Below are 219,061 nucleotides of genomic sequence, written 5' to 3'. Positions count from 1 at the left end.
CCCCCCCCCCCCCCCCCCCCCCCCCCCCCCCCCCCCCCCCCCCCCACTAGGGGACCAGGGATTCGATCCGCTCACGCAGCCGATCAGGCTGACGCACGATGTCGAGGAAGCCGTCGTCAGCGCCTCGAATCAGGCCGAGCAGCAGGTGCTCACAGCGGATTTCCGAATCCTTGTGCGCGATGGCCTCACGCAACGCCAGCTCCAATACCTTCTTCGCGTTGGGCGCGAAAGCGATGTGCCCCGACTTTCGACGCAGCCACCCCTTCTTCTCATCGGCAGGTCGGTCGAGGGCACCTTCACCGAACGTGGCCTCGAGGCTCGCGCGGACCGCATCGAGGTCGATGCCAATCGATTCCAGCGCCTTCGAATCACCATCACCCAGCGCAATCCCGTCGGACAGCTTCGATCTCACCGACTCGGAGGTGTACCCCTCACCGTCCAACACGCCGCGGAGCCCAGGTTTCGCGGATGCGATGACACCCAGAAAAACATGAACAGGTTCGATTCGCGTTGCCTTCAGGTGTCGCGCTTCCCTCTGGGCTGCGATGACGGCCTCACGCGCATCACTGGTGAACTTCTCGAACATTTTTCGCTCTCCTAGTTTCCGTTGTGCTTCTTGTGCACGGCTTGCTTGCTCACTTCGAGCGAGTCGGCGATCGCTTGCCATGACCACCCCTGCCGTCGCGCGTTGCGCACCTGAATCGCCTCCAGCCGCTCGAGTAACCGGCGGAGCGCGAGGACGGCCCGAAGGCCCTCCTTCGGATCCGGGCTACCTGCTGCGGCCGCGAGTGTCGTTGCTTCCGTCATGAAACGTCAACGTACGTTGACAAACCAGTTTCGTCAACCTTGATTGACGCGCCGGTGCGAACCGGTGACGCCGCATACCCTGGAAGTCGTGAACACCGCGAACCTCTCCCGGACCGAGACCCGACGTCGATCACGGCACATCTCCAACGTCGCCTATCGCGTCGAGTTGGACCTGCGGAGCGCAGCCGATGCCCAGCGAGACAGCTTCGGCACACGAACAACCATCACGTTCGACGCCAGCACCGAAGCGACGTGGCTCGACTTCATCGGCCCGGAGGTTCTGTCGGTAACTATCGACGGCACGCCTGTCCCCGTCGACCACGACGGCTCCCGGATTCAACTCGTCGGACTGGGCCGCCACAACACCGTCGTCGTCGATGCCCTCGGCAGGTACAGCAGGTCCGGGGAGGGTCTGCACCGCTTCGTCGACCCGGTCGACGACGAGGTGTACCTCTACACCCAGTACGAGCCCGCCGATGCGAGACGGGTGTTCGCGAACTTCGAACAACCGGACATCAAGGCTCCGTTCACTTTTCAGGTCACGGCACCCGAGCGCTGGGAAGTCTTGTCGAACCGAAGCGGCAACCGTTCCGGCCAGACGGTCACCTTCGAGCCGACGCTCCCGATCTCGACGTACATCACCGCAGTCGCCGCAGGCCCGTACCACCGGGCGGAATCAACCTGGTCCAGGGGCACATTGACCGTCCCGTTGGCGGCACTGTGCCGATCCTCGCTCGCGGAGTACTTCGACCCCGAGGACATCTTCGAGATCACCAAGCAGGGGCTCGATTTCTACCACGACAAATTCGGCTTTCCCTACCCCTTCGGCAAGTACGACCAGATCTTCGTACCCGAGTACAACCTGGGAGCGATGGAGAACCCGGGACTCGTCACGTTCACCGAGTCCTACGTATTCCGTTCGGCTGCAACGGAAGCACAGTACGAGCAGCGCGCCAATACGATTCTTCACGAAATGGCCCACATGTGGTTCGGTGACCTCGTCACGATGGAGTGGTGGGATGATCTATGGCTGAAGGAATCGTTCGCCGACTTCATGGGCGCCTTCGTGTCTGCGCATGCGACGCGATTCACCGACGCATGGGTGAGCTTCGCGAATCGCCGCAAAGCGTGGGCCTACCTGCAGGATCAACTCCCGACGACACATCCGATCGTCGCCGACATCCCTGATCTCGAAGCCGCGAAATTGAACTTCGACGGCATCACCTACGCCAAGGGCGCGAGCGTGCTCAAACAGCTCGCGGCGTATGTCGGAGAGGACGCGTTCTTCGAAGCCTCGCGCAGGTACTTCGCCGAATTCGCCTACGGTAATACGACGCTCGCAGATCTACTCATCCATGCATCGGCGGCATCCGGTCGCAATCTCGACGACTGGGCCGCAGCGTGGCTGCAGACGACCGGGGTGTCGACGCTGTCATGCACCGGCTCGGCAATCGAACAGACCGACCCACGACCACACCGGCTCGCGGTCGGCCTGTACGACGAGGATTCAGAAGGCAACTTGGTTCGCGTCCACCGTCGCGAGATCGACATCAGCGCGGCGAGCACGCCGATCGAATTGCCCAGCACCGCACTGACTCTCCTCAACGACGACGACCTGACCTACGCGAAAATACGGTTCGACGCCTCCTCGCTCGCAACGATCGAATCGTCACTCGATCGCGTCGCGGATCCTCTCGCGCGCGGCTTGATCTGGTCGGCTCTGTGGAACTCCACCCGCGACGCCGACCTGGACCCCACTACCTACGTCGAGATCGCATCGAAGTTCGCGGGTTCCGAGACGAAGGTGGGTGTTGCCAGCGCTGTCGTTGCCAACGTTCAGTATGCGATCGACCACTATCTCGACGATCCCGACACCGCTCCGCAGACATGGATTTCCACCTGCTGGAGCCAACTCGAGACGTCCGACCCCGGCAGCGATGGACAGATCGTGTGGCTACGAGCAGTCGCGGCCGCATCCCAGGCGTCGGACGCCCGCGCCGGGCAGATCGAACGACTTGTCGACGGCACCCTGCCCATTGAAGGCCTCGAACTGGATCCAGAGCAACGGTGGATGCTGATTCGTTCGCTGAGCGCCCTCGGCCACACTTCCAGGGCATCTCTGGATGCCGAATTGCACAACGACAAAACGGCTTCCGGACTGAATTCGCACCGAGCCGCGGTCGCAGCACAGCCGACCGCGGAAGCAAAGGCCCGAGCGTGGTCCGATCTGATTGAGTCGACCGAACTGTCCAACGACGCGGTCGACGCCACCGTAACCGGACTGCGAGCAGGTGGACGGCGAGACCTGCTCGCCCAGTACGACGACCTCTATTTCGACGCCATCGCAGAACTGTGGTCCACGCGCAGCATCGAGATCGCACGACGGCTCGTCGTCGGCCTCTTTCCTCAGCAGGAGTCGACGGATGCAGCCGATGCCTGGCTGTCCGCGCACGAATGGGCGCCGGCCGCGTTGCGCAGGTTGGTCATCGAGCAACGCGATCATCTCGCCCGCGCACTGAGGGTTCGCCGGGCTTTCGGGCAACCAGGGTAAGAATCCTGCCGTGTGGACTGACATAGCCCATCCCCACGCATTCGCGGAGACTCGCCCTTTCGCAGCCTGCATGTAGACGGGTCCCGCAATACGCACCGCACTTCAATCCCGGGGCGTCGACGCCGGAATGCTGTCGGTGGGGCCAGATAGTCTCGAACGTATGTTCGATACAAGGAATGCGGCAGGTACCACCACCAGCCACAACACCGCGGCAGCAGCGGATTGGGCTGCTGCGGCGGCTGTCAGTGATGCGTGTGTGGCGGGATTGTCGGTGTACGCCGCACGCTGCCGGTCGAGGGAGAACCGCGCCCGCGCGCAGGTCGTGGAAACAGCATGCGAGATCGCCGAAATCCGGTTCGCCGACGCCGAGGACTGCGACGGGGATCCCTTGACGGTGATGCGATCGGTGGTCTGCGAAGTAGCAGTCGCGTTGGGAGTCTCCCAGCGGGTCGCGCGCCCACTCGTCGATGTCGGATTGACGCTCAACAGGTTGCCGCTCACGGCGCTGCGGATGGTCTGCGGGGTCCTCGACTGGGCACGGGTGACAGCGATCGCATCGGTACTCGGTAAAGCCTCCGATGCCACCATCGAGGCCCTCGAATTCGAGGCGCTTGCGCTCGCGGAGTCAGTCGGTCCGCGGAGCCTGCGGCTGATGCTGTGGCAGCTGTGGATGGAGCTCGACCCGCAGGAAGCATCGACGGTGCGGTCGGCGTCGGTGAAAGGACAACGCGGCATGTCCCTCACACAGGAAGGGGACGGGTCCTCGCAGTTGAAGGTCACCATGACCGATGTCGAGGGCGCCGAAGCCGAAGCGTTGATCGAAGAACTGGTCGGATCGGTCTGCGCTCAGGATCCACGGTCGGCGCGGGAACTACGCGTCGATGCACTACTGGCATTGCTCCACGGCGAGCACGCTCTGCAATGCCGCTGTGACCGGGGTCAAGGGTGCCCGCAGTTCGGGGTCGCTGATCTCGCGGACGGTCGGCGGGGACATCTGATACAGATCTTGATCGAAGTGGAAACACTGCTGGGGCTGAGTCGAACTCCCGCAGTTCTCGCTGATGGGACACCGCTGGATCCGGAGTTGGCGCGGATGCTTGCCGAGGACAGCACATGGCAGGGCCTGCTGGTGGAGCTGACGCAATCCGAGGCCTTCCAGACCGCACGACGAGCACACACAGCACGAGACACCGAGACAAGCAGTAAGACCGACGGCGACGACGAAGCCGGATCCGCTGGCACGAGCGACGATCTGGCGGACAGCCCAGACGACACAGACAGCAGTAGCGATCGCGGCCCGGACGATGGCGGCTCGGATGACACCGACGAACCAGACGACGACAGTGGCGGCCCGGACGACGGCGGTCCCGACGGTGGTCCCGACGATGAGGGTTCTGACGGTGGTCCCGACGATGGGGGTTCTGACGACAGCGCTCCGGACGGGCGTGGCGGTCCGAACACCGATCCTGCCCGAAAGACGCACTCCGACAACGAAACCAATACACGACCGGCACCCGAGAATCCCGACCCTGCACCCGAACCGGATGCGTCGCGTGGGTCGTCCACCCGCGGCGCCCGGTTATGGCGACTACTCTTCCGCGGCCGAATACGACCCGCAGGCACCGTCCCACCACACCGACCCCACAACAACAAAACCCACACCAACAGCAGACATCACACCGGAACCGGCTCCGCCCCCGGTGAGGAATACGCACGCGCACAACTGATCACCGCACTCCTCGCCGCGATCAGAGACAACCCCGCCCTCGCCACCGGCCTGCACCCCGACGGACACGGCGGACACGGCGGACCACCACCAGGAGCACTGACCTACCGACCCAGCAGCGAACTCGCCGCCCGCATCCGCATGACCTACAGCACCTGCACCCACCCCGGCTGCGACATCCCCTCCACCCGCTGCCAACTCGACCACATCGTCCCCTACAACCACACCGACCCCCACCACGGCGGCTGGAGCATCGAAGAAAACCTCCACCCCGTCTGCACCGGACACCACCAACTCAAAACCGCCAAAACCTTCACCGTCGCCATGCTCGCCGGCGGTGCGATCCTGTGGACCAGCCACGCCGGCCTACGCTCGATCACCCTCCCCCACCTGGGCTGCCCCACACCCCCATGCACCCGAAAACGAGCCCGAAAAAACCCAACCCCCGACCCCGACATCACCACCGCCACCTGGTGGGAAACCAACATGCCCCCCAACACCACCCCACCGACCCTCGCCGACCTCAACACCGCCGCAACCGACACCGCCCGCACCCGAATCCGCATCATCCGCAGACAATTCCGACAACACAAACACATCCAAAAACTCCGCGAACAACTCCGCGAACGAAACGAACCCCCACCCTTCTGACCGACCGCCAGAAAAAGACCGCCAGACCCGCACCCCGAGAAGAGGTAACTACGCTGTAGCCCATGGCTTCGAACACGATCAACAGCACCGCATTGGCAACCTCGGCCCTCGCGGCGGGTGGGCTGCTGGGCGGATTCGCCGTCGCGCAAAGGAGCAAGAATCGCCAACTGGGTGGCGCGGTGCTGGCCGCTGTCGGCGTCGCATGCACGGCGTCGTGGAAGGCGTCCTCCGGCCCGAAGGTCGCAGGCGCATTGCTCGGCACCTACCTCGTCGGGTTCGGCGTCTCGCACCCGTTGGCAAAGAAGATCGGAGCCTGGCCTGCGGTCAGTGTCGCAGCCGGCGCAACAGCAGCGGCGTCACTCGTGCTCACCCGCCACTGACCCACCCCTCCCCGCGCCCGGACCAGTACGCGCGTCGCGTCCGGACCGAATCCGAACCCCAGAGCCAGACCCCTTTCAGACCGGGAACTCCCCGGTCCGAGTGAACTCCCGTAGCTTCTCTGCGGGGCCGACCAGATCCATACCCTGACCAGCCACCCACTCGTCGTTGAAGTACGTCCCCGCGTAGCGCTCGCCTCCGTCGCACAACACCGTCACAACGCTGCCACTCTGCCCCGCGGCTATCATCTCGGCGATCAGACCGAACGCGCCCCAGATGTTCGTACCGGTCGACCCGCCGACACGTCGACCGAGAACATCGGATGCATGCCGGGCCGCAGCAACCGATGCGGCATCAGGAACAGCAATCATGCGATCGATCACCTGTCCGACGAACGACGGCTCGACGATGGGTCTGCCGATTCCTTCGATGCGAGACGGCTTTCCAGTGGAGAAGTCAGCGCGGCCGGTCTCGTAGCCACCGATGAATGCGGAGTTCTCCGGATCGACAACTGCCAATCGCGTTGCGTGACGGCGATATCGGATGTAGCGACCGATCGTTGCGCTGGTACCCCCGGTGCCTGCGCCGACGACAACCCAGGTGGGAATCGGAGACTCTTCTTTCGTGAGCTGATGGAAAATCGACTCCGCGATGTTGTTGTTGCCGCGCCAGTCCGTGGCCCGCTCCGCGTGGGTGAACTGGTCCATGTAGTGGCAGTCGGGTTCGGCCGCGAGTCGATGAGCCTCGGTGTACATCGCGGCAGGATCGTCGACGAAATGGCAGCTGCCGCCATGGGATTCAATGAGCGCAATCTTGGTCGGGCTGGTGCTTCGAGGCATGACGGCGACGAAGCGGAGGCCGAGCAGTCCTGCGAAGTAGGCCTCACTGACCGCGGTCGAACCGGAGGAAGCCTCGATGACGGTGGTGTTCTCGGTGACCCAGCCATTGCAGATTGCGTAGAGGAACAGCGATCTGGCTAGCCGATGCTTGAGACTGCCGGTGATGTGGGTCGATTCGTCCTTGAGGTAGAGCTGGACGTTCCATGCCGACGGCAACGGATACCGCAGGAGATGCGTGTCGGCCGACCGCTGAGCATCGGCGTCGATGAGCCGGACCGCGTTGTCGACCCACACTCGAGAGGCTGAATGATCGACGATCGAGGTCATTACCGGCCGTCTTCGCCGCGCAGCTTCGCCTGCAGGTCCGCTCGGGCCTGACGACGCCCCTCGTCGACGCCTGCGATCGACTCGTTGACGCGGATCCGCAGCGACTTGAACAGCACGAGCGACAGCGGCAACGAGATGAGTACCGCGAACACCGCTGCAACCAGAACCGGAATCTCGACTCCGACCAGCAGACCTACTCCGACGATGACGGCAGCGATAACGACCACGAGCAACAGTCGGGCGCCGCTGTACAGGGCAACGTCCCGGAACAGCTGCCCCTTGGTTGCGGTGGGCACGGGCGGCGTGTTGCGTTCGTTCACGAACCCCAGGTTACCGCGCCGGAAGGGCTCGCCGTCGCGGCCTCGACAACTCGGGACGTCGAGCGAAATTCGCCCGTTTCGGGCGGCCTGACTTATCCGATTTGTCCATTACCTCCCCTTTACCAACCTTAGATCAGTCGAGTACCTAGGGGTTCGAGTGCCACCATGGTGGTCGAACACGAATTTGCTCCATCCACGGTCCGGCGTAGTGGCACCAGATTTCTCGACCTGACCAGGTCGAGGATGTACAGGGAAAGGGCCGCCGCCCGCCGGACACAGCATGCAGGAGGACACGACCAAGATGAGCGCACCAACACTGCACAAGGCTCAGGATTCACTGCTCACACCCGGGCAGGTAGCGGCGCTCTTTCATGTCGATCCGAAGACGGTGACCCGATGGGCGCACGCCGGCCGTCTCGGCTCGCTTCGCACACCAGGTGGCCATCGCCGGTTCCGTGAAGCCGAGGTCATGCAGCTTCTCTCGTCGTTGACGACCGAGGCCGCACACCGCTAGCAAGAAACTCTCGACCTGCAGGAAAACCACCGAACCACGTGCCGAATTCTCAGGAACTTGCAAACCGCATTGGGGTGCACACCGCACCCTGACGCGGCTACCCTGGGAAGAGGAGGTGCGTCGTGATCTATCTTTTGGCGTTGATCGGTTTGGTGGTAGTGATCGTGCTGTTCTGGAAGGCTTTCGGTCCGACTGTGCAGGCACCGGCCGGACCAATCAAGGGCCCGGACGACGATCCAGAATTTCTGTGGCGGATGAATCGAGACGCCCGTCGCTCGGGTACCGAGGGACACGAAACCGGCAAGCAGGATTCAGCCGAGTAAAGGTGTCGAGAAAGAGAGAACAGCCCGTCTCACGAGGCGGGCTGTTCTCGTCCGACAATGCATCGGCGATCGGGCTTCAGCTGTCCGGGCCCGCGCGCATGACGTCCTCGGGTCGGTTGCTGGGGAATCCCGACGCGACGGCCGCCGCGAGTTCCAAGAGCGCAACACGGGTCCGCCGTTTCAGTTTGTTCAGATCGACCTCCGCACCCTCTTCGAGGTGCGGATCGAACGGGATCAACACGACCTGACGGCATCGCTGCTCGAAATGCTCGACCACCTTGGCGAGATCAACTTTCCCCGCTCGCGGCCTCACGGCATTGACGACGGCCACCGACGATCGAACCAAGTCGCTGTGTCCGTGCGCATCGAGCCAGTCCAACGTCGCCGACGCGCTGCGGGCACCGTCGACCGCACTGGAGCTGACGACGACCAACGCATCGGAGCCTTCGAGGATGCTGCTCATCGCCGAGTGCATCAACCCGGTTCCACAATCCGTCAGCACGATGCTGTAGAACTTCTCCAGCAACTCGACAGCCTTGTCGTAGTCCTGGCCGCTGAACGCCTCGGAGACCGCAGGATCTGTGTCCGACGCCAACACCTCGAGCCTGAAGGCATTTTGCGACGTATATGCGCGGACGTCGCTGTAGCGCTTCAGACCGTCGATGTCGCGCAGCATGTTTCGCACAGTCGCCGGCGTCTCCAGCGGCACCTTCTGGCTCAGCGTGCCGCGATCCGGATTTGCATCGACTGCTATCACGCGGTCCCCTCGGATCCGCGCGAACGTCGAGCCGAGCGTTGCCGTCGTCGTCGTCTTTCCGACACCGCCCTTGAGGCTGAGCACCGACACGCGGTAGCAGCCGACTAGATGCCGATCCACTTGCCGAGTCAGTCGCACCAACTGTTCGTCGCGCGTACTGTTCCCCAGATTTACCCGACGGCCGGTCATCGTGTGAATCCACCGACGCCATCCGAACGCCGGGGGCGGCGCTACATGCTTGACGAGCAGAGCGTTGGTGAGATCGAGAGCGGACGCGGACGCAACAGGCGGCAACGTGCCCTGCAGCCCGGGTTCAGGTTCCTGGGGCCGCGAGGTGGGCACGGCTGCTTCGGGAGGCATCGGAACGGGGGTCGAGCGAAACGCTGCTGGGGGTGGCTCCGGTGTGGGGGCAACAGGAGACCCCGCCGTGACAGGCCCCACTGGGCTCGCAGGGTCATCTCCAGCGCTTCTCGTGACGACAGCCGGCTTCCGGTCCTTTTCGGCGTCCTCCCCAGGCTCGGCCGGAGTCACCGACTGCCACGAACTCATCTGCCATTCGGCCACGACCGATTCCCCCATCTCCCGGCCTCCCCAGCCGGTCGACGCGGACGTTACCAGCGCTAGTTGAGTCCCGCGTAGGAGTGCAAGCCGGAAACGACCATGTTGATGATGAACAGGTTGAACAGCATCGCCGTGAAGCCGCCGATGTTGATCCAGGCCGCACGGGTGTTACGCCACCCCGACGTGGCACGCGCATGCAGGTAGGCCGCGTAGATGATCCACGTGATGAACGACATCGTCTCCTTGGGATCCCATCCCCAGAAGCGACCCCACGCGGCCTCGGCCCAGATTGCACCGAGGATAACCCCTGCACCGAACAACGGAAACGCGATGATCGTCGTCTTGTACGCGAGACGGTCCAGCGCTTGGGCGTCGGGAAGCTTGGATGCGAACCGTCCCCAGAAGCCTCGGCTCTCCTCGCCTACAGGCTGCTTGATCCGCAGCAGGAACAGCAGGCTGGCGACGCCGGAAACCAGCAGGATGCCACTGCCGACGCTGACGATGGTGACGTGGATCGGTAGCCAGTACGAGCGGAGCGCAGGCACGACGGGCGCGGCATCGGCGTAGAGCTTGGTTGCCGCGAGGAACATCAGCACGATGATCGGCGCCAGAACGAACACCAGCATCGGGCGCATCGAGCGCTTGCGAAGCAGCACAATCGAAGTCAGCGTTGCGGCCGCCGTTGCCATGGTCACGAACTCGTACATGTTGCCGAGCGGGAACCGGTGCGTCGCGAAACCGCGGAGTACGACCGATGCCACGTGCAGCACGAGAGCGAGGATCAGCAGCGCGAAACCCATCCCCGACAACCGCTCCGACAGCGGTCGCTTGGGGGTCTCCACCACACGTCCCGGGACGTTCTTGTCCGAGACGGGCGCACCGCTCCCGACAAGCTCCTTGGCCTGTACCGCCGTCGCCTTCGCCGATGCGTACTGCGCAATGAGCAGTACGAATGCGAGTACGTAGATGGTGAACGCGGATTCGAACGACCAGTCGCTGTACTGCGAGAGAGTCTCGTTGATCGGCATCGGTCAGTTCTCCTGATCTTTCGTGTCCACTGTCTTCACATCGCCGATCAGTCGTTCGCAGAGTCTGTCGAATTCTTCGCCCCAGCCCGCCTGATCGGTCCGAGCGAGACCACCGAGTTCTACTACAGTACGTCGTGTGTCCGAATCGGTGCGCAGTCGGACCCACACTCGGCGACGCTTGATCACCAGGGACACCAGCAGTCCACCCATCATCGTCAGCGCGAACACCAGCACCCACGTCTGAGCCGGGTCGTGCGAGACCTGCAGGTTGACGAACTCCTCGGCACCGTCGAATCGGACGTTGGTGCCGTCGGACAGCGTCGAACTCTCCCCCGGCATCAGGTTGACACGGTCCTGTTTGACGAGTCTGCCCTGGTTGATCATCTCCTGGTTCAAGGAGAACAACGACTGTGGGTATCCGGTGTCGAGGCCGGTGTCACCGCGATAGATATCGATCGCGACGGCTGGATCGGTCATCGCCGGGTAGCTCGACGACAGCAGGTTGCCGTGGAAGGACGCCGTCGGCGCGAACAGCCCTTCGATCGCGATCTGGTTCTGTCTACGTTCCGTCGCCTCCGGGTAGAGACCACCGGGTGGGTCGATCCGCAGCACGCCGCTGGACAGAAAGGTGGTGGCGTCGGTCGGCTGCCACTGGACGGTCTCGGTGCGGGTCTCACCGTTCGGGAACGTGACCGTGAAGGTCGGCGCGTAGCCATGCCCCTGCAGGTAGACCCTGTCCCCTGCCACTCGTAGTGGGTGGTTGACCTGAAGGACGTCCTCTCGCCAGACGTTGTTCGCCAGATCGTCCTCGGCCTGATATTCGATGTTCGAGGTGAACATCTCGGCCTGGCCGTTCTCGAGGTAGTCGGCCTTGAAGTCCTTGACTCGAATACACAGCGGTTCCAAGCCGGTGCCGTCGACCAGCTGACCGGCACGGAAGCTGTCGTAGATCGCCGGAGTCGTACTGCAGATACCGGGTCCGTCGTTCGCGATGACGATGACGTTGCCCTCGTAGCCGAGGAGTTTGCCCAGCGCGATCGCGGCGAGCAGCCCGACGAGCGAAAGATGGAAGACGAGGTTGCCGAACTCGCGGAAGTATCCCTTCTCGGCCGAGAGCGTCACTTCCTCACCCGAACCGCGAACTGCCACCCTCCAGCCGCGCAGCTGTGACTTCACCTTGGCCGCGGTCTCCTCGGCGGTGTCGTCGACGGTGTACTCACGGTGGTGCGGGAGCCTCGCGAGGTTGCGAGGCGTCGGAACAGGCTTGGTGCGCAGCGCTTTCCCGTGCTCGATACACCTCGGCACGATGCAGCCGATGAGTGAGACGAACAGGAGAGCGTAGATCGCGGTGAACCAGAAACTGGAGAAGACGTCGAACAGCTCGAGCTTGTCCATCAGCGGTCCGAGGGTCGGCCGGGCCGCGATGTATTCGTCGACCTTGCCGGAGTTGAGACTTCGCTGCGGTACCAACGCCCCGGGAATCGCAGCGAACGCCAGGAGGAACAGCAGCACCAGCGCGGTTCGCATACTCGTGAGCGACCGCCACGTATTCCGCACCAGGGCGACGCCGCGCCCGAGGCCGGACTGTCGCGGTGGGACAGCGGAAGGTCGGGTATCGAGATCCGTCATATCGCCACTCATATCGGGAGCACCACATCGGATACGAAGGCATCGCGGATCCAGCTCACGAACACGTCCCAGGCACCCGTGACGAGTGCAATTCCTACTGCTATCAACATGATTCCGCCGAACACCTGTATCTGTCGTGCATGGGTGCGGAGCCAGCCGACTCCGCGTAGGGCACTCACCGAACCGAACGCGAGGATCACGAACGGAAGCCCGAGGCCGAGGCAGTACGCGATGATCAGCGCGACACCGCGCGCTGCCGTCGCGCCCTCGGTGCCCGCCGCGAGCGAGATGACGCTGGCGAGTGTCGGGCCGAGGCACGGGGTCCATCCGAGCGCGAACACGCCGCCGAGCAGCGGCGCACCGAGCAGACTGCTCACCCGTCGAGGCTCGAACCGAACGTCGCGCTGCAGCGCCGGAACGAGTCCGATGAACACCAATCCCATTGCGATGGTGATGACTCCGCCGATGCGCATCAGCAGTTCACGGTTGACCGACAGGGCCGAAATCGCACCGAACACGGTCGCGGTGGCCAGCACGAACACGACGGTGAAGCCCAGAACGAACAGTCCGGCTGCACCCGCGACCCGCAGCCTGGCGGATGCCCTGACCTTCGTCGTCGCCGCTTCGGACGCCGTCACTGCTGGAGCGTCGGCGCCGACGACGCCGGCCAGGTACGACAGATAGCCGGGCACGAGCGGGACGACGCACGGCGACGCGAACGAGACGAGCCCGGCGAGGATGCAGACGCCGAACGCAAGAATCAGCGGACCCGTCGCAGCCGTCGTCTGGAACGTCTCGCCTATACCTGCCGCATACAACTGGTGGCTCACTGCTGATCGGGCTCCTCGCCCGCTATCCGTTCGACGACGGGTTGCAGGTCCTCGGTGAGGAGTTCACGCAGGAACACCGCTGCGACGCGGTGTTGCTTGTCGAGAACGATGGTCGTCGGGACGACCGACGTGGGGATGCCGCCGAGCGCGGTGAGCGTGCGCATGGGCGGGTCGTAGATCGACGGGTACGTCACCTTGTTGTCGATCACGAAGTCCTGCGCCTTGTCCTGGGCAGCGTCGCGCACGTTGATGCCGAGGAACTGGACGCCGAGATCCTGAGTGTTGACGAAGACCTCCTCCAGATCGTCGGCTTCGCCGCGACACGGTCCGCACCACTGGCCCCAGACGTTCAGCACGACCACCTGGCCCTGGTAGTCGGACAGCGACGTGGTCTTGCCCTCTTCCATCAAGTCCGGTCCGGACAGCTCGCCGAGGGTGCCGCGCTCGGACGGCGGGTCGTAGAAGATCTCGGTCTGGCCACCCGGTGAGACGAAATCGAACGTTCCGCCGGTTGCCACTGCATCGGTACCCGTCGCGCATCCGGAGACGAGCGTCAGCGCCGACAGAGCAGCTGCTGCGGACAGAAGAAACGTGCGCATCGGTATATCAGGCCCCGGAGACTCGGGGGTCGCTGGCGCCGGCGGGTTCGGAGTAGACGATGTCGACGAGGGTGTCGCCCTCGTAGACCAGCGAGGTCAACGATGCCAGGCCGCACTGGCGATGCCGCGGATCATGCCAGAGGCGCTCGCCTTGAAGGAACCGACGCAGCGTCCACACGGGTAGCTGATGGCTGACGCAGACGGCCTCGTGCCCGACCGCTGCGACGCGCGCAGCATTCACTGCAGCCAGCATGCGGTGCGCGATCTGCAGGTAGGGCTCGCCCCACGACGGGGTGAACGGGTCGCGCAACTTCCACCAGTGACGCGGACGCCGGAGCGCGCCATCGCCGACGGCTACCCGCAGACCCTCGAACTCGTTGCCCGCCTCGATGAGGTTCTCGTCCTCGGCGATCTGCAGGCCGTGCGCTTTCGCGATCGGACCTGCCGTTTCCTGGGCACGCTGAAGTGGAGACGAGACGACGTGCGTGATGTCGTGTCCAGCAAGAGCATTCGCGACGGCGGTGGCCTGCGCTTGCCCGGTCACCGAGAGGCGGAAGCCCGGCAGGCGTCCGTACAGAATGCCCTTCGGGTTGTGCACCTCACCGTGCCGCAGCACATGGACGATCGTCCGCGTCGCCTGATGCGGGTGGAGATCACTGGAGTCGGGGATGCTCACTTGGTTCCTGCTTCTGCTCGGGCCGCTGCACGAGCGGCGTCGGGAAGTGCGTCGGCGATGATCTCGAAAGCACGGTCGTCGAGAGCCGCGGACACGAACCACGCCTCGAACGCGCTGGGCGGCGGATACACGCCACGCGAGAGCAGGCCGTGGAAGAACGCCGGGTATCTCCACGTCTCGGCCGCCTTTGCGCCCGCGTAGTCGATGACGGGTCCGTCGGAGAAGAACACGCTCACCATAGTGCCTGCGAACTGCACGTGATGACGAACTCCAGCCTCGGTCAACGCGTCACCGAGCAGTCCGCCGAGACGCTCGGAGTTCTTCTGCAGCTTCTCGTAGACGGACGCGTCCGCAAGCTGCAGACTGGCGAGCCCCGCTGCGACGGCGACGGGGTTACCCGACAACGTTCCCGCCTGGTAGACGGGTCCGGCCGGTGCCAGGTAGGCCATGATGTCGGCGCGTCCGCCGAACGCGGCTGCGGGCAACCCGCCGGACATGACCTTGCCGAACGTGTAGAGGTCGCCGGCAACGCCGTCGATGCCGTACCACCCTGCGGCGCTGACACGGAAGCCTGTCATCACCTCGTCCATGATGAGCAGCGCACCGTTGTCGGTGGCCAGGCGTCGAAGTCCCTCGTTGAAGCCCGGGACGGGCGGGATCGCGCCCATGTTCCCGGCGGCGGCCTCGGTGATGATGCAGGCGATCTCGCCCGGGTGCGCCGCGAATGCCGCGGTGACCGCGTCGAGGTCGTTGTAGGGAACGACGATGGTGTCCGACGCCTGTGCGCCCGTGACACCCGGCGACGTGGGCAGTCCGAGGGTGGCGAGTCCGGATCCCGCGTCGGCGAGCAGTGCGTCGACGTGGCCGTGATAGCAGCCGGAGAACTTGACGATCTTGGTACGACCGGTGAAACCGCGCGCGAGGCGTACGGCGCTCATCGTTGCCTCTGTGCCCGAATTCACAAGGCGAACCTGCTCGACCGGGCCTACTCGACCGACGATTTCCTCGGCGAGCGCGATCTCACGCTCGGTCGGAGCGCCGAACGACAGGCCTGTTGCCGCCGCCTTCTGCACCGCGTCCACGACGACCGGATGCGCGTGTCCGTGGATCATCGGACCCCACGAGGAGATCAGGTCGACGTAGCTGTGGCCGTCGGCGTCGATCATCGTGTAGCCGCTGGCCTCGGTGATGAAGCGCGGCGTACCTCCGACCGAGTGGAAGGCACGCACCGGCGAGTTCACCCCGCCTGGAATGACCGCGCTCGCGCGCTCGAAAAGCTGGGCCGAAATCGGGGCGTCGTCGCCGGTGGATACAGTCACGAACCCCAGTGTCCCAGGTTTGCCGATCTCGCCAACTACAGGGCGTAATAATCAGCTCTTCTTGCGCTTTTTGTCCTTCTTCGCCTTGTCGTCCTCGTCCTCCGGCATGACGATCATCGCGACCAGAACCAGCGCCCAGACGCCGAGCGGCCACATCGGCCAGTATCCGGTCAGTTCACCGTCGGAAATGGACTGAAAGCCCCAGATTCCGGTCATGATGATGGCGCCACCGAACCACCAACGCCACTCGTCGAAGTACTCACGCCACTCCGCGGCGTCCTTGGACTTCGCGAGGACCTTCGATTCGGAATCTTCGGGGGCTACGAATACGGGTGACGCAGGCAGGTCGTCGGTTACCCGGGCCAACTCACCCCTAGTTGCCGACAGCCACACTGCGTCGAGCCGCTCCTCGTACTCGGCTAGCGTCAGTCTGCCGTCGGCCATCGCTGTTCCGAGCAGCTGCGCAGTCGCCTCGCGCTCGGCGGTTCCGACGCGCAGCTTCTCCATATCGGAACTCATCTCGCACTCCTGACGTACCGATCGGTATCCGAATTGTCAGGTTATCCCCTATCGCCGACATCTTCAGCTCTTTACATTCGTACCAACCTGCGAACAGAAAAAACCGCCGACAACCGGCCCTGGTCAAAGGGCCCGATGCCGACGGGAGTCTCGCAATCGCGCTACGGGAGGCGACGCTCGGTAACCTCCCCCGGCTTCACCGGGTTGGTGTGCGCCTGATCGGCCTGAGCGTGACGCGCGTCGTGGGCAGTGGGCGCGTCGTGTGCAGTGCGTGTGTCGGGCGCAGTGCGGGCGTCGTGTGCAGTGCGCGTGTCGGGCGCAGTGCGGGCGTCGTTCGGCGTCGCGAACTTCTCCGCGGATGCCTCGCCTGCTCCGCCTGGTTGCGCGTTGCGCTTGACGTCGGGATCGATCTTGTTGGCGCGCGCGTACTCGGCGTCGAGCTCATCGCGGGAGGAGGCGGCATCGCCCATGCGCGTTTCGGCCTGCAAGTTCAGCCTGCGGGCCTCGGCGGCTTTGGCTTCGGCATCGGCTTGCGCGCGTCGAGCTTTGGCGGCGCTCTCGTCGGCGAGGGCTTGACGCTCTTCGACTTCGTTCGTTCGCTCTGCGGCCTTCTCGCGAATTCTGTCGGCCTCTACTCGTTTGGCCGCTTGCTGCTTCCGCGAAACCGCGAGCGCAATGGCCACGACGAGCAAAACGACGACGACGGCTATGACGATCCATACTGCTGTATCCATTACACACCCCAATTATCGGACGAGATAATCGGTTACCCGTCCGAGGGCCGAGCAAACCCCATTGCGCCTGCCAGGGTCGTAGCGTCGAACCACTTCGGAGCCGCTGCCCGGAACCCCTGCCGGCTCATCGTCCCGACCGAGGCCGGGATGCATCCGAGTACCGGTCGGCCCGTGACTGCGGGGAGTTCGACGAGGTTGGTCCGCTCGGCCAGGCCGGGCACTGCCGGCCACGCCCCGACGATCAGCCCGGCACAGAACACCCCGGCACGATCGAGGGCACCGACCGTCAGCGCCGTGTGGTTCAGCGTCCCCAGTTCGGCGCTGCACACCACGACGACCGGGGCACCGAGCTCTGCCGCGACGTCGAGGAGGGTGAATCCGTTCGCGCCGAGGCGCACGAGCAGCCCGCCTGCTCCTTCCACGAGAACGACGTCGGTATCGAACGATCGGATATCGGTGAGTACGGATCCCAATTCGAGGAGCGGCGCCGACGCCAGGCGCGCCGCGACGTCCGGGGCCAGTGGGTCCCGGTAGCGGGCCGACTCCACCGTGCGTTCCACGCCCGACAAGCGTCGAACCTCGGCAAGATCTCCGGGTTCGCCAGGCTCGACTCCGGTCTGCGCCGGCTTGACGACGGCGACGGATGCACCTAGATACATCGCGGTCACCGCGAGCGCTGCTGTCGCGATCGTCTTCCCGACGTCGGTCGACGTTCCGGTCACGATAAGAACCGTCATACCCGAGCACCCTCCAGGACCGAACCGAGAACGGTACGGATCGCGTCCAGCTCGTTCTCGGTCAGGTTCGCCCGCGCCGTCAGCCGCAGCCGCGACGTGCCTTCCGGAACCGACGGCGGCCGAAAGCACCCGACGTGCACGCCTCGTGAATATGCTTCGCGCGCTGCATCGTAGGCACGCTCGGGGTCTCCCAGAATCACCGAGACTACGGCAGATTCGGGTGCGTCCGCGTCTACGATCTCGGCCAACTGCGCGGCGCGCGCACGCACCGCGGCGGCGCGTTCGGGTTCACGAACGAGCACCGCAAGTGCGGCACGGGCAGCGCCGACCGCAGCCGGAGCGAGGCCGGTGTCGAAGATGAAGGGTCGTGCGACGTCGATCAGATGAGCACGCACTGCGGCTGGGCCGAGGACAACTCCCCCTTGCGATGCCAGCGACTTCGACAGTGTCGCGGTGACGATCACGTCGGGCAGTCCCTGCAGGCCCAGTTCGTGAACGAGCCCGCGGCCCCCGTCGCCCCGGACACCGATCCCGTGCGCTTCGTCGACGAGGAGAACAGCCGAGTGGCGGCGACACAGCGCATGCAGTTCGCGGAGCGGCGCGAGATCTCCGTCGGCACTGAACACCGAATCGGTGACGACGAGCGCGCGGTCTTCGGTTCGCGTGCGCAACGCCAGCTCCACCGCGGCCAAATTTCGCCGGTCGTACACCTCGATTCGTGCCCGGGACAGTCGACACGCGTCGACGAGAGATGCATGCGACGCGGAATCGGACAGGATCAGCGTTCCCCGACCCGACAGTGCGGCCACCACACCGAGATTCGCGGTGTAGCCCGAGGAGAACACCAGAGCCGACTCGGCGCCGACGAAGGTGGCCAACTCGGATTCCAGCTGCTCGTGCAGGGCAGTGGTACCGCTCACCAGCCGTGAACCCGTTGCGCCTGCGCCCCAGTCGTGGACCGCGGCGCACGCGGCGTCCACGACCTCGGGGTGCCGACACAGCCCGAGGTAGTCGTTGGAGGCGAGATCGATGACCGAAGGTTGTGCACGCGTGCGTGGGCGCAGATCACGGTGCACACCGCGCTCGAGTCGCAGATTCGCCGCGTCGGTCAACCAGTCGAGTGTCGCCACCCGAGCGACCTTACTTGAACAGTGTTCAAGTTCGCGCGACAGCCCCCATCCCCGCACAGATCCGCGCGATCTCGTCCGCACTGCAGATGTACGGCGGCATCGCATAGACGAGACGGCCGAACGGTCGCAGCCACACACCTTCCGCCACGGCTGCGTCCGTCGCTCGTTGCATGTCCACGGGCTCGGTCATCTCCACGACGCCGATGCCGCCGAGGACACGCACGTCGGCGACGCCGTCGAGTTTCTCGACTCCGGCCAAGCCGTCGCGCAAGCCCTGTTCGATGCCCGCCACCTCGGCTCGCCAATCGCGCTCGAGAAGAAGTTCGACGGCTGCGACGGCGACCGCGCACGCCAGCGGATTGCCCATGAACGTCGGCCCGTGCATCAGACCGCCCGCCTCGCCCGCACTGATCGTCTCGGCGACGTGCGAGGTACACAGCGCGGCGGCAAGCGTCATGTAACCGCCGGTCAACGCCTTGCCGACGCACATGACATCGGGTGCAACACCCGCGTGGTCCGCCGCGAACAGCTCGCCGGTGCGTCCGAAACCAGTGGCGATCTCGTCGAACACCAGAAGAACGTCGTGCTCGTCGGCCATTCGGCGCAGCTCGGTCAGGTACCTCGAATCGTGAAACCGCATTCCACCCGCGCCCTGCACGATCGGTTCGACCACGATGGCTGCGACCTCGTCCTGATGCCGGGCGAGAATTTCCTCGAAGAGGTGCACGTAGTCGGGCTCGTAGTCACGCGGTGGCGCGGGCGCGAAGATCTGCCGATTCAGCACATCCGACCACAGCGAGTGCATTCCGCCGTCGGGATCGCAGATGCTCATCGGCGCGAACGTGTCGCCGTGGTATCCGCCGCGCCACGTCAACAGCCTGCGCTTGCCGGGCCGTCCGCGAGCACGCCAGTACTGGATACACATCTTCACGGCAACTTCTACCGACACCGAACCGGAGTCCGCGAAGAACACCTTGTCCAGACCTTCAGGGGTGATCCGAACCAACAATTCGGCGAGCCGGGCCGCCGGTTCGTGGGTCAATCCGCCGAACATGACGTGGCTCATCTTGCCCAGCTGATCGTGCGCGGCGGCATCGAGCACCGGATGCCGGTAGCCGTGCACTGCTGCCCACCACGAGCTCATCCCGTCGATGAGTTCACGGCCGTCGGCGAGTGTCAGGCGGACACCGTCGGCGCCGGCAACCACGAGCGGCCGAGTCGTCGACGGGAACCCGCCGTAGGGATGCCACACGTGCCGGGCGTCGATTGAGGAGATCTCTGTCGTGTCGATGCGGACACAATAACCGCCCTCATCCTTGTAACACGCATGTTACGTCTGCATTACACTAGCCTGCATGGAGGCACAACATGAACCAGCGCGGTACTCCTGGCCGGATGGCTTCCGGGAGCACCTGATCGCAGAATTCGACGGGTACAGCCCGCTCGTCACCCGCGCCCTGGAAGACAACGGCGCGTCGATATTCCGTGATGGGCCGTACGGCCGAAGCAAGTTCTGGGCCCGCGTGCGGCACATCGGCCGAGAGTATCTCTGGCCTTCGTGACCCGTCTCTCCTCGCCGAAAACCGGAAAAGGTTACCGTCGAGTATGACTACGACTTCGGAACACATTCGGAACACGTTGGACGGTCGCTGGCGCGATGTGAAGAACGAGGCGCGCGCTCAACTTGTTCGTGACGAATTCCGTCCGCACTACACCCCGAACACCGTCATCGCGCGCACCAAAGCGCTCGAGCAGCTCAAGCTGCTCGCGCAGCACGGAGCTGCGGACGACGGCTTCAAGAAGGAACACGGCGGCACCGGCGACGTCGGCGCCGCAGTCACGATGATCGAAATGCTCGCCATGTCGGACCTGTCGCTGATGGTCAAAGCCGGCGTCCAGTGGGGCTTGTTCGGCGGCGCGATCGAAAACCTCGGTACCGAGCGTCATCACGAACAGTACGTGCGACGCCTCATCGACCTGGATCTGCTCGGCTGCTTCGCGATGACGGAGACGGGCCACGGCAGCGACGTGCAGTCCCTCGAGACCACCGCGACGTACGACGCCGAGTCCGGTGAGTTCGTCATCCATTCACCGACGCCGTCCTCGCGCAAGGACTACATCGGCGGAGCAGCCGAAACAGCCACCGTGGCTGCGGTATTCGCACAGCTCATCACCGCAGGCCCGGGCCAGGAGCCGGAAGGCCACGGCGTCCACTGCTTCTTCGTCCCGCTGCGCGACGAGAACGGTGACGATCTCCCCGGCGTCACCACCTCGGACTGCCAGTACAAGGGCGGATTGCCCGGCGTCGACAACGGTCGGATCATGTTCGACCACGTCCGGGTCCCACGCGAGAACCTACTGAACAAGTACGCCGATGTCGCGGCCGACGGCACCTACTCCTCCCCCATCGAAAATTCGAGCCGTCGGTTCTTCACGATGCTCGGCACACTCATCCGTGGGCGCGTGACCGTCGGCGGCAGCGCAGCGGCGGCAGCGAGAGTCGCGCTCGACATCGCGACTCGATATGCGTTGCAGCGCAGGCAGTTCTCGGCACCCAAGTCCGAGGAGGAGGTGCTGATCATGGACTACCTGGTGCATCAGCGTCGCCTGTTCCCGCTCATCGCCAAGTCGTATGCGCTGCAGTTCGCGCAGAACGAGCTCGTCGCCAAGCTCCACGAACTGCAGACGGCCGACAACCCGGACGCCGAGGAGCAGCGCGAACTCGAGTCCCGCGCGGCAGGCCTCAAGGCCGCGAACACCTGGCACGCCACCCGGGCGATCCAGGAGGCACGCGAAGCATGCGGCGGCGCAGGCTATCTCGCCGAGAACAGGCTCATCTCGCTCAAGGCCGACACCGACGTGTTCACCACTTTCGAGGGTGACAACCACGTGCTGACGCAGCTCGTCGCCAAGGAACTCCTCACCGCGTACGCCGACGACGTCAAGAGCATGAGCCCTGTCGAGTGGGTGCGGTTCGCCGCCGAGTTCGCCGGTGACCGCGTCGTCAAACGGACTGCGGCCCAGACGATCATGCAGACCATCCTCGACAGCCGGCAGGACAACGAGGAGGAAGGCTCGCTGTTCAACCGCGGCACCCAGGTCAAGATGTTCGAGGACCGCGAGGACTACCTGCTCTCGACTGTCGCGCGCAGACTGCAGAGCAAGTCAAAGGAGATGAGTGCGTTCGACGCGTTCAACTCGGTCCAGGATCACGTTCTTCATGCCGCAAGCGCACACATCGACCGCATCGTTCTCGAGGCGTTCGTCGCCGGAATCTCGGCGTGCGAAGACGAGACGGCCAAGGACCTGCTCGAGCAAGTCTGCGACGTCTACGCGCTGTCGGTCATCGAGGAGGACAAGGCGTGGTTCATCGAACACCGCTACCTGTCCACCGAGCGGTCCAAGGCAGTGACCCGCGGAATCAACGAGCGCTGCAAGACTCTTCGCCCACACGCGCTCGAACTGGTCGAGGGCTTCGGCGTCCCCGAGCAGCTACTCGGCGCGGCGATGCTCGGCCACCCGCAGACCGGTAGCGACGAGGAAGAAGCAGCTCACCCCAGCAAGGCCTGACACCGAGCACTCACGCGGTCGGAGTCACCCTGAGTACCCGATCGTCCGATCCGTTGTCGGTGGTCAACAGGAACGACCCGTCGTCCAACGAGGTCAGCGAACGCAGCCGGCCGTACGCGTTCTCCAGCGCGACGGCCTGCTGCGTGACCTCGGTACCGTCCTCGTTCAACTTCAAGAAAACGAGCTTCTCGCCCTGCTGACTGGACACGACGGCGGCACCGGACCATTCACCCCAGGCAGGCCCGTCGACGAAGGTCAGCCCAGGCGTCGCGATGGTGGGCGTTCCTGAACTCCAGACGGCTGCCCGCGCTCCCGGCACCCGATCCGGATCGGTCATCGGCACCGATTCGTCGTACGTCCCCGGCCGCCGGTCCGGCTTGTAGCCGTAATTGCCGCCGCCCACCAGCAGATTGAGTTCGTCGTCCCGTGTGGTGCCCTGCTCGACCGCGTACAAACGCGAGGTTCCCGGCGCGAACGCCAACGCCTGCACGTTCCGGTGTCCGAGCGTGAACACCCGCCCTGGCGCATCCGCGGCCGCCGATCCGTCGGCGTCGACGTGCAATACCTTGCCGCCGAGCGAGTTCGGATCCTGCGGAACCGAAGGACTCGCAGTGTCCCCGGTACCGATGAACAGTGAATCGTCGGGCGCGGCCAGGATGCGGCATCCACCGTGCCGTCCGCCGTCGGCTACGGGAATGTCGTCGACGATCGTCCGCACCCGCGTGAGCGTCGTCCAGTCCTCGTCGACGGTCCACCGGAACACAGCGATGCGATTGTCGGCTCCTGCTACGCCCTGGCACGTGTAGAGCGCGCGTGACGACGAGAAGTCCTGTGCCAGTTCGATGCCCATGAGCCCGGTCTCACCTTGGGCGTAGAGGTCGTCGAGATCGGCGTCGAGCTCACCCACCGTCCCATCCGCGCGCTGGACCACGAAACGTCCGCTGCGCTCGCCGGTGAGGATCGTCCCATCGGGTGCGGACACCACATCCCACGGCTTGGTGAGCCCGTCCATTTCGACCGTGACGTCGAGGGCAGGAAGCGAGCCGCCGGACGATACCGGACTCGGCGGTGCGGGGCTGGGCTCGGCCCCTTCCGACTCAGGTCCAGTCGAGCAGGAAACCGTGAGGCACATGATCGACACCAGGACAGTGGTACCGGTCAGCAAACGCCGTACCCCCGTCATGACGCGAGTCGGTAGCCTGCCTCGTCGATGGCACAGGCCACCGCGGCGTCGTCGATGTTCGTGTCGCTGGTGACGATCACTCGGCCCGATTCCACGTCGACCTCGACGCCGACGACACCGCCGATTTCCGATAGCTCCTCCGATACCGAAGCAGCGCAATGCTGGCAGGTCATTCCCTCGACGACAAAACTGCGTTTCATGCTCTGAACCTTCTTTCGGTGGTCGGTCGAGACGTCAGGATCGGACGAGTCGCGCTATGGCGTCGGACGCCTCTTTCACCTTGGCATCCGCCTCGGGCCCGCCCTTCTTGGCGGCCTCGACGACGCAGCCCGCGAGGTGGGCGTCGAGCAGTTTGAGCGAAACGGACTGCAGCGCTTTCGTTGCTGCGGATACCTGGGTGAGGACGTCGATGCAGTAGCGGTCCTCGGCGACCATGCGCGAAATTCCCGCAACTTGGCCTTCGACGCGCCGCAATCTCTTCAACAGATCGTCCTGCTCGGGCGAATAGCTACTCATACTCGAAATGATACCCCTACCGGGTATGGGAACGCCGCCGAACGGACCGTCGAACCGCATCGACCGACAACAAGAGGGCAACGAGTACACAGAACGTGGCCGCAGTGATCCACGATCCAGAGTATCTGGTGGACACGAACTCCGGATGCCCGCCGGCGACTGCCGCGAAGGTGCTGTCAGTGACTCCGAGGTTCCAGCACACGACGGCGACTGCCAGCAGAGCAATCGCGCCGATCACCTCCCCGATCCCCCTCACGCCCTGCTCACCAGAACCTCTTCCAGGGCCTCTCGCAGGCCGTCGTCGTCTTTCGCCCACGCTTGGACCAGCCCTCCGCCGACCAGACGTAGACCGATCCCGTGACGCCGTCGCGGGACACCACTCAGCTCGCCGAGCACCCGGGCCGTCTCCCACTTCTTCGGCTCGTAGTCTCCGTTCGAGTAGTCGGCAGGGGGCAGCACCACGTCGATGTCGTCGAGGTCGACAGTCTCCGTCCCCTGCCGGAGGTACGAGGACGTGAGCTCGACGCTGACATGGCGTCGCGCGGCCGAAATCTGAACGTAGGCGAATCCGACGAGCAGCAGAGCGAACAACGCCAGCGCGAACCAGTGCACCACCGGTCCGGTCATCAACTCCACCACCAGTGCGATCGAGCAGAACGCCGGACCCCACAGAAGCGCCCGCCAGCGCGCGCCCGGTTCGGTGAACAACACCGGGCTATCGGACACGGGAGTGCCATCTCCGAGCCGAGGGTCGGTGGACGAGCGCACAGGCCATGCAAGCGAGTCTCACCACCCGAGGTCGACGGCTCGTCGGGTTGTCGGAATTCACGACACCATACTGCCCTGACGCGGCCTGATGCCCAGCTTCCGGGTCGATCAGCCGGTCACCATGGCAGGCAGAAGAATCACGAGTGCCGCGAGTACGCCCAACGCCACAACGAGTCCGATCAACAGCAGCTCACGTGCCACTCCGTGTTCGCACGGAACGGTCTTGCTGGGCCGGTCGTGCCGACTCGGCAGGGTCGCCGGTGTCGGGGGTATGGATTTCGCTCGAACCTGCATGCGACTCCTTGGAAGTCCCGTTTGTGACTTCCATCACGCTACCTGCCGGTACGGGCAGAATTCAAACGACGCAGGTCACGCCGCGCTGAATCCCAGCGTCATGATCAACACCGCGATGGACACTGCGACAAGGAGACCGAACAAGGCCCAAAGTGGTCGGCCACGCTCGGCATCCTCGGCGGATGGCATGGCGGCAGGGTGCGTATCGGCAGGTCGAATTCTGGGCTGCGTCATGGGTCTGCGATCCGTCCACTCGAAGGTCCCCCATCAACGGTGATACTAATCACATGTTACTGGAGTGACGTGAGTGACACGCCGAGGGACATCAGGCCTTACGTGAAGCCAGAAAGTAGGCATTGGATTCCTTGCGGTGAAGCAGGTAGATCGCCCCTGCGGCCAGCACACCTTGCAAGATCGAGACCACACTCATGACGATCTGCAGGGCACCACCGTCGACGCCGAAGCCGAACAACTGTGGGAGCGCCAGCACCACGGTGACGGTTCCGATCGCCGTCAACACCGCGCGGGCCCACAACCGCCCCATCCGCATCTTCTGTACCCAGTAGGTGAACAGAGCAGCGAAACCGATCCCGAACAACGCCATCACTACGAGGGCGACAGTCAGATAGGTCTCGGCGGAGTCGAGCGTCAGGGGCAGCGAGGGATCCTGCGCCTTGACGTCGTCGACGAGTTGTTGCGCGAAAACCGACCGCTCACCGTTCACCATGATCAAGGTCATCAACAGGCTGAGCAATCCGAGCCCGGTCACTCCCCACCACAGGTGCCGAGCTGTCTCGACGTCGACCGGAGCCGGTCGTTCGACCCGCTGCAGCGGCGGCGGGCCGTGCTCGGCTTCCCAACGTTCCCAGTCCGGGTGTGGCGGTTGCTGTTCGTTCTCGGGATGCCAGTTGTTGCTCACAGCCACCCTGCCGCTTCTGTTGCCCAATAGGTGAGTACGACGTCGGCACCCGCGCGCCTGATACTCGTCAACGATTCGAGCACCGCCGCATCACGATCGATCCACCCGTTCTGCGCGGCGGCCGTGATCATCGCATACTCGCCCGAAATCTGGTATGCCGCAACGGGAACCGGAGATATATTCGCAACGTCCCGAAGGATGTCGAGATACGACATCGCGGGCTTGACCATCACCATGTCTGCACCTTCGGCGAGGTCGAGTTCCACCTCGTGCGCAGCTTCGCGGCGATTCGCCGCATCCTGCTGGTAGGTGCGCCGGTCCCCCTGCAGCGACGAACCGACCGCTTCCCGGAACGGTCCGTAGAAGGCGGACGCGTACTTCGCCGAGTACGCCAGCTGACCGACCTCGGTGTGTCCGGCTGCATCGAGCCCGCCGCGTATCGCCGCCACCTGGCCGTCCATCATTCCGCTCGGCCCGAGCAGGTGGGCACCGGCATCTGCCTGTGCCACAGCCATATCGACGTAGCGCGTCAGGGTTGCATCGTTGTCGACCACACCTTCGGGCGTCAACACACCGCAGTGGCCGTGATCGGTGAACTCGTCGAGGCACGTATCGGCCATGATGACCGTCGCATCACCGAGGTCCGCCTTCAATGCTCGCAGCCCTCGGTTGAGGATTCCGTCGGGATCGCTTGCGCCCGTGCCGGTTGCGTCCTTGTCCTCCGGCCGCGGCACACCGAACAACATCAGACCACCGACGCCTGCAGCGACCGCCTCTTCGGCGGCCTTGCTCAGCGAATCCAGCGTGTGCTGGAAAACGCCTGGCATCGACGAGATCTCGCGCTGCTCGGTAATGCCGTCCGCGACGAACATCGGCAACACCAGATGCCGTGCCTGCAACGATGTTTCGGCAACGAGACGCCGAAGCGCCGGGGTGCGCCTGAGCCTGCGTGGACGATCTACCGGAAACAAGGGTGCCTCACTTCGTTAGCGCCGACGAGACTTCTTACGCGGAGGCGGCAGGGCGCCTTCGGCGCGCAGACGAGCGGCATGCTCGGCCAGCGCCTCGATCAGAGGACCGACCTGCGCGGTCTCGGGCTGGACGTCGACCCGCAGTCCGAACTCGACGGCAGTCTCGGCCGTCTTGGGTCCGATGCAGGCAACCAGCGTGCGCGCGTGCGGCTTACCAGCGATACCGACGAGATTGCGAACGGTCGAACTCGACGTGAAGCACACCGCGTCGAATCCGCCGGTCTTGATCATCTCGCGTGTCTCGGCGGGGGGCGGTGCGGCCCGCACGGTGCGGTAGGCGGTGACGTCGTCGATTTCCCAACCACGCTCACGCAGACCCTCGGCGAGCGTCTCGGTCGCGATGTCCGCACGCGGCAACAGAACCCGATTGACCGGATCGAAGACCTCGTCGTACGGTGGGAAGTCTTCCAGCAGACCGAGCGAGGACTGATCCCCCGACGGCAGCAGTTCGGGGTTGATTCCGAACGACCGGACCTTCTCCGCGGTAGCTTCACCGACGCACGCGATCTTCACGCCGGAGAACGCACGGGCATCGAGTCCGAACTCCTCGAACTTCTCCCACACCGCGCGAACGGCGTTGGTGGAGGTGAAGACGACCCACTGGTAGCGACCGTCGACCAGCCCCTTGACCGAGCGTTCCATCTGAGCCGGGCTGCGGGGAGGCTCGACGGCAATAGTCGGGACCTCGATGGGGATGGCGCCGTGCGTGACGAGCCGATCGCTCATCTCACCTGCCTGATCCTTGGTACGCGGCACGAGGACGGTCCAGCCGTACAGTGCGCGAGATTCCCACCAGGACATCTTGTTTCGTCCCGAGACGACCTTGCCGACGGTGACGACGAGAGAGCCGACGAGCTCGCTGCCTGCGTCGTTGAGCGTCGCCAGGGTCGCTTCGACGGTGCGCTGCTGACGAGTGGTACCGCGGACGGTGATCGCGGCGGGCGTCTGCGGGGCGAGTCCGTGTTCGACGAGTGCGCTTGCGGTCTCGGCGAGGTGTCCCGACGTCGCATGCAGGACCAGTGGGCCGGGAGCTGCGGCGAGCGCAGCCCAGTCGACCTCTCCTCGGACGTCGGCCTCGGTGTGACCCGACCCCAACGCCATGCCGGCGTAGCTCGGCACTGCCGATCCGGACGGCAGTCCGGGCAGAACCTCGAACTGCACGTGGGTGCGGGCGACGGCACTGACCTCGGCGATGACGGAATCGGTGGTCAGCGGATCTCCCGACACGAGCCGGACCACGTCGTGTCCGTTCTTCGCTTCGGCCAGCAGAGTCTTCGCGACCTCTGCGGGTTCACCGAGGGCCGGTCGGACGTCGACGCCGTTGGCGCCGGTCTCCGGGTCACGGGGCAAGTCGTTTCCGACGAGGGCGACGACGCCCTTGTCGACGTCCGGGTCCGTGAAGGCGAGCTCGGCGGCGCCGAGTACCTCACGTGCTCGGACAGTGAGCAGAGCCGGGTCACCCGGCCCGGATCCCACGAACAGGATCCGCCCGTTGGCGTTCTTGCGGACTGGGCTCATCGGTTGTTCTCCAGTGCTTTCTTGTGTGGGTAATGCAGTTCTATCGGGGTGGCCGGGCCCCGTTTGGGGATCAACCGCGCAGTTGCGATGGATCCGCCTCTGACCGGTGGCCGCGGGGCCCTGCGTTTGGCGCGTCCGCGTGTCGGTGCGGTGATCGACCTAGACATGGGTGGCTCCCGGGGTGTGCGCTGACTGTGTCGATACAGCGGATGGTGTGGCTGCAGGTTCGGTGACGGCCACCAGCTCGCGAGCACCGAGATCGAGCAACTCGCGGGCGAGGTCGCGGCCGAGTTCCTCCGCATTGTCGATCGACCCGACGATGGAGGCCCGGATGCTGTCGCTGCCGTCGATGGCGGCGACGCACCCGCGCAACGAGATCTCGTCGAAGATCCGGCCGTCCTCGTCGATGGACTCGACCACTTCCGCGATCGCGCCGACGGGAGCGGTACACCCTGCTTCCAACTCCGCGAGCAGTCCGCGCTCGGCCGCGACGGCCGCCCGCGAGTTCGCGTCGTCGAGGCTGCGCACGATATCGATGAGATCGGTATCGGCGCTGCGGCATTCGACTGCCAGCGCGCCCTGAGCAGGCGCCGGCAACATCTGAACCGGATCGAGGGACTCGGTGACGACGTCGAGACGCCCGATACGGGCCAGGCCGGCGCGCGCGACGACCACTGCGTCCAGTTCCCCGGATGCGACCTTGCCGATTCGGGTGTCGAGGTTGCCGCGCAACGGCCTCACGTCGAGCCCCTGACCGAGTGCTCGAAGCTGGGCTGAGCGACGCGGCGCCGACGTACCGACTCTCGCGCCCGCAGGCAGCTCACCGAGAACGAGTCCGTCGCGAGCGACGAGCGCATCACGCGGGTCCTCACGCTCGGGAATCGCGGCGATGACGAACCTCTCGTCGGGGGCCGTCGGCAAGTCCTTGTAGGAGTGCACGGCGATGTCGACCTTGCCGTCGGTCAGAGCCTCGCGTAGCGCGGCGGTGAACACGCCGACTCCAATTGTCTGCACCGGTGCCGCTGACAGATCGCCCGCCGTCTTGACTATGACGAGCTCGGCGTCGAGCCCTGCCGCGATGAGTCCCTGACGGACGGTCTCGGCCTGCGTCGTAGCGAGCAGTGATCCTCGTGTTCCGATCCGAACGACCGCCGTTCCATCCGGGTCATTCCGCAGGCTCCACTCCTGCCCATCCGGGTCGTTCCGCAGGCTCCACTCCTGCCCATCCGAGTCGTTCACTCCGCTTGTCCCTTCCGAACCTCGGTCCGGCTGGCTGTGAAGTCGTCCACGAGTTCCATTCCGTTGATCTCTATCGGGCTCGCGACTGCCTCGACGGCACCGGGGCTGAGCTCGAACAGCTCACGCAACGCGGCCGCGTAGGAGTCGCCACCCGGGGTGGTGGCCAGTTGCTTGACACGCACGGTCGGCGAATGAAGGAGCTTGTCGACGACGCGTCGCACGGTGCGGGCCACCTCGTCGCGCTGTGGCGAGTCGAGACCGGGCAGCCTGGATTCGAGCCGCATCAGTTCGCCTTCGACGACCTCGGCTGCGCGTTGGCGCAGTGCAGTCACCGTCGGGGTCACCTCGGCAAGGCGTTGCCCGGCGAGGTAGCCGGACAACTCGGAGGAGACGATTTCACGAGCCGCGGACGCGTCCGAGGATGCTGCGCCTGCTGCGGGGTCGCGCTGAAGCGACTCCATGTCGAACACCTCGACGCCGGGCAGACCGGCAACGGCCGGGTCGACGTCGCGCGGCAATCCGAGGTCACAGATTGCGAGCGGGCGTCCGGACTCACGCTGAGCAAGCGCAACGTGGGCATCGGCGAGCGAGACGACAGCCCCGACCGCACCGGTACAGGTGACGAGAATGTCGGCGTCCGACAGCGCGGACGCGAAGTCCTCGAAGTTCATCGCGGTTGCCTCGACGCCCGCCGACACAGCGGTGTCGGCAAGGTGGTCCGCTCGCTCCCGCGTGCGGTTGACGATGATGAGACGTTCGATGCCCGCGCGACCGAGATGCGCGACGGACAGTCCTCCCATCGCTCCTGCGCCCAGAACTACTGCGGTCCGTCCCGTCAGGCTGCCACCGAAGAGCAGTGCGGCCCGATCGAGAGCGACCGACACCACCGACGCGCCGGCCGAATCGATTCCGGTCTCGGAATGCACCCGCTTTCCCACGCGGAGGGCCTGCTGGGCAAGTTCGTGCAGAACCCGTCCTGACGCCTGCTGGCTGTCCGACGATGCGTACGCGGCGCGAATCTGTCCGAGGATCTGCTGCTCACCGATGACCATCGAATCGAGTCCGCTGGCGACGGCGAAGAGATGCTCGACCGCCGCCTCGCTGTAGCGCACGTACGCGTGCTTGGTCAGTTCCGGTACTTGGAGGCCGGAGTGCTCCGACAGTATTTCGCCGACTGCTGCCAGAGCGCCGTGGAACGCGTCGACCACCGCGTATACCTCGACCCGGTTGCAGGTCGAGACGACCATCACCTCGGAGATGTTGCCGCTGGCCATGAGCTTGTCGGTCAGCTTGGGTCGCTCGGTGTCGGTGATGGCGACACGCTCTAGGACTGCGACGGGAGCGCTACGGTGCGAAATCCCGACGAGAAGGACACTCACGGTGCAATCACCGATCCGTTTCTTGTCGAACTGTTTACTGAGGGGCTGATGGCGGTCGTGCTCGGTAGCGAACCGGGAACGACCCGCGGTCCGCGACTACGACCCAGTCGAGGATTGGGAGACAACGCCGGCGCGTGACGAGCAGCCTCGTTACGCGAGCTGTTGAAGGAGAGAACCTGCATCTCGACGGCCAGGTCGACGCGCCTGACCTCCACTCGATCCGGTACGTCCAGCGTCACCGGAGAGAAACTGAGGATGCATTCGACACCGCCCGCGACGAACGACGACGCCACCGACTGCGCGGACTCGTCGGGAGTGGCGATGACACCGATGGTCGCTTCGAGATCGCGGCATGCCTGCTCGAGAGAGTCGACGTGTCGCACCTGGAGGCCGTCGACATCGAGGCCGACGCGCTCCGGATTGCGATCGAACAGGCCCACCATCGAGAATCCCCGGCGACCGAATCCGCCGTACCTGGCCAGCGCTTCCCCGAGATTTCCGACGCCTACCAGCACAACCTTGTGCCCCCGATCGAGGCCGAGCGCACTTTCGATCTTGGCTCGCAGGCGCATGACGTCGTACCCGACTCCGCGAACACCATTGGGCCCGAGGAAGGACAGATCCTTGCGGAGCTTGGCCGATCCGACCCCTGCGGCATTGGCCAGCTCTTCACTGGACACGATGAGAACTCCGTCGTCTGCCAGGATTCCGAGGACCCGCAAGTAGGTCGCCAATCGCGTCACCGTAGCCTGTGGGATAACACGTTCGGGACTTGCAGATCCACCGATGCCAGGTGACCGTTCGACACCAACCGGCACGGCCGGGCGCTCTTCGGTCACAATCATGGCTCCTCGTCCGAACGGCTGCGATGCCGGTCTTCACGGTGATCCTGGACAAGCTCGATCGAAAAATTCATGCAGGCGCCACAGGTTCCACTCCTGCGCTGGGACCACGGTAACCGCTTGTGAACGAATGAACAAAGTCGCTCGATCCGTGCTAGAGGGGCCCTCACCTGCAAAGCGAGAGCACACGCACGTTCTTAGGGTGCCCTCCAGGCAGTCAGGTCCGCCCGCAACCGCGGCTCGTCGACCTCCCAGTAACTGTGCTCGCGACCGTCCAGCAGGACCACAGGCACGCGATCGCCGAACTCGGCGCGCAGGTCAGGGGCTGTGTCGGCGACTTCGTCGACGTCGATAGACGTCGGGGTGATCGCGAAGTCGCTGCACACCTCCTGTAACCGCGCGAGCGCGACGACGCAGGTGTGGCAGCCCGCGCGGGTGAGAAGAACCACGGTCGGGTCCGGAGAAACCATGCTGCCACCCTTCCATGCCCGACCGAGAGACGAACGTCACATCTCTACGACGAAGTCCGCACTGGTCGGGACCGTGCGGCCGGTTCGAAGTTTCGTTGTACGGACTAGGGTTCATGACACTGCTCGAGCATGGAGGTGCGCGTGATGAGCGACGGGGGCTTTCAGACGCCTGACGACGACGTGACGGCCGACGAACCGGTCGTCGTCGATCTACCGGTGTCCGACGTACCCGACGAGGACATGGTCGAGACGAGCAGACCCGGTGAGGACAAGCGCGACAAGCGTCGCAAACGACGGCTCCGCAACCCGCTCGGCCCCTCCGATGCCGAGGTCCGGGCAAGCGTCGCCGGTGAGGCCAGCGCGGACGCAGCCATCGCACTGCAGGCAGAGGTCGGCGCATCGGTTCCGCTGGATTTGACCGCCGCAGCGTTCTTCGACGTCGACAACACGATGGTCCAAGGCGCTTCGATCATCCACTTCGCCCGCGGCCTCGCCGCGCGCAAGTACTTCACCAGCGGTGACCTCGCTCAGTTCGCGTGGCAGCAAGTCAAGTTCAGAGTCAGCGGCAAAGAGAACAGCGAGGACGTCGCAAGCGGTCGGGAGAAGGCGCTCTCCTTCATCACGGGCAGACCGACCTCCGAACTGCGGATGCTCGGCGAAGAGATCTACGACGAACTCATCGCCGATAAAATCTGGCCCGGCACGGCCGCGCTCGCACAGATGCATCTCGATGCAGGCCAGCAGGTCTGGCTCGTCACCGCGACGCCACTTGAGCTGGCACAGATCATTGCCGAGCGGCTCGGGCTGACCGGTGCGCTGGGTACCGTCGCCGAGAGCAAGGACGGCGTATTCACCGGCAGGCTCGTCGGCGACATTCTGCACGGCCTCGGAAAAGCGCACGCAGTACGGACGCTAGCCGTGCGCGAGGGGTTGAACCTCAAACGCTGCACGGCGTATTCGGACAGTCACAACGACGTCCCGATGCTCTCACTCGTCGGCACAGCCGTCGCCGTCAATCCGGATGCGGACCTGCGCGAACTCGCCAAGAACCGCGGCTGGGAGATCAGAGACTTTCGGACGGGCCGCAAAGCGGCGAAGATCGGGGTACCGACAGCGCTCGCGTTGGGCGCCGTCGGCGGTGGGCTCGCGGCTGTGATCGGTCGCCGTCGAGGCTGACCGTGTCGGGTCTACAGCGCGCAGGGTCTACAGCGCGCAGGGTCTACAGCGCGCAGGGTCTACAGCGTCAGCTGCATCAGTGTGAGGTCGAGCCAACGGTCGAATTTGATGCCGACCTCGGGCATCTGACCGACCGTGACGAAACCGAACTTCTCGTGCAGTGAAATCGACGTCGTGTTTCGTGATTCGATGACTCCGACGAGTGCGTGGATGCCTGCCGACCGCGCCCGCTCGATCAGTTCCGTGAGCAGAGCACTCGCGAGTCCGCGGCGCTGGAAATTGCCCGCCACGTACACCGAGTGTTCGACGGTGAGGCGGTAGCCACTCTTCGGTCGCCACTGCGCATACGACGCGTACCCCGCAACCTCGCCGTCGACGACGGCCGTCAGCACCGGATAGCCGGCACGCAACCTCCCGGCCAACCACTCCATCCGCTCGTCGAGGCCGACCTCGGTCTCGTCCCAGATGGCCGTCGTGTTCCTGATGGCGTCGTTGTGAATGTCGAGGATCGCGGGGAGGTCCTCGGTGGTGGTGTCTCGAATCAGCACCCGGACCAGGGTACTGATCAGCCCAGGAAGACGTTGCGGCGCTTGGCCAACAGTCGGTACAAGGTGTGCTGAATGGTCTCACGTACGTGGTCGGTCAATTCGAAGAGCACCATCGGATCTTCCGAGGCCTGAGCGTCGTAGGAGTCGGTGGCGATGGGCTTGCCGAACTCGATGTACCACTTCGACGGCAGCGGAATGAGACCGAGCGGGCCCAGATGCGGAAAGAACGGGGTCACCGGGAAGTACGGCATGCCCATCAATCTCGCCAACGGGGTGATGTCGCCGATCTTGGGGTAGATCTCCTCCGAACCGACGATCGAGCACGGAATGATGGGCGCACCGGTTTTCAGCGCCGCGGACACGAACCCACCACGGCCGAAGCGCTGCAGTTTGTATCGCTCACTGAAGGGTTTGCCGATGCCCTTGAAGCCTTCGGGAAACACAGCGGCCACCTGGCCCATCCGAAGCAGACGTTCCGCGTCGGGATTGCAGGCGAGCGTGTGGCCGGCTTTTCGTGCGATGTTTCCGACGCCCGGCATCTCGAATGCCATGTCGGCGGCCAACATTCGCAGCGGGCGGTGCGCAGGATGATGATCGCGGACGGCCACCGACGCCATGAGCGCATCGACCGGAATCACGCCGGCGTGATTGGCGACGACGAGAGCTCCACCGTCGTTCGGAATGTTCTCGATGCCTTTGATCTCGACTCGGAACCACTTGTCGAAGAGCGGACGCAGGAGCGGCAGCCATACGGCGTCGGCGAAGTGCGGGTCGTAACCGAACTCGTCGACGACATAGTCGCCGGCCATTCGCCGACGAACGAATTCGGCTGTGTCCGAGATGGTCTCGACGAGTTTGGCCTTCGCCGCGTCGATCTGAGAGCCGTCCGATGGGCCCACCGGTTCCAGAGGGTGCGCGGACACGGGTGGAACCAGCGGTATCGGCGGCGTGGTGTCGGCGTACGACGACGGGTGCCGACTGCGACTGTCCTCGGCACGGCTGCGGCTGCGGCCGGCATGGTCGCGTCCGGCGCCGCTACCGTGCAGCGGGATCACCTTCGCCACCTCGTTCACCTCTCCCTGCCTGTAGTCGCGGCCAGTGCGGCTTTGGACAACGCTGCACCGGCGTCCGCGGCCCACAACGCACGTTTCTCCACCGAGTCCACCCACTCGGTCCGGACCACCGGCCGAAGTGCGGCGCCACGGACGTAGTCGTCGAATGCCTGAACCGTAGTCCAACGCGGCTCGAATCCGAGGTCGGATCGCATTCGGGTCGTGTCCAGCCCGCAGCCGAAGTGGAAGTAGTCCAGTTGCTCGGTCGTGAATTCGCGCATCATTCCGCCCATCAGCGCTCGACCGACACTCTTGAACAGGGCAAACGGCACCGGCACCTCGATACGACCGGCTCGACGAATGGCTTGCGACAACATGATCGTGCCGTCGGCACCGACGTTGAACGTTCCGGCTGGACCACCCATCGTCGCGCGCTCGAGCGCAGCAAGAGCATCTTCTTCGTGTAGGAGCTGCATCCGGGCGTCGCGGCCGATGATGCTGGGAATCAGCGGCGAGGTCATGTAGCGGGAAATCGATCCGTTGAGCCGCGGCCCGATCAGCGGCGCCAACCGCAGAATCGAAACGGCTATGTCGGGGCGTCGACGTCCGAGTCCGCGGATGTACCCCTCGATGTCGATGGTGTCGCGTGCGAATGCTCCCGACGGAGGCTTGCGCGCACTCATCTCCTCGGTGAACTTGACCGGATCCTTGGCACTGCATCCGTACACCGAAGACGAGGATCGAAGAACGACCTTTTGCACCGACGGGGACTTCTGGCACACCGCGAACAACTGCATCGCGCCGATGACGTTGAGATCTTTCATCGTCGCGCGCCCGCCGGATCTGGGGGGCTTGGTGATGGTCGCCGCATGCACGACGGTGTCGACGCCCGCATTTCGGATGACTTTCCCGATCAATGGATTGCGGATGTCGGCCCGGACGAACTCCGCGCGTCCCATTCGACGAAGAAGGTCCTTGCTCGGTGATTTGGTATCGACGGCGATGACGCGATCTACAGCGGGATTCTGTGCCAGTCGGGTGACGAGATACCCACCGAGGAAGCGGCTCGCCCCGGTGACCAGCACCACTTTGGGCGCCGCAACGCCTCGCTCGTTCGAAGTCACTCACACCCCCGATTGGTTGCCGCAACCTGCAGCCTACTGGAATCCCTGGAAGATGCGAGCGAACCGATTTCGACACCCTGTGCAGGATAAATGCTTGTCTGGACGTGACCGCGCCGAGCACCGACCGATGAAAAGAGCCCGCCACCATTGCTGGTGACGGGCTCCTTCTCGAAAGCTCTATTTACCGAGTTTCCTGCGCTGCACTCGAGTGCGACGAAGCAGCTTGCGGTGCTTCTTCTTCGACATGCGCTTGCGACGCTTCTTGATCACTGAACCCATGGCGGGTGTCCTCACGTTCTTCTCTAGCGTTTTCGCGCACGCGAAGTTGCGTACGCCTACCTGGCAGCCTCGAACTCCCCCACAGGACTTTCACGTGGAGTAAGCCGTCGATCCCCAAGCTGGCGCTCGGGCCTCGTTGGTCGAAGCTCGATGCAACTAATCAGCCCCTGGCACGAGTGCCGATATTACTCGGCCACGACGAGACTCCACCTTACCGGTGTGGCCAACGATCCACGAAACCGGCCCGATAGAGCGAAGTCGACACCGAAGCGCGCGACTCAGCCTGCGTCGAAGTACGAGGTCTCGAGGTAATCGTGCACAGCCTTGGCGTGCACACGGAACGATCGACCCACTCGTACAGCAGGCAGCTCTCCGCCGTGCACCAGTCGGTACACAGTCATCTTGGACACCCTCATCAGCGTTGCCACTTCGGCCACTGTGAGGAATTGCGTTCCAGCCAAAGCTGGTTGGCCATCCAGGGACGCACCCTTGGACGGCTTGTTTACAGGCGCCATCTATTCACATACCTCCGGCACGTCTCGCGCGGCAGGCTTCCCCTCCTGCCGAACAGACACGCACGTGCTACCACTGAGCTTAACGTGACCAATGGGGTTACTGCGACGGGTGTAGGGCATCAGTTTTCTATTCCGCTGTGACGCCCATCTCAGCTGCACGGGACTTCGCGGCACCCACAGCATCGAAAAACGCTGCTCGGAGGCCGTTTTCTTCCAGTTTTCGCACTGCCGCGGCCGTTGTTCCGCCGGGAGAAGTAACTGCATAACGAAGCTCCGTCGGCGTCTCATCCGAGCGATCCAGCATCGCCCCGGACCCGACCATCGTCTGAACGACGATCGCGGAGGCAACTTCGCGGGTCAATCCGAGGCCGACGCCGGCGTCGATCATCGCTTCGGCGACGAGAAAGAAGTAGGCGGGACCGGACCCGGATACCGCCGTCACGGCATCGAGTTGGTTCTCTTTCACGGTAACGACCTTGCCGACCGTCGACAGAATCGTCTGCACCAGTTCGAGATGTTCGGCCTTGGCGTACTTCCCGGGCGCTAGAACGCTGACGCCCTCGCCCACAAGCATCGGCGTGTTCGGCATGACGCGCACGACCGGGAACCCAGCGGGCAACTTCGACTCGAACTTCGCGGTGGGTACACCTGCGGCGAGCGAGACGATGAGCTGTTCACGTTCTCCGTCGAGATCGATCTTGGCGACCTCGGTGAGTGCCCCGTCCACATCTCCTGGCTTGACGGCCAACACGATGACGTCGGCATTCTCGGATGCCTCGGCGATGGTCGTCGTCAGCACCCCGAAGGTCGAGGCCAGCTCGGCAGCACGGGGCTCGAACTTCTCGGCCACCACCAGGTCACGAACTGCATAGCCCGCTTCGAGCAGTCCGGCGATCAACGCCTCACCGATGCGCCCGCCTCCGATTACAGCAATTCTCGTCATGCGGCAAGCCTAGATCGGTGGCTCGGAGAACCTCAGCGCGGCACCATCGCCAGCTGCCTGCTCTGCACCACGACGGCGCCGGTCGAGTCGAGCACGAGATGGTCCTCCTCGAACCACGTGCCGCCGATGACGGTGCTGCTGGCCGCGACCCGGAGCCAGCCGGGTGAAGGCCGGCGGCGCAGGTAGGTGGTCAGCTGCACAGTCGGCGCCCACCCGAACATGCCCCGATTCATCGTCACAGGCGCACAGATGTCGCCCGTCATGAGCGCGAACAATGCGCAGGTGTCCGCGTCTGCCTCGTCACCTTCGTGCGGTCGAACCCACATCCGAACCTCGGGCTCCCCCTGCTTGCCGGTCAGAAAGTGTGCCGACGTCGGATCGATTCGCATGTCGCAGCCCTGCGCGACGTGCACGATCGACGCCATCGGGTGGTCACCGCCGATCGACTCGGTGTCTGCGGGCGGTTCTACGGCCATCGACGACAGGGATGACTGCACTTCGTGGCGAGGGGCGTCGACGTCCGGTCGACCGAGCGTCACCATCGCGCGCGCCGCCACCCGGTCACCCTGAGTCATCTCGACGTCGACATGCGAGACCTGCTTGCCGCGCTTGCGGACGATCGCGGTCAGTGCGACCTCGCCGGGATCGGGTGCACTGAGGTAGCTGACGCTCACCGCCAGCGGTTGGACATCGTCGCCCCGCAGCTGCGACTTCGCTGCAGCGGCGCACGCGGCAAGCATCGTCCCGCCGTGGACCTTAGGCCCGATGGTCCACGTCGAGTCGATCACCGCGGCGTAGGAGCCGTCGGTCTCCGTCCGTTCGATAGTCGTCAGTGTCGTGGCCGACTTGAAGGGGCTACTCATGTGTCTTGCCTTTCGGAAACGATCTTCTGTTCAGGGTTTGTGGATGCGATGTCCTGGTGAGCAAGCCGCCTGAGGGCGGTCATTATCGGTTCGTAGATCGCGGTGCCGAGCACGGCGTATTCGACGGCTGCGTCCGTGGACTCCGGCATCAACGCGAGGTCGTATTCGGCGATCCGTCGGATGGCACGCCCATAGACCTCCAGCCGTTCGTCGGTCATCGGTATGCCTACGTCCTCGGCCGCCTGCAGTGCGCGTTCGAGCTGCGCGACGGCCGCGAACCTGGGGTCGTACACCTGCCCCAACCTCCCGATCGCGGCTCGAGCTCGCGGATATTCGGACGCATCGTCTCTGTCCAGATAGGGCGGAAGCTCGGAAATGGCGCGTCCCAACGTCTCGACGAGTGAGTGGTTGGGATGTTCGATCAGCTGCAGAACGGTGCGGATCCTGCCGATGGGTAGACCCACCCCGGTGAGCGCCTTGATCAGCACGAGCCGTTCGACGTGCTCCTCGCTGTACTTCGATTGCGTGGCGCTCGTTGCCTCGCCCGGCATGAGCAGACCTTCACGCAAGTAGTACTTGATGGTCGCGAGCGGGAGTCCCGACGCATCGACCAGCTCGGACACGCGCACTCCACACCTCCTTGACAAACTGGATACTTTCACTATCCAATATAGATAGTGAAAGTATCCAGCAACTTTACAGGGAGCCCGAAATGAGCGCACTGCTGACCATCGTTCTCGGCGTCACACTGCTCACCGTCGTCGGAATCGCATACGGCGGAACGTTCCTGCTCAGGGTGACCAGCGGCGCGCAGGGTGCCAACGCCCTGCAAAAGACCTTCTTCCGCGCCGGGCACGCGCACGCGGGCGTCCTGGTGACGCTGGGATTGGTCGTCGCCCTGGTGACGAACGCGGCGGGCGTCTCGGACATATGGTCCGCGGTGGGCTCTATCGCCGTACTGTCCGCAGCGATCTTCATCCCCGCAGGGTTCTTTCTGTCGGTTCTCGGAGCCGATCCGCAGAAGCCCGGTCGGGCGATCGCAGCGGTGTGGGTGGGCGCCGCAACACTGACGGCCGGACTTGTCGTCAGCGGAGTCGGCGTCGTCGTCGCCGGAGTCGGAGCGCTGTGACGCCCCGCGTGTTCACTGCAGGTAGCGACGCGCGAAGGACAGAGCCTGACCGAGCATCGATGACCGCTCCGCCAGTGTTCGCGCATTCTGAGTGTTGATCTCGATCACGGCCTGACCGGTGAAACCGCGACGCCGCAACTCGGTGCAGACTTCGGCGCAGGGCTGATCGCCGTGACCCGGAATCAAGTGCTCGTCGACCGACGCGCCTCGTCCGTCGGCGAGGTGCAGATGCGCGAGACCGTCGCCCATTCGGTTCATCATTTCGATGGCATCGGTGCCTGCTGTGGCCGTGTGCGATAGATCCAGCGTGTAGTGGGCGTGCCCCGAGTCGGTCGGATCGTAGGACGGTGCGAACGCGGACAGCGCTGCACCCGGACCGCCGCGCTTGCGGAGTCGAGCCGCAGAGCCTTCCTTGCGGCCGAAGAATCGGTCGGCCCGCATCGGGAACATGTTCTCGACTGCCACGACGACGTCGGAGCCCATCTCGAGATCTGCAACCTGCTCGCCGAAGCCGTCGGCGTACTTCTTCTGCCACCGAAACGGCGGGTGCACGACGACTGTCGACGCGCCGAGCTTCTCGGCGGCCTGCACCGAACGCTCCAGCTTCGCTGCCGGATCGGCCCCCCACACACGTTGCGAGATGAGCAGGCACGGCGCATGAATAGCCTGCACCGGGACGCCGTATCTCCGCGCGAGCGCTCCGACCGCTTCCACGTCCTGGCTGACCGACTCGGCCCACACCATCAACTCGACACCGTCGTAGCCCAAATCCGCGGCATATCGAAACGCCGCCTCGGTGTTCTGTGGGTACACCGAGGCAGTGGACAGCCCAACAGCGACACGACCGCCCATCACAGACCCGATCAGCCAGTACTCAGTTGGAACGCAAGCGGACCGAGAGTGACGAACACTCCTACGGCAATCGCGATCACCATGCTGATCATGTCATCGGTTCGACGCAGGATCCGCACAACCGCAACCAAACCGACGATCACGAGCACCGCAAGAATCAGAGCCACCCAGGGCAGCATGTCCCACAGGCGCTCGAAGCCCTTGAACAGCAGCGCACCGACGATGACGGCGACGACGCCTTGGCCGACGAGAGCGAGCCATTGCTTGGCCGCATCCTTCTTGCCGGAGACACGATCCGGGGCGGCAGGCGTCGCCGACTGCTCCACCGCCGCACCATCCGCGGACTCGTCGGTAGAAGTTACGTCCTCGCTCTTGTCCAAGGTTGCCGTCGACGTCTCGGCGGCCGAAGTCTCAGCGTCCGAGGTTTCTGCGGCAGACGTATCTGGGTCCGAGGTTTCTGTGTCCGAGGTTTGTGCGTCCGAGGTTTGTGCGTCCGAGTTCTCGGCTTCGAGGGCAGCGATCTTCTTGGTCAGGTCCGGCGTCCGGGCCGTCACGTCCGCGTCAGGCTTCGGTGTGATGTCGGTGACCGGTTCGGCGCCGGTATCGGCCGCTTGGATTCGGCTCCGAGCCACGAAACCCGACGCGCGTTGCGGGCGTTCGGTGGATCGCGCACTGTCGGCGTCGTCAGCGGTTGCCCGACGACCGGTCACCGGCGTGGGCCGCTGACTCGGAGTGGGACGTTGGCTCGGCGTCGGACGCTGGGAGGCTGTCGCACCGTAGGGACGACGCTCACTCTCGTCGTGAGCCTGGTTGAGCAGATCACCGGCAGCCGTCGTCGAGCCGGACAGCAACTCCGGTTCCTGCGTGGTCTTGTCCCGCAGCAAAGGTTGCCGTGGCGGGAGTTGCTGAGGCGGGGTTTGCTGAGGCGCCTTCGGCGGGGTTTGCTGAGGCTCCTTCGGCGGGGTTTGCGGCGACGCGGCTTCGGTGGCGATCACCGGAGCCTGCGGTGACGCAGGCTCGGATCGAACCACTGGGATCTCACCGGTCAGTTCGGCTACCGAGATGCCGCCCTTCACGCCGCGACGGCGACGTCCGCCCGAGCTGACGCCTGTCGACTTCTGACCGTTGCGCGCCAGGAGCTCGGCGACGGAGATCTGCCCGGTGTCTTCCGGGTCAGCGTTGTTGTCACTCATGTCGACCGCACCACCAGATCGCCGTCCGTTTCGGTGTCCAGCTTCCGCAAAATCAACCCTTCCCTCAGCGCCCACGGGCAAATTTCGATCGTGTCGATCGACAGTGCTCGCATACTCGCTTCCGCTACCAATGCCCCGGCCACCAATTGCGGTGACCGGTCGGCACTGACTCCTTCCAATTCTGCACGGTCCGACGCCGTCATCCGGGAAATGAAGGCTATAAGTTGCCTGAGACCGTCCGCAGTGAGCGTCCGAGTCACCCTCGGACCGGCTGCGGATGGTGCCGCGCCGGTCAACCGCGCCAGCGATCGAAACGTCTTCGATGTACCGACCGTCCGATCCGGTTCGCCGGCCGCGAGGAGCTCTTTGGCCGGTGTCGCGAGCTCGGCGTCGAGCCAGTCTCGCAGAACCGCGACGCGACGCTTACCTGGCGGGTCGACGTCGAGCCAATCCCTGGTCAGGCGGCCTGCGCCGAGCGAGAGCGAAAACGCTCTGTCGGGGTCCTCGTCGGTCCCCGACGTCAATTCGAGGGAGCCGCCACCGATGTCGAGGTTCACGATTCGACCAGCACTCCAGCCGTACCAGCGACGCACCGCGAGGAACGTCAGCCGCGCTTCGTCGACCCCGGACAGCGTCTGCAGAGCCACCCCGGTTTCCTGCTGGACTCGCGCGAGAACTGCGTCACTGTTGTGTGCATCACGTACCGCCGACGTCGCGAACGCCATGAGCTCTTCGCAACCCGACTTCTTGGCGATCGCCGCGAAGTCTCCGACCTCGCCCACCAAACGATCAGCACCTTCACGCGTGATGTTTCCGTCGGCGTCGGTGTTCTCCGACAGCCGCAGAGTCGCCTTCGACGAACTCATCGGCGTCGGGTGTCCACCGCGATGCGCATCCACCACCAGAAGATGCACGGTGTTGCTTCCGACGTCGAGCACCCCTAATCGCACATCCCCACGGTACTGGGTCTACCGTCGTCACTTGTGACAGCAGGTAGCAAGCAGCCGGTTTTTGCTGCAGAAGTCGACCTGGACTTTCCCCGAGAATGGGTGGAATTTCCAGATCCGGACAACTCCGAACACATCATCGCGGCAGATCTCACGTGGCTGTTGTCGAATTGGACGTGCGTGTTCGGCACTCCCGCCTGCCAGGGAACCGTCGCAGGACGGCCCGACGACGGCTGCTGCTCACACGGCGCGTTCCTATCCGACGAGGACGACAAGAACAAGCTCGACGCGTCGGTGAAGTTGCTCACTGCCGAGGACTGGCAGCTGATGGACAAGGGCCTCGGCAAGAAGGGCTACGTCGAGTACGACGATCTCGACGACGAACAGTCGCTGCGTACTCGCCGGTACAAGGGCGCATGCATCTTCCAGAACCGCCCCGGGTTCGCCGGCGGAATCGGGTGCGCACTGCATTCGATGGCGTTGCGCACAGGCATCGAACCGCTCGAGGTGAAGCCGGACGTGTGCTGGCAGCTGCCTATCCGCCGCACCCAGGATTGGATCACGCGCCCGGACGGTACCGAGGTGCTCAAGACCACCATCGGTGAGTACGACCGTCGAGGTTGGGGCGAGGGCGGTCACGATCTGGCCTGGTACTGCTCAGGCTCCCCCGACGCACACGTCGGCAGCAAGCAGGTATTCGAGTCCTACCGGCCCGAGTTGATCGAGTTGCTCGGCAAGCCCGCATACGAGGAGCTGGCATCGCTGTGCACACGTCGCCGCGGCCTCGGACTCATCGCGGTCCACCCTGCAACGCGTGAGGCGCAGCGCACCAAGTAGCGCTGCAGGACCTGCTGGCGGCTCCGCCGCCAGCACCCCCGAAGGCGGCTCCGACCCCCTGATCCTTTTCGGATGAAATCACTTCGATCGGCTCCTCCCGGCGCATGTCCGTACGACACTGCGAGCACCGATACACGGCGACGAAGGGCATTCCATGATCAAGAAACTGGTTGCGACAACGGCAATCGCGCTCGGCTTGGCGGCCGGCCTCGCACCGACCGCGTCGGCCGATCCATGGAGCTGGTACGACGCGACGGGTGAGTTCGTGGATGTGTTCGCACCCGGCGGTATCAGCACCGGAAGTGCCTACACGCCGGGCGCGAAGTCGATCGTCGTCAGCCCGTACGGAACGTCCCGGTTGATCGAATGCCGCGGGGACGGGCATTACGTCCAGAAGGAGTGCCGTCAGGAAGGTCGCTGGCTCGTCCGGGCCGCCCAGTACCCACTACGGGACGCCTGGTTCCTGACCTGACCCTCGCACTCATCCTTCGAGCTTGTATCCCAATCCGCGGACGGTGACGAGGTGCTCGGGCTTGGCCGGGTCGGTCTCGATCTTCGACCGAAGCCGCTTCACGTGCACGTCCAGGGTTTTGGTGTCGCCCACATAGTCGGCGCCCCACACTCGGTCGATCAACTGACCACGCGTGAGCACCCGTCCCGAATTCCGCAGTAGGTACTCGAGGAGATCGAATTCCTTCAGCGGCAATGTGATCTGCTCGGAGTTCACCATCACCACATGGCGTTCGACGTCCATGCGGACCGGGCCGGCCTCCAACACGCCCGTGTCCGCGGCGCCGTCGAGCTCCGCGTCGCTGCCGCGGCGAAGTACTGCACGGATGCGAGCGATCAGCTCCCGCGCCGAATACGGCTTGGTCACATAGTCGTCCGCACCGAGTTCGAGTCCGACGACCTTGTCGATCTCACTGTCCCGCGCAGTGACCATGATGACGGGAACACCGGAACGCGCACGCAACTGCTTGCACACGTCCGTGCCGCTCATGCCGGGAAGCATGAGATCCAGAAGCACGATATCTGCTCCGGCTCTGTCGAATTCGGCGAGCGCCGCCGGTCCGTCGCCGACGACGGTGGCTTCGAATCCTTCTTTGCGCAGGAGAAAGGCCAGCGGATCGGCCAACGATTCTTCGTCTTCGACGATCAGTACGTTGGTCACTGTAGGTTCCCGGTCACTGTAGTTCTCCTTCTGTCGACCCGAGGTCGTCTTCTTCGAAATAGGCGGGGATCTGCAGGGTGAAGGTCGATCCGGTGCCGAGCTTGCTCCACAGCGAGATACTCCCGTTGTGGTTGGCTGCGACGTGTTTGGCGATGGCCAGGCCGAGACCTGTCCCTCCCGTTGCCCGCGAACGAGCTTTGTCGACGCGGAAGAATCGTTCGAAGACCCGCTCTTGGTCTTCCTTGGCTATTCCGATGCCACGGTCGGTGACCGCGAACGCGACGTAGCCGTTGCGCAGTGCACGAGTAACGGACACCGGCGAGCCATCGGACGAGTACGCAATGGCGTTCTGGATGAGATTTGCGAGCGCGGTGACCAACAGCGCTTGATCACCGAGCACCTCCAGGCCGCTCGGGTGATCGGTCGTGACCGTGATGCCCGCGTTCTCTGCGGCGATCTTGGATCGATCGAGGGCCTCGTTGACGACGGTGTCTACGTCGACTACCTCGAGATCGGGCAGCTTCTCTGCGCCTTGCAACCGTGAGAGGGCGATCAGTTCGGTCACCATGTTGCCGAGCCGCTTGGATTCGGCAACTACTTTTCCGCCGAAGTGGCGCACGGAGTCAGGATCGTCGGCGGATTCGAGCAACGCTTCGGCGAGCAAACTCATCGCGCCGACGGGCGTCTTCAGTTCGTGGCTGACATTGGCGACGAAGTCCCGACGCGTTGCTTCCATCCGGACCTGCTCGGAATCATCGTCGGCGAACAGGACGACGAACCGTTGGTCTTCCTTGCTGAGCATCCGCGCCACGCATCGCACGGCCATGCGGTCGCGGCTGGTGCTGGTTCGTACATCTTTGGAACTGATGTCGACTTCCACTGGATTGCCGTCTGCGAGCACCTTCTGAGCAGCTTCCCACGCACGATCGTCGATCAGGCGATTACGCACCAGACCGAGCTCCTCGGCCCGCGGATTGGACAGCACCACGTCGTGAAACCGGTCGACGACCGCGATTCCGCTCTCCGACGCAAGGATGATCAGATCCAGTACCTGGGACATCGTCAGGCCCGAGCTCGCCCGTGTCCGCTCCGAGTGCCGGGTTGCGAGATAGGGGATCAGGACCCCGCCGACGAGATATCCCACGAAGGCCGTCGCAATAGCCAGCAGCACAGCCGATGTAACACTCACACCCGAATCGTACGTTCGATGGACAGCTCACATACGCAGGGTGCAGGCATTTCCCTGGTAGTCATAGCCTTCGTCGGCAGTGTTCTTCGACCGTTCACCTGGAGTTGTCCGCAGGACCCACCGAAGTGGGCCCTGCGAAGCCACAGATGGACCTACTTGGCACCCTGATTGGCGACCGCAGCTGCTCCGGCGGCCGCAGCTTCCGGGTCGAGGTACGTTCCGCCCGGGTTCGTCGGGACGAGTTTTCCGTCTCCATCGCCGAAGTTGTACTGCAGCGGGATACCCGTCGGGATGTTCAGGCCGGCGATGTCGGCGTCGGAGATCTCGTCGAGGTACTTCACCAGAGCACGAAGCGAGTTGCCATGGGCAGCGACGAGCACGTTCTTGCCCGCTTTCAGCTCGGCGACAATCGTCTCTTCGAAGTACGGGATGAGCCGGTCGACGACGTCCTTCAGGCACTCGGTCATCGGCACGCTCGGCAGATCTGCGTATCGCGGATCGCCGTCCTGGCTGTATTCGCTGGCTGCTTCGATCGCGGGCGGCGGGGTGTCGTAGCTCCGACGCCACAGCATGAACTGCTCGTCGCCGAACTTTTCCTTGGTCTCGGCCTTGTTGAGCCCCTGCAAGGCGCCGTAGTGGCGCTCGTTCAGGCGCCAGTCACGGACGACGGGGATCCAGTGGCGGTCGGCTGCATCGAGCGCGATGTTCGCGGTGCTGATCGCACGGCGCAGCAGCGACGTGTACAGCACATCGGGCAGAACACCTGCCTCGGCAAGTAGCTCGCCCGCGCGCTTGCCCTCGGCCTCGCCCTTCTCCGTCAGACGGACGTCAACCCATCCGGTGAACTGATTGGACGCGTTCCACTCACTCTCGCCGTGGCGAAGCAAAATCAAGGTTCCGATGCTCATGGGGTCAGTTTCTCATGTTCGGCTTCGAGGGGTCGGTGCACGACGAGTACCGCGACGACGACAACCATGACCACTGCGGTCAGCGTGATGGGTATGGGGATCAGCGGGTCGAGAAGAACCAGCAGCGCACCGACCGGAACGATGGTGTTGACGAGTCGATCGGCGTTGTCCTTGATGGCGATGAACCAGATTCCGAGTACGAACACGGCGATCGGAACTGTCACCGTGAACGACGCGGCTACGTCGCCCAGCTCGCTGTGATTGGTCAGCACGTCGATCTCGACCTCGATGCCTGCCGAGAACGCACCTGCGGCAGCGAAGATGAAGTAGTGCACGTACCCGTACTTCAGCGAGTTCGTGAGGGTGCCGATCGCCTTGTGGTGCGGTGGCCAGAAATAGATCCACCAGAGCGCCGCCGTCACGACGAGGGTCAGCACCGAGATCGAAATCAACGGTGCGAGAGCGGTATCTTCTTGCAGGGCTTCGATGATCGCGTTGGCCGACGCGAGCAGACTCTCACCCAACAGGATGAGGGTGAACAACCCGTAGCGCTCGGTGATGTGGTGGGGATTCCACGGCGTCGTGCCGCCGGTCTTCTCGGCGACGACAGGAATCATGATCTCCGCAGCGGCGAACACCACGAACAAGATTCCCTGTGCCGGACCGCCCGGAATCAGGAGCCACAGCACCCACAGCACCTGCAGCGCAGCGATCCCGCCCGCATACGTCAGCGCGGTCCTGCGGTGTTCCGACGACGTCGATGCACGCACCCATTGCGCCACCATCGCGACGCGCATGACCACGTAGCCGAGTACCAGGGTGGCGAATTCTTTGTCTGCGAACGCCGGCTCGATCCCTGCCGCCAGGACGAGCACGCCTGCCATCTGCACGACCGTCAGCACCCGGTACAGCCAGTCGTCGTTGTCGAACGACGTCGCGAACCAGGTGAAGTTCATCCACGCCCACCAGATGGCGAAGAACACCATCAGGTAGCTCACGATGCCTTCGGCGATGTGGTTCTCGGTCAACGAGTGATGCAACTGCACTGCGGCGATGCTGACTGCGATGACGAAGACCAGGTCGAAGAACAGCTCGAGCGGACTCGCGGAACGATGAGGTTGCTTCGGATCGCGTGGGCTCATCGGGGTGAGACGGAACGACGACGTCGGTAGGTTCACGGGTAGGACGATAAGCGATTCCACGGGATCAATCGAGGCAAGCTAGCACCGTTTTTGCCAAGCTAGGCACAGTTGTCACGTCCGAGCGCGTGTGCCAGGTCGGCAAAATTGGTGCTAGCTTCCCGACGCCCTCGATTCAGCTGCTGAACTTCAACCCGTGCGATCGCCCGATCGCCGAGGTGGAGATCCGCTGCCGGAACACCCAGTACGTCCAGCCTTGGTAGAGCACGACCACCGGCGTCATGAAAGCTGCGACCCACGTCATGACACCGAGCGTGTAGGGGCTCGACGACGCGTTCGCCACGGTCAGGCTGTACACCGGATCCAGTGTGGACGGCATGACGTTCGGAAACAGCGAGGCGAACAGCAGCGTCACCGTACTGACGATCGCCACGGATGTGAGCGCGAAAGCCCAGCCTTCACGTTCCATCCGGGTCGTCGCCACTACCCCGAGCAGAGCCCCGGCCGCGAGCACCACCAATATCCACGTCCACCCCGTTCCGTATGCGATCTGTGTCCACAACACGAAGGCACCCGCGACCGGAACTGCCGGAATCGCGAGCCGCGCGGCGATCGCCACTGCATCCTCGCGAATCTCGTCGGCGGACTTCAAGGCAAGAAATACGGCACCGTGCAACGCGAACACAAGAGCCGTTGTCACACCGCCCAACAGTGCGTACGGGTTCAGGAGATCGAAGAAGCTGGAGACCACCTGTTTCTGCGCATCGATCTCGACGCCGCGCACTATGTTCGCGAATGCAACTCCCCATAGCACTGCGGGGACCCAGGAACCGAAGACGATCCCCCAGTCGCACCGCCGACGCCAGGCGTCATCGTCGATCTTCGCGCGCCATTCGATGGCGACGATGCGGACGATCAACGCCACCAGAATGATCAGCAGCGGAATGTAGAAGCCGGAGAACAGCGTCGCGTACCAGTCCGGGAACGCCGCGAACAATGCTCCGCCCGCGGTGATCAGCCAGACCTCGTTGCCGTCCCATACCGGCCCGATCGTGTTGAGCGCGACCCTGCGACGAACGTCGGGCGGTATCCCCGTTCGCCGACCCACGATGGGCATCAGCATCCCGACACCGAAGTCGAACCCTTCCAATAGGAAATACCCGACGAACAGCACTGCGACGATGACGAACCACAGTTCGGGAAGTCCCATGGTCGTCTCCTAGTACTCGAACGAAAGCTGTTTGGGCTCAGCAGGATCCGGTGGATTCTTGTCGTGATCCTGCGGCCCCTCCTTCGCGTACCGAATCATGAGTTTCAACCACACGACACCCAGCGCGCCGTACAGCAGCGTGAACGTGATGATCGAAACCCACACTGTCGCCGCGGAATGATTCGAGACGCCCTGATCGACGGTCAGCCTGATCATGTCGACACCGGTGGGATTGGGGTGGACCATCCACGGCTGCCGACCCATCTCGGTGAAGACCCATCCGGCACTGTTGGCAAGGAACGGCATCGGAATGGCGATCAGCGCGAGCCAGGAGTACCACCGCTGATCGGGGACGCGCCCACGACGCGTCACCCATAGCCCTGCCAGTGCGAGAGCCGCCGATCCCGCAGCGAGCCCGATCATGGCCCGAAACGCCCAGTACGTCACGAACAGATTGGGCGTGTAGTTTCCCGGACCGAACTCCTGCTCGTACTGCTCCTGGAGCTGGTTGACACCCTGGAGCGTGACACCGGAGAACTTGCCCTCGGCAAGGAACGGAAGGACGAACGGCAGCTCTATCACCGAGGTGACACTGTCGCAGTTGTTGTGTGTACCGATGGTCAGCACCGAGAAGTTCGGATCGGTCTCGGTATTGCACAACGATTCCGCCGACGCCATCTTCATCGGCTGCTGCACGAACATCAATTTGCCCTGCGAATCGCCCGTCCATGCCACCGCGACGCCCGCGACGATCATGACCAGCAATGCCAATCGCGTTGCCGGACGAAACATTCGCCGAGCGTCGTCGGTCAGTTGTGCAGCCTCACCCGCCTCGGCATCCCGAGCGCGGCGGACATTTCGCACCATCCACCACCCGGAAATCCCCGCGACGAAGGTCCCGGCCGTCAGGAATGCCCCAGCGATGACGTGCGGATAGGCGACCAACGCAGTGTTGTTCGACAGCAGATCTCCGATGCTCGTCAGCTGCGCCCGACCGGTTTCGGAGTTGTACTCGGCACCGACTGGATGCTGCATGAACGAGTTCGCGACGACGATGAAGTAGCCGGACGCATTGACCCCGATCGCGACCAACCAGATGGTGGCCAGGTGCACGCCCCGAGGCAGCCGATCCCACCCGAATATCCACAGACCCAGGAAAGTGGATTCGAGGAAGAACGCGACGAGCCCCTCCATCGCCAATGGTGCACCGAACACATCGCCCACGAAGCGCGAGTACTCGCTCCAGTTCATGCCGAACTGGAATTCCTGCACGATCCCGGTCGCCACTCCGAGCGCGAAGTTGATCAGGAACAACTTGCCGAAGAATTTGGTGAGGCGATACCAATGATCCTTCTTGGTGATCATCCACATCGTCTGCATGACGGCGATCATCGGCGCAAGACCGATCGTCAAGGGCACCAGAACGAAGTGGTAGACAGTCGTGATTCCGAACTGCCACCTCGACAGATCCAAAGCGTCCATGGCCACCCCAGCTCACCGCAATGCTGGTGACTATAGACCCGTCGAGCTGGTCGTGCGTGCGGAATTCACGCCACCGACCGGGGAGGTCAGCGCACCCCCGCCCACACTTGCCGCGTCGAGGGCCGCGGATCGTCGACCACACCGGACTGCTCGCCGAACATCATTACCGACCTGTCGCTCCCGTACTGCACCCAGCCGGGCGAACCGTCACGAACGAAGTCGACCCACGCTCGGTGCATCTCGTCGGCAACCTTCTGCGGAGGATTCGCCCCGGTGATGCGAGCTGTCTCGGGCTTGTCCAGAACATCGAACACGAACGGGATCTCGAGGGCATGGCATGCACCGAGTCGACCGTCGAACAACGACGAACGCCAGGTGAATTCGTACACGAACGCTCGCCCCTCCCTCGACTCGACGACCCTCAGCGCTGGAATACGGAAGAACCAGTCGGTCATGAGGGCGATGAACAGCTCACCCGGTGTGGCGTCCGGAAACTGGGCGCGATAGGCGTCGACAGCCGCATCGACGTCGACGCCGTAGGCAGCGAGTACCAACCGAACCCGTGCGGAGTCGATGTACTCGGTCACTCCTGCGGGAACGAGGAAGAACGCGAACTCCTCACTCGTCGTGCCGATGAGTATGTCCACGCTCGATCCTGCGCCTTCGACGATTCGTCGATACGGCAGGTCGGGGACGACGTCGCCGTCGATGTACGGCTCGAACGGCATCATGTTGAACGCCAGTTCACCCCATGCCCCGGTCGGAGCTTCCGCCGTGATCCGGTCGCCGAGCTCCCGCTGGGCATCGACGAGCCGATCCACCGAGACCGAGCCGAGCCCATCGACCGTCGGGGCGACCCCGACTGCCTCGGCCAGCGCCGCAGCGACCTTCGTGGCGGTGTCCTCACTGATCACGTGATGTCCCGCTCCGCTCTGCAGGATGGCGCGATGGAACAGCCCGTCCGCGCGCGGCATCGACAGCAGCGTCCCGACGCTCATCGCGCCGGCCGACTCCCCCGCGATGGTCACCCGAGCTGGATCTCCGCCGAACGCCGCGATGTTCTCGCGGACCCATTCCAGCGCGGCGACCTGGTCGAGCAGGCCACGGTTGGCCGGGGCACCCTCGACGCGTGCGAATCCGTCCGCGCCCAGCCGGTAGTTGATCGCGACTGCGACGATGCCGTCGCGTGCGAAGGCAGAACCGTCGTATATCGGGACAGCGTTGGAGCCGTTGACGAATGCGCCGCCGTGGATCCAGACGAAGACCGGCAGACCCGTCTCGGCAACATCCGGCGTCCACACGTTCAGGTTCAGGCAGTCCTGGCCCGGTACGACGGGTTCGGTCAGGATCTCGCTGGTCGGGGGTCGGTACCCGATCTTGGGAGCGGTGGCCCCCAGAGACACCGCATCACGCACTCCGGACCACGACGGCGGTGACGAGGGGGCTGCGAACCGCAGTGATCCGAAGGGCGCTTCGGCGTAAGGAATTCCGAGAAACGTAGTAGCTGCTCCGGTGCGCTGTCCGCGCAACCGACCCTGGGCAATGTCGACAGTGACGTCCATGGGTCCTTACTACCGAAAAACTGGGCGCGATGTGCCGGATACGCTCAGTGGTCGCGAGTCTGTGCCGCCGCGAACTTCTGATCCACCTTGGCGACCTTGTAGTAGACCAACGCTGAAATCCATACGACGAAGAACGTGCCAACGACGATTTGGCCGGCGAGGTTGAGGTTGATCGACGCCAGAAATTCCCACGGCTGCCCGCTGAGTCCGAATTCGTCGCCGAGCAACGAAAGCAACTGGACCGACCCAATGACCACTGCGACGAAGATCGACAGCGACGTCATCGTGATGTTGTAGTAGATCTTGCGCACCGGTGTGACGAATGCCCACCCGTATGCCTTCGACATGAAGATTCCGTCGATGGTGTCCATCGTCGTCATTCCCGCGGTGAAGAGGATCGGCAGCGCGATGATCGCCATCGGCGGTAATCCGCCTGCCATGGCGGTGGTTCCGGCGACCGCGAGTAGCCCGACCTGGGTGGCGGTGTCGAATCCGAGCCCGAACAGCAGACCGAGTGGGTACATCTGCCACGAATCCTTGATGTAACGGTCGTAGCGGCCACGGAAGATGCGGTTCATGAGACCACGCTTGGCGAGAAGATCGTCCAGGTGTTCCTCGGAATATTCACCGCGCTTGGCGCGACGCCATACCCGCACGATCCCCGCGAGCACCGCGAAGTTCAGCGCTGCAATCAAATACAGAAACGTACCCGACACGAGAGTGCCGATAATGCCGCCGACGCCCGCGAACGCGTCCTGGAACGCCGTCGCCTTGGACGCGACCAGTGCGATCGCTGCGACGAAGACGAACACCACCGTCGAGTGTCCGAGAGAGAAGAACAACCCGACTGCCAACGGCCGCTTGCCCTTCTGCAGCAGGAATCGCGTGGTGTCGTCGATTGCCGCGATGTGGTCCGCGTCGAATGCATGCCGCATTCCGAGCGTGTACGCGAGTACACCCGCGCCCGCGTACACGAGAGTGCCGTCGGCGCCGGTCAATTCGTGGATGCGGGGAATGGAATTGTAGTGGACGAACAGGCCCCACCCCAGCACGTGCAGGCCCACGATGAACACGAACATCCCGACGAGTCGCGGAATTTCGTCTCGCGTGAACCGGCTACGCCGATCCGTGGCCTCCGGTGGTTTCTCCAGCGTTGTCATCGTCCCACCTGTTCCGTCGCCAAAGCGTCGGCAGTGCTGGTGAGCCCCGTCAGATCTCGCACGACGCGAACTCGTTGACAATACTGCGCGTATTCCGGCAGGTCACAGGACCCGAGTCCCCACGAGTACCGCGGTTCCGGGGTGAGCCAGATGGTCTCCTTCGCGCGCCTGGTGATCTCCGCGAATGCTTCGACGCGCGGATCCAGGCCGTTCGAGCGACCATCTGCCAACACGAGAACCGTGGTTCGACGGCTCACCGCATTTCCGTGGTCCTCCAGGAACTGGCTGAACGCGTTGCCGTGGTCGGAATTGGCATCGACGTCGAGAACGTCGCCGCCGAACACCAACCCCAACGCGTGCTCGACGCTGTGGTCGGCGAAGAGGTCGGTGATCTCCACCAGATCCGACACGAACGCGAACGTTCGAACCTGGCTGACGAGATCCTGCAATCCGTGGACCAGATGCAGGGTGAACCGCGCGGTGGCGCGGACCGACAGGCTCACGTCTGTCAGCAGCAGTAGACGTGGTTTGTCCTCGCTTCGCTGCACCGTCACCGGCCGGAAGGGGACGCCGTCGTAGCGCATGTTCCGGCGCATCGTCCGTCCCGAATCCACTCGGCCCCGTGCACCCGCCTTACGGCGGTGCGTCAGTGCCCCGTGCAGGCTGTGCGTCAGCCGACGCAACGACTCCTCCAATTCGGCGCGCTCGAGCTCCCCGACGTGATCGACCTTCGCGACGCGGTCCTCGCGTCCTTCGACGACAGTGTTCTCCAGTGCGAGAAGCGTTTCCAAATGATGCTTCAAGGCCTCAGGCAAATTGGCGAGGACGCCGGCGAGTCGTCGACGCAATGCCGTCGCCTCGTCGAGGACGTCACCCTGAACCTCGTCGGGAAGGTCGTCGAGCCAGCCGAAGAGTGCATCCTGCTCGGCGACGGACAGGTCCGCGTCGACTTTGGTTCCGGTGGTCGTGGAGATCGCACCCGGAATACCGCCACCCTTTAGGTGATCGGTCTCGATCTGGACGCGTTCACCCTCACCGAGATTGCTGGTCGAGTCCTTGCTGAACACGATCTCGTCGGTCATCGAGGCGAGATCGATCTTGTTCGCTTCCTGGTGCAAGTTGTACTGCGTGGCGAGATCGTCCGGATCGAAGAACTCACGAATATCCGAGGGCGCCCCGTGCTCGTGCCCCTGCTCGGGTAGATTCCCCGGTTCCTCACTGAGCGTGAAGGATTCGAGGACTCCTTCGTCGGAGAGGTCGTCGTGACCGTGTCCGTGCCCGCGCTGGCCATCGTCGTTCTGCACCTTCACGAGCGCGAAGAACAGCTCGAAGACTTCCTCGAACACCGGGTCACCGTCGCGATCCTTGACCAGTGAGACACGGAGCGCCTCTCGCAGGAGCCGCCGATTCTCCAGCATCCCCGGTTGTGCCGCGGCCTGCATGGCATCGAGCATCTCGGGTACCGAAATCCTCATGCCGCGCAACCGAAGCAACCGCACGAATCGATGCAGGCTCTGCTCCACGACTCGCTCAGCCCTTTCGGTTCTTCTTGCCACCGAAGCCGCCGGCGAACGAACGACTTCCCTGTGTCTTCGGCACATCCTTCGCGGGCGTCGGGGGGACAGCGCTGGTTCCGCCGTAATAGTTGCCGTGGCGGCCGGGTTCGTTCTTCGCCGCGCGGATCGCACGTCCGTCCGGACCCGAATTGTCCTCTTCGACAACAACAGCAACCGGGTCGTGGGTGTGGTCCCCCTCGTGACCGTGCCCATGGCCGTGGCCGTGCCCATGGCCGTGGTCCTCGTCGATCACGGCGTTCGGATCGATCAGCCGCGGGATCGCACTGGTTGCCTTGCGCACATCCTTGTCGTACTTGACGACGACGGACACCGTGTCGCTCAGCAACTTGGCCGTCAACTCGCTTGCGCCGAGGACAGCGAGAGTCTTCGCCCAGTCCACGGTTTCGGAGATGCTCGGCGACTTGCGCAGCTCGAGCTCCCGCAATCCGCGCACCACCTGAACGAGCTGGCCGGCCAGAGCCTCCGACAGGCCGGTATCCTTCGAGTTGACGATGTCGAGTTCACGCTCGGCCGTCGGGTAGTCCAGGAAGCTGTGCAGGCAACGGCGTTTCAGCGCAGCGGACAGGTCACGCGTGTTGTTCGACGTCAGAATCACATAGGGCGGGATCTTCGCGGTGAACGTCCCGAGCTCGGGGACGGACACCTGGTTCTCGCCGAGAAGTTCGAGCAACACCGCTTCGAGCGCCTCGTCGGCGCGATCGACCTCGTCGATCAACAGCACGACGGGTTCCTCGGACCGGATGGCCTCGAGTAGCGGACGCGGAGCCAGGAACCGTTCGGAGAAGAAGACACTTTCCTGAGCCGAGATCCGGTCGACCGCCTCGCCGAGAGTTTCCGCATCGGCGACCAGTTGCCCGATCTTCTCCTTCAGCACCTGGGTGTACAGAAGCTGCTTGCCGTAGTCCCACTCGTACAGGGCCTTCGTCTCGTCCTGGCCCTCGTAGCACTGCAGTCGCAACAGTCTTCGTCCGGTCACCTCCGCGAGAGTCTTTGCCAGTTCGGTCTTTCCGACACCGGCAGGACCTTCGAGCAGGACCGGTTTGTCCAGCCTGGACTGCAGGAACACCGTGGTGGCGAGACGGTCGTCGGCGATGTATCCAGCCTCGCCGAAGCGGACGACGACGTCGTCGACGGATTCGAAATCATGCTGTGCCGAAGCATTGATGGGCGTCGGGACTGACACGTGGGTGTTCCTTCCAGAGCAGTGGTACTAGGTTGTGCCGTTCGCGCTCCCGCCCACCGGCGGCATCGAAAGAAGCCAGGGGCGGGAGCGAAAGGGTCAGCCGATCAGGTCGTCGAGGTCTCCGTGAACGGAGTGTTCGACGACGGGCCGGACCGTCTCGAACGTGCATTCCTTCAGGTTGCCCGGGGTGCAGGCGTCACCGAGAACGTGGTGCGTGATGCGATCGATGTCCGCATCGTCGCCGACGATCTTCGGCGAGTTCTCGTAGAACTTGGTCGGTCCCTTGCCGAGCCGGTTCTTGCTGTAGCTGTTCTGGTCGACGTCGGCGAACTTCTCCGGGATGCCCACGTCACGCAGAAGCTGGATGGCGGCTTCGAGCGCAGCGTGCGAGGCACGCTGATCCGACATTCCATGAGTGTCGATGCCCATGGCGACGGCGATATCGGCGAACTTGCGGTAGTCGGCCGTCATGTTGAACGCCCACACCCGAGGCAACGCGATGGCGTTGTTCAGTCCGTGGTGGGTGTCGTAGAACGCGCTGACTGCGTGGCTGATCGAGTGGATGATTCCGAGGCCACCGGAGTTGAAAGCCTGGGCGGCGATGTACTGCGCGTACATCATGCCTTCGCGACCGGGCAGATCCTCGCCGTTCCACGTTGCGGCACGCAGGTTCTGGACGGTCATCTTGATCGCGTGCAGTGCGTTGCCCTTCGACGGTTCGAAGTTCAGACGCGACACGTACGGTTCGCTCGCATGCGCGAGTACGTCGAATCCACACTGTGCGGTGTAGTCGGTCGGGCACGTGTAGTACAGGACCGGGTCGTCGATCGCGAGGGAGGTCACCGACGCGTCGTCGAAGGCAACGTACTTGTGCGGGTTGTCCGGATCGGTCGTGGTGTCGGTGATCACGTAGGCCCACGAGGTCTCCGAGCCGGTTCCTGCCGTCGTCGACACGGCGATGTGCGGCGGGTTCTTCGGGTTCTCGCTCTTGTTGAAGCCCTCGAACTCGTTGACGCTGCGGCCGTCGTGCGCCACGGAGATGCGGGCACCCTTGCAGGCGTCGTGCGCAGAACCTCCGCCGATGGACACGAAACTGTCACACTTGTTTTCGGTGTACATCGCGACCGAATCCATGACGTTGTAGTCCTTGGGATTGGACTCGACCTTGTCGTAGAGCACGACTTCGAGGCCGTGGTACTTCATCGACTCCACGATCTTGTGCACCGTGTCCGTGCCACGCAGCCCCGTGGTCATCACGAGGGTTTTCTTGAATCCGAGTTTGAGTGCCTCGGGACCGATCATCTCGTGTGCGCCCGGGCCCATCATGGCACGAGGGAACGGGTGGAACTCCTTGATTGGGAACGGTTTGAGCAGTTCGTCGACCTGCATGGCAGTGCATCCTCTCCGCGAAACGGATGTAAGTAAGTCATTCGCGCAACGCGGTGGAACACCCACGATGCTGAAAACGACGCTAGATCCGCGCAGGATGCAATGCGGCCCTTTCGGGCGAGACTGTTCCGTTCGGTCCCAAGTGGGTACCGAAGAGACAGGAGAGCCCCCTACCCGATCGGGTAGGGGGCTCGAAGAGTCTGTGTCGGCGACTGTAGCTACTTGGCCGATTCTGCGGCCCGCAGGTCCTTGCGCAGGATCTTGCCCGCAGCCGACTTCGGGACGGTCTCGATGAACTCGACCTTGCGCACCTTCTTGTGCGGGGACACGCGCTCGGACACGAACGCCATGATTCCGCCCTCGTCGATCGTCGCGTTCGGCTGCAGCACGACGAACGCCTTCGGTACCTCTTCGCCCTCGTCGTCGAGAACGCCGATGACAGCTACGTCGGCGACCTCCGGATGCGTCAACAGCAACGCCTCGAGCTCGGCGGGCGGCACCTGGTAGCCCTTGTACTTGATCAGCTCTTTGAGCCGGTCGACGATGAAGACCACGCCCTCGGCGTCGACGACAGCGATGTCACCGGTGTGCAGGTAGCCGTCGTCGTCGAGCGTGTCCGCCGTGGCGGCGGGATTGTTGAGGTACCCGACCATCACGTTGGGACCCTTGACCCACAGCTCGCCCGGCTTGGACCGGCCCTCGGTGGGAAGCTCGATTTCCTCGCCGCTTGCCGGATCGACCAGCTTGTTGACGGTGTTCGCGAGCGGAAGACCGACCGAGCTGAGCGGCATGTCGTCACGATCGAACGGAATCGCGTGGCTGACCGGACTGAGCTCGCTCATCCCGTAACCCTGACGAATACGGGCGCCGAGTCGCGTCGAAACGGCCTTGCCGAGCTCCTCGTCCAGCGGGGCAGCACCGGAGAAGACTGTGTGCACACTCGAGAGGTCGTACTGGTCGATCAGCGGATGCTTCGCGAGCGCGACAGCCACCGGCGGAGCGATGAAGAGGTACGTCAGCTTGTTGTCCTGGATGATCCGAAGGAACTCCACCAGATCGAACTTCGGCATCGTCACCAACCGGGCGCGCAACTTCAACGCGATGTTGAGCAACACCGTCAAACCGTAGATGTGGAAGAACGGCAGCACTGCGAGGACGGCGTCGTCGGAGTCGATCCCGACACGCGGCTCCATCTGCGCGACGTTGGCGACGAGGTTGCGGTGCGTCAGGATCACGCCCTTCGGGACGCCCGTGGTGCCCGAGGAGTACGGCAGCACCGCGACCTGCGTCGCCGGATCGAACGACACATCAGGGGCCGGGGCGCCCTGAGTGAGCAGGTCCTTCAGACTCGGGTGCCCGTCGGCGCCGTCGAGAACGATGATGTGATCGTCGGCGATCCCCGCCTTCTCCGCCGCCGCCTTGGCCTGCGGGTACAGCGGCGAGACGGTGAAGAGGAACTTCGCGCCCGAACCGGTGAGCTGCTTGGCGATGTCCTCCGCCGTGTACAGAGCATTGATGGTGGTGGCCGTTCCGCCTGCACGCAGGATGCCGTGCAGCACCGACGCGAATGCCGGCACGTTGGGCGAGTGCAGGCCGACGACGTCACCGAGCTCGAGTCCGCGCGCAGCGAGGGCACCGGCGATGCTATCGATCTGCCCGATCAAAGCCTGATACGTGGTGACGGCCCCGGAGGTGCCATCGATCAGCGCAGGCTTTTCCAGATCGGCGTCCGCGATCGATCCGAACAGGTAGTCGTAGACACTCAGATTCGGGATCTCGACGTCGGGAAAGGGACTGTTGAAGCTCATGGCTCTCCTTCGAACAAACAACGGCAATTATGACAAAACACTACAGTGAAGGCCGTCACATCAGACATCTACCTACTCTTCAGTCAGATACTTGCCAGCTGTCAGTTCACTTCGAATCTGGCCCAGAGGGTGGCGCCCGGAGTCTTGTCCGTGCATGCGTGCAGGGCCTGGTCGCCCGGCCGCAATAGCTGTGAGAATCCCAGCTTCGATTCCGTTCCTGTCAAGCCGCTCCGGAGATGCGCACAACTCCCGAGGATTACTTGAAACATCCAGAGAGACAAGTAGTTTCGATTAGGTCAACCAAACGACGACACAGGAGATTTCGATGTTCAACGACTTTTACCACAACTTCGCCCAGCCAATGCAACAGTTCGGGCCGCAGATTCCAGATTGGTTCAACTGGTTCCGCTTCGGTCGCTGATTCAACTCGAAGGCCGAGCGCTGTCAGCCCCGTCTCTCCCCAGGAGGCGGGGCTGACGGCTGTCAGGATTTCGAATACGGTTTCCCTGCCGCTGCAGGCCCCCGAACGTGCCCGACGAGTCCCGCGACCGCGAAGATCGTCACGACGTACGGAAGCATCAACATGAACTCGCTCGGTACCGGGGATCCGATGATTCCGAGCACATTCTGGAGGTTCGACGCGAAGCCGAACAGCAACGCGGCCAACGTCGCCCGGATCGGATCCCACCGCCCGAAGATGACCGCCGCAAGTGCGATGTAGCCCGCGCCCGCCGTCATCTCCTTGCCGAACGCCCCGACGGATCCGAGCGTGAAGTAGGCACCGCCGAGTCCAGCGATGGCACCGGCCAGACACACGTTCCAGAACCTCGTCCGTGCCACGTTGATACCGACGGTGTCCGCTGCCTGTGGGTGCTCACCGACCGAGCGAAGCCGTAGGCCCCACTTCGTGTGGAACAACCCGAACCACACCATGGCCACGACGACATACATCAGGTAGACGATCAGAGTCTGGCGAAACAGCACCGGTCCGACCACCGGGATCTGGGACAGGAACGGAATCTCGATGCGCGCGAACCGTGGTGGCGCGTTCAACGTTTCCGTGTTCTTCGTCAGGACGACCGAATACAGGAAACTCGTCAGGCCGACGACCAGGACGTTGAGGACGACGCCGACGATGACTTGATTGACGAAGTACTTGATCGAGAACATCGCGAGCAGTGATGCCGTCAATGCTCCGGCGATCAACGCTGCAAGCAGCGCAACGTAGGTCGACCCCGTCACCGAGGCCACGACCGCGCTGACGAACGCACCGGACAGCAACTGCCCTTCGATGGCGATGTTGATTACTCCGACGCGCTCGGAGATGACGCCGCCCATCGCACCGAAGATGAGCGGCGTACTCAGGGCGACGGCTCCGATCAACAGGCCCGGCACGGGCACCGTCGCACCGACCGCGGCCCACGTCAGAAAGCCCAGAACGAACACCACGGCATAGACGCCGAGCAGCCACAGTGGAGTTGCTGCCCCTCGCGCCACATTCCACGCAGCGAACCCAGTGATCAGCGCCAGCACCACGAACAGCACGACGCCCGTAGCTGCTGCCGGCACCCCGACCGCGGGGAGTTGAAAGAAGTCGTTCTCGCTGGCAAGTGCAAACGTCGTGGTACCCGACTTCGCTCGAAGAACGAACAACACCAATGCCAGGAGGGTCGCGACGGCCAGCACACCGGGCACTTTCCAGTTCTTCGCCGGCGCGAGGATCTCCCGCTTATCGTCGACGACGGTCACAGCGCACCCACTTTCGCCGTGTCCGCGCGGGCCGCGATCTCAGCGCCCGGCGGAGGTAACCGGAACACTGCACGGACGAGCGGCGGTGCAGCGATGAACAGCACGATGACGGACTGCACGACGAGCACGATGTCGATCGGAATACCCTCCGCAGCCTGCATCGCGAATCCGCCTGCCTTGAAGCCGCCGAACAGAATTCCCGCGAAGAACACACCCCACGGCTTCGACCGCCCCAGCAACGCGACGGTGATGGCGTCGAAACCGATGCCGGCGTCGATGTCCGCGCCGAACCCGGTGGTGACGGTTCCGAGCACCTGCGTCACGCCCGCGAGCCCGACGAGCGCCCCGGACAGCACCATCGCATACAGGTACATGCGGTTGACGTTGATTCCGGCGATCTTCGACGCGTGCGGGTTCTCGCCGACGGCTCGGAAGCGGAAGCCGAGCGACGACCGCTCCAGCAGCCACCACACCGCTACCGTCACGATCACCACGAGCACGAACCCGAGATGCAGGGCATATCGATCACCGAACAGCGTGGGGAACACCGCAGTCGATTCCATGGCCGCGGTCTTCGGGTTGTTCTGACCCGGTGCCTGCAGAGCGCCGGGCGTCCTCAGCAGATAGGCGACAAGGTAGAACGCGACGTAGTTCAGCATGATCGTGACGATCACTTCGTGAGCGCCGGTGCGTGCCTTGAGAACTCCGGCGATCCCACCCCACACCGCGCCGCCCAGAACTCCGGCGAGTACGGCGAGGATCAAGTGCAGTCCGGCGGGCAGCTGAAGGGAGAAGCCGACCCAGCCCGCGCATGCGGCCGCGATCAGCATTTGTCCGCGTCCACCGATGTTGAACATTCCGACCCGGAAGGCAAGTGCAACACCGAGACCCGCGACGATCAACGGCGTCGCGAACGTGAGCGTTTCCAACAGCGGTTTGATGCCGTTCTCGAATCCCGGACGCCGGAAGTTGTACACCGCACCCTGGAACAACGAGGAATACGCTCCCGAGACCGCGTCCCAGACCGCGACCAGCATGTCCGACGGTCGGGAGAAGAAGTAGCCCGCAGCTTCCTGAACCTGCTCGTCGGTGACAGCGATCAGCACTGCTCCGACAACCACGGCCATGAACACTGCCAGCACCGAAATGATTGCGCTGCCGGTGAATATCTGTCGCAGAATCACATGTGCGCGCGACGGCTGCGTATCTTGCGCGTCAGGCATGCTCTCCACCCATCATCAATCCCAGTACCTCGCGGGACGTGTCGGCCGGCACGATGCCGACGATCGTTCCGCGATACATGACGGCTATTCGGTCCGCGAGGGCAGCAACCTCGTCGAGCTCACTGGAAACGACGATCACCGGGATTCCCGAGTCTCTGGTCGCGACGATTCGTTTGTGCACGAACTCGATCGAGCCGACATCGATTCCGCGTGTCGGCTGCGAGGCGACGAACAGTCGAAGCTCACGGCTCAATTCGCGCGCAAGGACGACCTTCTGTTGGTTTCCGCCGGACAAGCGTCCGACTGCGGTGTCGATGCCGGGAGTCCGGACGTCGAACTCCTGGATCTTCTCGGCAGCGAACGCGTCCAGATAGTCGCGGCGGATCGCGCCGCGACGGACGAACGGCTCGCCCGTCGACCTGTCCAGCATCAGGTTCTCTGCAATCGAGAATTCGCCGACCAGACCGTGGACCGTGCGGTCCTCGGGCACGAATCCGACTCCGGCGGCCAACACGTCGTGGACCGAGGAGCCGACCAGAGAACGGCCGTCGAGAAGGATCTCTCCGCTGATCCGGTCGCGAGCGCCGAGAAGTGCCTCGACGAACTCACTCTGCCCGTTGCCCTGAACCCCGGCTACCGCCAGGATCTCACCCGCGTGGACTTCGAGGCTGACGTCGTCGACGACCGCGTGGCCGTCCCCGTCGAAGACCGTCAGATTCTTGACCACCAGCGCCGCCTCACCTGGCTGCGCAGGTTCCTTCGTCACCGTCAGCTGAACGTCGCGGCCGACCATCATCGCGGCGAGTTCCGCGTTGGTCGCCGTCGGCTCGGCCTGGCCGACGACCTTGCCGAGCCGGATCACGGTGATACGGTCGGCGACCTCTCGCACCTCACGCAGCTTGTGCGTGATGAACACGATCGTGGTTCCCGACTCGGCGAGTTCGCGCATGATGCGCATGAGCTCGTCGGTTTCCTGCGGGGTGAGCACCGCCGTCGGCTCGTCGAAGACCAGCACTGTGGCATCGCGGCTGAGCGCCTTGATGATTTCGACGCGTTGCTGCACTCCGACGGGCAGCTCGTCGACCTTGGCGTCGGGGTCGAGGTCGAAACCGAAGCGCGCCGATATCTCGCGCACCAGCTTTCGAGCAGCATCGAGGTCAAGGCGCCCACCGCTTTTGGTGGTCTCGTGGCCGAGAATGATGTTCTCGGCCACCGTGAACACCGGGATCAGCATGAAGTGCTGGTGCACCATGCCGATCCCGGCGGCCATAGCTTCACCCGGTCCGGCGAATTCCTGCACGACTCCGTCGAGCAGAATCTTGCCCTCCTCGGCCCGATACAGGCCGCTGAGCACGTTCATCAGTGTCGACTTGCCTGCACCGTTCTCACCGAGAAGGCAATGGATTTCGCCCGTTTCGACGACAAGGTCGATGGAGTCGTTGGCGACAAGAGATCCGAACCGCTTCGTTATGCCCTGCAGTTCCAGCTTCATGGCAGTTCGACGTTCATGTCCTCTTACTGTGCGTCGGGACTACTTCGGAGAGGAGGGCGACTCGACGGTGATCGAACCGTCGATGATGCCCGCCTCGATTGTGTCCAGCTCGCCTTGCAACGCGGGATCGACCTGCGACTCGTAGTCGTGGAACGGCGCGATACCGACACCACCGTTCTCGAGCGTTCCGACATACGGCGTGGTGTCGAACGATCCTTCACCCGACGTCGCAACGATCTCGTCGACACTGGTCTCGAGGCCCTTCGTCACCGACGTGAGCATCAGGTCGCTGACGGACGGATCCGACTCGAAGACATCGGCGTCGGCGCCGATGAGCGCGATGGGTCGTGACGCGTCACGAATGGCCTGCGCGGCGCTCTGGTAGATCGGTCCGCCGACGGGGAAGATCACGTCCGCGTTCTGGTCGATGAGACCCTGAGCGGTGTTCTTCGCGACGGCGTTCGCCTCGAATCCCCCGGTGAACGAACCGTTCTGCGCGGCAACGTCCCAGCCGATGACCCGGACGTTGCCGTTCTTCTGTTCATTGAAGTAGTTGACGCCGTCGGCGAACCCGTCCATGAAGATGGTGACGGTGGGCAGCTGGGAGCCACCGAACGTTCCGACGACACCGGTCTTCGAGTAACTCGCAGCGGCGTAACCGGCGAGGAAGGCGGACTGCGCCGCGTCGTAAGTGAGCGGTTTGACGTTCGGCAGGTCGATGCTCGAGTCGTCGATGATGGCGAAGTCGATGTCGGTGTTCGCTTCGGCAGCGGACTCCGTGGCGTCCGCGAGGTCGAAGCCGACGGTCAGGATCAGCGAGCAACCCTGGTCGATCAGGTTGGAAATGTTGGGGTTGTAGTCCGTCGGGGATGCCGATTCGACGGTGATGGGCTCGACGCCGAGGGTCTCGGACGCCCCGGTCAGGCCCTCGAAGCTGAGCTGGTTGAAGGACTTGTCGTCGAAACCTCCTGCGTCGGACACCATGCAGGGCTTGAAGTCACCCGAAGCACTACCCCCGGAGTCCGATCCGTCGTCTTCGGGCGCGGAGCCACATCCTGCGACGAGTGCGACAGCGCCGAGCGACGCGACGCCGCCGAATGCCAGTCTCCGAGTGCGTGAGCGGATGACGACGGTCAAGACTTCCTCCATTTGGTTCGCTGCCCGGTTCGCTCGTCTCATGAACAAGCGTCGAAGTACCTGGCAAGTTTGTCTGATTCGCAGACGCTACCCGCCACGCGGGGTGCCCGCATGATTTCGCGAGTCACTCGCGCCTCTCGTGAGGTGAGGGTGCTGAGCAGCGTGGAGACAGCCGCAACCGAAACCCCCTGCAGTAGTGGGAGTTGCGAGCCGAAGGGCAGGACCTACACCTGCTGGTTTTCCACCAGGTGCTCGAAGGCTTTGAGGTTGGCGAGGGATTCACCGCGCGACACCCGCCACGCCCATTCGCGCTTGATCGACTCGGCGAAACCGAGTTCGAGCAGCACGTTGAAGTCTCCGTCGGCAGCTTCGAGAACCTGACCCAGAATGCGGTCGATCTCGTCGCCGGTGACCGCGTGCAACGACAACCGGCCGACCAGGTACACGTCGCCCACTTTGTCGATCGTGTAGTGCACCCCGTACAGCCGGCGGTTCCGTCGCAGCAGGTATTTGTAAACGCCCTCGAAGTTCTCGTCGGGCTTACGGCATACGAACGCCTCGATCCGAACCCCGTGATGCCCGACGGTCAGCATCGTCGTTGTCTTGAGCTTGCGCTCACCCGGCAGCTCGACGACGAAGGAATTTTCTCCCTTGCGCTGATACTCGAGTTCGCGCTCCTTCAGAATCGAGTCGATGAGGGTGATCGTGTCGCTCATGCCGTGACTCCTGCCCGTCGTAGCTTCGACAGTCCGCGGGTCCGCCGCGGCGAGAACTCGCTGGGAGCCTCGTGTCGATCGAAATGGAACTGTGCTGCGCGGTAGCTCCCCAGTAGCCCCTCGGCCGTGTGCTCCCAGGAGAAGTCCGCAGCGTGAATCGGGGCTCTCGACGCCATGGCCGCCAACGCATCTCGATCGGTGACCATGTTTGCGAGCGCGGTCGCCCAATCGGCGGTTCGGTGCCCTTGCACCAGCACCCCGGTCTCGCCAGAGCGCACTGCCACACCAAGACCACCGACGTCGGCCGCGATCACCGGCGTCCCGCTCGCCTGCGCCTCGATCGCGACCAGACCGAAGGACTCGTTGTAGCTCGGCACGGCGACGACGTCCGCGGCGCGGTAGATCTGTACCAGCCTCTCCGACGGTTGTGGCGGCAGGAACGTCACGCGAGCCGAGATGCCGAGAACCTCGGCAAGGTCGATCAGGCTGTCCGGACGATCGAGCCCACTGCCGGAAGGCCCACCGACGACGAGTATCCGCAGCGGAAGACTCGGGTCGCGTGCTACCACTTCCGCTGCTGCACGCAGCAGCACATCCGGCGCCTTCAACGGCTGGATCCTGCCTACGAAGGCGACGACGGTCTCTCGCGGATCGATGCCGAATTCGGCGCGGGCGGCACTCTTGTCACCGGGCCGGTATCGAGTCAGATCCGCGCCCGGAGCGACGACGTCGATCGATTCGGGAGTGGCGCCATAGATCTCGATGAGTTGTTTGGCCTCTTCGGAGGTGTTGGCGATGAGACGGTCGGCCTCGGCCACGACTTGTTGTTCACCGATCTGTCGCGCCACGGGCTCCGGGGAGTCGCCTGCCGCCAGCGACGCGTTCTTCACCGCAGCCAACGTGTGTGCGGTGTGCACGAGCGGCACGCCCCATCGGTCGCGAGCCAGCCATCCGACCTGTCCCGACAGCCAGTAGTGCGAATGAACCAGGTCGTAGTATCCGGCGTCGTGACGCGCTTCCTCGCGGAGCACCCCGGCCGCGAACGCGCACAGCTGCGTCGGGAGATCCTGCTTGTCGAGGCCCTCGAACGGTCCCGCGACGATGTTGCGCACCCAGACACCGGGAGCCGCCTCGCTGAGCGGTTCGTCGGAGGAGGACGTCGCGCGGGTGAAGATCTCGACCTCCACGCCCCGCTTCGCCAGTTCCTTGGCGCTCTGCAACACGTACACGTTCATGCCGCCGGCATCGCCTACTCCGGGCTGCGCCAGCGGGGAGGTATGCAACGACAGGACCGCAACCCGGTTCAACTGACGACCACTCACCGCTCCACTTTGCACTCCCCCACCTTAAGCATGCTCGCCGAAGCAACTTTCGGGGCTCGGCTCACACGCCGTCCGCGAAGCTCTCCACGTCGGCGAGAAACCGCTCGGGGTCGGCCACGAACGGACCGTGGTCCACGCCCTCCCAGTAGGATTCCGTCACCGTCGGGATCAACGACGCAGCGTGCCTACCTGCAGAAACGTCGACGACGGTGTCCGCGGTGCCGTGCAGGACCAGCGCGGGGACATCGAGATGTCGGAGTAGGTCGTCGTGTGAGGCGGTACGGTCGAACAGGGCCGCCCGCACTCGCGGTGGCGTCGACAGTGTCAGACCGAACAGAGCCTGCGCCTGCGCGCCCTTGCCGTCGACCGGACCGGTCAGCGCCTGGCCGAAGCTTCCGAGAGCCTTGATCGCCACCCTGGGCTCCTCGGCCATCGCTCCCGGAATTGCGGCACGCATCGCGGTACCGACACGACCACCGGCTTCACCCCTGCCGATGCTGGTGATCGCGCCCACCAACACAACGCCCGCCACCGCGTCCGTTCCATGCTCGGCCAGATAGTCGCAGATGACGAGCCCGCCGTAGGACCAGCCGAGGAGGATCGCCTTCGTTTCGGTCCCCTCCTGCGCGAGTACCGCGTGGAGGTCGCCGGCCCAGTTCGCCGAGTTCGCGTAGCCCGATTCCGGGGCGTCGGAGTATCCGTGGCCACGGAGGTCGACTGCGACAACCCGATACTTCTCGGCCAGTCCGGCGAGCACTCGCTCGCCCCAGCATGCCGAGGACTGGGCCCAGCCGTGCAGCAGAACCAATGTCCGATGCGACGGATCGCCCGACACTCGATACACGATGTTCGTGCCGTCGATACTTACCGCTTGCCGTACCGGTCCTGTGACTGTCATGCCGTTCATGATCCATCCGACCCGCGATTCGTCAGGCAGCGGCCCGTCGCATCGACGCGAGCGGGTCGGCGTACACCGAGCTGAGCGAGACGACCGCCGCCGCGAACTCCTGGACCTTGCGCCCGAATCCGGTGATGCGAATGTCTTTGTGCGGCAAAGTCGTTGCCCGACCGAATTCCTCCGCTACGTGCGCAATCCCCGGTGCGTACTCGGTGAACGCCTGACCGCCGAGTACAACGCGATCGGGATTGAACAGATCACGAAGCAGTCCAACGGTGCGCCCGAGCACCTCTGCTCGCTCGACAAGAATCTGCTGCGCGGGTGACGAACCTTCGTGCGCGGCCCGGTACAGCGCGGCGATACCGGTTCCCGACGCCATGACCCCGCGCTCGACGGCGTCGGACAGCACGGCCCGATCGCTGACGGTTGCTTCGAGGCATCCGCGACGTCCGCACGCGCACAGCGCATTCGAGCCTGTCGGCAGATGCGCGATCGAACCTGGTCCGGTGGACGGCGTGTGCACGCGTCCGTCGATCGTCAGCGCGATGCCTGCGGTTTCACGCGCGTAGAAGTACAGGCTGGTACCGGTCGACGCCTCGGCCCGAGCAGGCGTCAGGAGCAGTTCCGACCCTGCCATCGCTTCGACATGACCCGACACCGACACCGGAAGGCCAAGACCTCCGCCGACGATTGCGCCCACCTGGGCATTCTCCCAGCCGAGACGGGGGTGGTCCGCGGTTCCGGTCGCACCGTCGACACGGCCACCGAGCGCAACGCCGACCCACAGCGGAGTCCGGCGATGCCAACGGGAAGCGAACGAACCAGCGCTGCGAGTGATGATCGACAACGCCTCGGTCGCGGAGCCGCCGGGCGTCGGGATTTCCACGGCGCCGAGGATGCGGCCGCGCAGATCGGCCACGACGATCCCGGTGACGAGGGCGCCGATGTGTATTCCGATCGTCGCGTACGGCTCGTGATTGATCTCGAACGGCACCCGAGGCCGACCGACCGCACCCGAGGCGGTGAGATCCGCTCGTTCACGAAGCAGACCGGCGCCGAGCAGAGAAGATACCTGGCGGTTGACGGTGGCGATACTCAATCCTGTTGCGCGCGCAGCGCTATCACGCGATATCGGCCCGTCGACGGAAGCGACACGTAGCACTGCAGCGGCAGGGCTGTCGGCGATACGAAGATCGGGCGCGACGATCTGGACCCTGCCCCGCAGACTCGAGCGGTTGATGGACGTCGGCCGCGAACCACGAAGGTTCGGGACGGATGAAGAGATTGATGCAATAGCAAGTGACACTGGTGTCGTCCTCAGCAGTAGACCCACTTCTTCAGGTGGGTGTCGCACGATGCGAAGAGAGCGCTGGCGGCAAGTGCCTGTCTACCGCGTCGATTCAGCGACAGGCTTCTTCGACTCAGCTACAGGCGTGAAGGCCGAGACAACACAGTTCACGAGGAAACGGCAGCCGGGAACCCAGAGCGGCGGTCACATAGGTGACACGCAGAGCGGGAGTGCGGCCGGCGAACATGGGGGCAAAATTAACACCTCCGTGCGCATTTACCAATACGGGACTTCGAACTGCACGGATCCACGCGACTAGAATTCCGCTTATGACATTGTCAGAACAAATTCCGTCCGACGCTCGCATCGCCGTCGTCACCGGAGCAAGCTCAGGCATCGGCGAGGCCACCGCCAGGCAGCTCGCGACGCAGGGTTACCACGTCGTGATCGGCGCTCGTCGCGTCGACCGGCTGGAGAAGCTAGCATCCGAAATCGGCGGCACTGCACTGCAACTAGACGTGACCGACGAGGACTCTGTTGCCGCGTTCACTGCCGTCATCCCTCGCGCGTCCGTGTTGATCAACAACGCGGGCGGCGCCAAGGGACTCGCGCCGGTCATCGACGCCGATCTCGACGACTGGCGCTGGATGTGGGAGACCAATGTTCTCGGTACGTTGCGTGTCACCAAGGCGTTGCTGCCCAAGCTGATCGAGTCGGGCGACGCACTTGTGGTGACGATCACGTCCGTGGCGGCGTTCGAGGCGTACGACAACGGGTCGGGGTATACCTCCGCCAAGCATGCGCAGGCAGTCCTGCACCGCACGCTACGCGGCGAACTGCTCGGTCAGCCGGTGCGGCTCACCGAGATCGCGCCGGGTGCCGTGGAGACGGAGTTCTCGCTCGTGCGATTCGACGGCGACGAGTCCAAAGCCGACGCCGTCTATCAGGGCATCACCCCTCTGGTCGCCAAGGACATCGCCGAGGTCGTCGGCTTCGTGGCCTCACGCCCGTCGCACGTCAATCTCGACCAGATCATCATCAAGCCCCGAGACCAGGCTGGTCCGGGCCGCTTCAGCCGCAAGTAAGCGGCCAGTCTCCCGACGGGCGGCTCCGCCGCCAGTGGCACGGTTGAGTGCGTTGGAGTGCACTCAACCGTGCCACTGGGCGCGGAGCGCCCTAGCTTTGTCGACCTAGCTTTGGCGCGCTAACTTTGGCGACCTAACCTGCTGGAACCGGCGCAGGCGTCGTTGCGGTCGCAGCGCCCGCCGGCAAAGCTGACATCGACTCCCACGTCGCCCAATCGATCGCCCAGTCGTACAGGTCGCCGTCCGCCGCCGAGAGGTCGATGCGAGTCCCGGTCACCTCGACCGGATCGCCGTACATCGCGGTGCCGAAGTACTCCTGAGCATCCGCGTCGGACAGGTTGATGCACCCGTTGGTGACGTTCGAGGCACCCTGCACCCCGGTGGTCAACGGGTTGGCGTGAATGAACTCACCGTTGTTCGAGATACGGACGGCCCAGCGCTCGCGCACGTTCTCGTAGAACGGCGGGTTCGACATCAGGAAGTCCTCGTGCTTCTCCGTCACGACGTGAATGCCGCTACGGGTCACGTTGCGATCCTCGTTGCCCTCGCCGTAGCTGACGGGTATGTCCATGATCGTCTCGCCGCCGCGAACCACCTGCATGCGGTGGCTCGTCGCGTCGGCGACGACGATCTGGCTGCGCCCGATGGTGAAATCGAGTGTCACGTCGTCAGCGCCGTAGTTGCCCTCGCCATAGTCGACGCCGTAGAGGTTCGCTTTCACCGACACCGTCGTTCCCGGAGTCCAGTAATTGGTGGGACGCCAGTGCACGCGCGAGCCGTTGTCGTCGGGGAACCACGCCCACGCACCGGGAGTCGGCGGGTTGGTGGTCACCGTCAGCGCCTTCTCGACGGCAGCCTTGTTCTCGATCGCCGAGTCGAACTGCAGAATGATCGGCGCTGCAATGCCGACCTCCTGGCCGTCACCGATATTGGTGCTGACGGAAGTTCTGCTGGCGGGCGTCACCGTCGTGAAGCTGCCGTCGATCGCGACGGTCTTTCCGTCGGTGCCGACGGCATTGCCCGCCCAGGTATAGGTCGAGCCGTAGCCGAGCGGTTCGGTGATGGTGTACGACGCTTTGTCCGGCGCCAGCACACCTTGGACTACCTTGCCGTCCGGGTTGGAGAGCGCGACCTCGGCCAGCGTTCCATCCGTCACCGTCACCGAAATCGGGGCCACCGGGCTGACGTCGACCGCGCCGGCCGCCGGAGTCTGCGCCACCTCCGCAACTGGGGGCACCTCCGTGGTCGACGCTGCACTGCCCGACGAGCCACTGCCGCCGACGGTGCACCCGGCAACGAGTGCTGCCAGCGCCGCGATCGCTACGACCAGCCACACCAGGCTCGTCCGTTTTGTCTGTTCTCCCTGCACATGCACGGTTTCCAACGTACTCGCGGGAAAGTGAACGATCACAATCGATCACCCAGGTGCGCGCAGATTCACACCGAATTGCCGGGTGGACCCGGACATTTCACCCACAAATACCCCGCCGAACGCGCACCTTTCAGCCCACGCGCGCGTTGCAACCTGCGCGTGCGCTGGAACCTGCGCGGCCGGAATCCACCAATCAAGCCTCGAGCTTCGTCGTCCTCAGCTCGTGACCCCTCGACGTCAGGCAGCGCCCGGTGTCGAGGTTCCAGTCCCAGCCGTGCAGGTTGCAGGTGAGCTTGTTCCCCTCGACGATGCCGAACTTCGACAGGTCGGCCTTCAGGTGCGGACAACGCCGCTGGATTTCGTAGCCGTCCTTGACGATGGTGGCGGTGTCGTCGTGTGCCTCGGCGAACCAGCCGTCGGCGTACGCGATGCGCTCGTCGGTCAGGCACTTGAAGAACGTGTAGAGGAACTCGTTGTAGCCGCCGACTCGACGAGCACGGAAACGTGTCGACAGGAAGATCGAGTTGACCCAGTCGGGTTCCTTGTCGCGCACCGCGGTTCGAACGAGCTCCGGCGCAATGGTGAAGCTGTACCGGAAACGTTCCTTCAACAGAGGCTCACGCACGATCCGCTTCGGGAAATCCAGTACGACGGTTTCGGCGCCGAGCATCAGTGCGACGGGGTAACCGATGCCGTCGCAGATCTGATCGGTCGCCGACATGATCGGCTCGAACAGCTCTCTCAGCGGTTCCAACAAAGGTTCGCCCTCCGCCGACGCCCACGCGGCTTTCTCCGCCGCGATCACGCCGGCCTGACGCTGCGCAAAATCTTCGATGTACTGCGCCTTGCCAGTGGTGAAGATCGCTTCCACCTCCTCGACCGGAAGAGGATGCGTCAACGCATCGAGGGTGGACCCCGTGAAATCTGCGGTGGTGCCGGGCATCATCAACAGGCCCTTGTCGTGACCGTTGCGCCGCATCTGATCGAGGAAGACCATCTGGTCCGGGAAGATGTTCGCCGGATCCTCGTAGACGTCGTTGAGGAATCGCAGTTCGTCGTCGAGGAAGCACGGCGGGCCGGCTGACGGAATCACCCAGGTGGCGCCGATCTGCTCGATGTACTGCCGCGCGCGATCCATCTGACGTTGACGCTTCTGCACACCGAAGGCCTTCTTCGCGCGCTCGACCATGTCGTAGACCATGGGGTACCAGATGGCCCCCGAGTACTGCAGCATGTGCACGTCGACGTGGCCGAACTCCTCCGTCAGCACGTCGAGGTCGACGGGACGCGCGTCGTTCATGTTGAACGCGACGGTCTTTCCGTCGGAGACGACGAGGCCGGAGTCACCGATCGGGCCGTCGGCTGGAGCGCGAAGCGCGATGATCATGATGTCGAGATCGCCCTTGGGACCGGAAAGACGGTGCTTGACCGAGTTCGTGGTCTCGTAGAACTTGTGAAAGCCGAGCTTGATCAGCTCGTTCTTCAGATCCGGCACCGGGTAGTCCGGCAGGAGAACAGTCGTGTCCTTGTCGACGTGATCGGCGAGGTTCTTCGGATCGAAGTGGTCCTTGTGCAGGTGCGATACGTACAGGTAGTCGCATTCACCCAACGCGTCCCAGTCGAGCTGCGTGTTGTCCGGGAACGGAAACCACGACGTGAAGTACGCGGGGTTCACCCACGGGTCGCACAGGATGCTGCCTGCATCGGTCTGAATGTGGAATCCTGCATGCCCGACGCTTGTGACCTGCAACGAACTACTCCTTCACTTGCACTGAACTTCGATGGTAGGCCCTGCGTCCGACTCAGCTGAGCGAGCAGCCCACCAGATCGCACTCGGGAACCAACGTGATCCCGAACTCTGCCCGAACTCCGTCGCGGATATGCGACGCCAGAGCCATGACGTCCGCCGTCGTCGCCCCGCCCCTGTTGGTGATCGCAAGCACATGTTTGGTGGACAGCGACACCGTGCCGTTTCCGAATTCGGTGCCGTATCCGTGCGCGAAACCGGCATTCTGAATCAGCCACGCGGCGTGGATCTTGATTCCGGACGGGTCCGGGTACTGCGGCGCTCTCGACGCCGTCTCAGGAACCGTCGTCAACACCGGGTTCAGGAAGAACGATCCGACGCTCCACGTGTCGTGGTCCTCGGCGTCGAGAACCATGCCCTTCTGTCCACGCAGATCGAGCACTGCCTCCCGGACCTCGGCGGCGGGGACCGTGTCTCCGACGGTGACGCCCAACCTCTCCGCCAACCCCGCGTAGCGGACCGGATCGGAGGAACGCGAGCGTCGAAGCGACATCGTCGTGTCGAGAATGACGTACCGCGTCGAATGCTTGAAGATCGACTGACGGTGCAGTCCGAATCCGCACCGATCGGGCGTCCAGACCTCGGTGTTCGAAGTCTCACGGTCGTAGACGGTGAGACTGTCGAGCACATCGGAAGTGACCGTTCCGTACGCGCCGACGTTCTGCACCGGCGTCGCACCCGCAAGGCCCGGGATTCCCGACAGAGCCTCCAACCCGGCCAGTCCCTCGCTCAGTGAGGTCGCGACAACCGCGTCCCAACGCTCACCGGCCGCGACCGAAATCGAGTTGCCGTCGACGCGCAGCCCCGAGGTCTCCACCTTCACGACGAGACCGTCGAACCCGTCATCACCGACGACGAGATTGGATCCGCCGCCGACCAGCAGAACAGGCGTTCCCGACGCATCGGCGTCGCGAACCACGGCGACCAACTCGTCCGAGGTGGTCGCGACGGCGAACTCGCGAGCCGGACCACCGAGTCGCATGGTGGTGAGCTCGGAAATTGCGGTAGGCACGGGAGTCCAGGTTACCGGTCTGGCGTGCCGGTCGGAATCCGACCGGTCCTTCGCTGCCGGTACTCTCCGCCTATGCCTCGCCCCATCGCGCACAGCGCGTCCGTTCCCGCACCCGTCGACAAGGTGCACGCCGCACTCGTGTCCGAGCAGTACTGGAAGGACCGGATCCAGGAGATCGGCGGCCCGAGCGCACACCTAGTGAGCGTCACCGCGATCAACGGAACCATCAGTGTCGTCATGACGCAGTCCATTCCGGAGGAAGAACTCCCCGCCGCGGTCACCGCGTTCAAGAAGGGTGCGCTGGTCATCGAACGCACCGAGTCCTGGGGACCGCTCGGAGGGGGTCGCGCCGAGGGCAAGTTCGGCGCGACGGTCGAGGGCGCACCGGCCACCATTTCCGGAACGACCCTGCTCGAGGGCAACGACACGTCGTCGACGATGTCGCTGTCCGGCAACACCGAGGTCAAGGTGCCGATCTTCGGCGGAAAGATCGAGGCCATGATCAGCGAGCAGGTTCTCTCGCTCATCGACAACGAGCACGACTTCACGGGCAACTGGGTTGGACAGAACCTGCAATAGGTACCCTGCCCAGTATGGCGCGCCGCATGAACTACTCAGCCCGGTTCACCTACTCCACGGAGCAGGTGTACGCCGCGTTGTCGAGCCGCGAGCACTGGGACGCTCGCATCGAGGAGATGAAAAAGTACTCCCACAACGAGCTGAAGAGTTTCGAGGTCGGCGACAACGGGATCGACGTAGTGATGCATCACATCATCCCCAGAACCGAACTGCCGGACATCGCGCAGACGGTGATGAAGAAGGACATGATCATCACTCGCAACGTGCACTTCGACCCGTACACAGAGACCACCGAGGGCAATTACGACGCGTCGATTCCCGCCGGGCCGGGCAGTTTGAAGGGCGTCACTTCGTTGTTCGCCACCGAGACCGGTTCGACGCTGCGGACATCCTCGGAAGCGAAAGTGTTTCTCCCGTTCGTCGGCGGAAAGCTCGAACAGCTGATGCTGGTGAACCTGCGCGATCTCTGGCGCGGCGAGGGTGAAGTAACGGCAGACTGGCTTGCCCAGAACAACTAGGACGCCCACTCCCGAAGGCACCATCACCCGCGGCACCACGGGCATCAACCGCCTGCGTCGAAGCGACCGGTGGCTGACGCACAGCCCGCTCGTACGAGGTGTCCTCGCCGCGGCATCGGATCCACTCGTCGTCGACCTCGGCTACGGCGCCAGGCCCGACACCACACTCGAACTCGCGCACAGATTGCGCACGGTCCGACCCGACCTGCGGGTCACCGGACTCGAAATCGATCCCGCTCGCGTCGTTCCGTCGACCGAGAATGTGACGTTCGCGCGGGGCGGTTTCGAACTCGCCGGGCTGCGACCGAACCTCGTGCGCGCCTTCAATGTTCTTCGTCAGTACCCCGAAAACGCGGTTCCCGACGCCTGGTCTCGGATCGTGGCGGGGCTGGCACCCGGTGGCCTGCTGGTCGACGGCACGTGCGACGAACTCGGGCGTCGCTGTGCATGGATTCTCCTCGATGCGTCGGGACCGATCTCGCTGACGCTCGCATGGGATCCGTTCACGGTGCACACGCCGTCGGACATCGCCGAGCGGCTACCCAAAGCGCTGATCCACCGCAACGTGCCGGGCGAACGCATCCACGAGTTGCTTACCGCCGCCGACAAGGCGTGGTCGACGGCGGCACCGTTGGCCCCTTTCGGGCCGCGGGTGCGGTGGCGCGCCGCGCTGAAACAGCTGGCGGCGAACGGACTTCCGACCGCCGTGCCTCGGCGACGGTTGCGCGACAACATCCTCACCGTCCCATGGGACGCGGTAGCGCCGGGCTAGAAAACTAGGTGCAGGCAGACAGAGCCAGCTCGACGCGCTCGGCCACCCGCTCCGGTCCGTTGACTGCTTCCTCGTACAACACTCCGGGCTCTACCCGCCCGATCGCGACGGCATCACCGACCACTTCGTCGAGGGTGATCTGTGAGATGCCACCGGCAGCAAGATCGAGGACGGTGCGAACCGGCGTCGTGATGCGGAACGTACCGGTCGATTCGAAGTCGTGCGGGGTGAGTTGCAGTCGATGTACTGCCAGCCTCGTATCGGCCACGCGCAGGTTCGTGAACGCCGAGACGTGCACGAACTGGGGATGCAAATGCCCGAACCCGTGGAGCTCGGCCGCGCTCTGGTGAGAAATCACAGCATCACCGCCGAACCAGGCGCACCACATCGCGAACTGTTCGAGATCGCTGTGCGGCCAACCGGCGAGCCGATACAGATTGCGTTCCACCTTGATCCAATCGCCGACGGCGATGTTCGCGACCATGGCCGGAGCCACGAATCCGAGCGCCTCGGCCTGCTCGGTGGTGAAGAATCCGTCCTGACTCGCGGCCAGGCGACGAAGCTCGACGGTGCTCGGTCGTGTCGTACCCATACACGCAAGAGTACGACACGATGTGTTGCACATCACAAGAATCGGCCCAGGTCCTCCCACCGGAAGCTCGGATTCACAGAGGTCTTTCAGAATCATCGGGAAGACTGCGGCGAATGACACGAAGCAAAGCTCCCATGATCGCGGTGCTCGTCGTTCTGGTTCTCGTCGCCGCGCTGCTGGGCGGCGAACTGTACCTGCGCCAGCAGATCAAGTCCTGCCTCGCCGGCCAGCTCGAAAGCGAGATCGGCAGCCAGGTCGACGTCGGACTCGGATGGAAGCCCATCCTGGTGTCACTGGTCGACAAGCAGGTGTCCTCCGTGACACTCGACAGCAACGACGCCCGATTCGGAATTGCCGAAGGCATGACCGTCCACGCCGAAGTCGAGGATGTGAACCTCGAACAGACCGCCGATACCAACGGCAGCATCGGTAGCTCCAGCGCGGACATCGCCTGGTCCACAGACGGCATCGCGAGCACGTTGCAGTCTCAGGGAATCGGCGCACTCGTCTCGGGCGTCACCTCGGACGCGTCGGCGGGCACCCTGTCCTTCGCCGTCGGCGGCCTCGCTCAGCTGACCGTGAAGCCTGCGGTGGTCGGAGATCGCGTCGACGTACAGACCGTCGACGCCTCCATCCTCGGCCTTGGGTTGCCGACCGACCTCGTCGACAGCATCGTCGGAGTGATCTCCGACAGCCTCCAGCAGTACCCGCTCGACATGATCCCGACGTCGCTCACCGTGACCGACGCGGGCATCGAACTGGCACTGCAGGGTGGTCAGTATTCGATCCCGGCCACGGACCAGCCGACCGAGGTGCCCGACGGTTGCGGGCTGCTCGCCTAGCTCGCCTAGTTCGATAGCCCCTCGAGGACAGCGCGGGTTCCCGACAACCCCAACCTCGTTGCGCCCGCGTCGATCATCGCCAGGGCGGCGTCCGTCGTACGGATGCCGCCGCTGGCCTTGACACCCAACCTGCCGCCGACGGTGTCGGCCATGAGCTTGACGGCTTCCACGCTCGCTCCGCCTGCGGGATGAAAGCCGGTGGAGGTCTTCACGAAGTCGGCGCCTGCCTTCTCCGCCACGAGGCAGGTTTCGACGATGGCCTCGTCGGACAGTGCTGCCGACTCGATGATCACCTTGAGTACTGCCGACGGACCGATTGCCTCACGCACGGTGAGGATGTCGGACAACACCGCGTTGTAGTCGCCGGCGACTGCCGCGCCGACGTCGATCACCATGTCGATCTCGTTCGCGCCCTGATCCACCGCGAGGCGTGCTTCAGCACCCTTGATGAGCGAATGATGCTTGCCGGATGGGAATCCCGCGACCGCGGCGACGACGAGGCCGTCGGCTCGCACCGGCAGCATGGATGGCGACACACACACTGCAAGCACACCGAGGGCGAGTCCTTCCGCGATGAGAGCGGTAACGTCCTCGGGCTTGGCTTCCGGCTTGAGCAACGTGTGGTCGACCATTCGGGCCAGGGCGCCGCGGGTAATAGACATGAGACCACCCAACCACAGTCGACGCGCGCCTAAGCTCTCCGGTTATGTCTGCTTCACAGCTCGCTGACACCTTCAACTCCACCAGCAACGAGTTCGACTCCGTCACCCCTGCAGTGTGGGGTCCGGCGGGCCAGACGCTGAGTTTCGCCCTCGCCCTGCGGGCAGGTGAGTCCGTCCTCGACGTGTGCACGGGAACCGGCGCGTCGGCCCTGCCTGCGGCCATGGCTGTGGGTCCGAGCGGGTCCGTCCACGCCATCGATCTCGCCGACGACCTACTCGCGGTGGCTCGCGCCAAGGCTGCCGCGTCGGCGCTGCAGAATGTCGAATTCGTGTGCGCGGACGCCACCCAATGGGAAGCGCCCAGCACGATCGACGGCGGGTACGATGCTCTGTCCTGCTCGTACGGCATCTTCTTCCTCCCGAACATGGACGTCTCGTTCGCCAGGCTCGTCGGGATGGTTCGCTCGGGAGGTCGCGTCGGCGTGACGGTATGGCGCAAGGGTGCGATCGAAACGTTCGGGGCTGCATTCTTCGACGTCGTCGCCCGATACGCACCCGAGGTTGCGCACAGCGGACCGCGGTCGAAGGAGGGATACGCCTCCCATCCGATACGGCGCGTCGAAACTGCCGAGTCGCTGACCGCATGGCTGCAGGCGCGGGGCTGCGAGTCCGTACGCGTCCAGGAGTTGTCGAACCACGTTCCGACGACGGATGTCTTCGCGTGGAACTTCGTCCTCGGCAGCGGTTTCCGCGGCGCCCTGAACGGGTTCGACGAGAAGGTGCGCGACAACATCCGTCGCGAATTCCTCGAGCTGTTGGCGGCCCGTGGGATCGATTCGGTCGACGCGAGCACACTGGTGGCAACCGGCATCCGGGCGTCCTGAGAGAATCGGGCCATGAGTTCTGTTGTCACCGACGACCGTCGCTACGTTCTGTCCCTCGGATGCCCCGACCGTACGGGCATCGTCGCAAAGATCTCGACGTTCCTCGCCGAGGTCGGCGGTTGGATCGTCGAAGCTGCTTACCACGCCGATCCGGACACCGGTTGGTTCTTCACACGCCAGGCCGTGCGGGCGTCGTCGGTGGAGATCAGCATCGACGAATTGCGCTCCCGGTTCGAGGCAGTCGCCCGTGAGATCGGTCCGGAAACCGAATGGGCACTGCATGATTCAGGCGAACGCAAGCGCGTCGTGATTCTCGTCAGCAAAGAGGCCCATTGCCTCCACGACCTCCTCGGCCGCGCTGCCGGCGGAGAACTACCGGCCGAGATCTCGGCGGTGATCGGCAATCACAAGTCGCTCGAGCCCGTCGCGAGGGCGCACGGCATCACGTTCCATCACGTCGAGTTCGCGAAGGATCCAGCCGAGCGAGGTCCGGCGTTCGACGAGGTGCGGACGTTGGTCGACTCGTACGACCCGCATGCTGTCGTGCTCGCCCGATTCATGCAGGTGCTCCCGGAGGAGCTGTGTGCACATTGGGCCGGGCGCGCGCTCAACATTCACCACAGCTTCCTGCCGTCGTTCGTCGGTGCGCGTCCGTACCACCAGGCATTCGCTCGCGGCGTCAAACTCATCGGGGCGACGTGCCACTACGTGACGGCCGAGCTCGATGCAGGCCCGATCGTGGAGCAGGACGTCATCCGAGTGGATCACGCCGACGAGGTCTCCGACATGGTCCGTCAAGGGCGCGACATCGAGAAGCTCGTACTCTCCCGCGGTCTGCGGTGGCATCTCGAGGATCGCGTCCTGGTGCACGGAAGGAAGACGGTCGTCTTCAGCTGATGCGGCTCCGCCGCAGTGGCGTGGTTGAGTGCACTCTGGTGTACTCAACCACGCCTCTCAGAGCGAACGAAGCCTGGCGACCTCGGAGTTGAACTCGTCGATCGCCTCGACCGAACTCATGTGACCGATGCCAGGTATTTCGATGAGCTTGCTGAGGTGATCGTGAGCGTCGAGGGCCTGTGCGAGCTTGCGGGCATGCACGGGAGGGGTCAGCCTGTCGGCGGTGCCCACCAGGACGGAGGTAGGGACGTTCAGGTTCGCCAACGCCTCGTGGATGTCCAGGTCGGTCAGTGCCGCACCCCAGATGCCGCGCGTCTGCGGTTCGCACTCGAGCACAATCTTCTCGCAGAACGCCACCTCGGCGTCCGTCGAACCCGGTGCCATCGACACGTATTTGATCGCGTGCCGAGTCACCGTCGACGGGCGAAGCGGGATCGCCGACTTCAGAACGACACGTCCTACCTGCACCGGCACCCGCGGGAACCGATTCGGCAGCGGGATGACCGTTGTCTCCCGAACGAGGCTGTCCGTTGCCGTCGACGCGAGCAATACTGCGCTCACCAGATGTTCGACCTGCTCCGGGTACCTCCCCGCCCACGCCATGATCGACATTCCACCCATGCTGTGGCCGACGAGCACTGCCTTGTTGTCCTCGGCCACTGTCGCAGCGAGGACATCCGCAAGATCATCGGCCAATACGTCGGGGCCCAGCGGTCGAGTACCGACGTCGCTGCGACCGTGTCCACGCTGGTCGTACACGATCACCGAAAAATTCTCCGCGAACGCGTTGATCTGCGGAATCCAGTAGTCCGCCGAGCACGTCCAGCCATGACTGAAGACGATCGGCTGTGCATCGGGGTCGCCGTAGACACGGACGTGCAGCTCAGCGCCATCATCGGTGACGACGGGGACGACACGCGGCACGAACGTGGGCCTGCGCAGAAGGGCGTCGGGCTGCGTGTCGGTCGTCTTGGTGAACGAAGTACGACGCCGATGCCGCAGAACGAGTGCGCCGATCCCCGCCGCCGCGGCAAGACTCCCGATGCCGAGTAGGGCACCCTCGACTTTTCTGCGTGAAACCACGGACTCTCCTGTTCCTAGCTGGCCTGATCGTTCGCCGATTCAGGTTTGTCACCGTACTGCGCAAGTACTTCTTCCATGGTCAACGTGATCCGCTGGTCCATTGCTTCCCTGAACAACGCGCCGACGACGCGGTACGTCAGCGGGCGGAGGCTGTTGACCAGCTCCGCCACTTCGCCGACCGTCCCCGCATCGGTATCGAATGGATCTTTACCCGCATCGAGGAACTTGTCTGTGACCAACGCAACAAATCTGCGGGCAACATCGTCGAGATCTGATCGAACTGCCTCGGTCTGGTCGAGCGTCGTGCTCAGCGGAATACCCGCGTCGTGCAGCAGTCGCGCGGCTTCGAGCAGCACCGGGTTGTCGATGCGGTACCCGTTCCCCGTTTCGACGATGACGCCCATGTCGGCGCCGCGTCGAAGATCCGCATCCGAGATGTCCGGTCCGAACAGTTCCTGGAAATCTTCACGGCTGAGGTGCTTCGCCTCGGGCTGGTGCTCCGCGGCGCTGTCACTGGTCAGTACATCCTCGACGCGCAATCCGGACTGAGCGGCGTTGAGAAGCTCACTGATGGTGGCGAAGGTGTAGCCCCGTTCCAACATCCGGCTGATCAGCTCCAGCCGCGCCAGGTGTGCCTCGTTGTACCAGCCTGTTCGGCCTTCTCTACGCGGTGGTGGCAGTAGGCCACGGTCCTGGTAGACGCGAACGTTCCTCACGCTCACGCCTGCACGACGCGCGAGATCGTCGACGCGGTACTCGATCATCCCTGAACGATATGCGTCTGCCGCTCTCGCTGTGGAGCGAGGACCTACCAGCGCGGACCTACCAGCGCGGACCGCGCTGGATTCCGTCGACCTTGGGTCGAACGTCGACGAGGTAGACGCATACGGCCACGATCGCGATGATGCCGAGGAAGTTGATCCCGAAGGCGAAGATCACCAGCGCCGACACGACGAGGATGCCCAGCCAGACCGGCTTGGTCAGCTTGTCCACCGCGGGGAACGCGTCGGACCGCTGACGCACGGCGTGGAAGACAGCGTAGGCCGCGCCACCCAGAGCAATGATCTGGAGGACGAACAAGATCAGCGACGTCAAGCTGTTCACAACTGGCACGGCGCCCATACTACGCAAATCGACCCCCACACCGCGCGGTGCAGGGGTCGACCTCGGTCATTGCGTCAGCTGGTGGTCTTCTTGGCGGGCGCCTTCTTGGCCGGTGCAGGAGCCGTCTTCTTCGCTGCGGGGGTCGGCGTCGCCTTCTTGGCAGGCTCAGCCTTCTTGATCGGCGATCCGGCTGTGCCGCGGGTCTTTGACTCGACCTTGCCTGCGGTTCCGCTCACCTTCTGCGACGCATCGGTGGCAGCTTCCTTCGCACTGTCGCCGGCTTCGTCGATCTCGTCGGCAAGCTCTTCGGCAGTGTCACGCACCTTGTCGGAGGCGATGCCTGCGAGAGCTGCCGCACGCTCGCCGACGGCGCGCGTCTGCGAAGCAACGGTGCCGAGCGCCTGCTCGGTCAGGTCGACGACGTCGTTGGCGGCAGAGTTGGCCCGTTCGAGGCCCTCTTCGACTGCCGGCGTACGACGAATCCGCTCGACCGTCTCCTCGCCACGCTCGGCGAGCGAGGTGTACAGGTCGGAGGCAACCTTGAGGTATGCCTCGGCGACCTTGCGAAGCTCGTCCGGGGTGAAACGCTCACGCAGGTCGGCGATCTCGTCGGGCAGCTCGGCCGGCAGGTTCGCCAGGCGCTCGCGCAGGGACTCGACACCCTCGGTGACGTCCTCGGACAAGTCGGCGATGCGGGCGCGTGCTGTATCGACGCGGTCGGTGACCTCGGTGCTGCGGGTCTCGGCGCGGGAGCGCACCTGGGCCACGACGTCGGCAACTGCCTGCACTACCGCGTCGCCGGCACCCACTGCCGCGTAGATGGGTGTCTTGACGTTGTCGAAGTTCTTGGGATCAGTCATGGGAAGACTCCTGTATGGGTGGTTCGGTGTCGGTAGGTAGATCTGGCTCGGGCACTGCTTTTTCGGCCTCGTGTTCGTCGGCCTTCTGCGGTTGCTCGTTCTCTCGACGGAACGAGTCGTAGATCTCGATCAGCACGTGCTTCTGCCGTTCGGTGATCTCCGTGTCGCCGAGCAATGCATCTCGAACTGGACCGTGCGGACGTTCTTCCAAGAACCCGGCCCGTACGTACAACGCTTCCGATGACACCCGCAGACCCTTGGCTATCTGCGTGAGCACCTCGGCGGAGGGATTGCGTAGCCCGCGCTCGATCTGGCTAAGATACGGGTTGCTCACCCCCGCCCTGGACGCGAGTTGCCGCATGGAAACCTGGGCGGCCTCGCGCTGTGAGCGGATATAGCTGCCGATGTCCGATGCGGCAGTTGTCACCACACTGGCGACAAGATCACTCGCCTCTGCGACAACCTCGGTCGCCTCGGATACTTTGGCGACTATCCCCTGGTTGTCGAAGTGTTCATCGTTACTAGGGGTCATGTTCACCACTCGATTCGCTAACCTGAAACTTGTGGTTTCGGTGTACGGGAGCTGAGATTACCCAAGGGTGCTAACTATTGCAAGCACTTTGCTAGCACTCATCCGAACATCAAATTCGACAGCGAGTAGATCGCCAGGCCGGCGACAGATCCGACAACCGTGCCATTGATGCGAATGAACTGAAGATCGCGGCCCACCTGGAGTTCGATCTTGCGGCTCGCCTCGTCGGCATCCCAGCGCGCGACCGTGTCGGTGATGATCGTGGTGATCTCGCCCGCGTAGTTCGACGCGATGTAGCGCGCTCCTCCGAGCAGCCAGCCGTCGAACTTCTCGCGAAGCTCGTCGTCGTCGCGCATCCGCGCGCCCCAACTGGCCACGTTCTCGCTGATCTTGCGTCGAAGCGTGCTCGACGGGTCGTCGACCGACTCGGTGATGAGTCGCTTGGCCACCTTCCAGGTGGCGGCAGCAAGACCGGTTATCTCATCCCTGCCCATGATCTGCGCCTTGAGCGACTCGGCCTTCTCGATGGTCGCCGGGTCGTGCTGAAGATCGTGCGCGTAGTCGACGAGGAACTTGTTGGCGGCGAGGCGGAGTTCGTGCTGGGGGTTCGATCGAACCTTCCAGGTGAACTCGACGAGCTCCTTGTAGATCTTCTCGCCGAGCATCGCATCGACGAATTTGGGAGACCACGTCGGCGAATCCCGCGTCACGACGCGTTCGATCGTCTCCTCGCTGCCCAACGCCCACTGATGCGCCCGCTCGGCAAGCATGTCGATCAGCGGTAGCTGGCGGTTCTCCTTGATGAGCTCGTCGAGGACCCGGCCGATCGGTGGTCCCCACTGCGGGTCGGCAAGCCTGCGAACGATGGTGTTGTCGATGATCTGAGTGATGTCTTCATCCTTGAGCACTCCGACGACGCCGTGCATGATCGTCGCGGATTCGGCGGCAACACGTTCGGCATTCTCGGTCTCGGCAAGCCAGGTCCCGAGCCGGAGGGGCACCTGCGCGGACCGGACTTTGTCGGAAACGACGTCCGGCGCCAAGAAGTTGTTCCCGACGAACGAGCCGAGCGACGTTCCGAGCTGATCCTTCTTCTTCCTGATGATGGCGGTGTGCGGAATCGGAATTCCCAACGGGTGCTTGAACAATGCCGTCACGGCGAACCAGTCGGCGAGCGCTCCGACCATCCCAGCCTCCGACGCTGCGCGAACGTACCCGACCCACTCCCCTGCACCCTTCGATTCCTGCCAGCGACAGATCAGGTAGACCACCGTGGCGAAGGCGAGGAAGCCCGTCGCGACCAGCTTCATCCTGCGAAGGTCGTGGCGCTTGGCCGCATCGTCCAAATTCATCAGTTCCACAATCGCCATTGTGCCTGTGTTCGAAGGTCACACGCTTTCCCGCACGCATACACGCGCATCCAACGATGGACGCCTAAGCTGATCTTCATACGAAGACGATGGGATACGGCGGGAACACGTGGCGAGAAATGCGACATCAGCGGACAAGACCGAGACCAGTTCGGAGGCCAAGACCGAGAAGCCGGACGGCCGTAAGCGCCGGTGGCGCGAGCACAAGATCGCGCGGCGGGAAGAACTGGTCGACGGCACTCTGGCCGCCATCCGGTTACGTGGTCGCGATATCGGAATGGACGAGATCGCGTCGGAGATCGGTATCTCGAAGACGGTTCTCTATCGGTACTTCACGGACAAGAACGACCTGACCAACGCCACGATGACGCGCTACGTCGAGACGACGCTCGCTCCCCGCATCTACTTCGCCATCTCCGAGGAACTCGACGAGTATCACCTCACCCGGGCTGTCATCGCGGCATACGTCGAGACGGTCGCGACCGATCCCGAGGTCTACCTCTACGTCATGGCCAACAACGCCGGAACCAACCGCGACGTCGTGGCCGAGTCGGAGCGGATGATCGCGGAGCTGCTGGCCACGGTGCTGGGCGAACGCCTACGGGTCCGCGAGATGGACTCAGGCGGCTCGGTCCCATGGGCGTTCGCGATCGTCGGCGCGGTTCAACTCGCTACGCACTGGTGGATTTCCAACAAGTCGATGTCTGCCGAGGACCTCATCGACTACCTGTGCATGATGACGTGGGGTGGAGTGCACGGCGTTGCGATGGCCGACGGCTCGCCGGCGAAGTTCAAGTCGCAGCCGCATCCCTTGGTCGACGACGCGAAATCGGAGCCTGGCGCAACCGAGGCGACCTAGCGCTCCTCGTCGTCGATCGGCACCTCGATGTGCTGGTCGACGAAGTCGGCGGGGTCGGCTTCGTCGGGGACCGTGGTAGGCAGATCGGAGTCTTCGCGAAGGCTCTCCACGCGGTCTTCGACGGGAATTTCGGCGCTGGGGTCGGTGAAGTCTGAACTCATGTGCCTGAGACTACTCAGGGCGCTCAGTTTGAAAAGACATCGAGACGGACAACCTTGGTCACATGAGCAATTCACCACTGTCCGGATGCCGAGTGGCGATTCTCGCCACCGACGGCGTCGAAGAAGTCGAACTGGTGCAACCGCGCGACGCCGTGCAGTCTGCCGGTGCCACAACCACTCTCGTCTCCCTCACACACGGAGACATTCAGGCCATGACGAGCGACGTTCACGCCGCGAACACCTTTGCCGTCGACAACGTCGTCGCGGATGTGTCGGTCGACGATTTCGACGCCCTGATCCTGCCCGGTGGCACGACGAATCCCGACACCTTGCGTACGGATCTCGATGCCGTCGATTTCGTGCGGCGGTTCGTCGAGTCCGGCAAACCGGTCGGAGTCATCTGCCATGGGCCGTGGATGCTGGTGGAGGCCGATGTCGTTCGAGGTCGCACGTTGACGTCGTACCCGAGCATCCGCACCGATATCCGCAATGCCGGCGCAACGGTCGTCGACGAGGAAGTCGTCGTCGACGGGAACCTCGTATCCAGTCGCAACCCCCACGACCTTCCTGCATTCTGCGACGCGCTGGTCGAGCAGTTCTCGAAAACCAACAACGTAGGTTAGCGTAGCCTATGCGCAAAACCCGTTTGTCGACTCTGATCCCCGCTGTCGTTGCCGTCGCAGCACTGACGATGTCCGCGTGCAGCAGCTCCGACTCGGACTCGGAAGCCGACGGCCCCACGGTGTCGACGATCTTCGGGGACGTGACCGTCCCCGAGAACCCGCAGCGGGTCGTGGCCCTTGGATGGTCCGACGCAGAGACCGCGCTCGCCCTCGGGGTCCAGCCCGTCGGCGCCAGTGACTGGCTCGGCGTCGGCGGAGACGGCCTTGGTCCATGGGTCGAGGAGTCCTACGACACTGCGCCGACCATCCTCGGCACCTACGACGTCGAGGTCGAATCGGTGGCCGCTCTCGAGCCCGACCTGATCCTGTGGACCCGAAGCACCAACGATCCGGAGCTCTACGACAAACTGTCCGAGGTCGCGCCGACCGTCGGCGCACCCGTCGGCACCGAGATTGCCTATGGCACTACGTGGGACGCGCAGACCCAGTTGGTCGCCGATGCGCTCGGGAAGTCCGAAGAGGGTGCGCAACTCGTCGACGAGACCAACGCGGACTTCGAGGCCGCAGTGGCAGCCAACCCCGAGTTCACCGGCAAGACCGTCGCTGTCGGCACGGTGTACAGCGGCCAGCTCGGTGCGTACGTCGACGGAGACGCGCGTGTCGAGTTCATGAAGAGGCTCGGGTTCGTCAACTCCGAAGCGATCCAGTCGCAGGCCGCGGACGGCAAGTTCTCCGTCGACCTCTCTGCCGAGAACGTCGCGCAACTCGACGCCGACCTGACGGTCATGTTTCCGATCGGAGGCACCGCCGACATCATCACCGACGACCCCTCCATACAAGGTCTTCCGGTTGCCCGCGACGGGCGACTCGTAGTTCTCGACGACAAGAACCTCAGTGACGCCTTCTCCAGCGGGTCGGCGTCGGGAACGCAGTACGCGATCGAGAACGCGGTTCCGTTGTTCGCCGCGCCCCTCCAGGGCTGACGGGCGGGCTTGTCACACTCTCCCTGGTGGGCTTGTCACACTCTCCCTGGCGGGAATCCGCCCTGGGCGATCGGGCCCCAGGATTCGATCGTCATGCGTATCAACGACTTTCCCTGCTTCAGCATCGCCTCTCGGTACTCGTCCCAATCCGAATGCTCGCCCGCGATACTGCGGAAGTACTCGACGAGAGGTTCCACGGCGTCGGGTACATCGAGGATCTCGGCGGTGCCGTCGACCTGGACGTAGGCGTCGTTCCACTCGTCCGAGTGCACGCAGACCGTCACCGCCGAATGTCGTCTGATGTTGACCACTTTGGCGCGTTCCGGGTACGACGCGATGACGATGCGCCCCTCGGAATCGACACCGGATGTCACCGGAGAGACCTGCAGCCCACCGTCACGCTTGTGCGTGATAAGCGTCGAATGGTGACGCGGACGAATGAATTCGAGCAACTCCTCGCGCTCGACGGATTCTGCGGAAGCCAGTTTCGGAGCCATGTGAACCAGCCTAGTGCGACTAAGGTCAGCCCATGGCCAAGCATTCGAAGAAGAGTACGAACCTCTGGTCGACGCCTGCTGCACAGATACTCCGGGCGACCGACGACACTCGCGTCGAAGAAATCGACTTCTCACTGACCCCCGGTTTCGAGGGCACCAAAGTAGACGCGGAGGAGTTGCTTGCCGAACGCGGCGAGGTGCTCTCCGCTCTGCAGGAGAAGCTGTACGCGAACGGACGATCCGGTGATCTGCGCTCGATCTTGTTGGTACTACAGGGAATGGACACCGCGGGTAAGGGCGGGATGGTCCGACATGTCATCGGGTTGGTCGATCCGCAGGGTGTCGATCTCGCGTCGTTCGGAGTGCCTACGAAAGAGGAGCGCGAACACCACTACCTGTGGCGAATCAGAAATCAGCTGCCAGGGGGCGGCAAGATAGGTGTATTCGACCGCTCGCACTACGAGGACGTGCTGGTTGTCGCCGTCCACAATCTGGTCCCGCGCCAGGTGTGGGAGCCCCGTTTCGACGAGATCAACGCGTTCGAGAAGGAATTGGTCGACGAAGGAACGCTCATCGTCAAAGTCGCCCTGTTCGTCTCGCCGGAGGAGCAACGCGCCCGCCTGCAGGAACGGCTGGACCGGCCCGACAAGTACTGGAAGTACAACCCGGGAGACGTCACCGAGCGCGGATTTCTACCTCAGTACCGGCTCGCATACCAACGCGTCATCGACCGCACGAACACCGATTACGCGCCATGGCATGTCATTCAGGCCGACCGTAAGTGGTACAGCCGCCTTGCGGTCATCGAATTGCTGATCGACGCACTCGAAAGACTCGAACTCGACTGGCCTGCAGCCGATTTCGATGTCGAGGTCGAGAAGCAGCGCCTGGCGAACAGCTGAATGCGCCCTGTACGTTCGATCGAAAACGTACAGGGCGCACTTCAGGTGTTCTAGAACGTTGCGGCGTCGATGACGAAGCGGTAGCGGACGTCGCTCTTCAGCACGCGCTCGTATGCCTCGTTGATCTTGTCCGCGGGGATCGTCTCGATCTCGGCGCCGATGTGGTGCTGGGCGCAGAAGTTCAGCATCTCCTGGGTCTGCGCGATGCCACCGACCATCGAGCCGGCGAGGCTACGACGGTTTGCAGCGAGGGTGAACCCGCGGACCTTGATGGGCTCGGACGGCAAGCCGAGAATGACGAGCGAGCCGTTGATCGCCAGCAGCGACATGTGCTTGTCCATGTCGATCTCGGCGGAGACGGTATTGATGATCAGGTCGAATCGGCCGCGCAGCTTCTTGAACGTCTCCTTGTCGGAGGTGGCGTAGTAGTGATCTGCGCCGAGCCGCTTGCCGTCCTCTTCCTTGCTGAGCGTCTGGCTCAGGACCGTGACCTCGGCACCGAGAGCGTGCGCGATCTTGACGCCGACGTGGCCGAGTCCGCCCAAGCCGATGATGGCGACCTTCTTGCCCGGTCCGGCTCCCCAGTGCTTGAGCGGGGAGTAGAGGGTGATTCCTGCACAGAGCAGTGGTGCAGCGACGTCGAGTTCGATGCCCTCGGGGATCGACAGTACGAACCCCTCAGTGACGACGATGTGCGTCGAGTAACCGCCCTGGGTGACGGAACCGTCGGCGAGCTTGGTGTTGTAGGTGGCGGTGACGCCTTTGAAGCAGTACTGCTCCTCGCCCGCGAGGCAGGCTTCGCACTCGCCGCAGGAGTCGACAAAGCAACCGACGCCGACCCGGTCGCCGACCTTGTGCTTGCTGACGCCGGAGCCGACCTCGGCAACGATGCCCGCGATCTCGTGTCCGGGAACGACGGGGTAGTTGGTGCCGCCCCATTCGTTCCGAGCGGTGTGAATGTCGGAATGACAGATGCCCGCGAACTTGACCTCGATCAGAACGTCCTTCGGACCGAGCTCACGTCGATCGATGGTGACCTTCTCGAGCGGGGCGTCGGCGGAAGTCGCTGTGTATGCGGTAGCTGAAGTCATAGCTACATTGCTACCTACGCATCGGTAACAATGCAATGCGGACACTCCTGTCAGCTGGGTATTCCCAGATGACAGGAGTGATTCACGACATCGAGCGGCTCCAGCTCAGCTGTTTCGAGCGATATTGAAGCCTAGCCAGCCCACGTACGCGCCGAGTCCTACGAGCCCGATGGTGCGGGTCTTCGGGTATGCGATAGCTGCACCCACAGCCAGCTCGGTTGCGCCGTTGCGGCTGATCCAGTCCCTGGTGTCTTTCGGGAACGGGAGCTTGGTGATGCCTTCGAACGCTTCGGGAACGACGAAGTGAGCTGCACCCGTCGCAGCCAATCCGAGTCCGAACGCCTTGGGAAGGAACCCACCCGACTTATTCGACTTGCTCACCTTTGTTGTCCCCTGTTCCGCTCGTCGGCGCACCGTCGCGCCGCTGCAACCAAGTTACGCAGAGACGGCGTCAGTTGCCAGCGCCTCCGCCGAATCGTGGCCGAGCGGCTCCGCCGCCAGTAGCATGGTTAAGTGCACCGGAATGCGCTTGCATTTCAGCGGGCGACTCGGCCGTTCTCGTACCGGTAGAAGCCGGCCCCGGTCTTCTTGCCGACCAGGCCTGCCTCGACCATCCGCAGCAACAGCGGCGGCGCCGAGAACAACGGTTCCTTGAATTCTGCGTACATGGAGTCGGCGATGGATTTGACGGTGTCCAGCCCGACGAGGTCGGCCAGCGCCAACGGACCCATCGGGTGGGCGAGACCGAGAACCGTTGCCTTGTCGATGTCTTCCTTGGTGGCGAACCCGGACTCGACCATGCGGATAGCGGAGAGCAGGTACGGCACGAGGAGCGAATTGACGACGAAGCCGGAACGGTCGGCGGAGCGAACTACCTGCTTGCCGAGCACGTCACCGGCAAACCTCTCGGCCCGCTCGGCGACGGTGTCGCTGGTCTTGAGCGTGGTGACGAGCTCCACGAGAGGGAGCACCGGCACCGGATTGAAGAAGTGCAATCCGACGACGCGGTCGGGTGCTTTCGTTGCGGTTCCCAACTTCATGATCGAAATGGACGAGGTGTTCGATGCGAGCACGGCGTTCGGATCCGTCACCACCGAGTCCAACTCGGCGAAGATATCGGCCTTGACCTTCTCGTCTTCCAACACTGCCTCGACCACGAGCTGACGATCGGCGAAGTCACCGAGATCGGAGGTGAAGCGCAGCCGTCGGGCGGCATGTTCACGTTCGCGCTCGGTGATCTTACCGCTGCTCACGCCACGGTCCAGCGACCGCAGGATGCGTGCGCGTCCTGCGGTCGACAGCTCACGTGTCTGTTCGCAGACCAGCACGTCGACGTGTGCGCGGGCGCACACTTCGGCGATACCAGCGCCCATCTGACCGGCACCGACGACGCCTACTCGCTCAACCGTCACGGCACACTCCTTTTCAGTCATGTTGCTGGGCAACAGCTTCAGGTGAGATGGGGGTAACTCTGTCGGGGAACGCCAAAGCCGGCGTCATACGAGTCAGGCGGCCCGCAGCGAAACGCTGGGACCGCCTGACTAGTGCGCTGAAGCTCCGAAAGAGGCGGGCTGGCCTAGTGGAACTGGCCCTCTTCGGTGGAGCCCTTGAGAGCTGCCGTCGAGGTGTTCGGGTCGACGGTGGTGGCGATGGTGTCGAAGTAGCCTGCGCCGACCTCACGCTGGTGCTTGACGGCGGTGAAGCCGCGCTCTTCGGCAGCCTTGAACTCGCGCTCCTGCAGGTCGACGAACGCGGTCATGCCTTCGCGGGCGTAGCCGTGTGCCAGGTCGAACATGCCGTAGTTGAGCGAGTGGAAGCCTGCGAGCGTGATGAACTGGAACTTGAAGCCCATCGCGCCGAGCTCCTTCTGGAACTTCGCGATGGTCGAATCGTCCAGGTGCGCCTTCCAGTTGAACGAAGGGGAGCAGTTGTAGGCCAGGAGCTGGTCGGGGAACTCGCTGCGGACCGACTCGGCGAACTTCTTCGCAACCTCGAGATCCGGCACGCCGGTCTCCATCCAGATGAGGTCTGCGTACGGGGCGTAGGCCTTCGCACGGGCGATGCAGGGCTCGATGCCGTTCTTGACACCGTAGAAACCTTCGGCAGTGCGGGTTCCGTCGAGGAACGGCACGTCGCGCTCGTCCACATCGGACGTGATGAGGGTTGCGGCCTCGGCGTCGGTGCGGGCGATGATGACCGACGGCACGTCGGCGACGTCGGACGCGAGGCGTGCCGAGGTCAGGGTGCGGATGTGCTGCTGGGTCGGGATCAGAACCTTGCCGCCGAGGTGGCCGCACTTCTTCTCCGACGCGAGCTGGTCCTCCCAGTGCACGCCTGCAGCGCCGGCCGCGATCATGGCCTTCTGCAGCTCGTAGGCGTTCAGTGCGCCACCGAAGCCGGCTTCGGCGTCGGCGACGATGGGAGCGAGCCAGTTGCTGACCGAGGTGTCACCCTCGACCTTGGCGATCTCGTCGGCGCGGAGCAGCGCATTGTTGATGCGACGCACGACGGTCGGCACCGAGTTGGCCGGGTAGAGGCTCTGGTCCGGGTAGGTGTGGCCCGAAAGGTTGGCGTCACCGGCGACCTGCCAGCCGGAGAGGTAGATCGCGCGGAGTCCGGCGCGGACCTGCTGTACTGCCTGGTTGCCGGTGAGCGCACCGAGCGAGTTGATGTAGTCCTCGTTGTTCACGAGATCCCAGAGGATCTCCGAGCCGCGACGAGCGAGAGTTGCCTCTTCGACGACGGTGCCCTGCAGCTTCGAAACCTGCTCGGCGGTGAAGTTACGCGTCACGCCGTTCCAGCGCGGGTTGGTGTCCCAGTCCTTCTGGATCTCTTCGGTGGTCTTCGGTGTGCCGGTGGTCGACATCTCAGCTCCAGTTCTATTTCTGATCTGTGCGGCCGGCTCGTGCGAATTTCTTCACACCATTGCCAGGCCCTGCGGGTGTTCTTCCAAACAATGGCACACCCAAAAAGGCCCGTCTACCTGTTCCTAGTGCCAATCTTGGCTACCTTTCGACAACCCCTTGCTAACGTTGCGAAGTTTCTGGCCGTGTGGACCTCGCCGATCGGACAGGCTTAATTACTCGCCAGTAGGAGAAACCGCAGTTCGTGAACGCAATTTACGGAAATCTAACCGGACAAACGTACGGCTTGGCGTACATCGTCTGAATCGAGCCAGAAAGTCGGGCCGTTGCGAACTTCGGTCAGCAATTGTGACCAGAATCACTTTACTCCACGCTCTACGGTCCTCGCGTTCGCTCTACCGTGCGACGCGGGCACGGACTTGCCCGGAGGAAGCGACGAGCGTGCTCGACGAAGTAGCAGTGCGAGCGCTGTCCAACACTCCGAGAACGCCCATTGCTGCGATGATCACGCCCCCGACCAGAGCGAACATGTCCGCGGCTATGAGACCGGCAGGGAAAGCGAGCACGACCGGCGACAGCGCGAGCATCACGCCGAGCGTGACGTGCGCCCAGTGACTCGACCTCGACGCGCTCGACATCGCCCACAGCGCCGTTCCGGCCGACACCATCCCGAGGATGAGGATCGCCCCCGACACTCCGGTGTCGTCGCCGACCGGCAGCCAGATCGTCGACGTCACGAGTACGACGCCGGTGACCAACACCAGCGCGTCGCGCATGACTTCACGGAAATTGTCAGACATGGTGTCTCCCTCTTAGTTACCTGTGCGAACGAGCATGTATTCGGTATACGCCTTTTCCGACGGTTCCGCTCCCCTGGTCGACCGAATTGTGACGAACGATCCGGATCGTGACGTTCCACCGACCAAGCGAAGGTTGTTAAGTAACTTCTTCGCAGGCGTAGCCTGGCGCTCATGTCGAAAACGTTCGTCGGAGTGCGGCTGCGACAGTTGCGCACCGAACGCAAGATGAGCCAGGTCACGCTCGCCGGACAGCTCCAGATCTCGGCCAGCTATCTCAACCAGATCGAGCACGACGTTCGTCCGCTGACTGTGCCAGTACTGCTTCGCATTTCCGAGGTCTTCGGCGTCGACACCTCGTTCTTCTCCTCCGAGGACGACACCCGCCTCGTCGCTGAACTCCGGGAGGTCGCGCTCGATCAGGACATGGGCATCGTCGCCGACGCCCACGAGATCGCCCAGATGGTGTCCTCACATCCGCAGCTGGCACGGGCCATGGTCAACATGCACCGCCGTTACCGAAACACGACGGCTCAGCTGGCGGCGGCCACCGAGGAACGGTTCAGCGACGGCAGTGGCAGCGGTGCGATCAGCAAGCCTCACGAGGAGGTGCGCGACTACTTCTACCAGCGTCAGAACTACCTCCACGAGTTGGATACAGCGGCAGAGGAATTGACCTCGCGCATCAGATTCCATCGTGCGGACATCGCGGGTGAGATCGCCAAGCGTCTGCAATCGGTGCACGAGGTGAAGATCGTCAACCGGATCGACCTCGGCGAGAACGTACTGCACAGGTTCGATCCGGACACTCGCCTTCTCGAGATCTCGCCGCACCTGTCCGGTGGTCAGAAGATGTTCAAGTTCGCCGCCGAACTCGCGTACCTCGAGTGCGCGGACCTGCTCGACAAGATGGTCGACGAGGGAGGGTTCACGAGCGAGGAGTCGAAGAAGCTGGCGGTCCTCGGGTTCGCCAACTACTTCGCCGCAGCTACGGTCCTTCCGTATCACCTGTTCCACGACGTGGCAGAGGACTTCAGATACGACATCGAACGACTGTCGGCGTTCTTCTCGGTCAGCTACGAAACGATCTGCCACCGACTGTCGACCCTTCAGCGACCGAACCTCCGCGGTGTGCCGTTCTCGTTCGTACGCGTCGACCGCGCAGGAAACATGTCCAAGCGGCAGTCCGCGACGGGCTTTCATTTCTCGTCGAGCGGGGGCACGTGCCCGCTGTGGAACGTGTACGAGACATTCGCGTATCCAGGCAAGATCATGACCCAGATCGCCGAGATGCCGGACGGTCGCAGCTACCTGTGGATCGCCCGTACCGTCGAACGACGCGCAGCCCGATACGGCCAGCCGAGCAAGACCTTCGCCATCGGCCTCGGATGCGAGATCCGCCATGCGGGGAGATTGGTGTACGCAGACGGGCTCGATCTACACGGTTCTTCCGTCGCGACCCCCATCGGAGCAGGCTGCCGAGTCTGCGAACGATCGAACTGCCCGCAGCGTGCTTTCCCGCCACTGGGCAAGGAACTCGACATCGACGAACACCGCAGCTCGGTGTCACCGTATCTGGTCCGCTGATTTCATCCCCTTTTTCATCTTTCCGCGGCGGCGCCGACCGTGGACCATCATCTGATGGGACACGAGAAAGCCACCGACAAGAAACGCAACCTGATCGACGCCTTCCTCGAATCCCCGTTGTCGGGGCTCACGCCGTGGATCGCGATGTCGCTCATCGTCGGACCCGGGAGGTTCGAGGAAGCCGCAAGCATCGCTCTCGGCCTGTCGGTGCTGTTCATCGCTCTCGGGCACCGGAACGGCGGCCGGATCAAGAAGATGGAACTGTTCGACGTCGCGTATTTCGCGATCATCTCGGCCATCGGGCTCTTCGCGTCGGCAGGGACGATCGCATGGATGGAACTGTGGTCGGGCGAAATGACCAACATCGCGCTCGTGGTGTTCGCGTTCGGCTCGATTCTGCTGCGTAATCCGTTCACGCTCGAGTACGCGAAGGAGCAGGTGGAGGAGGATGTCTGGAACACTCCACTGTTCCGAAAGGTCAACTACCGCATCACGCTCGCGTGGGCACTCGCGTTCAGTTTCTCCGCACTGGCAGGCCTGTATGGGGTCATCGTGCTGGACACCTCGGACAACTTCTGGACCGGGTGGATCCTGCAGATCGGCGCCATGCTGTTCGCCGTCGCGTTCACCGAGTGGTATCCGGATGTGGCACCGAACAAGGCGGCGATGGCTGCGGGCATCCCGACGGATCCGCCCCTGCCGCTGATCGAATTGTTCAACTGGATCCCGGCATTCATCGGGATCGTCGGTGTCTCGCTTCTCATCACCGACTCGGGGCCACTGTGGGTCGGAATCGCTCTGATCGTCGTCGGCCTCGTGGGCTTCATGGGGGTTCGCAAGCTCAGTGCGCACCCGAGCCCGCAGACGACCACCGCGCAGTGACGCCCTCTACCTCACTCTCGAAGAAGCGCCCCGGCTGCTGCGAAAGCCCGCGCTCGGCGAGCCAAGGTCGGCGGCGCCGCCGGCTTGCCCTCCCACAGTCGATACAGCGTCGACATGCTCAGGATCAGTCGCTCCGGCGAGTCCCACACGGAAAACTGCTCGAACTCCTTGGATCGCATCATGTTTCGAGCTGCGTGAGGTGCATCGACGCCCACATCGAAATGTTCACGGCCGGCCGCGTCCACCCAGGTCCAGTAGTCACGCAGTGCGGAGATCTCGGCCGTTCCGCACACTGGACCGTGTCCCGGCACGTACACCCGAGCGTCGAGCGACAGCAGGTGGTCGAGGGCGTCGATCCAATTGCCGAGCGGTCCGTGCCACAGGATCGGCGTGGACCCGATGAACAACAGGTCACCCGTGAACACGACGCCGGCGTCGGGCACGTGCGCGATGAGGTCGCCGACAGTATGCGCCGGACCGAGGTACCTCAGGTGCACATCCCTGCCGCCGACGGCGATCGTCTCGGTCACGTCGAAGGTGTGGTCCGGCATCCTCGGAGTCTTGCGGGGGAAAGTAGCGCCGCCGCGGACGCGATCCATGTAGCCGCCCATCGCTCCGACGGGTCCTGGCACCCACCCGACGAGCGCGCCGAGCGAAGCGAACGCGTGCACTCCCGACGGCGGCGTCTCTTCCTTCATCGCGTGCAGCGACGCAGAACTCGTCGTGATTCGAGCGTCGGCGGGGACGGTGTCGTTGCCCCACCAGTGATCTCCGTCGGAATGGGTGTTGACGACTTCGGTGATCGGCGCGTCGCGTACCAACGCCGCAGTCTCGGCTGCCGTCCGCTCCGCACGGTCGACGTCCCACACCGTATCGATCACCATCGACGCCGAACCAGCATCGACGAGAAGACCTGTATTGGTCTGACCCCAGCCCCCTGGCTCCCACAGAAACGCCCAGATGCCGTCGCCGATCTGCGTCGGCCTCTTCCCCTCGGTCATGGCACGACGGTACCGGTGTCGTCGACCGACACCAACCACCGAGATTCACACCACTTCGTCCTGTCTTGTTGCAATCGAATCGACATCTTGTCGGGTAGCGCAGATCACTCGGCGGGTGCACGCTGTGCAGAACCGAAACATGTGTCGAAGATGGGATGAACACGATGACTGTGCAGGTCCTACAGAACTACATCGGCGGACAGTTCGTGACGCCCTCGGGCAGTGAACTTCTCGATGTGGTGAACCCCGTCGACGAACAGGTGGTCGCCAGATCCCCGATTTCCGACGCAGCCGACGTCGACGCGGCCATGACTGCGGCCCGCGAGGCTTTCGCTACCTGGGGCAAGACGACGCCCGGTGTGCGGCAGAAGGTTCTGCTGAAGCTGGCGGACGCCATCGACGCCGCGAGCGACGAGTTGGTCGACGCACAGAGCCGCAACACCGGGCAGCCGAAGGCGACCATCGCGGCCGAGGAGATCACCGTCGGCGCCGACCAGATCCGCTTCTTCGCGGGCGCAGCACGCATGCTGGAAGGAAAGTCCGCAGGCGAGTACATGGACGGCTTCACTTCCTATGTCCGACGTGAACCACTCGGTGTCGTCGGCCAAGTGACGCCGTGGAACTACCCGTTCATGATGGCCATCTGGAAGATCGGTCCCGCACTCGCGGCGGGAAACACCATCGTTCTCAAGCCGAGCGACACGACCCCCGAAAGCACGCTCGTGCTGGCCAAGATTTCCAAGGGCATCATTCCCGACGGCGTATTCAACGTCGTTCTCGGCAACGGCGGCACCGGTGCTGCCATCGTCGAACACAAGACTCCAGCGTTGGTATCCATCACCGGCTCGGTGCGCGCAGGTATCGCGGTGGCCGTCGGTGCGGCCAAGGAGCTCAAACGCGCTCACCTCGAACTCGGCGGTAAGGCACCTGCGGTGGTGTTCGACGACGTCGACATCGCGAAAGCAGCAGACGGCATCGGTGACGCGGCATTCTTCAATGCCGGTCAAGACTGCACCGCCGTCACGCGGGTGCTGGTACACGAGTCCGTGCACGATCAGCTCGTCGATGCGTTGGTCGCCAAAGCGAAGTCGGTGAAGGTGGGCCTCCCCGACGATCCCGACACGTTCTACGGACCCCTGAACAACGTGAACCACTTCGGCCAGGTCAAGGCCAAGGTCGAGGGGATCGGCCCGCACGCCACCATCGCCACCGGCGGCAAGCGCATCGGTGACACCGGCTTCTTCTTCGAGCCCACCATCATCACCGGCGTCGAGCAATCCGACGCCATCGTCCAGCAGGAGACCTTCGGACCGGTGCTGACGGTCCAGAAATTCGCCGACGAGGACGAGGCGATCCGCCTCGCGAACGACGTCGACTTCGGACTCGCGTCGAGCGTCTGGACCTCCGATCATGGCCGGAGCCTCCGCCTTTCGGCGGCACTCGACTTCGGTTGCGTGTGGGTCAACTGTCACATCCCACTCGTCGCCGAGATGCCGCACGGCGGATTCAAGTACTCCGGGTACGGCAAGGATCTCTCGGCGTACGGCGTCGAGGACTACACCCGCATCAAGCACGTCATGAGCTCGACGGAGACCATCGCATGACTTTTCACCCCCTGGACCCCCTGTCCGCCGAGGAATTCGGCTCGGTGGCAGCAACACTCGCGCGGGACCACGCCGTCGGCGACGGTTGGCGGTACGCCTCGATCGAGATGATCGAACCGTCGAAAGCCGAGATCGCGGCCTTCGACGCCGATGGCACGGTGCCGGCCCGCCGGGCCGTGACGGTCGTGTTGAACCGAACCGACAACACGACGTTCAAGGCCGTCGTCTCGCTCGACGAACTCGTCGTCGAGTCCTGGACGCACATCCCGGACGTACAGCCGAACTTCACCGTCGACGAGTGGGAGGAGGCCGATGCCGCACTGCGTGCGCATCCCGATGTCATTGCCGCTCTTGCAGATCGAGGAATCACCGACCTGGACATGGTGTTCATGGACACCTGGACCTACGGCGAGGCAGTGACCCCCGAGAAGTACAAGGGTCGACGCCTCGGCTGGTCCGATACCTGGGTCAAGGCCGCGGCGGGTGCCAATCCGTATGCAGGACCGGTCGGCGGCTTCCACTGCGTCATCGATGTCAACACGATGGAACTACTCGAGATCGAGGACACCTATCGCGTCGAGCGCCCGGAGATCATGGGCGAGTATGTACCACGGCACATACCGGAGCGGATCCGGAACTCGAGCACGAGGCCGCCGCTGAAGCCCCTCGAGATCACTCAACCCGAGGGACCGTCGTTCGAACTCGACGGCAACAAGTTGACGTGGCAGAACTGGTCCCTGCGCGTGGGGTTCAACTACCGCGAGGGTATGACGCTGCATGCCGTCACGTACAACGACAACGGGAACGTACGGTCCGTCGCCAATCGAATGTCGTTCGCGGAGATGGTCGTTCCCTATCGCGATCACACCGAGGACCACTATCGTCGTACTGCGTTCGACATCGGCGAATGGGGTCTCGGTTTCATGACCACCTCACTCGAACTCGGTTGCGACTGCCTCGGTGAGATCCGGTACCTCGACGCCGTGCTGCACAACAGCAAGGGCGAGCCGTACACGATCACCAACGCGATCTGCATCCACGAGGAGGACAACGCCGTCCTGTGGAAGCACGTCGATCACGACGCCGGCGCCGAGGTCCGGCGTATGCGTCGGCTCACGGTCAGTTTCCACGCCACCGTGGCGAATTACGAGTACCTCGTCTACTGGCGGTTCTATCAGGACGGCAACATCGAGTGCGAGGTTCGGGCGACCGGCATCATGGTCGTCACCCACTTCGAAGAGGGCGGCGCGCACCCGTCGGGAACGCTTGTCGACAACCGGACCTATGCGCCCTACCACCAGCACTTCCTGGTCGCTCGGCTCGATCTCGACATCGACGGCACCGAGAACACCGTCTATGCCAGTGAGACGAAACAGGTTCCGATGGGTCCGGACAATCCGTACGGGCTCGCTCTGACGCAGCTCAACACCCCGCTGACGACCGAGTCCGAGGGCAAGCAGGACTACGACTGGAACACCCAGAAAGCGTGGAAGGTCGTCAACGACAACGTGACCAACGGTCTCGGCACCCATCCGGCCTACAAGCTCGTGCCCGGTGCCGCGATCCCGTCGATGTTCGACCCCGCGTCGCCGGTGTTCCAACGCGCTCAGGTCATCGGTCACACCGTGTGGGTGACTCCCAATTCACCCGACGAACGCTGGCCCAGTGGCGAATTCGTCAACCAGAGTGGCGTCGACCACGGTCTTCCCGAGTGGACCGAGGCGGACCGGTCCATCGAGAACACCGATGTCGTGCTCTGGTACACCTTCGGCATCCACCACATCACCCGGCCCGAGGACTGGCCGGTGATGCCCGCGGACACGGTCTCGTTCTGGCTCAAACCGTTCGGCTTCTTCGATCGGAACCCATCCCTGGACGTGGCGGCCTCACCGGCCAAGAGTTGCCACACCGACCCCGACAGTTCGTGCCACTAGAGAATTCGCAGCACTGGAGAGGCAGCAACATGCGCCTGATCGTCGGATACCAAGCCACGCCCAGCGGCGAGGACGGCATCGCTCTCGCCGCGGTACTCGCCCGAACGTTCAACGCTACGTTGGACATCTGCATCGTCCTTCCGTGCGAACGGCCGGTGCCGTCGAAAGCGCCGGTCGAGGTCGCCTACGACGACATCCTCGTTCAGCAGGCAACGGAGTGGCTCGCCGAGGCGATGGCGCTCGTCCCCGACGACATCGAGGCCGAGGGACAACTGCTGTTCGACGAATCCTTCGCGCGGGGACTCATCGACATCGCCACCGAGCGAGACGCGGACATGATCGTCGTCGGCGCGGCCAGCGACGGCCTCCTCGGCAGGCACGCGATCGGCAGCGTCACCAGCGAGCTGCTGCACGTGGCACATGTGCCGTTGGCGCTTGCACCGCGTGGAACTCGGCACAGCCAGGTCGAGAGGCTACGAGGGATCACCTGCGCCGTCGGAAATCGCCCCGGCGCCGAGGTGTTGACCGACACCGCATTCGAACTGAGCGCCGAGGCTCACCTCCCCCTCCGCCTCGTCTCACTGGTGTCGATAGACAGTCGTGCGGCGGGCGAGGACACCCACACTCACGCCGCACGCGAACGCGACATGGCCAAGGCCGACGACAACCTCCGAAAGGCGATCGAATCGCTGCCGACAGGCACCGAAGTGGAGTCGATCGTCGCCGAGGGCAACGGGATCGAGAAGGCCGTGTCGTCGCTGGAATGGCACGACGGTGACGTTCTGATGGTCGGGTCGAGCAGACTCGGCCAGCCTCGACGGTTGTTCCTCGGCTCCACCGCAGCGAAGATCCTGCGCGTTCTTCCCGTCCCGATGATCGTGGTACCACGCGGAGTAGGAGATCGATCATGAAGGAGCACTACGATGTTCAGGTCGAATCCAAAGGCCTGTCCGCCGGTCAACTCGGACTGCTCGCCAGCGTCGTACTCGGCATCTCCACCATCGCACCCGCGTATGCGCTGACGGCATCCCTCGGGCCGACGGTATCCGAGGTCGGCGTCAACCTGCCGGCGATCTTCATCGTCGGATTCATCCCGATGTTGTTGGTAGCACTGGGATATCGTGAGCTGAACGCCGCCGAACCGGACAGCGGTACGTCGTTCACCTGGGCGTCCAAAGCTTTCGGCCCGTACATCGGTTGGATGGGCGGTTGGGGCCTGATCGCCGCGACCATCATCGTTCTGTCGAACCTGGCGGGCGTCGCCGTCGACTTCTTCTACCTCTTCCTCGCCCAGGTCACCAGCAACGATTCGCTCGCGGACCTGTCGGGCAACAAGCTTGTCAACATCATCACGTGCTTGGTCTTCATGGCGCTGGCTGCGTGGATCTGCTACCGCGGTATGCAGGAGACCAAAAAAGTGCAGTACACGATGCTGTCGTTCCAGCTTGCGGTCATGGCGTGGTTCATCATCGCCGCGTTCGTGAAGATCGGACAGGGCGAGGGCGCCGACGACATCAGCTTCAGCCTCAGCTGGTTCGACCCGTTCGGTATCGAGAGCTTCTCGGCGTTCACGGCGGGCCTGTCACTGTCGATCTTCATGTATTGGGGCTGGGACGTCTGTCTGACGGTCAACGAGGAGACCGCGGGCAGCGAGAAGATTCCGGGTCGCGCCGCGATCGTGACCGTTTTCTTCATCATCGTCCTGTACTTGCTGACGGCGGTTGCGACGCTTCTGTTCGCAGGAACCGGCGACACCGGCAACGGATTGCAGAATCCGGACACCACGGACAACGTGTTCGCCGCGTTGGCAGGTCCGGTGATGGGCCCATTCGCGGTGCTGCTGTCGCTCGCAGTCCTCAGTAGCTCGGCGTCCTCGCTTCAGGCGACCTTCATCTCGCCCGCCCGCACGTTGCTGGCAATGGGTCACTATCAGGCGATCCCGAAACGCTTCGCCTCGATCACCCCTCGGTTCAGCACTCCGGGTTTCGCGACGATCGTCGCCGGCGTCGCGTCGGCCGGGTTCTACGCCGTCATGCGTGTGGTCAGCGACAACGTGCTCACCGACACCATTGCGGCCCTCGGGTTGATGATCTGTTTCTACTACGGCATCACGGCTTTCGCGTGCGTCTGGTATTTCCGAGAGGAACTGTTCACCTCGGCGCGAAACTTCCTCTTCAAGTTCCTCGCTCCCCTGCTCGGCGGGATCGGCATGGCGGTCGTGTTCGTGCAGACCTCGGTCGATGCGTGGGACCCGGAGTTCGGCAGCGGCTCGTCGTTGTTCGGAATCGGCATGGTGTTCCTCATCGGCGTCGGCATCATCGCCCTCGGCGTGGTTCTGATGTTCGTCATCGCCATCCGGATGCCCGAGTTCTTCAAGGGCCGAATCCTGAAGAAGGACACCCCGGTGCTCATCATCGACGACTGATCACCGAAGCCGCTCGGTACAACATGGCGGCGCCACCGTCAAGACCCCCACGTAGGACTCGACGGTCCTCCCGCGGGGGGAGTGAACAGCACAGCAGCCACACAAGACTTGGTCGGAGAACGTCCGTGACACATCCGTCACGGTTTCCGACCAAGGAGAACGATGCACGACCTGTCTCGACGACGCTTTCTTACCGGTCTCACGGCCGTCCCTCTCGTCGTACTCGCTGGATGTTCCTCGGCCACAACAAGTACCGAGACGACCTCGACATCTCGACCCGGCTCCCTGCGTCCTTTGCCGATCCCACCGCTGGAGACAGGCACGGTCGACGCCGACGGCACTCGTCACTTCGAGCTGGTAGCGGCAGCGGGGTCCAGTGAGATGCTGTCCGGACGACACACTCCGACGTGGGGCTACAACGGCTCGGTACTCGGCCCGACGCTCCGCGCGCGCTGCGGTGAGAGCGTCTCGTTCGCGATAGCCAACGCACTGACCGAATCGACGAGTGTGCACTGGCACGGAATGCATGTACCGGCCCGCTTCGACGGCGGCCCACACCAGACCATCACCGCTGGTACGCAATGGAACCCGACATGGGTCGTCGATCAGCCGGCGGCGACGCTCTGGTATCACCCACACCCACACGGCAGCACCGAAAAACACGTGTACCGCGGCCTGGCCGGGCTGTTCCTGGTGGACGACGACGACTCCGACGCACTCGGCCTCCCCTCCGACTACGGCGTCGACGACATCCCCTTGATCATCCAAGACCGCAGATTCGATGCCGACGGCACGCTCGACGAGTCGAACTCGACCGACATGGGGCTACTCGGCGACACCATCGTCACCAACGGGGCCGTCGGAGCCTTCGTGTCCGCCTCCACCGACAAGATCCGACTGCGCATTCTGAACGGGTCCTCGGGTCGTCTCTACAACCTGGGCTTCGACGATTCCCGTCGGTTCCAGTTGGTTGCCACCGACGGCGGGTTTCTTCCGAACCCCGTGTGGTCGAGCAGAATCGCGTTGAGCCCCGGTGAGCGAATCGAAGTGGTACTGCAGGTCACTCCCGGTTCGGTCTCGACACTGCGATCCTTTCCCATCGAGGGCAACGGTGGTGTCGAGAGCGACAAGGCCGCGTCGTACGGCATGACCGACACCTTCGACATCCTCGAAATACGTGCGGGCGACAGTGTGACGGCAACACCATCGGTTCCGCCCGAATTGGCCACGCTTCCCGCGCTGGACCTGTCGAGTCCGGCCGCGGAACGTGATTTCGAGTTGCGGTGGTTCATGATCAACGACAAGCAGATGGACATGACTCGCATCGACCACACCTCCGTCGTCGACACCCTCGAAATATGGACCGTGACCAACGCCGACAACTGGCCGCACAACTTCCATGTTCACGATACCCAGTTCCGGATCATCGACATCGACGGCTCACCACCGCCGGCCGAGCTGGCAGGATGGAAGGACACGGTGTACACGGCGCCAGGACAGCGGATTCGTCTGGCGCTGCAGTTCTCCGAGTACACCGACCCGTCGATGCCCTACATGTACCACTGCCACCTGCTGATGCACGAGGATCGGGGCATGATGGGCCAGTTCGTGGTCGTGGGTCCCGGAGAGTCGGCTGAAGCTCTGCCGATGTCGCCGAGCCATTCGGGCATGCAACACAATTGATCGAAGGAAGCCGCGTTGTCTCGAATACTTCGGGTCCTGCCACTCGTCGTGGTCCCTCTGCTGCTGATCGCCAGCGCATTCCCCGGCCAGTTCGAGGTGTCCACGACATTCTGGATTCTCGCCATGTCCTCTGCGGCCGCGTTCTGTGTCGGGGCCCGGGCGCCGGTTCCGGTCTCGCTGGTGATCTCGGCGCTTGCCGTACCGATGTTCGCGAGTCAGGCCTGGGGTCTGTCGGAACTCGTTCCGTACCTCGGCGCGTTCGCGCTGGCAGACGTGGTCGCGCGTTCACCCAGGACGCCGTCGATACTTCTGGCGTCCGCGGGTTGGACCGCGTCCGTCGTTCTGGGCGCGTGGCTGGACGACCACTCGAGCTTCTGGACGCTCACCACCATGATCTCGGTTGTCGCGCTGGTGGCGCTGCCCTTGTCCACGGGGTTCTACTTTCGGGCCCAGCGGGCGCTGGCCGAGTCGTATCGACTTCGCGCCGAGGAGGCCGAAGCTCGACGCCTCGATGCAGAGCAGCGCACCCGCGTCGCCGAACGCAGCGCGGTGGCGCGTGAACTACACGATCTCGTGGCCCACCACATGGCGTCGATCGTGTTGCGCATCGGAGTCGCGCGCCATGTCCTCGGCGATGTGGACGAGGCGGTGCAGAACGTCCTCGACGATGTCCACAGCACGGCGTCGGACTCTCTCGCGGACATTCGACGGCTCTTGGTCGCGCTGCGCGACCCCGGACTCGGCGCTGTCACCCTCATCGATTCCGATTCGGTAGTCACCGAGATCGATGCAGCCGTCGAGCGCACACGTAGCGCCGGCTTTTCTGTCGACTCACGAATCGACACCGAGATCGGCGACCTCGACGCCATCGGCCGACTGACCGTCGTGCGCGTGGTTCAGGAGTCACTGACCAACGTCATGAAGCACGCCGTGCCCGAATCGACCGTCGAAGTCGACGTGGCTCGGGCGGACCGAGGGTTCAGGATCATGGTGGTCAACGATGCAGCACCTGCAACGCCGACCGACTACGGACGAACTCAGGACAGGCACGGATTGATCGGCATGAACGAACGGGTTCACGTCGTGAACGGCACATTCGACGCGCAGACGACCAACGGAAAGTGGACGGTGACGGTATGGATACCCGGCCGAACGAATACTCCGGACACGACGGCGCCGGTGAGCGCGGGGTGATCCGGCTCGTCATCGTGGACGATCAGCGTCTCGTACGCTCCGGCCTCGTCATGCTGTGCGGTTCTACGCCCGATCTCGAGGTCGTCGGAGAAGGCACCAACGGCGTCGATGCTGTTCGGTTGGCCGCAGAACTGACGCCTGATCTCATACTGATGGACCTGGGGATGCCAGGAATGGGCGGCATCGAAGCCACGCGGCAGATCGTCGCCGCACATCCGCAGATCAAGGTCTTGGTACTGACCACGTTCGACGACGACGAGCACCTCTATCCGGCACTCGCGGCAGGCGCCGCGGGATTCATGGTGAAGGACACGGCCCCGGCCGACGTGCTCGACGGGATTCGACGCACGGTCGACGGGGACCTGATGTTCTCCCGATCTCTTCTGCACCGCATCGTCTCGCGCGCGGTGACGGTTCCGCAGCCACCGCAGCCGCCTGTCGGGTCCGATGCGCTCACCAGGCGGGAACGTGATGTCGTGGCGTTGGTGGGTGAGGGTCTCAACAACGACGAGATCGCCGACCGGTTGCACATCAGCGTCACGACGGTCAAGACACATGTCTCCAACTCGATGGACAAGTCGGGCTGCGACAACCGAGTACGACTCGCGCTCTTCGCGCAGCGGCTGTAGCCGCTACCGGGGATCGAGCCCCGCCAGGAGCGCCCGTAGCCCGAACTCGAAGGCGTCCTCGGATCGTGCTTCCCGAGTACCTGCGGCACGAGCAATCGTGTCCAAGGCTGCCCGGAACTCCACTCCGACCTCGTCGCTCCTTTCCCAAGGAGCCTCCGGGGCGGCAAGGTCGAGCGCCGAACCCAGGACATAGCTGTCCACCACGGTGATGATGCGCAGAACATCCGCCGGTACGAATCCTGCCTCGGTCAAGATCCGAGCCATCGTGTTGTACATCCCGAACGCGGCGCTGCTGTTCACCGCCTGGGCCGTCAGCAGCGGGATCAGTCTGGGATAGCGGCCGTAGCTGTCTCGGTACCCGCGCGCAATCTGGGCGAGCGCCTCGCGCCACGGTGCCCCTACCTCCGGCATGTCCACCTCGGACATTGCCCGTCCCCGCAGCAGTTCGACGATCTCGTCGCGCCCGGACACATGGTTGTAGAGCGAAGACGGACTGACTTTCAGCTTCTTGGCCAGCTGCGGCATGGTGAATCCGCCGGACTCTTCGACGAGAGTCAGGGCCGCCGTCGTGATGCGATCGACGTCGAGAAGGGGTGCCGACGGTCGTCCCACAGCATTTCTCCCGTATCTGTTGCGTTCGAGGCAGACGTCAACGATACTTAACGAATCACATTCGTTTTAACAGGAGTCCGACATGCTGACCCTCACGAATCTCACAGCACCCGAGCCTTTGACCCGCACGACCCCGACGGACCGCCCGCCCCTGCGCGTCGGGCTCGTGCAACACCGATGGATACCCGACGCCGCCCAGTTGCGCCGCGAACTTCTCGACGCCATCGCCTCGGCCGCAGGACTGGGCGCCCAGGTCGTGTTCCTTCCCGAGATCGCATTGCTGCGCTACCCGGCCGACACTCGTGCGTCGGACAATCCCGGCCGTGACGCCGAGGATCTGCTGACCGGGCCTACGTTCTCGCTGGCCGCCGAGGCAGCACGAGCCAACGGCATCGTCGTCCATGCGTCGCTGTACGAAAAGGCCGAGGAGGCAGACGGCCTCGGGTTCAACACCGCGATCATGGTCTCTCCGACGGGCGAATTGTCGGCACGCACTCGCAAGCTCCACATCCCCATCTCGGCGGGTTACTACGAGGACACCTACTTCCGGCCCGGACCGGCCGGCGACCCGTATCCCGTCTACGCGCCGGACGAGCTCGGCGGCGCGCGAGTGGGCCTACCCACCTGCTGGGACGAGTGGTTCCCCGAAGTCGCGCGGAGCTATTCACTCGGCGGCGCAGAGATCCTGGCATATCCGACGGCCATCGGTTCCGAACCGACGTTCCCGGGGTTCGACACCCAGCCGCTGTGGCAACAGGTCATCGTCGCCAACGGCATCTCGAGCGGATTGTTCATGGTCGTCCCGAACCGCTGCGGCGACGAAGGCGAGATCACGTTCTACGGATCCTCGTTCATCTCCGATCCGTACGGACGCATCCTCGTTCAGGCTCCACGGGACGAACCGGCAGTGCTCGTCGCCGATCTCGACCTCGACCAGCGTCGGGAATGGTTGGAGCTCTTTCCGTTCCTGCTCACTCGCAGACCCGACACGTACGGAAGGTTGACCGAACCAGTCGACACTTCGCGCCCGTACGGCGACGGACACGCTGCGACGGCGGTCGTGAAATGAGCGCGGCTGCACGGCGGTACCTGATGCCCGCCGAGACTGCGCCGCAGGACAGGGTGTGGATGGCGTTCCCGTGCGAGGGCTATTCGCTCGGCGACGACGAGAAGGACAAAGACGAAGCACGCTCGACGTGGGCTGCCGTCGCGCATGCCATCGCGAAGTTCGAGCCGGTCACCGTCGTCGTCGATCCGAACGAGGTGTCCACTGCCCGCACCTACCTATCCGCAGATGTCGACATCGTCGAAGCGCCGTTGAACGACGCCTGGATGCGCGATATCGGGCCGACGTTCGTCCATGCCGAGGACGGATCCGTTGCGGCGGTGGACTGGGTGTTCAACGGTTGGGGCGCACAGGACTGGGCTCAGTGGGACAAGGACTCGCACATCGGCGAGTTCGTATCCGGATTGTCGGGTGTTCCGCGGATCGCGTCGCAACTGGTCAACGAGGGTGGCGGGATCCAGGTCGATGGCACGGGAACCGTATTGGTCACCGAGACAGTGCAGTTGGATCCCGGTCGCAACCCCGGACTCACCAAGGGCGACGTCGAGGCCGAACTCGAGCGCACGATCGGTGCGAAGCACGTCATCTGGCTGCCGCGCGGATTGACACGCGACTCCGAACGATTCGGCACCAGGGGGCACGTCGACATCGTTGCATCGATCCCTACCCCGGGGACCGTCATGGTGCACGTTCAGCGCGATCCCTCGCATCCGGATTTCGAGGTGAGCAGGCTCGTCCTCGACGTGCTGCGCGCCTCGCACGACGGTCATGGCAACGAGTGGACGATCGTCGAGATGCCTGCGCCGGAAACGCTGTCCGATGCCGAGGGATTCGTCGACTACAGCTACATCAACCATCTCGTCGTCAACGGCGGTGTCATCGCGTGTAGCTACGACGATCCGGTCGACGCGGAGGCCGTATCGATTCTGCAGCAGGTCTATCCGGGACGCGAGGTCGTAACGGTCGATGCGCGTCCACTGTTCGCACGAGGCGGGGGAATTCACTGCATCACGCAGCATCAGCCGTCGAGGCGGTAGGGCTCTGTCTTGTCGAGTTCTACGAGCTCCGTCTGTTCTGCGCGCGCTTCGTCCTCGCGGTCCAGCCGCCGCTTCCGCCCCACACCGATTGCGGCGCACATCAGTCCGATCGCGGCGCCACCTGCCATCGACGAAGCCAACAACGCGTCGTTCCCGCGGTCGCGGAACACCAAGTTCACCGCCGCGCCGGCTCCCCCGGCAAGATAGAGACCGAGTAAGAGCGCAATACGTGGGCGAGCCAGTTTCTGGGACGTGTGCATATCCAGCCCGCGCGACCTCGAGTAGGCGAGCACTGCGAACGAGATGCTCAGGTAGACGATGAACAACCCGATGGCGATCCAGCTTCCTGTCCGACCGGCGACCCAGGGCAACACCGCACCCGCCAGGAGCGACGCCCAGATGAAGAGCTGAAACCCGACAGCGGATGCTTCGTTCCAGACATCCCGCTGACGCTCGTCGTCGTAGAACTCGTCGTCCAGATCGCCGACGAACCGCATGGTCTTGGTGAAGGTGCTCATGGTCGTCACTCCTCTTGATCCGACTTACTGGGCGCGAACAGTGCTTCGACGGTGGTACCCAATGTCGTCGCAAGGTTCAGCGCCAGGTAGACGCTCGGCGCATAGTCACCGCCTTCGACGGAGACGATGCTCTGCCTACTGACCCCGCAGGCCTTACCCAGCTCGGCCTGTGTCAGCCGCGCGGCCTTCCGATAGTCACGCACCGCGTTGGTTCTCGGCGCGTTGGTCATGGCAAAAGTCAAGCTGACTTGTCATGAAATGTCAACCCTGCTTGTCATGGCTCGACGCGCTGCTGCGATATACCCCCCGGTTGTGCGCCTACGGCCTGCCTCAGCGCACAACCGGGGAGTAGATCCTCACAGAAGCCCGAATAGCCAGCGCAGCAGCATGTTTACCGCGCGGTAACGTCCGAAACGAACTCGTCATCGTGCAACATACCCGCGCAATACTTGCCCTTTACTGTCTGCAATCGCGAATACAACCCCGTATACAAGCGAAAGGGCGCCAGATGCCTGCTCTTCCTTCTAGTAAGTTCGCCACGCGCGCGCTGGTTGCTCCGGCCGCGCTGGCTATGGTCGGTTTGGCACTCACCGCGTGCGGTAGCAAGGCCAGTGACACAGCATCCGGCGACGGCGGAACAGCTGCCGAGTCCTGCGTCGACACCTCGGGCGACACCATCAAGGTCGGATCGCTCAACTCCCTGTCCGGCACCATGGCCATCAGTGAAGTGACAGTGCGTGATTCGATCGCTCTTGCCATCGAGGAGATCAACGCCGCCGGCGGCGTCAACGGCAAGCAGATCGAGGTCGTCGCCGAGGACGGCGCTTCCGAACCGACCATATTTGCAGAGAAGGCAGAGAAGCTGATCAGCAGCGACTGTGTCGCAGCAGTATTCGGCGGCTGGACCTCGTCCTCGCGCAAGGCCATGCTCCCGGTCTTCGAGGACAACGACGCGCTGCTGTACTACCCCGTCCAGTACGAGGGCCTCGAGGCGTCGGACAACATCTTCTACACCGGTGCCACCACGAACCAGCAGATCATCCCCGCACTGGACTACCTCAAGGAACAGGGCGTGACGTCCTTGTACCTGGTCGGCAGCGACTACGTCTTCCCGCAGACCGCCAACCGCGAGATCAAGGCATACGCGGCGGCCAACGGTATCGAGATCAAGGGCGAGGACTACACCCCGCTCGGCTCGACGGACTTCTCCACGATCGTCAACAAGGTCCGCTCCGCCGACGCCGATGCGGTGTTCAACACCCTCAACGGTGACTCCAACGTCGCGTTCTTCCGCGAGTACACCAACGCCGGACTCAATGCCGCTGACATGCCGGTCATTTCGGTGTCCATCGCCGAGGAAGAGGTCGCAGGCATCGGCGCCCAGAACATCGCGGGCCAGCTGACAGCCTGGAACTACTACCAGACCGTCGACACGCCGGAGAACAACAAGTTCGTGGCCGACTACAAGGCCAAGTACGGCGCCGACAAGCCGACCTCGGATCCGATGGAAGCCGCCTACACCTCGGTCTACCTGTGGAAGAACACCGTCGAGAAGGCGAACTCGTTTGCGGTCAGCGACATTCAGGCTGCTGCCGACGGCGTCAGCTTTGCCGCGCCCGAGGGTGAGGTCGTCATCAACGGCGACAACCACCACATCTCGAAGACCGCGCGCATCGGCGAGATCCGCCCGGACGGCCTGATCTACACCGTCTGGGAGTCCCCGGCGCCGATCGAGCCCGATCCGTTCCTGGAGACCTACGACTGGGCCGCCGACCTCAACTGACCAGCCGCTTCGCTCCAGTGGCGCGGTTGAGTGCACTCCGGTGCACTTAACCGCGCCACTGGCGGCGGAGCCGCATCCTAAGAAGGAGCCTCACATGGATGTCGTAGTCGGGCAGCTGTTCACCGGCCTCAGTATCGGATCGATTCTCTTGCTCGCCGCCCTGGGACTGTCGCTGACATTCGGTCAGATGGGCGTCATCAACATGGCCCATGGTGAATTCATCATGGCCGGTTCGTACACCGCATACGTCGTGCAGCAAGTCGTTTCGACCGGCGGCGCGTCGCTGTTCATCTCACTGATCGTCGGATTTCTCGTCGGCGGCGCCATGGGCGTTCTGCTCGAGGTCACTCTGATCCAGCGCATGTACCACCGCCCGCTGGACACGCTGCTCGTCACGTTCGGCGTCGGGCTCGTGCTGCAACAGCTCGCGCGCGACATCTTCGGGGCTCCCGCAGTCAACGTCGTCTCCCCCGGTTGGTTGTCCGGCGGCGTCGAGATCCTTGGGGCCGTGGTCCCGAAGACCCGCATCTTCATCCTGGTTCTCGCCATAATCTGTGTAGTCGCATTGTCGTTCGCGCTCAAGACGACTCCGATGGGCCGACGCATCCGAGCGGTCGTGCAGAATCGCGATCTCGCCGAAACCTCCGGAATTTCCAGCCGCAAGACCGATATCTCGACGTTCTTCATCGGCTCGGGTCTCGCTGGAGTCGCGGGCGTCGCGCTGACACTCATCGGATCCACGAGCTCCACCGTCGGCCAGAGCTACTTGATCGACGCATTCCTGGTCGTCGTCGTCGGCGGACTCGGCCAGATCAAGGGTGCTGTCATCGCAGCGTTCGCGCTCGGCATCATCAACTCGTTCATCGAATACAGCACCACGGCGTCCATCGCCAAGGTCATCGTGTTCGTGTTGATCGTGATCTTCCTCCAAGCCCGCCCGCAAGGTCTGTTCGCGGTCAAGACAAGGAGTTTGGTATGAGTACCTTCATCGCAAAGCGCGGCGCCTGGTTGGGCTTTGCCCTTGCGGCCATCCTCCTGTTCGCCGTCGCACCTGCAGTTCTCAGCGAGTTCCGGCTCAATCTTCTCGGTAAGTTCATCTGCTACGCCATCGTCGCGGTCGGCATCGGATTGGCCTGGGGTCGAGGCGGAATGCTCACCCTCGGTCAGGGCGTGTTCTTCGGACTCGGCGCCTACATCATGGCGATGCATCTCAAGATCGCCGACGCCGAGATCCGCGGCGACGACGTACCGGACTTCATGGCGATCGCCGGCATCCGCGAACTACCGTCGTATTGGGTTCCGTTCACCTCGCCGTTCGTCACCATCCTCGGCATTCTCTTCGTGCCCGCTCTCGTGGCGTTGGTCCTCGGCCTCGGTGTCTTCAAGCGTCGAGTCAAGGGTGCATACTTCGCCATCCTCAGTCAGGCACTCGCAGCCGCATTCGCGATCCTGCTGATCGGTCAGCAGAGCACCGGAGGGTCCAACGGACTCAACAGGTTCCGTACCTTCTTCGGGTTCAACCTCAACGATCCGGCCAACAAGCAGATGCTGTTCTTCATCGCCGCGGGCGTACTGCTCGTCGTCGTCGCCATCACCCGCCAGTTGATGTACTCACGCTACGGCGAACTGCTCGTCGCAGTCCGTGACCAGGAAGAGCGCGTGCGCTTCCTCGGCTACGACCCTGCGAACGTGAAGATCGTCGCGTACGTGGCCGCTGCGTTCTTCGCCGGTCTCGCCGGTGCACTGTTCGTACCGATCGTCGGCATCGTCTCCCCCAACGACGTCGGCATCGTCCCGTCCATCGCGTTCCTCATCGGAGTCGCGATCGGCGGCCGCACCACCCTGCTCGGACCGGTCCTCGGTGCGCTGGGAGTTGCCTGGGCGCAGACCACACTGTCCGAACAGTTCCCGTCGGGCTGGACCTACGCGCAAGGCCTGCTGTTCATCGTCGTCGTCGGCTTCTTCCCTGCCGGTGTGGCCGGCTTGTTCGCACTGCGCAGACGCAAGAAAGCAGACGAACCTTCTGCCCTGGTCGATGTCGAAGAGAAAGAGCTGGTCAAATGATTCACATCGACAACCACCAGCCGACATTCGGTGGAAACGCCGGCATGTCGAGCCAGTACCTCGAAGTCCGCGGGCTCACGGTCAGTTTCGACGGTTTCAAGGCGAACACCGATGTGAATCTGACCCTCATGCAGGGCGACCTGCGGTTCCTCATCGGCCCCAACGGCGCCGGCAAGACAACGCTGATCGACGCCATCACCGGACTCGTGCCGGCAACGGGGTCGGTCACCAAGTCCGGCGTCGAATTGCTCGGCAAGAAGGTCCACCAGATCGCACGCCTCGGCGTCGGTCGAACGTTTCAGACTGCCAGCATCTTCGAGCAACTGACCGTGCTCCAGAACCTCGACATCGCGGCCGGTTCCGGGCGGTCGATGATGACGATGCTGCGCAAGCGCAAGACTGTCAGCAACGAAATCGAAGAGGCTCTCGAGACCATCGGCCTGACGAAGGAGCGCGACAAGCCCGCAGGAATCCTCGCGCACGGTCAGAAGCAGTGGCTCGAAATCGGAATGTTGTTGGTACAGAACGCGGATGTTCTCCTGCTCGACGAACCGGTCGCGGGTATGAGCCACGAGGAACGCGAAGAAACCGGTGAGCTGCTGCGCCGCATCGGTGGGGAACGCACCGTGGTCGTCGTCGAACACGACATGGACTTCATGCGGGCGTTCGCCACCTCCGTCACCGTCCTCGCAGGCGGAAAGGTCCTTTCCGAGGGAACCGTCGCCGAGGTGCAGGCGGATCCCAAGGTCCAGGAGGTCTACCTCGGCACAGCCGCTGCCGGTGAAGAGCTCGAACAGATTGCTGAAGAGGGCGCAGAGACCCACCAAGGAGACAGCCATGCTTGAACTCGTCGACGTGCGCACCGGTTACGGACGCAGCGAAGTCATCCACGGCGCCTCCCTGACCGTCCCCGCGGACGGCGTCGCCGCCGTCATGGGCCACAACGGTGCAGGCAAGACGACGCTCCTGCGGGCCGCTGTCGGTCTGCTCAAGGTGACCTCGGGCAAGGTCATGTTCGACGGTGAAGATGTCAGCGGGCTTCGGCCGAGTGCGCGGGTCGCACGTGGGCTTGCGTACGTCCCGCAGGGGCAGCAGTCGTTCGGGCAGCTCACGACGGCCGAAAATCTGCAGGTCGTCGCCGACGGTCGCAAACGTGGGAAGGCGTTGATCGACGAGGCACTCGACCTCTTTCCGGCGCTGAAGGAGCTGCTGACCCGGCGCGCCGGATTGCTGTCCGGTGGCCAGCGTCAGCAGCTCGCCATTGCCCGGGCGCTGATCACCGAACCGAAAATGCTGATTCTCGACGAGCCCACCGAGGGAATTCAGCCCTCGGTGGTCGCCGAGATCGAGCGCACGATCCTCGATCTCACCCAGCGCGGCGGGCTCGGAGTGCTCCTGGTGGAGCAGCACATCGGTTTCGCACTCGAGTCGGCTCAGAACTACTACATCCTCGAAGCCGGGCGCATTACCTCGAGCGGTGCCGGCGGCACCGATTCCGAGGCCGACGTACGCGCAGCGATGGCGATCTGATCGCGCTTGCCATGCCGCGCAAGGACCTTCGGGAGAAGGTATACGTTTCGCTGCGCCGAGATCTGATCTCCGGCGCGATCACCGCCACCGAACGTCTCGGCGAGGAACGACTGGCTGACCTGTACGGCGTCTCGCGCACCCCGGTGCGTGAGGCGCTCGCACGGCTTCAGGCCGACGGTCTCGTCATGCGAGGCGAGGACGGCCTGCATCCGTATCGACCACGCGTCGACGACCTCGCCGGGTTGTACGAGCTCAGGCGAACTCTCGAGTCCCGGGGAATCGTCCGTGCCATGGAGGACCCCACCGTTCAGCACAATCGGCGCGCCATCGAGGACGAGGTGAACAGCTGGCGGGAACTGCTCGATTCGGACTACGAATCGACAGATGTCGTGTTGATGGACGAGCGCTTCCACACAACACTGCTTGCCGCGTCGGGAAATGCTGCGCTCACCGACGCACTCCGTGCCGTCAATGCAAAGGTCCGTCCGGTACGCATGCTCGGCCCGATGTCCACGGACAACTTTCGCGATCAGATCGGTGAGCACATCACGATCGGTGAGCTCGTACTCGACGACAAACTAGCCGACGCGCTGTTCGCACTCGAGACGCACATCGATACCTCCCGAGACCGTGTCATCGCGCGAGCCGAGCAGGCCGCGTCGTTGGCAGGTGCGGTGCGCACCTGAGCGGCTCCGCCGCAGCCACCACCGAGCGGCTCCGCCGCAGTGGCATGGTTGAGTATGTTCCAGTGCACTCAACCGTGCCACTGGTCGGGGAGCGATATCAATTCTGCTGCGAGAGAATACGATCGATGTCGTCGAGCACGGCCAAACCGCCCTTCGGCCCGACGCCGGTGATCCAGTACGACTGATCGACCGCATGCGGGTTCGGAAGCGCTGCCGCATTGTCGGTGATCGATGCGGGTATCGCCGCGGGGTCGGACGGGTTCTCGGAGGTCACCACAATCAGATCCGCCCGCGCCTCCCCTACGAGTTCTGTGGACAGATCAACGGAAATCTCGTCGGCCCATTCCGGGCGCGGTGGCGTCGTGAATCCCGCACATTCGAGGGTGCTGCCCGCGAACGACGACGGCCCGTACAGGGTCAGTTCACCATTGCGTGGCCGGATCAGCTGCGCTGTACGGCCCTCGGTCGCATGTTCTTCGGCGACTTCGGCGCACCGCGCGTCGTAGTCGCCGAGCAGATCCTCGGCGTTTCCCTCTTTGCCGAGAGCACGTCCGACGAACCGAACGTTGTCCTGCCACGGGTCCGATTGCGACGCCATGAACACCGTCGGCGCGATGCCCGCCAGCTGGTCGTAGTACTTCCCGTGCCGAGTCTCGGTGCCGAGGATGAGATCCGGCTGCAACGCTGCGATCGACTCGATCCTCGGTTCGGCGACAGAACCGACCATCTCGATGCTCGCGGCCTCGTCGCCGAGATAGGCAGGCACACCGGTTGCTTCACTGAGTACCGCAGTACCGACGGGAACGACCCCGAGCGCAACAGCGGTGTCGAGTTCCACCGGCTCCAGAGTGACTATCCGAAGCGGCGAATCCGGTACCTCGACGGTTCCGCGCACGGTCTCGATCGACCGGGTGTCATCGTCGCCCTCGCCAGCAGTTTCCGAAGTACAGCCGCTGATCCCGGCAGCGGCCGCGAGCGTAACCGCCAGAATCCCGAGAGCCGGTTTGCACATAGCCACCGTCGTAGCCTCCGAGTCAAAGTCGTTGAATGTCGAAGTTGAAGGTTAGCCTATCCAAAATCAAACGACGCACTTGGTTCCGCGCGGCACCCGATCCGACGTCACAACACTGTTCGGACCACCCGCCCCGCTTTGCTGATACTTTGAACTTCAGACCGACCACGCTGGGAGAACCAATTGACAACCGCGCCGGACCGCACCCGTATCGAGTTCCCCGACATCAGTTCTCGCACGTGGGAACACCCGTCGGACCGAGCAGCACTGGTCACCCTTCGCACTCTCAAGGGTTTCGACACGGTATTGCGGACACTGTCGGGGCTGCTACGCGAACGGCAGCATCGTCTGATGTACCTCGCGACGGCAGTGCGTGTCGACGAACGGCAATTCAAGGATCTCGACGATCTCCGCAGCGATTGCGTGCAGATCCTCGGCGCCGACGAGACCCCGGAAATGTTCGTCATGCAGTCGCCGGTGGTCAACGCGTTCACGATCGGTATGGACCGCCCGTTCATCGTCGTCACTACCGGCTTGCTCGACATCATGACCTACGAGGAGCAGCGTTTCGTCGTCGGCCACGAGCTCGGCCATGCACTCTCAGGTCACGCTGTCTACCGCACTGTGCTGATGCATCTGATGCGACTGGCCGGCACCATCGGCTGGATACCGGTGGGCGGTTGGGCGCTGCGCGCGATAATCGCAGGGCTGATGGAATGGCAGCGCAAGTCCGAGTTGTCCGGCGACAGAGCCGGTTTGCTGTGCGGCCAGGATGTGCACACTGCGATTCGCGTGCAACTCAAGTTGGCGGGTGGTGCACGTATCAGCGAGATCGACGTCGACGCCTTCCTCGCGCAGGCAGCCGAGTACGAATCCAGCGGCGATCTACGCGACGGTGTGCTCAAGCTCCTCAACATCGAGTTGATGGCGCACCCGTTCTCGGTCCTGCGGGCTGCGGAGTTGAAGAAGTGGGTCGACAGCGGCGAATACGCGGCGGTACTTCGAGGCGACTACCCGCGCAAGTCCACCGATCACGAGGCCAAGGCGTCCGACGAATTCCGCAACGCCGCCCGGTCGTACAAGGCGAACTTCGACACCTCGGAGGATCCGCTGATCAAGACCATCCGCGATCTCGGCAACGGATTCACCGGAGCGGTGGACGCCGTCGGCAACGGCATCGGCGACGTGGCGTCGGACATCAAGGATCGGTTCGATCACTGGCGCAAGTCCTAGACTCCGATTCCTATCTCCTGGTGCGGGGCAAGCGTAAAAAGGTAGCGTCGACGGCGTGAGCACACCTCGAATTCCGACCGGCTCGTTCAAAGACCTAGGCCCGATCAACTGGGCGCTCTGGCGAATACTGTCGAGGGTCGCAGGCACCCCGAACGCGCACTTGTTCAGCACGCTCGGTCGTACCGGCGGACTGTTCCGTGGGTGGCTCTTCTTCAGCGGACGACTGATGCCGGGCGGCAAGATTTCCCGATTGGAAACCGAGCTCGTGATCAATCGGGTTGCGCACCTTCGCGACTGCGGATACGAGATGGATCACCACAGCCGAATCGGCCGCCGCTTCGGCGTCACGAAAGAGCTTCTTGCCCAGGTGAAGGAAGGGCCGGAGGCCCTGGGACTGAGCGAACGGCACCGAACGATCCTGACTGCGACCGACGAACTCCTCGGAACCAAGAATGTGTCCGACGCCACCTGGTCGGCGCTGGCGGGTGAGTTCGACGAACGTCAGCTCATCGAGTTTCTGTTGCTGGTAGGTCAGTACGACGGATTGGCAACCACGATCGAGACGCTCCGCATCGAACGCGACTTCTGACTCACATTCGACACCCACCGGAGCAACCGATGTCTGGACGATCGCGCGAACACCATCTGCCCACTTCACGATTGGCTCGCGGCACCACTCTCGGCCGTGCCGTGGCAGGTCAGGCAGCTCGCACTGCCGGTACCCGCATGTCGATGGTCGGTCGATCCGAAGAGCTGCGTGCACGCATCGCCGAGAACGCGTCCATTCAGGCTGCCGACCAGTTGGTGAACGTCCTGGGCGGCATGAAGGGCGCCGCCATGAAGCTCGGTCAGATGCTCTCCGTACTCGACCTCGCCTTGGTCCCGGACAAGCACCGTGAACGCTTCCAAGCGAAGCTTGCGGCACTGCGTGATCAAGCTCCGCAAGTGCCGTTCGAATCGATGCGCCAGGTCATCGAAGAGGATCTTGGACGCACCCTCGAGGACGCCTTCGCCACTTTCGATGCAACACCGATCGCGGCCGCGTCGATCGGCCAGGTGTACCGGGCGAAACTGGCCGACGGCCGTGAAGTGGCCGTGAAAGTCCAGTATCCCGGCGTGGACAAGGCCATCAGAGCCGATATGAAGAACCTCGCGCTCTTTCTCAAGTTCTGGCGGTCGACCGTCCCATCGATCACGGCAACGGATCTCATCGAGGAACTCCGTATCAACTTCGAGCGCGAACTCGACTACGCGGAAGAGGCTCGCACGCAACACCTGCTTGCCCGACGGTTTGCCGGGCATCCGTTCATCTCAGTTCCCGACGCCATCGCCGAACTGTCCACTCCACGAGTGCTGGTCACGGAATACGTTCGCGGCCACAATTTTTCACACATCGCAACGCTTCCCACCGAAGAACGCGACCGCGTCGGCGAGATCATCTACCGGTTCTACATCGGTTCGCTGTTCCGGCACGACGAGTTCTGCGGCGATCCGCACCCCGGCAACGTCCTTCTGTGCGAGGACGGACGCGTCGGCTTCGTCGACTTCGGACTCTACAAACGCATGCTGCACGAGCACGTGCAGTTCGAACTCGAGTGCTTTCGCGCGGCGGCGGAAGGGCGCGGCGAGGAGTTGCTCGCGGCGATGATCGACCGTGGAATAGTCGAACCCGATGCGGGAGTGACCGCCGAAGAATGCCTGGACTACACATATGCGGCAGCGAAATGGAATCTTGTCGACGACACCTTCACCGTCACTCCATCTCTCGCATCCGAAGGGATGTTGCTGGCAGTCGACCCGCGCGGCACACAGTTCGTCGGAATGAAGAGCCAGACCCTGCCACCGGAGCACCTGTTCTCTCGTCGCGCAGATTTCATGACCTTCGGAGTCCTCGGGCAGCTGAACGCCACCGCGAACTGGCATCGGATTGCGCGCGAATGGATGTACGGAGAGCCGCCTGTCACGAAACTCGGTCGTATCGAACAAGACTGGCGAGGCAACTCATAACGCCAACTAGTGCTTGATGACGCCAGTTCTCTTACCCGCTTCGATTCCGAGCCGATGCAGCGGCGCCAACAGGTCCTGGTAGCGCGGCCCGACGACGCGGGGAATCAGATCGAAGCCACGGGCATCGGGACCGATGAGGATGCGGGCCTTGTTCCGTTCGACTCCGCCGAGGATTACCTTGGCCGCTCTGGTCGGGGTTGTCAGAGCGATCTGCTCGAAGCGTCGAGCAACCTCGTCATGGTCGCCGAGTGCATCCATACCCCGTGCATTGGCGACGATGTTGGTCTTGATTCCGCCCGGATGCACACAACTCACACCGACGGGATGCCTCGCGATCTTCATCTCCTGCCGCAAGGCCTCGGTGAAGCCGCGGACAGCGAATTTAGCGGAATTGTAGGCGCTTTGGCCCGGAACACCCATCAACCCGAACACACTGGAGATGTTGACGAGGTGTCCCTCACCGGACTCGATCAACGCGGGCAGGAATGCCTTCGTTCCGTGGGCGACACCCCAGAAGTCGACGTTCATGACCCACTCGAAGTCGTCCCACGTCATGTCGAGGACGTCGGCCCCGAGCGCGACACCCGCATTGTTGACAACCAGATTCACCCGCCCGAAATCACTGACGACCGCATCCGCGTGCGCGTAGACGGCCGCCCTGTCGGAGACGTCCAACTCGTACGACAGTGTTCGGACGCCGGAGTCCTTGCACAGCTCGACGGTGTCCTTCAGTGCGTGCCCGTCGATGTCGGATAGGGCCAGTGCGGTGCCCCGACCCGCGAGGTTCAGAGCAAGTGCGCGCCCGATTCCTGAGCCGGCGCCGGTCACGACCGCAACTTTGTCGGCAAAATTTCTCATGCAAGCACGTCTTCCGTCTCGGAGTGTGCCCCGGGGTTCGCTCCGAGGCGGCGTGGGACCACGACTTCGTAGTCGGCGGGGTCGAACTTTCGGGTCCGAAGCCAGTACTGCCAGGTGAAGCCAGGCCACACCGTCCGATTGACGCCCTGCGAGTCCAGGTACCAGCTTGTACACCCACCGGTCGACCACACCCCGACGGCGAGCTTGCGCTGAATGTCAGCTGTGAACTCGTTCTGTACCTTCTGTCGGACCGTCAACGCCTCGGCAACACTGGCGTCGATGAATTCGATCGCGTGCAGCACGTACTTGATCTGCTGTTCGATCATGAATACAACCGAGTTGTGGCCGAGACCGGTGTTGGGGCCGAGAAGAAAGAACGCATTGGGGTAACCCGCGGCCGCTATGCCCAGGTGCGTCTGTATTCCGTGGGCTTTCCACTGCGGAACCAACTTCTTTCCACCGACACCGGCGACATTCACACTCTCGAAACCATCCGTCACGTGGAAGCCGGTGGCGTAGATGATCACATCGACATCTCGTTCGGACCCGTCCGAGCTGACGATCGATCCAGCCCGCACCTCGGCGATGCCGTCCGTGACGACCTCGGCATTCGATCGAGTCAAGGCCGAGTAGTACGAGTTCGACCCGAGAATTCGTTTGCATCCGATCCGGTAGTCAGGAGTCAACTTGCGGCGCAGTTCGGGGTCCTTCACCTCTCGCCTTATGAACCTGCGCGCGGCGTACTCGATCGGCCGGAGCAGGTTCGAGTGTCCGTTCAACCCGAATGCCATTCCTTCGGCCGACCAATAGATCGAGTCGCGAAACAGTCTCCGCAGCAATGGCAGCTTTGAAAATGCGTGACGAACGGCTTCCGGGATCGCAAAGTTGGAACGCGGAAGCACCCATGCAGGCGAACGCTGGTACAACTGCAGCGAGGCAACGGTATCGACGATCTTCGGCACCAACTGCACCGCACTCGCGCCGGTTCCGATCACCGCCACGTTCTTGCCCGCAAGATCGACCTCGTGGTCCCAGCGGGCCGAATGAAATGCTGCCCCCTCGAACGAATCGATACCCGTGAGCACCGGCGTGCTCGGGACGTGCAGCGCGCCGATCCCCGACACCAGGAACTGTGCGATGTACTCGTCGCCACCGGCAACCGTGACATGCCAGCGCGATTCGACTTCGTCCCAGTACCCCCCAGTGCATTCCGTACCGAACCTGATGTGTCGGTCGAGTTGGTGCTTGTCGACGAGACCCTGAAGGTACTCGAGAATCTCAGGCTGGCCGGACCACATCTGCGACCAGTTCGGATTGGGCTCGAAGGAGTACGAGTACAGATGCGACGGAACGTCACACGCGCACCCTGGATAGGTGTTGTCGCGCCATGTACCGCCGATCGAGTCCGCCTTCTCGAGCACGAGGAAGTCCTCACGTCCCCGCTCGAGCAGCTGCATGGCCATCCCCAGTCCGGAGAATCCGGTCCCGATGATCACTGTGTTCGTGCGGTGGACCGTCATGAATTCTCCTCCTGCGGCAACGCGCCGGTGAACTTCCACAGCCGTGCGGTGAGCACGCCGTCGAGCATGCCCGCCGAATCCAGAAACTCGACGACCGCGGCGCTGTTCCGACGCCTGGCGTCGGCTCGCCTCTTTCTCGACCCGAGCAGCCCCCTCGTCGACGAGAGTCCGACCGATCGATAGACCGCAGGCGAAATGGTAATCCGCAGAATCACATTCGCGAGAATCGACAAGAGGAGTCGATTGTAGGCCCTGACGATTCGGTTCGACTTGCCCTGCGCCGAGATCACTTCCGATCGCGCGAACCGGAATCTGCTCGCACAGTCCAGGTCATGGATCTTCACTGCCTGCCGGACATGCGGTTCCACCGCGACGTCTGCGACTGCACCGACCATCGCTCGCGCAAAGGTCTCCTCCACCAGCAGAGTCGCAGCGTGCGACGCTGCCCCCAGTGGCAGGAAGCTGAGAAGTTTGACGGCAGTCGCCGTCCCGACAGGGGGCCGGTAGGGCGGAAGCGACGTGGCGCGGACCAGCCGTCCGAAGGTGATGGTGGTGCGCGAACCGCCTGCGACCTCTTCGAGGGCCGCGCGGGACGCAGGACTGTTCAACCCTTCCTCGGCCGCTCGCCTGAGTTGATTCCCGGTCAGGATCGCCGACAGGTACGCGACGGTGCTCCACAGACTCACCGCCTCATGGAGGGCCAGCGTGCGCCGCTGGTCGGCGGACAGCGCGTTCCAGCGTCGAGTTCCGTACAGCGACACCGATTCCGGTGGCATCGCGAACATATTCTCTTGCCAGGGTGATTCCCAGTCGATGTCGACGTGTGGGTCGTAGTGCACTCTCGCCGTGCCCGTCATACGAGATCGTCCGGCATGGCGCGCGTCATGCGCCACAGGCGCTTGGTCACGAACCCGTCGCACATACCGGCGTCGGCGAAGAATCGGATCATCGGCTCGGACGCGAATTGCATGTTGGTCTTGTACGTGCCGCTCGACATCGCCGTGACGATGCCCTGAATCGGGTTGATCCCCACCGATCGATACACCTTGGGATTGACGAGAACTGGGTACGTGAAGTTCGCGATGACAGCCAGAATGAGACGATGAAGCGCTCGATTGACTCGATTGGTCGACCGCATCCTCCGCACCATTTCCTCGCGTGCGTACGTGATGTGACGGGATTCTTCGATCACGTGGATGCGCATCATCTGACGAAGGTGCGGCTGAATCTCCTCGTCGTTCTGCGCCTCACGTTGCGCTCGGTCGAGGACCTCCTCGATGAGCAGCGTCGCGCCGAACGTAGCGGGCCCGATCGGCAGGAACTGACCGAGTTTGACGAAGAGCAGCGATCCCTTGGGCAGCAGGTACGGCTCGATCCCTGCCTTCTCGATGAGCTTGCCGAACATGATGGAATGCCTCGACTCTTCGCCTATCTCGGCGATCGAGTACATGGAGTGATCGGACATCGAACCTCTTCCGAACACACGCAGGAGGTTCGTGCTGAGGAACCCTTCCGCATAGATGCCGAACGACAGAATGCTCACGATCTCGTGCCTGCCGAGCTCGACCTTCTGCTCCTCGGTCAGCCTTCCCCACAATTTCGTCCCGTAGAGCGAGACCCTGTGTTCCGGCATCCACTTCTTGCCATGGGCAAGCGGAGCATCCCAATCGATATCGACTTCGGCGTCGTAGAACTTGTTCGCCGTCGACTTCAGCAGCCGTCGCGCAGTTCGGTCACGCGGACCTACCGTGCGTGCCCCTACCGTCACCTCGTCCTCGGTCGAAAGATTCGACCGCCCCACTGTGACCCGACTCATTGCCGACCTCTCCTGCTCGACGGGGCCGCCGCACACCCGACCCGAGTTACCAGTACCGCCGTTAGCCAGTACCGCCGGTAATGGGTACTATCCAAGTGTGGTCGAGGTCACCGAACGTGTCAACCCTGACGAGAGTCCGCCCAAGCCGGACGCTCGCAGTGAGCGATGGCGCGAACACCGCCAGGCTGTGCGGCAGAGCTTCGTCGACGCCGCGTTGACGGCTATCGACAGCCACGGTCCAGACGTCAGCATGGGCGACATCGCCAGTACCGCCGGCGCGGCGAAGCCGAAGCTCTACCGCCATTTCGCCGACAAGTCGGATCTGTACGCGGCCATAGTCGAACACGTCCGAGAGATGCTGTGGAACCGAATTCTGCTGGCGACCAACTTGTTCGAGGATTCCGTGAGCACACTCATCGAACGCGGAACTTCCGAGTACGCAGTCATCGTGTCCGAACAACCGAACCTGTTCCGCTTCCTCGTGCACAGTCACTTCGCCGGACGCGCCGGCAACAGGCGCACCAACGAATCGAGTGCGGGCCCCGATCCCGCACTGGACTCGGCGCGAGCTGCGGCCAGGAAACTCGCCGAGGTGTTCGCTGACGCTACCGGCGCGGATCAAGAGAACAGTTCCGCGATCGAACTGGTCTCCTATTCCGCGTTCGGGGCGGTGGCGTCGGCGACGGATTGGTGGCTGGGAGACTCCGATGCGCGAGCACCAGTCATGACGATAGAGACCTTCACCTCGTACGTCGCAGCACTCATGCTGGGAATAGTCGAATCCACCTGTGCCATAGCGGGAGTCACCATCGATGCCGACCAACCCCTGCACACCGCGTTTTCGACCGAAGGAGACGAAGTTCTGTGAGCGACCTGGCCGGTAAGCCCGACTTCCACGGCACTGCGACGCTGGCTTTCGACGAGCCGGTCGAGTTCGACGTACGAGTCGACCTACGTGGGCATTCTCAGCCGATCGATGGCCGCTATCGCTGGTATGGCCGCGTCCACCCGCACGAGAAGCTGCATGAGTTCATGCAGAACTCCGGTGGACGCACTCGGTCCGGAACCCTGCGAACCGAGGTCGGCCTCGCTCCAGTCACCGTCGGTGACATCGACTTCTGGGGGCGCTACCGTCTGCAGGGCACGGGGAACCCCCCGTACTCGATCACGCCGCCCGCGGTGCTCGGAACCCCCGAAACACCCGAGTCGACCGCAGATGCCGCCCTTCGTCGCGCTCTGGCTCTCGTCGAACCCGCGGACGTTCGCGCGGCGGCAGACATCTCCGGCGGCTATGTCGAACTGCTCGGCGGTGCGCCCGCGCCGTCCCCGACGGCCGCGAGCCGCGCCATGAACAATTCGCTGGTCGCGTCGATATACGAGAAGATCTGGCGGCCTGCGGGTATCGCGATGATGGGCATAGGAGGCCTGTCGATGTCTGCCGAGCGGGAGAAGGCTGTCATCGATCTGCGGCTCTCCGGCGAGATGACCGTCCTCGACGTCGCCTCGGGCCCAGGTAACTTCACCAAACACCTGGCCTCGCACCTGTCCGGCACTGGTGTCGCTGTGGGATTCGACATCTCCGAGCAGATGATCGCGCGCGCCGTCCGTGACAACAGAAGCTCGCATGCCGCGTACGCGCGAGGGGACGCGCAAGCCCTCCCGTTCGCCGACGACACATTCGACGCAGTCTGCTGCTACGCGGCGCTGTACTTGATACCCGAGCCGCTGACGGTGGTCGAAGAAATGTTTCGCGTCCTGCGTCCGGGCGGCCGGATCGCGATCATGACCAGCTACGGACGAAAGCTCAACCCGGTGAGGACGGTGTTGCGAATCGGCTCCAACAAACTAGGAGTCCGGATGTTCGAGAAAGACACGTTCACATCGAGGTTCGAGCACGCGTCGATGACCGAGATCGAGCAGGAGATCCGCGGGCTCGCCCAGTTCGTCAGCGCGACGAAAGCCTGACTGATCACGTCAAGGTCGAGCGCACCCTAGGTCTTCGGCCCGTAGTCGCTGACCAGCCACTGTCCACCTTGGTTGGTCACGGTGAGGGACAGCAGGTTCGGTACCTCCCCGGCATCGGGTTGCTGCACATTGTGCGTGGTCTGCTTCGCGAACACGGTGACCTTGTACTCGCCACCGGACTCGGAATCAACCGCAGCAGAGAGCACTTCACCCGAGGCGACTACCTGAGACTCGGTCATGATGGCCGTCAATGCCTCCCGGACACCGCCGTACCTGTCCTGCAGGGATTGCGACGCACCTTCGTCGACCCCACCGAAGAAGGCGTCGAGGTTTCGGTAGTCGTAGGTCAACGATCGTTCGGTGTACTCGGTCGCCGTGTTCACTGCAATCTGCCGATCGCGGTCGCGGGCAGTCGAGTCCGCGAGCTCTCCCGCGGCGGAACGCCACAGGAATCCGAACACCACGGCCAAGACGATTCCGAGTACTGCAATGCCGGTCGGCAGCCAGCGAGCTCGAAAAGAACCGGTGGCCGTTGCGCTATCGGTATCGGTATCGGTATCGTTTGTCGTTTCCGTCTCGACCTCGGTCATACGGACATCTCCCATCAGTTCGGTATCTCCACGGAGAACTTCGCGGGTCCTCCGCGCGGAAAGACGGTGGTCAAGATATCGACAATCGACCCTGCGTCGACACGCAGGGGCTTGATCGGCGCGGTGTACGGCTTCAGCAGTGTCGCTATCAGCGCGAGATCGGGGTTGAGCGGAGTGAGATAGCCATCGATTCGCACGGCCAGTGGACCGAGGGGATCGTCCCACACATCGGACGCCACATAGGAGTACTGGTTGAAGGACTCGAGCAACCCGGTCACGCCCGCGCCGGTCTGTCCCACGAACGGCGCTGCGTCGGTCAGAACCGGGCCGTATCCGTAGCCGTTGCGCCCGACCTGCTGTGCATTGTCGTACAGATTCTCGATCTGGGTCCGTTTGTCCCGCAGAGTCGCCGCCAGGAAGCGAAACGTCTCCACCAGTGTGTCGATGTCACTGTCGCGGCCGTCGATGGCTTCCGAAGCCGTGACTGCCAGTCCTGACAGTGCCGATGTATCCAGTTGCGCAGCAAGTGCATCGCCCAATTGCAACGTCTCGCTGACGGTAGCGGCGGCGGTCACTCGAGCGCTCTCGATCACGTCCCCGTCCTGCAGGTAGGGACCACCGGAGTGACGGGGACGGATATCGAGGTACTGCTCCCCCGCTGCAGACAGGTTCGCGACGACCACGTCGGAGTCGACGGCGACGTCCTTGCTCGCGTCGAGAGCAATCGACACGTCCAATCCGTCCGGCGTCACAGAAATCGCCTGCACTGTACCGATTTTCATGCCACGCGAGGTCACTTGCGAGGTCTGCATCAACCCACCCGAAGATTCCATCTTCACGGTCACATGGTTGTTCGTCCGTCGTGGATCCATGTCGAGGACGCCGACGGTCAAGTAGGCGACCCCGGCGAACGTGAGAACCAGCAGCGCGATGAGGGAGAGGACTGTGGACGATCTCATCGAACGATTCCGATCCCGCGCAGAATTCCGATCATGTCGTCCGCTCGTGCCGTCGCACCCTCGACCGAGACCGAACGAAGTGCGATGTTCGGAGTCGACTGAAAATACGGGATCAGGCGGTCGCGGAGCAGATTGTTCACCTTTTCCACGTTCATGGGGACCGTCGAATCCGCACTGCCGATCGTGACGAGTGCAGGTGCGATGATGCCGACCGCATCGTGCAGCTCGTCGTATGGTTCGGCGAGCACATCACCGATGTTCTGCGACATGTAGCCGAGGGTGAAGATCAGGTGGACAACGCTGAACAGCACCTCGGACAACCCTGATGCGCGAGACGGGCCAACGGTGAGTATTCGATCGACACCGGACTGCCGCTCCACGATCGTCGTCGAAACCCCCTCCGCTGCCGCGAGAATCCGGTCGATCTCGTCGGTGTTGTCGCCGATGTCCGCCAGGGCTGCGCGCGCTGCGGTGTTCACGGAGTCCAGGACTGCCGGATCCGGTGGGACAGCGGCGTTGAAGTTGTCGACTGCTTCCTGCAGTTGCACGTAGTGCCCTCCTGCCACCACGTTCGACAACCCTCGAAGAACATCTTCGACGTTGTCCGCAGGCACGGTACGTTCGATCGGTATCACGTCACCGTCGGCGAGAAAGCCTTCCTCGGTCGGCATTTCAGCACCGGAAGATTCAGCGGTGTCGGCAGATTCAGTGGGCGGCAGGAGCGCAATGTAGATCTCGCCCAATATCGTCGACTGCCTGAGCTCGGCCTGGGTGCCCTTCGGCAACTGCACGGCACTGGAGAGATCGACAGTCGCGACCGCCGTCGTGCCGACAAGTTCCACCTTCTCCAGGACCCCAGCGTCGACACCATCGATGACGACCTTCGCTTTGCGCGGAAGGTTGAGAACACTGGCGAACTCGATCTCCACGGAATACTTCTCACCTGCGACGTAGCTACCGGGAATCGGTAGGTCTACCGGATCGAGACCGCACCCGACCAGCATCATGACCATCGAAACACAGCCCACGGCGCACACGCCGCGCCTCATCGCCACCCCGCCGATCCCAGGATGAGTTGAACGAGGCCGACATCGACGACGTCCCCGCGTTGCTGATTTGCCGAGCACGTCGGCGAATACTTGTTCAACAGGGCGCAGATCTCGTTGGGCGAGTTGGTGTCGATCTCGAATCGTGGAGGGTGGTAGATCAATCGGCCGCTCTGCAGATCGCTGTCGTACATCGTCGTCAAGTTGTCGCTGACGGTGGGGACCTGTTCGAGGATGTCCTTGATGTCACCGATTCTGCCGAGCGCTACGTCCACGAACGGGATCAACTGGTCGGCAAGTGCGTAGACCTTGTCGTCGTACTTGGCGATGGTCCGCACGAGTGGCGGAATGAAGTCGACCGTCAGCAGCACCGCGCCCCCGAAGGCTTGGGTGAACTCCGACAAGGTGATCATGCCGGCTTTCAGATTGTCGAGAAGTTTCGCCACGTCCGGCCAACTCACTGCGAACGTGTCGATCAAGCCGTCGAGATTGTCGATCAGTCGCCGAACCGTGGTGTCGCGGTCTGCAGGCTCACCGACCAACTCTGCCAACTGCTTCAGCGCAGCGTTCAGCTGTGCACCCGAACCCCGCAACGAACCGTCGACCGACCGTAAGGTGTCACCGAGGATGTCTTCACGCGCACCGGTCGCGTCCGCCGGGCCGAGAAGGTCCGACGCCAGTTCCGTGACAGCGTCGAGCGTATCGCTGATTCCGAGTGGGGTTCTGGTTCTGTCCAAAGGGATACAGTTCGTGCGATCGAACTCGGGACCTCCGCGGTACGGTGCGGTGAATTCCACGTGACGATCGGTGACGATCGAGCTCGACAGGGTGACCGCACCGACCTCGGCCGGCAGCCGAACACTGTCGTCGACATCCATGGTCACTACCACGGCGTCGCCCGAACTCTCGATTCGCTCGACCGTGCCGACGACGACCCCGAGCATCGTCACAGAATTTCCCTCGTACAGGCCGACGGCATCGGTGAACTCCGCGCAGACCTCCGACGTACGAGTGGAGAAGTCGATCACCCCACTTGCCGACGCCGCACTCCCCGTCAGTGCAACGATGCCGAGAATCGACACGCCGAGCAACACTGTCCTGCGCATCAGCACGCCCTTCCCGGCATCGGTACGCATACGTCGATACCGGCAATCGTGCTCTGCGACTGGTCGATCACCGGACCATTGCCCTCGCCGAGCAACGTGGCGAGGCTCTCCGAGCTCTGCTTCATGGTGGTGATCGCCCCGTCGAAATCTCCGAGCCGGGCGAACAGCTTCTGCGTGATCTCCTCCAGCTGGACGATCGAGGGCTCCAGCCCCTCCTCGAATGCCATCACCGGCCGGTGGAACAACAGGAAGAGCCGGTGCAGCAGGTCGAACGCACCTACAACTTCCTCACGCTTGTTTCCGAATCCTTCGGTGAGAGTGCCGAGTTGGCGGACCAGCTCGGTGAGCATCACACGGTCGTCCGACAGCGCACCGACATATTCGTCGGACACGACAAGCCCTTGTTCGAGCTGTTCGGTGCGTTGCGCGATCACGTCCGTCAACGACGAAAGGTTGTCGACGATCGCCCGCGTCGATTCCGGCTGAGTCCCGAGAGCAGTGTCGAGTTCGGCAACGGTTTCTCGCAAAGTAGTGCCATCGATGTCGCGGACGAGAGGCGTCGAGGTCTCGATGACGTCTGCGAGTTCGAAAGGGACCTCGGTGTGCTCGAGCGGAATCTCCGCCGAGCCGAGTTCTTCGTTCCCGATCGAACTCAGGAGGATGTAGTGACCGCCGATCGGCGTCAGCAGTTTCACCGTCAGCGTCGAGGCATCGCCGACGAAGACTTCGCGGCTGACACCGAATTCGATGTCGACGTGATCCCCTGCCAGCGCGACCGATCGGACCGATCCGACTGGAATTCCCGCCACTCTGATCTCGTCACCGGGTTTCACACCAGCGGCGGTGGCGAAGTTGGCCGTGTAGGTGCGCTCCCCGAACGGCATCGCGTAGACCGCACCTGCTACCAGCATCAGGACGGTGGCCACCGCGACGCCGACGGACCCCCAGAAGAGATGAGTCTTGTTCTCGGACTGCTCGTCACGTACCCCTCTGCGTTTCATCGGCACAGCACCAACTTCTGCCCACCGAGAACGACGAGTCCGATGCCCGGGATGTCCTGCTGTCCTCGACTGCACGAGTACGTCTGCGCCGCCGAAGTCGGAATGCTCCGATTGAGTCCGGTGAGAAGCCCCGGCGTCAACGCCAGAATCTCGGTGACCTGTTCCGTCTGCGGTAACAGGCGTCTCAGCAAACCATCGATGGACATGTATCCCTCGTCGTACGCGTCGCGAAGTCCTTCCGCCAGCCCGACCAACGGCCCCAACCCGTAGTTCGCCTGATCCAGCGCGCCCAGCACTCCGGTCATCTCGGTGCTCAGTCGCGATACCAGCCCGGTCAGTTCCTCGATGAGATCGGCGACCGCGGCCGACTTTCCACCGATCGTCCCCGAAATTTGCCCGAGGTTGTCGATCAGAAGCCCGATGATGGCTTCGCGTTGCACGGCGAACTGCGTGATGCGGTCGACGTCCCGCAGCACGGGACCCAGCCCACTACCGTCGCCCTGGACCATGCGCAACACGTTCTCGGCGAACTGATTGAGCTGAGCCGCGTCGAGCGTGTCGAAAATCGGTTTGAATCCGTTGAACAACGCCGAAATGTCGAACGACGGGATCGTCTGCTCGCGTGCGATGGTAGCTCCCGCTGACATGACCGCGCCGGGATCGCGATCCGTCTGTACCAGTTCGAGATAGCGCTGGCCGAGTAGGTTCTGGTAGCGAACCGCCGCCTGCGTGCTCACGAACACCGGCCTGGAATTCTCGACGCTGAACTCGACCCGCGCGAGACCACCGTCGAGCTCGACCGAGGAGACCTTGCCGATCTGCACCCCGGACATGCGTACATCGTCACCGACGTACAAGCCGGACGCGTCCTCGAAATCGGCGGCGTATGTCGATGTGGCCCCCGCTATCGGCGTGCGCAGTGCGGCGACGATGATCACCGCACATACCGCGGTGACGACGACGAAGGCGAGCAGTTTGGCAAGTGGCGCTGCAACTTTGATCATCGTGGAGCCTCCTCGTACGACGCCACCGCGCCCGCGAGATTGGGCATCGTCCGGACGATCAGATCGAGCTGGAGCTGCGGCTTGCCCTCGACCAGAGGAAAAGCGTCGGCGATCCCGTCGATCACCTCGGGAACCCTGTCGTAGCTCGGAGCCAGGGTGCCGAGCGAAGCGGTGATCGGAACCAGGAGATCCAGAACCGTCGACAGCAGTTTCGTGAGGTGGGGGTTGCCGGTTTTCAGCAGATCTCCGATGGGTATCAGCAGCTGGTCGCTGAGCCCATTGATCGCGTTCAACGTTCTCGTCCGATCGGTCTGCGCTTCGACGTACGCGCTCTTGTCCAAGATGTCGATCACGAGATCGAGCACAGGCGGAACCAGATTGTTCAATCCCTCCCCGATCTCGGCACCACGATGCAACTTCCAGGCCAACGGATCGATCTGGTGCTCGGTGAGCAACTGGGCAGTATCGAAGTACGGCTTCAAGTTTCGGCTCACGTCGACCGAGGTGTCCGCAAGTACATCCAGCAAGTTCTGCACCTGGTCCGAATCGAGGACTTCGGTCAGATCTGCGACACGCCGGAACACCCCGGTCACAGTCGCTCCACGATTGTCATCCGAGATCGTCACAGTGGAGTTCTGCGACAGCGGATGACCACTTCCATCCGAAACCAATTCGACTGCAGTGGAACCGAAGACGTTCGACGACGAAAACTGGGCTTGCATGGTGTCGGTGAGTTCTCGCGATTGACTCGGATCGAGCTCCAGGTCGATGTGCTGCCGTCCGAATCCGACGGTCTCGATCCGCACTACCGATCCGATCGACACCCCCCGAAACTTGACCTCGGCGCCAGGAGTCAGTCCGTCCCCGACCGACGCGGCATCGATGGTCAGGTCGAAAGTCGGTTCGAACACTCCGCGTGCATACGCTGTCAGAGTGCAGGCGAGCACGACGGCGACAGCAGCGACCGCAACACCGCGCAGGCGGAGCGTTCCGCGACCGGCCGAACGCCCGGTCAGATCATCGAACACGGCCATCGCTTACCCTGAAATCCTTATCCCCGAGTCGAATCCCCACAGCACCAACGTCATGACCGTGTCCAACACGACCACCGCGACCAGGCTGGCTCGGACAGCGCGACCGGAAGCACGACCGACCCCCTCGGGTCCGCCTGTCGCGTAGTAGCCCTGATACCCGTGGATGATGATGACGGTGACCACGAAAACGGCGGCCTTGAACAGCGAGTAGAGCACGTCGACGGGTTGAAGGAATGCGCTGAAGTAGTGGTCGTACGTTCCCGACGATTGTCCGCCGACGATGCGTACGACCACTGCGCACGAGACGTAGCTCAGAATCAAGGTCAACAGATAGAGCGGCACTATGGTGACGACCCCTGCGACGACCCGAGTGGTGACGACGAACGGAATCGACTGAATCCCCTGGGCCTCCAGAGCGTCGATCTCCTCGGAGATGCGCATTGCACCGATCTCGGCCGTCATTCGACATCCGGCTTGAGTCGCGAATCCGATCGCCGCGATCATCGGGGCAAGTTCCCGGGTACTGGCGTAGGCCGACACGAAGCCGGTGAGCGGTTCCATCCCGACCATGCCCAGGGTGTTGAATCCTTCGATGCCGACGGATGCGCCCACGGCGACACCCAAGACGACCAGAACGGACACGGTGCCGCCGCCGACGATCAACTTGCCATTGCCCCAAGTGATGTCGCTCAGGATCAGCAGCATCTGTCGCTGGTAGGACCGAACGGTGTGCGGGATCGCAACGAGGACTTTGAAACAGAACGTGATCTGGTGGCCGAGCATCTCGAGTGCATTGCCCGGTATTCGACCGACCCGACGAAGGACTCGTGTCAGTCCGGCGGTGCCATGAACCGTGTAGGTCGACGGTATGGCCATCTCAGCCCAGCCTCTGCGGCATGAACATGGCCACCAACTGGGTGATGACGACGTTGACCGCAAACGCAGACACCACTCCCAGCACTACCGCCGCGTTGACCGCGTTGGCAACCCCTCGCGGCCCGTGCATAGCGTTCAGTCCCCTGTCGCACGCGACGACTACGACGATGATGCCGAATATCTCGGCCTTCACCAGCGCGACCATCAAGTCGCCGACCGACGCGAACGAGGCGAACGAGCTGATGTAGCTGCCCGGTGTTCCGCTCTGGAAGCCGATATTGATGGCGTAGCCGGCGGCGAGTCCCATGAAAATGATGAGGATGCACAGAAGCGGCGCGATCACGATGAATGCCGCCAGCCGCGGAACGACAAGTCGCCGTACCGGATCGATCCCCATGGTGCGCATCGCATCGATCTCTTCCCTGATCGTGCGCGCCCCGAGGTCCGCGGCAACGGCAGCTCCCGCTGCACCGCCCAGCAACAGGGCCGCAACTATAGGCGCGCCCTGCCGGATCACCCCGAGACCACCTGCGGCACCGGCGATCGACGTCGCTCCGATTTGGTCCGTCAGGCTTCCGACTTGGACGGACACGATGATGCCGAACGGAATCGACACCAGGACTGCAGGAACGACGGTGACGGTGACGACGAACCAGGCTTGCTCGACGGTGTCTCGCCACGGATGGCGAAGCGAGAGGATGTCGCGGACGAGATGGATCAGGGCCGCCGCGCCCAATTCGAGTGTCTGCCCGAACGCACGAAGGCCTCCGGCGAACCCACTCGAGACACGCGTCAACCCCGTCGACGATCCCAATCCACTCACCCCCTGAGCACTCCCCCTGATGCGGCATGCGAAAAGTACCAGCATTGAAGAAACGCCAGGTCAGTTTGGGCGGCGAAGCGATTATGACTATTCACAAGATTTGCCGAGCGAGACTCAGAAGGATCGCGGCGCACCTACGACAACGGCGGCGACCACCGAAGTGGTCGCCGCCGCCGAACGATCTGAAAGATCAGAAGTTGATCATGTGCCCTGCGAGGCCGTGGATGGCTTCCTGCAGAGCCTCCGACAGCGTCGGGTGGGTGTGGACGTTTCGCGCCAACTCGTTGACAGTCAGGTCCCACTTCTGGGCGAGCGTCAGTTCCGGGAGCAACTCGGAGACGTCGGGTCCGATGAGATGGCCACCGATGAGCTCACCGTACTGGGCGTCGGCGATCAGCTTGACGAAGCCGGTGGCGTCGCCGAGTCCGTGTGCCTTGCCGTTGGCGGCGAACGGGAAGTTCGCGACCTTGATCTCGCGGCCTTCGTCTTTCGCCTGTTGCTCGGTGAGTCCGAAGCTGGCGACCTGCGGCTGACAGAACGTCGCACGAGGCATCATGCGGTAGTCGTCGATCGGCAGAGTCTCCGCGCCGCCGATGGTTTCGGCCGCGACGACACCCTGAGCCTCGGCGACATGGGCGAGCTGGAGCTTGGCCGTGACGTCGCCGATGGCGTAGATGTGCGGGACGTTGGTCTGCATCGTGTTGGTGATGCCGATGGCGCCGCGATCGGTGAGCTCGACGCCGGTCTTCTCGAGGCCGAAGCCCTCGACGCGGGGGGCGAAGCCGACGGACTGCATCACCTTGTCGACGGTGACCGTCTCGGTCTCGCCCGACTTGTTGTTCTTGATCGCGACCGTGACCTTGGAGCCGTCGTCGTCGATACTCTGAACGGCAGCGCCGGTCATGATCTTGACGCCCAGCTTCTTGTACTGCTTCTCGATTTCCTTCGAGACGTCGGCGTCCTCGTTGGGCAGCGCGCGATCGAGGAACTCGACGATGGTGACGTCGACTCCGTAGTTCTTGAGGACGTAGCCGAACTCCATACCGATGGCACCTGCGCCGACGATCAGGATCGAACCCGGCAGATCCTTCGTCATGATCTGCTCTTCGTACGTGACGACGTTCTTGCTCAGTTCGGTACCGGGCAACAGCTTGGTGGTGCTGCCGGTCGCGATGATCGCGTTGTCGAACGTGAGCGTCTCGGTGCCGCCCTTGGTGAGCTCCACCTCGATGGTGTTGGCGTCGGTGAACGTGCCCTTGCCGTCGTACTCGGGGATCTTGTTCTTCTTCATCAAGAAGTGGATTCCCTTGACGCGGCCATCCGCAACCTTGCGGCTGCGATCGAAAGCCGCACCGAAGTCGAAGGATGCTTCACCGGAAATACCGAACAGCTTCGCTTCCTTGGTGAAGAGGTGCGCCAGCTCGGCGTTTCGGAGAAGTGCCTTCGAGGGGATGCAGCCGACGTTCAGGCAGACACCGCCCCAATACTTCTTCTCGATGATGGCAGTGCTCAGTCCGAGTTGTGCCGCACGGATAGCAGCGACGTACCCACCGGGACCGGCTCCGAGGACAACGACGTCATAGTGTGAGGTCACGATTCACCAGGATAGTCCCGTCCTGAATCCCTGTCTCGAGACGGTCCAGTTACTCGCTGGTAGCTGCCGCGACGCGTCGGAAGTTCCCGCCGTATACAGCCGCAACAGCGGCCTCGTCGAACCCTCGCTCACGCAGCACCGACGGCAGTGTGACGACATCCTCGGGCGGGACCCACTGCAGCGGACCGTAGCGGGTGTACTCGTCGGAAAACGCCTCGGGATTCGCCGCGAGTTCGGTGTTGAAATCCTCGGCGTCGAACGAGTAGTCGGAGCCGATCCCGATGTGTTCGATCCCGAGCAGCTCCGCGCCGTACTCGATGTGGTCGGCCATCGCCTGCACTCGACGAAGCGCCTCGTTCGGGCCGTTCGCGCCGAGGAAGATTCCAACGCCGTTGATGCCGACGACTCCCCCCGTCCTCGCGCATTCGAGGGCTTGTTCGTCGGTGATGTTTCGCGGATGTCGCCACAGCGCAGCAAAATTCGAATGGCTGTAGATCATCGGCCGCTCGGTCGTCGATGCGATGTCGAGACCGGTGCGGATGGAGCAATGCGAACCGTCGACGAGCATTCCGGTGCGGTTCATCTCCTGCACCAGATCGCGGCCGTACGACGTCAGGCCGGTGTCGTCGACATCGAGGCAGCCGGATCCTGCCGCGTTGGCGCAGTTGTACGTGGGCAGCATCGACCTGACGCCGAGGCCGTAGAAGTGACGGACGTTGTCGAGGTCGCCTTCGATCGGACCGGAATCCTCCAGATCGAAAGCGAGCGTGATCATGCCCTCGGCCTCACCGTGCTCGACCATCCGAAATCGAGTGTCCGCACGAGCTTTCCGACGAAAATCGTCGCACAGTTCCGTGGAGTCGGACTTCGAGTGAGGCGAATACCCGACGTTGACGGACACGTAGCTCCCCAGCGGGAACCTCGCCAGCTCCGCGACGTCGGCCGTCTGGATCAGCGGCAGACAGACATGTTGTTCCCACAGGTTCATATCGCGCTTCCCCCCTTGACGACGAGTACCACCGACACCAATCCGAGAACAACGTAGATGATCGCCGAACTGTGCGTCACCAGCCAGGTTCGCCAGGACTGTTGCACTGCCGCCGCTTCGGCACCCGATCGTGCCAGAACCAGCAGCGGTGTCGCCACTCCCAGCGTGGCAACGCCCACCCACACCACCGCCACCAGGACGGCTTCGACACCGTGCAGTTCCAGCAAGGTCAGCTCGGCCACCGCAACGGTGACCAGCATGTAGTTCGGCACCCACAATCCCAGCACGAAGGCCGCCACGAACCCGATGCGGTCGAGCCCACGAAGCCATTTGGGCGTCACTTCCTCCCGCCTGCGTTGCCTGATCCACAAGACCAGGACGAACAACGCAAGCGCGATCCCGATCACGAGTTCGATCCACGCGACGAGATGCCCGGTCGATTTCGCGCGCGGCCCCGGCGGCAACAACGTTGCGGCGAGGACCATGACGACCGCGAGCGCCGTGACGTACCCGGCCGCGTACGCAGCCGACTTCGCTGCGCCCCGCTCGGTCGCTGCGAGGAGAAATGCGGGTAGAACCGACCACGGCCACACCATGACCACGAGCCCTACGAGTACGAGCGTCAGCGCATGGCCGGTCATCCTTCGGGACAGTACCCGCGAGCTCGTGCAGTAGAAAGAATGCATGAGTATTTCCGGCGATCCCTATCTGTGGCTCGAACAGGTCACCGACGACACGGCCCTCGACTGGGTCCGCAGTCGAAATGCGGCCACCACGGAGGCCTTCGCCGGGGACGAATTCGACGCCGTCGAATCGCGCATCCTGGAGGTCCTCGACACGGATGCGCGAATTCCGTACTCGCGGCGTCGAGGTGAATACCTCTACAACTTCTGGCGCGACGCCACCCATGTGCGTGGGCTGTGGCGCCGGACGACGATGGACGAGTACCGCAAGGCCTCACCCGCATGGGACATACTGCTCGATCTCGACGCCGTCGCCGAAGCCGAGGGCGAGAACTGGGTGTGGAGCGGCGCACAGGTACTACGCCCCGCGCAGAACATCGCCTTGGTGACCATGTCGCGTGGTGGAGCCGACGCCACCGTCGTACGCGAGTTCGATCTGCAGACCCGGTCGTTCCGAGATCCGCTCGACGGCGGCTTCCATGTCGACGAGGCCAAGACCGATATCGGTTACATCGATTCCGACTCCGTCTACGTCGGAACCGATTTCGGTGATGGTTCGCTGACCGATTCCGGCTACCCACGGATCGCGAAGCGGTGGTCGCGTGGCACACCGCTCGCCGAAGCGACCGTCGTGTACGAGGGCGAAGCGAGCGACATCTCGATCTCGGCGTGGCACGACAGAACTCCCGGCTTCGAACGCGACTTCGTCCAACGAGCAACCGACTTCTACAACGCCGAGTTCTACCTGCTCGATGGCGACGCGTTGACACTCGTCGAGACCCCCACCGACGCGACGACCTCGGTCCACAAGCAGTGGCTGCTGGTACGCACGATGACCGAGTGGACGATCGGCGACGTGACGTATCCGTCCGGTGCACTGCTCGCCACCGATTTCGACGCATTCCTGGCGGGCGAGCGAAACATCACGGTGCTGTTCACCCCTGATGCCCATCGCTCGTTACACCAGTACGCCTGGACCGCGAACCACCTCTTGCTCGTCACCCTCGTCGATGTGAAGACCGAGATGCGCGTCCTCACCCCGCGCGCCGACGGCTGGAAAGACGAAGCCCTCACCGGGCTTCCGGGCTTGACCTCCACCGAGATCGTCGGAACCGATCCGGAGGAGAACGGCGACGAGTTCTTCCTGTCGTCGAGTGGCTACCTGACCCCCGCCACGCTGCTGTTCGGCACGGTCGGCGCCGAGCTCGAAATCCTGAAACAGGCACCCTCGTTCTTCGACACCCAGGGTATGTCCGTCGCCCAGTACTTTGCGGTGTCCGAGGACGGCACCGAGGTCCCCTACTTCGTCGTGCGCACAGAAGATGCCGAGCCAGGCCCGACGTTGCTGTACGGCTACGGCGGATTCGAGATCTCGATGACGCCGTCGTACAGCGGTTCGATCGGGCTCGCGTGGCTGGAACGCGGCGGGACCTACGTGGTGGCGAACATCCGCGGTGGCGGTGAGTACGGGCCGGACTGGCACACCCAGGTTCTGCGCGCCGGACGACACCGGGTGCACGAGGACTTCGCTGCCGTCGCGCGTGACCTCGTCGACCGCGGGATCACGACGCCCGAGCAGTTGGGCGCGCAAGGGGGTAGCAACGGCGGCCTGCTGATGGGGATCATGGTGACGAAGTACCCCGAGCTGTTCGGGGCACTCGTCTGCCAGGTGCCCCTTCTGGACATGAAGCGCTACCACCTGCTGCTGGCCGGGGCGTCGTGGGTCGCGGAGTACGGCGACCCGGAGGACCCCGAAGAGTGGAAGTTCATCTCCGAGTACTCGCCGTATCAGAACGTCGTCCCCGCGAGCGAGAGACAGTACCCACCGATTCTCATCGCTACCTCCACGCGTGACGACCGAGTGCACCCCGGTCACGCCCGCAAGATGGCGGCCAGGCTCGAAGAAGTCGGGCAGGACGTCAGCTACTTCGAGAACATCGAAGGTGGACACGGCGGAGCCGCCGACAACGCGCAGTTGGCCTTCAAGACGGCGCTGGCCTACCAGTTTCTGTGGAGGTCGTTGACGCGCCCAGGAGTCACCGAGCGAACCACGCCTCGATCTCGTCGACAACCGTCGACGACTGCCTGATCCACTCGTTGTGACCCCGAGGCGACTCCAGGTGTCGCGTGGTGATGTCCGCCTTCGGGAACTTGGCCAGTAGATTCGTCATCGAGCTGCGGGGTGCGAGATCGTCGCCGGCAAGCGTGACAGCGAGGATCGGCAAGGTCAGCCGCGCGATGCGTTCCTCGTAGTCGATGTCCGCCCCCGCCGGTTCGATCTTGCCTGAGCGGGCGAAGCGGGACCAGTCGTCGATCAGCACTTTCGACTGGCGACCGAAGCCGCCGATGTCGATACGGTCACCGGGCCAGAAGCCGGCGATACTACTGGTCAACGACATTGCGGCGGCGCCGACGAACAGCGACGCACCGCGCGCGACACCGAAACCGCGGTGGTACGGCGAACCGGAGGCGACGAGGATCAGACCGCCGAGGCGACCGCGAATGCGGGCGGCATACAGCGATGCCAGCTGGCCGCCCATGCTGTGGCCGAGAGCGTAGGGGGTGGCGTCGGGAAACCGTTCCCTGACCACTTCGAAAATGGCCGGGAAGTCGACCGAAACCAGTTCCTGATACCCGTACTTGCTCGCCCCGCTCGGCTTGGGCCGGCTGTCTCCCTGCCCTCTGAGGTCCGCGGTGGCCACGTGGAATCCGCGCTCGGTCAGCGCCTGGGCGAAGAGAACGTAGTAGCCACTTGGAATGCCGAGACCGGGCAGAACGACGATCACCGGCAAGTCGGAACGTGGCTCTGAGGATTCGAACAGATTCACCGGGACGGTCGAGCCGTCGGGCATCTGGATCGGCACGGTCTGCACGTGGCAACACTTGCATACGATGAACGCCGACCGAGACCGGGTAGCGGTCTCGATCGGCGTTCGTCGAAGAGGTTGTTCGAGCTACAGGCTCAGAACAAGGAAGCCGAGGCACTCGTCTCGCTCGAACCCGAGTCGGAGCTGCCCGACAGCAGTGTGAGGAGGCTGAGGAGGTCTGAGAGTTCGATCTTGTTCGTGGGCTTGATGGACATCTGTGAAACTCCTTCAATTCGAGGTGGGGTACCTGGCCAGCGAATTTTCGGTAACTCCCGCTGCCCGATGTATTAGTACCAATCCACCGGCGAATTGACTACGAATTGACGATAAAAGTCCATATGCATGTAATTCGTTGATAAACCGGAAACTTGTTTCAGGTAGTAATTTTCGACCACCGCGGCCCCCGACGCCGCGTATGGTCTACCAAATCAGGCTGCGCTGCCCGAGAACAGCAGGTCGACGATCCGGCCGGAGATGACATCGATGACGCCGTCGTACACGCCGCTGATGATGTCGTTGATGAAAATTTCTGCAGAACCCATGAGCACTCCTCGTATTGGAAACGAGCCGATCGATCACGACTCATATACGTTTTTACCTCATTAATGGGCGCAGGACGCGACGCCCATGCTAATACAGGTATCGGCCCTGGTTAAAGCTTCGCGGGATTGCCGCTCCAATACTCACGAGGAATGCGCGAATCACTCGCCGATCACGTCGCGGGCTCGCCCGACGAGCAAAGGGTCGGTTTCTCCGACGATTTCAGGGTCCTTGTTCGCGTAGTCGTATTTGTTGAGAATGAACCGCATCGCGTTGATTCGGGCGCGCTTCTTGTCGTTGCTCTTGACGATCGTCCACGGAGCGACGTCGGTGTCGGTAGCTCGGAAGCTCTCCTCCTTCGCCGCTGTGTACGCGTCCCACTTGTCGAGGGAGGCCAAGTCCATCGGCGAGAGCTTCCATTGCCGAACCGGATCGACCTGGCGGATCGCGAACCTCGTCCGCTGCTCGAGCTGGGACACCGAGAACCAGAACTTGGTGAGACTCACGCCGTCGTCGACAAGCATCTGCTCGAACAGGGGTGCCTGACGGACGAACCGCGCGTGCTGGTCCTCGTCGCAGAACCCCATGACACGTTCTACGCCTGCGCGGTTGTACCAGGAGCGGTCGAACATCACGATCTCGCCGGCAGCGGGCAGGTGCTGGATGTAGCGCTGGAAATACCACTCCGTGGATTCACGAGCCGACGGCTTCTCCAGGGCTACGACGCGAGCTCCGCGCGGATTCATGTGCTCCATGAAGCGCTTGATCGTTCCGCCCTTGCCCGCAGCGTCGCGCCCTTCGAACACCATCACGTGGCGTCGGCCGGTGTCCTTGATCCACATCTGGAGTTTGAGCAGCTCGATCTGCAGCAGCCGCTTCTCCATGTCGTACTCTGCGCGCGTCATCCGCTCTTCGTAGGGATAGTCTTCGCGCCAGGTATCGACGACTCGTCCGTCGGGAGCGGTCAGCAGGATGGGATCGTCGTCGTCGTTGTCGTCGACGGTGAATCCGGAGGTGTCCGCAAGGTCGACGGCAGTGGCGATATCGCCGATCGCGCTGAAATCTAGAGTCATAGTGCGAAAAGCTAGCTGTGAGCGGGAACGAAACGGTGACGGTTCGGTGAACGCCAGACGCTCGAGTGCTCGCGGCACTTCGGAAACCTCAGGGTCGAAGATAGGGGATCTTCCCGATGTGCCGGATCCCATGCGACGCGCAGACTTCTTCCCATGACATACACGAACCCTCCCAAAGAATTCGTACGCTCCGACAAGCAGAAGATGATCGCCGGTGTCTGCGGCGGCGTAGGCGAGTACTTCGGGATCGACCCGAACCTCGTCCGAGTCCTCACCGTCATCGGCGTCTTCGTCACGGGCGGCACGCTGGCACTCGTCTACCTCGCTGCCTGGATGCTGATGCCCCTGCGCTGAGCAAACCCTGCGGGGAACCGGTCGACCGGGCGGACGTGAGCTGGATTCGATACCCTCACGTCCACCATGACCAGCCCGTCGGTGTCGATCAACGTATTCGGGAGCACACGCGCCCAGATCGACGGCCAGCGCGTCAACCTCGGTAGTCGCGGCCAGCGCGCAGTTCTGGCGAGGCTGGTCGCGGCGGGACCCAGGGTGGTGAGCACCGACCTACTGATCGAGGATCTGTGGGCCGGCGATCCGCCACCGCGCGCGCTCGGTGCGCTGCAGGTGCACGTGTCGAATCTCCGTCGCGCGCTGGAACCGAACCGGCCGCCGCGCACACCGGCGTCCGTACTGGTCAGCGCGCCTCCCGGATATGCATTGAATCTGCCCGACGAGTCCGTCGACGTCTGGAACTTCGAACACCTTCTCGACACCGGCGCCGACGAGTCCGCGATTCAGCTCTGGGTCGATGGCCCGTACAGCGAAGTCGCCGACAGCTCATGGGCCAAAATCGAGATCATTCGGCTCGAGCACCTGCGCCGAGGCGCGGTGGATCGACATGCCGAGAATCTCATGCGAGCCGGACGATTCGCGGCGGCCAGTGCCGACCTCGAGGCCGTCGTCCGCGAGGCACCCGACCGCGAGGAGTCGGTACGACTGTTGGCCACGGCCCTCTACTACAGCGGAAGGCAGGCCGACGCGCTGAGCGTGTTGCGCCGCTCCCGCGACTATCTCGCCGACGAGATGGGTGTCGATCCGAGCCCGGCGCTACGGACCCTGGAATCCGATATTCTCGCCCACACGGTTCCGACGACAATCGTTGCGGCACCACCGAAACCTCGCGCACCCTCCACTGTTGTCGCCGCGGCACCAACCGGAAACGGCAGGCCCGAGGAACTCCGGAAGCTACTCGCCGATGCCGAGGCCGCCTCCACATCGGGCCTGCGTCTGGCGTGGATCGGCGGCGAAGCTGGAGACGGAAAGAGCACGCTCGCCACGATGCTCACCGCATCACTCGTCGAACGCGGATGGAACGTCGCGTGGGGTCGATCCTTGGAGATCGACGGCGCACCACCAGCATGGGCGTGGTCGGAGGTCCTGACGGAACTGTCCGCGACCGCGGGCATGGACGCGGCCATGCGTGAACGGCTGGCGCCGATCCTGCCCGACGACGATCAACCCGTCCTCGGTGCGGTGCAGCCGTTCTGGCTGGGCAAGTGGGTTGCCGACTACCTCGAATCCGTTGCACGACTGACACCGACTGCGATCGTGCTCGACGATATCCACCGAGCCGACGCACTCACTGTGTCGATTCTTCGGCAGCTCGCCTCCCGAGCGCGCACCGAACGTCTGTTCGTCGTCGCGACCTATCGCCGCTCGGAGATCACCGAGGATCTGATGTCCGCGTGGGCGACGTTGGTCGACGTGCCCGCGTCGCGGCTCGAACTCGAAGGACTCGGCCGGGACCACATAGCCGCTGTCGCACACAGTTTCGGACTCGATCGGATCACTGGTGCAACTCTCGATCTCCTCGAGGAACGAACCGGTGGCAACCCTCTCTTCGTTCGCGAGCTGGCTCGCCTCATCGCATCCGAAGGAACTCGTGCCGCACAAGAGGCGGTTCCGACCGGAATCGGCGATGTGTTGCGCCGCAGATTCTCTCGGCTCCCGGAACGTACGCTGTCCACACTGCGACGACTGTCGGTTCTAGGTCGCGGGTCCGACCTGGACACGTTGCTGGTGATGACGAACAGCGACGAGGATCAGTTGCTCGACGATCTCGAACCTGCCGTGCTGGCGGGGTTGCTGACGGAACCGGCGACCGACCGCGTGCACTTCACCCATGCGCTGGTCCGCGACACTCTGTATTTCGATCTCCCTCATCTGCGCCGACGTCGGGCCCACGCCCATGCGTACGAGGTCCTCCACCAGCGCCTGCCCGACGACCTGGCCGCGCATGCCCACCACGCAGCACTCGGCGCAACACCGACGACGGCACGAGCGTACGCCCGCGTCATCGTTGCCGCGGCCCGTCATGCCGAAGCCTACGGATCACACAAGGATGCTCTGGCACTGTGGCTTTCTGCGGTGAACACGCTCGACCTGGCGCCGGGCGACACCGGCACCGAACGACTCGAGCTCCTGATCCCTCTCGTCGCATCGCTGGCACGCGCGGCCAACACCGTCGAGGCCCGGGCGCGCCGCGCCGAGGCGATCGATATCGCCGTGCGCCTCGGTGATCGGCGTGCGCTCCTCGACGCGGTGACGTCGTGGCGAGCGCCGGTGATCTGGCACATCCGCGGCGGGGTCGCGGACGAACGGGTGCTCGCACCGCTTCGTGATCTGCTGGCCGATCCCGAGGCGACCGCACGGGATCGTGCCCTCCTGCTGGTGACCTCGGTCTTCGAAGTGGAGGGTCTCGATTCGACGACAGCGAGTGCACAAGCGAGCGAGGCTGTCGCTCTCGCCGAGACGATCGACGATCCGGAAGTACTGTGCATGGCGCTCAACGCTTTCGGCTACATCGCATTCGGGCCGGATCACGACGATGATCGAGTCCTGCGAGCCCGTCAGCTGCTGTCCGTGGCGACCGAACACGGATTCGCCGACTATCAGGCCCTCGCTCACTTCCAACTGTTTCTGGCGTGCAACTCCGTCGTCGATCTTCTCGGTGCCCGCGCCCACGTCAAGGAAGCTGTGCGCTTCGCGAGCGGCACAGAGCTGACTCAGCTGCTCGGAGTGCTGAGCATCTTCGGCGGGCTCGTCGACGTGCTCGCGGGCCGATTCGAATCCGCTCGGGCCAGGTACGACGCCGTCGCAACCTACATGGACGAGCAGGGGTCCTCGAACGGGTTCGAGATACGACACATCGGCCGCTTGGCCACCGCGATTGCGACAGATGACTACGACGAGATACTGCGAGATCTGCCGGCGTTGGACCGTGACCTCCCGGTCCGCGTCCGCAATGCGTGGGTACTCGCGCTCGCCCGAACCGGGGACCTCGACCGGGCACGCGAGATCTGGGTGGAGACAGAGCCGTACCAACGCGACTACTACTGGCGAGGGATGACTGCGCTGCGCGCACACGCCGCGGCCGCGCTGGGCGATATCGACGTGTGCAGACAGTGCTACGACGAGTTGCTGCCCTACACCGGCACATTCGCGGGAGTCGACAGCGGATCTCTGTACTGCGGACCCGTCGACGCCGCCCTCGCCGCCACCGCAGCGGCGCTCGGTCTCGACTCCGCAGCAGAGCACGCTGCGGCGGCGCATGAGCTCATCGCCTTCACCCGGGAAGTACTGGCGGATCCGGGTTGGGTCGACGGCGCCTAGCGGCTGCAAGAGTTCTCCAAGTGAACTCCAATCGGCGGATGGTCTTGTTTCATCGACACGCCACCGACCACACGAGGACTACTTTGATGACCACCACCGAGAGCACCACACTGCTGACGGACCTCGACGCCGCCACCCGCGGAGCCGTCCTGGCGCCGGGATCCGCCGAGTACATCGTCGAGGTCACCGGATTCAACGTTGCAGTCGAGCATCGTCCCGCAGCCGTCGTGGTGGCCGCGGACGCCGCCGATGTCGCCGCAGCCGTGCGCGTTGCGGCCGCAGCGGGCCTGAAGATTGCGGTCAAATGCACCGGCCACGGCGCGATTGCCGCAGGTCCTGACGCCGTTCTGATCTGCACACGCGCATTGACGACGCTAGCCCTCGACCACCACGGGCGGACAGCCACGATCGGCGCCGGCGTCGTGTGGCAGCAGGTGCTCGACGCTGCGGCACCCTATGGACTCGCCGCTCTGGCAGGCTCGGCGACTGCTGTCGGCGCCGTCGGATATACCCTCGGCGGCGGGCTGAGCCCGATCGGGCGAACCTACGGGTTCGCCGCCGACCACGTCCGCAGCCTCGAGGTCGTGACCGCCGACGGCGTCGTACGTCGCGCCGACGAACACCAGAACACCGACTTGTTCTGGGCGTTACGCGGCGGTGGCGCGGCGTTCGGAATCGTCACCGAGATCGTGGTCGACCTGTTTCCGATCCAGACGGTGCTCGGCGGGGGCATCTTCTACGACATCGCGGACGCCCGTGCGGTCCTCCGAGCCTGGCGTCTGTGGGTCCCGACGCTTCCCGAGTCGGTGTCGACCTCGGTAGCCATCCTGCATCTTCCGCCTACCCCCGAGCTGCCCGAACCACTCCGAGGCCGCACCGTGTTGCATCTGCGGCTCACGCACGTCAGCTGCTCCGAGGACGGGTACGCGTTGCTCGCGCCGATGCGCGGACTGGCCGTGCCGATCCTCGACACCGTCTCCGAGATTCCGTTCATGGCGATCGCCTCCGTGCACATGGACCCCGCCGACCCGATGCCGGTCATGGAACGCGGAATCTTGTTGAACGAGCTCACCGACGACGGACTCGAGATCCTCCTCGATGCCGCCGAGATGCCGGTGGCCGTGGTCGAGCTGCGCGCGATGGGCGGCGCGCTGCGCCGTGAACCAGCCCTGCCGAATGCAGTGGGTGGACGGGCTGCGGCCTTCAGTCTGCTCGCGGTCGGCATGCTGATCCCGCCGATCGCGGACATCGTGCCCGGAGTCCTCGAGCGCTTCGTGGACCGCTTCGAGCCGTGGAGCTGCGGCGCATTCATGAACATGGCAGGTGCCGCGACCGGCACGCCCGCAGACCGGGTCCGTGCAGGGTGGGACGCCCCGACCCAGGACCGTCTGGACGACATCCGTGCCGCGGTCGATCCGTTGCACATCTTCACCGCCGCTGCGCGCTGGTAATCCCGCTCAGCGCACCAACCAACCGCACGGCGACGCGAGCTGCTCGGACTCCTTCGGCCCCATGGACCCGCCCGCGTACTGCTTGATCGCGGGCGGGTTGTCGAGCAGCGGTGCCGCAACCTCCCACACGTGAGCCAGCCCGTCCGGTCTCGTGAACAACGAGCGATCCCCGTTCAGCACATCGAGAATCAGCCGCGAATACGGCGACAGCGGCTCGGCGTCCGGAACCTCCGGCAGCGGCAGGGACAGATGCCCAACCGACAGATCGAAATCCGGCCCCGGCTCCTTCACCGTCATCGCCATGTCGATGGCACCGTTGCCGGACAGATCGAACGCCAGCACCGCGCCGTCGTGCGGAAGATCGGTCAGCGGACTGCTCGCAGGCTGACGGAACACGAGCGATACTCGTTGTGCGCTGACTCCCAACATCTTTCCGGTCCGCAGCAGGAACGGCACCCCGCGCCAGCGATCGGTGTCGACCCACAACTTCGCGGCGACGAACGTGTCGACCGTCGAATCGTCGGCGACGCCCTCGACGTCCCGGTATCCGTCGTACTGCCCGAGGACCACCTCGGACGTGTCGATCGGCCGGAAACATCCGATGACCGACTCCCGCGCAGACTGAAGGTCGTCGGCCCGCAACGACGCCGGAGGCTCCATCGCGATCTCCGCGGCGACCTGGAACAAATGCGTGACGAGCATGTCCAACACGGCGCCGGTGCTGTCGTAGAACTCTGCTCGATCGTCGATGTTCAAGGTTTCCGGCACGTCGATCTGCACCTGCGCGACGTGGTCGGAATTCCAGATTCCGTCGATCATCCCGTTGGCGAACCGCAGAACATGGAGATTCTGCGTGGCCTCTTTGCCCAGGAAGTGGTCGATCCGGTAGATCTGCTTCTCGTCCAGCACCGCGTGCACGGCCTTGTCCAGCTGCTTGAACGCCTCCTGCGACGTGCCGAACGGCTTCTCGTAGACCACACGTGCGCCCTGCGCCAGGCCATGCGCGCCGAGCGCCGCGGTGTAGTCCTCGAACGCGCTCGGTGGCAGCGCGATGTAGTGCACGAGCTGCGCGTCGTCACCGATGTCCCTGCGCCCGGCCTCCACCACCTCGGGAAGCTGGCCCGGATCGTCGACGGTGAAGCCGTTGCCCGCGAATCGGACGCGCTGGGAGAACTCGTCCCAGTCCTTGCCGTCGAGGTCGGAACCGAACTCCTTCAGCGCACCGTGGACGTGATCGCGGAACTCGTCGTCCGGGGTGTCATGGCGACCGTTTCCGATGAGCAACCACTTCTCGGGCAGCAGGCCCTCGACGTGGAGTTGATAGAACGACGGCAGGACCATCCGCTTGGCGAGGTCACCGGTCGCGCCGAACAGGACGAAGATCGTGGGTTGCAAAGACGCCATGGAAACCATCATGCACCGACCGGGCCGCTGCTGTGGCTACAGTCGGTGTGATGGGAAGGTCACGGTTTCACGGCGAGATATTCGGGATAGGCACCGACTCGGGTGTGCGCATCGTGATCGGGCACTGGACGAACTCACCGCTCGGCGAGTTCACCGACGTGATGGTGCAATTCACCGACGGCCATCGACTCTTGCTCGCTCCCAACGAGGATGTACGTGAATTCGTGACCGCGACTTACACATTCGACGAGGTCTACCTGACTCCGGTGGAGTTCACCCGGTGCGGCTACAACGTCGAACTTGCCGCCGACGACCTTCGCGTATCGGTGACGACAGGCGGGCCGACCGTGCTCGGCCGACTCCTTCATCTGGTCCCGCACACGGTGTCGACAGCACCGTGGTTCTGCCGTATCTCCGACCCGATAGCCCGCGTGGTCCTGCGCGGCGTGCGCACCCGTGGCAGCGCGGGCAACGGCAGACGCGAGTACTACGGGGCGCGACAGCAGCACAAGATCACCGCCGCCGAGGCGTCGTGGCGCGCCGAAGACCTCGGTCACCTGACGCCCGTCACTCCCCCGGTGACCTTCGGATTCGGCAGCACCCCCGCTGCGCCGTCGGTCACCTCGATCACGACGACGATCGACTCCGACTAGGAGAGCTCTGCCCCAGCGTCGGACAGTTCGTTCAAGGCCGCGTTCGATGTCCCAGGCGCCACCCCCGCGACGAAGCCCGTCAGGATTCGCACCTTCAGTCCGGCGGCGATCGCATCGAGCGCCGACGCCCGGACGCAGTAGTCGGTGGCGATCCCGGCAATGTCGATGTGGGTCACCTCGTTGCTCGCCAGTACCTCACGAAGTGGCAGTCCGTCGTCCGTCGAACCTTCGAACGCCGAATACGACGGCTTTCCCTGCCCTTTGAACACGTGTACGTCCACCGAACCGAGGGCCAGGTCCGGGTGGTACTCGGCACCCGTGGTGCCCGCAACGCAGTGGACGGGCCAGGTGGAGGTGAAGTTGGGCGGCTCGTCGGTCGCGAAGTGGCCACCGTTGTGGCTGTCGGCATCGTGCCAATCCCGTGACGCGACGATGACGTCGTACGCGTCTCCTTCGCTTGCCAGAAGCCCGCTGATTCGCCGCGCGACCTCGGCACCACCCACGACACCGAGCGCACCCCCTTCGGTGAAATCGTTCTGGACATCGACTAGCAGAAGAGCACGTGTCATGACCCCAGTATCCTCGTCGCTGTGAATGCGACGGTATCCGAGTTGGTCTGCTACCCGGTCAAGGGCTGTGCGGGCCACTCGCTTCAGTCCGCGCGCATGACGTTCCGCGGTATCGAGCACGACCGTGAATTCATGATCGTCGACGAAAATCGTTCCTTCCGCAGTCAACGACGCGATCCGGTATTGGCCCTGATTCACCCTACGATCGACGACGAAAGATTGACGCTCCTCCACCCGGATGTCGGCTCGGTGACCTGCCCCATCGACACGGCGTCCTCGGCGTCCGAGGTCACGATGTTCGGCCGCCCGTTCCGCGGCATAGATCAAGGCGATGACGTTGCATCCTTTCTGAGCGAGGTGATCGGCGAGAAGTCACGTCTCGTCGCAGTACCCGAGGACTCTCATCGCGTCACGGACGGAATAGCGCGGGGGACGGCCGGATTCGCGGACAGTTCGGCAGTCCACATTCTGTCGAAGTCCACCTTGGACGGGCTCAATGCACGACTGGACACTGCGTTGCCGATGGATCGGTTTCGTCCGAACATCGTCGTCGACGGCTGGGATTCGCCGCACACCGAGGACCTGGTGCGCGACATCACGGTCGGCGACACCGAGCTCACCTACACCAAACTTGCGATCCGGTGCCCCGTCACCACCGTCGATCAGAGCCTCGGCCGCCGCGACGGGCGGGAACCGTTGGCGACGCTGGCGACATACCGCACGGCACGACAGAAGGGTGTCGCGTTCGGGTCGAAGTTCACGGTCATCCGCGGCGGCACGGTGACCGTCGGTGACGAGATCACCGTCGCGAGATGGGGCGACACGGAACTGTAGCCTGCTGCCTACGATCTCCCCGACGCGATCTGCACAGCGAGCAACACCCGGGCTTGACCCGCCCGCAGCAGCGGCGAGAACACCGCCCCGGCGTCGACGAGGTCTGCCCCTCCTCCACCACCACCGTACGTGGGCTCGATTGGGCCGACCGGCACACGCGTCGTAACCACCACCGGGACACCGCACGACTTCACGGCGTCGACGACCTGCGCATTGGTGTTCCCGGAACCTGTTGCCTCCAGAATGATTCCGTCGGTACCCGCCGCGACGAACGCCTCGATCGCCACCGCATCGGCGCCCGGATACAGGGCCACGATGTCGACCCTCACTCCCGCCATGTCGACTCTCGGAACGACCACGCGGGGTTCCGCCGAGCTGACGAACGCATCGAGATCGGTTGTGTGCCACTTCGACAGACCGCGTGCGGGCAGTACCCGTCCGCCGAACACGACGAGAACACCGCTCCCTCGATTCGCGTCGTCGAGAACCAGTTCCAGTGCGGCAGCCACGTTGACGGGACCGTCCGGAGCGTCGTGGTCGGACGTGCGCTGAGCACCGGTGAACACGACCGGGCGAGGGTCGTCGTGGAACAGGTCGACGAGCAGCGCTGATTCCTCCATGGTGTCGGTGCCGTGCAGCACGACTACGCCCTGACACGCCTCGTCGACGAGTGCTTCGGCTACGGCGTCGGCAATGCGGCCCATGTCGGCGAAGTCGAACGTCGAACTGTCCTTGGACATCAGGTGGCGAACCTTCACCTCGGACGCGACATCGAGTCCGAGTCCACCGGGACCCGGCCGACTGATGCCGTTCTCGTCGCGGATGCTGGCAATGGTTCCGCCCGTCGTCAGCAGGGCAATGTAAGACAAGCTGTCATACCTCTCGTTCTTCGGCCAGCGCACGAATGCGACTGCGGCACAGGAACCAACCACCCACCAGAAGAGGCGCGATGATCAGGATCGAGGCGATGGTCCAGGTGCCGACCGGCTTGTCGAACGCCATCAGAACAAGCACTGCCAGCAGAAATCCGAGTGTTGCGATGCCGGTGTAGGGCGCGCCGAGCATTCGGAACTTCGGCCGCTCGATCTGTCCTGTGCGCGAGAGCGACCACAGCTTCAGCTGACAGAGGATGATCACGGCCCATGCGCTGATGATACCGAGAGCTGCAAGGTTCAAGACGATCTCGAAGGCCTGGGCGGGCACAGCGGCATTGAGCCCGACGCCGGCCAGCGCCACCACCGCAGTCAGTGCGATGCCGCCGTAGGGGACTCCTGCCTTGTTCATCCGTGCCGCGAACTTCGGAGCGGACCCGGCTACGGCCATCGAATGCAGGATGCGCCCGGTCGAATACAGACCGGCGTTGAGGCTCGACAGCGCCGCGGTGAGGACGACGAGGTTCATGATGGCACCGGCGCCCTGCACATCGATCGCGCCGAAGAAGGTGACGAACGGGCTTTCACCTGCGTGGTACGCGGTATACGGAAGCAGGAGCGACAGCAGCAGAACTGATCCCACGTAGAAGATCAGGATTCGAACGATGACCGTGTTGATTGCCTTGGGTATGACCTTCTCCGGATCGGCTGTCTCCCCGGCTGCGGTGCCCACCAACTCGATCGATGCGTACGCAAACACGACACCCTGGATGACGACGATGGCGGGCAGGAGGCCGTTGGGTATCAGTCCGCCGTTGTCGGTGATCACACTGAGCCCGGGTGACTGTCCGTCGATCGGGGTTCCGAACACCACGTAGTAGACGCCGACCGCCAGGAAGGTCACCAGCGCAATGACTTTGATGAGCGCAAACCAGAACTCGAGTTCACCGAAGACTTTGACGGACACCAGGTTCAGACAGAGTACGACGACGAGTCCGATGAGTGCGAACACCCACTGATCGACGTCACCGAGCGGTGCCCAGTACTTCTTGAAGAAGTTCATGTACAGCGCGACGGCGGTGACGTCGACGACAGCCGTCATTGCCCAGTTCATCCAGTACAGCCAGCCTGCCGCGAAAGCCATCTTCTCGCCGAAGAATTCTCGCGAGTACGAGACGAAACTTCCCGACGACGGCCTGTGCATCACGAGCTCACCCAGAGCGCGCAGGATCAGAAAGGCGAAGAATCCGCACAGTGCGTAGACCAGCACGAGTGCGGGCCCCGAGTCGTGAAGCCTGCCACCGGCTCCCATGAACAGACCGGTGCCGATGGCACCGCCGATGGCGATCATCTGAATCTGTCTGGGTTTCAGTGACTTCCGAAATCCGAGATCTTCGTTCCTGACTGCGACTCTCTGGTCGATGGTCATGAATGCCTACCTTGTCGAGGTGTCGGGGGCGTCGGCGTGTTCGATGGGCGCGACGCGCAGATTGGCGAGATGTTCCGGGCTGAGCAGACGGTCGAGTTCGTCGCGAGCGATCAACTTCTTCTCGAGAACGAGGTCGACGACGTTGCGGCCAGTGAGCAGGGCTTCCTGCGCGATTGCGGTGGACTCGGCGTATCCGAGATACGGGCTCAATGCGGTGATCAGACCGATCGAGTTTTCGACCCGCTCACGAAGCAGCTCGACGTTGGCGGTGATGCCGTCGACGCAGCGACTGGCGACGGTGCGACACGCGGCACTAAGATGTGCCATGCCGTCGGACAGGGATTTGACGATGATCGGCTCGAATGCGTTGAGCTGCAACTGTCCTGCCTCGGCGGCCATGGTGATGGTGACGTCGTGGCCGATGACCTCGTAGGCCACCTGGTTGAGCACCTCCGGGATGACCGGATTCACCTTGCCGGGCATGATCGACGAACCTGCCTGCATCGGAGGGAGATTGATCTCGTTCAGGCCTGCCCGCGGGCCCGAGGACAGCAATCGCAGGTCGTTGCAGATCTTGGACAGCTTGACGGCCACGCGCTTGAGAACACCGGACAGGTGAACGAACTGACCGACGTCCTGCGTCGCTTCGATCAGATCCGTTGCGGTGACCAGCGGCAGGCCGGTGATGGTGCGCAGGTGCGCGACCGCCGACACCGTGTATCCGACCGGCGCGTTGAGCCCCGTTCCGATAGCGGTTGCTCCGAGATTGATCTCGTGCACCAGCAGTGCGGCTTCCTCGAGCCGTGAGCAGTCCTCGTCGATCATGACCGCGTAGGTACCGAACTCCTGCCCCAGCGTCATCGGCACCGCGTCCTGCAACTGCGTGCGCCCCATCTTGACGACGGTGGCGAACTCGGTCGCCTTGCGGCGGAAGGCGTCGCGCAGGAATTTCATCGCTTCGATGAGTTCGTGTGTTGCGTAGATCGTCGCGATGTTGACGGCCGTCGGGTAGACATCGTTCGTCGACTGACTGGCGTTGACGTGCTCGTTGGGGTGCAGGTGGCTGTACTCGCCGTAACCGTATCCGAGGATCTCGAGCGCGCGGTTCGCGATCACTTCGTTGGCATTCATGTTGGTCGATGTGCCCGCACCGCCCTGGATGACATCGACGACGAACTGCTCGTGCAGTCGGCCGTCGAGAATGTCCTGGCAGGCCTGACGGATGGCCTCGCTACGGGTGTCGTCGAGAATGCCCAGGTCCTCGTTGGCCGATGCGGCCGCCCACTTCACGGCTGCGAGGCCGCGGATCAGGTGGGCGTTTGTCGAGATGGGGCGCCCGGTGATCGGGAAGTTCTCCAGCGCACGCAGGGTATGGATACCCCAGTACGCGTCTGCGGGTATCTCGCGCTCGCCGAGAAGGTCCTTCTCGACACGTATAGCGTCCACTGCTTGCTCCCTGACTACTCGACGGCGGCCGTCCGGCTGTCCGGCTGTCTGACAGGTTAGAGTGTGAACCAAGACACGTCAGCCGTCAACCGCTGGCTTGACCACCTCGGCATAGGAAGAGGACGATTCAGGCATGAGCCTGTCGGACAGCTGGGCGGTCAGTCAGCCGACCGCGACGAGAATGAGCGCAGCGGAAGCGGTATTCGCGGACTTACGCGACGCGATCGTGTCGGGGCAGGTCTCCGTCGGAGACAAACTCCCGGCCGAGTCCGCGCTTGCCACCCGCCACGGAGTCTCGCGTTCGGTGATCCGGGAAGCACTGCGATCGTGCACCGCGCTCGGGCTGACCGAAACCAAAACCGGCCGTGGAACATTCGTCGTCCGTGACCGAGTCACCGGCGATCTCGACATCGGGAACTACGCGGCTCGCGAACTGATGGAAGCACGGCCCCATGTCGAGATACCGTCGGCCGGGTGGGCCGCCGAACGACGCACCGACGAGGACCTCCTGGTGCTCGAAGGGCTCACCGACGAGATGCGCAACGAGGACGATCACCACGCCTGGGTCCTACTGGACGGCCAGTTCCACACCGCGATCGCACGGGCCAGCAAGAATCGGGTGTTCGAAGCAATCATCGTCGACATTCGTGGTGCGCTGACCCGCCAGTCGGAAACTCTCAACCTCGTCGCCCGACGCCAGCAGAAGTCCAACATCGAGCACGACACCATCGTCGCGGGCATCCGCTCGGGCAGTTACGAGAAAGCCGCCGACGCCATGGCCGCCCACCTCGACGCCGTACGCGGGGCGGTGGAGTCGCTGCGCCGTTAGCTTCTGGCAGATCGCCGCTCACTCTTCCGGTTCGGTCAATCCTTCACGCTCGTCCCGCTCGGCCCATTCGAGCAGAGGCTCGAGCGAGAACACCGCATCGTCGATTCCCGCGTGCAGATCGCCCACTTCGGCGAACCTGGCAGGCACCGTGAAGATCGTGAACTCGTGCGGGTCGACGTCGGCTATCTCGTCCCAGGCAATCGGCGTCGAAACGGTCGCTTCCTGATTTCCGCGGACCGAGTAGGCGCTGGCGATGGTGTGATCGCGCGCATTCTGGTTGTAGTCCACGAACAGCTTCGTCGGGTCGCGGTCCTTGCGCCACCACGTCGTGGTCACGTCCTCGGGTGCGCGACGTTCTACTTCGCGCGCGAATGCCAGTGCGGCCCTGCGTACATCTTTGAAGCCGTACGCAGGGTCGATCCGCACGTAGATGTGCAGGCCATGTCCGCCCGAGGTTTTCGGCCACCCGACCGCACCGAGGTCGTCGAGTACGTCCTTCACCACACCTGCGACGCTACGGACTCGGTCGAACGGGCAGTCGGGCATCGGATCGAGGTCGATGCGCCACTCGTCGGGCTTCTCGACGTCGGCCCGCCGACTGTTCCACGGATGGAACTCGACTGTGGACATCTGCACCGCCCACGCCACATGCGCGAGTTCGGTGACGCACAGCTCGTCGGCAGTCCGGTTGTAACGAGGAAACGTGACCCGCACGGTCTCGAGCCACGGCGGCGCGCCGTTCGGCACCCGCTTCTGGTGCACCTTCTCCCCTGCCAGCCCCTTGGGGAAGCGATGCATCATGCACGGTCGCTCGCGGAGTGCGCGCACGATACCGTCGCCGACGCTGAGGTAGTAGTTGACCAGATCGAGCTTGGTGGCCCCATTTTCCGGGAAGTACACGCGATCGGGGTTGGAGATCCGTACGATGCGGTCACCGACCGGTAGTTCGATCGCAGGTGAGCTACTGGCCATGAACCGAGCCTAAGTGACTGCAGGCTTGTCATCCAGGTGATTCGGGTACACCCGAGGAACCATCAGCATCGACGACAAGGAACAACATTGATCTTCATCACCGCCAAGTTCAAGGTGAAGCCCGAGCACGCCGACAACTGGCCCGAGATCTCGCGCAACTTCACCGAAGCCTGCCAGGCCGAGGAAGGCTGCCTGTGGTATTTCTGGTCGCGCACGCTCGACGACCCCACCGAGTACGTCCTGGTGGAGGCGTTCAGGGACCCTGATGCCGGTGCCACACATGTGAACTCGGACCACTTCAAGCAGGCCCAGAAGGATCTCCCGCCGTACCTACAGGAGACGCCGAAGATCATCAGCCAGGAGGTCGACGGGACCGACTGGAACGATCTGGGCGAACTCGCAGTCGAATAGCGTTGGAGTCGGGTGCAGCCGACCGCGCTGAGCGCGGCTGGTTGCACCGGATTCGAACACTAAAAAGCCCGGCCCCTCGGAGAGGGACCGGGCTTCTTCGTGCGAGACGGACTTAGAAGTCCATGCCGCCCATGCCACCGGTCGGGTCGCCCGCGGGCGCTCCGGCCTTCTCTGGCTTGTCGGCGACGACGGCCTCGGTGGTGAGGAACAGAGCCGCGATGGACGCTGCGTTCTGCAGTGCCGAGCGGGTGACCTTGACCGGGTCGTTGATGCCTGCAGCGAGCAGGTCCTCGTACTCGTTGGTCGCGGCGTTGAGGCCGTGACCGGCGGGCAGGTTGGAGACCTTGTCCGCAACGACGCCGGGCTCGAGGCCTGCGTTGAATGCGATCTGCTTGAGCGGGGCGGACAGTGCAACGCGAACGATGTTCACGCCGGTTGCCTCGTCACCGTCGAGCTTGAGGTTGTCGAGTGCGGGCGCTGCCTGGAGCAGAGCCACGCCGCCACCGGCGACGATGCCTTCTTCGACGGCTGCCTTGGCGTTACGCACGGCATCTTCGATGCGGTGCTTGCGCTCCTTGAGCTCGACCTCGGTTGCCGCTCCGGCCTTGATGACTGCAACGCCACCGGCCAGCTTGGCCAGGCGCTCCTGCAGCTTCTCGCGGTCGTAGTCGGAATCGGAGTTCTCGATCTCGGCGCGGATCTGGCTGACGCGTCCGGCGATGGCGTCGGAGTCGCCCGCGCCCTCGACGATAGTGGTCTCGTCCTTGGTGATGACGACCTTGCGTGCCTGACCGAGCAGCTCGAGTCCGGCGGTCTCCAAGGAGAGGCCGACCTCTTCGCTGATGACCTCGCCACCGGTGAGGATGGCGATGTCGGCGAGCTGCGCCTTGCGACGGTCACCGAATCCGGGAGCCTTGACGGCAACGGACTTGAAGGTGCCACGGATCTTGTTCACCACGAGGGTGGAGAGAGCTTCGCCCTCGACGTCCTCGGCGATGATGACGAGCGGCTTGCCCGACTGGATGACCTTCTCCAGCAGCGGCAGCAGGTCCTTGACCGTGGAGATCTTGGAGCTGACGAGCAGGATGTACGCGTCTTCGAGGACGGCTTCCTGACGCTCTGCATCGGTGGCGAAGTACGCCGAGATGTAGCCCTTGTCGAAGCGCATGCCCTCGGTCAGTTCGAGCTGCAGGCCGAAGGTGTTGGACTCCTCGACCGTGATGACGCCTTCCTTGCCGACCTTGTCCATTGCCTCGGCGATGAGCTCGCCGATGGACGGGTCGCCTGCGGAGATGCCAGCGGTAGCAGCGATCTGCTCCTTGGTGTCGATCTCCTTGGCGGAAGCGAGCAGCGACTCGGTGACGGCTGCAACAGCCTTCTCGATGCCGCGCTTGAGGCCGAGCGGGTTCGCGCCGGCTGCGACGTTGCGCAGGCCTTCACGAACGAGTGCCTGAGCGAGAACGGTAGCGGTGGTGGTGCCGTCGCCTGCGACGTCGTCCGTCTTCTTGGCGACCTCCTTGACGAGCTCGGCACCGATCTTCTCGTAGGGATCTTCGAGCTCGATCTCCTTGGCGATGGAAACACCATCGTTGGTGATCGTGGGAGCTCCCCACTTCTTTTCGAGCACGACGTTGCGACCCTTGGGGCCCAACGTCACCTTTACTGCGTCGGCGAGGGCGTTGAGTCCTCGCTCGAGGCCACGGCGTGCCTCTTCGTCGAACGCGATGATCTTGGCCATTGCGAAGTGATCCTCCGGATTGGGGGTGACACGCAGAACGAAACGTGTGTCGTCTCGCTCATCTGCACTTGCTCGGCCGAGTTCGGTGCCCGCGACGGACGACCAGGGGTGTCGATGATTCCCAGCCTCACCGTCCCGACCTGGCACTCACAAGGCGCGAGTGCCAACTGCATTTCTAGCACTCGACCATGCCGAGTGCAAGGTCGAGTCATCCATTCTTGGTCATTCCGCAGGCTCCACTCCGGCTTGTTCGCCGAGGGCGCACTCCCGCGACCCGATCTACTCCCCAGTTGTGCGCTCGGATCGACCGCGGGCGCACATTCGGGGCGTACATCGTCGAGGCCTGACGTGACGCCGAGCAGATGCTCACCACCCAGGTCCGTTTTCACCCACTGTTTACACCCGGACGCGTTGTTTACATTCGACGCCTTTCGTTGCGCGAGGAAAGGGAAATACCGTTCGGGACAGGAGCATTGGCGCACCCACAAATTCGGACAATTCACCCTGAACTCATTCGACAGCGAGGAATCACATGTCCGATACGGTCGACACCACCTACGACAACTCGGCGATGGACCACGAGGAGGAGGGCTATCACAAAGGCCTGAAGCCCCGACAGCTTCAGATGATCGCGATCGGCGGGGCCATCGGTACCGGTCTATTCCTCGGTGCCGGCGCACGACTCGAAAGTGCAGGCCCCGGCCTCTTCCTTGCCTATGCCCTGTGCGGCATATTCGTCTTCTTCATACTCCGGGCACTCGGAGAATTGGTGCTGCACCGTCCGTCGTCGGGATCGTTCGTCTCCTACGCTCGCGAGTTCTTCGGCGAGAAGGCGGCCTTCGTCGCGGGGTGGATGTACTTCTTGAACTGGGCGATGACAGCCATCGTCGACGTCACCGCAATTGCGACATACATGCACTACTGGGGCTCCTTCGAGGTGATCCCACAGTGGGTCATCGCGTTGATCGCGTTGGTTCTCGTCATGAGCCTCAACCTCATCTCCGTCAAATGGTTCGGTGAGATGGAGTTCTGGGCCGCGATGATCAAGGTGGTCGCGCTCGTGACATTCCTGATCGTGGGCATCGTCTTCCTCGCCGGCCGCATTCCAGTCGGGACCGAGATGCCGGGTATCAGCCTGATCACCGACAACGGCGGTTTGTTCCCCTCGGGCGCGTGGCCGCTGGTCATCGTCATCTCGGGTGTCGTCTTCGCCTACGCAGCCGTCGAGCTCGTCGGTACGGCCGCGGGAGAGACAGAGAACCCGGCGAAGATCATGCCGCGGGCCATCAACTCGGTCATCGCCCGCATCGCACTGTTCTACGTCGGCTCCCTCGTTCTACTGGCGCTGCTCCTCCCCTACACCGCGTACTCGGCCGGCACGTCTCCGTTCGTGACGTTCTTCTCGAGCATCGGTCTCGGTGGCGCGGGCACGATCATGAATATCGTCGTGCTGACGGCCGCGTTGTCGAGCCTCAATGCGGGGCTGTACTCGACGGGTCGAATCCTGCGTTCGATGGCCATGAACGGCAGCGCTCCCGAATTCACCAAGAAGATGACCAAGGGCGGCGTGCCCTTCGGCGGCATTCTGCTGACCTGCTTCATCACACTGTTCGGCGTCGCCCTCAATGCGATCGCACCGGGCGAGGCGTTCGAGATCGTGCTGAACATGTCGGCCCTGGGCATCATCGCGAGCTGGGCAACGATCGTGCTGTGCCAGATCCAGCTCTATCGATGGTCCAAGAAGGGGATCCTCGAACGACCGAAGTTCCGACTGTTCGGAGCGCCCTACACCAGCTACGCGACACTGGTGTTCCTGTTCGGTGTCCTCGTACTGATGGCATTCGACGCCCCGATCGGTTCGTGGACCATCGCGACACTCGTCGTGATCATCCCGGCACTCATCGGCGGCTGGTACCTGGTCCGCACCAAGGTCCTCTCGGTGGCCGAAGAGCGCATCGGGTACACCGGCAACTACCCCGTCGTCGCCAACAGGCCCCTCGAGGACGACGAGTTCAACGCGTGAGTAAGACGCTAGTGGTATCGGCGTAGAACGCCTCGCAGCCCCGCCCCGAAGGGTGACCTCCGGGGCGGGGGTTCGGGCGCGGGGGCGGCCAGCGCGCGAGCAACCGCGTCGCTCAGGTCCTTGCACGTCGCGTAGCGGTCCGCTGGATTCTTCGCCAGCGCCGTCGCGACGACGCCGTTCAGCCCCTTCCGCAACGACTTTCGACGCTCGGTCACCACGGGCGGGGGTGCGTTGAGATGAGCATCCGTGATCGCCAGCGGAGTCGACAGCGGGTAGGGCGGCTTTCCGGTGAGCAGTTCCACCAGCGTCGCCCCGAGCGCATAGATGTCCGTTGCCGCCGTCAGTGTCTCCCCGCGCAGCAATTCCGGGGCGGCGTACCGAATGGACGCCATGACGGTCCCACCGGCGGCAAGCGGCGTCGAATCGTCGAGTAGACGCGCAATCCCCCAGTCGGACAACAGCACCTGCTCGTAACCGTCCGGCGGCACTTCGGTGCTGATCAGTATGTTCGACGGCTTCACATCACGATGCAGAACGCCGCACGAGTGGGCGTAATCGAGTGCCTTGGCAACTTCGCTGATGATGCGGGCTGCGCGGACCGGCTCCAACGCGATCTGCCCCCGAGCTACCAAACGTGCTGCGCTGTACCCCTCGACGTAGTGCATCGACATCCACAGCTGGCCTTCGTATTCTCCGTGTGCGTGCACCGACACGATGTTCGGATGGTGCAGTCTCGCCGCGATCTCGGCTTCGCCGATGAACTTGGCCCGAAGCTGTTCACTGTGCGAGGCTTCGCTGTTGAGGATCTTGAGCGTTTCGCGGCCTGCGACCAGGTACACCTCGCTCATACCGCCCACCCCGAGCAGACGCTCCACCGTGTACCCGGCGAAGACGTCACCCGGCGACAGGCGGCCGCGCGTCACGGTGAGACCGGTATCGGAGATTCGTCGCCGGCCGACGATCGCGCGAGAGCGACCGTCGCAGCGATCATGGCCACCACAGCGACAACCAGAACGGCCGAGACACGCCGGTCGGCGGCCAAGTACTCCCCCAGGACGAGGAAACCGAGCGCCGACGCCACGACGGGTTCCATGACGGTCGTCGCCGGCAACGAAGCCTGCAGTGCACCCGCTTGAAATGCAGACTGCTGCAGCGTGATCGCACACACCGCGACACCGATCAGTGCGTACAGTTCGACGGACGTCACCAGCGGAACGACCCCGCGAGACACCAAGTGGACGACGCCCTTGGTCAGGACGGCCGCGACCCCGAACAACGCCCCGCCCGCGACGCCCAGCAGCAGTGCTTTGCGCGCACCCGTGCTGCGATGAGCCGCGACCACGCACGCCGCTACGAACGGGATACCGATCAGGCAGATCATCACCCAGTGCCGAGCCTCGGCACGCTCGATCCCCGGTTTCGGATCGCCGACAACGACGAGAATCGCCACGGACGCCGTCAGTGCCGCAGCCCACAACCATTCTCCGAGCGAAATGGTTCGGTGCGCGAATCGTGCACCGAGCGGGAGTGCGAACAGTCGCGACAGAACGAGCAGTGGTTGGACCAGCAGCAGCGACCCGAGACCGAGCGCCACCGCTTGGAGCGCGTACCCCGCGATCCCGACGACGGTGCCCACCCACCAGATCGGATGCCTCACCAGCGCAGCGATCGGGCCGAGCACGCCGTTGTCCTCGACTGGAACCTCCGCAGCCGTCCGCTGGCGCACTACGGTGCCGATCGCGATGCACAGCGCAGCGCCCAACGCGAGGACCACCACCAAGAGCGTTTGCGGCACGAAGAAAACAGTAGTGGGAGGACACCCCATCAGCGACTCGTGCGATTCATCGAATTCGCATGCACCAGTTAGGTCAGCTACGGTGTTCAGCGGCACTTGACCATATACAGGGAAAAAGCACGAGAACCGATAGTGGTCGGCCCGGCACGGTCGCCGCACCTCGAACCGAGTGGCCAAGCATCGGCCGCCGTCCACGATTCGCATACGAAATTGTGAGGACGGAAGCGCCAATGAGTTCAGACAAGAAACCCAACGCAGTCAAGGAAGCGTGGGCCGGCCTCCGTAAGCCGGTCTTCATTCCAGCGTCCATCGTGATCTTCGTGATGATCACGTTCGCCGTAGTCTTCGCGGGAACGGCCGAAGGCGCGTTCGAATCGCTCAACGCCGCAATCACCGACGGTGTCGGGTGGTGGTACATCCTCAGCGCAACCGGGTTCGTGGTCTTCGCCATCTACTGCGGTGTGAGTCGTGTCGGCAACATCCGACTCGGACGCGACGACGAGAAGCCCGAATTCGGGGTGCTGTCGTGGTTCGCGATGCTCTTCAGCGCAGGCATGGGCATCGGCCTGGTGTTCTACGGCGTCGCGGAGCCTCTGTCGCACTACGTGGTGCCGCCGGAGGCCGGGGGCGTCGCAGGGTCGACCGATGCCGCCGCCAATCAGGCGATGGAGCTGACCCTCTTCCACTGGGGTCTGCACGCGTGGGCCATCTACGTCGTCGTCGGACTCGGTCTCGCATACATGACCTACCGCAAGGGACGTCCGCTCTCGATCCGCTGGCTTCTCGAGCCTCTGCTGGGACGTAAGCGGATCGAAGGTGCGATCGGACACGCGATCGACACCATCGCAATTGTCGGTACGTTGTTCGGCGTCGCCACCTCGCTCGGTTTCGGCGTCCAACAGATTTCTGCAGGACTCGAGTACCTCGGGTGGGTCGATACCAACAACTGGTCGACGGTCATTCTCATTGCATTCGTGACCGGCCTCGCGACGTTCTCCGTTGTGTCCGGCGTCTCCAAGGGACTCAAGTGGCTGTCCAATATCAACATGGGAATGGCGGCCGGCCTTGCGCTGTTCGTGCTGATTCTCGGACCGACGCTGTTTCTCCTTCAATCCTGGGTGCAGAACCTCGGCGGCTACGTCCAAGCACTCCCCGAGCTGATGCTGCGCACCTCCCCGTTCTCCGACGACGGCTGGGCGGGTTCCTGGACCATCTTCTACTGGGGATGGTGGATGAGCTGGGCGCCGTTCGTCGGTATGTTCATCGCCCGCATCTCACGCGGTCGCACCATTCGCGAATTCGTGTTCGGCGTGCTTCTGGCACCGACCGTCATCGGCTCGCTGTGGTTCACCATCTTCGGTGACGCCGGCATTCTCCGGCAGCGCGAGCAAGGCGACATGCTCGTCGACGGCGCAGTCGATACCAACACCAGCCTCTTCCAGCTGCTCGACGGGCTCCCGCTGGGGATCATCACCAGCGTGCTGGCAATTCTGGTCATCGTGTTCTTCTTCGTGACGTCGTCGGACTCGGGTTCACTCGTCATCGACATCCTCTCTACCGGAGGCGATCTCGATACCCCGAAGATCACCCGCATGTACTGGTCGGTTCTCGAAGGCGTCGTCGCAGCGATCCTGCTTCTGATCGGCGGAGCCGGTTCGCTCACTGCCCTGCAGACGATGTCGATCGCGACGGCTGTACCGTTCTCGATCATCCTGGTATTGGCCTGTGTGTCCATGCTCAAGGCTTTCCGCTACGACGTTGCGACAACGCCTCGCTACGTCCGCGTCACCCAGACATCGACGACGACCGAATCCGAAGAGCCTGTGGAAACAGCGTCGCCGACATCGGGTGCAGCCGTTCGAAATACAAAACGTTTTCGGGGAGCAGGTATCTCGTCGACGTTCGCAGGTCTGAGTCCGTCACGGGCAGGAGTCCCCACTCCTCGAGAGGGCGACGTCGTGCTCGCGGTGCACGAGGTGCACAGCGAGTCACTGGAAGTCCACCCAGAGACCGGAGAAGTCGAATACTCGGCGAACAGCGGCCCTGTGGACCCACTGGGCGGAGAGGTGTTCGACACCCAGGAGTTCGCGGATTCCCATGAGGGACAGACGCAGTCGAACTCGTAACGACAGCGAGCAACATACAAGAAGGGGCCGCCCCCCTTCTCATGTGTCGGTCAAGTTCGCCTCGGCCCAGACGGACAGTTCATGAAGCGCCGGCAGCAGCGCGTTCCCGGACGGCGTCAACCGATACTCGACGGAGATCGGCGGTCCCTCGTCCACGTTCCGGTCCACGAGGCCGGCACGGGTGAGCTCCCCCAGCCTCTCGGACAGTACCGAATCACTGATCCCCACCACCGACCGTCGCAGCTGCGCGAAACCGGTAGGTCCGTTCATGAGCGTCGCGAGGATGATCCCGTTCCATCGTTTGCCCAAGAACTTGAAGGCGCGGGCCAGCGCACCGTCGCACGCACGCACGTCGTGCTCTTCACCGCTGGCCATGCCCTCCACACTACCGAAGGTGCTACTGTCTGACGTGCCACTCTGTTTTTGCTAGCGACTTCGGAAAAGAGGCCCTGCGGCTGCCATGTTCATTGCAACCATGATCGTTTCGATCTTCCTGGCTTGTGCGCTCGTGATGTCGGCTGTAGGCAAGCTGACCAAGAGCGACTCCGTAATCCCCGGCATGGAAAAGGTCGGCGTTCCCGTCGACAAGATCGCTATCCTCGCCTACTTGGAAATCGCTGGTGCGATCGGACTCGTAGTCGGCCTCTTCTGGTGGCCTATCGGTGTCGCGGCAGCCATCGGAGTGATTCTGTACTTCGTCGGTGCCGTCATCGCGCACCTGCGGGTAAAGGACATTTCCGGGGTCGGCCCGGCAGCTTTCCTCGCTGTCGTCGCAATCGCCGCGTTGGTTCTACGTCTGCTGACCGTCTGACCAGTCGTACTGCATCTGCCGCGCGGTGAGCGTCGCCACCTCGGCGCTCACCAACCGCGCGACCAGGTGAAGGGCGAGATCGAGGCCGGCACTGATGCCGGCCGACGTCGCGATGTCACCGTGATCGAGGTACCGAACGTCCTCGCGTACATCGAGTTCCGGCCACTGGCGTCGTAAGTCCTCGATGTCTTCCCAGTGCGTCGTCACCGGTCGCGAATCCAGAACTCCGGCCTGGGCCAGCAAGAATGCGCCGGTACACACCGATGCGACCAATTCTGTTGCCGTCGAATGTTCTTCGATCCAGGATAGTGCTGCTACATTCGCCGATACTTCATCGACGACGCCACCGGGCACCAGAACGACGTCGTAGTGGCGCTCGTCCGCGATCGTGGTGTCGACCGCGATGCGCATACCCCCTCGCGCGCGGACGGGACCGTCGTCGACGCCGACCAACACAACCTCGAATGCGGGTTCGCCGCCGGCCCTCGTCGTGACTCGGTTCGCCACCGAGAAGACCTCGAACGGTCCACAGGCGTCGAGAACCTCGACCTCGTCGAACATCAGAATTGCCAGCGAGCGCGTCATACCGGAGGATCCTAACGGCGCCAGGTCAGCTGGGGATAGCTCAGCTCGACGTCGTCGACACGATGATCGGCACCATCACGGCCGCCATGACCGCGGCGTTGACGTCCTGAACCGCCTTCCGCACGGCCGCACTTGCCCATTCACCCTCGGCAATGTGCTTGGCCCGCGCCTTCGCCATCTTCTTGTCGACGCCCGGCAGAACCTTGGGCACGGCATCGATTGCCGATACCAGGGAAATCAGCGCGGATATCTCCGGCGTCGGGGTCGTACCGTCGACGATGGAATTGCCGATCCACTGACGCGCCCAGTTCTTTCGCGTCGTATCCAGGGCCGGCCAGCTGGTCGACGGGAACAGTCCGAGGATCTTGTCGTGCCTCTCGGTCACGAAGCCCTGCTGCGCGAGCCGAGATCCGACTTCCTTCTGCAGGTTCTTCTGCAGCTTCTCGATTGCCTTCTGCGGCTTCATCGGATTCTTCTCGGTTCCGATGAGCGCGTGCGCTCGCGCGAGAAGCGGATCGGGTGGCGGTGGGCCGGACACCACCAATCGGCCTTCCTTGACCTGCTCACCCTTGACGGTGATGCGAACCGACCCGTTCATCGCCAGCTCGAGCACCAGGCCACCGGCGAGTACGCGAGGGAACTTCGTGCTGTCGACTATCGGCTTACCGCTGCTGTCGTCGACCAGAAGCAGGAACACGTCCTCTGCGATCAGCGTCATACCCCGAGGGTACCCACGACGTAGGGGTAGGACACCTCGATCATATGCTCCAGGACAGCGACGTCGATGTCGGCGAGTGTGTTGACATACAGGCAGCCCGCGCCGGTCTTGTGCTTGCCCAGCGTATCGAGCAGCGCCTTCGAATCCGGTGCATACGTGAGGCCGTAGATGGCGAGCGACGCCTTTCTCGGCGAAAACCCCACTGCCAGTGCGTCACCCTCACGGCCGGTGTCGTAGCGGTAGTGATAGGCGCCGTAGCCGACCATCGTCGGACCCCACATCACGGCAGGCTGTCCGGTGATGCGGGCGAATGCCTCGTGCAGCGCGAGCCCATCCGCGCGGCGCACCGGATGTTCGACACTGTCCAGCCAGGCACGGACGTCGACGTCGCTCGGCTCTGTCTTGTTCTTGCTCATGTCAGTTCAGGTATCGCTGCCAGTTCGATGGCACCAGATCCTGCGGACCAGGTGTGGACTGATCGAGTGGATGATGCTGCGGCGGAGCGAGATCCGGCCCGTCGTACATCTGCTCGTCGGCGTAGCTGTAGTACCAACTCTCGCCCGGTTCGAAGCTCCGGATGAACTGGTGGCCTGTGCTCTCGGCGTGCTTGCTCGCATGTTGCGATGGCGAGGAATCACAGCATCCGATATGCCCGCACTGCGCACAGCGGCGGAGGTGAAACCACCATCCCTCCGACGCAGCACATTCCACGCAGCCCGGCCCCGAGGGTGGAACTTCGGTATCGATCCCCGGTATTGGATCGCTCATGAATCCTCCTGATCGTGTGCAGGATCTATCGGTAGCCTGACGATGAATCGGGTGTCTCCGGGCTCGGATGTGAGGTTCAGATCTCCCTGATGTTTCTTGACGACGATCCGCCACGAGATGTCCAAACCGAGGCCGGTTCCTTCACCCACCGGTTTGGTGGTGAAGAACGGCTCGAAGATTCGAGACTTGATCGCGTCGGGCACTCCGGGACCGGTGTCACAGATTTCGATCTGAACCTGGTCGTGATCGAGAACGGTACGCACGGTGAGGGTTCCGACTCCGTCCATCGCCTGAACCGCATTGTCGATGAGGTTGGTCCACACCTGGTTCAACTCGGCTGCATAGGCGGGGATCGGCGGTACGGCGGGATCGTATTCCTTGACGACGGCGATGTCGTCACCGATCTTTCGAGCGAGCATCACCAGTGTGCTGTCGAGTAGTTCACGAATATCGACGGTCTGATAGGGCGCCCGGTCCATCTGCGAATACTGCTTCGCGGCTCCTACGAGCGTGGACACCCGCGTTGTCGAATCGGCGATCTCGTTCATCAACAACTCCGTTTCCACGGTGTAGTTGAGCCATCTGATCGCACCTTCGAGAGTCTTGGACTCGTCGACCGTCGCAGCCACCTTCTCGAGCCACGCCACGTCGAGTCCCGCCTGCACGAACGTCGGCGCCAAATCCCAACCTCCCGCGATGTCGTGGTCGTCGAACCAATCACCGAGCTCGTCCTCCCGATCCGACGCTTCGAGCGGCGTCAGTTTGGGTGCTTTCGCGACAAGTTCGACGGCTTCTTCCTGCAGCCCGACGAGGGAGGTGAGCGACGTGCGATCGAGCGAGCCGTTCGCGATCATCTTCAGCTTCTGCCGCATGTGCGCGACTCGGTCACGCAGCGCCGACGTCGCCCGAACAGCTGCTGCTGCAGGGTTGTTGAGCTCGTGGGTCAGCCCTGCCGACAACGAACCCAACGCCAGAAGCCGTTCCCGCTGATCGACGATCTGCTTGGTGTTGCGAGCCCCGATGAACAAGCCTTCCAACAGATGAAGTGCCATCGGGAACCACTCGGCGACGATCTCGGCGAAGCAGTCCGCGTCGAGCACGAAGAATCGCGAAGGCTCGGTCACCCGAAGCGAACTCGGGTAGACCTGCGGGACCCGCTCTCGCAGATACGCCTGCCAGGCGCCGGCATAGACACCGCGCTGCGAGGTCCGGCTGATCACCAGATCCTCGCCACCGGACAGCTTGGACAAGACCAACGAGCCTTCGATCAGCACGTAGAAGCAGGTCGCCGGCTCACCTTCGGCGAACACCGGGCCCGGCTCGATGATCTCCACGTGGCCTTGCTCGCACAGTTCCTCGAGCTGATCGTCGCTCAGCTTCTCGAACAGGAAGAGCGTCTTCAGCTCGGCCGGGCTACACGAAAGCTGTGGGCCGGTCACGGGTTGGCCAGGTATCTGTGTACGAGCATCACTGCCATCGCTCCTTCGCCCACTGCCGACGCGACACGTTTCGCCGAGTCGGACCGTACGTCCCCTGCCGCGAAAACCCCGGGAACACTGGTCTCCAGGTGATGCGGCAGCCTGTCGCGATCCCACCCCGAAGGACCTCGACCGTCGACCACCAGATCGGGTCCGGTGACGACGAACCCGTGTTCGTCGCGGACGACGAAGCCGTCGAGCCACTCGGTTCGAGGTGCCGCGCCGATGAACAGAAACAGATACTGCGCAGCGACCGTCTCCTCGGAGTCAGTCGCCTTGTTGTGCAACGTGATCGACTCGAGGTGATCGTCACCGGCGACGCCGACCACCTCGGTACACGTGCGCACACTGATTCTGGGGTGCTCGTCGATCTGCTTGATCAGGTAGTACGACATCGACGCCTCGAGCGATTGCCCCCTGATCAGAATCGTCACCGACTTCGCCCCGCGTGCCAGATAGACCGCGGCCTGACCGGCGGAATTCGCGCCACCGACGATGTAGACGTCCTGTTCCGCGCACCGCGCCGCTTCGGTCATCGCCGAGCCGTAGAACACGCCTCTGCCGGTGAAGTTCTCGATTCCAGGCGTCGCCAGTTGCCGATATGCCACGCCCGTCGACAGGATCACGGTCTGCGCGTCGATGCTGCGGCCGTCGGCGAATCGGACCGTCCGAGCCGAGCCGTTGGCTTCCAGACCGACCACATCCTGCGTCGTCACCACCTCGGCGCCGAACTTGAGTGCTTGCCGACGCGCTCGCTCGGCCAGCTGGGCACCGGAGACGCCGTCGGGAAATCCGAGATAGTTCTCGATGCGGGAACTCTGGCCGGCCTGACCACCCGTCGCCGTCCGCTCGATGAGCGTCGTACGAAGCCCTTCCGACGCGCCGTACAGCGCTGCACCCAACCCTGCGGGACCACCGCCGATGACCACGAGATCGTAGAACTCACCTGACGGAGTCGTCGTCAGCCCCAGATGTTCGCCCAGCTCGGAATCGGACGGAGCGCACAGCGCCTTGCCGTCGGAGGTGACGACCACGGGACAGTGCGTGTCGTCGACGCCTGCGGAGGTCAACAGGCGAGCGCCCTCCGGTTCGTCGGACATGTACCAGCGATACGGAAGCTGGTTGCGGGCCAGGAATTCGCGAACCTCCGAGGACCGAGCCGACCAGCGGTGCCCGACCACCTTCGTCTCCTCGATCGGCCGATGATCCGAGGAACACCACGCCTCGAGTTGGGCGTCGAGCACGGGGTAGAGCTTTTCCTCGGGAGGATCCCACGGCTTGAGGAGGTAGTAGTCGAGGTCGATGACGTTGATGGCGTCGATCGCGGCGTCTGTGTCCGCGTATGCGGTGAGCAACACGCGTCGCGCCTGGGGGTACAGGTCCATGGCCTGTTCGAGGAATTCCATGCCATTCATCTGTGGCATGCGGTAATCGGCCAGCAGTATTGCTACCGGGTGGCCGCGCAGTTTGAGTTCTTTGAGGGCATCGAGTGCCTGAGCACCGGATTCCGCCCGGATGATGCGGTAGTTCTCGCCGTAGTGACGACGGAGATCGCGTGCGACGGATCGAGATACACCCGGATCGTCGTCGACGCTGAGGATTGCAGGCTTCATGACCCTCCCGGTCGGGCTTCTACTTGGCTACAAGTATGCCGCTGCGGGGGCGAGCCTGCGCGGGTCTCAGATCTGGCCTCGCATGATCATGTCGATTTCGCGGGGAGTCAGTAGCCGCTCGAGCTTCTCACTCGGCCACGTGCGTGGGCTTCCGCTCATGCGTGCCGAATCGAGCAGCGGCACCGACGAGCTTGGACGAGAAAAGATCGAATGAAGGTTCACGATCTATCACTCCGAACAAATACTGGTTGTGGCCTGGTTCCTCGTTCGTTCTATCGACCAGTGTTCGCCTCTCGTTACCGGTTTTGTGTGAGGCGCGCGGGGCGAGTTTCTTCAGGGGCCTCGGTGGGTACAGGCAGGACCATAACCGTGAAAAGGGGCTAGAAGTGAATACATCGCCAACGGGTGCCGTCGAGAACGTCCAGAGCAGCGCCCTCTTCGAGAAGGCGGCCCGCGCCGGGCACTTCGTCAGTGGTCTGCTGCATATCCTGATCGGCTACATCGCGATTCGACTCGCATTCGGCCAGGGCGGCAACGCCGACCAATCCGGCGCCCTCGCCGAGCTCGGAAGCAAGCCTGGCGGATCGATCGCCCTGTGGGTTGCGGTCGTGGCGTTCGTGGCGCTCGCCCTGTGGCGCGTGATGGAAGCAATCGTCGGCAAGAAGTCCGACGAGGACGCCGGCAGCGCGATGGACCGCCTCAAAGCCGCAGCGCTGGCCGTCGTCTACATCGCCTTCGCATGGTCGACGTACGGCTTCGCGAGCGGATCCGGTGAATCGAGCGGCCAGCAGAACGCGAGTATGACCGCCCAGCTGATGGAGAACACCCTCGGCAAGCTCGTGCTGATCGTCGTGGGCCTCGTAGTCGTCGGCGTCGGCGGATACCACGTTTACAAGGGCGTGTCGAAGAACTTCCTCGACGACCTGGAGGGGTACAGCGGCAAGGCGGTCGAGCGTCTCGGTATCGCAGGCTACGTCGCGAAAGGCCTAGCGCTGATCGGCGCCGGTGGCCTCGTCGTCGTCGCGGTGTTCACCTCCGACCCGAGCAAGGCGACGGGCATCGACGGGGCGCTCAAGACATTGGGCTCGCAGCCGTTCGGACAGGTGTTGCTCGTCGCCGCCGGGATCGGGATCGCGCTGTACGGGTTGTACGCGTTCGTGCTCGCGCGGTACGCCAAGATGTGACTTCTCGCGCGTAGAACCGGCTGAAAATGAGCAGGAAGCCACACTTGCGCTCTCATCACGCGGGATCCCACGTAATTTCGGCGCAACTGTGCCGCCAGGCTCATTCATCCCCAACTGCGACCGCTATCCACAGGGAATTTCGTTTCCCAGGTCGGCCGCACCGGCACCACTCCCTCCCAGCCGATGCTTATCCGCATGCACCCACATGGCGTTGCGACTCGTGCCGAATTCGTCGCGGCCGGAATACCGAGCAGCACCATCACGCGCAGGTATCACCGCATCCTCCCTAAAATCTACAGCGCGGAAGAACCCACGCGCATCGCCCGCTGCTATGCCGTGACTCTGTGGCAACCCGGTGCGCTGCTCAGTCACCGCACAGCAGCGTGGCTGTACGGATGGGTGCCCGAGTCCCCCGGCGTCGAAGCCACTATCCCGCCGAACTCGAGCGCCCCTTCGACTTCGTGGCTGACCGTCTACCGCCGCGAGATACCGGACCGCGAGACCACCGAAGTGCAGCGCCTACCTGTCGTAGGTCGAGAACGCACGCTGATCGACTGCTGCGCAGTCATGCCCCAGGCGGATGTCTCGCGAATAGTCGACGAACGGCTTGCCGCCGAGATGGATGTCGATCACGTGCGGGCGTTGATTCGCAACAGTCCACGACGACGAGGCAATGCGCGCGCACTGGTCCAGATCGACAAAGCAGCAATGGGATTCGCGTCGGAACCAGAGCGGGTGCTCGATCGGGCGCTGATCCAGCTTGGAGTAAGACTGCAGACGAACGTGTGGGTGGGCCCCTACATCTGCGACTTCGTGGACGAGTTCGCCAGAGTGATCGTCGAGGTCGATGGTCGGGAGTATCACAGCGCCCCGGAAGTGTTCAGCAGAGATCGGACGCGCCAGAACGAGTTGGTGCTGGACGGCTGGCTGGTTCTGAGGTTCTCTGCGGTCGACGTGATGGCGCACCCCGAGAAGGTAGCCCGGCAGATCGCCGAGGTGGTTCGCCGACGCCGCGCCGCCCGCAGGTGACGACACGTCGTTTCCACCAATCTCGACGCAACTGTTCCACCGCGCCCAGGGGCCTGGCTAGGCTGTGTCGAATTGTGTGTGACGCCTGGTTGCATTCACCGATCTCGGAGGTACGCGTGAGCAAGACCCTGGAAGCCAGCATCGACGTCGACGCCAGCCCGGAACAGGTATGGAAGGTCGTGTCGGATCTGAAGCGCATGGGCGAATGGAGTCCGCAGTGCAAGAAGATGAAGGTTTTCGGTGGCGACGTCCGTAAGGGCACCACCACGCTCAACGTCAACCGCAAAGGATTCCTCGTATGGCCGACCACTGCGAAGGTGGTCGACTTCGCCCCCAACAAGTCCATCGCGTTCCGGATAACCGAGAACAAGACGATCTGGTCGTACACACTGACCCCTAACGGCACCGGGACCACGGTCGTCGAGAAGCGCGAGGCACCGACCGGCACCAGCGCGGTGTCCGGATTCCTCGTCAGCAAAGTCCTCGGCGGCACCGAGAAGTTCGACGTCGAGCTGATCGACGGAATGAACGAGACCCTTCGGCGGATCAAGTCGGAAAGTGAACTCGCAGGCAGATGATGTTTGCAGGTTGATCGTTGCGGGCAGTCCCTCTCAGCATCATTCGGCATAGTAGAGGGGGCACCACATGTTGGGCCTAAGCATCATCGGCTGGATCATCATCGGCGGACTCGCCGGCTGGATCGGCAGCAAGATCATGAAGACCGATGCCCAGATGGGCATCATCCTGAACATCGTCGTCGGCATCATCGGTGGACTGCTCGGCGGCTGGATTCTCAGCACCTTCCTCGACGTCGAAGGCGGAGGCTGGATCTTCAGCTTCCTGACCTGTCTTCTGGGCGCGTGCATCCTTCTGTTCCTCGTCAAGTTGGTCATGGGTCGCTCGCGGGTCTGACCCCTAAGCACGCATCGCAACTGCCGGGGCTTCTCACGTACTGTGTGAAGCCCCGGCAGTGTCCGTTTGGAAGCTGCACGTCGATCAGTACTAGGAGCGAAGTGGCCCGCCGTCCCACCCCGATCGGTCAACCGCCCCGCACCGGCATTGCGCACGTCGCCGACCTGGTGAAAGAGAGCGTTCCCCCGCTGCACCCAGCTGGATTCCCGTTCGTTGCCGGGCCGCTGGCAGTCGCCGTGCTCGGTCGCAGACACAAGTGGATCCGTCGTGCGGGGCTCACCGCCGCAGGCGCGTGCGCAACGTTCTTCCGGCATCCGAGTCGCGTTCCGCCCAATCGCCCCGGTGTCGTGGTGGCCCCCGCAGACGGGCTCGTCACACTCGTCGACACAGCGGTGCCCCCGGCCGAACTCGATCTAGGTACCGACGCAGTACCGCGAGTGAGCATCTTCCTGTCCGTTCTCGACGTGCACGTACAGCGTGTGCCCGTCGGCGGCGAGGTCCTCGAAGTCGTGCACCGGAAAGGCCAGTTCAAGTCGGCCGACCTTGCCGAGGCCAGCGAAGTGAACGAACGGAACAGCATGCACATCCGCACACCGTCCGGTCATGACGTCGGCGTCGTGCAGATCGCAGGTCTCATTGCTCGACGGATCATCAACAACGCGAAGGTCGGCGACACACTGTCGATCGGCGACACCTATGGGCTGATTCGATTCGGGTCCCGTGTGGACACATACTTCCCGGCCGGGACCACATTGCTGGTCGAACGCGGTCAGCGAGCGGTCGGCGCCGAAACGGTGCTCGCCGAGCTACCTCAGTAAAGGGTCTTCAAGGATGATCACCAGACGCGCCCGGCCGCCCGCTGCTGTGCGATTGTTGCCCTCGGTCGTCACCATCCTCGCGCTCTGCGCGGGGCTGTCGGCAGTGAAGTTCGCCCTCGAAGGACAGCTGGGTTTCGCCCTCGCCATGATCGGTGCGGCCGCGATTCTCGACGCGCTCGACGGACGAATCGCTCGACTGCTCGACGCCACCAGCAAGATCGGCGCAGAGCTCGATTCGCTGGCCGACGCGATCTCCTTCGGTGTGGCGCCCGCGCTCGTCCTGTACGTGACGCTGTTGGAGGGTTCGAGCACCGGGTGGATCATCGCGCTCGTCTACGCGGTCGCCATGGTGCTACGCCTCGCTCGGTTCAACACGCTGCTCGAAGTCGACGACACCCCCGGATACGCGAGCGAGTTCTTCACCGGTGTGCCCGCACCGGCAGGGGCCCTGATCGTGCTCACCCCGATCGCCGCGTATCAGGAATGGGGCGACGGGTGGTGGGCGTCGTTCTATGTGGTGTGCGGGTGGACCGTGTTCACAGCCGCTCTCGCGGTCAGCCGCGTCCCGACCCTCGCCTTGAAGACCGTGTCGGTACCGCCACGCATGGCCGCAGCCTTGCTGATTCTGGTCGCACTGGCAGCGGCCGCGTTGATCACCTTTCCGCTGGTGCTGCTGATGGTGCTGGTCGCGATCTACCTCGCACACATACCGTTCGCGGTCCGCTCGCAACGCTGGGTGGCCGCGCGCCCATACACATGGGATGCCAAGCCTGCCGAACGACGCGCAGAACGACGCGCGATCCGCCGCGCTCCCGGCAACAACCGACGTTCCGCCGCCCGACTCGGTCTTCGTAGGCCGAGATCTCCGCTGTGACGACGCCGGAGCTGGTTCTGACAGCTCGGTTGAACACCTCGGCGGCCGATGCCAGACGAGGCGTCGTGCGCTTGCATCCCGAAGTGCTTGCTGCACTCGGCATTCGTGAATGGGATGCCATCGCGCTCATCGGTGCGCGTCGTACGGCCGCGGTCGCCGGACGAGCCCCGTCGGACACCCCTCAGGGAACGGCGCTGCTGGACGACGTCACTCTGTCCAACGCAGGAATCAAGGAAAACGGCTCGATCGCGATTGCACCGGTCACCGTGTACGGAGCAAGATCGGTGCGCCTGGCCGGCTCGACGCTTGCGACCGGGTCGATTTCCGACGGCACCTTGCGTCAGGCGTTGCTCGGAAAGGTACTGACCGTCGGCGACACCGTCTCGCTCCTCCCCCGCGACCTCGGCCCCGGAACGAGCACGAGTGCTGCTACGCAAGCACTTTCGCGGACCTTCGGAGTCGCCTGGACCACCGAGCTGCTGACCGTCTCGTCGACGGACCCGACCGATGGACCGGTCAGCGTGCAACCCAACTCGGCAGTGGCGTGGGGCGAAGCAGGGGCGCCGACACCTGTCCGAACGGTGGCGACTGCCGTTCCCATCACCGAGCTGGTGGGAGTGAGCGCGCAGCGGGCGAAGCTGTCCGAGTGGCTACGGCTCGCGCTCGACGAGGCCGAACTCCTGGCGAAGCTCGGCGCATCGCCACACCTGGGTGTGTTGATCACCGGTCCCGCCGGTGTCGGAAAGGCGACACTTGCGCGCGCGGTTCTGGCCGGCCGTCCCGTCACCGAACTCGACGGCCCCTCGATCGGCGCACTCGACGCCCCCGCGCGGGTCGACGCCATATCCTCGGCCGTCGACAGCCTCTCCGGGGGCGGGGTTCTGCTGATCTCCGACATCGACGCACTACTTCCGGCGTCGACGGAACCGGCGTCGACGCTCGTCCTCGATAAGCTCAGGCGCGCAGTCGACACCCCCGGGATTGCGTTCGTCGCCACCACTGCGCACCCCGAATCCACCGATCCCAGGCTTCGCGCTCAGGACCTGTGCGATCGCGAACTCACACTGTCCTTACCGGATGGAGCAGGCAGGACCGCGCTGCTCGATCATCTCCTCCGTACATCGCCGACCGACAGCCTGGCGCTCGGCGAGATCGCGTCACGAACACCAGGTTTCGTCGTGGCCGACCTGGCCGCGCTCGTCCGAGAAGCAGCTCTGCGGGCAGCATCACGGGCCAGTTCGGATAGCTCGGATCCACGAATTACCCAGCGAGACCTCCTCGGTGCACTCGAGGTCATTCGTCCGCTGTCCCGGTCGGGGGCAGAGGAATTGGCTATCGGAAGCATCACTCTCGACGACGTCGGCGACATGGTCGAGACCAAACAGGCACTCACCGAGGCAGTACTCTGGCCGCTGCAGCACCCGGACTCGTTCTCGCGCCTGGGAATCGAGCCTCCCCGCGGCGTACTCCTCTACGGTCCACCCGGATGCGGAAAGACCTTCCTCGTCCGTGCGCTTGCCAGCTCAGGCCAACTCAGCGTGCACGCGGTCAAAGGTGCCGAACTGATGGACAAGTGGGTCGGATCCTCGGAAAAGGCTGTACGCGAACTGTTTCAACGCGCACGCGACTCGGCACCGTCGCTGATCTTTCTCGACGAAGTCGACGCACTCGCACCGCGACGCGGACAGAGTTCGGACTCCGGCGTCGGAGATCGGGTCGTTGCGGCGCTCCTGACCGAGCTGGATGGCGTCGAACCACTGCGTGATGTCGTAGTCCTCGGGGCCACCAACCGGCCTGATCTCATCGATCCCGCACTGCTCAGACCGGGCCGCCTCGAACGCCTGGTCTTCGTGCCACCGCCGGATGCCGACGCACGCAAGGACATCCTTCGGGCGTCGGGCAAGTCGATTCCGCTGGCGGACGACGTCGACCTGGATTCGCTTGCCGAAGGGCTCGACGGGTATTCCGCTGCGGACTGCTCGGCACTGCTCCGTGAGGCCGCCCTGACTGCGATGCGTCGGTCCATGGAGGCCACCGACGTCACCGCTGCCGATGTCGAGGTTGCGCGCCGGACGGTCCGTCCGTCGCTGGATCCCGAGCAGGTCGAACATTTGAAGGCCTACAGCGCTACGCGCTAGTGGCACGATTGGGTGCACCCTGGTGCACTTAACCGTGCCACTGGCGGCGGAGCCGCCTACTTCCAGCGAGCGAGCATCTTGGCCGCTTCCCCCGCGAGCGCACCCTGGAACAGTGGCCCGAAACTGATGCGGCCCACTCCCAGCGACGCGAAGTGCGCAAGATCGCCATCGACGGGGTTGGCGATTGCGTTGATGGGCAACGGGAGCTCCTCGGCGAGGCGGGTGTAGTCCGCATCGTTGTGGAAGCCGACGGGGTAGAGCGAGTCGGCGCCTGCATCGGCAGCGAGCTTCAAGCGTGCAATTGCCCGGTCGACGCGGTCGCTCTCGTCACCGACCTGCTTGACGAACAGGTCGGTCCGCGCGTTGATGACCACGTGCACGTCCGTCGCGTCGGATGCGGCACGCAGCGCGCCGACGAAGTCCGCGTGCTCCTGCGCCTCACGGAGTCGGCCACCTTCGCTGTGGACGGTGTCTTCGATGTTGAGACCGACAGCGCCAGCCGAAATCAAGCCCTCGATGAGCCGCTTGGGATCCTCGCCGTAGCCCGACTCGATGTCCACGGACAGCGGAGCGTCGACGGCAGAGCTGATCTGGGAAATACGAGCCAGCAGTTCGTCGAACGTGATGCCCTCGTTGTCGGGCTTTCCGATCGAATCGGAGACTGGGTGGCTGCCCACGGTGAGCGCAGCGAATCCTGCTGAGACAGCAAGGTTGGCCGACCACGCGTCCCACACGGTGGGGAGCACGACAGGGTTCCCCGGCTTGTGCAGTTCGAGGAGGGTTGTGGCCTTCTGGGACAAGCTCGTCATTGAGGCTCCTTAGCGGTCGAATGCAGAGAACGTGCGTTCTCTGCATTCCAACCTACCCGAGCCACGCAGCACCTTCAATCGATCAGGTCGAGCTCCTTCATTCGGTCGAACACCATCAACGACCCCGGAGCGACGAACGGCATCGCCGCATACTCGTCGCGAGTGAAGAAGCGAATCTCGGCGATCTCGCTGGTAGGCGTGGGTTCCGACGCCAAATTCGCTCGAAAGCAGTGAAGCTCCAGCGGAGTTCCGGACGGATGACCCCACGCCTCGGACTCGAACAGGCCGAGGAACTCGACACCGACCACATCGGAATCGAGTTCCTCGCGAATCTCCCGATGCAACGCCTCCTCGGGTGTCTCACCAGGATCGATCTTGCCGCCCGCCATATAGAACGCCGACTTCCCGACCGAGCGAGCCTGAAGCATCCGACGCTCCCTGACGAACGCCAGCCCCGCAGTGCGAATCCGATTCATTCCGCAGGCTCCACTCACGCCCCGATGGTTCATTCCGCAGGCTCCACTCACGCCCCGAATTTACCGCGGAATCAGCGGCTTCTCCCCGCGCACCTTCATCTGCTGGACCGCCCACGTGTTCCCGTCGGGATCGGCGAACCCGAAGAGAGTCCCCCCGTCCCGCTCGTCGAACACCGTGATCTCCTCACATTCCACCCCTCGGCCGACCAACTCCTCGCGCGCCGCATAGGCGTCGGCGACCACGAGCTGTAGCCCCTTGAGCGAACCGGGCGCCATCTGCTGCTGCGCCGACAGTGTACCGATGACGATGGAGCAACCCGATCCGCGGGGAGTCAGCTGCGCAACCGTCATGAACTCGTTGACGGTGTGGTGGTCGAGATCGAATCCGATCCGGTCGCGGTAGAACTCGATGGACCTGTCCAGATCCGCAACGGGCACCATCACGACTTCCAGCGTCCAGTCCATTGCGGTTACTTTCCCCCGACGCTCTGTCCGGCGACGATCTTCTCGAGTCGCTCGTACCCCTCGGACACACCCTTTTCCATTCCGCTCTGCGCCATGCCGTCTCGCGACTCCAGCGACGGATATGCACTGTGAATGTCCAGCCGAGTACGGCCGTCACCGAGATCGACGAATGTCAGCGCCTCGATACTCACCACGTCCGGGTACCCCTCGAACTCGAAAGTCTGGATCGCGAACTCGTTTTCGCGCACCACATGGAAGACACCGTTGAAGGCGTAGCGGTTTCCGTCCGTATCGATGTGTACGTACCTGTATCTGCCACCGGTACTGAAGTCGTAGCACTCTATCTCCATGTCGTAGCCGTTGGGACCGAGCCACTGCTTGACGAGCTCGGGTTCCTTGTGGGCGCGAAACACGGCGTCGACGGGAGCGTCGAACTCACGTGAGATGGCAATGAACGGCATCCCCTCGGGGAGGGTGATCGTGGTGGGGTTACTCATGGTTTCGGCTCCTTCGTTGTGGCCAGCAGCGCGTCGAGCTTCCTGAACTGCTGTTCGTGGATGATGCGATACCTGTCGATCCATTCGGTCAGCTCCTCGAGCCGCGCGGAATCGAGGTGGACCGGTCGACGCTGTGCGTCGCGTGACCTCGTCACCAAGCCCGCGTTCTCGAGGACCTGAATATGACGTGAAATGGCTTGCTTGCTGATCTCGAACGGTTCGGCGAGGTCGTTCACCGTGTGCGGGCCGCGACTGAGGCGCGCGACGAGTGCCCGACGAACTGGATCGGCGAGCGCCATGAAGCCCTCGTCGAGCCGGTCACTGTTCGAACCCGACTCGGGCATAATCAACGATCTCCTTTATCAACTATCTCATTGATTACGATAGGCTGCCGAGCCGCGCCCGTCAACGACTGCTGTGCCGGATTCACGCCGAGTGCAGCGCGTCGACCACGCAAAGTAGGATGGACACAACCTTTACTCGCCGGCCGAGCACACGGCCCGCGAGCGTACCTACCGTTTTGTTCGACTACTCGACGCCGCCCAACGACGACCGCGACAGTCCACAACGACTGCCGCGACCCAGAGACGACGGAGTACTTTTTTGCTCGCTATCTTGATTGCGCACCTGGTCGCGGCCTTGTGCGCGCCATTGCTGGTCCGCTGGTGGGGCCGAAATGCTTTCTTTCCACTAGCTCTAGTTCCGCTTTTCAGTCTCGTCTGGGTGTTCGGCAACTGGAACACCGAGCAGACAGTCGAAATCGAGTGGGTCCCAGGCCTGTCGATGAACGTCGACATGCGGTTCGATTCGCTCGCCGCGATCATGTCGCTGCTCGTCCTCGGAATCGGCGCACTGATCCTGGTCTACTGCGCACGATACTTCGAGGACGACGAGCCACGGCTCGGCATCTTCGCCGCCGAAATGGTCGCGTTCTCCGGCGCGATGTTCGGACTCATCACCAGTGACAACATGTTGGTCCTGTACATCTTCTGGGAGATCACGACCGTCCTGTCGTTCCTCCTCGTCGGCCACTACGCCGAACGCGCCTCCTCCCGCCGCGCGGCTACGCAGGCTCTGCTCGTCACAACAGCCGGCGGCTTGGCGATGCTGGTCGGCATCATCGTTCTCGGCCAGGTGGCGGGTAGCTACAAGCTGTCCGACGTCATTGCCGACGCGCCGTCGGGATGGCTTCCGGGCGTCGCGATCGTGCTGATTCTCATCGGCGCGCTGTCGAAGTCCGCGATCATCCCAATGCACTTCTGGCTTCCCGGCGCCATGGCAGCCCCGACTCCGGTCAGCGGCTACCTGCACGCGGCGGCGATGGTGAAGGCAGGCATCTACCTGGTCGCGAGGTTGGCGCCCGGGTTCGCCGACTCCGGCCCATGGCGAGCCACGATCATCACCCTTGGCCTGCTATCGATGATCGTCGCCGGCTGGCGCGCACTTCGCGCATTCGACCTGAAGCTGATCCTCGCATTCGGCACCGTCAGTCAGCTCGGCTTCCTGATGGTCCTCGTGGGCATCGGCACCGAGAAGGCCATGCTCGCGGGGCTGACGATGGTCATCGCCCACGCGATGTTCAAAGCCGCGCTCTTCATGGTGGTCGGAATCATCGACCATACGACGGGCACCCGTGACATCCGCAAGCTTGCGCACCTCGGCAAGAAGGTGCCGATACTCGCCGGCGTCGCAGGTTTGGCCGCGGCCAGCATGGCGGGACTGCCTCCGTTCCTCGGGTTCGTCGGCAAGGAGACCGCGCTGTCCGCGGTCATCGGCACCCCGGCACTGAACCCTGCCGTGAGTGCGGTGGTCGTCACGGGTCTGGTGCTCGGTTCGATCCTGACGGTCACCTACAGCATCCGTTTCGTATGGGGCGCATTCGGACGCAAACAGCTCAAGCGTCCGAGCCCGGCCGTCAAGAACATGCACGAACCGACGGCACTCTTCCTGGCGGCTCCCGCGTTTCTCGCTGTACTCGGCGCGGTGGCCGGTGTCTTCTCACCGGTCGTCGACCACATCGTGAGCCCGTACGCACGCACGGTCGATTCGTACGGTCAGGCGCCGTACCACCTATCGCTGTGGCACGGCGTCAACCTCCCGCTGGGTCTGACGGTCGTCGTCGTCACCGGCGGTGTTGCGCTGTTCGTTGCGCACCGGATGGTGAACCGCCTCAAGTTCGAGCACCCGGCACTCGGCAACGCCGACCGTGTCTACGACGCGGTCCTCAAAGGTATGGACACTCTCTCCATCCGGCTCACCGGCACGACACAGCGCGGTTCACTACCGTTGACCCAGGGAACGATCCTGTTGACGCTGGTGCTGCTGCCGATGGCGGTACTCGCAGTCGGCTTCGAGCCGGAACTGGACTTCGTCCTGTTCGACACACCACTCCAGATCGTGGTCTCGCTCATCATGATTGCCGGTGCCCTCGGCGCCACCGTCATGCGCAACCGTCTCGCCAGCGTCATTCTCGTCGGCCTGACGGGGTACGGCTGCGGCGTCATCTTCGCAATACACGGCGCGCCCGACCTGGCGCTCACCCAGTTCCTCGTAGAGACCTTGACTCTCGTCGTCTTCGTGCTGGTCCTGCGGAAGCTGCCCGCCGAGGTCGACGACCGAGGATCCGCCGGATCGCGACTCCCCCGCGCCGCGTTGGCAATCGCCGTCGGCGCGACGATCACAATTCTCGGCGCGTACGCGATGAACGCCCGCAACAGCGTCCCGATCTCGCTACAACTTCCCGACGCCGCGTATCTACTCGGCGACGGCAAGAACATCGTCAACGTTCTGCTCGTCGACATCCGAGCGTGGGACACCATGGGCGAAGTTTCGGTTCTGCTCGTGGCCGCGACAGGCGTCGCGAGCCTCGTGTTCCGCAACCGCCGGTTCGGCAGCGCGCCGCGGGTCGCCGACGCCCCCGACACCGGCAACGACAACGGCGTCGGATCGGACACGACATGGCTGCTCGGCGGCGATCTCATCGATCCGCGGCACCGCTCGCTCGTTCTCGAGGTCACCACCCGGTTGATCTTTCCGACCATCATGGTGCTGTCGGTGTACTTCTTTTTCTCCGGACACAACGCGCCAGGAGGTGGATTCGCCGGTGGCCTGACGGCTGGGCTCGCGCTCGTGTTGCGGTATCTGGCCGGTGGCCGATACGAGCTCGGTGAGGCCGTCCCGATCGACGCAGGCAAGATCCTCGGCCTCGGTCTGGTGTTCGCGGTCGGCACCGCGGTCACGTCGATGTTCCTCGGTGCGCCCGTGTTGTCGTCGGCGACATTCGAAGTGACGCTGCCGCTTCTCGGTGACATCAAGCTCGTCACCGCACTCTTCTTCGACCTCGGCGTCTATCTCATCGTGGTCGGTCTCGTACTCGACGTTCTCCGAAGCCTCGGCGCTCGTCTCGATGCACAGGTGGAAATGCAGCGCCAGGAGAATGTCCGATGACCGCGAATCTCGGAATGCTGATCGTGGCCGGCGCTCTCGTCGCGTGCGGCGTCTATCTCCTCCTCGAGCGTTCCATCACCAAGATGTTGTTGGGCCTGCTGCTCTTCGGCAACGGCGTCAACATCCTGCTCCTCACCGTCGGCGGGCCTCCGGGAAACCCACCGATCGTCGGCAGGAACACCTCGATCCACGAGACCATGGCCGATCCGTTGGCGCAGGCGATGATTCTCACCGCCATCGTCATCACCATGGGTATCGCGGCGTTCGTCCTTGCCCTGGCGTACCGCTCGTACACGCTCAACACCAGGGACGACGTCGAGAACGACCCGGAGGACACCAAGGTCTCCAAGCGTCGATCCATGGCCGAGGCCCCCGACCGCGACCGCTCGGACGACCCAGTCACGGGCGAGCCGAGCTTCGGCGGCGACGCATTCGACTCTCGCGGCAACCCCATACCGATCGAGGAATTGAAGAACATCGAAGATCTCGAATGCTACGAGGATCTGCACGAAGGCGACTTCGACGATGACGACGACGAACCCGAGATGCGGGGTCTCGACGGCATCGACAGTGCCCTGAAAGACACCAGTGCAGTAACTGACAACACCGGCTCGAAGGGAGACGAGAAATGACCGTCTCCACGGGCGCGATCGACGTCCTCACGCCGCTACCTGTTCTGATTCCGCTGTTCGCGGCGGCCCTCACGCTCGTCGCAGGCCGGCGTCCGCGAGTTCAGCGACTCATCACCGTCGTGGCACTCGTCGCCGTGGTTGCCGTGTCCGGGGCGCTGCTCTATCTGGCCGACCGTGACGGTACGTCCGCACTGCAGGTCGGCGGCTGGGACTCCCCCATCGGAATCTCGCTCGTGGTGGATCGACTCGCCGCGATGATGCTGGTCGTCAGCTCGATCGTGCTGCTCGCCGTCATGATCTATTCGATCGGACAGGGCATTCGCGACGGCGACGAGAACCAGCCGGTGTCCATCTTCCTGCCCACCTATCTCGCACTGACCGCGGGCATCTGCAACGCCTTCCTCGCGGGCGATCTGTTCAACCTGTACGTCGGCTTCGAGGTTCTGCTCGCCGCGTCGTTCGTGCTTCTGACGTTGGGGGCGAGCGCGGATCGGGTCCGGGCCGGTGTTTCGTACGTCATGGTGTCGATGGTGTCCTCGCTGATCTTCCTGGTCGGCATCGCACTCGTGTACGGCGCCACTGGAACGCTGAATCTGGCGCACATCGCCACTCGCCTCGACGACATCCCGACAGGAACCAGGACCGCGATCTTCGCTGTTCTGCTCGTCGCGTTCGGAATCAAGGCCGCGGTGTTCCCACTGTCGACGTGGTTGCCCGACTCGTACCCGACCGCACCGGCGCCGGTCACCGCGGTGTTCGCCGGGTTGCTGACGAAGGTCGGTGTGTACGCGATCATTCGCGCGCACACGCTGCTCTTCCCCGACGGATCGCTCGACAACGTTCTGATGGTGTGCGGTTTGCTCACAATGCTCGTCGGCATCTTCGGGTCCCTCGCGCAGAGCGACATCAAACGTCTGTTGTCGTTCACCCTCGTCAGCCACATCGGCTACATGGTGTTCGGCGTCGCACTCTCGACGCAATCAGGATTGTCCGGCGCGATCTACTACGTCGCGCACCACATCATCGTCCAGACGACCCTCTTCTTGGTTGTCGGCCTCATCGAGCGTCAGGCGGGGTCGTCGTCTTTACGGCGACTCGGTGGCCTTGCCGCCGCAAGCCCGGTGATCGCCATCCTGTTCCTGGTACCTGCACTGAATCTGGGTGGGATCCCGCCGTTCTCGGGATTCATCGGCAAGGTTGCCCTGCTCCAGGCCGGTAGTGCGCAGGGCAGCGTACTCGCATGGATTCTCGTCGCGGGTGGAACTGTTACCAGCCTCTTGACGCTGTACGTCGTCGCTCGTGTATGGACCAAGGCGTTCTGGCGAGCCCGCGCCGACGCACCCGAGGGCGACCTGGCAGATAACAGCCCGTCTGCACTCATCGACGATTCCAGCGACATCCAGCTCGCCGACCGCGAGGACGTCGGCCGCATCCCGGCCTTCATGCTCATCCCGACGGCGGGGCTCGTTATCGTCGGACTGGCGCTGACGGTGTTCGCCGGTCGAATCATCGACATCAGCGACCGGGCAGCTGTGGATCTGAGAGACCGGGCGGTCTACATCGACGCGGTCCGCGGCGCGGAGTTCGTCGGCGACCGGCTGACGGATCGAATTGCTGGAGAAGAGGCCGGACGATGAGGCTACCGAACCGCTTTCTGCTGCTTCGCCTGTGGACGCTTGCGTGGTTGACTGCAGTCTGGGTCCTGTTGTGGGGCAACGTCAGCGTCGCCAATGTCTTGGGCGGCATGGTTGTCGGGCTCGGCATCATGATGCTGCTACCGCTGCCGAAGGTACCGGTCGAGGGCCGGGTCCACCTACTGTCGCTGATCAAACTCATCGGCGTATTCCTTTACTACGCAGCCGAATCCAGCCTCAGTGTGGCGTGGCTGGCAATCAGGCCGAAGGCACCTCCGGTGACCGGCGTCCTGCGCTGCCGCCTCGCGATCAAATCCGACTTGGTACTGACGCTGTGCGTCGATGCATTGAACCTGATTCCCGGCACGATGGTCCTCGAGATCGATCAGACTCGCAGATTGGTTTACGTGCACGTCCTCGACATGGGCACCCAGAGTTCGGTCGATTCCTTCTACCGTTCGGTGCGAAAACTGGAGAAACTGTTCATCGCAGCATTCGAGCGTGACTCCGACTGGAAGCCGAGCCCATTGCACTTCCAGGAGTACGAGCGGTACCACGGAGTACTCGGCGACGTGTCGATACCGCTCGACGAGCGCCGCGACGACAAGAAGATCGACGACGAACGAAAGGGGGACTGGACGTGACGATCGTTCTCGCCATTGCCGGAATCCTGCTCATCGGTGCGGCGATCATCACCGCATACCGATTGCTCGACGGACCGACCACTCTGGATCGACTCGTGGCGATGGACACCATCCTCGCGGTCTCGATGTGCGGCTTGGCCGTGTGGTCGGTCTATAGCCTCGACACCACCATCGTGCCCGGCATCGTTGCGCTGTCGCTGGTGAGTTTCGTGGGTTCGGTCAGCGTCGCACGATTCAGAGTGAGGGACGAATGAACGCAATTCTCGAAGTATTCTCGGCGATTCTGATTCTGCTGGGTGCAATTCTGGCGTTCACTGCGGCAGTCGGCATCGTCCGATTCCCCGACACGCTCTCCCGGATGCACGCCGCAACGAAACCTCAGGTGGTCGGGCTCTTCCTGGTGCTCGTCGGTGCCGTCATTCAGCTGCGCGGCAACGTCGACATCTGGATGCTGGTGCTGGTCGGAGTCTTCACCATCGTCACGGCACCGGTCATCGCACACACCGTCGGACGCGTCGCCTATCGGGAACAGCGTGGCCGAGACGGTCTGCTCATCATCAACGAGATGGAGGCCGAGCGGGACTGAGCATCTCCCCGCCCGCCCGTCCATCCCGGATCGCGAGCGCGGACCCGGGTGCGGCGAAGAAAGTTGCGTAGAACATCACGACGACCGATGCCATCAACGCAACGATCGCGGGGCCGAACAGTTCGGGATAGGTGCCGATCGGCACCGCCAGGTACCGGTAGCTCAGCAACAAGGTCACCATGACAGTGGAGCCGTAGGCCACCAGTCGGATCCGTCCGCTGTCCCAACCACGCTCCGGATCGCGGAGGATCGATTCGAGCGTCAGACACAGCACCACTCCCGCGACCAGATCGACGCCGTAGTGATATCCGAAGCCCAACGTCGCTGTCAGCGTGCACACGAGCCACGCGGTTCCGCCCCACCGCAGCCACCACGGACCACGCCGGGAGTGGATGAACAGACTGAGCGCCCACGCCGTATGCAGGCTGGGCATGCAGTTACGCGGGGTTTCCGCGTCGAACTCGATGGCCGACGGCGAGGTGTCGAACGGCACCACCGTCGGCCAGAGATTCGCGACCTGAAAGCCCTCACCTGCGGGACCGAACGCGAACATAGGTCCGACGACCGGAAACAGGATGTAGAAGATCGGGCCGACCAATCCGATCAACAGGAATGTCCGTACCAGGTGATGCGAGGGCCATCGGCGACCGGATGCAACGCCACGCAGCTGGTAGATCGCGATGGCGATGGCGGCGACCGGCAGCTGAATGTAGACCCAGTGCAACACTGCGTACGCACCGGGCCCGAGCGTTTCGAGCCCGCTCGCCACTAGCCACGACGGGTTCCCGAGCGCGTGGTCGGCCAGCTGGGCGTACTCGTCGAGGACGTACGGCCGCGCGATGGTCGTGATCTGCAGCCAGGCGTCACCGGCTTTCGTGGCCAAGATCAGCAGCCCTCCGAGGCAGACCGACCTGATTCCGCTCACATCTCTGCGCCACACGGTGAACACCGCCAGGCCCGCCAACACGATGACTGCACCGTTGCCTATGGCAAACGGTCGGCCTGCGTCGAGTCGGAGAACAGCGCCGACGACGTCTATTGCCACAGCCAGGGACAGTGCCCAGATCCGCATCCGGGCGTTCACCCCGACCAACGCCAACGCCAGACCGCCCCACGGGACCGCCATCGACTTCGGAGTTCCGACGAGGTCGTTCCACAGACTGGGAACAGGACCGGGGAAGCCCTTGATCGTCGCCGCAAGCTGCAGCGCCCCCACGAACAGCACGACAGCGATGGCACCGAGACCGTACACGCGCAGGTCCGCGCGCCCAATCGCGCATGTCTTCCGCTCGTCCCCCTGCAGCACGCCGCCAATAGTAAACGGTGGATGAACAGCTGTTTACATCGAGACCGCTAGGGCTGTTGCAAATCGGTCACCAGAGACTCGACGACCGCTCGCAGATCGCCGCCCGATTCGGAGGCAACGCGTCGCTGCCGCTGATACGACGCACCCCGCCTGGGAATGTCGGCGACCGAGGCGAGTTCGTCGGCACATCCGAGCCGAACCGCTGTCGGAGTAAGCCGCTCGAGTAAGTCGTTCAGATCGTCGGTGACCAGGCGCTCGTTGCTGTCCGCGTCGAGAATGATCTCGGCGTCGAGCCCATACCGTGCGGCCCTCCACTTGTTCTCCTGAACGTGCCACGGCGGCATGCTCGGGAGCGTCTCTCCTGCTTCGAGACGCTCGTCCAGATCGACGATGAGGCAATGTGTCAGCGCGACCAGCGCAGCCAGTTCACGTTTGGTGGATGCACCGTCGCACACTCGGACCTCGATGGTCCCCCACTTCGGAGCGGGTCGGATATCCCAGTGCATTCCGCCGAGTTGTTCGATGACGCCGGTCTTCATCTGGTCGCGAACGAAACCCTCGAACTGTGCCCAGTCCTCGAACTGAAACGGCAGACCTGCCGTCGGGAGCTGTTGGAACATCAGCGCGCGATTGCTTGCATAACCGGTGTCGTTGCCTGCCCAGATCGGCGACGATGCCGACAGCGCCAGCAGATGCGGGTACTGAAGCAGCAGCGAGTTGAGGATCGGAAAGACCTTGTCCTGGGACGAAACTCCGACATGGACGTGCACGCCCCAGATGAGCATCTGCCGACCCCACCACTGGGTACGGGCGATCAGCTCGTCGTAGCTCGGGGACCTCGTCAGCACCTGGGTCGACCATTCGGCGAACGGGTGCGTACCCGCGGAGAAAAGCTCGATTCCCAGCGGATGTGCAGCTCGCCGAACAAGATCTAGCGATTCACCGAGATCGTCCATCGCTTCGCCGACGTTCTCGCACACGCCGGTGACGAGTTCGACCGTGTTGCGGAGCAGCTCCTTGGTGACCCGAGGAGTCTCGGAGCCGACCAATTCGGTGATGCCGTCCATGACCTCGGCGGCCGAGTTGACGAGGTCGAGTGATCCGTTGTCCACCAACGCAATTTCCCATTCGACGCCGAGGGTCGGACGGGGTGAGCCGTTGAAATGGATGGCGGGAGCGGAGCCTGCGGAGTGACCAGGGGGTACGGGAGCGGAGCCTGCTGCGGAGACGGGCAGGCTTGTGGGGGGCACCTAGTCCAGGACCGCGCAGGCGACGCGGCCGCCGGCATCTCCGGTGGTCAGGGTGGTCGTGTCCGGCACTGCGGCGCCGTCTGCCAGCGTGTAGCGGGGAGGGATGTTCGCGAAGTTGTCCGCTCCGGCGTGGATGATGATCGACCGTCCACCGTCGGCGCGCAGGTCGTCGAGCGTGACCGCGTCGGTCGTCGTGACGAGCTTGCCCGTACCGTCCTCGCCGACCTGCAGTGACGTGAGGTCACCGCTGGACGGGTGCTCGGTGCGGCCGTCGACCTGGAGGTGTCCTCCTGCAGAGAGGAAGTCACCGGGCGCGCCGCCTGCTGGAGCAACCGAGTTCGGCTCGCAGACACCGCTGGTGTGAATGTGAAGTCCATGGAAGCCGGGGGTCATGTCCTCGGCCTCGACGGTGATGACCAGGTGATCGTTCTCTTCGACAACGGAAACGGTACCGACCGCGGTGCCCTCGGCGTTCTCGAACTCTGCTTCCATCTCCGGCTGTGGAGCGTCGGCGGCGACTCCTTCTCCGCTCGGATCCTCGTGGCCCGTCCACACCGGCGGCGTCGTGCCCGGCACGTCGGACGGCGTTTCGGGAGCGGTGCACGCGACCAAGCCGAACGCAGCGACTGCGACAACGGGGGTCGCGAGGCGCCAGGAGCGGAATCCCGATCGGACTGTACTGGTCGGTGCCATGGAAAAAGCTCCTTCGTGGGGCCGGCTGGACGTTGCGTCGATCATAACTATGCCCGGTAGTAGTACTTCACTCACAGTGTTGTCAAGACAGAACTGCGTTGTTCGGACAGAACCGTCACTGGGTGACCATCACGATCACGCCGTTGCCGAAGCCGGTGAGGGTGGCCGGGAGTTCTGTGGCGGTTGCGCCGAGCTGCTGTGCGATCTCCTGGGCGGCGTCGTCGGCGCCGGCAGCTGTGCCGTAGTAGACAGTGGTTGCTGCAACCTGGGACTCCGCGTAGTTGCCGGTCTCGGCGATCGTCCACCCTTCGGCGGTGAGTGTTGCGGCGGTGCTGGCGGCAAGTCCGGATACGTCACTGTTGTTGAGGACACGCACCTCGACGTCCGATGGGTCGGCCGAGGTCGTCGCTGCGGACGATGTCGCCGAGGTGGACGCGGGCGGCGCTTGCGCGGCCTGCGAGGTCGCGGGTGCTACCTCGCTCGTCGCCTCGGGCGCCGCTGCTTCTTCACTGTCGTCCGAGCCGGTCAACGACAGTGCACCGATCGCCGCGAACAGAATCGCGAGCGAAATGAGGACCATTGCCAATGCGCGGAGCGGAGGGCCGGACGATTCCGGATTCGGACTGCTCACACTCGAAGACACTAGTGGATCGACCTCCGGTCCCCTCGCCCCCCGAATGCCTACTTCAGACCTCGAAGCCGAGTCGTCGGGCTGCGCGTGCCTTCTGCCTGCTTGCGCGGAGTCGGCGTAGTCGCTTGACCAGCATCGGATCCGCGGCGAGTGCCTCGGGACGATCGACCAGAGCGTTCAGGACCTGGTAGTAGCGTGTCGCCGACATCGAGAAGAGCTCTTTGATGGCTTCTTCCTTGGCGCCCGCGTATTTCCACCACTGACGTTCGAACGACAGGATGTCGTGCTCTCGACGAGTCAGTCCGTCTTCGCCGACCTCGTTGATGTTCTGGGACTTGTCAGACTGCTGAGACTGGTTCGAGTCACGCGCTGCTGCGCCGTCCATTCTCACTCCTCGACTTCTCGGATCCGCTCGAGCGAATCCCTACTCTGTGCGTGTGTCGCTGCCCGTGCCCTGAATGCTGCCTGCGCCATGTCGGCCCCCCTCGAACCGCGTCGACGGACCCGAAGTCGGGAAGTCGGCACGAATTACACGCGTGTGTTTCGGTCCTTATTCAACCACGGTGGACACGAGCGGGCGGCCGCTCACGGTGGTCGCGGCGAGTCGCGCGCGTTCACCGCGTGCACGCCCTTCGGCAGAACGCCAGTATTCTTGTCGACCATGGCAATTCTCCCGATCCGGATCGTCGGCGACCCGGTACTGCACAACCCCACCCAACCCGTCACTCAGTCCCCCGAAGAGCTCGCCGACCTTATCGCGAATATGTACGAGACGCTCGCTGCCGCGAACGGTGTCGGGCTGGCCGCGAATCAGGTCGGCGAACCGCTTCGGCTATTCATCTACGACTGCCCCGACGAGGGACCCGACGGCAAGTTGGTCCGCCGCCGGGGCGAAGTGATCAACCCGGTCCTGGAAACGTCCGAGATTCCCGAGACCATGCCCGATCCAGATGACGACGACGAGGGTTGCTTGTCCGTACCCGGCGAGCAATACCCGACAGGCCGTGCCGACTGGGCACGGGTCACCGGTACCGACGCCAACGGCGATCCTGTCGATATCGAAGGCAAGGGGTTCTTTGCACGAATGCTGCAGCACGAGGTCGGGCATCTCGATGGATTCCTGTACGTCGACGTGCTGATCGGACGCAATGCGCGCGCAGCGAAGAAGGCCATCAAACGCGCAGGATGGGGCACACCGGGTCTGTCCTGGATCCCCGGCACAGTGGAGGATCCGTTCGGCCACGAGGACGACGACTGAGTGGCCGAGGCAGTCGCGGTCGGTAGCCGCGTCACCATGCGGTATCGATTGCCACCCGGGCACAGCCATCCGATGACCGATGTCGTCGGTCAGTTGATCGACTACGACGATTCGGTGGTGGCGGTCGAGGCGTCGGACGGTCGCGTCGTGCGGGTATCTCGGGATCGAGTCGTCGTGTTGAAGGCCCTCGGACCACGACCGATTCGTACGTCCGAGATCAGGTCGCTCGAACGAGCTGCTGCCGAAGGTTGGCCTGGAGTCGAGCAGGAGTGGATCGGCGGATGGTTGCTGCGCGCCGGTCACGGGTTCACCGGACGGGCGAACTCGGCGGCTCCGCTCGAGCCGCAGGCAGCCGTCGTCGATCTCGATGCAATCTCGGGGTGGTTCAGCTCGCGCGGCCTGCCTGTTGTTCTGCTTCTTCCCGATCGTCTCGGCTCGGTGCCCGCTGGTTGGTCGACACGTGACGAGACTCTGGTGATGGCTGCCGACATCTCGCGGCTCGCGCTGCCGCCGGAGTCGGTATCGGTGATAGCCGAAGCACCCGACGACGACTGGCTCAGTCTGTATCGCTACCGCGGGCGTCCCCTCCCCGCAGATGCCGTCGAGGTGATCTCCGCTGTGCGCGACGGCGTAGCGGGCTTTGCCCGCATCGGGAGCGCGACGTCCGGAGTGCTTGCGATCGGTCGCGCCGCGGTGACGTCAGCGCCCGACGGTCGCCACTGGGTCGGCCTGACCGCCGTCGAAGTCGCCGAAGCTCATCGCCGCAACGGTCTCGGCACCAGGGTCTGCGGCGAGCTCGTCGCATGGGGACGAATGCAGGGCGCAACGCACGCATATCTCCAGGTGGCGGTCGCAAATGTGGCGGCAGTCGCGATGTACCGGGAACTCGGGTTCGTCGAGCATCATCGGTATCGGTATGCGGCTCCGCCGCAGTGGCGCGGTTGAGTATGTTGCCGTGCACTTATCCGTGCCACTGACCCGGAGGGTCGAACCACCTGTCCGACCCCTCGGCTACTCTTGCCGCCGTGCGCTTGGCTACCTGGAATGTGAACTCCGTCCGCTCTCGGCAGGATCGGATCGTCGACTGGCTGCAACGGTCCGACGTCGACGTCCTGGCGATGCAGGAGACCAAATGCAAGGACGCGCAGTTCCCGTACGAGCGGTTCACCGAGATCGGGTACGAGGTCGCCCACGTCGGCCTGAGCCAGTGGAACGGTGTCGCACTGCTCTCCCGCGTCGGCCTCGACAACGTACAGGTCGGCTTCGAGGATCAGCCTGGCTTCAGTAAGGATCCCGAGGTCGAGGCTGTCCGCGAGGCACGCGCTATCGGCGCTACGTGCGGAGGCGTTCGCGTGTGGAGCCTGTACGTGCCCAACGGCCGCGAGTTGGCGGATCCGCACTACACCTACAAGCTCGAGTGGCTGGCGAAACTGCGCGCCGACGCACACGCCTGGCTCTCGTCGGACCCGCAGGCGCACATCGCGCTGGTGGGCGACTGGAATATCGCCCCCACCGACGACGATGTCTGGGATCCAGCTCTGTTCGAGGGCAAGACTCACACCTCCGCTGCCGAGCGCAATGCGTTCGAGGCGTTCGGTGAGGTCGGGTTCACCGAGGTGACGCGTCAGTTCACGCCCGAACCGCGGACCTTCACCTACTGGGACTACACACAGCTACGGTTCCCGAAGAAGCAAGGCTTGCGCATCGATATGGCGTTGGCGTCTCCCGCCCTCGCCGCACGAGTGTCCGGTGCGTCGATCGACCGCGACGAGCGCAAGGGCAAGGGCGCGAGCGATCACGCACCGGTCGTCGTCGAGATTTCCTGACGCTCGAACGTCCGGGCGGCCAGCAACGCTGCGCCGGCGAGGATCAGCAACCCGTGCGCGATACGCAACCAGGGCGGAGCGAAGAACTGCGGCAGGAACAGTACGAACCCGGCAGCGAACACCCAACCCTGCCAACACGCGGACCGTCGAGCCGCTAGGACAGCCCCTGTTGCGATCGCGACCAATCCGACGCCGAACATGACCGACTGGGTCAGCCCGAAGCGAATGGGCTCGGCGAGGTCCACCACTGTGTAGTCGCCGGTGTCCAGCGCGTCGGTGCCCAGGACGTTCAGCGCGAATGTTTCGGCGCCGTAGTACGGCAACACCAGTCCAACGCCGACCAAGGTCGTCACATCGGCGACCGTGCCGACATTCAGCGCCCGAAGCGCAAGAACGAGTGTGATGAAGCCGATCATTGCGCTGACGTGCGCGGCTATCCACAGCGGCGATGCGAATGCATCGGCGCCGGCACGTCCGACTTCCGACGAGTACGGGCGCAGTATCGGATAGATCGCGAAAAGAACCCCCGTGCTCGCGAGCAGTGCGACTGCTGATCGTTGCCTGTCCATTCGAATACCCCTCCCACCGGGAGAGCGACGCTCTCCCCTGAGAGCAGTATTCACGAAAATCTAAGCCGAATCAAGAGCACTGCTCTCTGGAGGGCCATGGCAGTCACGCCACCAAATCCAGGTACTCCGGATTGCGAGCGAGGTAGCGTCGCACGTACGTGCAGATCGGGACGATGCGCCAGCCCCGGTCGCGGGCGGTATTCAGCGCCCCGCGGACGAGAACGCCCGCCCAGCCTCGGTCGCCGAATTCTTCCTTGACAACCGTGTGCATGAACGCGACGGAATCATCGTCCGCATCGCGGTATCCGAGGATTCCGATCAGGTCATCGTCGACGAACAGGTCGAACCTGCTGTACGCGGCGTTGTCCTCGATACGCACCGACGAGGCGACCGCCGGGGGGTTCGAGAGATCGACTTTGTTGTGATGCATTTCACCATAAGACCAGTGGTGCGCATTGGCCGCCTCGCGACCGGCGAATCGGATAGCAATTCGACGCCACGTCGAGTTGCAACCGTTACGTCAGAGAGGGACCACGACGTCGGCATACTCCGGATTTGCAGCGACGAATCGTTGGACGTACGTGCAGACCGGCTTTACCTTCCATCCGTACGACCGAGCACTGTCCAGTGATCGTCGAACGAGAATGGCCGCGAGGCCCTGATGCCCGAAGTCCTCGGTGACGACGGTGTGCATGAACGAGACGACGTGGGTCCGGCCGCGTTTGGCAGGGGGTTCGACCTCGTAGAATCCGACAATTCCGACCAGATCACCGTTGAGCCTCAACTCGAAGCGATTCTGGTCGGTATTGATGGAAACATCGGCACTAGGGGTACTGGCAAGCATGGGTCACCTCCTTTGCGTAGGTGGATGGCGAAGCGAAAGAGTCCAGTCAATTGTGACCTGCACCACTATTAAACATGCGATCGCTGAGCTTGTCACCCGTTTGTACCAACAAACCTTCGGTGGCGTAGGTATGAAACGTACTTGCAACATCCCCACTGGTACACGTCATAGACGGCCTCCACCGGTGTTGTGATGCAACAACATTCATAGCCGGCTGTGCATCTGTCGCCGTGGGTCACACCACTGCCGGTACTGTCGACGATCGTGAAGTTCCTACCGCTGACACCCAACGGCTCGACCCCCGTACGCGCACTCACCATTGCCGGCACCGACTCCGGTGGCGGCGCCGGAATCCAAGCCGACAGTCGAACGATGGCGATGTGCGGCGTCCACGCATGCGTTGCCGTAGCCGCCGTCACCGTGCAGAACACGGTCGGTGTGAGTGGATTCCATGAGATCCCGCCACATGTGGTTGCCGACCAGGTACGCACGGTCGTCGGCGATATCGGAATCGGTGCAGCGAAGACCGGCATGCTCGCGTCCACGGCAATCATCGAGGCCGTGACCTCGGTGTGCGTCGAGGTCGGTATCGGCAAAGACGCCCCGATCCCCCTCGTCGTCGATCCTGTGTGTGCATCGATGCACGGCGATCCACTCCTACACTCCGAGGCACTCGACGCCATCAGGAACACCTTGTTTCCGATCGCGACAATCGTGACCCCGAATCTCGACGAAATCCGCCTGATCACCGGAATCGAGGTCATCGACGACGCCACCGCGCGTCGGGCTGCGGAGGCTCTTCACGCCCTGGGAGCCCAGTGGGCACTGGTCAAGGGCGGCCACTTGCGGACGTCGAACAACAGCACCGACATTCTGTTCGACGGCGACACATTTCTCGAGTTCACGAGCCCTCGCATCGATACGGGGAACGATCACGGTGGAGGCGACACTCTGGCAGCTGCGATCGCATGCGCCCTGGCCAACGGGTATTCGGTACCCGAGGCAGTTGCGTTCGGAAAGGACTGGGTCACCGAATGCTTGGCCGCGTCGTACGATCTCGGCGCCGGACACGGCCCGGTCTCACCGCTGTGGAGACTCAACGCGACGGCGATGCCACCAATCGGAGAATCTTCAGATCCTCGGGCACCCCGCTGAGTTTCGGCGCAAAGAAGCCGCGCCGGTATGGACGCGCGGTCAGACCTAGCGACTCCAGCGTCCCGGTCGGCAGCGCATCGAGCGCGACCTGAGAGATCATCAGGTTGCCGTTTCCCCCGGTCTGCATGACACGTGCGGCGACGGTGACGTCGACGCCGAGCCAATCCGACCCGATCTGACGGGGACTGCCGGTGTGAATACCCACCCGCATCGTCGGGGTGTAGTCGTTCACACTCACCTCCGCGAGCGCGGCACGCGCATTCACTACGGCTTCGACGGCTTTGTCCGGTCGATAGAAGACCGCCATGACGCCGTCACCCAGGCGTTTGACGACGTGGCCGCCAGCAGTGGCAATGGCCGGCTCGACGGCCTTCGAGACTTTGCGCAACAAGGTGAGAGTGTCGGAGTCGCCTGCAACGAGAGACCACGACGAGAACCCGACCAGGTCGGTGAAGACGATGGTGACGTCGCGTTCGCCACGGCCACGGCCAGTTCGTTCGAGCACCGCCTGCCACACCTGCAGCGCACCGAGTCCGACCTCGCGGGACGCACCGGGCTCGTCGTCGAGAAACTTGTCCGCGGCGCGCGCGACCGCCAGTGCGGACCCCGAGCCCGCAATGGACAACGGATCGCCGAACGTCGGGTCACCGGGAAGCACTCGCCTGACCCGACGCACGACATCGACGACCGCTGGGCTGCGATTGACGCTGCGCACCCACTCGATCGTCGACGCCACGTACGGATTCATGAATCCGAGCGTAACCGACGGTTACACATAACTAGTTCTCAGCTCGGGCCTCTGTGCGAGCGGCGCCGACCGGAACGCCGTTGGGCCCCTCGACCGATTGAGCGTAGGTGCCGATTCCGAAACCGATCGCCGACGCGTTCTCTGCCAACGCCTCTCGGTCGACGTTCGCCAGGGTGTCCTCAGCAGTGTGGTAATTCTGGTCGAACGTTTCACCTGCCGTACCGCCCCACTTCTCGGCCTGTTCGGGTGTCTTTTCCTCGTCCGCGCCCGTGAAGACGCCACCTGCGGGGATAGCCACCTCGATGAACGGGCCGTAGTCGGAGCGGCCGTCGAAGTCGGTGCCGTCGGCTGCGATTCCTTCTTGCTGCAGACGTTCTACGAAGACCCGTTCGATCGCGTCGGATCCGGCAGGCCCGGCAGGCGCTCCTACCTTGTCGGAGTCGTCCCCGTCATAGGTGAGGTAGCCGGCGTTGTGCGAGCCGATCATGTCGAAGTTCAGGTACAGGGCGATGTTCGCCTTGTCCTCGTCGCTCAATCCCTCGACGTACTTCACGGATCCGACGAGCCCGAGTTCCTCGGCGCCCCAGAACGTGAAGCGGACTGCGTTGGTGATGTCCGGCTCTGCACCGAGCTGCAACGCCGATTCCAGGACGGCTGCAGTGCCCGTGCCGTTGTCGTTGATGCCCGGCCCTTCGGGGACGCTGTCGAGGTGCGCACCGGCGACGACGACGTTCGACGTATCCCCGGTCTTCGTCTGCGCAATGATGTTGCGGCTCTTGGTCGTCGTGGTTTCGGTATCGAGCGTCAGCGTCAGTTCCGGTGCTGCTGCAACGATCGGCCCGTCTTCCTGACTGACGCCACCGGTGGGGATTCTCGCGACGTCCGCGCCGCCGAGGGTGCTGCCGTCGAGCGGACCAGGTTCGTTGTTGACCACCACCACCGCTGCCGCGCCGAGGTCTGCGGCAATGGTCTGCTTGGCACTGAACGGGCATACACCCCGATTGACGACGACGATGGCGCCCGCAAGATCGAGACCGTCGTAATCCGTTGCCTCGCAACCTGGAGAATCATCGGCCGGTGCGACGACGACGCGGGCAGTTATTCCGTCTTCCGGCGTGGACGGCGAGTATTGCAGTGCCGCTACGGAAACCTGCTGATCACCGGCGGACAGCAATTGGGTGTCGGCTGCGAACTGGTCGAATTCGAACTCCGGCGTTTCTACCTCGAATCCCGCTGCTTCCAACTTGCCCTGCACGTAGTCGACGCTAGCGTCGTACCCCGATGTGCCGGCAGCTCGGTTTCCGTTGTTCTCCGACGCAATTCGCTCGAGTTCCTCGAGATGACCTACGACGGCATCCTCGGTGATCGCGTCGGCCAGGCCTTGGCCGTCCGCCGTCGAAATAGGAGACGGTACGGAAACGGCCGGTTGCTCGGCCTCCTCGGATGTATCCGTGGAGGACGAGCAACCGGCCAGTACCAGAGCGCCGATTGCAAGACTTGCAAGTAGGTTCATCCGTCGCATGCAAGCACCCTAGCTGCAACCAGGTCAGGCGTCTCGACGATTGACCACGAATACCGCAAGCCCGAACACGATCGCAGTGAAGGCGATGAAGTAGATCAGGCTACCGATCGGACCCCAGTGAAAGTCGATCCCGCCGTCGGATCCGAGGAAGTGACTCGCGTTGAGCCACGGAAGGAATGGCTGAATCGCACGGCCGAAGGATCCGAAGAGTCCGAACAGATTCTCGATGACCAAGGGCCACAGGAGAAGCAGAGCAATCGCACCGGCGGACTGGCGGATGAGCGCGCCGACGCCGACGGCGACGACGATCTGCAGGAACGCGAGGATGGCCGTTCCGTAGATGACCCGCCAGGTACCGTCCACATCGAAGCTCAGCAACGCTCCCGCGTCCGCTCCGGCGAGCGCCTTCGCGAGATAGAACGCGCCGAGGCCGAGGACGAAGCTCAACACGAAGCCGAAGACGCCGATCAACAGCGCTTTCACCGCCAACACCGAGGTACGGTTCGGAATGGCCTGGAACGTCGTCCTGATGACACCGAACCGGTACTCGCTCGTCACCGTCAGGGCGGCCAGGATCATCAGAACCATGACGCCGAAGCCCCCGACGCCGCTTCCGACTGCGTCGAACACTGTGGGAAGGTACGGTTCGAAATCGGGTGTATTACCTGCTGCCACATCGTTGTTGTACGAGTCGAGGCTCAACTTCGAAGTAAATCCGACGATCGCGCCCAGTCCCAGACCGAGGACGACGACGGCAATGGTGCACCACCACGGCGATCTCGTCGAAGTAATCTTGATACGTTCTGCTGCCAATACACCCATCAGAGTGCACCTCCCATGGATTCGGCTTCTGCGCCGTGATATTGAACGTCGTCGCCGGTGAGCTTCATGAACGCTTCCTCCAACGATCCACGCTGCGAGGACAATTCGTGCAAGACGATGCCGGACTTGCCTGCGATATCACCGATGGCGTCGGTTGTGGAGTTGACCACGACCAGCGAAGGCTGCAGTTCTTTTCCGGCGCCCGGCTCGCGAACCGTGAGCCCCGCAGATGTCAACGCGCTACGAAGCGCATCGAGCTGCGGACTGCGAACTCGTACCGATGCTTCGGAGGCGTGATCGATGAAGCTCTGCACCGATGAGTCGGAGATGAGCCTTCCGCGGCCGATGACCACGAGATGCTCTGCGGTTTGCGCCATCTCCGACAACAGGTGACTCGACACGAGCACCGTTCGACCTTCGGCGGCGAGGCGCTGCATGAACTTTCGAATCCAGACGATGCCCTCGGGGTCGAGGCCGTTCACCGGCTCGTCGAACAACAGAACCTTCGGATCTCCGAGCAGGGCACCTGCAAGTCCGAGTCGCTGAGACATACCGAGCGAGAATCCACCGGCGTTCTTCTTGGCGACCTCGCTCAGGCCGACGAGCCGCAGGACTTCTTCGACTCGCGACTTCGGAATCCCGTTGGACGCTGCCATCCATTCCAGATGTGCTCGCGCGGAACGGTTGGGGTGCACCCACTTGGCGTCGAGAAGGGCTCCGACGGTACGCAGTGGCTGCTTGAGTTGGTTGTAGGGCTTGCCCTCGATCAAGGCGTGTCCGCTGGTGGGACGGTCCAATCCGAGGATCATCCGCATGGTCGTCGACTTGCCCGCACCGTTGGGTCCAAGGAAGCCGGTCACAATTCCTGGCTTGACGGTGAAGGTGAGGTCATCTACAGCCTTCACCGCTCCGTATTGCTTGGTCAGTCCTGCCACTTCGATCATGGCCGTAACTCTCTCGCACCGAGGGGGCCGCGCACATCGCCCGCGAGTCTCGACCTCGGTCATCCTTTTGGATGACGGCAGGGTGCGGGCCGTCCCGGCCCAGCGGCGGGTGCGGGCCGTCCCGGCCCAGCGGCACGGTTGAGTGCACCCCTATGCACTTATCCGTGCCACTACGCCGAAGGCGAACTCGCCTGCGCCCAGAACCGTTTCGGAATCCGACCAGCGCGACGAGCCTCGTACCCCGCCGACACCGCATGCCGCATCGCCGACGCCATCAACGCGGGATCTTTCGCGCGTGTGACAGCGGTCGCGAGGAGCACCGCGTCGCAACCCAACTCCATTGCCAGCGCTGCATCGCTCGCGGTCCCGATCCCCGCGTCGAGGATGACGGGCACCGCCGCGGCGTCGACGATCATCTCGATGTTGTGCGGATTGGAGATGCCGAGACCCGTTCCGATCGGGGCTCCGAGCGGCATGACGGCGACGCAGCCGATGTCCTCGAGCCTGCGCGCGAGCACCGGATCGTCGGTGGTGTACGGGAGGACGTGAAAGCCGTCGTCGACGAGTTGTTCTGCGGCTTTGACCAGTTCGATCGCGTCGGGCAGGAGGGTCCGCTCGTCGGCAATGACTTCGAGCTTCACCCAGTTCGTCTCGAGAGCTTCACGGCCGAGCTGAGCGGTCAGGACGGCTTCGGCGGCGCCTCGACACCCCGCAGTGTTCGGCAGCGGAGCAATGTTCAGCTTGCGCAGCAGATCGAGCACCCCGGTCCCGCCCGCAGCGTCGACGCGGCGCATCGCGACGGTGGTCAGCTCGGTGCCCGACGCGACGAGAGCATCCTCGAGCACCGCGAGGTTCGCTGCACCCCCGGTGCCCATGATGAGCCGGGAGTCGAAGGCCTTGTCTGCGATCTTCAATGCGTCCGACATCTGCTCAACCACCCTGCACAGCCGTGAGAATTTCGATGGACCAGCCCTTTTCGACGGTGGTGCCGTCCCAGCGGCTCTTCGGGAGAACCGTGCCGTCGACTGCGACAGCGATGCCTTTCTCCGGCATCGACAGGTGCGCGAGAAGTTGCCGCATGGTGAAGTTTTCGGGCAGGGCGTGTTCTTCGCCGTTGACAGTGATCACTTTTTCCTAACCTTTCGGTCCAAGGACGGTTCGAATCGGGATGGATCTGCTGCCTTGGCTTCGGGGAGTGTGTCGCCGCCGAGGAGCGCGGAGACTGCGTCTGCGGTGATGGGCGCCAACAGGATTCCGTTGCGACCGTGCCCTGATGCGACGATGACGCGTTCGGAGAGTCGCCCGATGACGGGTAGTCCGTCGGGGCTCATCGGTCGCAGTCCCGCCGCGCTCTCGAACAGTTCGTATTCACCGATGCTCGGCATGAGTCGTTCGGCGTCGGCGATGAGGTCGCGCACCCCGGCGACGGTGACCTGTGTGTCCTGACCTGATTCGTACTGCGTGGCGCCGACTACCAGTCCATCGCCGCGCGGAACGAGGTAGATGGGACGGCCGTGCACGCAGCCGCGAATCGTGCGGGTGGGGGCGCTACCCGCACTCGGGCGACGACGCAGCCGGAGAATCTCGCCTTTCACGGCGCGAACCGGCATTCCAGGAAGCAATGCCGCAGTCTGCGCACCGGCCGCGACGACGATCTGGTCGGCGTCGAGAGCGTCCAGGTCTGTCACCGCCTCGCCGATGATCTCTGTTCCCGCTGCCGCTTCCCGCAACGCGGCCATCAGAGCCCGATTGTCGACGGCCATTTCGGTGGGCGCGAAAAGCCCGAGGCGAATGTTCTGCGCCAGCGAGGGTTCGAGTTCACGAATCTGCGCGCGACCGAGGATCTCGAGCTCGTGCCCCTGCTGCCCGACGAACTCGGCGATGGTCCGCAGGTCCTCGGCGTCGGCGGCATCGAGTGCAACGGTGAGCGAACCGGTCGAGGAGAACACGTCACTGGGAAGCGAACGAGCGAACTCCGGCCACCGAGCCAACGAGTGCGCGCCCAGTGCGAGCAGTTCGTGTTCGCCCGGCCATCCTTCCGACAACGGAGCGAGCATGCCACCCGCGACCCACGACGCCCCTGATCCGACGGCGGGGTCGTACAACCGCACCGACCAGCCGTCACGCGCGGCCCGTACTGCTACCGCCAGGCCGATGACACCGCCGCCGACGACTGCCAAGGTTCCGGACATCTCACAACCACCTCACTCCCTGCGCCGGCATGATCCGGTTCAGGTATTGACGGTAAGGACGGCGTGTCCACTCTCAGCCCTGCGTACCCCAGGACTCCCGTGTATCGACCAACTGCTCACAGACTACCTTTGCACTGTGTATCCCACTCAGAGCTCCCGTAACGAATCGGCGCGCGAGCGGTTGACCTCGGCCCGCCTGTATCTATGCACCGACGCCAGGCGCGAGCTCGGCGACCTCGCCCAGTTCGCCGAGGCTGCGCTCTCCGGCGGCGTCGACATCATTCAGCTCCGCGACAAGAATTCGGCCGGTGAGCGGGAGTTCGGTCCCCTCGAAGCCAAGGACGAGCTCGCTGCGCTGGCGATTCTGTCTGCCGCTACCCGGCGTCACGGTGCGCTGCTGGCCGTGAACGATCGGGCGGATCTCGCGTTGGCGTCGAATGCCGACGTGCTGCATCTCGGTCAGAACGACCTGCCCGTGCACTATGCGCGACAGATCCTCGGGCCCGACGTCGTCATCGGTCGTTCGACGCAGAATCGCAACCAGGCGAGTCTGGCCGCCATCGAGGACGGCGTCGACTACTTCGCGACGGGACCGGTGTGGGCGACGCCCACCAAGCCGAACCGCACGGCGGCCGGACTCGAGCTTCTGCGCAGCACCGCCGAATCCGCACCCTCGCGCCCCTGGTTCGCCATCGGCGGCGTCGACGCCGGCAATGTCGACGAAGTCCTCGCCGCCGGTGCGGATCGGATCGTCGTGGTCCGTGCCATCACGCAAGCACGGGATCCGCAGGCCGCAGCACAGGAACTGTCACAGAAGCTCAAACGAAGCTAGTCCAGCCAGCCGAGTACGGTCGACGGCGACAGGACATGCACCGTCGTCGGCAGTCGTGCTCTGAGTCCGCGGTCCGCGGTGACGAGCGCGGTCAAGGCGGATCCTTCGTGGGCTCGCCGGGCGAGTTCGTCGTCGCCACTGCCCGACGCGTGAAATACGGGGATACGCATATCCTCGAACTGCGCTGCCCGCGCTTCGCCTTCGAGTACCGCTTCGATTTCCCTCAACCACCCGAAACTCCCACCGGGTAGCTCGACGGTGCGCGGCAGCACGTCCGCAAGCGAGGTCAGCAGTGCATTCGTCGCGCCGCTTCGGTCCTTCCACCAGCCATCGGGACGTGACCCGAGAACGTTCGCAGTGTCCAGAAGCACCCGAAGAGGCTCCGAGCGCAACGCCGGCCAGCTGGCGGCGAAACCCGGATGAAGCGGCAGCTGATCGACCATCGCCTCAGGGACCCAGCGCAATTCCGTACTTTCGCCGTTCGGCGTCGTGTCCAGCTGTACTTCCGCGTCCGCGAACACCGTTGTGTAGGACCACCCGCTCGCGACCCGTGCGGTGACCTTCTCACCGCGAACGTGCAACCGCTCGGAGCCGATTCCCGCTTCCTCGTCAGCCTCGCGTACTGCGGCGACGACGCTGCTCTCGTGGGAGTCCTTCGCGCCGCCAGGGAGGGCCCACGTGCCACCCTGATGACTCCACAAGGCGCGATGCTGGAGCAACACCGTCGGCTCGCCGTCGGCCGAGGGCGCGCGAAGCAGCAGGCCTGCGGCACCATGCTTACCCCAGTGTCGCGTGCCGTTCTCTCCGACTACCCACCCGTCACCGTCGCCGCGCATACTGCACTACCTTAGGGGACCGTTCTTCGTGGGTCTTCCCCGTCCACGTACGCGTGACGGCCCGGAACTTATATGCTCGAACCTGTGAATGTGGTCGGCACGACACCCACTGCTGCCGTACCTCCCACGACAGCAGCTTCGTCCTCGGGAAGCGACTCGAGACGCGAGCTGCAGCGGCTGGCGCGGTCGACGCCGGTGCGCATGATCGCTCTCGGAGTGCTCCTGGTTCTGGCGACCGTCGGAACCGGTTTCGTGACAGCGGGGGCGGTGTCCGACCGAGCCGAAACACTCGACTCGTTGCTGGTGCGCACAGAGCCACTGGCCAATTCGGCTCAGAACCTCTACGGCGCCCTGTCGGTCGCGGATGCCGCAGCGTCGACGGCATTCATCTCCGGCGGCCTGGAACCGCAGGAGGTTCGCGATCGCTACGCCCAGGCCATCGGTGAGGCCGGGGCCGAGATCATTCGCGCGTCCGGCGGTCTCGGCGAGACCGACGACGAGGCCCGCACCGCGCTGACCGAGATCGGGGCTGCCTTGCCGGTATACACCGGCCTGGTGGAGACGGCCCGGTCCAACAATCGCAGCGGCAACCCGGTCGGCGCGTCGTACCTGGGCGAGGCGTCGACCTTGATGCAGACCTCGCTCCTCCCCCGGGCTGAACGGCTGTACACCGAGCAGGCTTCGCGTGTGTCGACCGATCAGGAGCGATTCGTCAATCCACCCGTGTTCGCCATCGGAATGATCGTCGTGACTCTCGCGCTGCTGGTACTGGCTCAGATATACCTGTCAGCTCGGACGCACCGCACGCTGAACCTAGGATTTCTGACGGCCTCGGCGATGGTCGCGATTCTGCTCGGGTGGATGTTGGTGGCCGGTCTGATCTCGGCAACTGCGACCGATCGCGCCCTCGACCGAGGCGTCACGCCGCTGCAGAAATTGACCACCGGTTTCATTCTCGCGCAGCAGGCCCGATCCGACGAGACCCTCAACCTCGTCCGCCGAGGAAGTGCACGGGAGTACGACGCCGAATTCGACGAGAACACACGTAAACTCGGAGAATTGTTCGAGGATGACGCGGCGATGACCCAATCGCTCGCCAAATGGCAGACGGCTCACGAGCGGATCGACGGTGCATTGGCCGTCGGTGACTTCAACACTGCGGTCACGATTGCGACGGGGAGTGGGGTGGTCGATTCGGCCTTCCAGTTCGATGCACTCGACGAGATGTTGATCGATGGTATCGAGAACGCACGAGGCGAACTTCGCGGCAACGTGGAACGCGCCAAGTCCTCTCTGACCGGATTGCCCTCGGGCGCAGTTGTTCTCACGATCGCCGCGGCAGCGACGCTGGCCGTCGGCCTCATCCCGAGGTTGCGTGAGTACCTGTGAACAAACTCCTTGCACTCCTGACACTGATACTCGTCGGCATCCTCACCACGGGCTGCGTGGCCACTCCAGCACTGCCGCCCGAGGCCGAGATCAGCTACACCGAGCCACCGCTTCCCGACGGTGCAGGCCCGCCCACCGATGCTCCCGAGCCCGGCTCCACCGAACCCCAGTGCGCCAGACCCACTGCCAGCCTTCGTCCGACACCGGCCGGAATGGCCGCAGAGAACGCACCACCGACTCCGACGGTGGACGCCGTGCGGGAGCGGGGGCGACTGATCGTGGGTCTCGATACCGGCAGCAATCTGTTCAGCTTTCTCGATCCGATGACGGGCAAGCTCGTCGGATTCGATGTCGACATCGCCCGCGAGATCGCACGCGACCTCTTCGGCGATCCCGAGCGCGTCGACTTCAGAATCCTCACGTCCGCCGAACGCGTAGAGGCACTGCAGGATTCGACGGTGGATGTCGTGGTCAAGACCATGACCATCACGTGCGCCCGCAAGGAGGAGGTGTCGTTCTCGACCGTGTACTTCCAGGCGCAGCATCGGGTGCTCGCCGTGCGCGGTTCCGGTATCAACGGAGTTGCGGATCTTGCGAACAGGCGGGTCTGCGCGGTGGACGGCACGACGTCGCTGCGCAGGCTTCAGCAAATCGTGCCGACGGCACAGATCACGACGGTGCCGATGTGGTCTGATTGCCTCGTCGTGCTTCAGCAAAGGCAGGTCGACGCCATCAGTACCGACGACGCCATCCTCGCCGGTCTGGCCGCCCAGGATCCGTATCTCGAGATCGTCGGTGACAGCCTGAGCCCGGAGCCTTACGGCGTCGGAATCAAGAAGGAGAGCGAGGATTTGGTCCGGTTCGTCAACGGCACGCTCGAACGGATCCGCCGCGACGGGACCTGGAATCGCCTGTACGACCGCTGGCTCAGTGTGATGGGCAGCTCCCCCGGCGCACCCTTCCCCCAGTACGTGGACTGACGGGCAAAGTATGAGTACTCGCGATTCCGACACTCCGACAGGCCCGACGACCGCACCCTCGCAGCAAACCCAGGCAGTCGACCGAACCCAAGCTGTCGACCGCACACAAGCTGTCGACCGAACACAAGCAGTAGCTCGAACGCAGGCCACAGCCGCGTCCCCGGTTCGTTCGTCGCGGACGTCGGGGCGAACTCGCTCGAGCCGTTCGCACCGCACCGACACGAGGCGACGCCTCGGCGCCGGCTTGGTGGAGATCCCGCGGGTCGATCCTGTCGATCCAGCTACCGCGGTCATGTCCGATCCGACTGTGCCTGCGCGGAAACGCTTCTGCTGGAAGTGCAACTCGCCGGTCGGTCGTAGTGCCGAAGGTGAGCCCGACAACCCGTCGGGAATCTGTCCGCACTGCGGGGCGCGGTTCGACTTCACGCCACTCCTCGAACCCGGCGACCTTGTCGTCGGGCAGTACGAGGTCCAAGGCTGCATCGCGCACGGCGGCCTCGGCTGGGTCTATCTTGCGATCGACCGCAATGTCAGTGACCGTTGGGTGGTCCTCAAGGGGCTGTTGCACTTCGGCGACGACGAGGCGCACGCAGTTGCGGTCGCAGAGCGCCAATTCCTCGCCGAGGTGGCACATCCGGGCGTCGTGAAGATCTACAACTTCGTCGAACAGCTTAGATCCGATGGCACCAAGATCGGCTTCATCGTCATGGAGTACGTCGGTGGTCGATCGCTGCGGGAGATTCTGTCCGCCCAGGGCGATACGTCCGCCCGGATGCCCGTCGAACAGGCAATCGCCTACGTGCTGGAAGTTCTGCCTGCGCTCGCGTATCTGCACTCGATCGGTTTGGTCTACAACGACCTCAAGCCGGAGAACATCATGGTCACCGATGACCAGATCAAGCTCATCGATCTGGGGGCGGTGGCCGGGATCGAGGACTACGGATACCTTTACGGCACAGCCGGATACCAGGCGCCGGAGATCGTCGAGACAGGTCCGACGGTGGCGTCGGACATCTACACGGCCGGGCGCACGCTTGCGGTCCTCACTCTCGATATGCCGTCGACGAAGGGGAAGTACGACGCGGGCATTCCGTCCGACGAGGACCACGAACTGCTCCGCAAGTATCCGTCGTTCAAGCGGCTACTCCTGCGCGCAACCAATCCCGATCCGACACAGAGGTTTTCATCGGCCGAGGTACTGGCAAGCCAGGCGACGGGTGTGCTCCGCGAGATTCTCGCCCTGCAGACCGGGACCGAACGCCCCGGACTGTCAACGGCGTTCAGCCCTCCGCGTACCACGTTCGGTACGGAGGAGTCGGTCGGTCGGACCGACACCTATGTCGACGGCAAGATACGCGGCGACCGGATCAGTGCCAGGGAGGTCGTGTCGGCTCTTCCGGTGCCCTTGGTCGACCCCCTCGACCCCAGCGCGCCGCTTCTCGCGGCAGCGGTGCACAGCGCGCCCCAGCAAACGCTGGATTCGCTTGCACACGCGCGTCGTAACGGAATCGAGCGGTTCGCCGACGGGTCACCCGGCGGTCTCGAGATCACGCTGGCCGAGGTCAAAGCCCACATCGATCTGGGCGACACCGGGACGGCAGAATCGGTGCTGAAGCAGGTACGTACCGACGGTCCCGATCCGTGGCGAGTCGAGTGGTACGCCGGACTCATCGGATTGCTCAAGAACGAGTTCAACGACGCTTCCAACCATTTCGAGAAGGTGCTCGACGCCATGCCCGGCGAGCTCGCGCCCAAGATCGCCCTGGCTGCGAGCGCCGAATTGATCATGGAAGGCACCCTGCGCCTCGACACGGACGAACGCGAGAAGTGGCGGGCCTGCGCCGAGTCGTACTATCTGTCGGTGTGGCGCACCAATCGCGCGGTGGTGAGCTCGGCGTTCGGCCTTGCCAGGCAGATGATGTACCGCAGCGATCCGGCGGCAGCGGTGGAGGTGCTCGATCAGGTTCCCATCAGCTCGCGTCACTATGCCGTGGCCCGGATGACGAGTGTGCTGACGTTGTTGATGGATCGTCCGTCACCGGATCTGGAGGAGGAGGACTTCAGGGAGGCCGCCCGGCGAGTTGCGATGCTCCCCGGTCGCGAACCTCGCGCCCTTCAGATGCGGACGTTGGTTCTGGCCATGGCGATGGACTGGGTCCGATCGGGTCACGCGGTGGAGGCCGAGCGCGAGCCGATCCTCGGCGCGCCGTTCACCGAGACCGGTCTACGCACCGGTACCGAGGCTGGGCTTCGGGCGTTGGCACGCAACGCAACCGATCGCGCGCACCGGTACACCCTCGTCGATCTGGCGAACGCGATCAGGCCTCAATCACTGTTCTGAGTCACCTGCTGAGTGGCTCGAGCGATTGCCAGTTCTTCGTTGGTGGGGACCACGAGCACCGTCACCGTCGACGCATCGGACGACACTATTCGAGGTTCTCTGCTGCGCACTGCATTTCGCTCGGCATCGATCTCGATACCGAATCCTTCGAGGTTCGCGAGTGCGTCCGCGCGAACACCTGCGGCGTTCTCACCTACCCCAGCGGTGAAAGTGATGGTATCGAGCCGACCGAGTATCACCATGTAGGAACCGATGTATTTGCGCAGCCGGTGGATGTAGACGTCGTACGCCAGTTTCGCGTCGGCGTCGCCGTTGTCGATGTTGCGGCCGAGTACGCGAAAGTCGTTGACTCCGGCGAGCCCTTTGAGCCCGGATGATCGGTTGAGCAATTGGTCGATGGCGTTCACGTCCATGCCCGCGCTGCGTTTCAGGTGCATGACGACGCCCGGGTCGATGTCGCCGCTGCGGGTTCCCATCACCAGGCCCTCGAGCGGGGTCAACCCCATCGAGGTGTCGATCGGAACGCCGGAGCGGATGGCGGACGCGGACGCTCCGTTACCGAGGTGCAGCACGATCTGATTCAGACCCTCGCGCCCGAGGAAGCGCGTAACCTGCTGCGACACATACTCGTGCGACGTTCCATGGAAGCCGTACCTGCGAATTCCGTGCGCTTTCGCGACATCTCGATCGATGGCGTACGTCGCCGCAGCGGCGGGAAGCCCATGAAAGAACGCCGTATCGAACACCGCGACATGGGGCACGTCGGGGAGCTGCTTTCTGGCCACTTCGATTCCGAGCACGTTGGGCGGATTGTGCAGAGGCGCAAGAGCACTGAGATCGGAAATCTGCTGCAGCACGTCGTCGTCGATGAGCGTCGGACGGTAGAAGACCTCTCCCCCGTGCACGACGCGGTGTCCGACCGCGGTCACGTCCGAACCCAGTTCGACACCGGAGGCCTCGAGCATCTCGAAGGCAACCGCGAGTCCGACGCCGTGATCGGGTATCTCGCGGCGATTCTCGGTCTCGGAGCCGCGGTGCTCGAGTACGACGCGCCCCTCGGACTCACCGATCTGCTCGACGAGCCCCGAGGCCAACGATTCCCCGGATGCCGGATCGACCAGCTGAAACTTGACCGAGGACGAGCCGGAGTTGACGACGAGGATGCTCACGCCCGGTTCCCCTCTTCGATACTCTGAGCCTGGATCGCCGTGATCGCAACGGTGTTGACGATGTCTTCGACGAGTGCCCCACGGGACAGGTCGTTCACAGGCTTGCGAAGCCCCTGCAGTACAGGACCGACCGCGACGGCGCCGGCGCTGCGTTGGACGGCCTTGTAGGTGTTGTTTCCGGTATTGAGGTCAGGGAAGATGAACACCGTCGCGCGCCCCGCCACCTCGGAGTCCGGCAGCTTCGACTTCGCGACCGAGGGCTCGATCGCGGCGTCGTACTGAATGGGCCCCTCCACGAGCAACTCCGGGTTGCGCTCGCGGACAAGACGAGTGGCCTCGCGGACCTTGTCGACGTCTACGCCGCTGCCGGAGTCGCCGGTCGAGTAGGACAGCATCGCGACACGTGGTTCGATGCCGAACTGCGCCGAGGTGACAGCCGATGAAATCGCGATGTCGGCCAGTTGCTCCGCCGAAGGGTCGGGAACGATCGCGCAATCACCGTACGCAAGAACACGATCCGACAGACACATCAGGAAGATGCTCGATACGGTATTGACGCCGTCGGCTGTCTTGATGATCTCGAAGGAGGGTCGGATGGTATGGGCTGTGGTGTGGGCGGCGCCGGAGACCATACCGTCGGCGATTCCCTTGTACACCATCATGGTTCCGAAGTACGAGATGTCGGTCATGATCTCGCGAGCACGTTCGATACGCATGCCCTTGTGCTTGCGCAGCTCGGTGTACTCGGCCGCGAAGTCCTCCATGTATTCGGAGGTCTTGGGGTCGAGCACCTGTGCTCCGTCGAGGTCGACGCCCAGCTCGGCGGCTCGCCTTCGGATCGGGCCCTCTTCGCCGAGAATGGTCAGCTTGGCGACCTGTCGCTGCGCCAATCGACCCGCTGCTCTGAGGATCCTGTCGTCGCCGCCCTCGGGCAGAACGATGTGCTTCTGATGTGCCCGCGCTCGGTGAATGAGCTGGTATTCGAACATCTGTGGAGTGGTGATCGACGGAATAGTGAGTTCGAGTCGGTCCAGCAGGGTGCGCGCGTCGACTCGCTGCTCCATCAAGCTCAACGCGGTGTCGACCTTTCGCTGCGAACCCACCGCCACCCGGCCACGCACCTTGGCAGCGGCGGATGCGGTATCGAAGGTACCGAGGTCGGTAGTCAGGATCGGGAGGCGCGGACCGAGTCCTGCGACCAGGCGCGCGATGGCCGGGTGCGGCTCGATCCCGCCGTTCATGATGATGCCCGCCAGTGAGGGAAATCCTTCGGCGTCATGTGCGTTCACGAGGGCGAGGAGGACGTCGGACCTGTCCGCAGGTGCGATGACGACGACGCCTTCGGTGAGGCGTTCGAGGATGTGTTCGGCCGTCATACCGCCCACCATGACGTGCAGTGCCTCGCGCTGCATCAGTTCCGCGTCACCGCTGTACAGCGCGCCGTCGACGGCATCGAGCAGCTCGGACATGGTCGGTGCGATGAGAAGCGGGATCTCGGGCAAACTCCACGCGGGCACGCCGAGAGGTTCGAGCGCGGAGGTGATCTCGTCGAGCTTGTCGGGATCACAGCGGTTCGCGACGACCGCGGCGAGGTGCGCATGATGCTGACGAAGCTCGGCCTGACACAGCTGCCCCAGCTGCACGATTTCTTCCGTCGACCTTTCCGATCCGCTCAACGCGAGAAGGACCGGTGCACCGAGGTTCGCCGCGATACGCGCGTTGAAGCTCAGTTCGCTGGGACTAGCGACGTCGGTGTAATCGCTGCCGACGATGACCACTGCGTCGCATTGGGCTGCGACGTCGTGGAATTTTGCGACGATGTCACCGAGTGCGGCATCGGGATCCGAATGGACCGCCTCGTACGAGACACCGAGTGACTGCTCGTACGACAGATCCGCCGTCGTGTGGTCTAGGAGGAGTTCTAGAATGTAGTCGGTCTCCGTCGTCGACCGGGCGATGGGACGGAACACCCCGACGCGGGCAGCGGAGGCGCACAACATCTGCAGCACTCCCAATGCGATGGTCGATTTCCCGGTGTCACCTTCGGGTGAGGCGATGTAGATGCTCGATGCTGGCTCGGCCATGCCCGCCAGCGTAGCGGGTCGATAGTTGACAGAACGTGACCTGCGGGAGTCAGATCGGTCATGGCCGAATCACCGTTTCCCGACGTCCGTTGGGGCAGCGAGACCAGCTTCATCCGTAAGCCCGCGATCGCGTTCGCGGCGACCAAGCCCGGTTCGTGGGTGATCAGAAATTTAGCGGGCGTCGACAGAGCGCTGCTCGAACGCACCAACGGCCGCTTCACTGTTCTCGGCCCCATCGCCGCGCCCGTCGTGCTCTTGACCACGACGGGCCGCAAGTCCGGCAAGCCTCGTACGTCACCGCTCCTGTACTACCGCGAGGGTGATCGACTCTTCGTCGTCGGGAGCAACTTCGGGCAACAGCACCATCCGGCGTGGACGTCGAATCTCCTCGCCGACCCCCACGCAACCGTCGCAATCGGGGGTAAGAAGATCCCCGTCACAGCAACACCCGTCATGGGCGCCGAGAAAGCAAGAATCTACGACGCCTTCAACGACATGGTCCGCGTGTACGGGGAGTACAAGAATCGCACCGACCGGGACATGAGGATGTTCGCTCTGGCTGCGGGCTGACCCGTCGACCATCGCTCGAATGGTCCCGCGGCTGACCTGTCGACCATCGCTTGAATGGTCCATCGATACGACATAAGCGTATGGATGGACCATTCAAGCGGTGTAGGGCGAGCGAGCCAACCGTCCGGGGCGAGCAGTCTGTACCGAGTTCGCTACCCGAGCGTCCGGAGCCTCGGAGCCAAGTCGCGCTCGAACAGTTCGAGGAACCGCTTCTGGTCGTGGCCGGGGGCGTGGAAGACGAGGTGGTTCAGGCCCGCGTCGGTGTACTGCTTGACCTTCTCGACGGCCTCGTCGGGGTCGGAGGCGACGATCCAGCGCTTTGCGACCTGCTCGATCGGCAGTTCGTCAGCAGCCTTCTCCATTTCGATCGGATCGTCGATCGAGTGCTTCTGCTCCGGAGTCAACGACAGCGGTGCCCAGAAGCGGCAATTCTCCAACGCCAGATCGGGGTCGGTGTCGTAGCTGATCTTGATTTCGATCATCTTGTCGATCTCACCGGCGTCGCGCTCGGCCTTGCCTGCGCCTTCTTCGACGGCGGGGAGCAGTTTGTCGGTGTAGAGCTCCATCCCCTTGCCGGAGGTACAGATGAATCCGTCACCTGCGCGCCCTGCGTACCGCGCCACGACGGGACCGCCGGCCGCGATGTAAACCGGAATTCCGCCCTCGGGAACGTCGTAGATCGATGCGCCCTTCGTGGTGTAGTACTCGCCGTCGAAGTCGACGCGGTCTCCGAGCCACAGTTCGCGCATCAGCCGAACGGACTCGCGCAGCCGGGCGAAGCGCTCCTTGAACTCAGGCCATTCGCCGGTGAATCCGGTGGCGATTTCGTTGAGAGCTTCACCGGTGCCGACGCCGAGCATGATCCGCCCCGGGTACAGGCAGCCCATCGTCGCAAAGGCTTGTGCGATGACCGAGGGGTTGTAGCGGAACGTCGGCGTCAACACCGAGGTGCCGAGCTGGATGGTGTTGGTTCGCTCGCCGACGGCCGTCATCCATGCCAGCGAGAACGGTGCGTGCCCACCTTCGTGTCGCCACGGCTGGAAGTGGTCGCTGACCGTCGCGGAGTCCATTCCGTGCTGCTCGGCGAGAACACCGAGTTCGACGAGCTCCCGCGGACCGAACTGCTCCGCCGACGCCTTGTATCCAAGTTTCAAAGCCTTCGCCACGCGCTGCTCCCTCTCTAAGACCACTAGGTGCTCCGATTGTGCACTCTGCGTCGAGATGTCCGACACACCGGACCGACTACTTGATCCCCAGTACCGTCACCACCGCCGCCATCACTGCGATGGCTCCGATCCCGACGGCGAAGATCCAGAGATCTTTGGCCTCGGGCATCGGCGCACCGGTTTCGAGAGCTTTGCGCACTTGCCGCCATCTCCGAAGCCCGACCATCGAAGCAGATGCTGCCATCAGAATCAGCACGAGGCCGAGCGTCGTCCTGACCCATCCGGTGCTGAAGTCGGGAACAAGATGTACGACGGCTATGCCGCCGGCGAGCAGTCCCAACGACGTCCGCATCCATGCGAGAAACGTCCGTTCGCTGGCGAGGGTGAAGCGCTCGTCGGGGCGGGTTTCCGGTGAGTCTGCCACCACATCATCATGCCGGTCCACCGTCGAGACTGCTCGAGGGCGTGCGCACCAACGTCAGCAGCGACCGCTGGCGAAGCTCGAATCCGATCGACAGGTACAGACGGATCGCGCGTTCGTTGGACGCCGACGCGTGCAGAAACGGTATTTCGCCGCGTTCGCGGATACCGTGGCCGACGGCCCGCACGAGCTCGGTTGCCAGTCCCCTCCCTCGATAGGCAGCGTCGGTGCAGACGGCGCTGATCTCGGTCCAGCCTGCCGGACGCATTCGTTCACCGGCCATGGCGGCGAGCCTGCCACTCTCCCTGATACCGAGGTACGTGCCGAGTTCGTGGGTACGCGGCAGGAACGGGCCGGGCTTGGTCTGCTTCACGAGTTCGAGCATCTCAGGGACATCCGACGCCCCCAGAACGACTGCATCGGGGTGCGGGCGAGTATCGAGGTGGTGTCCGACGAGCTGCACCAGTTCGAATCGATCGACGATGTGCCAGTGTGCTGGAACGCGATGGTCGACGCCACGCAATGAGACGACCTGATCGGGACCGAACAGCTCGATGATGTCGTCGAAGTCCGCTTCCTCGATGACGGTCGGATGGCCGAGGAACGGTGAGACCTCCGGATCGAAGCGGGAGGTGTTGCCGACCGTCCGCGCGAACCGCGAGTGTGCGCCCCGCAACGACCCTCGGATGGGGTCGTCGAGGGGGTGGATGCCGGGTTCGTCGATGGACTGCGTGCTCACCGTCCGCCTCTCACTGTCGTATTCCGCTCGGTTCAACCTGCAGCAGCCCGCGAATATGCCTCGAATCCGAGGAATCCATAGAAACATGGACATGCACCACTGATGTCCACCGCCCGAGAAGGAGCATCGTTACATGAGCGATAACGTCTACCGCGTCACCGAGATCGTCGGGACATCGACCGAGAGCACCGACGATGCCGTCCGTAGAGCAATCGCACGCGCGAACACCACATTGAACAACCTCGACTGGTTCGAGGTCGTCGAGACCCGCGGGCACATCGAGAACGGTGCAATCGCGCACTTTCAGGTGACGGTGAAGGTCGGCTTCAAGCTGGAGTAATGGGAAAGCCGTATCTTGCAGCGACGAAGGTAGATTCGGTCACGGGATCAGAATGAACTTTCCTCGCGGGTGCTCCGATTTCAGTTCCTGGTGTGCCTTGGCTACCTGATCGAGTGGAAACGTCTTGGCGATCGACACCGTGAAATCTCCTGCGCCAGCCGAGTTCACCAGACCGAGACGAGCAGCCTTGCGCCGCTGCGCGCTTTCGGCGTTCCCGCCCCCGACCGATAGGAAGCCGTCCTCGGCAGCGCGCCCGAATGCCGCGATGGTGACGATGCGCTTCCTGTCGGTGACTAACGCCAAAGACACGTCCACCGCCTCGTCCGTGCCCACGGTGTCGATAGCTACGTCGATACCGCTGGGAGCGATCTCGTTGATTCGATCCAGCAGACCGGCGCCGTATTCGACCGGCTCCGCACCATACCCGCGCAGCGCGTCATGGTTAACGGCCCGCGCAGTGCCGATGACGCGTGCTCCGCGAGCCCTCGCCTGCTGAACGACCATCGATCCGACTCCACCCGCTGCGCCGTGCACGAGCACGGTGTCCCCTTCCGAAACGCCGGTCACCACAAGGGTGTCGTACGCGGTGCCCGCTACTGCGAGCAGGCCGGCTGCAACCTCCCAGTCCAGCGACTTCGGCTTCGGGAGGACGGCTTCGGCTGGTACCAATAGCTTTTCGGCGTACGTCCCCTGCGCGCCTGACACGATCACCTCGTCGCCGACGGAGATAGGACCAGCCGGGCCTGACGAATTGTCCCCCACCGCGATCGCGACACCACTTGCTTCGCTACCGAGGTGCAGCGGAAGAGTCGAAGGATCTTTCCCGAATGCCCCGCTGTACGCCTTGTAGTCGAACGGGTTCACGCCGATCGCCTTGACCTCGACGAGGACCTGACCTGCCGCAGGGGCGGCCACAGCCTCATCGACGATGTGTAGGACTTCCGGCCCACCGAATGCTGTCGCCACCGCTACTCGTGTCATGTTCCGATCAACCTTTTCTCGACTCGGATAGTTCCCGAATGGATCTCGATATCCTCCGAGGTTCATGTCGGATTCGCTCTTCCCACGGTTGCACTAGAACATATGTTCTATTACTCTTGGTTGTCATGGGGATGCCGGGGGGCGATATGGACTGCAGGCGACGCGAGAGCGAGGCGTGTGTGTCGGGTTTGCTCGACGGGTTGTCCGATGCCCGCCGTGCTGAGAATGTCGCGGCTGCTGCCCTTGTTCGTCGTCTGTACGGTCTGATCGATTTCCGGGTGTGTGCGGAGGCGGATCTGTTCGATGCCGGCGGAGATGCGGACCTTGTGCGTGCGGAGAAGGCTGCTGAATGTGAAGCAGCGGTGGCGTTGTCGCTGACTCGGACGGTCACGCGGGAGATGATCGTGGTCAGCAAGCAGTTGGCGTGGCGTCTGCATGGGGTGGGCGAGGCGTTCGCGGTGGGTGATCTGGACTATTCCCGGGTGCGGGCGATCGCGTTGACGTTGGCCAAGGCCAGCGATGAGACCGTGCAGGCAATCGAGCCTGATGTAGTGGCCGCGGCGTATCGCTGCAATGCCAAGGCGTTGCGTGAGCGGGTGTGGAGTCACTGGATCGACCATGACGAAGCCGAGGCGAACGCTGCACGAAAGGCTGCCGAGTCCGAGGAACGGTGCGCGAGCATCAAACGATGCGACGATGGCATGGCGAGTTTGTTCGCGAAGATGACCGCGCTCGAAGGCGCCGAATGCGACTCCATTCTCGAAGAGTTGGCCGGGACTGTGTGTTCGCGCGATCCGCGGAGCAAGAAGCAGTTGCGTGGGCATGCGTTGATCGCGCTGATCCACCGCGAGGACGTGATCGCGTGCCTGTGTGGCCATCAGACGTGCGCGGTGCGTGGTGCAGCAGATCGGATGAAGCCTCGCAGGCAGCATCTGCTGCAGATCATGATCAGTATCGAATCGCTGCTCGGATTGTCCAGCGAGCCGGCCACTCTCGGCGATGGGACCGTGCTCGACCCGCAGACCGCACGCATGATCGCCGGTGACGCTCGATGGCAGGCATTTCTCACCGACGTGCTCGACGCTGCTCGGGCACAAGCCGACCCCGAACCCCGCGACGCGACCGCGACCGCGACCGTTTCGGACGCAACACCGCCGGCGCCCAGCACCGCACCGGCACCCAAGCCCGAGCCCGAACCGGAGTCCGAACCGGTGCCGGCATCGGAGACTGCACCCGACAGTGACACCGCGGAAGGCCGCACCGCGGAAGGCGACACCGCGGAAGGCGATTCGGCTTCCGAGCCCGGGGGCGGCGGTGTCACCAATTCCGGGTCGGCGGGTGCACCGCGGGCATTCCGGATCATCGCGCGCGGCCGGGTTCGTCCTGCCGCGCCGCTTCCCGATCCCACCACCGACAACACCCGTTCACCGGCGGCACGCGCAGGCCGTGCACGGTCCTCCGCGGGTCGTGATGTGGCACTGTCGGAAGCAATCGCGGCTTTCCTCGCCGCCGCCGCGGCGGCCCCCTCACTCGCGGCGGGAATCTACCCGGACGGGCACGGCGGCATGAGCGAACCACCGCCGGGGGCACTGACCTACCGGCCGTCGGCAGAACTCGTCGCGCTCACTCGCGCAACACACTGCACGTGCACATTCCCGGGCTGCAGTGTGCCCGCAGCACGATGCGACATCGACCACATCGTCCCGTTCGACCACAACGACCCGAGAGCCGGTGGCTGGACTATCACCTCGAATCTGCACCCACTGTGCCACTACCATCACCACGCGA

At 63.7% G+C, this 219,061-nt stretch carries 225 protein-coding genes and 1 riboswitch; of the genes, 80 read left to right on the top strand and 145 right to left on the bottom strand.

What is annotated here, in order from left to right:
- Window positions 1–46: 46 nt before the first annotated feature.
- Together ACODSO_RS05985 and ACODSO_RS05980 are read right to left on the bottom strand one after the other, a co-directional pair.
- Entirely contained in the window at window positions 47–586 is a 540-nt protein-coding gene (locus ACODSO_RS05985) for a Clp protease N-terminal domain-containing protein (protein ID WP_068376563.1), read from the bottom strand.
- 11 nt (window positions 587–597) lie between these two features.
- The gene (locus tag ACODSO_RS05980; RefSeq protein ID WP_068376555.1) at window positions 598–807 is read right to left on the bottom strand and encodes a hypothetical protein; all 210 of its coding nucleotides are present in this window, start codon (window positions 805–807) and stop codon (window positions 598–600) included.
- Between the two features lie 88 nt (window positions 808–895).
- On the opposite strand from ACODSO_RS05980, the gene pepN reads away from it, so the two are divergent.
- From pepN to ACODSO_RS05965, 3 genes are all read left to right on the top strand, one after another.
- Window positions 896–3,358 (top strand): aminopeptidase N, encoded by a 2,463-nt coding sequence (gene pepN, locus ACODSO_RS05975; RefSeq protein WP_489035746.1) that lies wholly within the window; start codon window positions 896–898, stop codon window positions 3,356–3,358.
- A gap of 160 nt (window positions 3,359–3,518) precedes the next feature.
- Window positions 3,519–5,735 (top strand): HNH endonuclease signature motif containing protein, encoded by a 2,217-nt coding sequence (locus ACODSO_RS05970; RefSeq protein WP_489035744.1) that lies wholly within the window; start codon window positions 3,519–3,521, stop codon window positions 5,733–5,735.
- A 62-nt stretch (window positions 5,736–5,797) separates the two neighbouring features.
- Entirely contained in the window at window positions 5,798–6,115 is a 318-nt protein-coding gene (locus tag ACODSO_RS05965; protein ID WP_489035743.1) for a hypothetical protein, read from the top strand.
- 75 nt (window positions 6,116–6,190) lie between these two features.
- Here ACODSO_RS05965 and cds1 read toward each other — a convergent pair whose 3' ends face one another.
- Window positions 6,191–7,279 carry an L-cysteine desulfhydrase Cds1 gene (gene cds1 / locus ACODSO_RS05960; RefSeq protein ID WP_068380260.1) on the bottom strand — a complete coding sequence of 363 codons (1,089 nt, stop codon included), beginning with the start codon at window positions 7,277–7,279 and terminating at the stop codon, window positions 6,191–6,193.
- Entirely contained in the window at window positions 7,279–7,599 is a 321-nt protein-coding gene (locus ACODSO_RS05955; protein ID WP_068380256.1) for a DUF4229 domain-containing protein, read from the bottom strand. Before ACODSO_RS05955 ends, cds1 begins: the two co-directional genes overlap by 1 nt.
- Window positions 7,600–7,900: 301 nt before the next feature.
- Here ACODSO_RS05955 and ACODSO_RS05950 point away from each other — a divergent pair, with 301 nt between their 5' ends.
- Window positions 7,901–8,113 carry a BldC family transcriptional regulator gene (locus ACODSO_RS05950; protein WP_068380265.1) on the top strand — a complete coding sequence of 71 codons (213 nt, stop codon included), beginning with the start codon at window positions 7,901–7,903 and terminating at the stop codon, window positions 8,111–8,113.
- Between the two features lie 122 nt (window positions 8,114–8,235).
- Window positions 8,236–8,436, top strand: a complete 201-nt coding sequence (locus ACODSO_RS05945) for a hypothetical protein (protein ID WP_068380254.1) — start codon at window positions 8,236–8,238, stop codon at window positions 8,434–8,436.
- 76 nt (window positions 8,437–8,512) lie between these two features.
- Here the strand turns inward: ACODSO_RS05945 and ACODSO_RS05940 are convergent, their stop codons facing one another.
- The 12 genes from ACODSO_RS05940 to ACODSO_RS05885 all read right to left on the bottom strand — a co-directional run bounded on the left by ACODSO_RS05940 (window position 8,513) and on the right by ACODSO_RS05885 (window position 20,246).
- Window positions 8,513–9,553, bottom strand: a complete 1,041-nt coding sequence (locus ACODSO_RS05940; RefSeq protein ID WP_068380253.1) for a MinD/ParA family ATP-binding protein — start codon at window positions 9,551–9,553, stop codon at window positions 8,513–8,515.
- Between the two features lie 260 nt (window positions 9,554–9,813).
- The gene (ccsB, locus tag ACODSO_RS05935; protein WP_068380252.1) at window positions 9,814–10,782 is read right to left on the bottom strand and encodes a c-type cytochrome biogenesis protein CcsB; all 969 of its coding nucleotides are present in this window, start codon (window positions 10,780–10,782) and stop codon (window positions 9,814–9,816) included.
- 3 nt (window positions 10,783–10,785) lie between these two features.
- The gene (gene resB / locus ACODSO_RS05930) at window positions 10,786–12,411 is read right to left on the bottom strand and encodes a cytochrome c biogenesis protein ResB (protein ID WP_489035741.1); all 1,626 of its coding nucleotides are present in this window, start codon (window positions 12,409–12,411) and stop codon (window positions 10,786–10,788) included.
- A gap of 8 nt (window positions 12,412–12,419) precedes the next feature.
- Window positions 12,420–13,241: a cytochrome c biogenesis CcdA family protein gene (locus tag ACODSO_RS05925; protein WP_068380249.1), complete on the bottom strand. Its 822-nt coding sequence runs from the start codon at window positions 13,239–13,241 to the stop codon at window positions 12,420–12,422.
- Window positions 13,238–13,840, bottom strand: coding sequence for a TlpA disulfide reductase family protein (locus ACODSO_RS05920; protein ID WP_489035739.1), 603 nt, complete (start codon window positions 13,838–13,840; stop codon window positions 13,238–13,240). The genes ACODSO_RS05925 and ACODSO_RS05920 overlap by 4 nt, the downstream gene beginning before the upstream one ends.
- A 7-nt stretch (window positions 13,841–13,847) precedes the next feature.
- Window positions 13,848–14,510, bottom strand: coding sequence for a histidine phosphatase family protein (locus tag ACODSO_RS05915; RefSeq protein WP_442971416.1), 663 nt, complete (start codon window positions 14,508–14,510; stop codon window positions 13,848–13,850).
- A 2-nt stretch (window positions 14,511–14,512) separates the two neighbouring features.
- Complete coding sequence (gene hemL / locus ACODSO_RS05910) at window positions 14,513–15,835, bottom strand: glutamate-1-semialdehyde 2,1-aminomutase (protein WP_068380243.1); 1,323 nt, start codon at window positions 15,833–15,835, stop codon at window positions 14,513–14,515.
- A gap of 51 nt (window positions 15,836–15,886) precedes the next feature.
- Window positions 15,887–16,354, bottom strand: a complete 468-nt coding sequence (locus tag ACODSO_RS05905) for a DUF1707 SHOCT-like domain-containing protein (protein ID WP_068380240.1) — start codon at window positions 16,352–16,354, stop codon at window positions 15,887–15,889.
- Between the two features lie 161 nt (window positions 16,355–16,515).
- Window positions 16,516–17,088: a hypothetical protein gene (locus ACODSO_RS05900; RefSeq protein ID WP_489035738.1), complete on the bottom strand. Its 573-nt coding sequence runs from the start codon at window positions 17,086–17,088 to the stop codon at window positions 16,516–16,518.
- Between the two features lie 32 nt (window positions 17,089–17,120).
- Window positions 17,121–17,825: a dethiobiotin synthase gene (gene bioD, locus ACODSO_RS05895; RefSeq protein ID WP_068380189.1), complete on the bottom strand. Its 705-nt coding sequence runs from the start codon at window positions 17,823–17,825 to the stop codon at window positions 17,121–17,123.
- On the bottom strand, window positions 17,822–18,955 hold the full coding sequence (locus ACODSO_RS05890) for an 8-amino-7-oxononanoate synthase (RefSeq protein WP_068380186.1): 1,134 nt from the start codon (window positions 18,953–18,955) through the stop codon (window positions 17,822–17,824). The genes bioD and ACODSO_RS05890 overlap by 4 nt, the downstream gene beginning before the upstream one ends.
- 25 nt (window positions 18,956–18,980) lie before the next feature.
- On the bottom strand, window positions 18,981–20,246 hold the full coding sequence (locus ACODSO_RS05885) for an adenosylmethionine--8-amino-7-oxononanoate transaminase (RefSeq protein WP_068380183.1): 1,266 nt from the start codon (window positions 20,244–20,246) through the stop codon (window positions 18,981–18,983).
- A gap of 64 nt (window positions 20,247–20,310) precedes the next feature.
- Here ACODSO_RS05885 and ACODSO_RS05880 point away from each other — a divergent pair, with 64 nt between their 5' ends.
- Together ACODSO_RS05880 and ACODSO_RS05875 are read left to right on the top strand one after the other, a co-directional pair.
- Window positions 20,311–20,517, top strand: coding sequence for an inositol 2-dehydrogenase (locus ACODSO_RS05880; RefSeq protein ID WP_068380180.1), 207 nt, complete (start codon window positions 20,311–20,313; stop codon window positions 20,515–20,517).
- Between the two features lie 43 nt (window positions 20,518–20,560).
- Complete coding sequence (locus ACODSO_RS05875; protein ID WP_068380177.1) at window positions 20,561–22,525, top strand: acyl-CoA dehydrogenase family protein; 1,965 nt, start codon at window positions 20,561–20,563, stop codon at window positions 22,523–22,525.
- Window positions 22,526–22,535: 10 nt separating this feature from the next.
- Here the strand turns inward: ACODSO_RS05875 and ACODSO_RS05870 are convergent, their stop codons facing one another.
- The 14 genes from ACODSO_RS05870 to ACODSO_RS05805 all read right to left on the bottom strand — a co-directional run bounded on the left by ACODSO_RS05870 (window position 22,536) and on the right by ACODSO_RS05805 (window position 32,684).
- Window positions 22,536–23,657 carry a PQQ-dependent sugar dehydrogenase gene (locus tag ACODSO_RS05870; RefSeq protein WP_489035760.1) on the bottom strand — a complete coding sequence of 374 codons (1,122 nt, stop codon included), beginning with the start codon at window positions 23,655–23,657 and terminating at the stop codon, window positions 22,536–22,538.
- Between the two features lie 47 nt (window positions 23,658–23,704).
- Window positions 23,705–23,908 carry a heavy-metal-associated domain-containing protein gene (locus ACODSO_RS05865; protein WP_068380168.1) on the bottom strand — a complete coding sequence of 68 codons (204 nt, stop codon included), beginning with the start codon at window positions 23,906–23,908 and terminating at the stop codon, window positions 23,705–23,707.
- Between the two features lie 34 nt (window positions 23,909–23,942).
- Window positions 23,943–24,224 (bottom strand): metal-sensitive transcriptional regulator, encoded by a 282-nt coding sequence (locus tag ACODSO_RS05860; protein WP_068380163.1) that lies wholly within the window; start codon window positions 24,222–24,224, stop codon window positions 23,943–23,945.
- Window positions 24,225–24,240: 16 nt separating this feature from the next.
- Window positions 24,241–24,480: a hypothetical protein gene (locus ACODSO_RS05855; protein WP_068380159.1), complete on the bottom strand. Its 240-nt coding sequence runs from the start codon at window positions 24,478–24,480 to the stop codon at window positions 24,241–24,243.
- Window positions 24,477–24,950: a hypothetical protein gene (locus ACODSO_RS05850; protein ID WP_068380175.1), complete on the bottom strand. Its 474-nt coding sequence runs from the start codon at window positions 24,948–24,950 to the stop codon at window positions 24,477–24,479. The genes ACODSO_RS05855 and ACODSO_RS05850 overlap by 4 nt, the downstream gene beginning before the upstream one ends.
- 150 nt (window positions 24,951–25,100) lie before the next feature.
- The gene (locus tag ACODSO_RS05845; RefSeq protein ID WP_068380156.1) at window positions 25,101–25,286 is read right to left on the bottom strand and encodes a hypothetical protein; all 186 of its coding nucleotides are present in this window, start codon (window positions 25,284–25,286) and stop codon (window positions 25,101–25,103) included.
- Window positions 25,287–25,361: 75 nt separating this feature from the next.
- On the bottom strand, window positions 25,362–25,520 hold the full coding sequence (locus tag ACODSO_RS05840) for a hypothetical protein (RefSeq protein ID WP_197480976.1): 159 nt from the start codon (window positions 25,518–25,520) through the stop codon (window positions 25,362–25,364).
- A gap of 91 nt (window positions 25,521–25,611) precedes the next feature.
- Window positions 25,612–26,205: a hypothetical protein gene (locus tag ACODSO_RS05835; protein WP_068380170.1), complete on the bottom strand. Its 594-nt coding sequence runs from the start codon at window positions 26,203–26,205 to the stop codon at window positions 25,612–25,614.
- Window positions 26,202–27,176: a porphobilinogen synthase gene (gene hemB, locus ACODSO_RS05830; RefSeq protein WP_068380144.1), complete on the bottom strand. Its 975-nt coding sequence runs from the start codon at window positions 27,174–27,176 to the stop codon at window positions 26,202–26,204. Before hemB ends, ACODSO_RS05835 begins: the two co-directional genes overlap by 4 nt.
- A gap of 15 nt (window positions 27,177–27,191) precedes the next feature.
- Window positions 27,192–28,754, bottom strand: a complete 1,563-nt coding sequence (locus ACODSO_RS05825; protein WP_068380143.1) for a bifunctional uroporphyrinogen-III C-methyltransferase/uroporphyrinogen-III synthase — start codon at window positions 28,752–28,754, stop codon at window positions 27,192–27,194.
- A 159-nt stretch (window positions 28,755–28,913) separates the two neighbouring features.
- Complete coding sequence (gene hemC, locus ACODSO_RS05820) at window positions 28,914–29,930, bottom strand: hydroxymethylbilane synthase (protein WP_489035759.1); 1,017 nt, start codon at window positions 29,928–29,930, stop codon at window positions 28,914–28,916.
- 59 nt (window positions 29,931–29,989) lie between these two features.
- On the bottom strand, window positions 29,990–31,372 hold the full coding sequence (locus tag ACODSO_RS05815; RefSeq protein WP_068380134.1) for a glutamyl-tRNA reductase: 1,383 nt from the start codon (window positions 31,370–31,372) through the stop codon (window positions 29,990–29,992).
- On the bottom strand, window positions 31,369–32,217 hold the full coding sequence (locus ACODSO_RS05810) for a redox-sensing transcriptional repressor Rex (RefSeq protein WP_489035736.1): 849 nt from the start codon (window positions 32,215–32,217) through the stop codon (window positions 31,369–31,371). The genes ACODSO_RS05815 and ACODSO_RS05810 overlap by 4 nt, the downstream gene beginning before the upstream one ends.
- 194 nt (window positions 32,218–32,411) lie before the next feature.
- The gene (locus ACODSO_RS05805) at window positions 32,412–32,684 is read right to left on the bottom strand and encodes a glutaredoxin family protein (RefSeq protein WP_489035734.1); all 273 of its coding nucleotides are present in this window, start codon (window positions 32,682–32,684) and stop codon (window positions 32,412–32,414) included.
- 240 nt (window positions 32,685–32,924) lie between these two features.
- Here ACODSO_RS05805 and ACODSO_RS05800 point away from each other — a divergent pair, with 240 nt between their 5' ends.
- Window positions 32,925–33,860 carry an HAD family hydrolase gene (locus tag ACODSO_RS05800; protein WP_489035757.1) on the top strand — a complete coding sequence of 312 codons (936 nt, stop codon included), beginning with the start codon at window positions 32,925–32,927 and terminating at the stop codon, window positions 33,858–33,860.
- A gap of 59 nt (window positions 33,861–33,919) precedes the next feature.
- On the opposite strand, the gene ACODSO_RS05795 is transcribed toward ACODSO_RS05800, so the two are convergent.
- The 8 genes from ACODSO_RS05795 to ACODSO_RS05760 form a co-directional block, all read right to left on the bottom strand.
- On the bottom strand, window positions 33,920–34,408 hold the full coding sequence (locus tag ACODSO_RS05795) for a GNAT family N-acetyltransferase (protein ID WP_068380124.1): 489 nt from the start codon (window positions 34,406–34,408) through the stop codon (window positions 33,920–33,922).
- 17 nt (window positions 34,409–34,425) lie between these two features.
- Window positions 34,426–35,481: a 1-acyl-sn-glycerol-3-phosphate acyltransferase gene (locus ACODSO_RS05790; RefSeq protein WP_068380121.1), complete on the bottom strand. Its 1,056-nt coding sequence runs from the start codon at window positions 35,479–35,481 to the stop codon at window positions 34,426–34,428.
- Window positions 35,478–36,584, bottom strand: coding sequence for an SDR family oxidoreductase (locus ACODSO_RS05785; protein WP_489035732.1), 1,107 nt, complete (start codon window positions 36,582–36,584; stop codon window positions 35,478–35,480). The genes ACODSO_RS05790 and ACODSO_RS05785 overlap by 4 nt, the downstream gene beginning before the upstream one ends.
- A gap of 177 nt (window positions 36,585–36,761) precedes the next feature.
- On the bottom strand, window positions 36,762–36,863 hold the full coding sequence (locus ACODSO_RS05780) for a 30S ribosomal protein bS22 (protein WP_003402602.1): 102 nt from the start codon (window positions 36,861–36,863) through the stop codon (window positions 36,762–36,764).
- 278 nt (window positions 36,864–37,141) lie between these two features.
- Window positions 37,142–37,378, bottom strand: coding sequence for a helix-turn-helix domain-containing protein (locus ACODSO_RS05775; RefSeq protein WP_068380116.1), 237 nt, complete (start codon window positions 37,376–37,378; stop codon window positions 37,142–37,144).
- 127 nt (window positions 37,379–37,505) lie between these two features.
- Window positions 37,506–38,321, bottom strand: a complete 816-nt coding sequence (gene proC / locus ACODSO_RS05770; RefSeq protein WP_489035726.1) for a pyrroline-5-carboxylate reductase — start codon at window positions 38,319–38,321, stop codon at window positions 37,506–37,508.
- Window positions 38,322–38,353: 32 nt separating this feature from the next.
- Window positions 38,354–39,184, bottom strand: a complete 831-nt coding sequence (locus ACODSO_RS05765) for a thioesterase family protein (RefSeq protein ID WP_489035725.1) — start codon at window positions 39,182–39,184, stop codon at window positions 38,354–38,356.
- Entirely contained in the window at window positions 39,181–39,813 is a 633-nt protein-coding gene (locus ACODSO_RS05760) for a MerR family transcriptional regulator (RefSeq protein ID WP_489035723.1), read from the bottom strand. The genes ACODSO_RS05765 and ACODSO_RS05760 overlap by 4 nt, the downstream gene beginning before the upstream one ends.
- Window positions 39,814–39,896: 83 nt before the next feature.
- Here ACODSO_RS05760 and ACODSO_RS05755 point away from each other — a divergent pair, with 83 nt between their 5' ends.
- A complete protein-coding gene (locus tag ACODSO_RS05755; RefSeq protein WP_489035721.1) occupies window positions 39,897–40,313 on the top strand; it encodes a hypothetical protein in 417 nt (138 codons plus the stop codon).
- Window positions 40,314–40,325: 12 nt separating this feature from the next.
- Here the strand turns inward: ACODSO_RS05755 and ACODSO_RS05750 are convergent, their stop codons facing one another.
- The 3 genes from ACODSO_RS05750 to ACODSO_RS05740 are packed head-to-tail and all read right to left on the bottom strand — an operon-like array spanning window position 40,326 to window position 43,308.
- On the bottom strand, window positions 40,326–41,165 hold the full coding sequence (locus ACODSO_RS05750; RefSeq protein ID WP_489035720.1) for a sugar phosphate isomerase/epimerase family protein: 840 nt from the start codon (window positions 41,163–41,165) through the stop codon (window positions 40,326–40,328).
- 11 nt (window positions 41,166–41,176) lie between these two features.
- Window positions 41,177–42,358: a hypothetical protein gene (locus ACODSO_RS05745; protein ID WP_489035719.1), complete on the bottom strand. Its 1,182-nt coding sequence runs from the start codon at window positions 42,356–42,358 to the stop codon at window positions 41,177–41,179.
- Window positions 42,355–43,308: a Ppx/GppA family phosphatase gene (locus ACODSO_RS05740; protein WP_068380102.1), complete on the bottom strand. Its 954-nt coding sequence runs from the start codon at window positions 43,306–43,308 to the stop codon at window positions 42,355–42,357. The genes ACODSO_RS05745 and ACODSO_RS05740 overlap by 4 nt, the downstream gene beginning before the upstream one ends.
- A 33-nt stretch (window positions 43,309–43,341) precedes the next feature.
- Here ACODSO_RS05740 and ACODSO_RS05735 point away from each other — a divergent pair, with 33 nt between their 5' ends.
- Together ACODSO_RS05735 and ACODSO_RS05730 are read left to right on the top strand one after the other, a co-directional pair.
- Window positions 43,342–44,142: a DUF3109 family protein gene (locus ACODSO_RS05735; protein WP_489035717.1), complete on the top strand. Its 801-nt coding sequence runs from the start codon at window positions 43,342–43,344 to the stop codon at window positions 44,140–44,142.
- A gap of 154 nt (window positions 44,143–44,296) precedes the next feature.
- Window positions 44,297–44,614: a hypothetical protein gene (locus tag ACODSO_RS05730; RefSeq protein WP_489035716.1), complete on the top strand. Its 318-nt coding sequence runs from the start codon at window positions 44,297–44,299 to the stop codon at window positions 44,612–44,614.
- A gap of 9 nt (window positions 44,615–44,623) precedes the next feature.
- Here ACODSO_RS05730 and ACODSO_RS05725 read toward each other — a convergent pair whose 3' ends face one another.
- The 20 genes from ACODSO_RS05725 to ACODSO_RS05630 form a co-directional block, all read right to left on the bottom strand.
- On the bottom strand, window positions 44,624–45,313 hold the full coding sequence (locus ACODSO_RS05725) for a winged helix-turn-helix domain-containing protein (protein ID WP_489035714.1): 690 nt from the start codon (window positions 45,311–45,313) through the stop codon (window positions 44,624–44,626).
- Between the two features lie 13 nt (window positions 45,314–45,326).
- Window positions 45,327–46,502 carry a sensor histidine kinase gene (locus ACODSO_RS05720; protein ID WP_489035712.1) on the bottom strand — a complete coding sequence of 392 codons (1,176 nt, stop codon included), beginning with the start codon at window positions 46,500–46,502 and terminating at the stop codon, window positions 45,327–45,329.
- A gap of 152 nt (window positions 46,503–46,654) precedes the next feature.
- Complete coding sequence (locus ACODSO_RS05715; RefSeq protein ID WP_068380094.1) at window positions 46,655–47,410, bottom strand: phosphoglyceromutase; 756 nt, start codon at window positions 47,408–47,410, stop codon at window positions 46,655–46,657.
- Complete coding sequence (locus ACODSO_RS05710; RefSeq protein WP_489035755.1) at window positions 47,407–48,552, bottom strand: low temperature requirement protein A; 1,146 nt, start codon at window positions 48,550–48,552, stop codon at window positions 47,407–47,409. Before ACODSO_RS05710 ends, ACODSO_RS05715 begins: the two co-directional genes overlap by 4 nt.
- A 172-nt stretch (window positions 48,553–48,724) precedes the next feature.
- A complete protein-coding gene (gene cydB / locus ACODSO_RS05705) occupies window positions 48,725–49,759 on the bottom strand; it encodes a cytochrome d ubiquinol oxidase subunit II (RefSeq protein WP_489035710.1) in 1,035 nt (344 codons plus the stop codon).
- A gap of 9 nt (window positions 49,760–49,768) precedes the next feature.
- A complete protein-coding gene (locus tag ACODSO_RS05700) occupies window positions 49,769–51,241 on the bottom strand; it encodes a cytochrome ubiquinol oxidase subunit I (RefSeq protein ID WP_489035708.1) in 1,473 nt (490 codons plus the stop codon).
- A gap of 86 nt (window positions 51,242–51,327) precedes the next feature.
- The gene (locus ACODSO_RS05695) at window positions 51,328–52,803 is read right to left on the bottom strand and encodes a carboxylesterase/lipase family protein (RefSeq protein ID WP_489035706.1); all 1,476 of its coding nucleotides are present in this window, start codon (window positions 52,801–52,803) and stop codon (window positions 51,328–51,330) included.
- Between the two features lie 44 nt (window positions 52,804–52,847).
- Window positions 52,848–53,963: a Nickel transporter NicT gene (gene nicT / locus ACODSO_RS05690; RefSeq protein WP_068380091.1), complete on the bottom strand. Its 1,116-nt coding sequence runs from the start codon at window positions 53,961–53,963 to the stop codon at window positions 52,848–52,850.
- On the bottom strand, window positions 53,960–55,486 hold the full coding sequence (locus tag ACODSO_RS05685; RefSeq protein WP_489035705.1) for a VWA domain-containing protein: 1,527 nt from the start codon (window positions 55,484–55,486) through the stop codon (window positions 53,960–53,962). The genes nicT and ACODSO_RS05685 overlap by 4 nt, the downstream gene beginning before the upstream one ends.
- Before the next feature lie 7 nt (window positions 55,487–55,493).
- Complete coding sequence (locus tag ACODSO_RS05680) at window positions 55,494–56,723, bottom strand: AAA family ATPase (RefSeq protein ID WP_489035703.1); 1,230 nt, start codon at window positions 56,721–56,723, stop codon at window positions 55,494–55,496.
- 96 nt (window positions 56,724–56,819) lie between these two features.
- Complete coding sequence (gene mdo / locus ACODSO_RS05675; protein ID WP_489035701.1) at window positions 56,820–58,112, bottom strand: NDMA-dependent methanol dehydrogenase; 1,293 nt, start codon at window positions 58,110–58,112, stop codon at window positions 56,820–56,822.
- A 218-nt stretch (window positions 58,113–58,330) separates the two neighbouring features.
- The gene (locus ACODSO_RS05670; RefSeq protein WP_489035699.1) at window positions 58,331–59,920 is read right to left on the bottom strand and encodes an AMP-binding protein; all 1,590 of its coding nucleotides are present in this window, start codon (window positions 59,918–59,920) and stop codon (window positions 58,331–58,333) included.
- A gap of 483 nt (window positions 59,921–60,403) precedes the next feature.
- On the bottom strand, window positions 60,404–61,669 hold the full coding sequence (locus tag ACODSO_RS05665; RefSeq protein WP_489035697.1) for an ABC transporter permease: 1,266 nt from the start codon (window positions 61,667–61,669) through the stop codon (window positions 60,404–60,406).
- Window positions 61,666–62,892, bottom strand: a complete 1,227-nt coding sequence (locus tag ACODSO_RS05660; protein WP_489035696.1) for an ABC transporter permease — start codon at window positions 62,890–62,892, stop codon at window positions 61,666–61,668. Before ACODSO_RS05660 ends, ACODSO_RS05665 begins: the two co-directional genes overlap by 4 nt.
- Window positions 62,885–64,384 (bottom strand): ABC transporter ATP-binding protein, encoded by a 1,500-nt coding sequence (locus tag ACODSO_RS05655; protein ID WP_489035695.1) that lies wholly within the window; start codon window positions 64,382–64,384, stop codon window positions 62,885–62,887. The genes ACODSO_RS05660 and ACODSO_RS05655 overlap by 8 nt, the downstream gene beginning before the upstream one ends.
- A gap of 39 nt (window positions 64,385–64,423) precedes the next feature.
- On the bottom strand, window positions 64,424–65,521 hold the full coding sequence (locus ACODSO_RS05650) for a BMP family lipoprotein (RefSeq protein ID WP_489035693.1): 1,098 nt from the start codon (window positions 65,519–65,521) through the stop codon (window positions 64,424–64,426).
- A gap of 224 nt (window positions 65,522–65,745) precedes the next feature.
- On the bottom strand, window positions 65,746–66,237 hold the full coding sequence (locus ACODSO_RS05645; RefSeq protein ID WP_489035691.1) for a type III secretion system chaperone family protein: 492 nt from the start codon (window positions 66,235–66,237) through the stop codon (window positions 65,746–65,748).
- On the bottom strand, window positions 66,234–67,559 hold the full coding sequence (gene mshA / locus ACODSO_RS05640) for a D-inositol-3-phosphate glycosyltransferase (protein ID WP_489035690.1): 1,326 nt from the start codon (window positions 67,557–67,559) through the stop codon (window positions 66,234–66,236). Before mshA ends, ACODSO_RS05645 begins: the two co-directional genes overlap by 4 nt.
- A 61-nt stretch (window positions 67,560–67,620) precedes the next feature.
- Window positions 67,621–68,466: an alpha/beta fold hydrolase gene (locus ACODSO_RS05635; protein WP_489035688.1), complete on the bottom strand. Its 846-nt coding sequence runs from the start codon at window positions 68,464–68,466 to the stop codon at window positions 67,621–67,623.
- Window positions 68,467–68,488: 22 nt separating this feature from the next.
- Window positions 68,489–69,751 (bottom strand): ROK family protein, encoded by a 1,263-nt coding sequence (locus tag ACODSO_RS05630; protein WP_489035754.1) that lies wholly within the window; start codon window positions 69,749–69,751, stop codon window positions 68,489–68,491.
- A gap of 323 nt (window positions 69,752–70,074) precedes the next feature.
- Here ACODSO_RS05630 and ACODSO_RS05625 point away from each other — a divergent pair, with 323 nt between their 5' ends.
- Window positions 70,075–70,830, top strand: coding sequence for an SDR family NAD(P)-dependent oxidoreductase (locus ACODSO_RS05625; protein ID WP_489035686.1), 756 nt, complete (start codon window positions 70,075–70,077; stop codon window positions 70,828–70,830).
- Window positions 70,831–70,963: 133 nt separating this feature from the next.
- Here the strand turns inward: ACODSO_RS05625 and ACODSO_RS05620 are convergent, their stop codons facing one another.
- The 3 genes from ACODSO_RS05620 to ACODSO_RS05610 form a co-directional block, all read right to left on the bottom strand.
- On the bottom strand, window positions 70,964–72,205 hold the full coding sequence (locus ACODSO_RS05620) for a L,D-transpeptidase (protein ID WP_489035684.1): 1,242 nt from the start codon (window positions 72,203–72,205) through the stop codon (window positions 70,964–70,966).
- 190 nt (window positions 72,206–72,395) lie between these two features.
- Window positions 72,396–73,952: a Rieske 2Fe-2S domain-containing protein gene (locus tag ACODSO_RS05615; RefSeq protein ID WP_489035682.1), complete on the bottom strand. Its 1,557-nt coding sequence runs from the start codon at window positions 73,950–73,952 to the stop codon at window positions 72,396–72,398.
- A 52-nt stretch (window positions 73,953–74,004) separates the two neighbouring features.
- Window positions 74,005–75,021 (bottom strand): UDP-N-acetylmuramate dehydrogenase, encoded by a 1,017-nt coding sequence (locus ACODSO_RS05610; protein ID WP_489035680.1) that lies wholly within the window; start codon window positions 75,019–75,021, stop codon window positions 74,005–74,007.
- A 72-nt stretch (window positions 75,022–75,093) separates the two neighbouring features.
- Here ACODSO_RS05610 and ACODSO_RS05605 point away from each other — a divergent pair, with 72 nt between their 5' ends.
- Genes ACODSO_RS05605 through ACODSO_RS05595 form a run of 3 tightly spaced genes read left to right on the top strand, consistent with a single transcriptional unit; the run spans window position 75,094 to window position 76,890 of the window.
- Window positions 75,094–75,600, top strand: coding sequence for a DUF2505 domain-containing protein (locus ACODSO_RS05605; protein WP_068380060.1), 507 nt, complete (start codon window positions 75,094–75,096; stop codon window positions 75,598–75,600).
- Between the two features lie 14 nt (window positions 75,601–75,614).
- Window positions 75,615–76,118: a DUF2505 domain-containing protein gene (locus ACODSO_RS05600; RefSeq protein WP_489035678.1), complete on the top strand. Its 504-nt coding sequence runs from the start codon at window positions 75,615–75,617 to the stop codon at window positions 76,116–76,118.
- On the top strand, window positions 76,102–76,890 hold the full coding sequence (locus ACODSO_RS05595) for a class I SAM-dependent methyltransferase (protein ID WP_489035676.1): 789 nt from the start codon (window positions 76,102–76,104) through the stop codon (window positions 76,888–76,890). Before ACODSO_RS05600 ends, ACODSO_RS05595 begins: the two co-directional genes overlap by 17 nt.
- A 4-nt stretch (window positions 76,891–76,894) precedes the next feature.
- Here ACODSO_RS05595 and ACODSO_RS05590 read toward each other — a convergent pair whose 3' ends face one another.
- Window positions 76,895–77,482, bottom strand: a complete 588-nt coding sequence (locus ACODSO_RS05590) for a type IV toxin-antitoxin system AbiEi family antitoxin domain-containing protein (RefSeq protein WP_068380055.1) — start codon at window positions 77,480–77,482, stop codon at window positions 76,895–76,897.
- 113 nt (window positions 77,483–77,595) lie between these two features.
- On the opposite strand from ACODSO_RS05590, the gene ACODSO_RS05585 reads away from it, so the two are divergent.
- Complete coding sequence (locus tag ACODSO_RS05585) at window positions 77,596–78,324, top strand: LmeA family phospholipid-binding protein (protein WP_489035673.1); 729 nt, start codon at window positions 77,596–77,598, stop codon at window positions 78,322–78,324.
- Window positions 78,325–78,329: 5 nt separating this feature from the next.
- Here ACODSO_RS05585 and deoC read toward each other — a convergent pair whose 3' ends face one another.
- Window positions 78,330–78,986, bottom strand: a complete 657-nt coding sequence (gene deoC / locus ACODSO_RS05580; protein ID WP_489035671.1) for a deoxyribose-phosphate aldolase — start codon at window positions 78,984–78,986, stop codon at window positions 78,330–78,332.
- A gap of 44 nt (window positions 78,987–79,030) precedes the next feature.
- Here deoC and ACODSO_RS05575 point away from each other — a divergent pair, with 44 nt between their 5' ends.
- Both ACODSO_RS05575 and purU read left to right on the top strand, forming a co-directional pair.
- The gene (locus tag ACODSO_RS05575; protein ID WP_489035670.1) at window positions 79,031–79,870 is read left to right on the top strand and encodes a class I SAM-dependent methyltransferase; all 840 of its coding nucleotides are present in this window, start codon (window positions 79,031–79,033) and stop codon (window positions 79,868–79,870) included.
- A gap of 12 nt (window positions 79,871–79,882) precedes the next feature.
- The gene (gene purU, locus ACODSO_RS05570) at window positions 79,883–80,767 is read left to right on the top strand and encodes a formyltetrahydrofolate deformylase (protein ID WP_489035668.1); all 885 of its coding nucleotides are present in this window, start codon (window positions 79,883–79,885) and stop codon (window positions 80,765–80,767) included.
- A gap of 57 nt (window positions 80,768–80,824) precedes the next feature.
- On the opposite strand, the gene ACODSO_RS05565 is transcribed toward purU, so the two are convergent.
- The 6 genes from ACODSO_RS05565 to ACODSO_RS05540 form a co-directional block, all read right to left on the bottom strand.
- On the bottom strand, window positions 80,825–81,850 hold the full coding sequence (locus ACODSO_RS05565; protein WP_489035667.1) for an alpha/beta fold hydrolase: 1,026 nt from the start codon (window positions 81,848–81,850) through the stop codon (window positions 80,825–80,827).
- 14 nt (window positions 81,851–81,864) lie between these two features.
- Window positions 81,865–82,614 (bottom strand): MerR family transcriptional regulator, encoded by a 750-nt coding sequence (locus tag ACODSO_RS05560; protein WP_489035665.1) that lies wholly within the window; start codon window positions 82,612–82,614, stop codon window positions 81,865–81,867.
- Window positions 82,615–82,672: 58 nt separating this feature from the next.
- Window positions 82,673–82,972: a DUF2516 family protein gene (locus ACODSO_RS05555; protein ID WP_489035663.1), complete on the bottom strand. Its 300-nt coding sequence runs from the start codon at window positions 82,970–82,972 to the stop codon at window positions 82,673–82,675.
- A 56-nt stretch (window positions 82,973–83,028) separates the two neighbouring features.
- On the bottom strand, window positions 83,029–83,814 hold the full coding sequence (locus tag ACODSO_RS05550) for a heparin-binding hemagglutinin (RefSeq protein WP_489035661.1): 786 nt from the start codon (window positions 83,812–83,814) through the stop codon (window positions 83,029–83,031).
- Entirely contained in the window at window positions 83,807–84,346 is a 540-nt protein-coding gene (locus ACODSO_RS05545; RefSeq protein WP_489035659.1) for a helix-turn-helix domain-containing protein, read from the bottom strand. The genes ACODSO_RS05550 and ACODSO_RS05545 overlap by 8 nt, the downstream gene beginning before the upstream one ends.
- Before the next feature lie 98 nt (window positions 84,347–84,444).
- Window positions 84,445–85,698, bottom strand: a complete 1,254-nt coding sequence (locus ACODSO_RS05540; protein WP_489035657.1) for a DUF445 domain-containing protein — start codon at window positions 85,696–85,698, stop codon at window positions 84,445–84,447.
- A gap of 127 nt (window positions 85,699–85,825) precedes the next feature.
- On the opposite strand from ACODSO_RS05540, the gene ACODSO_RS05535 reads away from it, so the two are divergent.
- Complete coding sequence (locus ACODSO_RS05535) at window positions 85,826–86,575, top strand: TetR/AcrR family transcriptional regulator (protein WP_489035655.1); 750 nt, start codon at window positions 85,826–85,828, stop codon at window positions 86,573–86,575.
- Here ACODSO_RS05535 and ACODSO_RS05530 read toward each other — a convergent pair.
- Entirely contained in the window at window positions 86,572–86,736 is a 165-nt protein-coding gene (locus ACODSO_RS05530) for a hypothetical protein (protein WP_489035653.1), read from the bottom strand. The two genes, ACODSO_RS05535 and ACODSO_RS05530, sit on opposite strands and share 4 nt — an antisense overlap.
- Before the next feature lie 62 nt (window positions 86,737–86,798).
- Between ACODSO_RS05530 and ACODSO_RS05525 the strand changes: the two genes are divergently transcribed.
- Window positions 86,799–87,359 (top strand): type 1 glutamine amidotransferase domain-containing protein, encoded by a 561-nt coding sequence (locus tag ACODSO_RS05525; RefSeq protein ID WP_489035651.1) that lies wholly within the window; start codon window positions 86,799–86,801, stop codon window positions 87,357–87,359.
- 8 nt (window positions 87,360–87,367) lie between these two features.
- On the top strand, window positions 87,368–88,342 hold the full coding sequence (locus tag ACODSO_RS05520) for an iron-siderophore ABC transporter substrate-binding protein (RefSeq protein WP_489035650.1): 975 nt from the start codon (window positions 87,368–87,370) through the stop codon (window positions 88,340–88,342).
- A gap of 35 nt (window positions 88,343–88,377) precedes the next feature.
- Here ACODSO_RS05520 and ACODSO_RS05515 read toward each other — a convergent pair whose 3' ends face one another.
- A complete protein-coding gene (locus ACODSO_RS05515; protein ID WP_489035648.1) occupies window positions 88,378–88,839 on the bottom strand; it encodes a PPOX class F420-dependent oxidoreductase in 462 nt (153 codons plus the stop codon).
- Between the two features lie 32 nt (window positions 88,840–88,871).
- Between ACODSO_RS05515 and ACODSO_RS05510 the strand changes: the two genes are divergently transcribed.
- On the top strand, window positions 88,872–89,741 hold the full coding sequence (locus tag ACODSO_RS05510; RefSeq protein ID WP_489035646.1) for a PPK2 family polyphosphate kinase: 870 nt from the start codon (window positions 88,872–88,874) through the stop codon (window positions 89,739–89,741).
- 50 nt (window positions 89,742–89,791) lie between these two features.
- Here ACODSO_RS05510 and ACODSO_RS05505 read toward each other — a convergent pair whose 3' ends face one another.
- The 5 genes from ACODSO_RS05505 to ACODSO_RS05485 all read right to left on the bottom strand — a co-directional run bounded on the left by ACODSO_RS05505 (window position 89,792) and on the right by ACODSO_RS05485 (window position 94,496).
- On the bottom strand, window positions 89,792–90,832 hold the full coding sequence (locus ACODSO_RS05505; RefSeq protein ID WP_489035644.1) for an NAD(P)-dependent alcohol dehydrogenase: 1,041 nt from the start codon (window positions 90,830–90,832) through the stop codon (window positions 89,792–89,794).
- 105 nt (window positions 90,833–90,937) lie between these two features.
- Window positions 90,938–91,213, bottom strand: a complete 276-nt coding sequence (locus tag ACODSO_RS05500; protein ID WP_068380003.1) for a DoxX-related protein — start codon at window positions 91,211–91,213, stop codon at window positions 90,938–90,940.
- Window positions 91,214–91,368: 155 nt separating this feature from the next.
- A complete protein-coding gene (locus tag ACODSO_RS05495) occupies window positions 91,369–92,265 on the bottom strand; it encodes a 3-hydroxybutyryl-CoA dehydrogenase (protein ID WP_489035642.1) in 897 nt (298 codons plus the stop codon).
- A gap of 143 nt (window positions 92,266–92,408) precedes the next feature.
- Window positions 92,409–93,698 (bottom strand): isocitrate lyase, encoded by a 1,290-nt coding sequence (gene aceA, locus ACODSO_RS05490; protein ID WP_489035641.1) that lies wholly within the window; start codon window positions 93,696–93,698, stop codon window positions 92,409–92,411.
- A 393-nt stretch (window positions 93,699–94,091) separates the two neighbouring features.
- Complete coding sequence (locus ACODSO_RS05485; RefSeq protein ID WP_489035639.1) at window positions 94,092–94,496, bottom strand: SPW repeat domain-containing protein; 405 nt, start codon at window positions 94,494–94,496, stop codon at window positions 94,092–94,094.
- A 171-nt stretch (window positions 94,497–94,667) separates the two neighbouring features.
- Here ACODSO_RS05485 and ramB point away from each other — a divergent pair, with 171 nt between their 5' ends.
- Both ramB and ACODSO_RS05475 read left to right on the top strand, forming a co-directional pair.
- Window positions 94,668–96,080 (top strand): acetate metabolism transcriptional regulator RamB, encoded by a 1,413-nt coding sequence (gene ramB, locus ACODSO_RS05480; RefSeq protein ID WP_489035637.1) that lies wholly within the window; start codon window positions 94,668–94,670, stop codon window positions 96,078–96,080.
- 54 nt (window positions 96,081–96,134) lie between these two features.
- Complete coding sequence (locus ACODSO_RS05475) at window positions 96,135–96,962, top strand: hypothetical protein (protein ID WP_489035635.1); 828 nt, start codon at window positions 96,135–96,137, stop codon at window positions 96,960–96,962.
- Window positions 96,963–96,973: 11 nt separating this feature from the next.
- Here ACODSO_RS05475 and ACODSO_RS05470 read toward each other — a convergent pair whose 3' ends face one another.
- Window positions 96,974–97,963: an MBL fold metallo-hydrolase gene (locus ACODSO_RS05470; protein ID WP_489035633.1), complete on the bottom strand. Its 990-nt coding sequence runs from the start codon at window positions 97,961–97,963 to the stop codon at window positions 96,974–96,976.
- 164 nt (window positions 97,964–98,127) lie between these two features.
- On the opposite strand from ACODSO_RS05470, the gene ACODSO_RS05465 reads away from it, so the two are divergent.
- The 7 genes from ACODSO_RS05465 (at window position 98,128) to ACODSO_RS05435 (ending at window position 107,432) form a co-directional block, all read left to right on the top strand.
- The gene (locus ACODSO_RS05465; RefSeq protein WP_489035631.1) at window positions 98,128–99,567 is read left to right on the top strand and encodes a gamma-aminobutyraldehyde dehydrogenase; all 1,440 of its coding nucleotides are present in this window, start codon (window positions 98,128–98,130) and stop codon (window positions 99,565–99,567) included.
- Window positions 99,564–101,501 carry a primary-amine oxidase gene (locus ACODSO_RS05460; protein WP_489035629.1) on the top strand — a complete coding sequence of 646 codons (1,938 nt, stop codon included), beginning with the start codon at window positions 99,564–99,566 and terminating at the stop codon, window positions 101,499–101,501. The genes ACODSO_RS05465 and ACODSO_RS05460 overlap by 4 nt, the downstream gene beginning before the upstream one ends.
- 29 nt (window positions 101,502–101,530) lie before the next feature.
- Complete coding sequence (locus ACODSO_RS05455; RefSeq protein ID WP_489035627.1) at window positions 101,531–102,412, top strand: universal stress protein; 882 nt, start codon at window positions 101,531–101,533, stop codon at window positions 102,410–102,412.
- Window positions 102,409–103,926 carry an APC family permease gene (locus ACODSO_RS05450; protein ID WP_068379944.1) on the top strand — a complete coding sequence of 506 codons (1,518 nt, stop codon included), beginning with the start codon at window positions 102,409–102,411 and terminating at the stop codon, window positions 103,924–103,926. The genes ACODSO_RS05455 and ACODSO_RS05450 overlap by 4 nt, the downstream gene beginning before the upstream one ends.
- A gap of 162 nt (window positions 103,927–104,088) precedes the next feature.
- On the top strand, window positions 104,089–105,609 hold the full coding sequence (locus ACODSO_RS05445; protein WP_489035626.1) for a multicopper oxidase family protein: 1,521 nt from the start codon (window positions 104,089–104,091) through the stop codon (window positions 105,607–105,609).
- 15 nt (window positions 105,610–105,624) lie between these two features.
- Window positions 105,625–106,803 carry a sensor histidine kinase gene (locus ACODSO_RS05440; protein WP_489035624.1) on the top strand — a complete coding sequence of 393 codons (1,179 nt, stop codon included), beginning with the start codon at window positions 105,625–105,627 and terminating at the stop codon, window positions 106,801–106,803.
- Window positions 106,800–107,432, top strand: a complete 633-nt coding sequence (locus ACODSO_RS05435; RefSeq protein ID WP_489035752.1) for a response regulator transcription factor — start codon at window positions 106,800–106,802, stop codon at window positions 107,430–107,432. The genes ACODSO_RS05440 and ACODSO_RS05435 overlap by 4 nt, the downstream gene beginning before the upstream one ends.
- Before the next feature lie 3 nt (window positions 107,433–107,435).
- Here ACODSO_RS05435 and ACODSO_RS05430 read toward each other — a convergent pair whose 3' ends face one another.
- On the bottom strand, window positions 107,436–108,044 hold the full coding sequence (locus ACODSO_RS05430; protein ID WP_068379927.1) for a TetR/AcrR family transcriptional regulator: 609 nt from the start codon (window positions 108,042–108,044) through the stop codon (window positions 107,436–107,438).
- Window positions 108,045–108,126: 82 nt separating this feature from the next.
- Here ACODSO_RS05430 and ACODSO_RS05425 point away from each other — a divergent pair, with 82 nt between their 5' ends.
- Entirely contained in the window at window positions 108,127–109,113 is a 987-nt protein-coding gene (locus ACODSO_RS05425; RefSeq protein WP_489035622.1) for a nitrilase-related carbon-nitrogen hydrolase, read from the top strand.
- Window positions 109,110–110,147: an agmatine deiminase family protein gene (locus ACODSO_RS05420; protein WP_489035620.1), complete on the top strand. Its 1,038-nt coding sequence runs from the start codon at window positions 109,110–109,112 to the stop codon at window positions 110,145–110,147. Before ACODSO_RS05425 ends, ACODSO_RS05420 begins: the two co-directional genes overlap by 4 nt.
- Here ACODSO_RS05420 and ACODSO_RS05415 read toward each other — a convergent pair.
- On the bottom strand, window positions 110,129–110,665 hold the full coding sequence (locus tag ACODSO_RS05415; protein ID WP_489035618.1) for a hypothetical protein: 537 nt from the start codon (window positions 110,663–110,665) through the stop codon (window positions 110,129–110,131). The two genes, ACODSO_RS05420 and ACODSO_RS05415, sit on opposite strands and share 19 nt — an antisense overlap.
- Window positions 110,666–110,670: 5 nt before the next feature.
- On the bottom strand, window positions 110,671–110,895 hold the full coding sequence (locus tag ACODSO_RS05410; protein ID WP_489035616.1) for a helix-turn-helix transcriptional regulator: 225 nt from the start codon (window positions 110,893–110,895) through the stop codon (window positions 110,671–110,673).
- A 278-nt stretch (window positions 110,896–111,173) separates the two neighbouring features.
- Here ACODSO_RS05410 and urtA point away from each other — a divergent pair, with 278 nt between their 5' ends.
- From urtA to ACODSO_RS05380, 6 genes are all read left to right on the top strand, one after another.
- On the top strand, window positions 111,174–112,448 hold the full coding sequence (gene urtA, locus ACODSO_RS05405; protein ID WP_489035614.1) for an urea ABC transporter substrate-binding protein: 1,275 nt from the start codon (window positions 111,174–111,176) through the stop codon (window positions 112,446–112,448).
- A gap of 94 nt (window positions 112,449–112,542) precedes the next feature.
- Entirely contained in the window at window positions 112,543–113,427 is an 885-nt protein-coding gene (gene urtB / locus ACODSO_RS05400) for an urea ABC transporter permease subunit UrtB (protein ID WP_489035612.1), read from the top strand.
- The gene (gene urtC, locus ACODSO_RS05395) at window positions 113,424–114,512 is read left to right on the top strand and encodes an urea ABC transporter permease subunit UrtC (RefSeq protein ID WP_489035611.1); all 1,089 of its coding nucleotides are present in this window, start codon (window positions 113,424–113,426) and stop codon (window positions 114,510–114,512) included. Before urtB ends, urtC begins: the two co-directional genes overlap by 4 nt.
- Complete coding sequence (urtD, locus tag ACODSO_RS05390; RefSeq protein ID WP_489035609.1) at window positions 114,509–115,357, top strand: urea ABC transporter ATP-binding protein UrtD; 849 nt, start codon at window positions 114,509–114,511, stop codon at window positions 115,355–115,357. The genes urtC and urtD overlap by 4 nt, the downstream gene beginning before the upstream one ends.
- Entirely contained in the window at window positions 115,350–116,042 is a 693-nt protein-coding gene (gene urtE, locus ACODSO_RS05385; protein ID WP_489035608.1) for an urea ABC transporter ATP-binding subunit UrtE, read from the top strand. Before urtD ends, urtE begins: the two co-directional genes overlap by 8 nt.
- Window positions 116,043–116,053: 11 nt before the next feature.
- Window positions 116,054–116,728 carry a GntR family transcriptional regulator gene (locus ACODSO_RS05380; protein WP_489035607.1) on the top strand — a complete coding sequence of 225 codons (675 nt, stop codon included), beginning with the start codon at window positions 116,054–116,056 and terminating at the stop codon, window positions 116,726–116,728.
- A 97-nt stretch (window positions 116,729–116,825) separates the two neighbouring features.
- On the opposite strand, the gene ACODSO_RS05375 is transcribed toward ACODSO_RS05380, so the two are convergent.
- Complete coding sequence (locus ACODSO_RS05375; protein ID WP_489035605.1) at window positions 116,826–117,740, bottom strand: ABC transporter substrate-binding protein; 915 nt, start codon at window positions 117,738–117,740, stop codon at window positions 116,826–116,828.
- Between the two features lie 183 nt (window positions 117,741–117,923).
- On the opposite strand from ACODSO_RS05375, the gene ACODSO_RS05370 reads away from it, so the two are divergent.
- The 3 genes from ACODSO_RS05370 to ACODSO_RS05360 are packed head-to-tail and all read left to right on the top strand — an operon-like array spanning window position 117,924 to window position 120,980.
- On the top strand, window positions 117,924–118,973 hold the full coding sequence (locus ACODSO_RS05370) for a M48 family metallopeptidase (protein WP_068379898.1): 1,050 nt from the start codon (window positions 117,924–117,926) through the stop codon (window positions 118,971–118,973).
- 55 nt (window positions 118,974–119,028) lie between these two features.
- Window positions 119,029–119,562, top strand: coding sequence for a carboxymuconolactone decarboxylase family protein (locus ACODSO_RS05365; protein ID WP_489035602.1), 534 nt, complete (start codon window positions 119,029–119,031; stop codon window positions 119,560–119,562).
- Between the two features lie 29 nt (window positions 119,563–119,591).
- On the top strand, window positions 119,592–120,980 hold the full coding sequence (locus tag ACODSO_RS05360; RefSeq protein WP_489035601.1) for an ABC1 kinase family protein: 1,389 nt from the start codon (window positions 119,592–119,594) through the stop codon (window positions 120,978–120,980).
- A gap of 6 nt (window positions 120,981–120,986) precedes the next feature.
- On the opposite strand, the gene ACODSO_RS05355 is transcribed toward ACODSO_RS05360, so the two are convergent.
- The 4 genes from ACODSO_RS05355 to ACODSO_RS05340 are packed head-to-tail and all read right to left on the bottom strand — an operon-like array spanning window position 120,987 to window position 125,174.
- Window positions 120,987–121,838, bottom strand: coding sequence for an SDR family NAD(P)-dependent oxidoreductase (locus tag ACODSO_RS05355; RefSeq protein ID WP_489035600.1), 852 nt, complete (start codon window positions 121,836–121,838; stop codon window positions 120,987–120,989).
- Entirely contained in the window at window positions 121,835–123,358 is a 1,524-nt protein-coding gene (locus ACODSO_RS05350; protein ID WP_489035599.1) for a flavin-containing monooxygenase, read from the bottom strand. Before ACODSO_RS05350 ends, ACODSO_RS05355 begins: the two co-directional genes overlap by 4 nt.
- A complete protein-coding gene (locus ACODSO_RS05345; RefSeq protein ID WP_489035598.1) occupies window positions 123,355–124,215 on the bottom strand; it encodes a diiron oxygenase in 861 nt (286 codons plus the stop codon). Before ACODSO_RS05345 ends, ACODSO_RS05350 begins: the two co-directional genes overlap by 4 nt.
- Window positions 124,212–125,174, bottom strand: coding sequence for an AurF N-oxygenase family protein (locus ACODSO_RS05340; RefSeq protein ID WP_489035596.1), 963 nt, complete (start codon window positions 125,172–125,174; stop codon window positions 124,212–124,214). Before ACODSO_RS05340 ends, ACODSO_RS05345 begins: the two co-directional genes overlap by 4 nt.
- A 97-nt stretch (window positions 125,175–125,271) precedes the next feature.
- On the opposite strand from ACODSO_RS05340, the gene ACODSO_RS05335 reads away from it, so the two are divergent.
- Complete coding sequence (locus tag ACODSO_RS05335) at window positions 125,272–126,042, top strand: TetR/AcrR family transcriptional regulator (RefSeq protein ID WP_489035594.1); 771 nt, start codon at window positions 125,272–125,274, stop codon at window positions 126,040–126,042.
- Entirely contained in the window at window positions 126,039–127,139 is a 1,101-nt protein-coding gene (locus ACODSO_RS05330) for a DUF4873 domain-containing protein (RefSeq protein ID WP_489035593.1), read from the top strand. The genes ACODSO_RS05335 and ACODSO_RS05330 overlap by 4 nt, the downstream gene beginning before the upstream one ends.
- Window positions 127,140–127,165: 26 nt before the next feature.
- Here the strand turns inward: ACODSO_RS05330 and ACODSO_RS05325 are convergent, their stop codons facing one another.
- From ACODSO_RS05325 to ACODSO_RS05270, 12 genes are all read right to left on the bottom strand, one after another.
- Window positions 127,166–127,729 (bottom strand): hypothetical protein, encoded by a 564-nt coding sequence (locus ACODSO_RS05325; RefSeq protein ID WP_489035592.1) that lies wholly within the window; start codon window positions 127,727–127,729, stop codon window positions 127,166–127,168.
- A 14-nt stretch (window positions 127,730–127,743) separates the two neighbouring features.
- Window positions 127,744–128,688 carry an MlaD family protein gene (locus ACODSO_RS05320; RefSeq protein ID WP_489035591.1) on the bottom strand — a complete coding sequence of 315 codons (945 nt, stop codon included), beginning with the start codon at window positions 128,686–128,688 and terminating at the stop codon, window positions 127,744–127,746.
- On the bottom strand, window positions 128,685–129,701 hold the full coding sequence (locus ACODSO_RS05315) for an MlaD family protein (RefSeq protein ID WP_489035590.1): 1,017 nt from the start codon (window positions 129,699–129,701) through the stop codon (window positions 128,685–128,687). Before ACODSO_RS05315 ends, ACODSO_RS05320 begins: the two co-directional genes overlap by 4 nt.
- Before the next feature lie 32 nt (window positions 129,702–129,733).
- The gene (locus ACODSO_RS05310) at window positions 129,734–130,840 is read right to left on the bottom strand and encodes an MCE family protein (RefSeq protein ID WP_489035589.1); all 1,107 of its coding nucleotides are present in this window, start codon (window positions 130,838–130,840) and stop codon (window positions 129,734–129,736) included.
- A complete protein-coding gene (locus ACODSO_RS05305; RefSeq protein WP_489035588.1) occupies window positions 130,840–131,841 on the bottom strand; it encodes an MlaD family protein in 1,002 nt (333 codons plus the stop codon). Before ACODSO_RS05305 ends, ACODSO_RS05310 begins: the two co-directional genes overlap by 1 nt.
- Window positions 131,838–132,845, bottom strand: coding sequence for an MCE family protein (locus ACODSO_RS05300; protein ID WP_489035586.1), 1,008 nt, complete (start codon window positions 132,843–132,845; stop codon window positions 131,838–131,840). The genes ACODSO_RS05305 and ACODSO_RS05300 overlap by 4 nt, the downstream gene beginning before the upstream one ends.
- Window positions 132,842–133,879: an MlaD family protein gene (locus ACODSO_RS05295; protein WP_489035584.1), complete on the bottom strand. Its 1,038-nt coding sequence runs from the start codon at window positions 133,877–133,879 to the stop codon at window positions 132,842–132,844. The genes ACODSO_RS05300 and ACODSO_RS05295 overlap by 4 nt, the downstream gene beginning before the upstream one ends.
- A gap of 3 nt (window positions 133,880–133,882) precedes the next feature.
- Window positions 133,883–134,755 (bottom strand): MlaE family ABC transporter permease, encoded by an 873-nt coding sequence (locus ACODSO_RS05290; protein WP_489035582.1) that lies wholly within the window; start codon window positions 134,753–134,755, stop codon window positions 133,883–133,885.
- Window position 134,756: 1 nt separating this feature from the next.
- Window positions 134,757–135,578: an MlaE family ABC transporter permease gene (locus ACODSO_RS05285; protein WP_489035580.1), complete on the bottom strand. Its 822-nt coding sequence runs from the start codon at window positions 135,576–135,578 to the stop codon at window positions 134,757–134,759.
- Between the two features lie 190 nt (window positions 135,579–135,768).
- A complete protein-coding gene (gene lpdA, locus ACODSO_RS05280; protein ID WP_068379846.1) occupies window positions 135,769–137,172 on the bottom strand; it encodes a dihydrolipoyl dehydrogenase in 1,404 nt (467 codons plus the stop codon).
- Window positions 137,173–137,221: 49 nt separating this feature from the next.
- Complete coding sequence (locus tag ACODSO_RS05275) at window positions 137,222–138,160, bottom strand: dipeptidase (RefSeq protein ID WP_489035578.1); 939 nt, start codon at window positions 138,158–138,160, stop codon at window positions 137,222–137,224.
- Entirely contained in the window at window positions 138,157–138,801 is a 645-nt protein-coding gene (locus tag ACODSO_RS05270; protein ID WP_489035576.1) for a GAP family protein, read from the bottom strand. Before ACODSO_RS05270 ends, ACODSO_RS05275 begins: the two co-directional genes overlap by 4 nt.
- Before the next feature lie 43 nt (window positions 138,802–138,844).
- On the opposite strand from ACODSO_RS05270, the gene ACODSO_RS05265 reads away from it, so the two are divergent.
- Window positions 138,845–140,932 (top strand): prolyl oligopeptidase family serine peptidase, encoded by a 2,088-nt coding sequence (locus ACODSO_RS05265; protein ID WP_489035575.1) that lies wholly within the window; start codon window positions 138,845–138,847, stop codon window positions 140,930–140,932.
- On the opposite strand, the gene ACODSO_RS05260 is transcribed toward ACODSO_RS05265, so the two are convergent.
- Window positions 140,880–141,716, bottom strand: a complete 837-nt coding sequence (locus ACODSO_RS05260; protein WP_489035573.1) for an alpha/beta hydrolase family protein — start codon at window positions 141,714–141,716, stop codon at window positions 140,880–140,882. The genes ACODSO_RS05265 and ACODSO_RS05260 overlap by 53 nt on opposite strands.
- Before the next feature lie 695 nt (window positions 141,717–142,411).
- On the bottom strand, window positions 142,412–143,323 hold the full coding sequence (ppk2, locus tag ACODSO_RS05255) for a polyphosphate kinase 2 (protein WP_068379838.1): 912 nt from the start codon (window positions 143,321–143,323) through the stop codon (window positions 142,412–142,414).
- Window positions 143,324–143,476: 153 nt separating this feature from the next.
- Between ppk2 and ACODSO_RS05250 the strand changes: the two genes are divergently transcribed.
- From ACODSO_RS05250 to ACODSO_RS05240, 3 genes are all read left to right on the top strand, one after another.
- Entirely contained in the window at window positions 143,477–143,677 is a 201-nt protein-coding gene (locus ACODSO_RS05250; protein WP_489035571.1) for a PspC domain-containing protein, read from the top strand.
- A gap of 66 nt (window positions 143,678–143,743) precedes the next feature.
- Window positions 143,744–146,995 carry an ATP-binding protein gene (locus tag ACODSO_RS05245; protein ID WP_489035570.1) on the top strand — a complete coding sequence of 1,084 codons (3,252 nt, stop codon included), beginning with the start codon at window positions 143,744–143,746 and terminating at the stop codon, window positions 146,993–146,995.
- A gap of 86 nt (window positions 146,996–147,081) precedes the next feature.
- A complete protein-coding gene (locus ACODSO_RS05240) occupies window positions 147,082–148,446 on the top strand; it encodes an FAD-binding oxidoreductase (RefSeq protein ID WP_489035568.1) in 1,365 nt (454 codons plus the stop codon).
- A 6-nt stretch (window positions 148,447–148,452) separates the two neighbouring features.
- On the opposite strand, the gene ACODSO_RS05235 is transcribed toward ACODSO_RS05240, so the two are convergent.
- Window positions 148,453–149,859, bottom strand: coding sequence for a glucose-6-phosphate dehydrogenase (locus tag ACODSO_RS05235; protein WP_489035751.1), 1,407 nt, complete (start codon window positions 149,857–149,859; stop codon window positions 148,453–148,455).
- A gap of 41 nt (window positions 149,860–149,900) precedes the next feature.
- Here ACODSO_RS05235 and ACODSO_RS05230 point away from each other — a divergent pair, with 41 nt between their 5' ends.
- Window positions 149,901–150,503 carry a hypothetical protein gene (locus tag ACODSO_RS05230; protein ID WP_489035566.1) on the top strand — a complete coding sequence of 201 codons (603 nt, stop codon included), beginning with the start codon at window positions 149,901–149,903 and terminating at the stop codon, window positions 150,501–150,503.
- Here the strand turns inward: ACODSO_RS05230 and ACODSO_RS05225 are convergent.
- Window positions 150,500–151,072 (bottom strand): isochorismatase family protein, encoded by a 573-nt coding sequence (locus tag ACODSO_RS05225; protein WP_489035565.1) that lies wholly within the window; start codon window positions 151,070–151,072, stop codon window positions 150,500–150,502. The two genes, ACODSO_RS05230 and ACODSO_RS05225, sit on opposite strands and share 4 nt — an antisense overlap.
- 21 nt (window positions 151,073–151,093) lie before the next feature.
- On the opposite strand from ACODSO_RS05225, the gene ACODSO_RS05220 reads away from it, so the two are divergent.
- Window positions 151,094–151,906: an MOSC domain-containing protein gene (locus ACODSO_RS05220; protein ID WP_489035563.1), complete on the top strand. Its 813-nt coding sequence runs from the start codon at window positions 151,094–151,096 to the stop codon at window positions 151,904–151,906.
- Window positions 151,907–151,914: 8 nt separating this feature from the next.
- Here the strand turns inward: ACODSO_RS05220 and ACODSO_RS05215 are convergent, their stop codons facing one another.
- Genes ACODSO_RS05215 through aspA form a run of 3 tightly spaced genes read right to left on the bottom strand, consistent with a single transcriptional unit; the run spans window position 151,915 to window position 155,653 of the window.
- Window positions 151,915–152,775 (bottom strand): asparaginase, encoded by an 861-nt coding sequence (locus ACODSO_RS05215; RefSeq protein WP_489035561.1) that lies wholly within the window; start codon window positions 152,773–152,775, stop codon window positions 151,915–151,917.
- A 4-nt stretch (window positions 152,776–152,779) separates the two neighbouring features.
- On the bottom strand, window positions 152,780–154,207 hold the full coding sequence (locus ACODSO_RS05210) for an amino acid permease (protein WP_489035559.1): 1,428 nt from the start codon (window positions 154,205–154,207) through the stop codon (window positions 152,780–152,782).
- A 6-nt stretch (window positions 154,208–154,213) separates the two neighbouring features.
- Complete coding sequence (gene aspA, locus ACODSO_RS05205; RefSeq protein ID WP_489035558.1) at window positions 154,214–155,653, bottom strand: aspartate ammonia-lyase; 1,440 nt, start codon at window positions 155,651–155,653, stop codon at window positions 154,214–154,216.
- Between the two features lie 133 nt (window positions 155,654–155,786).
- On the opposite strand from aspA, the gene ACODSO_RS05200 reads away from it, so the two are divergent.
- On the top strand, window positions 155,787–156,482 hold the full coding sequence (locus ACODSO_RS05200) for a FadR/GntR family transcriptional regulator (RefSeq protein ID WP_489035556.1): 696 nt from the start codon (window positions 155,787–155,789) through the stop codon (window positions 156,480–156,482).
- Between the two features lie 18 nt (window positions 156,483–156,500).
- On the opposite strand, the gene ligD is transcribed toward ACODSO_RS05200, so the two are convergent.
- Window positions 156,501–157,454 (bottom strand): non-homologous end-joining DNA ligase, encoded by a 954-nt coding sequence (ligD, locus tag ACODSO_RS05195; RefSeq protein WP_489035555.1) that lies wholly within the window; start codon window positions 157,452–157,454, stop codon window positions 156,501–156,503.
- An 87-nt stretch (window positions 157,455–157,541) separates the two neighbouring features.
- Here ligD and ACODSO_RS05190 point away from each other — a divergent pair, with 87 nt between their 5' ends.
- Complete coding sequence (locus ACODSO_RS05190; protein ID WP_489035554.1) at window positions 157,542–157,865, top strand: putative quinol monooxygenase; 324 nt, start codon at window positions 157,542–157,544, stop codon at window positions 157,863–157,865.
- 112 nt (window positions 157,866–157,977) lie between these two features.
- Here ACODSO_RS05190 and groL read toward each other — a convergent pair whose 3' ends face one another.
- The gene (gene groL, locus ACODSO_RS05185; RefSeq protein ID WP_068380378.1) at window positions 157,978–159,603 is read right to left on the bottom strand and encodes a chaperonin GroEL; all 1,626 of its coding nucleotides are present in this window, start codon (window positions 159,601–159,603) and stop codon (window positions 157,978–157,980) included.
- Between the two features lie 532 nt (window positions 159,604–160,135).
- Between groL and ACODSO_RS05180 the strand changes: the two genes are divergently transcribed.
- Entirely contained in the window at window positions 160,136–161,626 is a 1,491-nt protein-coding gene (locus ACODSO_RS05180; RefSeq protein WP_489035553.1) for an amino acid permease, read from the top strand.
- An 8-nt stretch (window positions 161,627–161,634) separates the two neighbouring features.
- Here the strand turns inward: ACODSO_RS05180 and ACODSO_RS05175 are convergent, their stop codons facing one another.
- Together ACODSO_RS05175 and ACODSO_RS05170 are read right to left on the bottom strand one after the other, a co-directional pair.
- Window positions 161,635–162,549, bottom strand: a complete 915-nt coding sequence (locus ACODSO_RS05175; protein ID WP_489035551.1) for a serine/threonine-protein kinase — start codon at window positions 162,547–162,549, stop codon at window positions 161,635–161,637.
- A complete protein-coding gene (locus tag ACODSO_RS05170) occupies window positions 162,546–163,421 on the bottom strand; it encodes a DMT family transporter (protein ID WP_489035549.1) in 876 nt (291 codons plus the stop codon). Before ACODSO_RS05170 ends, ACODSO_RS05175 begins: the two co-directional genes overlap by 4 nt.
- A gap of 230 nt (window positions 163,422–163,651) precedes the next feature.
- On the opposite strand from ACODSO_RS05170, the gene ACODSO_RS05165 reads away from it, so the two are divergent.
- Entirely contained in the window at window positions 163,652–165,547 is a 1,896-nt protein-coding gene (locus tag ACODSO_RS05165; protein WP_489035547.1) for a BCCT family transporter, read from the top strand.
- Between the two features lie 39 nt (window positions 165,548–165,586).
- On the opposite strand, the gene ACODSO_RS05160 is transcribed toward ACODSO_RS05165, so the two are convergent.
- Window positions 165,587–165,922, bottom strand: a complete 336-nt coding sequence (locus ACODSO_RS05160) for a winged helix-turn-helix transcriptional regulator (RefSeq protein WP_489035545.1) — start codon at window positions 165,920–165,922, stop codon at window positions 165,587–165,589.
- Between the two features lie 100 nt (window positions 165,923–166,022).
- Here ACODSO_RS05160 and ACODSO_RS05155 point away from each other — a divergent pair, with 100 nt between their 5' ends.
- Complete coding sequence (locus ACODSO_RS05155; protein ID WP_489035544.1) at window positions 166,023–166,358, top strand: DoxX family protein; 336 nt, start codon at window positions 166,023–166,025, stop codon at window positions 166,356–166,358.
- Here ACODSO_RS05155 and ACODSO_RS05150 read toward each other — a convergent pair.
- Genes ACODSO_RS05150 through ACODSO_RS05125 form a run of 6 tightly spaced genes read right to left on the bottom strand, consistent with a single transcriptional unit; the run spans window position 166,338 to window position 171,520 of the window.
- Window positions 166,338–166,943 carry a DJ-1/PfpI family protein gene (locus tag ACODSO_RS05150; protein WP_489035542.1) on the bottom strand — a complete coding sequence of 202 codons (606 nt, stop codon included), beginning with the start codon at window positions 166,941–166,943 and terminating at the stop codon, window positions 166,338–166,340. The genes ACODSO_RS05155 and ACODSO_RS05150 overlap by 21 nt on opposite strands.
- A 40-nt stretch (window positions 166,944–166,983) precedes the next feature.
- A complete protein-coding gene (locus ACODSO_RS05145) occupies window positions 166,984–167,661 on the bottom strand; it encodes a GOLPH3/VPS74 family protein (protein ID WP_489035540.1) in 678 nt (225 codons plus the stop codon).
- On the bottom strand, window positions 167,658–168,077 hold the full coding sequence (locus ACODSO_RS05140) for a DUF1801 domain-containing protein (protein WP_489035538.1): 420 nt from the start codon (window positions 168,075–168,077) through the stop codon (window positions 167,658–167,660). Before ACODSO_RS05140 ends, ACODSO_RS05145 begins: the two co-directional genes overlap by 4 nt.
- Window position 168,078: 1 nt before the next feature.
- A complete protein-coding gene (locus ACODSO_RS05135; RefSeq protein WP_489035536.1) occupies window positions 168,079–168,429 on the bottom strand; it encodes a UBP-type zinc finger domain-containing protein in 351 nt (116 codons plus the stop codon).
- Window positions 168,426–169,868, bottom strand: coding sequence for an ATP-binding protein (locus tag ACODSO_RS05130; protein WP_489035534.1), 1,443 nt, complete (start codon window positions 169,866–169,868; stop codon window positions 168,426–168,428). The genes ACODSO_RS05135 and ACODSO_RS05130 overlap by 4 nt, the downstream gene beginning before the upstream one ends.
- The gene (locus ACODSO_RS05125; RefSeq protein WP_068380322.1) at window positions 169,865–171,520 is read right to left on the bottom strand and encodes an NAD(P)/FAD-dependent oxidoreductase; all 1,656 of its coding nucleotides are present in this window, start codon (window positions 171,518–171,520) and stop codon (window positions 169,865–169,867) included. The genes ACODSO_RS05130 and ACODSO_RS05125 overlap by 4 nt, the downstream gene beginning before the upstream one ends.
- Here ACODSO_RS05125 and ACODSO_RS05120 point away from each other — a divergent pair.
- From ACODSO_RS05120 to ACODSO_RS05085, 8 genes are all read left to right on the top strand, one after another.
- Window positions 171,519–171,734 carry a hypothetical protein gene (locus tag ACODSO_RS05120; RefSeq protein WP_489035532.1) on the top strand — a complete coding sequence of 72 codons (216 nt, stop codon included), beginning with the start codon at window positions 171,519–171,521 and terminating at the stop codon, window positions 171,732–171,734. The two genes, ACODSO_RS05125 and ACODSO_RS05120, sit on opposite strands and share 2 nt — an antisense overlap.
- A gap of 172 nt (window positions 171,735–171,906) precedes the next feature.
- Window positions 171,907–172,704 carry a DUF1206 domain-containing protein gene (locus tag ACODSO_RS05115; RefSeq protein ID WP_489035530.1) on the top strand — a complete coding sequence of 266 codons (798 nt, stop codon included), beginning with the start codon at window positions 171,907–171,909 and terminating at the stop codon, window positions 172,702–172,704.
- A gap of 195 nt (window positions 172,705–172,899) precedes the next feature.
- Window positions 172,900–173,733 (top strand): DUF559 domain-containing protein, encoded by an 834-nt coding sequence (locus ACODSO_RS05110; protein ID WP_489035528.1) that lies wholly within the window; start codon window positions 172,900–172,902, stop codon window positions 173,731–173,733.
- A gap of 116 nt (window positions 173,734–173,849) precedes the next feature.
- On the top strand, window positions 173,850–174,311 hold the full coding sequence (locus tag ACODSO_RS05105) for an SRPBCC family protein (RefSeq protein WP_489035526.1): 462 nt from the start codon (window positions 173,850–173,852) through the stop codon (window positions 174,309–174,311).
- 67 nt (window positions 174,312–174,378) lie between these two features.
- A complete protein-coding gene (locus ACODSO_RS05100; RefSeq protein WP_068380309.1) occupies window positions 174,379–174,645 on the top strand; it encodes a GlsB/YeaQ/YmgE family stress response membrane protein in 267 nt (88 codons plus the stop codon).
- A gap of 101 nt (window positions 174,646–174,746) precedes the next feature.
- Window positions 174,747–175,463 carry a phosphatidylserine decarboxylase gene (locus ACODSO_RS05095; protein WP_489035524.1) on the top strand — a complete coding sequence of 239 codons (717 nt, stop codon included), beginning with the start codon at window positions 174,747–174,749 and terminating at the stop codon, window positions 175,461–175,463.
- Between the two features lie 13 nt (window positions 175,464–175,476).
- A complete protein-coding gene (gene pssA, locus ACODSO_RS05090) occupies window positions 175,477–176,337 on the top strand; it encodes a CDP-diacylglycerol--serine O-phosphatidyltransferase (protein WP_068380303.1) in 861 nt (286 codons plus the stop codon).
- Entirely contained in the window at window positions 176,334–178,475 is a 2,142-nt protein-coding gene (locus ACODSO_RS05085) for an AAA family ATPase (RefSeq protein WP_489035522.1), read from the top strand. The genes pssA and ACODSO_RS05085 overlap by 4 nt, the downstream gene beginning before the upstream one ends.
- Window positions 178,476–178,531: 56 nt before the next feature.
- Here the strand turns inward: ACODSO_RS05085 and ACODSO_RS05080 are convergent, their stop codons facing one another.
- The 5 genes from ACODSO_RS05080 to ACODSO_RS05060 form a co-directional block, all read right to left on the bottom strand.
- Complete coding sequence (locus tag ACODSO_RS05080) at window positions 178,532–179,284, bottom strand: isocitrate lyase/PEP mutase family protein (RefSeq protein ID WP_489035520.1); 753 nt, start codon at window positions 179,282–179,284, stop codon at window positions 178,532–178,534.
- 74 nt (window positions 179,285–179,358) lie between these two features.
- Window positions 179,359–179,760, bottom strand: a complete 402-nt coding sequence (locus tag ACODSO_RS05075) for an NUDIX hydrolase (RefSeq protein WP_489035518.1) — start codon at window positions 179,758–179,760, stop codon at window positions 179,359–179,361.
- Window positions 179,761–179,820: 60 nt separating this feature from the next.
- Window positions 179,821–180,225: a VOC family protein gene (locus tag ACODSO_RS05070; protein ID WP_489035516.1), complete on the bottom strand. Its 405-nt coding sequence runs from the start codon at window positions 180,223–180,225 to the stop codon at window positions 179,821–179,823.
- Between the two features lie 5 nt (window positions 180,226–180,230).
- Window positions 180,231–180,722 (bottom strand): SRPBCC family protein, encoded by a 492-nt coding sequence (locus ACODSO_RS05065; protein ID WP_489035514.1) that lies wholly within the window; start codon window positions 180,720–180,722, stop codon window positions 180,231–180,233.
- The gene (locus tag ACODSO_RS05060) at window positions 180,719–181,066 is read right to left on the bottom strand and encodes an ArsR/SmtB family transcription factor (protein WP_489035512.1); all 348 of its coding nucleotides are present in this window, start codon (window positions 181,064–181,066) and stop codon (window positions 180,719–180,721) included. The genes ACODSO_RS05065 and ACODSO_RS05060 overlap by 4 nt, the downstream gene beginning before the upstream one ends.
- A gap of 259 nt (window positions 181,067–181,325) precedes the next feature.
- On the opposite strand from ACODSO_RS05060, the gene ACODSO_RS05055 reads away from it, so the two are divergent.
- From ACODSO_RS05055 to mnhG, 6 genes are read left to right on the top strand one after another with little or no spacing between them, the layout of a single operon-like run.
- Window positions 181,326–184,169, top strand: a complete 2,844-nt coding sequence (locus tag ACODSO_RS05055) for a Na+/H+ antiporter subunit A (RefSeq protein ID WP_489035511.1) — start codon at window positions 181,326–181,328, stop codon at window positions 184,167–184,169.
- Window positions 184,166–184,801: a Na(+)/H(+) antiporter subunit C gene (locus ACODSO_RS05050; RefSeq protein WP_489035509.1), complete on the top strand. Its 636-nt coding sequence runs from the start codon at window positions 184,166–184,168 to the stop codon at window positions 184,799–184,801. Before ACODSO_RS05055 ends, ACODSO_RS05050 begins: the two co-directional genes overlap by 4 nt.
- Window positions 184,798–186,438: a Na+/H+ antiporter subunit D gene (locus ACODSO_RS05045; RefSeq protein ID WP_489035508.1), complete on the top strand. Its 1,641-nt coding sequence runs from the start codon at window positions 184,798–184,800 to the stop codon at window positions 186,436–186,438. Before ACODSO_RS05050 ends, ACODSO_RS05045 begins: the two co-directional genes overlap by 4 nt.
- A complete protein-coding gene (locus tag ACODSO_RS05040) occupies window positions 186,435–187,079 on the top strand; it encodes a Na+/H+ antiporter subunit E (protein ID WP_489035506.1) in 645 nt (214 codons plus the stop codon). Before ACODSO_RS05045 ends, ACODSO_RS05040 begins: the two co-directional genes overlap by 4 nt.
- Window positions 187,076–187,333: a monovalent cation/H+ antiporter complex subunit F gene (locus ACODSO_RS05035; protein WP_489035504.1), complete on the top strand. Its 258-nt coding sequence runs from the start codon at window positions 187,076–187,078 to the stop codon at window positions 187,331–187,333. The genes ACODSO_RS05040 and ACODSO_RS05035 overlap by 4 nt, the downstream gene beginning before the upstream one ends.
- A complete protein-coding gene (gene mnhG, locus ACODSO_RS05030) occupies window positions 187,330–187,665 on the top strand; it encodes a monovalent cation/H(+) antiporter subunit G (protein WP_489035503.1) in 336 nt (111 codons plus the stop codon). The genes ACODSO_RS05035 and mnhG overlap by 4 nt, the downstream gene beginning before the upstream one ends.
- Here mnhG and ACODSO_RS05025 read toward each other — a convergent pair.
- The 5 genes from ACODSO_RS05025 to napA form a co-directional block, all read right to left on the bottom strand.
- Entirely contained in the window at window positions 187,637–188,938 is a 1,302-nt protein-coding gene (locus ACODSO_RS05025; protein ID WP_489035750.1) for a phosphatase PAP2 family protein, read from the bottom strand. The two genes, mnhG and ACODSO_RS05025, sit on opposite strands and share 29 nt — an antisense overlap.
- Window positions 188,939–189,018: 80 nt before the next feature.
- Entirely contained in the window at window positions 189,019–190,140 is a 1,122-nt protein-coding gene (locus ACODSO_RS05020; protein WP_489035748.1) for a glutamate--cysteine ligase, read from the bottom strand.
- An 81-nt stretch (window positions 190,141–190,221) separates the two neighbouring features.
- On the bottom strand, window positions 190,222–190,914 hold the full coding sequence (gene sodC / locus ACODSO_RS05015) for a superoxide dismutase[Cu-Zn] (RefSeq protein WP_489035501.1): 693 nt from the start codon (window positions 190,912–190,914) through the stop codon (window positions 190,222–190,224).
- A gap of 115 nt (window positions 190,915–191,029) precedes the next feature.
- Complete coding sequence (locus ACODSO_RS05010; RefSeq protein WP_489035499.1) at window positions 191,030–191,545, bottom strand: LytR C-terminal domain-containing protein; 516 nt, start codon at window positions 191,543–191,545, stop codon at window positions 191,030–191,032.
- 55 nt (window positions 191,546–191,600) lie between these two features.
- Complete coding sequence (napA, locus tag ACODSO_RS05005; protein WP_068380227.1) at window positions 191,601–191,930, bottom strand: nucleoid-associated protein NapA; 330 nt, start codon at window positions 191,928–191,930, stop codon at window positions 191,601–191,603.
- A gap of 276 nt (window positions 191,931–192,206) precedes the next feature.
- Between napA and ACODSO_RS05000 the strand changes: the two genes are divergently transcribed.
- The 3 genes from ACODSO_RS05000 to ACODSO_RS04990 all read left to right on the top strand — a co-directional run bounded on the left by ACODSO_RS05000 (window position 192,207) and on the right by ACODSO_RS04990 (window position 194,629).
- Window positions 192,207–192,803 carry a peptide deformylase gene (locus tag ACODSO_RS05000; RefSeq protein WP_068380224.1) on the top strand — a complete coding sequence of 199 codons (597 nt, stop codon included), beginning with the start codon at window positions 192,207–192,209 and terminating at the stop codon, window positions 192,801–192,803.
- Window positions 192,804–193,748, top strand: coding sequence for an N-acetylglutamate synthase, CG3035 family (locus ACODSO_RS04995; protein WP_489035496.1), 945 nt, complete (start codon window positions 192,804–192,806; stop codon window positions 193,746–193,748).
- 80 nt (window positions 193,749–193,828) lie between these two features.
- On the top strand, window positions 193,829–194,629 hold the full coding sequence (locus ACODSO_RS04990; protein WP_489035494.1) for an exodeoxyribonuclease III: 801 nt from the start codon (window positions 193,829–193,831) through the stop codon (window positions 194,627–194,629).
- Here ACODSO_RS04990 and ACODSO_RS04985 read toward each other — a convergent pair.
- The 3 genes from ACODSO_RS04985 to ACODSO_RS04975 all read right to left on the bottom strand — a co-directional run bounded on the left by ACODSO_RS04985 (window position 194,599) and on the right by ACODSO_RS04975 (window position 196,042).
- On the bottom strand, window positions 194,599–195,198 hold the full coding sequence (locus ACODSO_RS04985; protein WP_489035493.1) for a hypothetical protein: 600 nt from the start codon (window positions 195,196–195,198) through the stop codon (window positions 194,599–194,601). The genes ACODSO_RS04990 and ACODSO_RS04985 overlap by 31 nt on opposite strands.
- Window positions 195,199–195,301: 103 nt before the next feature.
- Window positions 195,302–195,628, bottom strand: coding sequence for a GNAT family N-acetyltransferase (locus tag ACODSO_RS04980; RefSeq protein ID WP_489035491.1), 327 nt, complete (start codon window positions 195,626–195,628; stop codon window positions 195,302–195,304).
- 90 nt (window positions 195,629–195,718) lie between these two features.
- Window positions 195,719–196,042 carry a GNAT family N-acetyltransferase gene (locus ACODSO_RS04975; RefSeq protein WP_068380216.1) on the bottom strand — a complete coding sequence of 108 codons (324 nt, stop codon included), beginning with the start codon at window positions 196,040–196,042 and terminating at the stop codon, window positions 195,719–195,721.
- Between the two features lie 264 nt (window positions 196,043–196,306).
- Between ACODSO_RS04975 and thiD the strand changes: the two genes are divergently transcribed.
- Window positions 196,307–197,197: a bifunctional hydroxymethylpyrimidine kinase/phosphomethylpyrimidine kinase gene (thiD, locus tag ACODSO_RS04970; protein WP_489035490.1), complete on the top strand. Its 891-nt coding sequence runs from the start codon at window positions 196,307–196,309 to the stop codon at window positions 197,195–197,197.
- Here the strand turns inward: thiD and ACODSO_RS04965 are convergent.
- From ACODSO_RS04965 to thiO, 7 genes are all read right to left on the bottom strand, one after another.
- Window positions 197,139–197,945, bottom strand: a complete 807-nt coding sequence (locus ACODSO_RS04965; protein ID WP_489035488.1) for an adenylate/guanylate cyclase domain-containing protein — start codon at window positions 197,943–197,945, stop codon at window positions 197,139–197,141. The two genes, thiD and ACODSO_RS04965, sit on opposite strands and share 59 nt — an antisense overlap.
- Window positions 197,946–197,976: 31 nt before the next feature.
- Window positions 197,977–199,467 carry a M28 family peptidase gene (locus ACODSO_RS04960; protein ID WP_489035486.1) on the bottom strand — a complete coding sequence of 497 codons (1,491 nt, stop codon included), beginning with the start codon at window positions 199,465–199,467 and terminating at the stop codon, window positions 197,977–197,979.
- Window positions 199,468–199,491: 24 nt separating this feature from the next.
- Complete coding sequence (locus tag ACODSO_RS04955) at window positions 199,492–200,289, bottom strand: ABC transporter permease (protein WP_489035485.1); 798 nt, start codon at window positions 200,287–200,289, stop codon at window positions 199,492–199,494.
- Window positions 200,289–201,233, bottom strand: a complete 945-nt coding sequence (locus tag ACODSO_RS04950) for an ABC transporter ATP-binding protein (RefSeq protein ID WP_068380200.1) — start codon at window positions 201,231–201,233, stop codon at window positions 200,289–200,291. Before ACODSO_RS04950 ends, ACODSO_RS04955 begins: the two co-directional genes overlap by 1 nt.
- A gap of 170 nt (window positions 201,234–201,403) precedes the next feature.
- Window positions 201,404–202,159, bottom strand: coding sequence for a thiazole synthase (locus tag ACODSO_RS04945; RefSeq protein WP_489035484.1), 756 nt, complete (start codon window positions 202,157–202,159; stop codon window positions 201,404–201,406).
- A gap of 4 nt (window positions 202,160–202,163) precedes the next feature.
- On the bottom strand, window positions 202,164–202,361 hold the full coding sequence (thiS, locus tag ACODSO_RS04940) for a sulfur carrier protein ThiS (protein WP_489035482.1): 198 nt from the start codon (window positions 202,359–202,361) through the stop codon (window positions 202,164–202,166).
- Window positions 202,358–203,425: a glycine oxidase ThiO gene (gene thiO, locus ACODSO_RS04935; protein WP_489035481.1), complete on the bottom strand. Its 1,068-nt coding sequence runs from the start codon at window positions 203,423–203,425 to the stop codon at window positions 202,358–202,360. The genes thiS and thiO overlap by 4 nt, the downstream gene beginning before the upstream one ends.
- Window positions 203,425–203,536, bottom strand: a riboswitch (TPP riboswitch). (Overlaps the previous gene by 1 nt.)
- A gap of 25 nt (window positions 203,537–203,561) precedes the next feature.
- Between thiO and thiE the strand changes: the two genes are divergently transcribed.
- The gene (gene thiE / locus ACODSO_RS04930) at window positions 203,562–204,257 is read left to right on the top strand and encodes a thiamine phosphate synthase (protein ID WP_068380000.1); all 696 of its coding nucleotides are present in this window, start codon (window positions 203,562–203,564) and stop codon (window positions 204,255–204,257) included.
- On the opposite strand, the gene ACODSO_RS04925 is transcribed toward thiE, so the two are convergent.
- The gene (locus ACODSO_RS04925) at window positions 204,254–205,093 is read right to left on the bottom strand and encodes an NUDIX hydrolase (RefSeq protein WP_489035479.1); all 840 of its coding nucleotides are present in this window, start codon (window positions 205,091–205,093) and stop codon (window positions 204,254–204,256) included. The genes thiE and ACODSO_RS04925 overlap by 4 nt on opposite strands.
- 84 nt (window positions 205,094–205,177) lie before the next feature.
- Here ACODSO_RS04925 and ACODSO_RS04920 point away from each other — a divergent pair, with 84 nt between their 5' ends.
- From ACODSO_RS04920 to ACODSO_RS04910, 3 genes are read left to right on the top strand one after another with little or no spacing between them, the layout of a single operon-like run.
- Complete coding sequence (locus tag ACODSO_RS04920; RefSeq protein ID WP_489035477.1) at window positions 205,178–206,482, top strand: hypothetical protein; 1,305 nt, start codon at window positions 205,178–205,180, stop codon at window positions 206,480–206,482.
- Window positions 206,479–207,462, top strand: a complete 984-nt coding sequence (locus ACODSO_RS04915) for a glutamate ABC transporter substrate-binding protein (protein WP_489035475.1) — start codon at window positions 206,479–206,481, stop codon at window positions 207,460–207,462. Before ACODSO_RS04920 ends, ACODSO_RS04915 begins: the two co-directional genes overlap by 4 nt.
- A gap of 10 nt (window positions 207,463–207,472) precedes the next feature.
- The gene (locus tag ACODSO_RS04910) at window positions 207,473–209,803 is read left to right on the top strand and encodes a serine/threonine-protein kinase (protein WP_489035473.1); all 2,331 of its coding nucleotides are present in this window, start codon (window positions 207,473–207,475) and stop codon (window positions 209,801–209,803) included.
- On the opposite strand, the gene ACODSO_RS04905 is transcribed toward ACODSO_RS04910, so the two are convergent.
- Both ACODSO_RS04905 and pta read right to left on the bottom strand, forming a co-directional pair.
- A complete protein-coding gene (locus ACODSO_RS04905; protein ID WP_489035471.1) occupies window positions 209,788–210,972 on the bottom strand; it encodes an acetate kinase in 1,185 nt (394 codons plus the stop codon). The genes ACODSO_RS04910 and ACODSO_RS04905 overlap by 16 nt on opposite strands.
- Window positions 210,969–213,056 (bottom strand): phosphate acetyltransferase, encoded by a 2,088-nt coding sequence (gene pta / locus ACODSO_RS04900; RefSeq protein ID WP_489035469.1) that lies wholly within the window; start codon window positions 213,054–213,056, stop codon window positions 210,969–210,971. The genes ACODSO_RS04905 and pta overlap by 4 nt, the downstream gene beginning before the upstream one ends.
- A gap of 60 nt (window positions 213,057–213,116) precedes the next feature.
- On the opposite strand from pta, the gene ACODSO_RS04895 reads away from it, so the two are divergent.
- Window positions 213,117–213,626, top strand: a complete 510-nt coding sequence (locus ACODSO_RS04895) for a nitroreductase/quinone reductase family protein (RefSeq protein WP_489035467.1) — start codon at window positions 213,117–213,119, stop codon at window positions 213,624–213,626.
- A 152-nt stretch (window positions 213,627–213,778) separates the two neighbouring features.
- Here the strand turns inward: ACODSO_RS04895 and fgd are convergent, their stop codons facing one another.
- The 3 genes from fgd to ACODSO_RS04880 form a co-directional block, all read right to left on the bottom strand.
- On the bottom strand, window positions 213,779–214,792 hold the full coding sequence (gene fgd, locus ACODSO_RS04890) for a glucose-6-phosphate dehydrogenase (coenzyme-F420) (RefSeq protein WP_489035465.1): 1,014 nt from the start codon (window positions 214,790–214,792) through the stop codon (window positions 213,779–213,781).
- A gap of 76 nt (window positions 214,793–214,868) precedes the next feature.
- Complete coding sequence (locus ACODSO_RS04885; RefSeq protein WP_489035463.1) at window positions 214,869–215,216, bottom strand: YidH family protein; 348 nt, start codon at window positions 215,214–215,216, stop codon at window positions 214,869–214,871.
- Between the two features lie 7 nt (window positions 215,217–215,223).
- Window positions 215,224–215,952 (bottom strand): GNAT family N-acetyltransferase, encoded by a 729-nt coding sequence (locus tag ACODSO_RS04880; RefSeq protein ID WP_489035461.1) that lies wholly within the window; start codon window positions 215,950–215,952, stop codon window positions 215,224–215,226.
- 133 nt (window positions 215,953–216,085) lie between these two features.
- Here ACODSO_RS04880 and ACODSO_RS04875 point away from each other — a divergent pair, with 133 nt between their 5' ends.
- Window positions 216,086–216,292 carry a dodecin gene (locus tag ACODSO_RS04875; protein WP_489035459.1) on the top strand — a complete coding sequence of 69 codons (207 nt, stop codon included), beginning with the start codon at window positions 216,086–216,088 and terminating at the stop codon, window positions 216,290–216,292.
- A 39-nt stretch (window positions 216,293–216,331) separates the two neighbouring features.
- Here the strand turns inward: ACODSO_RS04875 and ACODSO_RS04870 are convergent, their stop codons facing one another.
- Window positions 216,332–217,273, bottom strand: coding sequence for an NADP-dependent oxidoreductase (locus ACODSO_RS04870; RefSeq protein ID WP_489035458.1), 942 nt, complete (start codon window positions 217,271–217,273; stop codon window positions 216,332–216,334).
- A gap of 125 nt (window positions 217,274–217,398) precedes the next feature.
- On the opposite strand from ACODSO_RS04870, the gene ACODSO_RS04865 reads away from it, so the two are divergent.
- A partial coding sequence (locus ACODSO_RS04865; protein ID WP_489035457.1) for an HNH endonuclease signature motif containing protein occupies window positions 217,399–219,061 on the top strand: 1,663 nt, incomplete at its 3' end.

It is taken from the genome of Rhodococcus sp. FG69, assembly GCF_057808915.1.
The sequence above is the reverse complement of the archived record's forward strand: the minus strand, read 5'-3'. Positions and strand labels throughout refer to the sequence as shown.

Bases quoted from the DNA above. Each gene is read 5' to 3' on its own strand.
- ACODSO_RS05985 (WP_068376563.1), bottom strand. From the start codon at position 586: ATGTTCGAGAAGTTCACCAGTGATGCGCGTGAGGCCGTCATCGCAGCC.
- ACODSO_RS05980 (WP_068376555.1), bottom strand. From the start codon at position 807: ATGACGGAAGCAACGACACTCGCGGCCGCAGCAGGTAGCCCGGATCCG.
- ACODSO_RS05970 (WP_489035744.1), top strand. From the start codon at position 3,519: ATGTTCGATACAAGGAATGCGGCAGGTACCACCACCAGCCACAACACC.
- ACODSO_RS05965 (WP_489035743.1), top strand. From the start codon at position 5,798: ATGGCTTCGAACACGATCAACAGCACCGCATTGGCAACCTCGGCCCTC.
- cds1 (WP_068380260.1), bottom strand. From the start codon at position 7,279: ATGACCTCGATCGTCGATCATTCAGCCTCTCGAGTGTGGGTCGACAAC.
- ACODSO_RS05950 (WP_068380265.1), top strand. From the start codon at position 7,901: ATGAGCGCACCAACACTGCACAAGGCTCAGGATTCACTGCTCACACCC.
- ACODSO_RS05940 (WP_068380253.1), bottom strand. From the start codon at position 9,553: ATGCCTCCCGAAGCAGCCGTGCCCACCTCGCGGCCCCAGGAACCTGAA.
- ccsB (WP_068380252.1), bottom strand. From the start codon at position 10,782: ATGCCGATCAACGAGACTCTCTCGCAGTACAGCGACTGGTCGTTCGAA.
- resB (WP_489035741.1), bottom strand. From the start codon at position 12,411: ATGACGGATCTCGATACCCGACCTTCCGCTGTCCCACCGCGACAGTCC.
- ACODSO_RS05920 (WP_489035739.1), bottom strand. From the start codon at position 13,840: ATGCGCACGTTTCTTCTGTCCGCAGCAGCTGCTCTGTCGGCGCTGACG.
- ACODSO_RS05905 (WP_068380240.1), bottom strand. From the start codon at position 16,354: ATGAGTTCCGATATGGAGAAGCTGCGCGTCGGAACCGCCGAGCGCGAG.
- ACODSO_RS05900 (WP_489035738.1), bottom strand. From the start codon at position 17,088: ATGGATACAGCAGTATGGATCGTCATAGCCGTCGTCGTCGTTTTGCTC.
- bioD (WP_068380189.1), bottom strand. From the start codon at position 17,825: ATGACGGTTCTTATCGTGACCGGAACGTCGACCGACGTCGGGAAGACG.
- ACODSO_RS05880 (WP_068380180.1), top strand. From the start codon at position 20,311: ATGGAGGCACAACATGAACCAGCGCGGTACTCCTGGCCGGATGGCTTC.
- ACODSO_RS05875 (WP_068380177.1), top strand. From the start codon at position 20,561: ATGACTACGACTTCGGAACACATTCGGAACACGTTGGACGGTCGCTGG.
- ACODSO_RS05870 (WP_489035760.1), bottom strand. From the start codon at position 23,657: ATGTGCCTCACGGTTTCCTGCTCGACTGGACCTGAGTCGGAAGGGGCC.
- ACODSO_RS05865 (WP_068380168.1), bottom strand. From the start codon at position 23,908: ATGAAACGCAGTTTTGTCGTCGAGGGAATGACCTGCCAGCATTGCGCT.
- ACODSO_RS05860 (WP_068380163.1), bottom strand. From the start codon at position 24,224: ATGAGTAGCTATTCGCCCGAGCAGGACGATCTGTTGAAGAGATTGCGG.
- ACODSO_RS05845 (WP_068380156.1), bottom strand. From the start codon at position 25,286: ATGCAGGTTCGAGCGAAATCCATACCCCCGACACCGGCGACCCTGCCG.
- ACODSO_RS05840 (WP_197480976.1), bottom strand. From the start codon at position 25,520: ATGACGCAGCCCAGAATTCGACCTGCCGATACGCACCCTGCCGCCATG.
- ACODSO_RS05825 (WP_068380143.1), bottom strand. From the start codon at position 28,754: ATGAGCCCAGTCCGCAAGAACGCCAACGGGCGGATCCTGTTCGTGGGA.
- ACODSO_RS05810 (WP_489035736.1), bottom strand. From the start codon at position 32,217: ATGATTGTGACCGAAGAGCGCCCGGCCGTGCCGGTTGGTGTCGAACGG.
- ACODSO_RS05805 (WP_489035734.1), bottom strand. From the start codon at position 32,684: ATGGTTTCTCCGGACCCGACCGTGGTTCTTCTCACCCGCGCGGGCTGC.
- ACODSO_RS05800 (WP_489035757.1), top strand. From the start codon at position 32,925: ATGGTCGAGACGAGCAGACCCGGTGAGGACAAGCGCGACAAGCGTCGC.
- ACODSO_RS05780 (WP_003402602.1), bottom strand. From the start codon at position 36,863: ATGGGTTCAGTGATCAAGAAGCGTCGCAAGCGCATGTCGAAGAAGAAG.
- ACODSO_RS05775 (WP_068380116.1), bottom strand. From the start codon at position 37,378: ATGGCGCCTGTAAACAAGCCGTCCAAGGGTGCGTCCCTGGATGGCCAA.
- proC (WP_489035726.1), bottom strand. From the start codon at position 38,321: ATGACGAGAATTGCTGTAATCGGAGGCGGGCGCATCGGTGAGGCGTTG.
- ACODSO_RS05765 (WP_489035725.1), bottom strand. From the start codon at position 39,184: ATGAGTAGCCCCTTCAAGTCGGCCACGACACTGACGACTATCGAACGG.
- ACODSO_RS05755 (WP_489035721.1), top strand. From the start codon at position 39,897: ATGAGCGCACTGCTGACCATCGTTCTCGGCGTCACACTGCTCACCGTC.
- ACODSO_RS05750 (WP_489035720.1), bottom strand. From the start codon at position 41,165: ATGGGCGGTCGTGTCGCTGTTGGGCTGTCCACTGCCTCGGTGTACCCA.
- ACODSO_RS05745 (WP_489035719.1), bottom strand. From the start codon at position 42,358: ATGAGTGACAACAACGCTGACCCGGAAGACACCGGGCAGATCTCCGTC.
- ACODSO_RS05730 (WP_489035716.1), top strand. From the start codon at position 44,297: ATGATCAAGAAACTGGTTGCGACAACGGCAATCGCGCTCGGCTTGGCG.
- ACODSO_RS05715 (WP_068380094.1), bottom strand. From the start codon at position 47,410: ATGAGCATCGGAACCTTGATTTTGCTTCGCCACGGCGAGAGTGAGTGG.
- ACODSO_RS05710 (WP_489035755.1), bottom strand. From the start codon at position 48,552: ATGAGCCCACGCGATCCGAAGCAACCTCATCGTTCCGCGAGTCCGCTC.
- cydB (WP_489035710.1), bottom strand. From the start codon at position 49,759: ATGGGACTTCCCGAACTGTGGTTCGTCATCGTCGCAGTGCTGTTCGTC.
- ACODSO_RS05700 (WP_489035708.1), bottom strand. From the start codon at position 51,241: ATGGACGCTTTGGATCTGTCGAGGTGGCAGTTCGGAATCACGACTGTC.
- ACODSO_RS05695 (WP_489035706.1), bottom strand. From the start codon at position 52,803: ATGGACGTCACTGTCGACATTGCCCAGGGTCGGTTGCGCGGACAGCGC.
- nicT (WP_068380091.1), bottom strand. From the start codon at position 53,963: ATGACAACGCTGGAGAAACCACCGGAGGCCACGGATCGGCGTAGCCGG.
- mdo (WP_489035701.1), bottom strand. From the start codon at position 58,112: ATGCAGGTCGACGAACTGCTCAAACCGTTCCCAATCAAGGAGTTCCAC.
- ACODSO_RS05670 (WP_489035699.1), bottom strand. From the start codon at position 59,920: ATGAGCTTCAACAGTCCCTTTCCCGACGTCGAGATCCCGAATCTGAGT.
- ACODSO_RS05660 (WP_489035696.1), bottom strand. From the start codon at position 62,892: ATGCCTGACGCGCAAGATACGCAGCCGTCGCGCGCACATGTGATTCTG.
- ACODSO_RS05655 (WP_489035695.1), bottom strand. From the start codon at position 64,384: ATGAAGCTGGAACTGCAGGGCATAACGAAGCGGTTCGGATCTCTTGTC.
- ACODSO_RS05645 (WP_489035691.1), bottom strand. From the start codon at position 66,237: ATGAGCGACACGATCACCCTCATCGACTCGATTCTGAAGGAGCGCGAA.
- ACODSO_RS05635 (WP_489035688.1), bottom strand. From the start codon at position 68,466: ATGAACGGCATGACAGTCACAGGACCGGTACGGCAAGCGGTAAGTATC.
- ACODSO_RS05625 (WP_489035686.1), top strand. From the start codon at position 70,075: ATGACATTGTCAGAACAAATTCCGTCCGACGCTCGCATCGCCGTCGTC.
- ACODSO_RS05605 (WP_068380060.1), top strand. From the start codon at position 75,094: ATGCCTCGCCCCATCGCGCACAGCGCGTCCGTTCCCGCACCCGTCGAC.
- ACODSO_RS05600 (WP_489035678.1), top strand. From the start codon at position 75,615: ATGGCGCGCCGCATGAACTACTCAGCCCGGTTCACCTACTCCACGGAG.
- ACODSO_RS05590 (WP_068380055.1), bottom strand. From the start codon at position 77,482: ATGGGTACGACACGACCGAGCACCGTCGAGCTTCGTCGCCTGGCCGCG.
- ACODSO_RS05585 (WP_489035673.1), top strand. From the start codon at position 77,596: ATGACACGAAGCAAAGCTCCCATGATCGCGGTGCTCGTCGTTCTGGTT.
- deoC (WP_489035671.1), bottom strand. From the start codon at position 78,986: ATGTCTATTACCCGCGGCGCCCTGGCCCGAATGGTCGACCACACGTTG.
- ACODSO_RS05575 (WP_489035670.1), top strand. From the start codon at position 79,031: ATGTCTGCTTCACAGCTCGCTGACACCTTCAACTCCACCAGCAACGAG.
- purU (WP_489035668.1), top strand. From the start codon at position 79,883: ATGAGTTCTGTTGTCACCGACGACCGTCGCTACGTTCTGTCCCTCGGA.
- ACODSO_RS05560 (WP_489035665.1), bottom strand. From the start codon at position 82,614: ATGATCGAGTACCGCGTCGACGATCTCGCGCGTCGTGCAGGCGTGAGC.
- ACODSO_RS05555 (WP_489035663.1), bottom strand. From the start codon at position 82,972: ATGGGCGCCGTGCCAGTTGTGAACAGCTTGACGTCGCTGATCTTGTTC.
- ACODSO_RS05550 (WP_489035661.1), bottom strand. From the start codon at position 83,814: ATGACTGATCCCAAGAACTTCGACAACGTCAAGACACCCATCTACGCG.
- ACODSO_RS05545 (WP_489035659.1), bottom strand. From the start codon at position 84,346: ATGACCCCTAGTAACGATGAACACTTCGACAACCAGGGGATAGTCGCC.
- ACODSO_RS05540 (WP_489035657.1), bottom strand. From the start codon at position 85,698: ATGAATTTGGACGATGCGGCCAAGCGCCACGACCTTCGCAGGATGAAG.
- ACODSO_RS05530 (WP_489035653.1), bottom strand. From the start codon at position 86,736: ATGAGTTCAGACTTCACCGACCCCAGCGCCGAAATTCCCGTCGAAGAC.
- ACODSO_RS05525 (WP_489035651.1), top strand. From the start codon at position 86,799: ATGAGCAATTCACCACTGTCCGGATGCCGAGTGGCGATTCTCGCCACC.
- ACODSO_RS05520 (WP_489035650.1), top strand. From the start codon at position 87,368: ATGCGCAAAACCCGTTTGTCGACTCTGATCCCCGCTGTCGTTGCCGTC.
- ACODSO_RS05515 (WP_489035648.1), bottom strand. From the start codon at position 88,839: ATGGCTCCGAAACTGGCTTCCGCAGAATCCGTCGAGCGCGAGGAGTTG.
- ACODSO_RS05510 (WP_489035646.1), top strand. From the start codon at position 88,872: ATGGCCAAGCATTCGAAGAAGAGTACGAACCTCTGGTCGACGCCTGCT.
- ACODSO_RS05505 (WP_489035644.1), bottom strand. From the start codon at position 90,832: ATGACTTCAGCTACCGCATACACAGCGACTTCCGCCGACGCCCCGCTC.
- ACODSO_RS05495 (WP_489035642.1), bottom strand. From the start codon at position 92,265: ATGACTGAAAAGGAGTGTGCCGTGACGGTTGAGCGAGTAGGCGTCGTC.
- aceA (WP_489035641.1), bottom strand. From the start codon at position 93,698: ATGTCGACCACCGGCACACCGAAGACCACCGAAGAGATCCAGAAGGAC.
- ACODSO_RS05485 (WP_489035639.1), bottom strand. From the start codon at position 94,496: ATGTCTGACAATTTCCGTGAAGTCATGCGCGACGCGCTGGTGTTGGTC.
- ramB (WP_489035637.1), top strand. From the start codon at position 94,668: ATGTCGAAAACGTTCGTCGGAGTGCGGCTGCGACAGTTGCGCACCGAA.
- ACODSO_RS05475 (WP_489035635.1), top strand. From the start codon at position 96,135: ATGGGACACGAGAAAGCCACCGACAAGAAACGCAACCTGATCGACGCC.
- ACODSO_RS05470 (WP_489035633.1), bottom strand. From the start codon at position 97,963: ATGACCGAGGGGAAGAGGCCGACGCAGATCGGCGACGGCATCTGGGCG.
- ACODSO_RS05465 (WP_489035631.1), top strand. From the start codon at position 98,128: ATGACTGTGCAGGTCCTACAGAACTACATCGGCGGACAGTTCGTGACG.
- ACODSO_RS05460 (WP_489035629.1), top strand. From the start codon at position 99,564: ATGACTTTTCACCCCCTGGACCCCCTGTCCGCCGAGGAATTCGGCTCG.
- ACODSO_RS05455 (WP_489035627.1), top strand. From the start codon at position 101,531: ATGCGCCTGATCGTCGGATACCAAGCCACGCCCAGCGGCGAGGACGGC.
- ACODSO_RS05450 (WP_068379944.1), top strand. From the start codon at position 102,409: ATGAAGGAGCACTACGATGTTCAGGTCGAATCCAAAGGCCTGTCCGCC.
- ACODSO_RS05445 (WP_489035626.1), top strand. From the start codon at position 104,089: ATGCACGACCTGTCTCGACGACGCTTTCTTACCGGTCTCACGGCCGTC.
- ACODSO_RS05425 (WP_489035622.1), top strand. From the start codon at position 108,127: ATGCTGACCCTCACGAATCTCACAGCACCCGAGCCTTTGACCCGCACG.
- ACODSO_RS05420 (WP_489035620.1), top strand. From the start codon at position 109,110: ATGAGCGCGGCTGCACGGCGGTACCTGATGCCCGCCGAGACTGCGCCG.
- ACODSO_RS05415 (WP_489035618.1), bottom strand. From the start codon at position 110,665: ATGAGCACCTTCACCAAGACCATGCGGTTCGTCGGCGATCTGGACGAC.
- ACODSO_RS05410 (WP_489035616.1), bottom strand. From the start codon at position 110,895: ATGACCAACGCGCCGAGAACCAACGCGGTGCGTGACTATCGGAAGGCC.
- urtA (WP_489035614.1), top strand. From the start codon at position 111,174: ATGCCTGCTCTTCCTTCTAGTAAGTTCGCCACGCGCGCGCTGGTTGCT.
- urtB (WP_489035612.1), top strand. From the start codon at position 112,543: ATGGATGTCGTAGTCGGGCAGCTGTTCACCGGCCTCAGTATCGGATCG.
- urtC (WP_489035611.1), top strand. From the start codon at position 113,424: ATGAGTACCTTCATCGCAAAGCGCGGCGCCTGGTTGGGCTTTGCCCTT.
- urtD (WP_489035609.1), top strand. From the start codon at position 114,509: ATGATTCACATCGACAACCACCAGCCGACATTCGGTGGAAACGCCGGC.
- urtE (WP_489035608.1), top strand. From the start codon at position 115,350: ATGCTTGAACTCGTCGACGTGCGCACCGGTTACGGACGCAGCGAAGTC.
- ACODSO_RS05380 (WP_489035607.1), top strand. From the start codon at position 116,054: ATGCCGCGCAAGGACCTTCGGGAGAAGGTATACGTTTCGCTGCGCCGA.
- ACODSO_RS05375 (WP_489035605.1), bottom strand. From the start codon at position 117,740: ATGTGCAAACCGGCTCTCGGGATTCTGGCGGTTACGCTCGCGGCCGCT.
- ACODSO_RS05360 (WP_489035601.1), top strand. From the start codon at position 119,592: ATGTCTGGACGATCGCGCGAACACCATCTGCCCACTTCACGATTGGCT.
- ACODSO_RS05355 (WP_489035600.1), bottom strand. From the start codon at position 121,838: ATGAGAAATTTTGCCGACAAAGTTGCGGTCGTGACCGGCGCCGGCTCA.
- ACODSO_RS05350 (WP_489035599.1), bottom strand. From the start codon at position 123,358: ATGACGGTCCACCGCACGAACACAGTGATCATCGGGACCGGATTCTCC.
- ACODSO_RS05345 (WP_489035598.1), bottom strand. From the start codon at position 124,215: ATGACGGGCACGGCGAGAGTGCACTACGACCCACACGTCGACATCGAC.
- ACODSO_RS05340 (WP_489035596.1), bottom strand. From the start codon at position 125,174: ATGAGTCGGGTCACAGTGGGGCGGTCGAATCTTTCGACCGAGGACGAG.
- ACODSO_RS05325 (WP_489035592.1), bottom strand. From the start codon at position 127,729: ATGACCGAGGTCGAGACGGAAACGACAAACGATACCGATACCGATACC.
- ACODSO_RS05320 (WP_489035591.1), bottom strand. From the start codon at position 128,688: ATGAGATCGTCCACAGTCCTCTCCCTCATCGCGCTGCTGGTTCTCACG.
- ACODSO_RS05315 (WP_489035590.1), bottom strand. From the start codon at position 129,701: ATGGTCATGATGCTGGTCGGGTGCGGTCTCGATCCGGTAGACCTACCG.
- ACODSO_RS05310 (WP_489035589.1), bottom strand. From the start codon at position 130,840: ATGCGCAGGACAGTGTTGCTCGGCGTGTCGATTCTCGGCATCGTTGCA.
- ACODSO_RS05305 (WP_489035588.1), bottom strand. From the start codon at position 131,841: ATGAAACGCAGAGGGGTACGTGACGAGCAGTCCGAGAACAAGACTCAT.
- ACODSO_RS05300 (WP_489035586.1), bottom strand. From the start codon at position 132,845: ATGATCAAAGTTGCAGCGCCACTTGCCAAACTGCTCGCCTTCGTCGTC.
- ACODSO_RS05295 (WP_489035584.1), bottom strand. From the start codon at position 133,879: ATGGCCGTGTTCGATGATCTGACCGGGCGTTCGGCCGGTCGCGGAACG.
- ACODSO_RS05290 (WP_489035582.1), bottom strand. From the start codon at position 134,755: ATGGCCATACCGTCGACCTACACGGTTCATGGCACCGCCGGACTGACA.
- ACODSO_RS05275 (WP_489035578.1), bottom strand. From the start codon at position 138,160: ATGAACCTGTGGGAACAACATGTCTGTCTGCCGCTGATCCAGACGGCC.
- ACODSO_RS05270 (WP_489035576.1), bottom strand. From the start codon at position 138,801: ATGACCGGCCATGCGCTGACGCTCGTACTCGTAGGGCTCGTGGTCATG.
- ACODSO_RS05265 (WP_489035575.1), top strand. From the start codon at position 138,845: ATGAGTATTTCCGGCGATCCCTATCTGTGGCTCGAACAGGTCACCGAC.
- ppk2 (WP_068379838.1), bottom strand. From the start codon at position 143,323: ATGACTCTAGATTTCAGCGCGATCGGCGATATCGCCACTGCCGTCGAC.
- ACODSO_RS05250 (WP_489035571.1), top strand. From the start codon at position 143,477: ATGACATACACGAACCCTCCCAAAGAATTCGTACGCTCCGACAAGCAG.
- ACODSO_RS05245 (WP_489035570.1), top strand. From the start codon at position 143,744: ATGACCAGCCCGTCGGTGTCGATCAACGTATTCGGGAGCACACGCGCC.
- ACODSO_RS05240 (WP_489035568.1), top strand. From the start codon at position 147,082: ATGACCACCACCGAGAGCACCACACTGCTGACGGACCTCGACGCCGCC.
- ACODSO_RS05235 (WP_489035751.1), bottom strand. From the start codon at position 149,859: ATGGTTTCCATGGCGTCTTTGCAACCCACGATCTTCGTCCTGTTCGGC.
- ACODSO_RS05230 (WP_489035566.1), top strand. From the start codon at position 149,901: ATGGGAAGGTCACGGTTTCACGGCGAGATATTCGGGATAGGCACCGAC.
- ACODSO_RS05225 (WP_489035565.1), bottom strand. From the start codon at position 151,072: ATGACACGTGCTCTTCTGCTAGTCGATGTCCAGAACGATTTCACCGAA.
- ACODSO_RS05210 (WP_489035559.1), bottom strand. From the start codon at position 154,207: ATGACCATCGACCAGAGAGTCGCAGTCAGGAACGAAGATCTCGGATTT.
- ACODSO_RS05200 (WP_489035556.1), top strand. From the start codon at position 155,787: ATGAGCCTGTCGGACAGCTGGGCGGTCAGTCAGCCGACCGCGACGAGA.
- ligD (WP_489035555.1), bottom strand. From the start codon at position 157,454: ATGGCCAGTAGCTCACCTGCGATCGAACTACCGGTCGGTGACCGCATC.
- groL (WP_068380378.1), bottom strand. From the start codon at position 159,603: ATGGCCAAGATCATCGCGTTCGACGAAGAGGCACGCCGTGGCCTCGAG.
- ACODSO_RS05180 (WP_489035553.1), top strand. From the start codon at position 160,136: ATGTCCGATACGGTCGACACCACCTACGACAACTCGGCGATGGACCAC.
- ACODSO_RS05165 (WP_489035547.1), top strand. From the start codon at position 163,652: ATGAGTTCAGACAAGAAACCCAACGCAGTCAAGGAAGCGTGGGCCGGC.
- ACODSO_RS05160 (WP_489035545.1), bottom strand. From the start codon at position 165,922: ATGGCCAGCGGTGAAGAGCACGACGTGCGTGCGTGCGACGGTGCGCTG.
- ACODSO_RS05155 (WP_489035544.1), top strand. From the start codon at position 166,023: ATGATCGTTTCGATCTTCCTGGCTTGTGCGCTCGTGATGTCGGCTGTA.
- ACODSO_RS05150 (WP_489035542.1), bottom strand. From the start codon at position 166,943: ATGACGCGCTCGCTGGCAATTCTGATGTTCGACGAGGTCGAGGTTCTC.
- ACODSO_RS05145 (WP_489035540.1), bottom strand. From the start codon at position 167,661: ATGACGCTGATCGCAGAGGACGTGTTCCTGCTTCTGGTCGACGACAGC.
- ACODSO_RS05140 (WP_489035538.1), bottom strand. From the start codon at position 168,077: ATGAGCAAGAACAAGACAGAGCCGAGCGACGTCGACGTCCGTGCCTGG.
- ACODSO_RS05135 (WP_489035536.1), bottom strand. From the start codon at position 168,429: ATGAGCGATCCAATACCGGGGATCGATACCGAAGTTCCACCCTCGGGG.
- ACODSO_RS05120 (WP_489035532.1), top strand. From the start codon at position 171,519: ATGACCCTCCCGGTCGGGCTTCTACTTGGCTACAAGTATGCCGCTGCG.
- ACODSO_RS05125 (WP_068380322.1), bottom strand. From the start codon at position 171,520: ATGAAGCCTGCAATCCTCAGCGTCGACGACGATCCGGGTGTATCTCGA.
- ACODSO_RS05110 (WP_489035528.1), top strand. From the start codon at position 172,900: ATGCACCCACATGGCGTTGCGACTCGTGCCGAATTCGTCGCGGCCGGA.
- ACODSO_RS05100 (WP_068380309.1), top strand. From the start codon at position 174,379: ATGTTGGGCCTAAGCATCATCGGCTGGATCATCATCGGCGGACTCGCC.
- pssA (WP_068380303.1), top strand. From the start codon at position 175,477: ATGATCACCAGACGCGCCCGGCCGCCCGCTGCTGTGCGATTGTTGCCC.
- ACODSO_RS05080 (WP_489035520.1), bottom strand. From the start codon at position 179,284: ATGACGAGCTTGTCCCAGAAGGCCACAACCCTCCTCGAACTGCACAAG.
- ACODSO_RS05075 (WP_489035518.1), bottom strand. From the start codon at position 179,760: ATGAATCGGATTCGCACTGCGGGGCTGGCGTTCGTCAGGGAGCGTCGG.
- ACODSO_RS05070 (WP_489035516.1), bottom strand. From the start codon at position 180,225: ATGGACTGGACGCTGGAAGTCGTGATGGTGCCCGTTGCGGATCTGGAC.
- ACODSO_RS05065 (WP_489035514.1), bottom strand. From the start codon at position 180,722: ATGAGTAACCCCACCACGATCACCCTCCCCGAGGGGATGCCGTTCATT.
- ACODSO_RS05060 (WP_489035512.1), bottom strand. From the start codon at position 181,066: ATGCCCGAGTCGGGTTCGAACAGTGACCGGCTCGACGAGGGCTTCATG.
- ACODSO_RS05050 (WP_489035509.1), top strand. From the start codon at position 184,166: ATGACCGCGAATCTCGGAATGCTGATCGTGGCCGGCGCTCTCGTCGCG.
- ACODSO_RS05045 (WP_489035508.1), top strand. From the start codon at position 184,798: ATGACCGTCTCCACGGGCGCGATCGACGTCCTCACGCCGCTACCTGTT.
- ACODSO_RS05040 (WP_489035506.1), top strand. From the start codon at position 186,435: ATGAGGCTACCGAACCGCTTTCTGCTGCTTCGCCTGTGGACGCTTGCG.
- mnhG (WP_489035503.1), top strand. From the start codon at position 187,330: ATGAACGCAATTCTCGAAGTATTCTCGGCGATTCTGATTCTGCTGGGT.
- sodC (WP_489035501.1), bottom strand. From the start codon at position 190,914: ATGGCACCGACCAGTACAGTCCGATCGGGATTCCGCTCCTGGCGCCTC.
- napA (WP_068380227.1), bottom strand. From the start codon at position 191,930: ATGGACGGCGCAGCAGCGCGTGACTCGAACCAGTCTCAGCAGTCTGAC.
- ACODSO_RS05000 (WP_068380224.1), top strand. From the start codon at position 192,207: ATGGCAATTCTCCCGATCCGGATCGTCGGCGACCCGGTACTGCACAAC.
- ACODSO_RS04985 (WP_489035493.1), bottom strand. From the start codon at position 195,198: ATGGACAGGCAACGATCAGCAGTCGCACTGCTCGCGAGCACGGGGGTT.
- ACODSO_RS04980 (WP_489035491.1), bottom strand. From the start codon at position 195,628: ATGCATCACAACAAAGTCGATCTCTCGAACCCCCCGGCGGTCGCCTCG.
- ACODSO_RS04975 (WP_068380216.1), bottom strand. From the start codon at position 196,042: ATGCTTGCCAGTACCCCTAGTGCCGATGTTTCCATCAATACCGACCAG.
- ACODSO_RS04965 (WP_489035488.1), bottom strand. From the start codon at position 197,945: ATGAATCCGTACGTGGCGTCGACGATCGAGTGGGTGCGCAGCGTCAAT.
- ACODSO_RS04960 (WP_489035486.1), bottom strand. From the start codon at position 199,467: ATGCGACGGATGAACCTACTTGCAAGTCTTGCAATCGGCGCTCTGGTA.
- ACODSO_RS04955 (WP_489035485.1), bottom strand. From the start codon at position 200,289: ATGGGTGTATTGGCAGCAGAACGTATCAAGATTACTTCGACGAGATCG.
- ACODSO_RS04950 (WP_068380200.1), bottom strand. From the start codon at position 201,233: ATGATCGAAGTGGCAGGACTGACCAAGCAATACGGAGCGGTGAAGGCT.
- ACODSO_RS04945 (WP_489035484.1), bottom strand. From the start codon at position 202,159: ATGTCGGACGCATTGAAGATCGCAGACAAGGCCTTCGACTCCCGGCTC.
- thiO (WP_489035481.1), bottom strand. From the start codon at position 203,425: ATGTCCGGAACCTTGGCAGTCGTCGGCGGCGGTGTCATCGGCCTGGCG.
- ACODSO_RS04925 (WP_489035479.1), bottom strand. From the start codon at position 205,093: ATGCGCGGCGACGGTGACGGGTGGGTAGTCGGAGAGAACGGCACGCGA.
- ACODSO_RS04910 (WP_489035473.1), top strand. From the start codon at position 207,473: ATGAGTACTCGCGATTCCGACACTCCGACAGGCCCGACGACCGCACCC.
- pta (WP_489035469.1), bottom strand. From the start codon at position 213,056: ATGGCCGAGCCAGCATCGAGCATCTACATCGCCTCACCCGAAGGTGAC.
- ACODSO_RS04895 (WP_489035467.1), top strand. From the start codon at position 213,117: ATGGCCGAATCACCGTTTCCCGACGTCCGTTGGGGCAGCGAGACCAGC.
- ACODSO_RS04875 (WP_489035459.1), top strand. From the start codon at position 216,086: ATGAGCGATAACGTCTACCGCGTCACCGAGATCGTCGGGACATCGACC.
- ACODSO_RS04870 (WP_489035458.1), bottom strand. From the start codon at position 217,273: ATGACACGAGTAGCGGTGGCGACAGCATTCGGTGGGCCGGAAGTCCTA.